The sequence below is a fragment of the Glutamicibacter sp. NPDC055354 genome (assembly GCF_053644955.1).
The window spans coordinates 155152-382809 of the sequence record NZ_JBSHMB010000002.1; the positions used below are offsets into that span (position 1 = coordinate 155152).

The window sequence follows — 227658 nt, forward strand, 5'->3', positions numbered from 1 at the left end:
TTCTTTTTTTCCTTGTCTATTATTTCGCCCCGGCCATCCTCCACCCCCCGCCTGTGGTTGTGGGGTTGGGGGGGGGGGGGGGCCGCCCGGGGGGGGGGGGGGGGGGGCCCCCCCCCCCCCCCCCCCCCCACGGCACTGGAATCCCTGTTCGCTGTCGCCTAGTTGGTGAAGTGCTCGTGAACGCCGACAGCAACCACCAGATCTTGCCAGGACATCCCAGTACCCTTGAAGATATTAGGCCGATCATCACACCGGGTGAATTGGCCTTGCACCAGCTTGGCGATGGTGGCTAGGTTACCGGCCAGCAAAGTGCCTTCAGCGATGGCTTGAATGACATCGCCAGCTTCACGCAGAGCTGTAGCGATATCTTCTACCACTACCAATGAGCGGCCAACCAATTCACCATCGAGCTCGCGCGACTCGGGCACATGTGAACCCATCGCGATAACGCATGCTCCTGGCTGGACAAGCGATCCGTCGAACAACGGCTCGCTTGCACTTGTCGCGCACACCACGAGTTGAGCGTTGGCAACGTCGCCAGGATCCCCAGCTCTGGCAGCCAGTCCAAAAGCATTGGCCTTCGCCACCAAGGCATCGACTCGTTCGCGATTGCGGGCCGAGATGATGACCTCGGTGATTTCCCTGATTTCCGACATGGCTTCTATATGTCCCCAAGCTTGCGGCCCGGTCCCGAAGACCATGAGCGTGCATGGGCCTGACGGGGCCAAGTGCTTAGCTGCTACGGCCGAAGTTGCTGGTGTGCGCAAAGCCGTGAGCATCGCGCCCTCAAGCAATGCCTGGGTGGACAACGTCTCGGCGTCCATCAGAATGTAGTTCGCCTGGATTCGGGGCAACCCCTTGCCCGGGTTATCTGGGGCAACGGTGGCTACTTTAATGCCCGACCATTCGCCGATGGTCGAGGGCATGAGCAGCATTTCGCCGCTTCCGGCAGCGATGCCTGTGCGATCAGGATCTGTCGCTGGATCGAAGCCGTCCCGCAAGGCGTTTTCTAGAAGTTCGCGCGCGCGGTCAGGACTGACAGCTTCCGCAACTTGCTCGGATGTGTACCAGACAGGTGAAACTTGCTTAGTGAGGTTCATGGATGCTCGTTTCTGTTGTTTTGACAACGTCAGGATTTTGACACAGCTTGTTGCGGTTCGCTCGCAGTGTTCCGCTGAGCTTCTGGATACTCACGCTTTGGTTCTGCGCGAAGCCGAGCGACCAGGTAGCCAAGAAGGCCGCCTGCGAAGGCCGGGATAATCCAACCGCCGCCTTGGGCGAACATCGGGATGAAAGCCAAGGCGTTGTCGATGCCGTCAACAAAAAGACCTGCGGATTTGACTGCATCGAATAGGCCGATCAGTCCCGCGCCCAAGATCGCGCCGATGTATACGGACTGGTATCCGGAAAAGAACCGGTTGAGCATTACAAGGAGAATCAAGGTAATTGACAGCGGATACAGGAACATCAGCAGCGGAATAGCGGTTTCCAAAACGGTTTCCAGTCCGAAGTTGGTGAATAGCAACCCGGCCAGGCCGAAGATATATACCCAGCGCCGGTAACTAGCCCATGGAGTGATGTTGCTGAAATATTCAGATACGGAAGACAGACAGGCGATGTTCGTGGTGATGCCGGTCAAGAGAACAATGACGCCCATGGCAATGACGCCGCCGGTCCCCAGCAGATAGCGGGAAGACTCGGCCAGTACTGCGCCGCCGTTGTCGAAGCGTCCGATAGCTTCAACGCTGGTTGCGCCGATCCAAGCCATCGAAATATGCAATAAGGACAGGCCGATGACGGTGATCACGCCGGCTTTGATGAAGACCTTGGTGATAGCACGGGGCTCAGTAATCCCGATGGCTTTTATGGATTGGATGAAGACGCCACCGAATACGAGCGCTGCTAGCGCGTCCATGGTGAAGTAGCCTTCGGTGAAACCTTTGAGGAATGTGCTGGAAAGGTACGGTTCAATAGGATCTTGCGGGGCGCCCATCGGCGTGAGGAATGACTTGCCGATAATGATGAGCAGCAGCACGGAGAAAACGGGAGTAATCAATTTTCCCAGACGCGCCACCAGCTTTCCCATGTCGAGGGAGAGGAAGATCGTCAACGCGGTAAATGCGGCCGAGAAGGCAAGCAGCATCCAGCGGGCGCCGTCGTCTGATAAGTCAAGGTGCGGCTTGAGAGCGATCTCGTACACCACGGAACCTGTCCGGGGGATTACGTACAAAGGGCCGAGCGCCAGGAACAAGAGCGCGCAAAAGCCTCTGGAAAACCAGGGATGCACGCGGTCCGAAAGCGGCTCAACTCGACCGCCGGCCTTAGCCAAAACGATGATCGCCAGAAGCACCAGGCCGACACCAGTCAGGAGGAAGGCGCTCATGGGCACCAAGGAAGACTTGCCGGCTTGCTGCCCGACCAACGGGGCGAAGATGATGTTGCCGGCGCCTAGGAACATCGCAAATAGCGTCAGGCCGATAACAAGCATTTGAGGTGCTGAAATCTTTGTTTTCATTCGAGTCCTCGAGATTGTTGGGGATCGGGATATCCGATGTCCAAGACGCAACTGTAGCGTGCATCACTTCTATGTTATATATTACACAAAACGTGATTCGAGTCCAATGGCGGGTTCGGGACTTTCTAAGTAGCTTGAGGTTCGGGGCGGTCGGCCCAAATGCCGCGGCTGTGCGCGAGGTGGCGGGTCATTAGTTCGGCGGACAGATCGCCGTCACCTGCGGCAATGGCTGCCAGGATCTCCAAGTGCTCTTCGGCGGATTCCGTGAGGTCACCATGATCAGCCATTTTCTGCAGGCCCTGCATGCGAGCTTGGTCGCGTAGCTGCTCGACGGTCTGCACCAGGCGATGGTTTCCAAGGGTCTCCAAGAGCGCCTTGTGGAACTTGCGGTCGCTGTCCAGGAATCTGCGGACGTCGCCTTCGCGGGCCGCGAGAATGATGTCAGCAGCCAGCGTCTTGAATGGCTCCGGATCGGTGCCATGGAAATTTTCGGCGACTTCGCGCATCGCTGGAACTTCCAGCATGGTGCGGAGCTTGAAAATCTCGTCCAGATCTTGCTCGGTCAGGACCGGTACGCGGAATCCCTTGTTGCGGATGACTTCCACAATTCCCAGGTTTGCCAGATCCATGACAGCTTCGCGGACCGGGGTAATTGACACCCCTAGTTCGGCGGCAACTTTGACAACGCTTTCCACATTTCCCGGTTGGATTTGCCCCATGACAATCGAGGTGCGAATTGCGTTTCGGGCCTGTTCGCGCAGGCTGATCGCCCTCAAGGGAGTGTGATTGCTCGTAGTCATATCTACTTGTTTACCACGTTCGAGCAAACCCTCATGGCAGTGTGCCCGCCTGGCGGGAAGTGTGGCTGTATCCGCAGGCAGGATACTCACTAAGGTGTAAGGTATAACACAATACCGATGGGTGCTGGCGTGATGATTTAACCATCTAGCCAGCAAGGAAACGTAGCGCAGGAGCAAGAATGAGCCTAGAACGAGCTGACGTCGCAGTTATTGGTGCCGGAATAATCGGCGCAGGAATTGCCAGCCGGCTGAGCCGAGACGGGCTGGATGTGGTGGTTATTGATCCCGCGCCGGGACGCGGTTCATCCCTGGGCAATGCAGGACTCATCGTCCCGAGCTATTCGACTCCGATGTCCACTCCAGGGAACTTGTGGGAGGGCATTAAAACTTTCGGCAGCCAGCATGCCCCGGTGACGTTTGCGAAGCCATTGGGGTTCGAATCATTGAAGTTCTTGGCCAGCTTTGCAATGAACTGCAGGCCGGGACGTGTCAAAAGGGATACAGCGAAGCTCCATGGCCTGGCGACACTGAGCCAGAAACGATACCAGCAGCTGAGAGAAGACGGATTGGATCTCGGCATGCAAGAGCAAGGCTGGTTGTGGCTATCCACGGATGAGGGCAATGCCGAACGCCTGCATGCGGATGCCGAGCGCATGCGTGCGGCTGGTGCGACCTGCGATGTTGTGAATCGAGAGCAAATCGTTGATCTGCAGGCCGGGGTAGAAGATGGAGTTGCCAGCGGGATCTGGTTCTCCAACGAAGGTTTCCTGGATCCTGAAGAAGCCGCAAGGCGTTGGTTGCAAGATGCCATTGACCATGGAGCCCAGGTCGTAGGTGCGAAGGTCATCGACCACGAAGCTACCGGATCCAACCTGCACACCTTGATCACTGATTCCGGGAGGGTCTCGGCGCGACACGTTGTTTTGGCAACGGGAGCCTCCAGCCGTGAAACCGGCAAGGCCTTGGGAGTCAGTGTGCCAGTTGAGCCTGGATACGGCTGGTCGGTGACTCTGGAAGATCAGGACCGCTTGGTTAGTCGTGCCTTGATGGGGATGGAAGATCATGTGGTTATCAGTCCAATGCCTGGACGTGTGCGAATTACGGGCGGAATGCGTTTTGGCGGCATGAGCAATGCAGTTCCAGCTGATTCGGATATTTCAGCCCTGCGCCAGGGCGCGGAAGCATTGCTGCCAGAGCTTAGGCATTTGCCGGAACTTAGCCGTTGGCAGGGCGCCCGGCCGATGACTGCAAGCGGCGTGCCGATCATCGGGCAACGCAAATACGAGAACCTGACAGTAGCCGCGGGGCATGGACCCCTCGGCGTTACCCTGGCTCCGGTTACCGTCGACAAGGTTCATGAAATTGTCGAGCATTCCTTGGCAGCAAGCAGGGCCTAGCCAAGGTTGCGGCGAACAATGTTGTGCGGTGCCGAACCGGTGGATAGCAGCTGAACTTGCTGCGTCGCCAAATTCGACACCAACCGCATGAATTCCGAGGTATCACCAGCCATATGCGGCGTAATGATGCAGTTCGGCGCGGTCCACAACGGATGGCCCGTGGGCAACGGCTCGGGATCGGTCACATCCAGAGCCGCGCGCAGGCGTCCCGAGCGCAGCTCGTCGAGCAGATCTGCGGTGTTCACAATAGGGCCGCGGCCGACATTCACCAGCAGTGCGCCGTCGCGCATGCGCTGGAGGAATCCTGCATCAATAAGGCCTTGGGTCTGGGGTGTATGCGGCAGAGTGCAGATGACGACATCGGCTTCAGGCAGGAGCTCAGCTGCATCGCGCAGGGCGACGACATTGGTGCCATCATCCAGGATTCGCGGGGAACTGGCGACTCCGGTGATTCTGGCTGGTTTGAAGGCTTTGAGCCGTTCAATAGTGGCTGTGCCAACACCGCCCACTCCGAGCACCACGACATTGGAGCCGAAAAGCGAGGAAGTCCACAAGCGAGGCCACTCCTGCTCTTTCTGCGAGGCCATGGCCGCAGGGAGCTCGCGCAATGCGGCCAGTACGAGGGCGAGGCAGTGCTCAGCGGTGGAGTCTTCCACTGCGCCGCGGGAATTCGACAAGACTGCTTCGCCGGGGAGATGCTCCAGCACCCACTCGTAGCCGAGGGATAGCAGATGCACGTGCTTGAGCCCCGGGATTCTGCTGACTCGCGAGCGATGCGCAGGATCCAGCGGCCGCTCGGTAACGAGCACATCAGCTGCTGGAGGCTCGCCATCATTGATATTCCACAAGACGGTTTCGACCCCGGGAATCTGCATGCTGTCGACCAAGCTTTGCCACGGAACTAATACACGCAAACCATGAATCCAATCGTGAGATGAGATATTGCCGGCGTTGCCCGGGCATTGAATTCCACGGTACCAAGGCCCCCGCGAAAATGATCAGTTCCAGAAACCATTTTCCCCAGAGCTCAGTCCTGCGTCTAAACTGGCGATATGACTCAGAGCGTGAAGAAAACCCGGCAGGCCGGACTAGGAATGACTACAGGAGCAATGTTCATTGCCTGGACCTTGGGCCTTGTCGGAGTAGTCATGCTGATTCTTGGAGGGGCCACTGCGGCCGCGCTAGTCATTCTTGCGGCAGCCATTTTGCAAGCAGGCGCCATGATCGCCGAAGCGATATACCGCTCCAGAAGCTAGCGCTCAGTGGCATCGTCCGCGTAGTACTGTACCGGACCAAGGATCAGGCTTCTGGACCCTGCTCAAGTTCTGCAACGAATCGGGCCAAGCGGGCAGTCCTCGTTTTCTCCGTTCGGGCAATCATCAGCTGATGCAGGATGTGATAGCGCGGTTGGGATTTCAAGGCCGCAAAATTCGTGGCCGCCACGGTCGAACGATCCAGCGCTTCTTGCAGATCCGGAGGAACCTGGGCGGTGGCCTGGCCTTGGTAGGCACGCTCCCACCGTCCATCTTCCTTGGCCTTCTGGATTTCCGCGAAGCCTCGTGGCCGCATGCGTCCTTGATCAATTAATTCCTGGGCGAATTCAGTGTTCTTCTGGGACCAGACAGAGTTCTTCCGGCGGGGAGTGTAGCGCTGGAGGAAGGTCGTCTCGTCGCGTTTGCGGCGGATGGCATCGATCCATCCGCTGCAGAGCGCCTCGGGCAATGCTTGTGCGACAGCGAGCGAGGTGGGGGAAGTCGTTCCCTTCTTTGCCACTACCAGCCAAACGCCATCGCTGGTTTCTTCGTGTTCGTCGAGCCAAGCGCGCCAAGCGGTGACATCAGGAAGAATCAAAGCATCTTGTGGATCCATGGAACCTATCCTGCACCTCGTTGCCCATAGTTGCTAGAGCTTGGACTCGCCGTCGGGATGATGCCTGCCATTGCTTGCCCGATGGACGGCGGGACGTGTCCGGAGCCCGTGGAGCAATTTCCTGCTCCGGTACATTATGAAATGACACGCCACGGATCATGGCGAAGGGCACGGTCAGCCGTCGGCGGGCCAAAGTGATGAGGGCTCGACTGCTGCATTTTTCCAGCACCAGTTTGTCCCCGCAGTCCTGGTCATCGCCAAGCTCAGCGTCAATGCCGCGCATCTACACGCAGGCCGACGTAGAGCGGTATGCGAAGGCGTGGTGGGCGCGCATCCAGTCCCACAGTGCGTTGACTGCGGCGGTGACTCCGGCACGCGACGAGTACGTTGCCCGGTGGGCTGATGCATCGGAAAGCGATGACGGCCAGGCCCTCGACGAGCTGCGCACATTCAAGTAGGACTGCGGCCCGTTCGTGCGCTTGTACGACTTCATGTCCCAGGTCGTCGACTACGGCACCAGCGACCTGGAAAAGCTCGCGGAGTTCCTGCGCCAGCTTATAAGGCTGTTGCCATCCGACGATGTCTCTGCCTCGGTGAACGTTTCCGGGCTCGAACTGCGCAAGGTCCGCCAGATCGACAGGGGCAAGGCGGACATCGGCCTGTCCGGCGAGCTGGACACTCCGGTGCTCCGTGGATCACCGGCGTCGGTTCGCATGTCTCTAGGCAGGATCCGCAGCAGGAATTGCTCTCGGACATCGTGGCCAGGATCAACGCGCCGTTCGGTGCGGAGTTCGCCGATCCACAGATCCAGGGCTTCGTGGTCGCCGCGGCTGGCATGGCGGAGGATGATCCGCGCATCGGCGAGAAGATCGACCACAACGCGCTCGACCAGTTCATGGCGTCGCCGGAACTGCGGGAGATCCTGACGGATGCGGCAGTGCTCAACGAAGGAGCTTTCGGGAAGCTCACCGGTGCGCTGACCGGCGAGAACGACCGCGCGGATGAATTCATCCGGCTTAGAGGCCGCTATCTCTATCAAACTCGTCGTTCGAGAACTGAGAATTCTGAAGATGAGGGGAACGAGGGATCATGAGTCGACCGCAGCGAGCAGGCTGACTCACTTACAGCCTGACCGAGAGGGACCTTAGAATGTCCAACCCTCGCGGCGCACATAATCGAAGAACTTTAGGACTTCCACGCCGTGCTCAGCCGCGACGTTGGGAATCTTGAGATTCTTCTCAGATGTGTTGGGCCCTTTCCTGCGCTCTTCGGTGACCAGCAACGAGCGCTCGACTTTCGCATGGGCGATCACGAATGGATCGGCCTCGTTGAGCTGGCCTTGTACCCATCCTGGATGCGCGTTAGCGATCTCCGCTACCATGTTGAGTTCGTCTTCAGAAATTGCGCAGACGAAGTCGGGAAGTTCCTTGGCCCACTTGTGGAGGGCGTCACCACTGCGATTGACCTCCCGGTGGACGGCCTCGCAAATGCAGCTGTCTCCGTTGGTTGCTGATACCTCGATACTCTCCCAGATACTAGGGAAGATGTCGCGCGGATACACCCGCTGCAGATTGATGAGGATGTTGCTGTCGAGGGTGTAGGTCACTCCGCACCCCCAGTTCTGTAGTATTCGGTCAAGAGCTGTTCGACCATTGGAACGCGCGCATTGAGGAGATAAGTGGCATCCATCATGTCTACCCGTCGGTCCTCGATTGCATGAGCAACGGCGCCAATGTAAGAAGAGCCGAGATCTCGATAGCGGAGTCGCCATGGTGGCACAATACTGCCAGACTTCTTTCTCAACTCTCGCACTTTGCTCCACTCAGCGTCACTGCGCAACCGGATCGCGGCTAAGCCTTCGTCATCGATGATGTTGAGGGTCCGAAGACGTACGGCGGCGGCAAGCGGACTGACCTTGAAGACCGACGCTAGGTGTCCAGACAGTTCATACGGATCGTCGATCGGGCGCAACTGTCGGCGAACAGAGTTTTCGGGCATTAAGAAATTGGCCGCGAAGCTGTTTGCCAACGCCTCCTCGTTGATGTTTTCTTTGAGTACACAGAGGCCGCTGGTGCGGTTCGCAAGGTGCGCGAGCTCGTGAAACAAGGTGAATGTGCGACCGGAAGCGCTGTCCCCACCGTTGATCAGGATGACAGGCAACCTGTCATGATGGATGGACAATCCGCGGAAGGTCCCCAACGCGATCTTCGTGGTCTGGAACACGAGGATGTTCCTGGCCTCGATTAGTCCGCGCCAGAAGTTGAAGACCTGGTTGATCTGGGACTCGGTAGGGACGAAGGTGTCAAGGAGACCGAACTGTCGACGCACGTCGGCGGCCTGGTCTTTCAAGTTTTCCTAAGACAAGGGTCGCAGCTCCAACTTCTCACCGTGAGTGGTCGCCAGATCGAGCATAGCGTCTCTATGCTGCTCGGCCCGGCGCATCTCTCGGGCGAGGTCCGCCGGCAGCTCGTCGTGTAGGCGACCTCGGAAGTCGGCCGTATCGGGTACGTCAGGCTCCGCCGGGGCCGGGGCGAAGAAGAATCCAAGTGGGCGATCAAGTTTGCTTGCCATCAGGGTAAGCTGTCGGAAGGTAGGAAGACTCTCGCCTGCTTCGAATTCCATGACCCGTTCAGTCTTGACCCCTACAGCCTTTGCGAGGTCTTCCTGCGTCACGCGTCCGAGTTCGCGTGCCCAGTTCAACGTGTCACCATTAATCGGGGCGCGGGCCATGAGCACTCACCTCCGTTCATGACCAGTATGCTTTAAAGTTGGTCTATTTCGACTTATGTCAGTTAATCCTAAGGCGGGACCATCCTTTAAAAGGAAATATGACTCTCGTTTCGGTCCGAGGTTTAGCGCCGGATCCGCGTGTGGGACCGACCGCGGCTTCCCTTCGGAATGTGCGTCGTTCGGCTGCTGTAGTTATCCCACTATTTCGCGCCGATGATCGAGCATGGGACTAAAGGTATGCCAACCGGACTGTACCCGACGCTTGTAGGTCGCAGAAGCATGGGGCGGCCGAGAGTTGGCCGGATCGTGTAGCGAGTGCGTAGCACGTGTAGCACGTTCTTGTTTCGTAATTCAACGATGGTGCCCGTCCTCGTCTCCTGCATGCCTTCTGCGACCAGATGGCAGCACTTGACCAAAACGGGATCATGTCATGCTGTCGATCGCCGCTCGTCTTGGGCCGCATCGCCGATGGTGAGCCTTGAAAGTTAGAGTGTAATCATGTTGAGGTTAGGAGCGTGCCAGTAACTTTCGCTCTTTCCAACGTCGGTCTCTGCTGCTGCCGGTGCCTTACTGGCGACCGACGGAACGAGGATGAACTTCGAACCCGAACTGCGTCCCCGACTCGCCGAGCGCGTGGTTCCTGCCGGCAACGGCGATCATTTCCCACAGGCGTTCGATGGAAAGTGCGATTCGTTCATGGAGCGAACGATGGAAGGAATCCCACAGTTCATTGTCCGATACGGAATTCATGGCCTCATTGAATAAGTCCTTGATCTCCGGTTCGAGCATCACGGCGTCTTCGATGCGCTGCCAGTGTTCTTCGGGACTTTCCCACACCTGCGGCGAGTCCCCAAGAACATCCAGATAGTAAAAGCGACCACTTTGCCCGTATCTGCCCAGCGCCGCGATCAAAGGCTTGACTACGAAATCGTCCTCAACTGAGGAGAGCAGACCACGAACATATTCGGACTTATCCGCTGTTAGTTTCCTGAGTTCGTCGAAGACGGCATCATGCATGTCTACGAGGTTGTGCCCGTGCGATTTCATCTGCGCCTTTGTTGGCCATTTGCCATCGCGTTCCAGGTCGACTAGCCCCAACGTCAGCTTGTATAGCTTTTCCACGCCGATGGAAAGCATGGTGAAGATGGGATCTCGTGTGGTTTCGACGAACGCTGCGGTTCGCATCGCCCGTATCCCGTAGGCCAATAGATTGCGAGTTGAATTCATTTCAGAGATCAACGCGAAAGTCTGATCGCGGTTGAGATTTTCTATCATGAGAGTCCCCTTTTTGTTTTCGGATGGGTAGTTAAGGAGGAATAGATTACACGTAGATCGCTATCGGGATCACTTTGAACGAAGCCCCGTCGATGCGCGCAGAGAGGCCAAGGTCGAAGGCCATTGCTCCAGTGATCTTCGCTTTCTTGAGACCTTGATCCGCCTGCTCCATCAGTTCGTCCACCAGTGTTTCAAAGCTTTCAACAGGAACAGAGCTGAGGAGCTTGTTACGCTCAAGGGTGGGACGGTCGTGTTCGACTGACTCCGCGACCTTGCCCAAAACAGTAAAGCGCCCGTCGAGGATCCGATCGGTGTCCTCGACGGTGAAATAGGCAGCATCGCACATAGTTATCGCCGTGACTTGGTAGTTCTCCGAGCCGAGATTGCCAAAGAACTCACGTGTTCCATCGCTACGGAAGTCCTTCCGAATCGCCCTGGTTACGGATGCCGCAAACTCGGCCTGGGCATCGGCCCGGAATCCAGTTTCGGCGAAGTAGGCCTGCTGCGCATCGAAGTCGCCCCACTTCTCAAAAGCTTTCAGCGCCTTCTGCTTTGCTTGGAAGCGAACGACGGATGCTATGAGTTCTGGCGAAAGTACATCAAGGAACGCTGACATCTGATCTGGCTTGAACTCAGTAGTGTATTCAACGAGATCACCAACTTTCAGAGTCTCCGCGTCGGACAGAGTTGCGACCGTGTGAAGCAACCCGAAATGACGCAACGACTCGCGAACGACATGCAGATAGTATGCCTGGGTGTATTCCCAGACTGAGCGGCGGTTCTGAGTCGAGGCCTGTGCCTCGATAACCTCTTCACCTGCGGACATTCTCGCAGTGAGACCCAATTTCGACCCGAGCCAACCGATGTTTCCTGTGCCTTCCGCCGAACCGTCAACAGTGGTTGTCTCCGTTGCGGTATTGGTTCCGCCGCCTTCAGTCGTATCCTCTTTTACCAGCGGGGCTCGATAAATCTGCTGAAGTATGCCGCTGACATGATCGGGATTCTGATAGACCGTGACTGTGGGAGCTGACTGTTGTTGATTGAACGCGGTGTCCTGAGTCTTTCGGGTGGCCATTCTCTCCCTCTTTCTGAATATTGCTTTTCAGTATATGAATGAGAGGGGACAGTTTAGTTCGAAGGTGAATTCCAGGCACTTTGCGTGAGATCAACGAGCACTTCTGCTGTTCAGAAAATTCGAATACAGGTATACCAAAGAATCATTAGCGGAATTGAGCTTAATTCATAACCTCGTTTAATGAGGTTCCTCAGGCTCGCAGGCAACGAGTTTTACGTGAAAAAATTTCTTGGTGAATCTTCGGGCAATGAGCTAGATTTAGCCTAATCATCAATTCATCGGCGCAGGACAGAGCGACTTTAGCAATCATTGCTATTTTATTCTGTTGTGAGGTTCTTGCGCCGATTCGCACTCTTTGAAGCAGGATAATTGAAAACCAAATTAGGCGCGGCGGCAATGTCGACGGCACTGATCACGGGATTGGTGCTTAGCGGCCCGGCAGCAAATGCAGAAGTGATTTCGGATGAGGTCATCTCAACGCCAGTGGAATCGTCAACGTCAGCGGACGCGCAGGCGGAGCCAGTTGCGTCGCAGTCTCCCGTAGCGGACGTCGTTGAATCCGAGGAAAGCATCCTTCCAGCTGAGCCAGAGACGATGCTCGATGCCGACGAATCCAATGAGACAGAAACGTCGGAACCTGCCATTGACCCCGCAACCGAGTCCTCGGCTGCTCCAACTGCTGTTTCCGATGTGGCCGAAGAATCAAAACCCGCGGTGACGGAATCAGCTGCTTCGTCAGAACCTGAAGCTACACCTGAGCTCACTGCTGAAGTTGTTGAGTCGGTCAAGGCCACCGAAACATCATCGGACGTTGCCGTCCAAGGCGAAGACCCTCGCTGGGCCCAAATTGACGCGCTGATGCCCGAAAGTAGTGAGGACTGGGACGAAGCCCAGTGGGAAGCTTTCGATCAGACCGAAGCCGGGCAGGAGATGAACCGACTTCTTGATGAATTGCTTGCTGAAGATATCATCTGGTACGAAGAATTCGACCTTTCTGATGAAGAGCTGGCTTTCTGGCAGTCCATTAACGAGCTTATTCCTGAGGAAAGTTTCGACTGGGACAAAGCCCAGTGGGAAGAATATTTCCAATCCGACAACGGGCTCGAGCTGATTGACTTGATTCTGCCTTTCATGATGGAAGGCATTGAAAGCGATGAAGACGCCGCGGAGATCCAAGCATTCCTCGAAGAGGTTTTTGCTAACGACCCCGAACTGCGAGCGTATTACCTTGAAATGTACTTCGGCATCCAGCCGGAGACTGAAGGCGAAGGTTCGGGAGATCCAGAAATCGAAGAGGAAACAACTCCATCCGAAGATAAGTCTCCAACGGCTGCCGCCGAAATCAAGCCAGCAGGTGAAATTAGCAAGGCTCCTGCAGTCGAGAAACAGTCCATCACGAAGGCTGCCGGTTCCACCGCGCCAGAACTGGCAAACACCGGTTTTGACGGCTTCGCCGCTGCAGGGCTAGGACTTCTCATGGCCCTCGCTGGTGCGGTATTTGTGGCCCGTGGACGCAGGAAGTCCGCCAAGCACTAACTCGCTGCAGCACAAGACCGTCAGTGCAGTCTGAGGCTGTTCGACCGGTGTCCCAAGGGGCAGCGGCCGGACAGCTTCAACTGGTTACCTGCGAGTTTTCATCCAAGCGGTGCCAGGCGCGATTATGGTAAACCAGTCCATTGCCGGGTTGACCGGGTTCGCTATCGCGGTCAACGTGCGACTCAAAGGCGCGCGCGACAAAAACTGTGGATGTTCCTGCCTGAACCCGCTCGATGACCGCGCAACGAACCCAGGCCCGGACGCCATCAAATACCGGTTCGCCGGTGCTCAGCCTTGACCACGTTTGCTTCTGTGCGAAGCGATCGATCCCACTGGTTGCTCCCAATTTAGCCACCTCGATGTCATGTGCATCCAAGCTGTGAACGACAAGAGATGTTGCGCGGGTGAGCACTTTGGCCGCCGAGGACAGCGCAGAAATCGAGAAGACGAGCAATGGCGGATCAACGCTGATCGAAGCCACGGACGTTGCCGTGAGGGCAACTGGTCCGTCGCCGGCATCGGCGGTTATCAGGCTGACGCCACCGGGATGCCCGCGGAAGATTGCTTTGAAATCATCTGCGGGCAACGATGGTGTCGCCGATTCTGTCACTTCAGACGCGGGCACCAACAAGCTCCTCGCGCAGGATGCCAGCCCCTGCGCTGAGCGCGCTGAGCTTGGCCAGGGCAACATCGCGACGGAATGGAGCCATGCCGCAGTTGGTGCTGGCGATCAGCTTGTCCGCATCCACAAATTCCAGTGCATTGCGCAGAGTCTGCGCTACTTCGTCCGCTGTCTCCACAGCGTCATTGGCCACGTCGATAGCTCCGAGCATCACTCGCTTGCCGCGGACCAATTCGACGACCTCCAGCGGGACATTCGAATGGTGGGATTCCAGCGAAACGGTATCGATGGAGGAAGCCTGCAACAGTGGGAAGGACTTCTCATAGTGGCGCCACTGAGCGCCGAGGGTGGCTTTCCAATCATTGTTCGCCTTGATGCCGTAGCCAAAACAGATGTGGACTACGGTCTCGGCTTTAAGTCCCTGGCAGGCACGCTCCAAAGCTGCGATGCCCCAGTCGGCCACCTCATCGAAAAAGACGTTGAAGGCAGGCTCATCGAACTGGATGACGTCCACTCCAGAGGCTTCCAGTTCGCGAGCTTCCTGGTTCAGGATGGTCGCAAACTCCCAGGCCAGCTTCTCGCGGCTGCGGTAGTGTGCATCGTACAACGTATCAACCATGGTCATCGGGCCAGGCAGGGTCCACTTGATCTGACGGTCGGTCAGCGTGCGCAGGAACTGCGCGTCCTGAACGAATACCGGCTTTTCACGTTCAACGGCACCGACCACGGTGGGGACACTGGCATCATAGCGGTTGCGGATGCGCACGGTCTCGCGCTTCTCGAAGTCGACACCGCTCAGGTGCTCGATGAATGTGGTGACAAAGTGCTGGCGCGACTGCTCGCCGTCGGAAATGATGTCGATGCCGCGCTGGGTCTGTTCAAGCACTGCTGCGCGCATGGCATCTTGCTGGCCCTCGCGCACTTGCGCGCTTTCAAGCTTCCAGGGGGACCAAAGTTTTTCAGGCTCGGCAAGCCATGAAGGTTTGGGCAGACTGCCGACAATAGACGTGGGGATAAGCGGGGAAGTCATAGAAGAATCTTTCGGAATATCAGGCGACAGGAGTCGGGTAGGAGGAAGACCACTGATCGAGCAGTTCGCGATTCGGAATAATGAAATGCTCTTCGGCGAACTTCCCTTGGGTCTTGCCTAGCTGGGTTCGTTCTTCGCGGTCATAAAAAACGCGGGTAGGGGAGAAGTCCTGGGCGCCGAGACTCGGGTGGTACACGGCAGGCGCTCCCGAGTTGGCATTGTAGATTTCCGGGCGGTAGATCTTCTGGAAGGTCTCCATGGTGCTGATCAGGCTGATCAGCTGCAGATTGGTGTAGTCGTTGAGCAGGTCACCGCGGAAGTAGAACGCCAGCGGTGCCACGGCACCTGGCGGCATGAAGTAGCGGACGCTCAAGCCCATTTTCCCGAAGTACGCATCGGTCAATGAATTTTCGTCCTGCTGGTATTCCAAACCGAGCACTGGGTGGCTGTTGCCGGTGCGGAAATAGGTCTTGGAAGTCGAGACGCTGATGCAGATCACCGGTAGCTGCTCAAAACGCTGACCATAGGCCTGCGAGTTAAGGAAGTGCTGGAAAAGTTGCCCGTGGAGATCGCCAAAATCTTCGGGAAGAACTGGGGTGCCGGCGCCACGACTCTGCGCAGGAAGCACCACACTGAAGTCATAGTCGCGGACGTACGACGAAAAATTATTGCCGACTATTCCCTGGGTTCGAGTGCCTAGGAGTTTATCCACGATCGTGGTTTCAAGGACTTCTAAAAGGGGAAATTTCTGGTCGTTATTATCGGCAGTGAAATGCACGTTGGCAGAAATGATTTCCAATTCCAGCGCATATCGGTCTCCTTGGGGATTGTCCCAGTGAGCCAAGGAATTGAAGCGGCGGTTGATCATTGTTAGAGCATTGTTCAGGTTCTCTGCGCGGCGCTCTCCACGCGCCAAATTGGCGAAGTTCGTGGTGGTGCGCGAATTTGCTGACGGGGTGTAATTCTCGTCGAATTTAGTGGTGCTAATGCTGAAGGTCAACGCGTCTGCCATGATGGCCAATCTGTTTCTTTGGGGGCCGTGGTGGGCCGAGGGGAAGTCGATGCGTCAATCATGCAGGGTGATTCTTGATATCGGGTAACTCGATATAACTATGGATTCATATAGACTCTGGCTATGGTTCAGGGAACAAATGGTTTGACGCTGCAGCAACTTCGCTATTTCGTGGCGGTGGCCTCCGAGGGGTCGATTTCGGCTGCCGCCGACCTGATTTACGTCGCACAGCCCAGCATGTCCTCAGCGATGAAGGAGCTTGAATCACGGGTGGGGCGCACCTTGCTGATGCGTTCGGCCAGGGGAGTAACGCTCACCGCCGAAGGCGCCGAATTCCTCGGCTACGCCCGGCAGGTCCTCGAGCAGGTGGAGCTTCTTGAACATCGCTATCTCGGCCGCCCCTCCGCCCGGCGGCTGCTGGGCGTCTCCACCCAGCACTACTCGTTTTCGGTGGATGCTTTTGTTCGGATGGTGCAGGCCAGCGGGGCCGAGGAATACCAGTTTTCGCTGCGCGAGACCCGCACCGAGCAGATCATCGAGGACGTGCGCACGCTGCGCAGCGACATCGGGATCCTGTACCGCAACGACTTCAACCGAAAGGTCATCGACAAGCTGCTGCGCGAATCCCGGCTGGTCTTCCACCCGCTGTTCCTGGCTGATCCGCACATCTTCATCTCGCGCAGCAACCCGCTGGCCACCCGAACCCAGGTCACGCTCGAAGACCTCGAAGACCTGCCCCGGCTGACCTTCGACCAGGGCGCGAATAATTCCTTCTACTTCGCCGAGGAGGTGCTCTCCACGCGCTCCAGCCAACGCGAAATCCAGGTCTCGGACCGCGCCACCATCTTCAACCTCATGATCGGCTTGGGCGGGTACACGATCTCCACCGGCATCATCAGCGACGAGCTGGATCCCTCCATCGTGGCCATCCCGCTGGCCATCGAGGAGCGCATCGAAATCGGCTGGATCGACCACGCCGCTATCCCGCTCACCGACCAGGCCCAGCGCTACCTGCAAGAAGTGCGAACGGTGGTCGCCAGCTTCGGGGTAGAAGTGCTCGGCTGAGCCGCCAGCAGCGTAACCCCCGGTCATCGAGCACCGGCACATCGTCACAAACTTCCAGCAAAACCCCTGCATCACGCCGATTCATCTCAAAAGGTCGCGTCATAAAGTGCTGCCGGCCACCGCGTCATCATGACAACGAGAAGTCATATGAAGCCTGGCGGCCTTGTATGAAGCCGGGCGCCGGATACCGCTTGCACCGTTTGCGGCGGATAGCCAACCATGGAAGAACAACCCATCAAGAGCGGCTGAGAGATCTGGCTCGGAGACGCCGCAGCAACCATCGGGAAACCGAAAGGTGCTACCGCCAGGAACGATGGAGCAGTTCCGAACGCGTTTTTGCGTAGCTTCGTGCCGCCGCACGATGCCAATCGGTGCACTCCCTCGCAGAGAATCGAGGAGGAGCCATGAGCCAGGAAACCGACGCGGTGCACGCAGGGTACCGCCCGAGCGGAGACTTCCGCCCGATGCTGCCGCCACTGCACAATTCCGCGGCCTACCAATTCGCATCGCACGCCGAAGCGGTGGAGAAGTTCGCCCTGCGCCAGGCCGGCTTCACCTACTCGCGCACCGGCAACCCCACCGTTGCGATTCTCGAACAGCGCGTGGCCGCCCTGGAAGGCGGGGCCCACGCGGTGGCCACCGCCACCGGGCAGGCTGCCGTGGCCCTGTCCCTGCTGGCCCTGACCCAGGGACCCAAGCACATTGTGGCTTCCTCCTCGCTCTACGGCGGCACCGTGGATTTGTTCACCGACACCTTCGCCGACTTCGGGATCCGCGTCAGCTTTGTCGACCAAGCCGATCCGGCCGCCTGGGCCGCTGCCATTGAGGAGGACACCCGGGCGTTCTTCTTAGAATCGGTCTCCAACCCGCTGTGCACCGTGGCCGACATCCCGGCCATTGCGGCCATCGCGCACGAGCGCAACATCCCGGTGGTGGTGGACAACACCCTGGCCACCCCGCTGAACGTGCGCCCGCTGGAACTCGGAGCGGACATCGTGGTGCACTCGGCCACCAAGGCTCTGGCCGGGCACGGCTCGGTGCTCGGCGGGATAGTGGTGGATTCGGGAACCTTCGATTTCTCCGATTCCTCCCGCTGGCCGCAGATCGCCGCGCCGCGGGTGCGGCTGAATGGCGCTTCGCTGCTTGAACGCCACGGGCCGGCGGCCTACGCGATGCTGGTTCGTTCCAAGTTCCTGCACGATCTGGGCCCGACCCTCGCACCGGCCAGCGCCCAGGGCATCCTTGCAGGCATCGAGACCCTGCCGGTGCGCGCGGCCCACGTGCAGCGCAGCGTCGCCCGGCTGATCGACGCGCTTGCCGAGTATCCGGGCATTGCCGCCATCCACCACCCCGCGCTGCCCGAGCACCCCAGCCACGAGCTGGCCCGGGCGCTGGCGCCGAAGGGCACCGGCTGCGTGCTGGCCATCGAGCTGGCCCACCCATCCCTGGTTTCCCCGGTCATTGACGGGCTCAAGCTGATCAGCCTGGCCGCGAATGTGGGCGATACCCGCACCATGGTCGCCCACCCGGCCACCATGACGCACTGCCGGCTCTCCGAGGCGCAGCTGGCAGCCGCCGGGCTGAACACCTCGACCCTGCGCCTGTCGGTGGGACTGGAAGACCCAGCCGACCTGCTGGCAGACATCACCCAATCGCTGGATCTCGCGCTGGCCGCAACCACCGCCGACACCAAGGAAGTGAGCTTCGCATGAGCGGCTTCAACACCCTGGCCGTGCACGCCGGCCAGCACAAGGATCCGCACACCGGGGCGGTCGTGCCCCCGATCTACCAGACCAGCACCTTCATCCAGGACGGCATCAACGTGCTGCGTTCCGGGCATGAATACTCCCGCGGCTCGAACCCCACCCGCGACGGATTCCAAGAGCAGCTCACCGCACTGGAAGGCGGGACCGCCGGATTCGCCTTCGCCTCGGGCATCGCCGCCGAAGACGCGCTGCTGCGCGCGGTACTGGCGCCAGGCGACCACATCGTGCTGGGTGCCGACGGCTACGGCGGCACCAACCGGCTGATCTCGAAGCTGCACGGCAAATGGGGGATCACCTCTTCGGCGGTGGACATCACCAATCTGGATGCGGTGCGCGCCGCGATGCGCCCGAACACCGCGCTGCTCTGGGTGGAAACCCCATCCAACCCGCTGCTGGGCATCGCCGACCTGGCCGGCTGGGCGGCCATCGCCCGCGAACACGGCGCCCTGCTGGTCGTGGACAACACCTTCGCCACCCCGTACCTGCAGCGGCCGCTTGACTTCGGAGCGCACGCGGTGGTGCACTCGACCACCAAGTACATTGGGGGGCACTCCGACGTTCTCGGCGGGGCGGTCATCGTGGCAGACTACCTGCACCGCGGCCAATCGTTGGCCGAAGCCGTCGGCTACCAGCAGTTCGCCGGGGGAGCGGTCTCCGGTCCGCAGGATTCCTACCTGGCCGCCCGCGGGCTGAAGACCCTGGGCCTGCGCATGGAACGCCACTGCGCCACCGCAACCACTCTGGCCCGCTGGCTCGATGACCGTCCCGAGGTCGCCCGCGTCTACTATCCCGGGCTGGAAAGCCATCCGGGCCACGAGCTCGCCAAGCGCCAGCAGCGCGGTTTCGGCGGGATCCTCTCACTGCAGCTCTCCGATGAAGCGGCAGCCCGCGCCTTCGCCGAGTCCATGGAATACTTCCAGCTCTCGGTGTCCCTGGGTGGGGTTGAATCCCTGGTCTGCTATCCGCGCGAAATGACCCACGCTTCGCTGATCGGCACACCGCTGGAGATTCCAGCGAACTTGGTCCGCCTCTCGGTGGGCATCGAGGAGCCCGAGGACCTGATTGCCGATCTGGAACGCGGGCTGGCCGCAGCCGCGAAGGCTTCCGAGGCCGACAGCATCCAGCACCGCAGCCTGGCTACCGCCTGACCTGCCGTCGCAGCACGCGGGCCGTCCGCACAGGAAGGCCCGCGTGCAAGACGTCGGCACCGCTTAGCGATTCGCGCCTCCGGGGCACTCCAAGCTTGCAAATCTGGGTTCCAACCTAATGATCTCCGGCATCGCGATCTGCGCCCCTCACGACGATTGCTTTCGAGGAGCCGCCTATGCCGCGAAATCCATTAGTTGGCGATGGCAAGGACGGGGCCGTGGTGCAGTGGGCTCCTCCGAGGAGGTTCAGGCCTTGGAACCCGACTTGCCCAATGCGAAGGTCGGTGCCGTCGGCGCGCACGCCGGGGGATCGCCGCATGCGTTCGAGCTGCACACTTTCTCCCCTGAAGCCAACGTGTTCGAGGATCAGGTATGCGGATCGATGAACGCCTCGGGCGTCCAATGGCTCACCAATACTGCGAAGACACCTGCGAACTATCGAGCCTCCCGGAGAACGCTGATGGGCAGGTCCGGCGAGCACGCAGTCAGATTCCAGGGCAGGATGGTGTGGGCCGGAGGAACGGCCAGTATCCTATACTGAGGCACAACGGCAGTCTGATGACAGTGCGACGTCCATCTGCTCTGAGCAGGCACATCCACGTCAGGAGTTCGCCAGCCGAGACGGCGGAAGATCCTTCGCCCTGGCGCCATGGCTGAAGAGGAAATTCATGCCAAGAACCTCTGTCTGGTACTGGTCTTAGCCGCCGGTCGCAACTAACATTTACCGGCTCCGGCGATAAGCAGGGTCTTTGCATGTCAGAAACGCCGTTTAAAACCAAAATAGGTCGAAGGGCTCAAGGTCCTGTTGTTGCTATGGCAATTATCGGATACGCGCGAGTAAGCCGGCACCAGGGGACCCCAACGCCGCAGGAAGCCAAGATGCGTGCCGCTGGCGCGGAAAAGGTGCTTACCGAGCGCGGGGAATCGAGCCACATCGCCAGCCGGTCGCGATGGGAAGCATGACTGAGATACATGAGGGCCGATAGCAGGCGCGTGATCTGGGCACATCGGATAGCCGGCACCGAACGTACCCTTGAAACGCTCCGCGAGCTGGGAAACCCGGATTAATCCACTCAGTCTCGCCCAACCGCTCCCCGACATCGCGGCGCACACGCCTTTGGGCGATGCCGCAGCAGGGGCACTGACCATGCTGATTCATTTGCGCGTGCTCCACGGTCCGCGAGAACATTCGCAGGATCGCGGAGCACGCGCTGCAGCGGGCCGCCGGCTCGATGACCTATATTCGATCAGTCTCCTAAACACGGTACCTAGCCTCGAAACGCCTATTCCAACACTCGAAGGTCGACGATCACCAGGCAGATAGGTGAATAGTGTGCGGTGGCGGAATGCCTGTGAAGTTATTGAGGCCCCTCCCGGGGTTGGGAACCATACAGTGAGTCGTTGACTTGATCGATCAATTCTTGAATCGCGTGGACTTTGCTCTGCCAGTACTTGTTGTTCTCGCGAGCTTGCGGTCCTTCTGTTTCTTCGTTCAACTCAAGAAGCTCGCTGAAATGGTCTCGGTAGGCGCACAGCGCAGCATTGAGAACTTCGATTTGCTCGTCATTGAGGTGGACGTTGAGCAATGATTCACGCATGGTGCTGATCCTTTCGTTGCCAGGGTGCGTCCGGTGCGTTCCGGACGCACCCCCGAATCAACCACTCCTTAAAAGTTTCCCCGGGAGTCATCTCTTGTTCGGTGGCGAGCGTGAATACACCCGGACGGGACCCGCCCGACGCACTGAACGTTGAATTGTTCGTATTTCGTTAGTTCCTTCCGGGCACCGCTGACTGGGCCGCGGAACATCCTCGATCGAGGTGCAAAGGTGCGATCGAGGCGGCTGATGCTGACGGGAAGCTGTGGATAGCTCGAGCTCGTATATGGCCAGAAGCAACTCGTCATCAGCGACCAGCGGATCAAGTTCCGAATCAATGTGGGCAGACATGACACATCATCTCCGCACAGGCCTCCAAGGGGGCTTTCTTGGGTTAACTGGTGATTTCCTTGGGGTTCTTCTTGCCTTGGCCGACCGCGACCTGAATCCGGCGGGGTTTGGCACTCTCGGCGACAGCGATGTCGACACGTAGCACGCCATCCACGTAGATGGCCCGGATACTTTCAGTGTCCAAATGATCCCCAAGGATAAGTTCCCGGGTGAAATGGCCCCAGAGTCGTTCCGAGCCGGCGATGTGCTGGCGGTCTCCTGGTTTGGCGCGTTCAGCGCGGATGGTCAGGATGTTCTTTTCCACTGCCATGTCGATCTGCTCGGCGTCGACCCCTGGCAGGTCGAACTCAGCGTGAAATCCGGTGTCGTCCTTCCAAGCCTCCATTGGCATTGGGTGGACAGGTACGGAGCTGAGCTGGGTGTTGAAAGCTCGCTGTACCAAGCGGTCGAAATCGCGAAGTACCTCGGTCTGCATCATCTGAACTCATTCCTTTCTGGTGTGACTCTCTACGATGCTGCAATTCACTTTCCGTTAGATCTATGTCTAACGATGTAGATTTTATAGCATGGGATTCTGAGTTCATGCAAGCCTATTGGAAGCAAGAAATGACAAAAAATTCGCCGCGATCCGTTCCTGTTGCTGGATCGCATTCGATTGCTGCCGCTGCCCAGAGTGTGGGAGTGAGTGTGCAAACAGTGCGGTTGTATGAGTTGCGTGGTTTGATCACCCCGTCACGTACCAGCGGTGGCACGCGCAGGTATCAAGCCAAGGATTTAGCTCGGTTGCAGCAAATCTCAGAGTTGATTGATCGAGGCGTGAATTTGGCAGGCATTGGCATCATCTTGGAGCTGGAATCTGAAAATGAGGGGTTGCGTAAGGCACTTGCAAAGCAGTCTCATCGGCAAGGCGCGGATTGAATTATCAAGACCGTTGAGGGTCTATGCTTCTCGGCAGGGCGCCGACGAATTCTTGCCTAGGCGCCGCGGAGCCTGAAAATGCACGTTCTGCTCGAGCACTTGGCAGTGGCCCTTGCTGTTTGGCGGACTGGTCCCTCCTGAACCTTCTCTATGGAGCAAATAGTGGAGAGTGCTAGTGTTCCGTGTTAATTATTTGGTTGGGTTTCATCCAGCTCCAACACATTAGCCTTCGCCTTGCGAATCATCTTGCTCAAGAGGTGATCCGCGGTCTTCGTCCAGGCAAACGGCTTCGCGTCCTCGTTGTACCGTTCGATATACCGGTGCACCGCGGCCTCCAGCTCGGGAATCGATGCAAAGTTTGATCTCTTCAGGCACTGGCGGGTGATGATCCCGAAGAAGGTCTCCACGATGTTCAACCAGGAGCAACTGGTCGGGGTGAAATGCAAGGTCACCCGTGGGTTCGCTGCTAGCCAGTCCAACACGTTCCGGTGTTTGTGCGTGGCGTAGTTATCGCAGCTCACGTGCAAGTCGATCTCGGGGTTCGCCTCGGCGACCTGCTGCAAGAAGTCCACGAACTCGACGTTGGTGTGCTTCTGGTAGAACTTGCTCGCGCTCAGCTTCCCGGTGAGGACATCCAACGCCGCGAAAAGCGTGGTAGTGCCGTTGCGCCGATAGTCATGAGTTTGCTGCAACGGATGCTCAGGAGCCAACGGCTGCACCGGCTGCGTGCGCGAGAGGGCCTGGATCTGGGTCTTATCATCAATGCTCACCACCACCGGGTTCTCCGGTGGGGACAGGTGCAGGCCCACCACGTCGCGCAGTTTCGCTTCCAGTTGCGGGTCGGTGGAGAACTTTAACGTCTCGATCCGATGCGGTTGGATTTTCCAGCGCCGCCAGATCCGGGCTACCGAGGAGAAGGAGACCTGATGGCGTTCGGCCATGATCCTGGCTGACCAGTGGGAGATCCCCAGTTCGGCCGGGGGAACCCCGTCGTTGGCCAGGGTGTCGGCGAGGATCGCCAAATCGTCGATCTTCCGCGGCTTGCCCGGGCGCGGCGCGTCGCCAAGATCGTCGATGCCGGATTCTTCGTAGGGGTGCGCCATCGGCGCACCGTCGGTTCCGAGAAGCCGGTGGATCCAACGATGTGGATGGTTTGGTACGCCGTCGGCGGCCAGCAGGACGGTGGTGGCGCGCAAGGCCAGTGAGGCGTTGGAGTCCTTGCCGCGGGTCATGGATTCCAGGGTTGCCCGGTCGCTGTCGCGTAGCTGCCGTGGTTTTGCGTAGTTGGCCATGGAACCAATTGTCCCACCTGCTCAAAACAGGTGGAATTAAAGGCACGCTACACTAGCTCCAAGCCTGCAGGACTATGAATGCACATGGACACAATCGCGGCAGATGATGCCTTGCTTGGTATGTTTTTCGTCCTGGCTTCGATGGCGAATAGTAAAGCACTCCCCGCAGACGAATTCGTCATTCCCTGGCGGAGTCACGTTAATGGAAAGTTCCTCATCAACGATGGCGCCGGGAAGTTCCAACCCGTCAGCGAAATCGTTCTCTTCAAGCTCCGCTGACACGCTCGTCGCCGTGGGCGCATCCATCTTCTGTACATCTTGGAGGGTCTTTTCTGATGCTTCGGCAACGTCGGGTCGTGCCTCCTCGTAGTCAGTAGCAATGGCCAGTCTATTCTCCTGTAGTGAATTATCCGGACGGCATATGGTAATGACGCCCGGGGACCGGGCCAATTCAATGGAGATACGCTCAGGAAAACTCCTTTACTATTTGTCAGAGGTGTTTCATTGGCTGAAGATTCTGATCCAAAATCCAGCGGTATGCGAGGTCCTGATCGCTTCGGATCTTCTGCGATCATAGGAGCCGATGAGGTAGCGAGGGGCCGTTTCCCATAGTCTGCTGGGAATTTCATTGGATGTCGGGGCGGCCGCCGGGGGAAAGATACTCTGCGTGGAGAGTCCTATTCTTCCATGCGAAAACGAACTGAGAACCGGAGAAACCGTGGCATTCCACGTAGTTGATACGCCTGCTCCCTTGAGGATTGCGGTGCTGGCCCACTTGCATTACCCGATCTGTCCACCGTATGCCGGTGGGATGGAATCGCACACCGCGCATCTCGTCAAGGATTTATCTGATCGCGGCCACCACGTGACGCTCTTCGCCAAAGAAGGCAGCAACCCTTTTGGCCCTGGTTCGGAAGGGATGGCCGTCGGCGTACTGGCCGAAACCTTCACGGTTCAGGGGTACCCGGATGAGGACGGACGTAATCATCAACATCACGTTCTGGACAGTTCGATGCAGGACGCTGTGCGAAAGGCCCGCGACGGAAATTTTGATGTGGTGATCAATAATTCGCTCAGCCCGGTCCCTCACGTGCACCTTCGAAACATCCCGACGCTGCATATTCTGCACACTCCGCCGCTTCCACGGATCACCGCAGTCATTAGCAAGAGATCATCCTCGAGCCAGATGCATCGCTTCGCTACAGTTTCGGAATCGAACAGCCGCGCGTGGAAGCAATGGTTGCCTGAACTGCACGTGATTCCCAACGGAATCGATCTGGACGCCTGGTGCGGGGAACCTGGGAACAGGATCAACCCCGGAACAGCGGCTTGGACTGGCCGAATCACTCCGGAAAAGGGGTTGCACATCGCCATCGCAGCGGCGCGAGATGCAGGGATGAAACTGGCTATTGCCGGGCCTGTTCAGGACAAGGAGTACTTCAACAGCCTTATTGCCCCGAATCTGGATCAGGACATCGAGTATCTGGGCCATCTTGGTCAGGAAGAGTTGAAGACACTCATCAGCTCGCGTGAAGTATTTATCTCCTCGCCCCTGTGGGCTGAGCCTTTTGGATTGACGACGCTCGAGGCAATGGCTAGCAGCACGCCAGTGGCTGCCCTGCCATCTGGAGCGATGGGGGAAATCATCGGTACCAGCGGAGGGGCACTCGCGGATGGCTCCGATTCAGCCGCTCTTGCTGCCGCAGTGCTGAGGGCAGCGAAGATGGATCGCGAAGCGGTTCGGCAAAGAGCAATGCTATTTACACGAGAGCGCATGCTTGACGGGTATGAGGCTCTCATAGACCAGATCGTTCCCCGAGTAGGTTCAGCGAGGCAGAATCGATGAGTAGGCCAAAGATCTCCTAATTACGCCCACCACGTGGGAACAGGGCATCTTCGCCACGCCCGTAGGCTCACCGAAACTGGCGCTTTCGAGGTGCAAGTGGCAAGTACGGGGGAGGAAAACCAAGGATTGCTCCCGGTCGGAGCCAACTATGTTCCTTTGCGGCCTGATATCGATGATCAACGGCCGGAAAGCCCTGTACCTGTATCAGGAGAATTTCTGCACTACGCTCCCACTGGCGATCATATCGTTGAACGCTTCGCCGCTCTGAACCGTGCGTGGGAACAGTTCGCCCCCGATGTAGTCATGGTTGACGTATCGGTGGAGGTTGCTCTTTTTGCCCGGCTTAGCGGCTACCGGGTTGCTTTGCGCCGGATGCCTGGACGGCGGGATGACAAAGCGCACCTGATGGGATACGAGATTGCAGATGCGCTGTTCGCCTACTTCCCCGAAGCCTTGGAAGAGCGGGAACATCTGGCCAAATTCGGTTCAAAGAGCCATTACTTCAAGACTCCCGAACCTGCCTCGGGCTTCGATATGACTCAGCATGTCGGCGCATCATTGGCGGATCCTGTGCCGGGGGAGCGCAAAGTCGCAATGCAAACCTCATTGGCGGCATCGATCGGTTTGTCCGATATTGCGCATGCGGCGGCTTCTTCTCCACAGTGGTCATGGGACGTTCTAGGCTCTGTGCATGAGGACACCGATTGCATGCCTGAGAACCTCACGCTGCATGGAACAGTCCAGCAACCATCGCGCATCATGGCACAAGCCGATGTAGTGCTCACTTCCACCGGCCACAATGCCGTGGCCACCGCCGCAGCCTGCGGCAGACCGATGCTTCTGATTCCGGAGGAACGTCCTTTCGACGAGCAGCGAGCCTACGCGCGGATGCTACAGAGAGCGACCGGTTGCATGACACTCGATTCGTGGAAGGAACCGGTAAATTGGAATGCTGTCCTGGAGCAAGCTGCTGCCACCGACCCGCATGCTCTTTCCCGGGTTCTGTTCACCGATGCGGACGAATTCACGCGGCAGGTCGAAGCCATGGTTCGAGAGCTGACGAGCTGATGGACGGCTTAGTAGGCGTCTTGGCTTCGGACACGTTGGATCTGAAGCGGCGAGGGGTGCTCCAACACTTCGAGTATGGTGCCATCGGACGCCCAGCGCACCAATCCCATGCGCTCGAAAGCAGCGAGCCACCCGTCCATCGGCCACACGCCCCATCGAGCATGGAATTTCGATGCATTGGCTACGATTGCGTCGAAGTGGTTCAACGGCGGCTTGGAGACACCGTGATGCTGGTGGAAGACCACCGCACGGGTGAACACTACGGGGATACCATGGCGGCGGGCGGTGAAGGCGAAGTCTGTATCTTCGGCCCCGTACCCGCTGTATTCCAGGCAGAAACCTCGGACTCGCTTGAAATCGCTGGAAGAGATCGCAAAACCCAGCGACCAGAAATGCTCGTGCATTTCACATGGCACGTCGGTCGGCAGCGCGGCTCTTGCATGGTGGGGAACCGAAAGCTCGCCCAGAGTGAAATCATAAGGCGTGGGTCCGGACACTATGGGACCTTTCAGATACCGGGGTTCGGCCATCGCCAGGGCAGAATGCTCGCCCAAAGCCTGCAGCAGGCACTCGAATGCCTGTGCCGAGGGGATGCAATCCACATCAAGGAAGACCAGTTGCTCCGTGCTGGCATTGGCCGCAGCAGTGTTCCGTGCGCGGGCCAGAGGTAATCCGCTTTCCTCAGGGGTGCTCTGGATATGGAGGGCTTTCAATGGCACATCGCACGAGACCGGTTCCGGGTAGGGGTCGTCCATGTAGACAACGATGACCTCTTGCGGCAGGACGCTACTTCGCTGTACTCCATCGAGCAGCCGTTGCAGGTGGCCTGCTCGTTGATGAGCGATGACGAGAACCGAAAATTCCATTCCAAACCAATTCTTCCTGCAGCCCAACCGATATAGGTGAATAGCAAATCAACTCCGACCCTACCCATCCGCCGCTCGACAGAGGAGAATTCGGTATGACTTCCCAGAATGCTTCCACGATGATCCGTGTTGCTTCAGTACCTCAAGACCAGGTCTATATTCGGCATTTGGAACCATTGCATGAACAGAACCGCGGGTCGCTTCGGTTGCCTGACCCCATCCATGCGCCAGGCTCCCAAAGCGAACAGTCACCGTGGTGGCCTCCGCTGATGCTGACTCCCGAGTGGGTGAGGGACAACCATCAGCGGTTCGATTTGATGCATATACATTTTGGTTTTGACGCGGCAGACCCACAGACATTGCGCAATACCATCACGGAATTGCGTCATTTCCACAAGCCATTGGTTTACACGGTGCATGACTTGATCAACCCCCATCAACCAGATGCCACGGCCCACCGCCAGATGCTAGATATCCTCATCGCCTCAGCTGATGAGCTGATCACCCTTACCGATGGAGCAGCCGCGGAGATCGCGGCGCAATGGCATCGTGCCGCCCACGTTCTGCCACACCCCCACGTCGTTGATTTCGCAACCATGGATCGGCTACGCCGACGCAGGGAGGTTTTGGCGGTGTCTTCCCAGAGGAGGACTCGTCATATCGGGGTGCACCTTAAAGGTCTCCGGGCTAATATTTCTCCAGCCATTCTGGAACCTCTGGCCCGAATCGTCGCGGGAATTCCAGACACTGAACTGCAGGTGAACATACATCGTCAGGTGCTTGATCCATCCAACCGCGAGTACAAGGCGGATCTCGCAGGGCAGCTCCTAGAGGGAGAAAAGCAAGGAAAGTGGAATCTTGAGGCGCATGAGTACTTCTCCGAACAGGAGCTCTTCGAATACTTGGGTTCGCTGGATGTGAATGTCCTTCCCTATCGATTCGGCACGCATTCCGGGTGGCTCGAAGCGGCTTTGGATACTGGAGCTGCCATCGTCGCTCCTGATTGTGGTCAGTATGTGGGGCAGCATGCGTCGGTGGCACCGTACCGATGGGATTACGACCGTGTTGATGAGGACTCACTGGAAGAAGCAGTGAAGCATCAATTGGCTTTATCCAGCGTGCCGGGGATGGATGCCGAGGAGCGCAAGCGCCAACGTATGGCACTAGCGGAAGCCCATGAGCGGATCTATTTGGATTTGCTAGCAAGATAGCGGGCGTGACAGGTGGTTTAAGGTTTGCCGGTGAATTACAGAGCTTCTGATGGTCGTTCTCCAGTAGGCGGGAGCCATAGAGTGAGTCGCTGACTTGGTCTATGAGCTCTTGGATTCGGTGAACTTCGCTTTGCCAGTATGGCGCGATGATGCTGCCGGCAGAGCCCTTCATCAAAGCCCATACCGGCCAGTACCCGGTGAAGTGGATGTGCCAGAAACTGCAGATTTCCAGGGCATCCTATTACCGGTGGCTTAACCCCGGCGAGGAGCTGAGCGAAGCCCAAGCACTGCGCATGCGCCGTACCGAACTGGTCCACACCGAATTCGAAGCGTCCAACCAGGTTGCTGGGGCAGGCCAACTGGTGGACCTGCTCCGCAACAACCATGAGGAACAGATCGCGAAGTCTACGGTCCTCTCGATTATGAAAGACCTGGGAATCCAGGCCAAACGGATGAGTGCGTTCAAAACCACGACGGTGCGTGACCACCAAGCGCGAACAGCGCATATCAAGAACCATATAGTCGATAAGCTCGGCCGGCGGGACTTCCGCTCTTGCCGGCCTGGGGCGAAGCTGGTTGGCGATATCACCTACCTGCGCACCGGCGAGGGCTGGTTGTATTTGGCGACGGTCATCGATTTGTTTTCGCGTCAGATCGTGGGCTGGTCAATGGGTGAGAACATGCAAACTCAGCTGGTCATCGATGCCATGGAGCTTGCCGCGTCGCGGGGCTTTATCCAGTCTGGCAGCGTGTTCCACTCGGACCGGGGAACGCAGTACACCTCGGACGCGTTCCAAGGGTGGTGCGCTGTCCACGGCGTGCGGCAATCGATGGGGCGCACCGGGGTGTGCTGGGATAATTCCGTGGCCGAGTCAACGTTCTCGACCATCAAGAACGAAATGTACCATCACCGGGCATTTACCAGCAGGGTGGCAGCGCGGACCGCGGTGATGGAATACATCGAAGTCTGGTACAACCGGAAACGACCGCATACAGCTAATGGAGGGCTCAGCCCCCAAGCAGTTCTGGACTCGTATTGGGAAATGAATTCTCTGGCCCTTGCGGCTTGAGAATAATTAGAAAAGATCAAAGATCGTGTCTCAGAAACTTGACCAGCTCAGTTCTGCCTCGTGCTTTGGTGAGGTTAGTTTGAGGCCTAAAGCGGACATGTATATAAAATTCTGTGAAAAATTTGCCAGAGTGTCTTCCGTGGTGACGCACCTAACGCTAGGATCATATTATCCACTGACCTGAAATATTATTTCTCGTCAGATCAGGGATTCTTTTTCGTTGAATGTGCGTTGGATGCGCTATGTGTTTTTGTGCTTCTTTATGTTCATGTTTGACGGGTTACTTGGATCATTACTGCTACGTGCTAGGGGTTGTGTTTTGAAAAAACGTCATATGCTCGCGGGAATCGCCGCTTCGAGCATGCTGGTCATTGGTTCGGCTATGCCGGCGTTGGCTGATACGGGAAACGGTTCTTTGAATGAGTTGGCAAGTCTCAATCCTGGAACCTCAGTCACCGAGCTGAAGGATTCGCTGGGTGAGTTCGCACAGGATGAAGGAATCAGTTTGGACGAAGCCGTTAATCGGGCTTTGTCCGAGAGCAAGGCTTCGGTTAGGGAAGCAAAATCGGTCGATTCTCTGGCTAATCGAAGCGTGGCTTCGGCCGCCAGCAGCGGAGGCAGCGGTACCGTCACCTTAGGTTCTGCAACGCGTAAGGGTGATCTTTTCGTCTCTCCTGCTTCGACGCTTTTCGTTCAGCATGGGCACACAGGAATTTACTACTCAACCGCAACCATTGTGGAAGCTCCCGGCACTGGAAAGAACAGTCGATCGATCGCTGGCAGCTCGGTGAAGGTAGGCAAGGGTGCAGTGAAGCAGTACGTATCGACTACATCGACCAACAGAGGCAAGGCTGCCAATCATGCCTTCAACAAATTGCGCGGCAAGGGATATAACTCCAACTTTGCCGTGAACAAGTCGACGACCGGTTCGAAGATGAACTGCTCGCAGTTGGTGTGGGCGGCTTACAAGGCGGCTACAGGGATTGATCTGGACGGCAACGGCGGTTTGGGCGTTTATCCTTACAACATCAAGGATTCCTCAAAGACGGTGACGTACAAGACCCTCTAAGCGTACTGGAAAACTAGTATCTGGGCCGGCCTGAAATTGGGCCGGCCCAAACTCTGCACCAGAATGGAACATTCCATGATTCACACCCGTCGTATCATCACCGCAGCGGCAGTGGCGACCACTGTTTTTACCCTGGTTAGCTGTTCACCAGCGGATCCCTCACCCCAAAAAACCGAGGCTCTAGGCAAGGCCACGTACGCACTGTGCTTCAGTGCTGCGAGCAGTGACATGGATGGGGAAAGCCAAGACGGAAAGGTTGTTCTGTTAAAGGATGATGGTGCTTTTACAGAGGTACAGACCTGGGGCATGGACATGTGCTCGATGGAGTGGACTGAGAAGGGGTTGTTCTTCAGTGATATGAAGACCGACTATCTGATTGATGGTGCCGGTTTGAAGAGTTTTGAGAATGCAAAAACTGATAGCCAATACGCCATGCTTGCCACAGCAGCGGATACTGCAGTGGGACTTTATAATCTGGGCTTCAGCGACGTGGGGTATACGACTCAGGTTGTGACCACTACCAGTTCCGGAACCTCTTTAGCCGAGGTTGAAGGTAGCTATTTCATTGCTGCTCAGTGCGAGGGGGAGGTCTTCGGAATTGGTTTGGCTACCGGCCCGTATTCGAAGACGGGGGATCCTGATACGGAGCCCATGGTTCTCAGCCAATTGACTGGCACGAAGGACGGCAAGGAAAAAGTTGTCGGCAGCAGTACACGGGCTAGAGAGGGCGCGGTACTCAATGATGCGCCATGCCATGATGGAAAAATCTACTACATCTCTGATGAGAGACGAGGTGGATTGGATGTTGCTGCTAAGGCCGTCTTATCGATATGGGACACCAAGACCGGTAAGTATGAGAGCAAGGCACTGATCTCAGATGAAGCGACTGAGCCTTTCATCAGTGAAGATGGTACGGGCCTTCCCCAGGTAACCCGCCAGTCGCTGAAGGACGGAAAGCTTGAATGGTACGGGGTTAAGGACTCGATCATGTCTACGGACATTCAGACGGGACGGACAGAACGCAAGTTTACGGTGGAAGCGTATAGCGATAATTCGGCTTCGTCGAAGGCGATCTTCACTGATGCTGACGTTGTCATCATGGCGGATAACAATGATGGTTCTCCGTACAGGGTTTTGCGTTATGACCGGCACACCGGGGAAGAGGTGGGGCGGGCCGTGTTGGATGAAGATCCCGCAAACCTCAGCAGCGGTTTCTTCTTTAGGGGATTTGCGGTGAAGCCGTGAGGGTCTACTTTGTTCTCGTTTAGCCGATTGTTTTGGTTATGGAATTGCATTTCTCTGGTTGTGGTGACCCGGGTCTGATGACGGCTGGTTCGTATCGAGTTAGATCGACTTTCTGTGTAGATGACCAGCTTTTTCGTGTGATATCGACCTTTACGCAGCGGCCGGGGATAGCCGTCTCGCGGCAGGCTACCCTTCAGGGGCGACGCAGGTTGGTAGGGAACGGAAAATTGGCTCGGAGTCATAACGCCAGGACTCTGAACAAACCTAGTGATCAAGAACTGGCCGATGGCGGTTCGAGAAGCGATCACTGAACCATATTCTGCCGATGGCCCAGCTGACGGCCGCCAGCGGCACGGCAAGGATCGCCCCGATAATTCCAGCGAGCACGGCTCCGGCGCTTAACGCGATCAGAATAACCAGAGGGTGGATATGGAGGGTTTTTCCCATCACCAGCGGTTGCAGAAGGTTGCCCTCTAGTTGATTCACAGCGAAGCTGACGCCAATGATGATCAGTCCTGCCGTTGGGCCATTGGCCACGAACGCGACCAGAGCAGCAAGAAGTCCGGTGGTGGTGGCGCCGAGTATTGGGATGAAGGCACCGATGAAGACCACGACAGCTAGAGGAAGCGCCAGGGGTACCTGCAAAATCCATAAGGTAAGGCCGATCAGCACGGAGTCAACCAGAGCTACGATGGCTGTGCCACGTACGTATCCGCCTAGCACCTCTATACCGTGTATTCCGGCGAGCCGGGCTTTTGCCAATTGCCGCCCTTTAAGGGGTATCAAACAGAATGCCCACAACTTCCTGCCGTCTTTGAGGAAGAAGAACAAAATGACTGCCATGAGGATGAAACCAGTGAAGACCTGGGTGGCAACGAAGATGCTGTCTACCGCGGTGTTCCCTGCCGCCTTGCTGGTAACGAAATCGCTCGCCGCGTTGCGGGCATCCTGGATCATGGCATCATCTACGGGCAATGGTCCCTGTGCGATCCAGGCGTACAAACGGTCAAATTTTTTCACCGCCTGATCCACGAGCTCCGCCCACTGGGCACGGATGGTTACGACGACCCCGGCGATGACAGCCGCGAAACCGGAGAGTACGAGAATGTAGGCCGTCCCGCTAGCAACCGTGTTAGGCAACCCTTTGCCACGCAACCAATTCACCAGCGGTGCGATGGCTGCTGCCAGAATTACGGCCAGCAAGAATGGGATGACAACCAAAGTGATCTTGTGCAACCCGTAGACCGCAACCACAACCAAGGCAAGCAGCCATAGTATCTGGCGGGAGCGTTCACCAGCCCAGCTGAGGCTGTCGGGCCAGCGCATGCCCTCGGCCTGGTTCCGTTTATTATTTATCGTCTCCACGCGGGTCTCTTTTCTTGGGCATGCTGCAGAAGGCCTCGTCAATTGCATTCAACTGCTCACGGCCGGTGCAAGAACTATGTTTCTTCGGGTGGGTAGCAGTGGTGTATGCTCCGCAGTTCTTGCAGCGCCAGAGGGTGCGGACGGCACTGGTTTCGCCGTCTTGACGAACTTGTTTTCGCGTCCATCACAGCGCGGTTGGTTCACAGTTGTTGACCCGAGTACAGGCCTTCAAGGCATGTGCTCGTGGCGGTGTTGCTAGCAGGGAAGTGTTTCAGATGGATTCTATACATCTTTGGGCAGTGGACTTGCGTTGGGTGAGCTGGCTGTCAGCATTAAACACTGAAGCATCCCGCGATGTCCGTGGGATGCTTCAGTGCGAATAGGCTGATTTTCAGTTATACACAAGACCAGCTTAACTCTCCGCACCGCAGGTCAGTCCGCAAGTTCTGGATCATCCAGGGAATCTTCAGCTTGCGATTTACCTAATGCACCGAGGTGCGTGTTGTACGAGGTGCGATGTTCTAGGTCGCTGCGCACGTAACAGGGGATTTCAAAAGTGATGGCACTGTGTGCCCAGTGCCGGACACGGAACGTTCTCGCCCCGTCAGGTGTGCCAGGGGCGATGAATTCCCCCACTGTCTGGCCTCGCGGTTCGACCAGTACGTTTTGCAATGCCGGGTTTGGCAGAGAGACGAACCAGAAGCTCAGGTGGTCGTCGGGTTCGTCGTAGATCGCGACCACTGCGGATCGTCCGTGGATGGAGACCAGTCCCATGACGTCATCGAGTCGTTCGTGGGGTTGTGCCAGGACGATGGGCATCCCTTCCCTTCAGCCGTAGGAGGCCAGATGGATGCGGGCTTGGCGGGAGCCAAGGATATGCTTGACGTGTTCAGCGGTGTGGGATCTTAGGCTGTGGATGGACATGGAGGGCCTCCGCTCTTGCGGCTCGTGCGGTATTTCCAGTTAGAGCCCTGCCGCGATGCGTTGTCGTGGATGGTGCAGGTGCCAGGTTTGCCACGGGTACTATCGCGGAGTGTTCTTTCGACGGTACGCGCAATTCCCTCATATGGATACCCGACAGTTGAGTGTTGCTCTGAATGGAGAGCTAGTTCGCGGGTGATAGCCCAAAGAATGATCAGCTTGTTATGCAATTCCTTCGCGGAGAAGAATCGAATACGGTTCGTGCTGCTAGTTTCTATCGGTCACGTTCGCGGAGTTCAGCCAGGCTGCGTCAACCATGTCGAGTAGCCGGCGCATGCTGTGCAGTTCGGGCTGGTGGTGCTCCTGTGCTGAAAGGTATCGACGGTAATGCTGGAGCGCCTCGAAGAGGAAGCAGCTGTCGTCTTCGCGGTTAATATCGAGCACAACTCGGTAGGGGATAAGGTTTTTCGCTGAGCTCATCGAATCCGTCCTGAAATGCTCAATTGCCGACCTTCCGATGAAAGTCGGCAGTTGATTGAAGTGGACGCTGCGTCCCGGGTAACTTTCCGTGCTGATGGTGAGCATTTCTTAACGCCTTTCACGAGAAGGCGTCATTGAAAGAAGGCGTCATTGAAAGGGGACTGGCAGGCAGAAGAGTCCGGTTCGAAGGCTACGAAATGGGAACGTTCTCGCTTCATAGGTGATGCCATCACGCGTTGTGCATCTTGTTGCGGCTTCTTGGCTGTTCCGGGTCCTGGTATCCGCAAACCTGGATAGAGGACCGAGGCCAACAACTAGCCCCAGACGGGGCCCGGTTCTGGCTCGCCAGCCGTTCCACGGGGGTATTGGCTGGCTGGCCAGGTCAATGAGCCAGAACCGGGGCTAAGGTGTTTACCTGCTAGTGCCCGCCGCGACGCGCTCGGCTCCATGCTGGTGTGCTGGCATTGGGTATCGAGTCGATGAGGTGGTTCGCGACTGCATAGCGGGGCAGGCTGGGATCTTGTGGGCGACGGCAGTGTTCTTCCAGAATTTCACGCGGAACTCAGCAATGAGCTCGGTGGCCAGGCGTTCGAAGAACTCTCCCATGGTGAGTCGATCAGCGCAGGCCTTGGTCACTTTCAGTGCTGCTTGGGGGACGGTGACATGCATCATGTGAAGTTCCTCGGTCTGCGGATCGAGCATGGCCACCAGCACTGCACGGCCATGGATTGATGCCATGCCCATGGCATCGTTGAGAGATTCGGCAGGCTGCGTCATGACGATCGGCATTCCCTGCGCCCAGCCGTAGCCGGACAGGTGGGCTTTGCCTTCACGGGTGGCGAGAAAATCAGCGACTCTGACTGCGGTTCGGGTTCGTACGATTCGACTTGGCATTTTAGATACTTCCCTTTCTTGCACTGCTCATGAAAATAGCGATATTGACGTAAGTCTCCGCAGTGAGATGCGCTTTGGAAAGGTCCTTTCGTTTTGGTGCTGCCGCTCTTGGCGGGCGGCGGGTGCTGCAGATCCTAGGCCATGCTCAAATCTGCATGGGATCCATCTGATTCACTTCCCAAACTGGCAGGTTCGAGCCCTGACCCGGGGGTGGGGGTCTGCTTCGGTGCGGCGAAAGGCTGATCGAGCCAATGCGCGGGGAGTTCGGCCTCGGGTGCGTGCTCTGGTGCTGCGAGCAGGCTCTCCTTGCCCGCGACGGCGAACTGCAGATTCTTCACCTCGAATCGGACACCGAGCGAGCTTTCCATCTGCAGAAGGAGGGTGTCGTTGACGTACTGCATCAACTCGGGCACCTGGTCTTCGCTTTTTGCCGTGCATGCCAAGTTGATGACCAGCTGCTCCGGGGAGCCGGTAATAGTGCACATTGCTGAATGCACGGTATCCCGGCTCCGGCACTGTTCAGAGGCGAAGGTGGCGATCTTCTGGATTCGCGTGCTCCACGCGCTGCCTTGCTGCGGGGAGGTTTCTACGGGAACTGCTAAGGATTCTCTCATCTTTCACTCCGGTACTGATAGCTGTTTCGTAGTAGAATATCTTTAGACAGGCTAACTATTAGCTAGGTTACATGAATTTTTCGATGTTAGGCAAGCTGGACCTCGCGGAAAAGGGGCATTGGAAGCCCCCCGGGGTTGCGGGCATGGCGTTCGTATCCGGCGGAAGGAGTTCTTCTCATGAGCAGCTATCAAGCCAGCGGGTACTGGTACCGCGAGGGCGGTTCGGTGCCCGAGGCAGTGGATTTGCTGAATCTGATGCGCAAGTACCGTGAGGCCGAGCACAGGATGCGAGCTGCGACCCGCGGTTCGATGGGGATGAACGAGACCGATATGTCCGCGCTGCGATTCCTGCTCGCCGCGCACCGCAAAGGGGTGACTCCCCGCCAGCGGGATTTTGCTGAGGAACTGGGGATCTCCAATGCTTCGGTGTCGGTATTGATCGACCGGTTATGCCGCGATGGGTATGCCGAGCGTGTCGTGCATCCTGCGGATCGGCGGTCTGTGGGAATTGTGCCCACGGATTACAGCGATACGGAAGTTCGTGGAACACTGCATCGGATGCATGAGCAGATGATGGATGCCGTAGGCACGCTCTCCGAGGACGAGCGGGTTGCGGCAGCCAAGTTCCTGGAGGCTATGATCCGCAGTGTCGAGAGCGATGACGAGTCAAGCCGGCCATCCGCGGGGAAGGGCGCGGTGAGGGAGAGTGCCCTGCCTTCGCGGTAGGCGCAAGGCGCAGGGCATGTGATTCGCCCACGGCGCGTGACCTGGCTGACGGCTTGACTGCTAGTCTTGCCGCGGGGGGCGACCCTGGCTGGTCGGCTAGGGCATTTGTCGGGTGAGTGCCAGATGTGCGAAAGAGCCCATTTCCGGGTTTCTGGGGAAAGGCTTATGGCTACTGCCATGGATAACCCGGGGCCGTAGGGTGGGAGCATCAAAATTATTTAGCCTGTCTAACAAGTTAGGATGATGCAAATGCGACGAAAGCACCTTGACGTCAGTGTCAGCCATGACGAGTTCGAAGATCTGAATAACGCTCTGGAGGACCATCGAGATGGTTTCAAGAGGATGGCCGAAGAGGCGGCCAATGGCTTCGGTTTGGAGCCGGAATACTGGGAGCGGCGAGCCAAGGAGGTCGAGGGTCTGCGCGAGACGATTCACGAGCACAGTACTGACGAGCTCGAACAGGGCGAGTCTTCCGCCAAAGAAGCGGACGCTGGCCCCGGGGTCGATTCGGCTCGGGATCGGGACTTCGAGTCTGATTCCCGTCAATGAACATCCGGCGCAGGCATGCCAGATGCGCTTCCTCGCAGAGCAGCGGTCCACCGCGATTCCGTGGTGGACCGTTGCTCTGCAGGTGCAGTTAGGCATGCTTGCGCGTGAGCACTCCCCAAATGACCAGTACGATCAACGAACCGCTGATGGCCAGAAGCCAACTGGATAAGGACCAGAACTGATCCACTCCTTCACCGAAGACGGCTGAGCAGATCCAGCCACCGGCAACAGCGCCGACGTCGCCTAGAACCGGGATACTTTGTCTTGCGGGAGCCGACTGGCGAGGAAAGGCAGGAAACGGTGCACAGTAGTTCTTGCAGCGATGCGCCCGTATTGGCTACTGTCGCAAGCTGGCGTCATCGGACTAGCTGATCGGAACGAACCGCGAAAGTCGGGCGCTACGATGCCTCCCCTCGGGATAGTTGATGGCGAACGGTGGGAACATGATCGGAATTCTGAATCGGCTCATGGATCAGATCGAACAGGAGCTTGATGCGGAAATAGATTTTGGCCAATTGCTGGAGGGCTCGGGTACCACCGTGTGCAACGTGCGCCGCATGATGCCAGCCCGGGCGAAGCCCGCTGTGCAGGTGGACCCCTTCGAAGCCAAACGATACTCAGGTTCAGCCTGACCGTCGAGGGGATCGTCGCCACGGATGCCCGAATTGTTGAACGCCCGGAATTCAAACTGGTGGGCCACCCAGGTCGTGTGCCGTTGGTCCATGAAGGAGCCAACCCGAAGATCCAGGCGCATATTGCTTCGCTTCCGATCAGCGAGCATGACAGGCTCAATGAATTGGGCAACACCGAACCTGCCGACCTGCTCCAGATCGCCTCCAATCTAGAGACCGATTATACGGAAGGATCCGAGCTGACTTACCTGCACGGTGTCGGGGTGCTGGACGGATCGGTGCCGGAAGACTTGTATGCCATCACGGTGCCTGCCGGTACATGGGCGGTGTTCCGTACCTCCGGTCCGTATCCAGCGGCTTTGCAGGAGGTCTGGGCTTCCACCGCAAAGCAGTGGTTCCCATCGAATCCGTGGGTGCTACGCGAGGGCCCGTCCATGGTGGCGGTGCTGGAACGAGCCGAAGATTTCAGCACCGCTACCTGCGAGTTGTGGCTACAGGTGGAACGCGGACTCTAGGAGCGCGAACGGCGTCCTATGAGTTCCAACGGATGTCGATAACCAAGGTTTGCCCACAGTCCGCACAGTCATGCCCCGCAGATCCTTATCTGCGGCGCATGCTGGTTCCCATGAGCACAGACATCGCGCAAGCACTGAAGGACCTGGCCAACGCCAAAGCGTTGGCCGCTTCAGCGACCCGGCGCCTGACCCACGCGGATCTCACCGCAGGCCAGGCCGCCTATCTCGCGCTGCTCACCGAAGACATGACCCAAGAACTCACCCGCACACAGGTCCACGCGGCTGCCGCACTGCGGAGCACCGGCGCGCACAAGCTGGACCAGGAATCCCTCCAGGCCATCACCGACCTCGAGCCCGACCCCACCATCGAGGAGATCGAAGAGGCGAAGGGGCGCACCACCACCGGGCGCACGCATTTCAAGGACGCCAAAGGGCTGATGACCGGCTGGCTGGATATCCCGCGCAGCACCGCGGCCGCCCGGTTGGTGCAGGCCGACTGCCTGCTCAGTGGCGTGGACGAAGCAGGAGAACCAACGGAGCCATGGCTGCCCGAGCTCGCTGCACAGTTCCAGGACTCGAACATTGATCCGCGGCTGGTCGCCTCGGCGGCGATGAAGCTGCATTCGGTGCGCAAGGACCTGGGCGAAGGGAAAGCCGCTGAAGCGAAGAAGCAGCAGCTGCAGGCCGAGTCCGCGGCGTTCCTGCGGTCGGAGCCGAAATCGGCGCGCAAGCACATCAAGGACCTGGTCGCGCAGGTGAAGGCCGGCAAGCGCCCGCTCAAAGCACTGCTGGATGGTATTGGGATCTTCAAGCGCGGTATGCGCAAAGGGGTTGTCGAATACCTCATCCGTGTTCTCCCTTCGCAATCCGCATATATCGAGGCGTATTTCGCGAATCTGGATAATCCTTCCACCGTTGCCGGGAACCGGCAGGGGTTGAAAGGCGTGGATGCCCAGTTCACCGGTGAGGAAACTAGTGGCTGGGATGATGAGGACAGCAAACCGGATTGGGCGAAAGGCAGACCCGATGACGAGGACGTCGAGGGCATCGAGGATGACCCGCCGGGAGAAGGACTCAATCCAGACGCAGAGGATCCCCGTTCCCAAGGGGACGGTCATCGGCCAGAAGGGGAAGACGAGGATCACCAACCAGAAGATGATGGTCATCAACAAGAAGGTGATAGTTCCGAACCGGAGCTGGCAAGCGGTGAATGGGAGGATTTGAAACCTGAGCGGCGGCGGCTCGTTGGTTTCATGGCTTTGCTGATGAGCGAACGAAAACCGAACGGCAGACCACCGGGCCAGCAGGCTGGGCTTGCCGGTGCTCAGGTGAGCATCATTTTGGATTGGGAGAAGCTGCAACAGAAAATGGAGGATTTCGCGGTGACGTCCTCGGGGATCCTGCTGTCCCCGGGCGAGGCCAGGACAGCGCTGTGCACTGCGGGGATTTTGCCGGTGGTGCTCAATGGCAAGAGCCTGCCCTTGGATCTGGGGCGGACCCAACGACTGTTCTCCAAGGCGCAAGTCCGTGCTTTGCGGGCGGTTTATCGGGGTGTTCGTATCCTGGGTGCAGCATGCCGGCGCAGCGGTGCGAGGCGGATCATTTGGATCCGTGGGAGAAGGGCGGGCGCACTGATATCAAGTCTGCGGTGTTGAATTGCTTGATTCACCATACGGCCAGGCATTGCGGGTTGTTCCAGGCGGTGAAGATTCCTGGGAGCCGGCCGATGGTGCTGTTGCCGCCGGAGTTGGATCCGGAGCAGAAATTGCGGGTCAATACGTATTTCATGACTCCGGCCGAAGGGTTGGAGGCTGAGGCGTTGGCGGAGGAGAGCACTGCGCGGTGGCGTGCGGGGTTGCTGGACGTCGAAATCGCCGAGCCATGAGCAACACGCACAATGCTTAAGGCGCAAGGTCCTGGAAGCAGTGCGCTTCCAGGAGCTTGCAAACTCTAGGCGTTGGCTTCCAGATGCTTGGCTGCCAGCACGAGATAGTGATCAGCGTTGGTCTTCAACCCGGCGACTTCTTCATCGCTCAGTTCGCGGCGGACCTTGGCAGGAACTCCGGCAACCAGTGAACGCGGCGGAACCTGCGTGCCTTCCAACACCAGTGCACCTGCAGCAACCAGCGACTGCTCGCCAATCACCGCGCCATTCATGATGGTCGCGCTCATGCCCACAAGGCAGCCGTCACCTACGGTGGTGCCATGCACCACAGCCGAGTGGCCCACCGAGATGCCCGCACCCAGGGTGCAAGGAAAACCTTCATCGGCGTGAAGCACGACGTTGTCCTGCAAATTGGTGCCTTCACCCACACGAATCGGCGCCGAATCGCCGCGCACGGAGACGCCATAGAAGGCGCTGGAGCGATCCGCGAGGACGACATCCCCGCTCAACACTGCGGTGGGTGCGACAAAAACGTTCTCGCCGACCTGTGGAGTCGACCCGTCAATAGTAATCATGTGGCTCATGCCACCTACTCTAATTGGCTCAGGCGCACGGGGCGAGTCACGAGAAGACGATGGTGCGCTGGCCGTCGAGCATCACGCGATGCTCAGCATGCCACTGCACAGCGCGGGTCAGCGTCCGGCCCTCCACGCTGCGGCCCAGCTCAACGAGCTGCTCGGCGGTGCGGGTGTGCGAGACGTGGGTGACTTCCTGGTCGATGATCGGACCTTCATCGAGGTCCGCGGTGACGTAGTGCGCGGTGGCACCGATCAGCTTCACGCCGCGGGCATAGGCCTGGTGGTACGGCTTGGCGCCCTTGAATGAGGGCAGGAAGGAGTGGTGGATGTTGATGACCCGGCCTTCCATGCGCTCGCAGAGCGAATCCGAAAGGATCTGCATGTAGCGGGCAAGCACCACCAGTTCGATGCCGTAGTCCTCGGCGAGCTTGAGCAGCTCAGCCTCGGCCTGGGACTTGTTCTCCTTGGTCACCGGCAGGTGCACGAAGTCCACCCCGTAGAAATCGGCCATCGGCTTCAGATCCAGGTGGTTGGAGACGATCACCGGCACATCGATGGGCAAGGTGCCAGCACGCTGGGCGAACAGCAGGTCGTTGAGCGCATGCCCGGCCTTGGAACACATGATCATTGTGCGGGTGCGCTTGGCGCCATCGTCCACACGGAGGGACATGTGGAAATCGTCGCGGATGGGCGCGAGCCCCGCGCGGATCTGTTCCAGGGACTGCTCGGTGGCTACCTCGATGCGCATGAAGAAGGTGCCGGTTTCGGGCGAGAGGAACTGCTGGGACTCGGTGATATTGCAACCGGCACCCAGAAGACCCCCGGAAATGGCATGGACGATGCCGGGACGGTCGATGCAAGATAGGGTGACGATGAAATTGTTCATGCATTGAGATTAACCGGCTGGCGCGCTGCATGCACATTCGTCTCGGTGGAGTTACACAGTTAGGCGTCGAAGCTACTGGATCATCAGCAGGTTTCCGCACTCAGCCGAGGTGCTTTATGCGTCTTCAAAAAACACCGTGCGAACTGATGATCAATACCTGGCCGCGCTATGACATGATGTCTATAAATTTGGCATTTTCACGCTTGGGGAAACACATGAGGCTGCTGCATCGTTTTACTTCGGTTATAGGCGCCACCGCCTTGGTATTCGCCGGGCTCGTGCCCCCAGCCCACGGTGCTATCAGCCCTGCAGACTGCTTCGAGTACATGGATGAGACCGCTAGTGTCGTCGTGGGTTTGTCCTGCAAGAACGTGGCATCGTTGCAGGAACTGCCGATGACGCGCGATATCCAGTGGATCGGCGTCGACACCCAGAAGGAGCAGGCGCTCGGTGGGCTGGAAGTCCTGGCCGCCAACCCCCAGTTGCAATCGGTGCGGATCAATAAGGCTCCACAGGAAATCATCGCGGAACTAGCCAAGCTGCCAGTGCTGGAGTCACTGTCATTGACATTCCCCAAGGGGCAGCAGGTGCAGCTGGCTGGGCTGGGACAGTTGTCTGACCTGAAGGAACTTGAAGTGCTCGCCACGAGTTCGACGGATTATCGCTGGGCCAAGGATCTGTCTGATCTCGAAGTACTGGATCTGGCCAGCTACACCAAGCCGCTCATCGAACTGAAGATCGGTGCCAGCACGGAAATTGAACCGGTGATCACGGTGGATGGCAGTGTGCTCAAGCCGTGGGAATACACCCGCGAACGAATCCTGGGCCAGATCAGCCCCACCGGATTCACCGCGAACAAAGCTGGATTCGCGGGTGTGGCGGCTGAACTCACCGACTTCGAGGCGGTGATCCCGGGACAGGAGAATCTGAAGTCTGTCAGCTACGCAGCCAGCTGGCACATTGGCGTGCGCGATACTGCCCAGCTCGGCCGAATTTCACTGAACAGGAACCCGTCGCTGGCGGGCCATGACGCGGCGGTCGTGGGAGATGCCCTGCTGGCACCGACAACCAATTACCCATACACGGCCCTGCAGTGGACCCGCAACGGGGCACCGATTCCCGGTGCCGTGGGAGAGAGCTACCAGCTGGTGCGCGAAGACTCCAAGAAAGTCATCGCGCTGAACTATGAGACGAAAGCAGTTCGTCAAAACGGCGAAGTATGGGTCCCCTCGGCGCAGGGGACGATGAAGTACGGAGCGCCGATTGCCGCGACAGTCGCCTCGATCGCCAAGCCGACGATCAGCGGCAGCAAGATCGTGGGACAGAAGCTCACCGCTTCCCTCGACGCCGCATACTTCCCGGAGTTCACACGCCATTATCAGTGGCTAGTCGACGGTTTCGAGATTCCGCGGGCTACCGCGAAAACCTATACCCCACCTCAGTCCTATGCCAACCGCAAGATCGCCGTGCGGGCAACTCTGCACGCGGCGGACGGAGAATCGGTATGGCTGCCGGCCAGCTCGGCAGTCAAGGTCGTCAAGGGTACGATCACGGTTGCCAAGCCTCAGGTCTCCGGAACCGCAAAAGTCGGTTCGAAGCTCACCGCCAAGGCCGCTACAGCGGCTCCAGCCGCTCAGTCCACTAAGTACCAGTGGCTGCGCAGCGGCCAGAAGATCAAGGGCGCCACGGCAAAGAACTACACGCTCAAACCGGCAGATCTGAACCAGCGGATCTCGGTTTCGGTGGCCTATGCCAAGACCAACTACACCACCAAGACCGTGACCAGCACTGCGACCGGGAAGATCGCAGCCGCCAAGCTCAAGGTCTTGAAGAAGCCGGTGATCACCGGCAAGAAATCCACCGGCAAGACCTTGAAAGCCACGGCAGGCAGCTACAACACTAAAAACGTGAAGATCTCCTACCAATGGACGCGCTCCGGAAAGATCATCCCCAAGGCCACCAAGCCGAACTACAAGGTCGTCAAAGCCGATGCCCGGAAGACCTTGGGCGTGTGGGTGACGGTCTCGAAACCCGGCTACACCACTGTGGTAACCAAGGTGAGTAAGAAGTAACTGGGCACGCTATACCGCAATAGCGGACAGGAACTTGCTGGCTGCCAGCGCCGCCTTCCTCCCGGCCCGGGTAGCACCCAAAGTCGAGGCCGACGCGCCATAGCCGACGAAGAACAGCCCGGGCACCGCCACGGCGGCCACCCCATCCTCCATCAGGATGCCGCCTTGAGCCGTGTGCAGTTTCAGATCGCGCAAATGCCGGTGGGCATGCCGGAAGCCGGTTGCCCACAGGATCGCATCGATCTTTTCGCCTGACCCGTCGGAGAAGACGACGGCGTCGGATTCCAGATGGTCGATCTTCCCCCGCGAAACCAGCGCCCCGGAGGCGATCCCGGCACGCATCTTCTCGGTGAGCAGCAACCCGGTGGTGCCCACCACCGACTTCGGCGGCAGTCCCGCACTGGTGCGCTCGTTGACCTGGCGCTCCACTTGCTGGCCCCATTCGGCTCCGGTGGGAACCTCGCGCCAGTCCGGTGCGCTGCGCGTGGACCACAGGGTATCCACGCCGGCAGCGCGCAACTGCACGATGAACTGGGTGGCACTGGCGCCGGCCCCGACCACCAAAACGCGCTGCCCGGCGAATCGCTGCGGGGAGACGAAGCCATTCGTGTGCACCTGCGGACCGTCGAAGTGCCCGGGGTAGACCGGCCAGAACGGATTGCTCCAGGTTCCGGTGGCGTTGATGATGGTGCGCGACCGGTAATCCGCATCGGCGTGCACCACGAAGTTTTCTCCGTCGTTTTCGACCGAGGTCACCGGTGCGCCGTGGCGTACCGGCAACGCGAAGCGCTGTTCGTATTCCGCATAGTATTCGGACACCACTTGCGAGGCCGGCCGGGTGGAATCCTGCACCTCGAGCGGGAAATCGGGCAAGGGGTGGATATGATGCGCGTCGCCCAGCGTGAGGGTATCCCAGCGGTGCTGCCAGGCCCCGCCGGGTGCAGGGTTTGCGTCGAGCACCAGGAAGTCGATGCCGCGCTTGGCCAGATGGTAGGCGGCGGCAAGCCCGGCTTGCCCTGCGCCGATCACGATTGTCGAGTACACGCTTAAGGTAACCCTGCGCACTTCAAAGTCATTCCCGCAGCCATTTTCGCTACACTGGAACGCGTGACTGGCGTTAGGTGGGTAACCACCAGGGAGCTAATCGTGCGAGCCGCGCGCCTGGGTTTGCACACCACCCGCCTTGGGAACAGGGCACCTACGGAAGGAACAGCGTGAGCGCACGCATTCTCGACGGCAAGGCCACCGCGGCCGCCATCAAGCAGGAACTGGCCGAACGCGTTGCCAAGCTCAAGGCTGCCGGGCACACCACCGGACTGGGCACCATCCTGGTTGGCAACGACCCGGGCTCGGCCTGGTATGTCGGCGGCAAGCACAAGGACTGCGCCGAAGTGGGCATCGAGTCGATCCGCGTGGATTTGCCCGAGGAAACCACCCAGGACGAGCTGCTGGCCAAGGTGCGCGAGCTGAACGAGAACCCGGACTGCACCGGCTATATCGTGCAGCTGCCGCTGCCCAAGCACATCGATACGGATGTCATCCTCGAAGCCATGGATCCTGCCAAGGATGCCGACGGCCTGCACCCGATGAACTTGGGCCGCCTGGTCGCCAACGTCAACCGCCCGATGGCCTCCCCGCTGCCATGCACCCCGCTGGGCTGCGTGGAACTGCTGGCCCGCCACGATATCGACCTGAACGGCAAGCACGTGCTGGTCCTGGGCCGCGGCGTGACCATCGGCCGCCCGGTAGGACTGCTGCTGACCCGCCGCGACGTGAACGCGACCGTCACCCTTGCCCACACCGGCACCACCAATCTTCCTGAACTACTCGCCCAGGCCGATGTCATCATCGCCGCCGCTGGCGTGCCGCACGTCATCAAGGCCGACGCCATCAAGGAAGGCGCGATCGTGCTGGACGTGGGCGTTTCCCGCGTGGATGGCAAGGTCACCGGCGACGTTGATCCGGCTGCCGCCGAGGTCGCGTCGTGGATCTCGCCTAACCCGGGCGGCGTGGGTCCGATGACCCGCGCGATGCTGCTGAACAACGTGGTCGAGGCCGCCGAGCGCAACGCCCGCTAACGCGAAAGCTCCCAAGGGCCGGTTCCATGCGGAACCGGCCCTTGGCCTATGTGCTGGCGATTGCGCAAGGGGTCTAGGCGACCGGCTGCCTATCCTCGAGAGGAACGCGTCGGTCGAAGACCAATGCCCCGACTTCCTGCTCGGCCTGATTGGTGATGGACAGGTTAATCCCGGCTCGATCCCGCACCAGGCTGACGGCAATCAGCGAAACCGCCGTGATGCCGATCAGATAGAGCGCTACTGCGTCCGTTGACCCGGTGGCCTGCACCAGCGCGGTGGCAATCATCGGGGCGAAAGCACCGCCAAGAATTGCACCGAGCGCGTAGGAGATCGAGACGCCGGAGAATCGCACCGAGGCTGGGAACAGCTCGGAGTACAGCGCCGCCTGCGGACCGTAGGACAGACCCAAACCTACTGCGAACAACGCAAAGCCAAGGTACAGCATCGGTAGGCTGGCGGAGTTCACCATCCAGAACAACGGGAAGATGCACAGCAGCTGGCTGGTGAAGCCAATCTGGTACGTGCGTTTACGGCCGATCTTATCGGCCATGATCCCCGAGAGCAGGGTGAAGAGGAACCACATGACGGCACCGAAGGAGACCGCCAACAGTACCTCGGTGCGGCTGAACCCAACCGGTCCTTCAGGATTAGTCATGTAGGCCTGTAGGAATCCGCCGGTAGTCATATATCCAGCGGCGTTGTTTCCCGCGAAGATCAGCGCCGCGATGAGCACCAATGCCCAGTGCTTCTTGAACAGCAGCAGTACCGGCACCTTGGTTTGGGCCTTCTTGTCTGCGATTTCCTGGAAAATCGGGGATTCATCCACGGCACGACGGATGAAGAAGCCGACAACCACGAGTAGCACCGAGAGCAGGAACGGCACGCGCCAGCCCCAGGCCACGAAGGCTTCACCGGGGGAGATGACGCCGGTCATCAGCGCGGTGACCGCCGAAGCGAGCAACATGCCCAGTGGCACACCCAGCTGCGGATACGAACCTGCGCGCGCTCGACGGTCAGCTGGGGCGTGCTCCACCGCCATCAGCACGGCACCGCCCCATTCGCCACCCGCGGAGATGCCTTGCAGGATGCGAAGGACTAGCAGCAGGATCGGTGCCAGAATTCCAGCGGTTTCAAAGTTGGGCAGTAAACCGATCAAGGTGGTGGATGCCCCCATGAGGGTGAGCGTGAGCACCAACATGGCGCGCCGGCCAATCTTGTCGCCGAAATGCCCGGCGAGAAATGCGCCAAGCGGGCGGAATAGGAAGGATATGCCCACCGATGCGAAGGCTAGCAACAGCCCGATCTGCTCGCCTGCAGGTTCGAAGAACAGGTGCGCGAAGACCAGCCCGGCGGCCGTGGCGTAGATGAAAAAGTCATACCATTCGATGGTGGTGCCGATGATCGTGGCCATGGCCACTCGGCGTTGGTTGGTGCTAGGAGCGGAGCTCATAATCAGATCCTTGCGGTTATCTGGCAGGAGCCAGGGTGAGAAGTTCCTTGAGCGTGTTGCGCTCGAGCATTTCTGCCGTGATCGGCATGCCGGAGGCCAATAGTTTGCGTGCCGCCTGATGATCGGCGGGCCGGTTGACGGATTCGACGGCGACCAGCAGACCCTCGCGCAACAGGGCGAGGGAGAATTTCCCGGTGCTCGGCTCTCCAAGCACCAGCTGGGTGTCCTGCGGTGCCCCGAGCCCGGCGATCTGGACCTTGATCTTGTTCTGCGTGCTCCAAAACCAGGGAACCTGCCCGTATTCGGTGGGTATATCGGTGAGTGTGCGGGCTAAGGTGCGGGCCTGGTCGGTGGCGTTCTGCACGGATTCCAGTCGGCACCTGCCCGTTGTGGACGGGTAGTTGGCGCAGTCGCCCAGAGCGTAGACCCCGGCGTGGCTGGTCTGCAAGGTGGCATCCACGACGATGCCATCCTGGATGCGCAGGCCAGCGCCGGCCGCCAGCTCGGTGTTCGGGAGCACCCCGATGCCATAAAGCACCAAGTCTGCATCGAGTATTCGACCCCGCGTCGAGTGGACTTGGAGTGCTCCGGCGACGTTCTCGATCCGCGCCACGCCCTCTTCGTTGTGCACGTCGACGCCGTGGGCACGATGCTCGGCCGCCAGCCAATCGGCGGTGGTGGAACTTAACGCCCGGTTCAACGGGCGGGGGCCGGTAGACAATACGCTGACACCGATGCCTTGTGCGGCTGCCACCGCCGCGAACTCCATCCCGATGAAGCCGGCACCGATGACTACCGCACGCTGCGCGTTCTTCAGCTTTTCCCGCACGGCTTTGGCATCGGCAAGGGTGCGCAAGGGGTACACCGCGTCCAATTCAGCGCCTGGGCAGGGCAGGTCGCGGTTCCGGGCACCGGTGGCGAAGACCAATTTCGTGTAGTCCAGCAGCTTCCCGTTCGATAGGGTCACGGTGCGCGCGGCGGTATCTACCGCGACGGCGGTCATCGAATGCACCGTGATCGCCTGCCGAACGTAAAACTCGGGCGCGCGTAGCGGGAGTACGGCATCGCAGCTGACCAGGTCCTTGGACAACGGCGGGCGCTGGTAGGGCAAAGTGCCTTCGTCGTCGATGAGGTCGATCGCGCCGGCAAACTGCTGCTCGCGCAGCGAGTCGGCCAGCTGGACTCCGGCGTGGCCGGCGCCGATGATGATGATGCGCTCCATGCTCACACCTGATCGCTGGGAATGCTCACGTGCAGGCTTTGGCCGGCACCCACCGAGATCTGGCAACCGAGCCGGCTGAATTCGGAGCGCGGTGCGGTGGTGCAGTCCAGCATTTCTTCCTCGTCGTCGGCTATTGCAGGCAGCTGGGCTGCATCGGCCGGGTCGACGTAGACGTGGCAGGTGGCGCACATGGCTTGGCCGCCGCATTCGCCGACTACCCCCGGGACGCCCCGGGTGACCGCGGCACGCATGACGTTGGTGCTTTCGGCGAGCTCGACCTCGGTGGCAGTGCCGTCGGGTTGGGTAAAGATGATGGTAGGCATAATTCCTTCTTAGAAAAGTACTGGCATTTTGGTCATGCCGCGGAAAACCCAGCCGGCATCGGTGCTGGCCTGCTCGGGGTCAAGACGCAGCTGCGGCAGCTGGTCGATCACCGCGGGCAGAGCGACCTGGGCCACCTGGGCGCGGGCGATCCAGGTGCCGGCGCAGAAGTGGACCCCGCCGCCGAAGGCCAAATGCGGCTTCTTCTCGCGGAAGATGTTGAAGCTTTCGGGATCCTCGAATATCTGCGGGTCGCGATTGGCTGCGCCGAGCACCACCCCAAGCCGGGCGCCGGCGGGCAATTCGATCCCCTCGAGCACCACCGCCTGGGTCGTCTCCCTCGGGTACATGCCGATCGGGGCGATCCAGCGCACCGACTCCTCGAAGGCCTTGGCGTGAAGCGCCGGGTCTTTGCGCACCGCGGCCAGCTGCTCCGGGTGGTTCAGCAGCGCCCAGACGGTGTTGGCCAGCACGTCACGTGGTTCATTGAGCCCGCCGCCGATGGTCATCTTCAGGTTGGCGCGGATCGCTTCTAGCGGGATTGGCATGGTGGCCAGGTTGGAGAGCAGCGAGTGGTCAGGGTTGGCGGCGAGGTACGGGATCATTTCGTCGATGGCGGCGTCCACCTCGGCCGAGGACTGCGCTGCCTTGGCCCAGATCTGCGGGTCGTCGGCATAGTTGCCGGTGCCATCGATCATGGTTTGGCTCCAGCGCTGCATATCCTGCTGGGTGGCATTGTGGAATCCGCAAATCAGGCGTAGGTTCTCCGCGGTGTAGGGAGCCGCATAGTCCCAGACGAAGTCGGCGCCGGGACCCGCCTCCCGCAGGTTTGCCAGCCAGGTGGCGTGGTTTTTTTCGAAAATGCCCATCCAGTGCTTCTTGATGGTGCCCGGACGCAGGGTCGCTCCATAGGCATCGCGGTCCACCTGGTGTTCCGGGTTGTCCTTGCGCAGCATCGAGTGGCCCATGGAGCGTTTCATCAGCGAGTTGCGCTCGTTTGCGGAGAAACGCGCCTCATCCTGTTCGATCTCATGCGCGGCGGCGTAGGAGGTCACCATGTAGCGGTTGACCGCCGGAACCCAGTGCACCGGTGCCTCCTCCCGTAGGCGCTGGTAGATCGGGAACGGGTCCTGGTGCAGGTCTTCGATGCGTACCCAGTCGGCGACCGGGGCGGGGTGGCCGGGGGTGCTGGCTGGGGCAGCCGCAGGGGCTGGGGTGGCAGTGGCCCCGCTGAAGGGGCAGGTTACGGTATTCATTCGTTCTCCTCGGAGTTGCTTCTCACTTCAGTGTGAGGCGTGTCATAACCTCGGGTAAAGTGGTTATTATCGATGAGCATCCGCGGTTTTAGTGAGGTGATGATGAGATATACGTTGCGCCAAATCGAATGCCTGCGCGCCGTGGGGCAATATGGTTCCATCGCCGCCGCAGCGCAGGCACTGATGCTGTCGGCTTCGGCTGTAAGCGGTGCACTTAACGAGCTCGACCGCGCATTCAATACCCAACTGACCGTCCGTCGCAAAGCGCATGGCGTGAGCCTGACCGCATCTGGTGAATATGTGCTAACAGAGGGGCGCAATCTCTTGCAGCTGGCCGAAGACCTGGACGCGATGGCCGCCGAGGCCGGGGCGGTGCTGCGCGGACGGGTGCGCATTGGGTGCTACCAGTCGCTGGCGCCGACGGTCCTAGTTGAATTGCTCGACGAGTACCTCAAGCGCTACCCGCAGGTGCAGGTGGATTTCTTCGCCGGCACCCAAGAGCAGATTCACCGGAAATTGCAGGCCGGGGAGCTGGATTTGGCGGTGGTGTATGACTTCGGCATGCCCGATGGGCTCAAGCAGCGCGTGCTGCAGATCTCCGAACCGGTCGTGGTCCTGCCGCCAGCGCATCCGTTGGCGCAGCAGCCCAAGATCGCTTTGGCACAACTGGTTTCCGAGCCGATGATCCTTCTTGATGTGCAACCCAGCCGCGAGCATACGAATATGCTCTTCGCGGCCGCCGGGTTGACCCCGTGGATCCGGTACCGGACTACCGATTTTGAAGCCACCCGTTCGATGGTTGCGCGCAATATGGGTTACGCGATCCTGATCCAGCGTCCGCAGGGAGATCGCTCCTATGAGGGCAAAGAGCTGGCCGTGCGCGGCATTCATCCGGTGGTCAGCAAGGTCCGGGTATGTCTGGTGAGTCCCGAGGCGCTGCGACCATCGCGTGCGGTGGCCGCCATGCATGAATTAGCTGTAGCGCTGCACTAAAAATGGCCCGTTCCAAAAGGAACGGGCCATTTGCATGGAGATTAGGCGTCCTGGGTGGACTTCACTGCTTCAGCGCGGCGCTTGTCGAAGACCAGCGCGCCCACTTCCTGCTCCGCTTGGTTGCGGAAGGACAGGTCGATTCCGGCCCGGTCGCGGATCAGCGAGACCGCGGTGAACGAGATTGCGACGACGATCAGCAGGTAGATGGCCACCGCGGTGGTGCCGCCGGTCGCCTGCACCAGCGCCTGGGCGATGGTCGGTGCGAACGCGCCGCCGACGATCGCGCCGATCGCGTAGGAGATCGATACGCCGGAGAAGCGTACCGAAGCCGGGAACAGCTCCGAGTACAGTGCCGCCTGCGGGCCGTAGGTCAGCCCCAGTCCGATGGAGAACAGGCCGAAGGCCAGGTAAAGCAGGCCCAGCGAGCCGGAGTTGACCAGTGCGAAGACCGGGAAGAGCGAAGCTGCCAGAACAATGAAGCCGATCTGGTAGGTGCGCTTGCGCCCGATCTTGTCGGCCAGCAGGCCAGCGACCAGGGTCATGACCAGCCACACGGCGGCGCCGAAGGCCACAGCGACCAGCACGTCGGTGCGCTCCAACCCGACCGGGCCATCAGGGTTGGTTGTGTAGGCCTGGAAGAAGCCGCCGGTGGTCATGTAGCCTGCGGCGTTGTTGCCGGCGAAGACCAGCGCGGCAATGAGCACCAGTGGCCAGTGCTTCTTGAACAGCACCAGGATCGGCACAGCGGTCTGAGCCTTGTTCTCGCTGATTTCCTCGAAGACCGGGGACTCGTCCACCGAGCGGCGCACGAAGTAGCCGACGGCGATCAGGATAATCGACACCAGGAACGGAACGCGCCAGCCCCATTCGAGGAACGCATCGCCGGGGGAGATCACCCCGGTCATCAGCGCCATGGTGCCCGAGGCCAGCAGCATGCCCAGCGGCACGCCCACCTGCGGGTAGGAGCCTGCGCGGCCGCGGTGGCCGTCGGAGGCGTGCTCGACGGCCATCAGCACTGCGCCGCCCCATTCGCCGCCAGCGGAGATGCCCTGCAGGATGCGCAGCAGCAGCAGCATGATCGGCGCCCAGATGCCTGCGGTCTCGTAGGTCGGCAGCACGCCGATCAGCGTGGTGGCTGCACCCATCAGCGCCAGGGTCAGGACCAGCATCGCACGGCGGCCGATCTTGTCGCCGAAGTGCCCGGCCAGGAATGCGCCCAGCGGGCGGAAGAGGAAGGACAGGCCGACCGAGGCGAAGGAGATCAGCAGCGCGATCTCCTGGCCTGCTGGTTCGAAGAACAGCTGGCTGAAGACCAGGCCTGCTGCGGTGGCGTAGATGAAGAAGTCGTACCACTCCACGGTGGTTCCGATGACCGTCGCGAAAGCTACGCGGCGCTGGTTGGCCTTGGCGGCCTTGGATTGTGTCATAGTGCTTCCCTTGCGAGTGGTACCGAGGCGTCGATCACTGGCACCTGAGTTTTGGGTCACTCCAGTGTGGCACCAAGCACAAGTAAGGTAAACTTCAAATATCTGCAAAACTTCTGAAGGCTGGCTTATGTATTCGATGCGCCATCTGGAAATCATGGCTGAACTTCCCGCCCACAGCACGCTCGGTTCGGCGGCCAGCGAATTGAGAATCTCGGAATCGGCCTTGTCGCAGGCTATTACCGCCATCGAGAAGCATGCCGGGGAGACGTTGTGCCTGCGCCGCAAGGCCCACGGGATCCGGCTCACCGCGTCCGGGCAGCACTTCGCCGCCATGGCCCGGAAGATCCTTTCCGATGTCGGCGAATTGCGTGCAACATTCCCGCAAACGGAAGGAGCGCTGCGCGGGCCGGTGCGCTTCGGCTGCTTCGCTTCGCTCTCTCCGCACCTGATTCCGGCCACGCTGGAAGGGTTCGACCACCCCGAGGTGCAGCTCGATGTGCGCGTAGGCACCCACGAGGACTTGCTGCCGGCCCTGCGAGAGGGCGAGATCGATGTCGCTTTCGTCTATGACCTGAAGCTGCCCGCGGACATGGACAAGCAGAGGATCTACCAGACCGAGATGCAGGTCGTGCTGCATCCCGAGCACCGGCTGGCCAACCTCGCCCGGCCGCTGGAATTGGCCGACCTGGTCGACGAATCGCTGATCATCTACGAGTCCGACCCGAGCACCGAGCACCAGCAGCAGCTCTTCGCCTCCCAGGGCCTGCAGCCCAGGATCGCCGCCTCGGTCCCGCAGATGATCCTGGTCTCCGCGATGGTGGGCCGCGGCCTGGGCTACGGGCTGCTCATGCGCCGCCCGAACAATGCCGAGGTCTCCATCGAGGGCCGCCCGCTGGCCTTCCGCGAGCTCAAGGCCCCCAACTACCCGAACGCGGTCGTGGCGATCACGCCCAAGGGGGTCCAGATCCCGGCCCGCGTCCAGGCGCTGATCGACCACTGCACCTGCGCGATGGCTGAGTCCTGGTAGACGCGCACCCCCGGGGCGCGCATAATGGCCACATGATTGGCACGTGGCAGGCCATGGTCATCGACTGCGAGGACCCCGATGCACTGGCCGGATTCTATGAACAGCTCCTCGGGATGGTGCGCATCGACAACGAGCCCGACTGGGTTTCCATTGGCGATGCGCCGGACCATCCTGCGCTCGCCTTCCAGGCGGTCAGCCCGTACGTGGCCCCGCAGTGGCCCGGGCATGTGCACCCGCAGCAGGCGCATATCGACGTGAAAGTCGCCGACCTGGACCTGGCCGAAGAACAGGTGCTGCACCTCGGTGCGCGCTCGACCGGGGAAGGGTCGAAGACCTTCAGGGTCTATCTGGACCCGCAAGACCACCCGTTCTGCCTGGTGAGCTGGTAGCCGCGTAGGCGATCTTCGCCGCCTGCAGCCGGGTCGAGACCCCGAGCTTGGCCAGCACCTGGGAGACATGCGTCTTCACGGTGCTCTGCCCGATGCCCAGCCGCTGCGCCAATTGCGGGTTGCTCAGCCCTTCGGCCAACCCGTCGAGCACCTCGCGTTCCCTGCCGGTCAAGCCATCGGGCAGTTTCGCGGTGCCGGGTTCCGGCGCCAGCGCCCGGGCCAGGATCCGCGAGGTCACCTGCGGATCCAGCACCGATTCGCCGCGGGCCGCGGCCCGCACGCCCATGATGATCGCCTGCGGTTCGGCGCTCTTGAGCAGGAACCCGTGCGCCCCGGCCTGCAGCGCGCCAAAAAGGTACTGGTCGTCGTCGAAGGTCGTGAGCACCACGACGCGGCTGCTGCCGTGCAGCGCCTTGGTGGCCTCGATGCCATCGAGCACCGGCATGCGCAGGTCCATCAGGATGACGTCGGGGGACAGGGCACGGGCCATGGAAATGGCCGATCGCCCGTCGGCCGCTTCGCCCACGACTTCCAGGTCTTCCGCGGCCTGCAGCACCAGCCGGATCCCCATGCGCACGGTCGCATGGTCATCGACGATCAGGACTTTCACGGCTTCTCCATTGCTTCAATTGGTCCGGGGAATTCGACGCGCACCTCGAAATCCGGGCCGGTGCGGACCCCGAACCGGCCATCGAGCGCGGCGACCCGGGTGCGGATATTCTCCAGCCCGGTGCCCGCCCCTGGGCCTCGGCTGGTGTTGGGCCGCAGGCCGTTGCTCGCCGTGATCGCTAGGCCCTGGTCCTGGATCACGCTCAGTTCCAGGGTAGTGCCCGGCGCATGCTTGGCGTGGTTGACCAGCAGCTCGCAGACCGTGCGGTGCGCGGCGGTATGCACCGCTGGGCTGAAGCGCTGCGGATGCGCGACCCGGTACTCCCAGCGCACCGGGCTGCCGAATCCGGCCACCAGCTCAGGCAGATCCTCGATCCGCGCCTGCAGCGCAGGGCCCCCGGCATGCAGCATCCGCACCATCGCGGCCATGTCTTCCAAGCCGGACACCGACTCATCGCGGATGCTCTGCAACGGAGCCCGCACCTCCTGGGGTGCGGCCGGAAGCAGGGCGCCGGAGAGCAGGGCGATTGACGAGAACCTGGCCGAGAGCACGTCATGCATCTCGCGGGCCAACGCAGTGCGCTCCTGGACGCGGGAAAAGTCGTGCTCGGCGACCAGCTGGTCCTCGCGGGCATCGGCCGCCGACTGGACAGCCTGCGCCCGCTGGGCTTCGGCCCGGGCCAGCTCCTTGGCGGTGCGCACATTCTCGGCCCAGAGCATCGGGGTGAAGAGGATGAAGCCGGCCATGAACAGGGCCAGCACCACCTCCTGCGGATTCCCGGTGCCCAGCCAGGTGGCGATGGCCAGCGAGATGGCGGCCAAGCACAGCAGCGCCAGCGCCACCGTCCGCGTGCGCACCGAACCGAGCAGGAACAACCCGAAGACGCATTCGAAGACCAGGAAGTACCCGCCCAGGCTTCCCACGGCCAGCAAGCCGGCGCCGGCGAACAGCATGGCCACGGAGCTGGCTACGAGAAAACGGCGACGGACCAGCACAGCGGCCAAGCCGATGAGCAGCAAGACGATCCATTCGTACCCGCGGATCGCGAACCATGGGGGATTGGCCAGTCCCGAAAGATGCAAGATGGCGGTGAGCACCAGATAGGTGCCGACGACCTCGGGTTCCTTGTCGCCGCTGCCCATCCGCCGAATGAAGTCCATGCTTCCAGCATCCCCGAACTGGCTGCCCGCCGGTATCCCCCTTAAGGAGGAGAAGGCGCAGCCCACTGGCCGATACCGCGATCCGGCAGGCCGCGGAACAGTGGAATCCATGGACATCATGACAAGCAATCCCGAACTATCCCTTCTCATCCTGGCGCTGATCGATTCGACCAGCATCGGCACCCTGGTCATTCCGCTGTGGCTGCTGCTGCGGGGACGCCGTGAGGCCATCGCCAAGGTCCTGGCCTACCTGCTGGTGATCGCCGGCTTCTACTGGGTCATCGGGGTGCTGCTGCGCAGCGGACTGCTGCTCATCGACCCGGCCATCTTCGAGCACCGGTTCTTCCGGCTGGCGGCAATGGCCGCCGGGGCGCTGATGATCATCTGGGCGCTCACCTACCGCACCGATGCGCAGAAGGAAGCCAGCGCACGGAAAGCCAGCGCACGGAAAGCTCTCGCGCATGGCGGGGCGGCATCGGCAGCGCCGGAACCGGCGGACCCCGCCGGCCAGGTGCCGCTGCGCCTGCGCAGCCGCTTGGGCACTGCGCTGGATACCCGCACCGGGTTGATTGCCCTGGCCCTGTTCGCCGGCCTGCTGGAACTTCCCACGATGCTTCCCTACCTCGCAGCCGTTGGCGTCATGCAGGGCGCCGGCTGGGGCACCGGCCTGCAGCTGCTCGCGCTGGTCGGCTACTGCCTGGTGATGATCGTCCCGGCATTGGTGCTGGTTGGCGCGCTTGCGCTCGCCGGGCCGCGCATCGAGGCCTGGCTGCAGAAAATGGGGGCCAAGGCCTCGGCCTACGCCCAGGAAACCCTTGGCTGGGTGGTGGGCATCGGCGGATACCTGCTGATTCGCGCGAGCCTTTCCGGGCAGGACCTGCACAGCCTGTTCGGCTAGCCACGCTGTGGGCGAAAGGGCACGGTTCCAATTGGCTTGAAGCGGGGTAATGATGCGAGAATTGACGGCATGGAACCTCTAGGCAGCAGCGCGAAGCAGGGCAGGAAAGTCACCCTGAACGCATCAACTTTGGCAATGTCCGTCATGGTCATCGTCCTTCTGGTGGCAGTGGTATTCGCTGCCAACTCCAACCAGATCGTCGGCTGGTTTGTAGTCGTCATCTCCGCCGGTTGGCTGCTGCTGGCCGCATTCATGATGTTCGGCCTCAAGCGGGGCGCCGAGAAGATCAACAACTCGCTGCGCGAAGCCACCGCGGCGGCCACCCCGCGCGCCCAGCCCGGCACCGTGGTGGTTGACGAAGCCACCAGCCAGCGCGACATGAAGCTGGATCACTCGTTCAAGATCGTCCAGGTCCAGGCACGCGTGATCGCCGAACAGCGCCAGAGCCGGGGCGAGGATCACGAGGGCATGATCGACCGGGCGCTGGAGACGATCCAGATGACCGCGACGAATGCGCGGGACATGATCAAGCCGGCCAAGCCGATGGATGGCGAAATCATCGACTAATTGTCCAGGGCAACGCGCAAGCGTTGCCCTTTTTCGTTGCCCGCGTTCCGGCGCAGGCCAGATCAGCGCGTAATCGATCGCATAATTTTGTAAGCTGGAATAGTGATACCTACCAGTGTGGAAATTCTCAACAAGGACGCTGGCGCGCTGCGCGTCGCGTCGGTCAACGTCAACGGCATTCGCGCGGCCTACAAGCGCAATATGGCGGACTGGATCGCCGCCCGTGACGTGGACATCCTGTGCCTGCAGGAAGTACGCGCACCGGACAAGATCCTGCGCGACCTGATTGGCGAGGGTTGGCATATCCTGCATGCCGAGGCCAAGGACAAGGGCCGCGCAGGCGTCGCCGTCCTCTCGCGCACCGAGCCGGTAGCCGTGCGCGAGCACATCGGCGAGGACTACTTCGCCGAATCCGGCCGCTGGGTCGAGGCGGACTTCGATATCAACGGCGAGAGCTTCACCGTCGTCTCGGCCTACGTCCATTCCGGCGAGCTGGGCACCCAGAAGCAGGAAGACAAGTACCGTTTCCTGCAGCGCATGAACGTGCGCCTGATGGAATTGAAGACCGAGAAGGACCACGTCCTGGTGGTAGGCGACTTGAACGTCGTGCACACCGAAAAGGACATCAAGAACTGGAAGCCGAACCACAACAAGCGCGCCGGCGTGATGGACGAGGAGATCGCCTACTTCGACGGGTTCTTCGGTGAGATCGGCTACAAGGATGTGGCGCGCGAGCTGGCCGGCGACGTGCAGGGACCGTACACCTGGTGGTCCTTCCGCGGACAGGCCTTCGACAACGACGCAGGTTGGCGCATCGACTACCACATGGCCACTCCGGCGCTAGCCGCCAAGGCCATCAAGTCCCACGTAGACCGTGCCTCGGCCTACGATTTGCGCTTCTCCGACCATGCACCGCTGGTCGTCGACTACCAGTTCTAAGGAAAACCATGGAAACAACCCGTCCCCGCGTCCTGTCCGGAATGCAGCCATCGGGCGATTCGCTGCACCTGGGCAATTACCTGGGCGCGCTGGTCAACTGGGTCAAGACCCAGGATGACCACGACGCATTCTTCTTCATCCCGGACATGCACGCGATCACCGTCTCGCAGGATCCGGCGGAGCTGCGCGCGCGTACCCGAAAGACCGCTGCGCAGTTCATCGCCGGCGGCATCGACCTGGACAAGTCCACCCTGTTCGTCCAGTCGCAGGTCCCCGAGCATGCGCAGCTGGCCTGGGTGCTGAACTGCATCACCGGTTTCGGCGAAGCCAGCCGCATGACCCAGTTCAAGGACAAGTCCTCCAAGGGCGGCGCGGATGCCGCCAGCGTCGGGCTGTTCACCTACCCGGTCCTGATGGCCGCGGACATCCTGCTCTACCAGCCCGAAGGGGTCCCGGTAGGCGATGACCAGCGCCAGCATGTGGAGCTGGCCCGCGATCTGGCCAAGCGCTTCAACCACCGTTTCGGGCAGACCTTCACCGTGCCAGAGGCGTTCATCCCCAAGGAGGGCGCACGCATCTACGACCTGCAGAACCCGACCTCGAAGATGTCCAAGTCCGCCGAATCCCCTGCCGGCTTGATCAACGTCCTGGATGAGCCGAAGCTGATCGCCAAGCGCATCAAGTCCGCGGTGACCGACGCCGGGTCCGTCGTGGCCTACGACAAGGCCGAGAAGCCGGGCGTTTCGAACCTGCTCGATATCCTGGCTGCCGTGACCGGCAAGCATGTGCCAGAACTGGTCAACGAGTTCGAAGGCAAGATGTACGGGCATCTGAAGGTGGCTGTGGCAGAAGCCGTGGTGGAGCAGCTGGCTCCCATCCGCACCCGTACCCTGGAGCTGCTCGATGATCCGGCGGAGCTGGATCGCCTGCTGCTTGCCGGTGCCGCCAAGGCGCGCGTCGTGGCGTCGAAGACCGTTGCCGATGTCTACCAGAAGGTCGGCTTCCTGCCGCCGCTGGGAGTCTAAGAGCCAATGGTTTTCGAGTACACCCTGGGCGTGGTGATCCCGGTGCCGCAGCCGCACCGCGAGACTCTGCGCGCGTGGCGCCAGGAATACGGGGGAGAGGCCACCGCGCCGATTGCCCCGCATATCACCTTGGTGTCCGGGTCGTACCTGAATTCCTGGGAGAAGGCGGCTGCCCAGGTGCGCCGGGTGGCCGCCACGACGGAGCCCTTCACCATCCATCTGGGTCCGGCCCGGACCTTCCGGCCGGCCAGCGAAGTAGTCTTCCTGCCGCTGGAAACCGGAGCGGACGAATGCTGGAAGCTGCACCGCGCGCTGCTGGGCGACGCGCTGAGGCACGAATCGGCTTTCGCCTACCATCCGCACCTGACCATCGCGCAGAACGTGGCTGCACGGCAATTGGACGCCGCGCAGGCAGCATTGGGCGAGGCGCACCTGTCCTTCGCAGCGGATCGTATCCATTTGTTCGATACCCGTGGCGGGGATTGGAACTTCAGCGAGCAGATTCCGCTGGGTTCCTCGCTTGCCTAGTTCACCCTGCAGAAAACGCCAGCCTCGCGGCTGGCGTTTTCCGTGTCGGCTGGCGAGTCACTTCTGGCGGACGTTGGCCTCGATCTTCGCTCCGGTATCGGCGTCGATGTTCTTCCAGTATTGGATCGCGTTGGACAGCACCGGCTCGATGACGCCATCCAGCGCCCCGGTGACGGTGTCCACCAGTTCGGCGCGCTGGGCATCATCCATCACCTCGCGGACCAGGATGCCGGGTTGTACGAAGTCTCCGTCGTCCTTGCGCAGCGTGTAGGCCTCGCGGACCAGCTCGCCGTCGGACTCGAAGGCATTTTCCGCAGGTCCGGTTTCATCGCTCCATGAATCCCCGAAGGAGTTCGGCGCATAGACGCTGCGATCCCCGGTGTGATCGTAGGTCATGCTCCCCTCGAAGTTGTACGAGTGGACCGGGCACTTGGGCTTGTTCACCGGCAGCTGCTGGAAGTTGGTGCCGATGCGGTAGCGCTGCGCATCCGCGTACGCGAAATTGCGTCCCAGCAGCATCTTGTCAGGACTCATCCCCATGCCCGGGACCATGTTCCCGGGGGAGAATGCGGCCTGCTCGATTTGCGCGAAGAAGTTCTCCGGGTTCCGGTTCAGCGTCATGGTGCCGACCTTGATGCGCGGATAGTCCTTCTTGGACCAGACCTTGGTCAGGTCGAAGGGGTTGAACCGGTAGGTCTTGGCTTCCTCGTAGGGCATGATCTGCACGTACAGGTCCCACTGGGGAAAATTTCCGGCCTTGATGGCATCGAACAGGTCGCGACGGTGGAAGTCGGCGTCGGATCCGGCCAGTGCCTCGGCCTGGGCCCCGCGCATGGTCTCGAACTTCTCGGACTGCTTGTTCAGGAAATGGTACTTGACCCAGAATTTCTCTCCGGCAGCATTGACCCACATGTAGGTGTGCGAGCCGTAGCCGTTCATTTCGCGCCAGGTCTTGGGCAGGCCGCGCTGACCCATGATGTAGGTGACCTGGTGGGCGGATTCCGGATTCTGCGTCCAGAAGTCCCACTGCATGGTTCCATCGCGCAGCCCCGAATCGGGCAGCCGCTTCTGGGAGCGGATGAAGTGCGGGAACTTCATCGGGTCGCGCACGAAGAACACCGGCGTGTTGTTCCCGACCAGATCGAAATTGCCTTCGGAAGTGTAGAACTTCATCGAGAAGCCGCGCACATCGCGCCAGGTGTCGGGAGAGCCGAGCTCGCCGGCAACGGTGGAGAAACGCATCAGCGTTTCGGTTTTCACGCCAGGCTGGAACAGGGCCGCCTTGGTGTACCGGGATACGTCCTCGGTGGTTTCGAATTCGCCGAAGGCTCCGGAACCCTTGGCATGCGGGCGGCGCTCGGGAACATTCATCCGGTTGAAATGCTGCAGGGTCTCGACCAGATGATGATCGTGCAGCACGATGGGGCCGTTGGCGCCCACCGTCAGCGAGTTGCGGTCGCTGGCCGCCGGGATTCCTGCTTGGGTTGTCGAGGTGGTTTCTTCACTGGCCATGTTTGCTCCTCAGCTAGGTGGTGCATTGGGAAAAGGGCGAGTCCTGCCCATCATGCCACGCGAAGCGGGGGCGTTGAAGGGATGCAAAAGGGCCCGAACCATCTATGGTTCGGGCCCTCAGCGCGTCCTTAGACGGTGCGCGCCAGAATTGCCTGCTTGACCTCGGCGATAGCCTTGGTCACCTGGATGCCGCGTGGGCATGCTTCGGTGCAGTTGAAGGTGGTGCGGCAACGCCACACGCCTTCCTTGTCGTTCAGGATCTCCAGGCGCATGTCGCCTGCATCATCGCGCGAGTCGAAGATGAAGCGGTGGGCGTTGACGATCGCGGCCGGGCCGAAGTACTGGCCATCGGTCCAGAACACCGGGCAGGAGCTGGTGCAAGCAGCGCACAGGATGCACTTGGTGGTGTCGTCGAAGATCTCGCGATCCTCGGCGGACTGGTAGCGTTCCTTGGTTGGCTCGTGGCCCTTGGAGATCAGGAATGGCATGATCTCGCGGTAGGACTGGAAGAACGGTTCCATGTCGACGATGAGGTCCTTTTCAAGAGGCAGGCCCTTGATGGCTTCAACGGTGATCGGCTTGGAGGTGTCCAGGTCCTTGAGCAGGGTCTTGCAGGCCAGGCGGTTGCGGCCGTTGATGCGCATGGCATCGGAACCGCACACGCCGTGGGCACAGGAGCGGCGGAACGACAGCGAGCCGTCCTGCTCCCACTTGACCTTGTGCAGGGCGTCCAGCACGCGGTCGGTGCCGTACATGGTCAGCTTGAAATCTTCCCAGTATGCGTCCGCAGTAGCCTCTGGCAGGTAGCGGCGAACGCGCAGGGTGATGTCGAAGCTCGGGATCTCTCCGCCGCCGCCAACGCCTGGCTTCAGGTCGATCTTTGACGGTGGTTCTGGCAGTTCGGTGCTCATTAGTACTTACGCTCCATTGGCTGGTAACGGGTAAAGACCACTGGCTTGGTCTCCATGCGGATGCCCTTGATGTCCTCGGTGACGGCTTCTGCGTCACGGTAGGACATCGAGTGCTTCATGAAGTTCTCATCGTCGCGGTCTGGGAAGTCCTCGCGGTAGTGGCCGCCGCGGGATTCCTTGCGGTGCAATGCAGCAACGGTGATGACCTCGGCCAAGTCGAGCAGGAAGCCCAGCTCGATGGCTTCGAGCAGATCCAGGTTGAAGCGCTTGCCCTTGTCCTGGATGCTGATGTTCTTGTAGCGCAGGCGCAGATCCTCGATCACGTCGCGCGCTTCCTTCAGCGAACGCTCGTCGCGGAATACCTGGACGTTGGCGTCCATGGTCTCCTGCAGGATCGAGCGCAGGTCCGAGACGCGCTCGGTGCCGTTGCCGCTCAGCACGCCGTCGATCTGCGCGGTGACGAATTCTTCCGGGTTCTCCGGCAGCTCGACGAAGTCGGCGGTCTTGGAGTACTCGGCAGCGGCAACGCCGGCGCGCTTGCCGAACACGTTGATGTCCAGCAGCGAGTTGGTGCCCAGGCGGTTCGAGCCGTGGACCGATACGCAAGCAACCTCGCCGGCGGCGAACAGGCCGGGAATGACGGTGTCATTGTCCTGCAGCACTTCGGTGTTGATGTTGGTTGGAACGCCACCCATTGCGTAGTGCGCAGTGGGGTAGACAGGCACCGGATCGGTGAATGGCTCGACACCCAGGTAGGTGCGGGCGAACTCGGTGATGTCCGGCAGCTTGGATTCGATGTGCTCTGGTTCCAAGTGGGTCAGATCCAGCAGCACGTAGTCCTTGTTCGGGCCGCAACCGCGGCCTTCGCGGACTTCGTTGGCCATCGCGCGGGCCACGATGTCACGTGGTGCGAGGTCCTTGATGGTCGGCGCATAGCGTTCCATGAAGCGCTCGCCATCCGAGTTGCGCAGGATCGCGCCTTCGCCACGTGCACCCTCGGTGAGCAGGATGCCCAGTCCGGCAAGGCCCGTTGGGTGGAACTGGAAGAACTCCATGTCCTCCAGCGGCAGGCCCGAGCGGAAGGCGATGCCCATGCCGTCGCCGGTCAGGGTGTGCGCGTTGGAGGTGGTCTTGAAGACCTTGCCGGCGCCGCCCGAAGCGAAGATGACCGACTTGGCCTGGAAGACGTGCAGCTCGCCGGTCGCCAGGTCGTAGGAGACGACGCCGGCAACGCGCTTCTGCTTGTAGGCGGTGCCGTCCTCGCGGTAGGCATCCTCTTCGACCATCAGCAGGTCGAGCACGTAGTACTCGTTGTAGAACTCGACGTTGTGCTTGACGCAGTTTTGGTACAGGGTCTGCAGGATCATGTGGCCCGTGCGGTCAGCTGCGTAGCATGCGCGTCGCACGGCGGCTTTGCCGTGGTCGCGGGTGTGGCCGCCGAAGCGGCGCTGGTCGATCTTGCCCTCTGGGGTTCGGTTGAATGGGAGGCCCATCTTCTCCAGGTCCAGCACGGCGTCGATGGCTTCCTTGGCCATGACCTCGGCTGCGTCCTGGTCAACCAGGTAGTCGCCACCCTTGATGGTGTCGAACGTGTGCCACTCCCAGTTGTCTTCCTCGACGTTGGCAAGTGCTGCGCACATGCCGCCCTGGGCCGCACCGGTGTGCGAGCGGGTTGGGTAAAGCTTGGTTAGCACTGCGGTGCGTGCGCGCTGACCGGATTCGATCGCTGCACGCATGCCTGCACCACCGGCACCGACGATAACAACGTCGTACTTATGTACCTGCATTCTTGATGCTCTCTTTTCTAAAAATCTGTGTGGCTATTGGCTGGAACTAGGGGAGTTCCAATTAGCACTGCGGCAGCTGGCTGCCGGCTACGCAAGGATCGAAGGTGAAGATCACCAGGGAACCAAGCACGATGATGAAGATCGTGGCGACGTACAGGATGCCCTTGAGCCATGCACGGGTAGCGTGCTTCTCTGCGTAGTCGTTGATGATGGTGCGCACGCCGTTGGTGCCGTGCAGCATGGCCAGCCACAGCATGGCCAGATCCCAGAACTGCCACAGCGGCGAGGCCCACTTGCCGGCCACGAAGCCGAAGCTGATGCCGGAGATGCCTTCGCCGACCATCAGGTTGGAGATCAGGTGGCCGAAGATCAGGACGATCAGCACGACGCCGGAGAGGCGCATGAACAGCCATGCCAGCATTTCGAAGCTTCCGCGGGACTTTGGTCCGCGCTTGTACTTTGGATCAATGCGCTGGCTGCGAGGAGCAGGAATAGAAACGCTCATGGCTTAGTGGCTCCCAAATGCGATCGACAGGTGACGGATGGCGAAGCCCGCAAAGACGATGACCCAGAGGATCAATACGCCCCAGAGCAACTGGCGCTGGTACTTGGTACCCTGCTTCCAGAAGTCGACCAGGATCAAGCGCAGACCGTTGAATGCGTGGAAGAGGATTGCTGCAACCAGACCGGTTTCACCAAGTGCCATCCACGGCGTCTGGTAGGTGCTAATGATTGCGTCGTAGGCGCCGGCATCGACACGGACCATGGCCGTATCGAGCACGTGCACCAGCAGATAAAGAAAAATAACGACACCGGTGACTCGGTGTCCCACCCAGGACCACATGCCTTCATGGCCGCGGTATAGGGTGCCTGACGAAGTCTTCGACACTGAACTAAACCTCCAAGGCTCGCAACGGCGCATGTGTATATTGCACACAATGAGATTTGACGCACTTGTGCGAGCGTTCCTTGTGCGATTCTAAACCACTTGGCTAGCTCCAATCTATTTCGTGTCTCGTTCCTGTGAGCATGTTCACCGAAAAGGGGTAATTATGCGCTAAAAGGCCGAAATCCCGCCCGTAATACCTCATGCGATGTTTTCGTATTTAATCTGTGGCACAGGTTTCAATGGACAGGATTATCCACCGAATGAATTAGTCTGGAAGGCGTGAATGCAGACCTATTAGCCCGATTCCACGGCGTGATCCCCGCCGGCGGCGTCGGCACCCGATTGTGGCCCCTCTCCAGGGCTTCCGCTCCGAAGTTTTTGCACGATCTGACCGGATCCGGATCCACGCTGATCCGCGCCACCTATGACCGCCTGGTCCCGCTGGCCGGCGAACGGATCATGGTGGTCACCGGGCGTGCGCACCGCGGGGCCGTCGTGTCCCAGCTGCCCGAGCTGTGCGACGAGGACCTGGTGCTTGAGCCGGAGCCGCGCGACTCGGCCGCCGCCATCGGCCTGGCCGCCGCGATCCTGTACCGCCGCGACCCGAGCATCATCATGGGCTCCTTCGCCGCGGACCAGGTCATCGAGCCGGTTGAGGTGTTCCAGGCCGCGCTGAGCGAAGCGATCCACACCGCTGCGACCGGCAAGATCGTGACCATCGGCATCCACCCGACGCACCCTTCCACCGGTTTCGGCTACATCCAGACCGGCCAGCCGCTGCAGGTGCCCAATGCGCCGTCGGCGCGCGGCGTGGTGCAGTTCGTGGAGAAGCCCGATGAGGACACCGCCCGCAAGTACCTGGCCTCGGGCGGGTTCCTGTGGAATGCCGGCATGTTCGTCGCGCCGGTGAGCCTGATGCTCAAGCATCTGGAAGCCAATGAGCCGGCGCTGTACGCGGGCCTGATGAAGATCGCCGATGCCTGGGAAACCGATCAGCGCGAAACCGTGATGCGCGAAGTCTGGGCCGATCTGCCGAAGATCGCCATTGACTATGCGGTGGCCGAGCCGGCCGCCGCGGCCGGCGATGTCGCGGTGATCCCGGGCGTTTTCAACTGGGACGACGTGGGCGACTTCGCCGCGATCGGCCGCTTGAACAAGGCCAGTGCCGAGGAGGGCATCATCAACCTGGGCGGCGAGTCGGTGCGCGTGTATGCCGACAGCGCTACCGGCGTGGTCTATTCGGACCGCCCGCGCGTGGTGGCCCTGGTCGGGATCGAGGATGTGGTCGTGGTGGATACCGCCGACGCGTTGCTGGTGACCACCAAGGAGCATGCGCAGAAGGTCAAGCAGACCGTGGAGGCCTTGAAGGCCGACGGCGCTACCGAGGTGCTCTAGCACAGCAGGATTGCGAACGGGGCGAGCTGGCCGGCAATAGGTCGGCGCGCCCCGTTTCCCTTGCCTGATGTTGCGCAATGCGCCCGAACATTACGGAAAACTGTCATTTTCTGCACCGTGCCGAGTATCTTCAAAAGGTGTCCACCGTGAATGAAAATGGCAATCCGGCTTCCGTCAGCGACTTCACCGAGCCGCTGATCGACCAGCTGATCGGCTTCCGCAGGGAACTGCATCGCAACCCGGAGCTGTCCTTTGCTGAGCACCAAACCACCGAGCGGATTCTCGAGACCCTGCGTGCTGCCGGGCTGGCTCCGCAGAAAATGGCCGACACCGGCGCCTTCGTGGACATTGGCGAAGGGCCCATCCGCATCGCCTTCCGTGCCGACATCGACGCGCTGCCGGTGGTGGAGGAAACCAACCTGGACTTCGCCTCGATGACCCAGGGCGTGGCGCACGCCTGCGGCCACGACATCCACACCACCGTGATGATTGGCGTGGCCTTGGCCCTGGGCAGGATCCATGCCGCCGGCAAGCTCGATGGCTGCGTGCGGGTGATCTTCCAGCCCGCCGAGGAGAAGCTTCCCGGCGGGGCGCTGTCGGTGATCGAGCAGGGCTTGCTCGATGGCGTGCCGCGGGTGCTCGCGCTGCATTGCGACCCGCGGATCGACGCCGGGTATATCGGCACCCGCATCGGTGCAATCACCTCGGCCAGCGACACCATCCGCATCGAGGTCAACGGCCGGGGCGGGCACACCTCGCGCCCGCACCTGACCGAAGACATCGTTTTCGCGATGAGCCAGATCGCCACCCAGGTCCCGGCCGTGCTCGGACGCAAGGTCGATGTGCGCTCGGCCGTCTCGGTGGTCTGGGGCCAGATCCATGCCGGCAGCGTGCCGAACGCGATCCCCGCCACCGGATACCTGGCCGGAACCATGCGCTGCCTGGACGGCGATGTCTGGTACGAGGCCGGTGAGCTGCTGGACCAGGCCGTGCGCCAGATCGCCGCTCCCTACGGAGTGGAAATCAAGCTGCAGCACACCCGTGGAGTGCCTCCTGTGGTCAACGCTCCGGCGGAGACCGCATTGATCGAGGACGCCGCGCGCCGCGAGTTCGGAGCCGAGGCCATCGAGCTGACTCCGCAGTCCATGGGCGGGGAGGACTTCGCGTGGATGACTCAGAAGGTTTCCGGTGCGATGCTGCGGCTGGGAACCCGCGCCCCGGGCGGCAAAACCTATGACCTGCACCGCGGGGACTATATCCCGGACGAATCGTGCATTGGCGTGGGGGTTCGCATCATGGCGGCCGCCGCCATGCAGGCTGTGCGCGAGGCGAACGCCAAATAGGGCGTTGGCCACATCAAACCTGAAAGTTTTTAACATTTCTTTGACGCTTTAACAATTCGGTCAGTGACTTGGGCGTTGGCGTTAAGCGCTTGCCGTTTTGCGGCCCGTAAGTTATCTGTTTGTAATCTTTATCGTCTTTACCTGTGACATATCTCCGATAGGCTATGGAAACGATGGGAATGCTTTGACTTTTGGTGTGCTCGAGTAAGGCCTAGGCAATGAAGCCTTGCACGAGGGTCAGGTGTCTTGCCTCCCGCATTATCTCGCAAGATTCTTTGGAGGAACAGATGCGCTTCGTATCGCGCAAGACCGGTATGGCTGCAGCCATGCTCGGCATCTCGGCATTAGCTTTGAGCGCCTGCGGCGCTGCACCGGAAGAGACCAGCTCGGCTGGCCAGTTCCCGGACTACGTTGGCTGTATTGTGTCCGACTCCGGTGGATTCGACGACCAGTCCTTCAACGAATCTTCCTTCCGCGGCTTGAAGAACGCCGAGAAGGACCTGGGCATCCAGACCAAGGATGCAGAATCCAAGTCGAACGCCGACTTCGCGACCAACCTCAACGGCATGGTCAACGCAGGCTGCGACCTGACCGTCACCATCGGCTTCCTGCTGGGCGACGCAACCGCTGAGGCTGCCGCGGCCAACCCGGATAAGAACTTCGCCATCGTCGACTTCCAGTACGAGAAGCCGATCGAAAACGTCAAGCCGATCATCTACGACACGGCCCAGGCTGCCTACCTGGCAGGCTACGCAGCAGCTGCCGCTTCGAAGACCGGCACCGTTGCCACCTTCGGCGGCATCAAGATCCCTACCGTCACCATCTTCATGGACGGCTTCGCTGACGGCGTGGCCAAGTTCAACGAAGACAAGGGCAAGGACGTCAAGCTGCTGGGCTGGGACAAGAAGAAGCAGGACGGCACCTTCTCCGGCGACTTCGAGAAGCAGGATAAGGGCAAGCAGATCACCAAGAACTTCATCGCTTCCGGCGCTGACGTTGTCATGCCTGTCGCCGGCCCAGTGGGCAAGGGCGCTGGCGCTGCAGTGGTCGAGGCCAACGACGGCGGCAAGGAAGCCAAGCTCGTGTGGGTCGACTCCGACGGCTTCCTGACCGCTCCCGACTACAAGGACGTCATGCTGACCTCGGTCGTGAAGACCATGGACACCGCAGTCGAAGATGTCATCCGCACCGACGCCGAGGGCAAGTTCGACTCGACCCCGTACGTGGGCACCTTGGAGAACGAGGGCGTTGCACTGGCACCGTTCCACAACTTCGATGAGGAAATCGGCGAAGACACCAAGAAGGAGATCGATGCCCTGAAGCAGCAGATCATCTCCGGTGAGCTGGAGATCGAATCGGCCTCCAGCCCCAAGTAGGTCTAGGCAAACCAGCCATGGAGCGCGTCACCGCTCGCCGCAATACAGCGGTGGGCAGGTGACGCGCTTTATGCCTGCCTAAGGGCCAAAACAACCTGCAAGCAAGAACCTCGCCAAACGAACAATGAAGATGGTGGAATCGTGAAACTCGAACTACGAGGAATCTCGAAAGCCTTCGGTTCTTTCTACGCCAACAAAGATATCGACCTGACGGTCGATGACGCCCAGATTCACTGTCTGCTCGGCGAAAACGGTGCTGGAAAGTCCACGCTTATGAACGTGCTCTACGGGCTGTACCAGCCGACCGAGGGCCAAATTTTGCTGGACGGGAAGCCCGTCGAGTTCTCCGGACCGGGCGACGCCATGGCCTCGGGCATCGGCATGGTGCACCAGCACTTCATGCTGGTCCCGGTCTTCACCGTGGCAGAGAATATTGCCCTCGGCGCAGAAACCACCAAGGCTGGCGGCGTGCTTGACCTGCAGGTCACCCGCAAGAAGATCCGCGAGATCTCCGACCGCTACGGCTTCGACGTGGACCCGGACGCGGTCGTCGAAGACCTGCCCGTTGGCGTGCAGCAGCGTGTCGAGATCATCAAGGCCCTGGTGCGCGAGGCCAAGATCCTGATCCTCGATGAGCCGACCGCGGTGCTGACCCCGCAGGAAACCGACGAGCTGCTGGACATCATGCGCCAGCTCAAGGCCAACGGCACCTCCATCGTCTTCATCTCGCACAAGCTGCGCGAAGTGCGCGCCGTGTCCGATGTGATCACCGTGATCCGCCGCGGCCAGGTCATCGATTCGGTCTCCCCGGAATCCTCCACCACCGAGCTGGCCAACCTCATGGTCGGCCGCGCCGTGGAGCTGAACCTGAACAAGGCGGCAGCCACTCCCGGGCAGGCGGTACTGCAGGTCAAGGACCTGACGGTCGTCGACCCGGCGGGCACCACCACGCTGGACTCGGTCACCTTGGATATCCATGCAGGCGAGATCCTGGCGATCGCCGGCGTGCAGGGCAACGGCCAGACCGAACTGACCGAAGCGATCCTGGGCACCCAGCCGGTGACGGGCGGCTCGGTCAAGCTCGCCGGCCAAGAGCTGGTTGGCAAGTCGGTCAAGCAGATCCTGCGCTCGGGCCTCGGCTTCGTTCCCGAAGACCGTTCGGTGCACGGCCTGGTCACCCAGTTCTCCATCGAGGAGAACCTGGTGCTGGACCTCTACGACCGCCCGCCATTCGGCAAGGGCATCTCGATGAACCTGGAGGCGATCAAGAAGAACGCCGCGCAGCAGATCCAGGGCTTCGACGTGCGTACCGATAATCCGCTGAACCCTGCCTCCAGCCTCTCGGGCGGCAACCAGCAGAAGGTCGTCATGGCCCGCGAGCTGAGCCGCGATTTGAAGCTGTTCATCGCTTCGCAGCCGACCCGCGGCGTGGATGTGGGATCCATCGAGTTCCTGCACCGCCGCATCGTGGCCGAGCGAGACAAGGGCACCCCGGTGATGATCGTTTCCACCGAGCTGGACGAGGTCATGGAATTGGCCGACCGCATCGCCGTGCTCTACAAGGGCAGGATCAACGGCATCGTGCCGGGCGACACCTCCCGCGAGGTGCTGGGCTTGATGATGGCCGGCGTTTCGCAGGAAGAAGCCCTGGCCCAGGCCGAATTCGCGAAGGCGGAGAACGAGCCGGTTGAAGCCCAGCCAGCTAGCGAGCATGACAACCAGGAAGGAGAAGCGCAGTGAGCGAGAAAGCACCTGTGGTTCCCGGCTCCGGCAAGCCGGGCAATGACCTCTTGCGCCAAATCACCCAGGGACCAGGCCTGGTCTCGGTCCTCGGCGTCATCGTCGCACTGGTCATCGGCGGCCTGCTGATTGCGGTCACCGATGAGAAGGTGGGCGAAACGGCCGGCTACCTCTTCGCCCAGCCTTCGGCCTTCTTCGGCGAATTCTGGCGTGCGGCCACCGAAAGCTATGTGGCGCTGTTCAACGGCTCGATCTACAACTCCTCGCAGGGGTTCAAGCCGTTCCTGGAGACCCTGACCGTCTCCACCCCGCTGATCTGCGCCGGCTTGGGCGTGGCCGTGGCATTCCGCGCCGGCCTGTTCAACATCGGTGCCCAGGGCCAGATCATCATCGGCTCGGTGCTGGCCGCCTACATCGGCTTCGCCTGGCACCTGCCCATCGGCCTGCACCTGCTGCTGGTGATCGTCTTCGGCCTGCTCGGCGGCGCGATCTGGGGCGGCCTGGTCGGCCTGCTCAAGGCCAAGACCGGCGCCCACGAAGTGATCCTCACGATCATGTTCAACTACGTGGCCGTGTACCTGATCGACTTCCTGATGAACACCCAGGCCTTCCGCCGTCCCGGCGAGACCAACCCGATCTCGCCGATCCTGGACAGCTCGGCCATCTTCCCGGCGATCCCCGGATCGCGTTTGCACCTGGGCTTCGTGATGGCGGTGCTGCTGGTGCTGGCCGTGTCCTGGATGTTCAAGCGCTCCACCGTGGGCTTCGAATTCCGCGCCGTGGGCCACAACCCGGAGGCCGCGCAGACCGCCGGCATCAACGTGGCCCGCACCACCATCATCGCGATGGCGCTGGCTGGCGCGTTGGCCGGTGCCGCAGGCGTGGCACAGGTGGCAGGCACCGAAAAGGTGCTCACCGGCGGCATCGCCGGTTCGCTGGGCTTCGACGCGATCACCGTGGCGTTGCTGGGCCGCTCCACCCCGTGGGGCACCTTCTTCGCCGGCCTGCTCTTCGGAGCGTTCCAGGCCGGTGCGGTGAACATGCAGATCACCACCGGCACCCCGATCGACATCGTTTCGGTGGTTCAGTCGCTGATCGTGCTGTTCATTGCCGCTCCGCCGCTGGTCAAGGCCATCTTCGGCATGAACCGCAAGAAGAAGCGCAGCTCCAAGCTCGAACCTACTAAGGCAGGTGCCAAGTGACCTCTTCCACCTTGCAGCCGGCAATCAACGTCCTGCCGAGCAAGAAGACCCCGATCATCCTCTCGGTGATCGCAGTGATCGTCTTCTTCAGCTTCGGCCTGCTGGGCAACGACCAAGCCGCCCACTTCACGCTGAACAGCGCCGGCGACGCCTTCGAGCTGCCCGAACTGGTCTTCCCGGGCCGCATCACCAACATCGTGTTCGGCGTGCTGCTGCTGGCCATTGCCGCCTACGCGTGGATGCAGCGCAAGCAGGGGAGGATCCTGGCCACCTGGATGGTCGCCATCGCGGCGGTCCTGTTCGTGCTGGGCTTCCTGATCTGGGTGGTCTCCGGCGCCAACATCAACAGCATTTCGCTGGCCAGCCTGCTGGCCGGTGGCGTGGTGCTGGCCGTGCCGCTGGTCTTCGGTTCGCTTTCGGGCGTGCTGTGCGAGCGTGCCGGCGTGGTCAACATCGCCATCGAGGGCCAGCTGCTGGGCGGTGCTTTCACCGCGGCACTGGTCGCCTCGCTGACCCAGAGCGCCTTCGCGGGCCTGGTTGCCGCCGGCCTGGCCGGCGCCATGGTCTCGCTGGTCCTGGCGGTCTTCTCCATCAAGTACGTGGTCAACCAGATCATCGTCGGCGTGGTCCTGAACGTGCTGGTTTCGGGCATCACCGGCTTCCTGTTCACCACCGTGATGCAGGAGGACCCGGAGCGCTTCAACTCGCCAGCGCACCTGCCGGTCATTGAAATCCCGCTGCTCTCCTCGATCCCGGTCATCGGCCCGATCCTGTTCAAGCAGTCGGTGATCGGCTACCTGATGTACCTGGCCGTCTTCCTGGTCTGGTTCGGCCTGTTCAAGACCAAGTGGGGCCTGCGCGTGCGCGCCGTGGGCGAGCATCCGAAGGCAGCCGATACCCTGGGCATCAAGGTCAACGCGATCCGCTTCTGGAATGTCACCCTCGGCGGCATCGTGGCCGGCATCGGCGGTTCCTTCTTCACCCTGGTGGCCATCGACTCCTTCACCAAGGAAATCTCCGGCGGCCGCGGCTTCATCGCGCTGGCCGCAGTCATCTTCGGCCGGTGGAACCCGATCGGCGCTTTCCTGGCCGCCCTGCTCTTCGGCTTCGCCGATAACTTGCAGGTGATCCTGACGATCATCGGCACCCCGGTACCGAGCCAGTTCATGGCCATGATGCCTTACCTGGTGACCATCTTCGCGGTGGCCGGATTGGTGGGGCGTTCGCGCGGACCGGCAGCTGCGGGCGAACCCTACGTGAAGGAATAGCGATTTCCCATGAATAGCAACAACGCGCCGTGGCCGCAGCTCGAAGCTGCGGCTGCGGCCGCGCTGTCCCAGGCCTACGCGCCCTACTCCGAGTTCCGGGTGGGTGCGGCGGCTCTGACCAGCGACGGCCGCCTGATTTCAGGGTGCAACATCGAGAACGCCGCCTACGGGGTCACCCTGTGCGCTGAATGCGCCATGGTGGGCCAGCTCTTCGCCACCGGCGGGGGCACCATGGAATACTTCCTGTGCTTCGGCCAGCTGCGCGAGGGCGAGCTCGAACTGATTACCCCGTGCGGCCGGTGCCGCCAGCTGCTTTTCGAGCACCGCGGGGCGCAGCTGCTGATCAAGACAGCCCGCGGCATCGTGGGAATCGACGACCTCTTGCCTGACGCGTTCGGGCCGCAGAATCTCAACTTCTAGCGCCGGAGCACACCGGCCAACAGCAGAATGGAAGGTGCCTGATATGGCTACCGAGCAATTCAGTGCCGTCGAAGTCATCCGCGCCAAGCGCGATGGCGGCGAACTGAGCAACGAGATGATCGACTGGACCATCGATGCCTACACCCGCGGGGCCATCGCCGAAGAGCAGATGTCCGCGCTGAACATGGCCATCTACTTCCAGGGCATGAACCGCAACGAGATCTCGCGCTGGACCACGGCGATGATCAACTCCGGGGAACGCATGGACTTCTCTGCCCTCACCGACCCGTCGGGCAAGAAGCTGGCCACCACCGACAAGCACTCCACCGGCGGCGTGGGGGACAAGATCACCTTGCCGCTGGCTCCGCTGGTCGCCAGCTTCGGCGTGGCCGTCCCGCAGCTCTCGGGCCGCGGGCTGGGCCACACCGGCGGCACCCTGGACAAGCTCGAAGCCATTCCGGGCTGGAAGGCGGACCTGTCCAACGAGGCGCTGTTCTCCCAGCTGTCCAACGTCGGCGCGGTTATCTGCGCCGCCGGCACCGGACTGGCTCCAGCGGACAAGAAGCTCTACGCCCTGCGCGATGTCACCGCCACGGTGGAAGCCATCCCGCTGATCGCGTCCTCGATCATGAGCAAGAAGATCGCCGAAGGCACCGGCACCCTGGTGCTGGATGTGAAGGTCGGCTCCGGCGCGTTCATGAAGGACGAGGCCATGGCCCGCGAACTGGCCGAGACGATGGTGAACCTGGGCACCGATGCGTCGGTGAACACCGTGGCGCTGCTGACCAACATGGAAACCCCGCTGGGCCTGACCGCCGGCAACGCCATCGAGGTCGAGGAATCTGTTGAGGTCCTGGCCGGCGGCGGACCAGAGGACGTCGTGGAGCTGACCGTGGCCCTGGCCATCGAGATGCTTGCCGGGGCAGGCATCAAGGATGTGGATGTCGCCGGTGCGCTGAAGAACGGCAAGGCCATGGACATCTGGCGCAAGATGATCGTGGCCCAGGGCGGCGATCCGGATGCCAAGCTGCCGGTAGCCAAGGAATCGCACACCGTGGTGGCGCCCGCCGAGGGCGTGCTGATCAAGCTCGACGCGATGGACATCGGCCTGGCCGCCTGGACCCTGGGCGCAGGACGTGCCCGCAAGGAAGACAGCGTCCAGGCCGGCGCCGGCGTGCGCATGCACGTGAAGCCAGGTGCCTTGGTTCGCCGGGGCGAGCCGATTGCCACCTTGCTGACCGACACCCCGGCCAAGATGGAGCGTGCCATCGAGCTGGTCCAGCGCGCCATCATGATCGGTTCGGCCGATGACCGTCCGGACACCCGCCTGATCCTGGACCGCATCGCCGCCAAGTAGCCGAATCCGGATTGGCGCTCAAGGAGCCGGGAAACACGTTGCCGTGTTTCCCGGCTCTTTTGCTTGCCGGCGACCGATCCGCTGGGAATCTGCGCCCCGCTCCAGAAATATCGGGAGCCTGGTCGCCCTGCGAGTGCTCTTCCCCGGCCTCGCTGCCTGCAGCAGCTGGGCTTTTCTTTCCGGAGGGCCGTGCAGGTCCGTTCGTCTTAGAAGTCGCGGTAGCTATTACCTGGAATCCTGGTGGTTCCCAGGCCAGCTGCCGCAGTGGAAGTTCCCAGAAAGTTCCCGGGAACAATAACGGCGTAGTCAAACGTTAGTCAGTTAACTCCTACCTGGGTAGCAGATGGGAATTGTCCACAACGCAACGTAAGCAGGATGCGCGCAGGTGAGTTCTCGAGCGAAAATGGAGAGACATTCAGCGCATGGAGCGCCTTGGGAAAGTAGATGTAGGCACGCATGGAATTAGTCAATGAGGCAATCACGCAGGCCGCCAGCGCATGGTGGATCCTGCCGTTATTGTTTCTGTTCTGCATGATCGATGCGATTTTCCCCCTCGTCCCGAGTGAATCATTTTTGGTTTCACTGGCCGCGGTCGGCGTCCACACCGGTGTTCCCAACCTTGTCCTGATCGGCTTGCTCGGTGCCGGCGGTGCCTTGCTCGGCGACCAGATCACGTACGCCATCGGACGCAAGATCGGATCCAGGGGATTCAAGTGGATGCGCGGGCAACGCGCGCAGCGGGTGCTGAACTATGCCGAGAAGAAACTTGAAACCTCGGGAGCTCTGCTGATTTTCACGGCCCGATACATCCCGATTGGCCGAGTGGCCGTGAACCTGACCGCGGGCGCCACCGGATTCAGCCACAAGCGCTTCACCCTCTTCGACACCATCGGCGTACTGACCTGGGCTGCCTACTCCGTCAGCATCGGTGCGCTGGCTGGCAACTGGATGCACGACAACAAGCTGCTGGGCATTGCAGTTTCCATTGTCATCGCCGTAGTGCTCGGATTCGTCATCGACCGGATCGTCAGCTGGGTGCTGGATCGCCTGCATCGGCGCGCGGCGAAGCGCGAAGGGCACCCGGTGCAACCAGCCAGGCAGACCGTCCCGCCAACCCCTGACGAGGGTTAACCTCCCGTATTGATCAGGGTCACATAGTGGCTCGCAGATCTTTACCCGTTGGAGCTGTCAGTTCCGCGAAAATGCGACTAGGCTCAGTGGTGTGACTGAAGAAATGATTCATACTGACTACGATCCCGAATTCGACTTCCGGGATCTGCCTAAAGTTTCGCTCCATGACCACCTCGACGGTGGTTTGCGCCCTCAGACGATCATCGAGCTGGCCGCCGAGATTGGACACGAGCTGCCAGAGACCGAAGCAGAAGCTTTGGGCGAATGGTTCCGTGAATCAGCCGACTCCGGCACGCTGCCACGCTACCTGGAAACCTTCGAGCACACCGTCGCGGTCATGCAGACCCGAGATGCGCTGATCCGCGTTGCCCGCGAATTCGTCGAGGACCTCGCTGAAGACGGTGTCATCTACGGCGAAGTCCGCTATGCACCAGAGCAGCACCGCCGCGAAGGCTTGAGCCTGGACGACGTCGTCGACGCCATCCAGGAAGGCCTGGACCAGGCCTGCGAGCAGCTCAACGCCGAGGGCCACCCGATGCAGATCGGCCAGATCGTTACCGCCATGCGCCACAGCGACCAAGGCGTGGAAATCGCCAAGCTGGCCCTGCGCCACCGTGGTCGTGGCGTCGTCGGTTTCGATATCGCTGGTGCTGAAGATGGCTTCCCGCCCTCAGTGATGAAGGAAGCTTTCGACCTGCTGGCCGAGAACCTCTTCCCAACCACCGTGCACGCTGGCGAAGCAGCCGGCCTGGATTCCATCAAGGAAGCCATCCTGATCGGCCGCGCCCAGCGCCTGGGCCACGGAGTCCGCGTAGCCGAGGACATCGAGATCGAGTTCGGAGCTATCGACGAGAACGGCGAAGAACTCAGCGACGATACCGGTCTGGTATCGCTGGGCCCGGTAGCGAACTGGGTCCGCGAACGCGGCATCCCGCTGGAAGTCTGCCCGTCCTCGAACCTGCAGACCGGTGCTACCTCCAAATTCGGCGAAGGCATCGGGAACCACCCGATCGACCTGCTGGTCCAGACCGGTTTCAATGTCACCATCTCGCCGGATAACCGCCTGATGTCCGGCACCACCTTGTCCGATGAGTTCGAATTGCTGGTAGAAGCCTTCGACTACGACTTGGAAGATCTGCTGGATCTGACGCTGAACGCCGCCGAAGCTGCCTTCGTCCCGCTGGAAATGCGCGAGCTGCTCGTTGAGTACATCAACGACTACTACGACAACCTGCTGGATGACGAGGACTACGACGAAGACGAATACGAAAACGTCGCCGACTAGTTCCAGGACCCAGCCGCCAGGCAACCACCGAAGCCGCCCCTTGCTCAAGCAAGGGGCGGCTTCGCTGGTTCCAAGGGCAGGTGGTTCCTAGAACGGGTACTGCTTCTTGGTGGACTGCACGCCGACCCAGTGATCGGTGGTGAATTCCTCGATAGCCCACTCGCCGTTGAAACGGCCCAGACCCGAATTCTTCTCGCCACCGAACATCACATGCGGTTCATCATTGACGGTGATGTCATTGACGTGAGTCATCCCGGCCTTGATGCCGCGGGCAAAGGCGACGCCCTTCTCCAGGTTTTGCGTGAAAACGGCCGAGGACAAGCCGAATTCGGTGTCGTTGGCCAGTTCCAGCGCATGCTCTTCGGAGTCGGCCTTGGCGATGCCCACGACCGGGCCGAAGATCTCCTCGCGGAACAGTTCCATGCCGCTGGTGACATCTGCGAAGACGTGGGGAGAGACCACACGGCCTGTGATCGAACCTGCCAGGACTTCGCGGGCGCCCTGGCCACGTGCGGTCTTGATCTTGCCGCTCACCGACGCCAACTGCGCATCATTGATGATCGGTCCCACGAGGTTGGCTGGATCGGCGGCATCGCCATAGCCGAGCTTGCCGACCTGCTCGATGAACTTCTCGATGAAGGCCTCGTAGACCGGAGCCTGGACGATGATGCGGTTGATGGCCATGCAGATCTGCCCCTGGTGCAAGAACTTGCCCAGGGTCGCGGCCTTGGCTGCTTCGTCAAGATCAGCGTCTTCGAGCACGACGAATGGCGCGTTGCCGCCAAGCTCCAGCGCCACGCGTTTCATGTGCTCGCCGCTGACCGCGATTTTCCCGACGTTCTTGCCCACCGGAGTCGAACCGGTGAACGAAACCAGCGACGGGGTCCTATGCGCCACGAAGTAATCGCCGATTTCCGAACCGGAACCAACTACTGCGTTCAGCACGCCATCTGGCAGGCCAGCCTCGGCGAAAGCCTTGGCCAGGACCAAGGCTCCCACCAGCGGGGTATCCGAGGCGGGTTTGAGCACCACCGCATTGCCCAGGGCCAGGGCGGGCGCTACGGACCGGGCCGACAGCAGCAGCGGGAAGTTCCACGGGCTGATGACGCCCACCACGCCGACCGGTTCGCGGTAGACCCGGTTCTCCTTGCCCTCGGCATTGGAGGGCAGGATCTTGCCGTGCACGCGGGTGGGGAAGGTGGCTGCTTCGCGGATGGCAGCGATGGTGCCGCCCAGTTCGATGTTCGCCTTCAACTGCGTGGAACCGGACTCGGCGGTCAACAGCGCCAGGATGCCCGCGAAGTTCGACTGCAGGTAGTCGGCGGCCTGGTTCAGGACCTTCGAGCGCTTGCCGGGGGAGAGCGCCGCCCAACCTGGCTGCGCACCGGCGGCAGCGCCATAGGCGTCGTCGACGTCTTGGGTTGAGGCCTGGCGGATCTCAGCCAGGAGCGAGTCATCGAAAGGGTTGGCAGTGCGCAGGATGCGCTCGGAGCGCCCCTCAACCCACTGGCCGCCGATGAAGAGTTTGGCTGGAAGCTGATCCAGGAATTCCAGCTGGGCGGTGTCTTGGACGGTCATTGGCAATCCTTCGCGTCGTCGGGATGAACTACGGCCATGCTAGCCCGAATGGGCAGCAATGGGGAGCTCCTTGGCCGCAGGCTGAAAGCCCGCTTCGATAGCATGTTCCTATGCCGGAGAACAGAACGCAGCTAGACCAGCTCAACGCCACCGTACGCACCCTTCGCAGCAGATGCGCCTGGACTGGCGCGCTGACTCACGAGTCGCTGCGCACCTACCTCATCGAGGAAAGCTATGAGGTGCTGGACGCCATCGCTGAACGGAACCCGGATCTGTTGAAGGAGGAGCTGGGGGACTTGTACTTCCAGATCCTGCTGCATTCGCTGATCGCCGAGGAGCAAGACCATTTCGGCCTGGACGATGTCGCCGAAACGCTGAATGCGAAGCTATTGCGCCGCAACCGGCATATTTTCGACGAGCAGGGCCAGGTCCGCCAGGACGTCATCACGGATGTGGACGAGATTATCCGCGTTTGGGATGCGGCGAAGCAGGCCGAACGCGCCGGCCAGCCGAAGAAGCGGAAGAACGCCGGACTGCCGGCTGGGCTGCCGTCCCTAGCGCTCGCGCAGAAATTGCTTGATCGCCATGCCAGAGCAGGATCGGCACAGCCCGCGGCCGGGCTAGTCACCGAGCAGGTTCGTGAGCGAATCGTCGACGAGTTCTCCCTGGCCAAGGAATTGATGGCCCTGTCAGCGAGGGCCGAGGAGCTGGGCCTGGATGCCGAATCGGTGCTGCGCGCGGCCCTGGGCCAGCAATACGGCGCGGAAACTGGCGCAACAACATCGCCCAAATCACCTTCGAAGCGCTAGGCTAGAGACAGGCAATGGCGCCGACGGTCTTATCAGCGACCGCTGGTTGACCTGCCCCAAGACCACCCCTTTTCTACAAGGAGTCCATACTCATGGCATTGATTGACGCCATTCACGCGCGCGAAATCCTTGATTCCCGCGGCAATCCGACCGTCGAGGTCGAGGTCCTGCTATCCGACGGCTCGCATGGCCGTGCTGCTGTTCCTTCCGGTGCATCCACCGGCGCTTTCGAAGCAGCTGAGCGTCGCGACGGCGACAAAGACCGGTACCTCGGCAAGGGCGTACTGGGTGCTGTAGAGTCCGTCATCGACGAAATCGCCGACGAGCTGGAGGGCCTTGACGCCACCGACCAGCGCGCCATCGATGCCACCATGATCGAACTGGACGGCACTGCCAACAAGTCCAAGCTGGGTGCAAACGCCATCCTCGGCGTCTCCCTGGCAGTGGCCAACGCCGCTGCAGTGAGCGCCAACCTGCCATTGTTCAAGTACCTGGGCGGCCCTAACGCGCACGTACTGCCAGTGCCACTGATGAACATCCTCAACGGCGGCTCCCACGCCGACTCCGACGTGGACATCCAGGAATTCATGATCGCCCCGCTCGGCGCGCCGACCTTCTCCGAGGGCCTGCGCTGGGGCGTCGAGGTCTACCACAACCTCAAGTCCGTGCTGAAGGAGAAGAACCTCTCCACCGGCCTGGGCGACGAGGGCGGCTTCGCTCCGAATCTGCCAAGCAACCGCGCGGCTCTGGAACTGATCACCGAAGCGATCAAGCGCGCTGGCTACACCCCGGGCGAAGACATCGCCCTGGCGCTGGATGTCGCTTCCTCCGAGTTCTACGAGAACGGCGCTTACCAGTTCGAGGGCAAGGCGCTCTCTGCCCAGGAGATGAGCGACTACTACGCTGGCCTGGTTGCCGACTTCCCATTGGTTTCGATCGAGGATCCACTGGATGAAGACGACTGGGATGGCTGGAAGACCCTGACCGACGCCATTGGCGACAAGGTGCAGCTGGTAGGCGACGACCTGTTCGTCACCAACCCGCAGCGCCTGGCCGACGGCATCGCCAAGGGCACCGCCAACTCGCTGCTGGTGAAGGTCAACCAGATCGGTACCCTGACCGAAACCATCGATGCAGTGACCATGGCGCAGCGTGCCGGGTACACCACCATCACCTCGCACCGTTCGGGTGAAACCGAAGATGTCACCATCGCTGACATCTGCGTGGCAACCAACGCCGGGCAGATCAAGACCGGTGCACCAGCTCGCTCCGAGCGCGTAGCCAAGTACAACCAGCTGCTGCGCATCGAAGAAGACCTGGGCGCCTCGGCGGTCTACGCTGGCCGTAGCGCGTTCCCGCGTTTCAACAGCTAATTTTCAGTAATAGCGAATAAGCTCGTCGGTAGTGGATACCGGCGGGCTTTTCGTTATTTAATGGAATTATCTTGCCAAGTCCACGGCAACACCGCACGAAAAGCACCACGGGAATTGGGGGAGTATGGCTCAGCGACCACCGCGAATGCCTCGCCGTAATACTCCGGATCCGGCCGAAGAAGCCGTAATAACCCCGGTTGACCAGACGAAACATGACGGCGCAGGTTCCGAAGCTGAACCGCCTACCGACGCTCTGCGCATCGTCAAGCCACAAGCGCCGGCCAGGCAAACTCCTGCAACACCGCGCCCACCGAAGGCCGCTCCCGTTGCGCAGAAGCCCAGAAGCGTTGCCGCGAAGCCGAAATCGACGGCACGCCCAGCGTCAGATGCGTCACGTGAGCCGAAAAAATTTGCAGGAAATTACGCGCCGAAGCCGAAGGTGCCCCTGCGCGAACGTGCCAAGGAAAAGCAGAACGAACGCCGACGCGATGACCGGGTGAAGTTCTCTGCTGCCGTACGCCGCAAGCCGGGGCAGAAGCCGTCTGGCCAGAACCACGTCCCCGAGGGCGAACCCGTTGCTGCGCACCGGTTTTCCGGCCGTATCGCCGCCTTGATCGTAGTCCTGGCCTTCTTCGCAGTGATGCTCGTGCCCACGGTGAATTTCTACCGCACGCAGATGGCGGAACTGAACGAGCTGAATGCCTCGATTGAAGCGCTGGAGACGCAGCGCGATGACCTCAAGGCAGAGATCGCACGCTGGGATGACCCGCTGTACATCAAGCAGCAAGCACGCGAGCGGATAAACTTGGTAATGCCTGGTGAAAAGCTCTACATGGTGGTGGGTGAACGCCCTAAGGATGAAGAGACGCCCGCCGACGGCAACGGAAGCACCTTCGAGGTGCGCCAGGAACTTCCATGGGTTGATGCTTTGCTCGACTCCGTTCGACGTTCTGCCACTGACTAACCACTTTAAACACGAAGAGACTTATAACCGTGACTGAACAGCCAATCCGCGAAGCCCTTGACGCCGCCGGACGAGTACCCAGCGAAGCTGACCTAGACACCCTTTCCCGCCAGCTGAACCGCCCGGTGCGCGATGTGGTGGAGATCGGTGCGCGCTGCGTTTGCGGAAACCCTCTGGTAGCCACCACGGCACCGCGCCTTTCCTCGGGTATTCCCTTCCCCACCACCTACTACCTGGCGCACCCGATGATCACTGCGGCAGTTTCGCGGTTGGAAGCTGCCGGGTTGATGAACGAGATGAATGACCGCCTGGGTGAGGACGCGCAGCTGGCGCAGGCTTATGTAGCTGCCCACGAGTCGTACCTGGCCAACCGCGATGCGATTGGCCAGCGCTCGGGAACCGGGGCCGTTCCGGAAATCGCTGGGGTCTCCGCTGGTGGCATGCCGACCCGCGTCAAGTGCTTGCACGTGCTGGTAGGGCACTCGCTGGCTGCCGGCGAGGGCGTGAACCCGCTGGGTGATGAAGCGCTGGCTGGGATTGCCCAGTGGTGGACCAAGGACAAGTGCTACTGCGTGGGTGCTTGGGATACCGAATCCGAGGCCCCGAGCCGTGACCGCTCGCGCCACGTGAAGACCCAGGAACAGCAGGACCCAGCGGCCAAGCGCGCAGAACGCGCACGGAAGCGTGCCGTGCGTGAATCCGCACAGGGCGCTGACCAGGATGATGCCTAATGCGCGTGGCCGGTATTGACTGCGGAACCAACTCCATCCGTCTGCTGATCGCGGACATCGGGGCCGATGGCCAGCTGATCGACGTGCTGCGCACCATGCGCATCGTGCGCTTGGGCCAGGGCGTTGACGCTACCGGCGCTTTCGCTCCCGAGGCCTTGGAGCGCACCTTTGAAGCTGCTCGCGAGTACAAGAAGCTGTGCGATGAGCATGGGGTGGAAGCCATCCGTTTCGCAGCGACCTCGGCGGCCCGCGATGCATCGAATCGCGAGGTCTTCACCGAGCGGATCACCAAGATCCTGGGCGTCGCCCCGGAAGTGATCAGTGGTGAAGAAGAAGCCTCCCTGTCCTTTGCCGGTGCGGCTTCGGTTCGGGACGGGCAAAGCGGCAAGAGCCTGGTGATCGACCTCGGTGGTGGATCCACTGAATTCGTTCTCGGTGATGCCACCGGCCCGTTGGCAGCCAAGAGCCTGGACATGGGTTGTGTGCGCGTTACCGAACGGTTCCACCAAGCGGGATTGCGTTCGGACCAGGCCTTGGAATTCATGGACAGCACCTTGGAATCCTTGGCCGGATCGGTTGACGTTGCGCAGGTCGACGCGGTGATCATGGTTGCAGGCACTTTCACGACGCTCACCGCCCAGGCCCTGGGATTGAAGCAGTACGAGTCGGAAAAGATCCATGGGGCGCAGCTGAGCTTCGCCCAGATGCGCCAAGCCACCGCCAGCATGCTTTCCTACAGCCGGGAAGAGCGCGCGGCACTGGGCTTCATGCATCCGGGACGAGTTGATGTGATCCAAGCTGGCGCAGCCATTGTGCAACGCATCCTTCATTACCTTGAAAAGGCCAGTGGGAACCGCGAAATGGTTCTGATTGCTTCCGAACACGATATTCTCGACGGAATCGCGGCTTCAGCTGCCGCCGCCTGAACCTGTCACCCAGTCACCGACCCAAGGAGATGTCTTGAGCTCAGCTTTGCGTGCCAGGAAAAGAATGGGCTTCCTCAAGCTCGGCTCTCTGCTTGTCGCAGCGCTGTTGGCCTTCACCCTGCTCAGCGTGGGCGTACCTGCCCGCGCTGACAACATGCGTGAGTCCGAATACTGGCTCAAGTCGTTGGGCGTGGCCGAAGCGCACAAGACGACAAAGGGCGAAGGCGTCAAAGTCGCGATCATTGATACCGGCATTGATACCGCGCATCCAGACTTGAAGGGTGCCGTGGTTGGCGGTGCTGATATGTCCGGCTCAGGCGGAGACAAGGGCAACAAGCCCATAGGCGTCATGAGCGAGCACGGCACCTTGGTGGCTACCTTGCTCGGCGGGCGCGGCAACAACAAGGGCGAAATCAAGCGGGTTAAATCCGAGAACGAGCGCTTGAAGGCCGCGTGGGAAAAGGCCAAGAAGACCGCCGAAGACGAAGACGAGGACATTCCCCAGGAACCTGAGTACGAAAAGGTGCCAAAGCTGAAGAGCGGCAAGGACGGCGTGCTCGGCGTCGCTCCGGCAGCAGACCTGCTGTCTGTGTCGCTGTGGATGGGCGAAGGCAACCCGGCGAAGATTCCAGTGGAAACCCAGATCCCCCGTGCCGTGAAATGGGCCGTGGATTCCGGGGCCAAGGTCATCAACATGTCTCTCGGTTCAACCAGCCCGGCATGGCCGGAAAGCTGGGATGACGCCTTCAAGTACGCAGAAGACCATGACGTGGTTATTGTTGCCGCTGCAGGCAACCGTTCGGGCGGCATGAGCCAGGTGGGCGCCCCGGCCACCATTCCGGGAGTGCTGACCGTGGCCGGCGTTGATGCCAGCGGCAAGGCTTCGCAGGATTCCTCGACCGAAGGCATTTCCATCGGCGTTGCAGCCCCTGCCGAGCAGTTGGTCGGCGGCTTGCCAGATGACGGCTACGCGCGCTGGTCCGGTACCTCCGGCGCGGCTCCTTTGGTGGCGGGCGTGGCCGCATTGATTCGTTCGGAATACCCGAACATGAAAGCTCCTGAGGTCATCAACCGCATCCTGAAGACCGCCAAGGACACCGGCACAGCCGGCGTGGACAACCTCTACGGCTACGGAATCATCGATGCGCAGGCGGCAGTGACGGCGAGCGTCCCCTCGGTATCCGAGAACCCGCTGGGCACGATCAGCGAGTGGATTCGCGTGCACCGCCGCGACACCCAGAAGACTGCTGATACCCCAGCTCCGGGCGTCTCGATGGAGAAATCGGACCTCAAGCAGGTCGCGGCGCCAGATCCGGTTCTTCCCGATGACTCGGCACCGGCGCTTCAGCCGTTGCTGATCGTCGGCGGGGGAGTGCTCTTGCTGCTGGTGATCATTGCAGGCATCGCCCAGACCCTGGTGCGTCGTCGACGCGAGAAGGCTGCGGCGCGGCTTGGTTCGGCTTCCTTGAGTTCATTGAAAGTCCCGGATCAAGCTGGCGGCCGGGATCTGTTCGACGAGATTCCCGAAGAAGAGAAGTAAATAGCGGACAAAGCGGGGTGGAAACTGAAGATCCACCCCGCTTTTTCGCGCCTTCCGATGCTTAATTCGACAGGTTGGTGCGAACCTCGGCAGTCGGAAACGCCCATGCCTGGCGACGACGTGACACACCGAACGGAAATAGTTAGTGAATGTTTTCACTAACTCGAAAAATCCGCGTAGAATCAACAGTATGTCGATCATCGAAACCTCCCAGAAGCGTCCGCGTATTCTTATCGTCGGCGGTGGCTACGTAGGCCTGTACGTCGCGATGAAGTTGCAGAAGAAGGTCAAGGCACACGGCGGCATCGTCACCGTTGTCGACCCGAACCCGTACATGACTTACCAGCCATTCCTGCCAGAAGTTGCCGGTGGCCAGATTGAACCACGCCACGTTGTGGTCTCGCACCGTCAGCACCTGAAGCACTCCGAGCTGGTCAACGGCCGCGTGCTGAGCATCGACCATGCCAACAAGAAGGCTGTCATTGCTCCGGTCAACGGCGAGCAGTTCGAGCTGGAATACACCGATGTCGTGATGTCCGCTGGTGCGGTCACCCGTACCTTCCCCATCGCTGGCCTGGCTGAAACCGGCATTGGCCTGAAGACCATCGAAGAGGCCGTCGCCCTGCGCAACAAGGTTGCCGAGCGCATCGAGTCCGCTTCGAACATGACTGATCCAGTTGCACGCAAGCGCGCCCTGACCTTCGTGGTCGTCGGCGGCGGCTTCGCCGGCATCGAGACCATCGCCGAGCTGGAAGACATGGCCCGTCACTTGATCGGTCTCAACGACCGCATCGATGCGAAGGAAGCACGCTTCGTCCTGATCGAGGCCATGGGCCGCATCATGCCAGAAGTCACCGCCGAGCAGGCGGAGTGGGTTGTCGATCACCTGCGCAGCCGCGGCATCGAGGTCTTGCTGAACACTTCGCTGAACAATGCCGAAGAAGGCAACCTGGAACTGATCAACATGGCCGACAAGTCCCCAGCGGGCGAGTTCGGTTCCGACACCTTGATCTGGACTGCTGGCGTTATGGCCAACCCGATGGTTCGCTCCACCGATTTCCCAATCGAGCAGCGCGGCCGCATCGAGACCCGCACGGACCTTCGTATCAAGGATGCCAACGGCGAACCGCTGGAAGGCGCCTGGGCAGCCGGCGATATCTCGGCAGTCAAGGACGTCACCGGCGGCCTGCCAGACGGCACCTGCGTTCCCAACGCACAGCACGCAGTGCGCCAGGCCAAGCTGTTGGCGAAGAACCTGTACGCTGCGCGCTACGGTGTTGGCACCATCAAGGAATACAAGCACTCCAACCTGGGCGCAGTTGCCGGCTTCGGCCGCAACAAGGGCGTTGCCAAGGTTGTTGGCATCAAGCTCAAGGGCTGGCCAGCATGGATGGCACACCGCGGCTACCACGGCATGGCCATGCCGACCTTCGAGCGCAAGTTCCGCGTCGTTGGCGACTGGCTGGTTGCGCTGTTCTTCAAGCGCGATGCCCTGCAGCTGAACAACCTCGAAGCACCACGCACCGCTTTCGAAGAGTCGGCCAAGCCGAAGAAGTAGGCTTGAGCCGTAGTTGATCGACGATGATGCGAGGGGCCAAGCAATTGGCCCCTCGCGTACGTCAGCAAAGAAGGATTTTCTATTTGCTTTGCCGATCACGTAAAATTTGAGTGTCCTGCCCCTATGGTGGAATTGGCATACACGGCTGACTTAAAATCAGCTGCCGAAAGGCTTGTGGGTTCGAGTCCCACTGGGGGTACAGAATAAGGCCGTTGCTGTTCCGGATTTTCCAGTCAGCAGCGGTCTTTTCTTTTGCCTCAAGTGGGAGCGCATCCATCGTTCAACCTCAGGCATCGTGCATTCCACCAAAATCGTCTGCCAAGGCAACCTTGATGGTAGAACTTTCAAGAATATCGCTGACAGAGTAGTTTTTCTTCGGAAAAATGCCCTATATCATCCTTCCGACTGAGTGATTTCACAGCAATGCTCAATAGGATTAAGCAAAAGATCTTCAGCTAGCCACGTGCCGGCGCAATCGCAATCTATGGGGGAATGACGTTGGGCAATCCAATTTTTGGTTCCAGCAGCCGCTCTGATGCTTGGGGAACCAAGCCTGGAAGTGCTGTTGGATTCCGTGACACCGCAAATATGAGCGCAGACCAGCTGCAGCAGATGTACCAGCAGCCTGCTGCGACCAGTGCTGACACCGGCCGCATGACCATCGGAACCACGATCAACAAGACCGTGCTCTGCCTTGCCTTGGTTGTTGTTGGCGCCGCAATTGGCTGGGGCATGCCGGCCCTCATGTTGCCAGGTGCCTTGGTTGGCTTTGTCCTCGGTCTGATTAACGCTTTCAAGAAGCGCCCATCGCCTGTGCTCATCTTGCTGTATGCCGCAGCCCAGGGCCTGTTCCTTGGCGGTCTCTCCGGATTCCTTGAAAGCCGTCAAGGTATGCAGGGAATCGCTATCCAGGCTGTACTGGCTACCCTGTGTGTTGCCGGCGTAACCTTGGCGCTGTACCGCTCGGGCAAGTACCGCATGACTCCCAAGCTGAACAAGATGTTCATGATCGGCATGGTCGGTCTGATCGTCTTCTCGCTGCTCAACATGGTTCTGATGCTCACTGGCGTCATCGATGGCATGTTCGGCATGCGCCACGGCGTCCTCGGCCTGGTTATCGGTGTAGTTGCTGTACTGCTGGCAACTTACGCACTGGTTGCCGACTTCACCATGATCGAGGAACTGTCCAACCAGGGTGCTCCAGCCATCATGGCATGGCGCGGTGCCTTCGGCCTGACCATGACCCTGATCTGGCTGTACACCGAGATCCTGCGTATTCTCGCGATCCTGCGTGGCGACGACTAGCCGCAATAGCTTAGCTCGCAAGGACCAGTGCCCATTTCGGGCACTGGTCCTTGTGCGTTAATCACCTGTTCAAATATGAATTTTTATGATCGGCCGCAACCGCCTATGGCATGGAAAATGACAGCTTATTGGGCAGTCATGCGCAACTTTGGTTAGATTCTCCTGTAGCAATTCAGTTACTCAACTCACAACAAGTTTGGCAGGAAGAACGCAATGAGAGTCGATCAAACATCAGGAAAGCCGCCGGGCTTGGCGAAATCCCTGGGCAACTTGGATGCCCTGGCCCTAGGGTTCGGTGCCATGATCGGCTTCGGCTGGGTAGTGCTCACCGGTGGGTGGCTGGATAACGCGGGCACCATGGGGGCGGTCCTGGCCATGCTCGTTGGCGGTGGCATCATGGCCGTCGTTGGCCTGACCTATGCCGAATTGACCGCGGCCATGCCAAAAGCCGGGGGCGAGCACAACTTCATCCTGCGCGCCCTGGGAGCCCGGCCTTCGTTTATTGGATCCTGGGCAATTACCGGCGGTTATGTGACTATCGTGGCTTTCGAAGCGGTCGCTTTGCCGCGAACCGTGGAATACATCTTCCCGGGCATGAGCCAGATTCCCCTGTGGACTGTTGCCGGTTTTGAAGTAAACCTGACCTGGGCGTTGGTAGGCGTGCTTTCAGCGGTGGTGATCACTTGGATCAACATCCGCGGCGTGAAGCAAGCTGGCGTATTGCAGACGTTCGTGGTGCTCTTCCTGATGGTGATCGGCGTCTTGATGATCGTGGGAGCCTTTGCCGGCGGCGAAGCCAAGAACATGGAACCGTTCTTCACCCCAGGGACCAGCGGCTTCTTTGCCGTGCTGGTGGCGGTGCCATTCCTGTTCATCGGCTTCGACGTGATTCCGCAGTCCGCGGAAGAAGTGAATATTCCGGCCAAGCAAATTGGCAAGCTCGTAGTCGTCTCCGTAGTTTTGGCCACCATTTGGTACGTCATGGTTGTCCTGACCACATCGTGGGCCATGCCTGCATCGCAACTAGCTGGAGCTGACATTGCAACGGCGGATGCCTTCGGGGCCATGTTCGGTTCGGAGCTGATGGCCAAGGTGCTGATTGCTGGTGGCATCGCCGGCATCTTGACCTCATGGAACTCTCTATTGCTGGGAGCTTCGCGATTGGTCTACTCGCTGGCTCGAAGCGGCATGCTTCCTTCCTGGTTTGGCACATTGCATCCCAAGTACCGCACTCCAGCTAACGCCCTGGTCTTCATCGGCGGAATCTCCATGCTGGCCCCATTCTTCGGAGCTGAAATGCTGGGGTGGCTTGTGGATTCGGGAGCGCCAAGCATCATCGTGGCCTACTTCCTGGTCTCGGTCACCTTCCTCGTGCTGCGCAAGCGCGAACCCATGATGGATCGGCCGCTGCGCGTTGGCGGCAACGGAATTGCTGGAACTGTCATCGGCTGGACTTCAGTCCTTCTTACCGCCGCGCTCTTCAGCCTCTACATGCCCGGCATGCCGGCATCTCTGAGCTGGGAACCGTGGGCCATCTTCGCCATTTGGTGGGCATTGGGCGCAATTTTCTTCTTCAAGGTACCCGCAGGCATCAAGCCTGGTGAAGACGCTGAGGAGAGGGTCCTTGAAGCAGTCATGCGCCGCCGGAGATAGCACGCGCGAAGCGCCTGATGAGCCGTGGCTATCAAGTTGGCATGAGCAATAAGAGGCAGCCTGTGCAATCTGGTTACCCGTGGTAAGGGCAAATAAACATATTGAATTAGATTTCTAGGACCAGTGCCCATATCGGGCACTAGTCCTAGTTTTTTGTCACAATTGAGACATGGAACAAGAAGCTGTCTGGCAAACACGATAGCGTGGTTCCATGAAGAGCAGCCGGTTGGAACGTCTACGACGTTTTCGTGTTTCACTTCCGAGCCAGCCGGCGGAAACTCCCGCCACGCCAAGGCCAGATTTGACGGATTTCAAAAGTGCCGAGGACATGCCGTATGCCATGCGCATGGCAGCGGCGTGGGCTTGGCGTTTCCTGATCATCATCGCAGCCGTGGGCGTGCTGGTGTGGGCGCTGTCAAAAGTCTCCTTGCTGGTCATCCCGGTTTTCATCGCAGCGCTGCTGGCAGGGTTGCTCTCACCGGTTGTGAATACGATGAACTCCAAGCTTGCGGTACCTCGCGGGTTGGCCGTCGTCATTACTCTCATCGGCTTCCTTGCACTGGTCACCGCAGGACTATCGATTGCAGGGCAAAAGCTTTCGGCCGGATTTACCGCCCTGTGGACCCAAGCGCTTTCTGGCATCGAGCAGGTCCAGAACTGGCTGTTCAATGGCCCGCTCAAGCTGACCAACGACGACCTGCAGAAGGTGCTGGACGATACCCTCGTCCAGCTTCGCGGCAATGCCACCAACATCCTGAGTGAAGCAATCAGCTGGACCTCCGCGATCGGGCAGATCCTGACAGGCACATTGCTGGCCGTCTTCGCCTTGATTTTCCTGCTGCTTGACGGGCGCAAAATCGGTTTGTTCCTGGTGAACCTCTTGCCGCGCCGCGCCCGCCCGGCGATGGACGGAGCCTTGACCCGGGGCTGGGCCTCGCTGGTCACCTACGTGCGAGTCCAGATGATCGTTGCGCTGATCGACGCCATCGGCATCGGATTCGGTGCATTCTTCCTGGGCGTGCCACTTGCCATGCCACTGGGCGTCCTGGTCTTCATCGGCTCCTTCATCCCGATCGTCGGTGCACTGTTTACCGGCGCCCTGGCAGTTTTGCTCGCTCTGGTAGCCAATGGCTGGGTCAACGCATTGATCATGCTGGCCGTAGTGCTGCTGGTCCAGCAGGCGGAGTCCAACATCCTGCAGCCACTGATTATGGGCAAGGCAGTAAGCCTGCACCCGCTGGCAGTGGTCCTGTCAGTAGCCGGCGGCACCATGCTTGCAGGCATTCCGGGCGCGCTATTCGCCGTTCCGCTGCTGGCGGTGGTCAACGCGGTCGTGAAATACCTGTCGGGCCGAACTTGGGAAACCGACCAATTCGTGATTGAGCACTACGGAAGCCAAGTAGTGGCGCAGAGCCCGAAGGCGAGCGACCCAGCGAAGGCCGACCCGCCGGCTGCAGCTGCAGGCCCTGCCGCCGCACCAACAGCTTCGCCGGAAACCCGGCACCCTGAGTCCACAGCAGATGAGGAATAATCCATGAGCACCGAACCTACTTTGCCGGTTACGCTGGCTGATATCGAAGCCGCCGCTGAAGTACTCAAACCGGTTATTGCCCGCACCCCGGTGGAGCATTCCCGTGTTTTGTCCCAGCATGTTGGCGCCGAAGTTTTCCTCAAATGCGAGAACATGCAGCGCGCCGGATCCTTCAAGGTCCGCGGTGCCTATGTACGCATGTCCAAGCTCAGCGACGACGAGAAGGCACGAGGCGTGGTCGCCGCCTCGGCAGGCAACCACGCGCAGGGCGTGGCCCAGGCCGCCAGCCACCTCGGAATCAAGGCGCGAATCTATATGCCACGGGGCGTCGCCTTGCCGAAACTGACCGCGACTCGTGATCATGGTGCTGAAGTCGTGCTTTTTGGCGACACCGTGGATGAAGCGCTGGCCGAGGCGCAGCGTTTTGCCGACGAGTCCGGGGCAGTCTTCGTGCATCCTTTCGACCACCCGGACATCATTGCCGGCCAAGGCACCATCGGCTTGGAACTGCTCGAACAGCTTCCTGAGGTCGACACCGTGCTGATGGGTGTCGGCGGCGGTGGATTGCTGGCCGGCGTTGCCATCGCGCTCAAGGCCAAGGGCCGCGAACTGGGCCGCGAGATCAAGGTGGTGGGTGTCCAGGCGGAGAACGCCGCGGCCTACCCTCCATCCCTGGCCGCTGACGCGTTGGTCCCGCTGGATAACGTGCACACCATTGCCGACGGCATCGCTGTAGGCAAGCCAGGGCAGCTGCCTTTTGCGATCATCAAGGAATTGGTTGATGACGTGGTGACGGTTTCGGAAGATACGCTCGCACGAGCTCTGGTGGTGCTCCTGGAGCGCAACAAGCTCGTGGTGGAACCAGCCGGTGCGGTGGGCGTCGCGGCACTACTGGAGAACAAGCTGGAAGCGCACGGGATCAATCCGGCAACCACCGCGGTAATTCTTTCTGGCGGCAACATCGATCCGCTGCTGATGCTCAAGGTGATCCAGCGTGGCCTGTCTGCGGCCGGCCGCTTCTTGACCATACGCATGATGCTTCCAGACCGCCCCGGCTCGCTCGCGCAGATCTCCAACATCATCGCCGAATCGGATGCGAATGTCACCCGTCTGGACCACACCCGTATCGGTGGTTCGCTGTCCATGGGCGATGTCGCGATCACCATCGACCTGGAAACCAAGGGCCATGAGCATTCCAAGACGGTGCTCAATAACCTGCGCGCCGAAGGCTTCGACCCGCAGATCACCAATACTGCCGGCGGTTCAGTCGCCTAGCGCATAAGCAGCAAAGTCCGAAGGCCGCCAACCCAGATGGGTTGGCGGCCTTCGGACTTTGCATTGCAGCCTAGTTGCTAGGACTGGTAAGGCTTTGCAGAGATGATCTCAACCTTGATGTCGCGGCCGTTTGGAGCCAAGTACGACAGCTTGTCGCCGACCTTTGCGCCGTGCACGGCAACGCCAATAGGGGACTGCTCGGAGTAGACCTCGAGGTCGGTGTCGCCGGCAACTTCGCGGGAGCCGAACAGGAAAGTGGTCTCGTCGCCAGCGATATTGGCGACAACCAGCATGCCTGGCTCAACAACACCGTCATCGGCAGGAGCATCGCCTACATCGGCGCGGCGCAGCAGATCCTTCAGGTAGAGGATGCGCGCTTCGGCCTTGCCCTGCTCTTCACGGGCGGCGTGGTAACCGCCGTTCTCCTTCAGGTCACCTTCCGAACGTGCCTGCTCGATACGGGCAACGATCTCGGCACGTCCCGGGCCTGAGAGGAAAGTCAGTTCGTCCTGGAGCCGATCGTAGGCTTCCTGAGTCAGCCAAACGACAGGTTCGTTGCTGTTGGTGCTCACGTTGTACTTCCTTTGGTCAGTTAGGACTTCGCTTGGCCTTGGGACCGATAAGTGGTCCTAAAGCCGAAAGCCACCGAAACGGTGGCGTCGACGAAGTCGGATTCGGTACGGATCTGAGGGCTCACACGTTATGGGCGATGCAAGCAAAGACCCCGCCAGGCTCATGTCCTAGTACTCAGCTAGAACCATGCGCCGATGCGGGGCGAAACGTATCTTTTCAACGATAGTAGTCGCCAAAACGATTTAAGCCCAATAGATTCAGCTATTAGGGGATGAAGAAGCTGAAATATTAACCCTTGTATTCCTGCGGAACCTCGTAGCAGGACTCCACGCCAGCGGTGGTCGCCAGGTTGTCGGTGTGCAGGTCAATCTCCAGGCGTTGGGTGATGTGCCCGGTAGCTTCTCCAGGATCAAGCAAAATGGTGTCGTATCCGACGATGGCCTTGGATTCGTTCATCGCACGAATATCGCACTGCACGCGGTGCTTGGTGTTGTATTCGACTGCGACAATGGCCTTGGCCTTCGTTGCGGAAATGACCTCGAACTCGATGTCCTGCGCGCTGATGGCGCTGTAGTTGTTGAAGCCGACATAGGCGGCCCCCGCAACGCCGACGGAGAGCGCGGCAGCAATTAGCCAGTTACGCGTTTTCCTGGGAAGACTGCGTTTCTTGGGGTTGTTGTAGCGAGCCGTTAAGCTTGGATCAGACATTATTTGCCTTGCACCACTCTCTTGCCTGGCGGCATTTGAACTGGGAATGCCGTACGTTGGTTCCTTACTCAAGTTTACCGTCTTTCAGCATGGGGGAATAACCGGTGGTCGGCTGTGAGTTGTTATGGATGACGGACAGATTCGAAGCTTCGGGCCGTCCAAAAACGTGGCATAAGGAAAGAAGATAAGTGGAGATTCACGACGTGAAGAAAATTGCTCCTTCGCAGGGTCTGCGGCTCATGGCTATTCACGCGCACCCGGACGACGAATCTTCAAAGGGTGCTGCAACGATGGCTGCCTATGTTGATGCTGGCGCCGAAGTGATGGTCGTTTCCTGCACCGGCGGTGAGCGCGGGGATATTCTCAACGCCGCCGCTGGCGAACTCGCCCATGCGCACCGCGACCTGGCAGGCGTCCGGCGGACCGAGATGGCCGAGGCCGCTGCAGTGCTGGGCGTCAAGCACCGCTGGCTGGGCTATGTCGACTCCGGCTTGCCGGAAGGGGATCCGCTGCCGGAGCTGCCCTTTGGCGCCTTCGCCTTGCAGCCAGTAGAAATCGCTGCTGCCGGCATCATCAAGCTGATCCGTGAATTCCGTCCCCACGTCATCACGACCTATGACGAAAACGGCGGGTACCCCCACCCGGACCACATCCACTGCCATAAGGTTTCAACCTTTGCCTTTGAGCACGCGGCTAATCCGCAGATGTACCCGGAACTGGGTGCGCCGTGGTCGGTGAGCAAGTTGTACTACGACCGTGCTTTCGCACCGGATCGTTTCCGCACCTTGCACTACGCGATGCTGGAAGCAGGTTACGAGTCCCCCTACACCGAGCGCGTTGCGCTGTGGGAAGCGGACGAGGAAAACCAGATGTTCAAGTGGGTTTCCCCACACACCACGACCACCCAGATCAACTGCGCGGATTTCTTCTCGCAGCGCGATCAGGCGTTGCTGGCCCACAGAACCCAGATCGACCCGGAAGGTTTCTTCTTCGCCGTACCGGAACACGTCTACGCGGAGCACTGGCCGTGGGAAGACTACACGCTGATTTCCTCCAAGGTAGCAACCGAGTTGCCCGAGACCGACCTGTTTGCCGGACTAAGATAGTACTAAGCGCTTTCCAGTACTAGAAAAGAGTTGTCTTTACATCGTGAATACGATCTTCGAATCCCTGGCTCTGACTTCCTCGACCCTCGGTGTCGGTACGGAGACCAGCAGCGAATACGGTCCAGGATTCCTTGGGTTCATTTTCACCGCAGCCTTGGTGGTTGCCGTGATCTTCCTGATTCGCGACATGGTCCGTCGAGTGCGCCGCGTGCGCTACACCTCGGAAGCCGAGGCAAAGCAGCAGGAAATGGTGGCCAAGGGGGAAGAACGCAAGCTTCAGGAATCCGAAGAGCCGCACGACCCGAAGACCGACGAACAGCAGTAGGCGCTTTGTGAGCTGCGCGATAGCATGATTGCGTGGCTCAACGACTCGCTGGCTCATCCAGCCAATACCTCAGACAGCATTCGCACCAACTTGTCGACTGGTTCCCCTATGGGGACGAAGCCTTCGAACAGGCCCGGTTGCGCGACGTACCGGTCATGCTTTCCATCGGCTACGCTGCCTGCCATTGGTGCCACGTGATGAGCCACGAGTCTTTCGACGATCCTGAAATCGCGGCGCTGCTGAACGAAAACTTCGTAGCTATCAAAGTGGACCGCGAAGAGCATCCGCTCGTGGACGACACCTACATGCTGGCTACCCAGGCGCTCACCGGTGCCGGTGGTTGGCCGATGACGATTTTCGCCCTTCCTGACGGGCGTACCGTGCATGCCGGCACGTACTATCCGAAGACGCCCCGTGGCAAGACTCCGAGCTTCCGCCAAGTGCTCAACGCCGTCCACGAGGCCTGGGAAACCAAGCGCGATTCGCTGGAAGAGCAGGCCCAGATGCTCGCCGCGCATTTGGCAGAACTCGGAAGCCGCCAGAGCTCGCTGTTGTCGCTGCATTCGCAGCAGCCAGCAGAGCAGGCCTTCGGCGCAGCACTTGATCGATGGGTTGCCGCCACCAAACCAGAAGGCGGCTTCACCCCGGCGCCTAAATTCCCGCCGACCTGGGCTCTGAAGACACTGTGGCGTGCAGTGGTCACCACCCCGAACCGCGCCACCGAGGCCTTCGCCGCAGCGGCCACCCATCTCGAAGCGATGTTCCTTGGCGGCCTGCAGGATCATATTGATGGCGGTTTCGCCCGTTACTGCGTTGATGAGTACTGGTCGGTCCCGCACTTCGAGAAGATGCTCTACGACAATGCCGGCCTGCTTTCACTGGCGGCTCGCACCAGTGTCCTGGCGGCGGAATTCGCCCGCAAGTCCGAAGGGGAGATAGCCCAGCGCGCGCAGAATCTCGCCGGGCTCGCCCAGCGCAGCGCCCAAGGCATTATCGACTTCCTCAGCGAGGAACTGCTCACCGCATCTTCGGCCGCTCCAGCTTTCGCGGCTTCCCTTGATGCCGATTCATCCCGTGATGGCCAGCAGATCGAGGGCGCGTACTACACCTTTAGCCGCGAGCAAATCGCACTGGTCACCGACCCTTTGATTCAGCGGCTGCCCAAGGGGCTGTTGCGTTTCGCGCCGGTGGCCGAGGACCCGCAGAACTTCTGCTTCTCGCTGTTGAGGGTTCCTGAAACGAACGAAATCGGTGTTCTCCATGAACTGCGGGATGCAATGCGCACGCTGCGCCGCTCGCGAATTATGCCGGTCCGCGATGAGAAGGTGATCGCCGGTTGGAACGGGCTGGCCATCGAAGCCTTGTCTGAAGCCGCGCTGCTCCTGGACCAGCCAGAAGCCTTGGCGCTCGCCGAGAAGGCAGCAACCTCGGTGTGGACGATGCAGTGGGACGAAAAAGCCGGACGGCTGGCCCGCGTGAGCTTCGCCAATCATGCTGAGCACGGCAATGAAGGCACCTTGCAGGACTATGCCGCCCTGGCCCTGGGATTCTTGGCGTTGGGCCAAGCCAGCGGGCACAAGCAGTGGGCTGAGCGTGCCAGTCGCTTACTGGGACGCGCTGCCAACTTCGTAGACCCGGAAACCGGGGTGCCGCGTGACGCGGTCCAAGCCGATGCGCGCATCGCAGCCCAGCGCAGCAACATTGCTGCCGTCACGGTGCTTGATGATGCGCTGCCGGCCTCGGGTGCGCTCTACGCCAAGGCGCTGGCGATGCATGCCCTGCAGTCCATGGCGGCGGGAGACTACACCGAAGCAGATGCGGCGGACTTGGAAAGCGCCCGCGTACTTTCTGCCCACGCCCTGGCTTTGGCCAGCGACGCGCCAACACAGGTAGCGACCGCCTTGGAAGTGCAGTGCATAGTTTCCAGCCCGGTCCAGTATCTTGCGCTGTCGCAGTGGGATTCGGCAGAAGCCGAGCGCGTGCGTTCGGTGGCGTTGAGCCTCGGATTGAATGTGCGCCACGATCCGTCGCTATCTGGTGCGGCCCAGACCGTCCAGATCCAGCCTTGCCGCGAAGAGCTTTGCCAGATGCCTGTAGCCGGGATGGACGGATTGTTCTCGCTGTTCGCTTCCGGAAAGGGTGCCTGAGCCCGGGAGAATGTGTCCATCGTGGACGCGGTGAAGCGGGCAGATACCCATGCTGGGCGATAAATAGCGGTAGATTTAGAACCTAGAGTTTTTGGAATCTATCGAAAGGCAGGGACAAGGTGCAGCTTCCGAACCTTGCGTACCGTTACTACGAACGGCGCTTGGCGAAGTCCCTCCCTGCCGACAAGCTTCCGCACCATATTGGCGTGATGGTCGATGGCAACCGCCGGTGGGCCAAGCTGGCCGGCACCCCGACCATGGCAGGCCACCAGGCCGGTGCGGACAAGATCCTGGAGTTCCTCGATTGGTGCGAGGACCTGAACATCCAGATGGTTACCTTGTACATGCTCTCCACCGACAACCTTAATCGAGAAGCCAGCGAGTTGCGCGACCTCTTGGAAGTCATCGGCACGACCCTGGACCGTCTGGGAGAGACCAACCGGGTCAAGGTCCAGCAGGTGGGAGCCAAGGACCTGCTGCCTGAAGACCTGGCGCAGAAGCTTGCCGCGCTGGAAACCGTTACGGCCAACCGCACCGGCGTTCATGTGAATGTGGCCATCGGCTACGGCGGACGCCGTGAAATCCTTGATGCTTTCAAGTCACTGCTTTGCAAGGCCGCCGAGGATGGACGCACGGTCGAGGAACTTGCCGCCGGACTGTCCACTGAAGACATCGAATCGGCACTGTACACCAAGGGCCAGCCAGACCCGGATTTGGTGATCCGCACCAGCGGGGAACAGCGTCTCTCCGGCTTCTTGACCTGGCAAAGCGCGTACTCGGAGTTCTACTTCTGCGAGGCATTGTGGCCGGATTTCCGCCGCGTGGATTTCCTGCGTGCGTTGCGCGACTTCGCTGATCGCCAGCGCCGCTTCGGCACCTGAGCCCCGAATCGTGCACCCGGCTCAGCTGTTCAGCTAATCGTTACCTGAACGTAGTCCCCCGGTAGCGCTTCAAGGTCTATGGTGATCATAAGGCCGGGGCAACAAGACCCAGCTGATCGAAGGGTTCCTCACTAGATGACCAAATGCAGCGCCAGCCGGAGCAATTGCCGGAATCGCCTTGGACATCCGGTGTCGGGATTCCCCACTTACGCGTGGGGAGAGTCCCCACGCCGGATTCGAGAATGGGTGCGCTGCCATGACACGAACAGCCGAACAGGGTGTACGAACCTACGTCATTGATACTTCGGTCTTGCTTTCTGACCCGAAAGCCATGTTCCACTTCGATGAGCACCATGTCGTGATCCCGCTGACTGTCGTCACCGAGCTGGAACATAAGCGCAAGGATCCTGATCTGGGCTTCTTTGCACGCCATGCCTTGCGTGTGCTTGACGAGCTGATTGCCAGCCATGGGGGATTAGCCCAGGCAGTGCCCGTGTCCAAAACTGGTGGAACGCTGCGCATTGAACTGAACAACATCGCCCCTGAGGTCCTGCCGGTGGGCATGCGCTCAGGCGATAATGATTCACGCATCCTGGCTGTCGCCAAGCACCTGCTGGATGCTGGCCTCGACGTTGCGCTGGTCACCAAGGACCTGCCGATGCGCATCAAGGCCTCTGCCATGGGCATCCATGCCGAGGTATACCGCAATGAGCTGATCGCCTCGACCGGGTGGACCGGCATACAGCAGCTGGAACTGGGCGAAGAGACCATGGCCAAGCTCTACGAACATGAACAGCTTCTGAACCACCCTGCGGTCGCCGATGAACCGATCAACACCGGATTCGTCATCACATCCCCGCGCGGAAGCGCCCTGGGCCGCAAGGTTGATGCGAACACCTTGAAGCTGGTGCGCGGCGACCAGCAGGCCTTCGGATTGCATGGACGCAGTGCAGAGCAGCGCATCGCCTTGGACCTGCTGATGGACCCATCCGTGGGCATCGTCTCCCTGGGCGGCAACGCCGGAACCGGTAAATCGGCGTTGGCCCTGTGCGCCGGAATGGAAGCAGTGCTTGAACGCAGGGAACACCGCAAGATCACCGTGTTCCGTCCGCTCTATGCCGTGGGCGGCCAGGAACTAGGCTACCTGCCGGGCTCCGAGGGAGAAAAGATGGGACCTTGGGCCCAAGCGGTCTTCGATACCCTCGGCTCGATCGTGTCGAAGAATGCCATTGATGAAGTGGTCGAACGCGGGATGCTTGAAGTCCTGCCGCTGACCCACATCCGCGGGCGTTCGCTGCATGATTCCTTCGTCATTGTTGATGAAGCCCAGTCGCTGGAACGCAATGTTCTGCTCACGGTGCTATCGCGCATCGGACAGAATTCCAAGGTGGTGCTCACCCATGACGTGGCACAGCGAGATAACTTGCATGTAGGCCGCTACGACGGCGTCGCCGCGGTCGTGGAACAGCTCAAGGGACATGCCCTCTTCGGGCATGTGACCCTGACCCGTTCCGAGCGCTCTGCTATCGCCGCGCTAGTCACCAACCTGCTTGATTCGCCCACCTTGTCCTAGGATTGGCGCTCGCTGCGCAGCTCCCACGGAATCGGCGCCCGCACGTCGGTAAGCGTGGGAGCTGGGGCGGTGAACAAGGAATCGATGTAGTACTCGTTCTGGGCCAGGACCTGAAGCGACAGCTCCGGGGCCGCAGGCATCCCGGCCTGAGCGGAGAGCACCCGGCGGCTCAGGCAGACGCCTGTTGCCAGATCCAGTACCACGAGGGTTCGTGTCCCGGCGGGAACGAGAGGACAGCTGGCCAGCGCGGGCTGGTAGTTGTGTCCCGCAGTGAGAACGGCGGCTAAAGCAGGCCGGTTGCCATGGGTGATCTCTGCGAGCTCGTGAATGTAGGTGGGGTGGTCGAAAGCGAGATCATGGGCGGCAGGCTCGGTGCCGGCAAGTTCCACCGGGTCGAGCATTGGTTCCCAATGCTCCAAGGGCAGCAACCCATTGAAGCCGGAAATTTGTGGACGGCGCAAGATCAGGTGGTCTGAGGTATAAACCGGGGAGGTCAGCGAGGCCGGCAGCTTCCATGAGGAATTGGTGGCTGCGACGTAGCCTCGGCTCCGATCTGCGGTGAACTTCTCCTTTTGGTACACCAGTTGCCCCTCGGCCGAGCGCACGGCTATGGCTTCTCGCTGGCGGAGGATGGCGGTCAGCTGGCCTTCCAGGCCTTCGCCCGGTTGGGCGTAATGCTCCGGGACCTGGACCTGGAACTGCAAGGAGGTGCTCAGCCATGGGGCGGACCGGGCCAAGGCACGGAAACGACGACGGGCCGCCGACTCAGGGGCGGAGTGCCCGGGGAAAAGAACTGGAACTGCTGGAACGTCCATACTCCAATTGTAGAAGCGGCTGAATTATTCACAAGAGGAAGACCCCTCTGCCGAAGATCCAATGAGGTGCCTATGCTCTATGCATGTCAGAAATTTGGAACGTGGCACAGGAAAGCCCGACCACCGCAGCACTGGTTCTCCTCCAGCTAGCCTGCTTTCTTGGTTTCGGGTTCGTCTTGTCCAAGGAAGACATGGCGACGCATCGTTTGCCCAACCGGCTACTGGCTTACTGGTTGGCGGCCAGCATCGTGGTGATCGCGTTGCTGGGGATCTTCCGTTCTGATGGGCATGGGCTGCTGATGAGCCTTTTGGGGTTGCTGCTGCTTGGCGGAGGCTATCTGCTCCTCGCGCTGATTTCCGCTGGGGCAATGGGCATGGGCGATGTGAAGCTGGCCGGCGTGCTGGGGATGAACCTCGGCTACTATTCCTTGCCCAGTTTGTTCTTCGCGACCTTGCTTGCCTTCCTGCTGGCCACCGGCTGGGTTATCGGGGGCGTGGCGGTGCGGAAATTGACGCTGAAATCAGCGGTCCCTTTCGGTCCCTTCATGCTCATTGGGTCTTTAGCAGTGCTGCTTATGGCACCATGAAATCATGGCAACTCCAGAATTCGTAACCCATCTTCGAGAACGCATCGGTCATGAACTGCTATGGCTCTCCGGGGTGAAAATAGTTGTCCTCCACGACAGCCGGGTGCTGTTGGTGCGACGTGCCGACAATGGCAAATGGACCCTGCCAGCAGGAATTATTGATCCAGGCGAAGAGCCTTCGCATACAGCACACCGCGAAGTGCTGGAAGAAACCGGCGTTGAATGCGAAATCACGGACCTGTTGGGGGTCGGGGTGACAGCTCCCACGGTGTATCCCAATGGGGATCACGCGCAGTACCTGGATGTAGTTTTCAAGGCTCGGCACCTTTCCGGCACGGCGAAGGTCAACGATGACGAGAATTTGGAAGTGGGGTACTTCGAACTGGCTAACCGGCCAGAACTCCCGCCGCTGCACGAACGGGCGCTGCAATGGGCGATGGCCCCTCGGCCCGGTGGCTATTTCGCCAGTTGACGCTTCCTGCCTTCAACTCCGCGGTGGCATGCGTGAATGCCGCCGGCATGAGCTTAGACTTGCTCCATGACCGGGATTGGACTGATTGAACCTTCTGCCGCACTGCATGCTTCCTTCATGCGGAGCACAACCGAATGGGCGGGGGCGGAGCAGGACGGGGCCTCGGTCTTCTACGCTGCCAAATACGGTTGGGATCTGCGCAATGCAGAAGACTTCGCGCAGTGGGTCCAGCTGCTCAAGGATCTGGAAAAGCCGCACTTCACGCCACCGGAAGGCTTCGTTGCGCAAAGCACCCTGTGGCTAGCGCACGACGATGAGTACTTGGGCGCGGTCAGCTTGCGTCACGAGCTGGGCAATGATTTCCTTCGCGAAGTCGGCGGGCACATCGGCTACGGCATACGCCCGAGCGCCCGTGGCAATCGCCTGGCCAGAACCGCGCTCGCCGGATCCCTCGAACAAGCCCGCAGCCTTGGCCTGCCGCGGGTCCTGCTTACCTGCAACGACTCCAATACTGCTTCGGCGCGAACCATCGAAGCTTGCGGCGGAGTCCTCGAACGCGTCGTTTCGGTCGCCGAAATCGGGCCCCGCTTCGGCTCCACCGAGGACCTGCGACGCTATTGGATTGAACTGAGCTAGTTCGCTGGAAGCACCTCGCGGAATACGCGCAACGTATTTCCGCCCATGATGGCCGCGATTTCCGTATCCGAATAGCCGCGATTCATCAGTTCCTGGGTGATGACAGCAATCTGGCTGGCATCCCATGCGACGGTAGTTGCTCCGTCGAAGTCGCTGCCCAAACCGACGTGTTCGATTCCTGCGACCTTGATGACGTGCTCCATCGCGTCCACCACCGAATCCACATCCAGGGTGCAGACCGCAGCGTCCCAGTAGCCAATTCCGATAACGCCGCCGGTCCCGGCTATGGCCTGGATCTGATCGTCAGTGAGGTTCCGGTTCACATCGCAGGTGGCTTGGACACCGCCGTGGCTGAATACCACGGGTTCAGTAGCCAGGGAGAGGACTTCATTGAAAGCCGCGTCGCTGGAATGCGCCAGGTCGACGATGACCCCCAGCTCTTCCATGCGCTTGAGTGCAGCACGGCCAAGGTCGGTGAGCCCTGATTTCTCGACCCCGTGTTTGGAGCCGGCCACCGAGTTGTCGAAGAAGTGCGTGAACCCGGCCATGCGCATGCCATCGTTGAACAGGACATCCACGTTCCTGACGTCGCCCTCAAGATTATGCAGGCCCTCTACCGAGAAGAGGCCTCCGGTGACCTGCTGGCCGCTCTTGCGGTCCTTGAACAGCTGGTCGAGCTCGGCGGTGGTGGTGATGGTGCGCAGGGTGCCTTGCGAGTCGGCGGCGTCGTCGCGCAGTTTCTTGGCCTGGTAGCGCGAACGCTCCAGGAGCGAGAACCAGGTCTGAGGCGGTTGCAGCTGGACAATGCCCAGCAGCGTGATGTTATCCGATTCGGCGCTATTGGAGTCGTAATTCTGGCCGACGGGCGACTTGGAAACCGAGGAGTAGACCTGCAGGGCGACATTGCCTTCTTCCATGCGCGGCAGGTCGACATGGCCGCGGTCCGAGCGCTTGAGCAGCGAACGGTCCCACATCAAGGTGTCGGCATGCATGTCGGCAATCTGCAAGCGCGAATGCAGTTCCGAGGCGTCGTCGCCGACCGCTGGCAGACCCGCGGCCTCGATCTTATTGCGGGTGTTTTCCACGATGCCGGGAGCAAAAGCGAAGAATGCGGCCAAGAGGACTACGAGCGTGCCGGAAATCCAGAGGCCAAGACGTTTAAAAGAGCGAGATGTGGTGCGGGTCATAGGTGGAGGCTAGCAGATGTTACCGGCAAGTAGGAGTCTGTTTTTCCGGGTTAAAGTACGCTACCGCGACCCGATGCCGAGCATCGAACCGCGGTAGCAGCAGGGGTGGAGCGCCTGGGAATTAGTGCTTGCCCACCATGGTGGAAACATCCAGAAGCTGATCGAGCTGTTCCTCGGTGACTTCACCGCGTTCAACGAAGCCCAAAGCGATGGTTGCTTCGCGTACGGTCAGCCCCTCGGCAACAGCCTTCTTGGCGATCTTGGCTGCGTTTTCATAGCCGATCAGCTTATTCAGCGGGGTGACAATCGATGGGGAAGCCTCGGCCAGGAAGCGCGCGCGTTCCACATTGGCCTTGATGCCGTCGATCATCTTTTCGGCCATCACCGTTGAGGTGCTGGACAGCAGGCGAATGGATTCGAGCAGGTTGGAGGCCATGACCGGGATGCCCACGTTCAGCTCGAAGGCGCCGTTGGTTCCGGCCCAAGCGATGGCGGTGTCGTTGCCGATGACCTGGGCTGCTACCTGGATGGTTGCCTCCGAAATGACCGGGTTGACCTTGCCGGGCATGATGGAGGATCCTGGCTGCAGATCAGGGATCGCAATTTCTCCCAAGCCGGTGTTGGGGCCGGAGCCCATCCACCGCAGGTCATTGGCGATCTTTATCAACGAGATAGCGATGGTGCGCAAAGCTGCGGAGGCCTCGACCAGTCCGTCGCGGTTGGCCTGTGCTTCGAAATGGTTGCGCGCCTCGGTGATGGGCAGGCCGGTGTCTTCGCGCAGGAACTCGATGACCTGCTGCGGGAAGCCGTCTGGGGTGTTGATGCCGGTGCCTACCGCGGTGCCGCCCAGGGGAACTTCGGCAACGCGTGGCAGGGCCGCTTCGATGCGTTCAATGCCGTAGCGTACCTGTGCTGCGTAGCCGCCAAATTCCTGGCCAAGGGTGACTGGGGTGGCATCCATCAGGTGGGTGCGGCCGGATTTGACCACATCCTTGAACTCGGCGGACTTCGCCTCCAGCGAGGAAGCCAAGGTTCCGAGGGCCGGGACCAGGTCATTGAGCAGAGCTCCGGTGGCGGCAACATGCACGGACGTCGGGAAGACGTCGTTGGAAGATTGCGAGGCGTTCACGTGGTCGTTCGGGTGGACCTCGGTGCCGCTGTCCCGGGCCTTCAAGGCACGGGTGGCCAATTCGGCGAGAACTTCGTTGGTGTTCATATTCGAGCTGGTTCCGGAACCGGTCTGGAATACGTCGATGGGGAAGTGCTCGTCGTATTGCCCGGTAGCGACCTGATCGGCTGCGGCCACAATGGCCTCAGCGCGTTCTTCGTCGAGAACGCCGAGCGCCAGGTTGGCTCGTGCGGCGGCCTTCTTGACCTGGGCCAGGGCCTTGATATGCGAGGATTCCAAGGTCTTGCCCGAGATCGGGAAATTATCGACGGCACGCTGGGTTTGCGCGCGGTACAGGGCCTGAGCCGGAACTCGGACTTCGCCCATGGTGTCATGTTCGATACGGAAATCGTCACTGTTAGTCATGAGCCCAGAGTACGCCCGAACCGTCATCGAATGACAGGTCTCTGACGTAAACATCACAACCAACAGTGACGCTTCACCGAATTGGGAATAAAAGCCGTTTTACAAGGCTTTTCCTGAAGCTTGGAGCTTCTAGTCGAGGCCCAGGCTGGAGACCAGCTGGGCACGGCCATCGTGCAGGTGGTAGGCAACGCCGGCGACCGCGGTGCGGCCCTCTTCGATGGCCAGCGCGATGATGCTGGACAGGTCGACGAGGCGGTCGGTGGTCTGCTTGACGTGCTCGACAACGGTGCCGTTCACGTCGGTGATGCCCTTGCGTTCGGCGGCATGGACTGAAGGGGTGATGTGCTCGACCAGGTCGCGAACGAAGCCCTTGGGCATGTTGCCAGTTTCCTTGGCCTGGATGGCGCTGGTAATCGCACCGCAGGAGTTATGCCCGAGGATGACGATCAACGGCACGTTCAGGGCGTCAACGGCGAATTCCAATGAACCGAGGCTTGCCGGATCCAGGACGTGGCCTGCGGTACGCACCACGAACATGTCGCCCAAACCCACATCGAAAATGATCTCTGCCGCAAGGCGGGAATCAGAGCAGCCGAAGATGACAGCGAAAGGTTCCTGGCCGGAGATCAACTTCTGCCGTCGAGCACTGTCCTGGTTGGGGTGCTGGGTATCTTCGTTGACGAAACGGAAATTGCCGGCGCTGAGCTTTTCCCAAGCCTCTTTAGGCGTCAGGGTCAGTTGTGTTGATTCAGAGAGCATGACTCAGATTCTACGGGATGCTGTTCGAATATCGAATATATGACTGGCTTTTCCCGTGAACGTGACTTAATCCAGCTCGCTAGCGACCTGTTCGGCAACACTGTTCAGCTGTTCGGCCGAGGTGTCACTGGAAAGTACGACGGTGGAGTCCTTGAACTCGGAGATCAGGTACGTGCTCTGGTCCTTGGTGCGCACTTCCCACTGCGCTCCGCCGATGGTGCGAGTTTCGGTTGGTGTCGCCGCATCGGTGATCAGGGCTATCCAGGTCGGGTTGGCGTCAGCAGCTTGGCGAACCCACACGAAGTTCTTGTCTTCGAAGACGAGGCCGCATTCCCAATAGGGCACTCCCTGTGCAGTGTTAGCCTGCCAGCGAGCGAAGTTCGCATATGCCTTGTCGCCCAGTTCCGGGGCGAAGATCTCAAAGCCAGAAATCTGTTCCGTCTGTTCCGCGGTGGCCTGCAGGTTGACGTCGCTTTCAAACGCGTCGTCCTTGGGCGGCGGGTTGAGCATAAGCACCGGAATGAGTATGGCAACCGTGAAGCCGATGGACAGCACCATGCCCTTGAAGGTCTGGTTCGCGCGCTTGGCCTGCTTCTCGGTGAGCTGCGGCTTGTACGGCAGATCCTCGAAGGTGGCATTCGGATCGTCGAGGCTTCGAGGGGACGCAGCAGGCGTCTCGGTACCGTTGGCCGTGTTGCCGGTAGCCGGGACGCTGTTCTCGGTGTTCTTCTCAGGTTGCACGCCTTCCATTCTCCCCGAAGATTCTGTGGAATTCGAACCAGAGTGCCCAAACGCACGTCGAACTATGAGCAGGCACTCCCGACACGAACTGTAAAGCGAAAACTCTAGAGGATAGAATGTCCTTGTTTGCATAGGCGCAATGACTACGACTCAGTGATGGGATCTTTCGTGACCGAAAAGAACAATTATGCCCACCTTTCTCCGCGACTGTCGGTTTCCGACGCGGAGCCGGACCGCAACCTAGCACTGGAGCTGGTGCGTGCAACCGAAGCGGCAGCCATCGCTTCCTCGCCGTGGGTCGGATTCGGTGACAAGAATGCCGCAGACGGTGCCGCAGTCGACGCCATGCGCGGCTTGCTGTCCACCGTGAACTTCAACGGCGTTGTCGTGATTGGCGAAGGTGAAAAAGACGAAGCTCCAATGCTGTTCAACGGAGAACAGGTTGGCAGCGGCACCGGCGCCGAATGCGACGTCGCAGTCGACCCGATTGACGGAACCCGTCTGACCGCACTGGGCCTGAACAACGCCCTGTCCGTGTTGGCCGTCGCCGACCGCGGTTCGATGTTCGACCCCTCCGCCGTGTTCTACATGGAGAAGCTGGTCACCGGGCCAGAGGCAGCCGAGCTCGTTGACCTCCGCCTGCCAGTGAAGCAGAACCTGCACCTGATCGCCAAGGCCAAGGGCAAGAAGGTCAGCCAGGTGACTGTGACCATCCTGGACCGCCCACGCCACGCTGGCCTGATCGAGGAGATCCGCGCGGCTGGTGCCCGCACCAAGCTGATTATGGACGGTGACGTTGCCGGCGCCATCGCCGCAACCCGCGAAGGCACCGGCGTTGACGCGCTGATGGGTGTCGGCGGCACCCCTGAAGGCATCGTGACCGCCTGCGCTATCAAGGCGCTGGGCGGCGTGATCCAGGGCCGCCTGTGGCCAACTGATGACGATGAGAAGCAGAAGGCCATCGACGCCGGCCACGAATTGGGCCGCGTGCTGACCACTAACGACTTGGTGACCTCGGATAACTGCTACTTCGCAGCGACCGGCATCACCGATGGCGACCTGCTGCGCGGTGTCCGCTACAAGGACAACCGCATCCACACCCAGTCGATCGTCATGCGTGCCAAGTCCGGCACCATCCGCTTCGTCGAGGGTGAGCACCACCAGGACAAGTGGGAAGCCTACACCCGCTAATCCGCATCTGATTGCAAAACTGCGAGCCATGGACTTGATTCAAGTCCATGGCTCGCAGTTTTGCGTTTGTCCCCTATAGTGCCACGAAGGGCCTCAGGGCAGTGCGGCTAGTCGATCTGGGCGCTGGCTGCGAAGAGCTGGCCCGGAACGGTGCCCTGCAAGATGGCGGTGGCTGGCAGTTCGGACGCGGTGAGGAACAACGACTGCCCGCGGCTGATGCTGCGTTCGCCTTCACGCGTGGCTACCAGGAACTCACCGGCGGTGCACAGCAGCACTGCGGCACCGTGCAGCTGCAGATCAGCGGCAAGGCCCGGCTCTATGGGATCGAGTACCTGCAGCTGGAACTCTTCGAAGTCGGGCTTGTACAAGCGGTCATGGGTATCAAGGGCCACCGGCTCCAGGATCGGGGCAGGGGAGGGGGCGGCAATGGTGACGTCCAGCAGTTCGGGAACATCGATATGCTTGCTGGTCAGGCCTCCACGCAGCACATTATCCGAATTGGCCATGACCTCGATTCCCAAACCGCGCAGGTAGGCGTGGACGTTGCCGGCACCCAGGCTGATGGCCTGGCCAGGTTCCAGGAAGATCAGATTCAGCAGCAGGGCGACCAAGACCCCCGGATCGCCAGGATAGATCTTGTTGATCGAGGCTAGCTCGGCGAAATGGGCATTGCCGTGCAATTCGGGGCTGCCTGCCACTGCTTCGCTGATCTGCGCTACCAGCTGGGAAATTTCCTCCCCCGCGGTCAGCACATGCTTGAAAGTCCGGGCCAGCGGATCGGTGCCCTGCAGCAGATCGAGCAGCTGGCCTATCGGGGCATGCGCCGAGTCCGGCAGGTGCGCGGCCAGGATCTGCAGGTCTTCAACAATCTGCGCTGGTTGGCGGAAGCCCGATAGCGCCACGAAGTCGGTGAGGGCAAAGAGCATCTCCGGCTTGTGGTTGTCATCGCGGTAGTTGCGGTCAGCAGCATCCAAAGGCTTGCCGTCCGCGTTTTCCTGGGCGAAACGCTCTTGGGCCTGCTTCAGCGTGGGGTGCGTCTGGATCGACAGCGGCTGGGTCGCCGAGAGCACCTTGAACAGGTAGGGCAGACGTCCGTAGCGCTGGGCGACTGCTGAACCCAGTATGTGCTCTGGATCCTCGGCGATGAAATCATTGAGCGCTGTCCCGCTATCGGAGATCCGGCTCGGGCACCCGGGATGGGCACCGAGCCACATCTCGGCCTGCGGGGTGGTTTCCGCGGGCAGATCGAGCAGATCGGAAATCTGCGAAGCAGATCCCCAGTGGTAGTCCCTAATCGCGTTTTTCAACTCGAACACGTCTTTTGACCATAGCCTTTCAGGAGCGGTAGTTGGGTCGCATGGCGGTCGGGGGGTCTTAACCGTTTACGGAACCGAGCATTCGTCGTTATTGGCCGCGATCTCTGAAATCAACGTGCGGTAGCCGGCCATTTCCAATTGCACCAAGTACTCTTCGGTGATCGGGCTGCCATCTGGCTGGGTGAATTCCGGGCTGTCCTCTTTCGACAGCTTCGGAGCATTGTTCACGTCAGTGGTTTCCGGCGCTTCTTCGGAAGCCTGGGTTGTTTCTTCCGGAGCCGAGGACTTGGAGGTGTCCTCGCTCTTTTCAGGATTGTCCTTCTTCTTTTCCTTCTTCTTCTCCGGCTCGTTCTGCTTTGCGATCAACGTCTGGATACGCTCTTGCAGCTTGTCGAAGTCGGGGTAGGTGGAGAAGCTGCGTTCGAAGTCCGGCGCACCGAGGGTCAAGCGGGCCATCGGCTCCTTGGAGACCTTCTCGGCCAGGGATACGAAGGAACCGAGCTGACCTGCTGGAATGTCGGTTTCAACGAGCTGTTCACCGGCGGACATGATCGAAGTGAAATTGCTCAGGATCGTTTGCGGCTTGAACTGCTTGATAATTCCCTGCTGCAAGCACTGCTGGCGCTTGATGCGGTGGTAGTCATCGGTGAAGTCGCGTGAGCGAGCAAACCACAATGCCTGCTTGCCGGTGAATTCGTGGGTGCCCGGTGCGAACCAGTGCGTGCGCACGGTGCTGTTTTCGTGGTATTTCCCGTTGTAGGGAACCCATCCGCCGGAGTCGATGGTGACCCCGCCCAATGCGTCGACAAACTGCTCGAACCCGGCCATGTTGATCATGACGTAGCCCTGGACAGGGAGCCCCGTGGTGCCTTCCAGCGCGTCCATGGCAGCTTGCGCGCCGACGTTCTTCACGGTCTCGGGGAAAGCATCCGCGTGCTCGGTTTCGGCATTGCGGTAGATGGCGTTGAAGATGCATTCGTCGCCGCAGTTGTAGCCTTCGGGCCAGATCTTCTCCATGGGCGAGCCCGGGGCGAAGCGTGCGCTCTGGAAGTTGCGCGGCACCGAGATCAGCAGGCTCTTGCCGGTTTTGGCATCAACAGAAAGCAGAGCCGCAACGTCGGTGCGGACGCCTTCGCGGTTGGCACCGGAGTCGGCACCGAACACTGCGATGTTGTAGCGCCCGTCGACTGGCTCGAAGGCGGGTCCTTCATCGAATACGGCCACAATGGTTTCGCGTCCGGTATTCAGCAGCGAGGCGCCGTAGATGAAGACACCGCTGGTGGCCACCACGGCTGCCAGGGTGAAAATGGTAACGATGGCACGCATGCCAGGGGCCAGCAGCTTGGGCCGGATAATCACCAAGGTGTTGGTGAACATGATCAGCCAGCCCAGGGCCAGCGTGCCGAGCACGATGATCAGGAACAGCTGGAAGTTCGGGTGGGCAACCCAGCCGAGAATGATCGAACGATCAATGAAGTACAGGGCAACCAGCGCAAGAATGGCCAGCCAGCAGGCCATGGTGATGGACACTGCGATCCGTCCAAGCTTGCGATTTCCCGCGACCAGCTGAGCGCCGCCGGGGAAGAAGATGGTCAGCAGGACCAGGATCAGAGCCCGCTTGCTGCGCTGCGGAGAGCTGATGGTCTCTGGCTGGCGCAACGGACTTGGTGCGCGGTGACTGGCAGAACCCATGTACTTTTGGACTTTCCCTAGGAAGCGAAATTCTCGTTGGCAACTTCAGCGCGCAAAGCCGAACCCTTGGCATGGGCTTGCTCGCGCAGTGAATCTGCAAACTGAAGCAACTTTACCTGTAACGATTCGGCTAGCTCATCGGTTCCCGCTGCGAGCATGCGCACAGCCAGCAGGCCGGCATTGCGTGCTCCGCCAATGGAAACAGTTGCTACGGGGACTCCTGCAGGCATCTGGACGATGGAGAGCAGGGAGTCCATTCCATCTAGTTTAGCCAGTGGAACTGGAACTCCGATCACCGGCAGCGGTGTAACAGCTGCAAGCATGCCCGGAAGATGCGCTGCACCGCCTGCGCCGGCGATGATTGCGCGCAGTCCGCGTTCGTGGGCTTTCTTGCCGTAATCGATCATTTCTTCTGGCATGCGGTGCGCCGAAACGACGTCCGCTTCAAAAGGGATTCCGAATTCGGCCAGTGCCTGTGCGGCCAGGCGCATGACCGGCCAATCGGAATCAGAACCCATTACGAGGCCGACCAGTGGTGCTTCAGACATGAGATATTTCCTTGCGGTGTTCTAGTAAGAGCCGCTGCCCGGTACGCGGCAGCGGCTCTTGATCAAAATAAAGTCTAGACGGCGGCTTCGATGCCGTCGCGGATGAGCGCGGCAACCTTATTGGCCTGCGAACGAAGTTCATCTACGCTTTGCCCGGCGTTAGCCACAACGTTGACGTGGCCGATCTTGCGGCCCGGGCGCACGGACTTGCCGTAGGCATGGACTTTGACTTCTGGCGCGGCGGCCAAGGCGGCTTGGAAAGCCGAGTAGAGGTCCTGGTTGGCGCCGCCGAGATAGTTCTTCATCACAGTCACGCCCAGCTCGCGGGTTTCGCCCAGCGGCAGATCCAGAACCGCACGCAGGTGCTGCTCGAATTGGCTGGTGACCGAACCGTTCATGGTCCAGTGGCCGGTGTTGTGCGGGCGCATGGCCAATTCGTTGATCACGAAACCGGCTCCTGAACCCGGGGTTTCAAAGAGCTCTGCGGCCATGACTCCGGTGACGCCGAATTCTTCGGCGATGCGCAAGGCCGCATCGGCTGCGGTGGCCGCGGTGGCTTCGTCAATATCCTGGGCAGGCGCGATCACTTCATCGCAGACTCCATCAACCTGGATGGTGTGGACCACGGGCCAAGCCTTGGCCTCGCCTGAAGGGGTGCGGGCTACCAACGCGGAAAGTTCGCGGGAGAACTCGACCTTGTCCTCGGCCAGCAGCGGGCCATGGGCGAACCAGTCGGCGGAATCCTTGGCGTCTTGGGCATTGTCCAGCATGCGCACGCCCTTGCCGTCGTAGCCGCCGCGCGGGGTCTTGAGCACAATGGGCCAGCCGGTCTGCTCACCGAAAGCGATCAGGGCATCGACATCGTCAACCTTGGCCCACGCAGGGTTCGGAAGTCCGAGGCGTTCGATGGCCTCGCGCATGACCAGCTTGTCCTGGGCATGGATCAGCGCAGCCGGACGGGGCTGGATGTTGACGCCCTCATTGATCAGGGTGGTCAAGAATTCGTTGGGCACGTGCTCGTGGTCAAAGGTGACAACGTCCTTGCCCTTGGCGAATTCACGCAGGGTTTCGAGGTCTTTGTAGTCGCCTACAGGAGCGTCGGGAACGCTTCGCGCAGCCGAAACATCAGGACCTTCGGCAAGAACATGCAGTTCGAAACCTAGGTTCAGGGCCTCGGGGGCCATCATTCGGGCTAGCTGCCCGCCACCAATCACACCAATTTTTGGAAAGCTCACGATTACAAGGGTATCGAAAGCGACGTTGAGAATCGCATGCGCGTTGTCTGATTACTCTCACAATTCGGTCAATTTCCAGAAAGTGCCGATAAAATAGCAAGATCGCGCGCTTCTCGTAGTGCTTAGCGCGCCTTGTTACTGCTAGCCAGACGGGAACAATATTCCCTGGAGGACAATTGCTCGAGCGCATCAAACTCAAAATAGCCGGACTCATCTCGTTGCTGTGGCGCGAGGTGGCGAAGTTCGGCGTCGTCGGTGGCGTTGCGTTCATCATCGACTCGGGGATCTACGTCTGGCTCCTGCACGGTTCCATGAGCGATTCCCAGGTTAAAGCGAAAATCATTGCTGGCGTCGTCGCGACGATGTTCTCTTGGGTGGCCAACCGCTACTGGACCTTCCGCCACCGCCGCCAGGCCAATGTGGTGCGCGAACTCGTGATGTTCATCATCATGAATGCCATCGGATTGGGCATTGCCGCGGCCTGCGTATGGGTCACCAAATACTGGTTGGGCTTGACCGATCCCACCTCGGTGTTCATTGCCGGTTCGGTAGTCGGCTTGGTGCTCGGCACCATCTTCCGTTTCTTCGCCTACCGTTTCTGGGTCTTCGGCAGCGCGATGGATGCGGAGGAAGAATTCGCCCACGACCACGAAGTTCTGGGCAATCACAAGGCCGATACCGGCGCTGACGCAGCGCATTCCGCTGGCCAGGCCGATACCGGCACGGTACCGACGGTGGCTCGCTAATCCGCTGGTCGGTAGTCGAAGTCAATGCGTTCGCCGTCGCGCAGGCGCTGGGTCACTTCCATCCCGTCTTCTACTAGCACAATTCCGTCACCCGCTGCCCACTGGCCAATGGCGAAGGGCAGCAAGGAGAGCACGGGTTGCTGAGCACGCACTAGAATTGTTCCTTGCGCCTTAGCTTCGGTATCGAATAACGCAGCAAGGCTGACCGGGGCGTCACCATTGGTTGCGATGGCTGAGGCATCACCAGTTACTGGCGAGGGATAGAACTGATCCCCGTAGGTACGCACGGAGGCATTGAAGTCTTCTGCGACAGGGCCGAGATCCGAGCCGAAGGACAGCGCGAGAGCTGCCGGGTTCACGGCAAGGATTTCAGAGCTGCTGGGTATGCGCTCATCATCCGGTTGGGCTGTCACCCACACCGATGCCTGCTGTGCATCATCATGCCCAGCATCGACCAGCGTGGCGCCATGGTGCAGCGCGGCCAGGGCCACGACCAGGGACTTCCAATGCGCCGGCAAATCGAGCACCATGATCGAGTCTTCATCGAGGTCGAAAACCTCGCCCAAGAGATTGGCGCTTTTAGCGACCCAATTGTCAAATACCCGTCCGGACAGCTCGATGCGTTCCCCGCCGACGGAGTACCAGGTGAGCCATGGGGAGGCTGAACTGCGTCGCGGCGCGAGAAGATTCTCGACAAATGTTCGTGATTGTAGGCTATTGCTCACTGGATGTCCTTAAATTTAATTACTGAGAATTCACCGAGAATTCAGCCAAGACGGGACTCGCCCACCTCATGTGCGTCTTTTGACGGCGTGTTGTGCCGGGAGTTTCCTGAGAACTCTTCTTAGAATGACCTCCCCGCTTGACTCTAGCGGAGTTACACGGCTGTAATTAGATGGTGAGTCCGGGCAGGTTCATCACTTTTCGCTAGTTCGATGGAATAAATGCTGCCGGATGGATCGGGAGCAATGACGGCCCGATCTCCTCAAACCAATCGAAAGGTCAACATCACCATGGCGAATCTGGAGCAGGGGTACTCCGAATTTTCGACCTCGGCTGTTGCGTCGGCTCAATACGGGCTGGAGGACGCACCATCCGACTGGTTTGTCGATCCTCAAGCCGGTGAGTCCGCACGGGTTGCAGTTGCAGCCGATCTGGAGACCGCGGCCGACAGCTACCTGAAAGAGCACGACACGTTATCCGACACCGAAGAAATCTCCTCGGTTGGCTCGTGGGCTCCTGAGCTCGACGAGGATGACGAAGTGCGCGAAACCATCAAGGCAGTTTGGCTTGGTGTTGGCGGCGAAGTTGACGAGGGCGAGCTGGGCTGGCAGGCCCGTGCTCTGTGCGCACAGACTGACCCCGAAGCGTTCTTCCCTGAAAAGGGCGGATCGACTCGCGACGCGAAACGCGTCTGCGGCGCATGTGTTGTCCGTTCGGAATGTCTAGAATATGCCTTGAGCAATGACGAGCGCTTCGGAATCTGGGGAGGGCTCTCAGAGCGCGAACGTCGCCGTCTACGGAAACGAGCAATCTAATTCGTCCGCCAATTCACGTCACCGCCATCGTTGCTTCGCACGATGGCGCTGACTTTTTACCACGCACTTTGGCCGCACTGCGAAACCAGTCCCGGCCTATCGAACGCTTCGTCGGAGTTGACGCTTCGTCCTCTGACGCATCGCTAGAGGTCCTGCGGGCGAACTTGCCTTCCAACTCCGCCTTGCTGGTCGCCGATGAAGGATCCTTGGGGCTGTCGCTGGAAGTAGCGGTGTCGCAACTGCCCGAAGCGCGTTTGGACCGTGATGAATGGCTATGGATTATCCATGATGACTCCATGCCTGCTCCCGACGCGCTGGAACAGCTGACTCGGACCGTTGAGGCCTCCGAATCGGTATCCATTGCCGGTTGCAAGCTGCTGGACATCGATAACCCGCGCCATCTGGTCGAGGTGGGGTTGAGCGTGGACCGCAAGGCCCAGCGCCTGACCATGATCGATATCGACGAAGTCGACCAGGGGCAGTACGACGGACGAAGCGATTACTTCGCCGTGTCCTCGGCCGGCATGTTTATCCGGCGCGAGGTCTTTGAGCAGCTGGGCGGATTCGACCCGGCAATTCCGGGCCGTGGCGACGACGTGGACCTATGCTGGCGCAACCGCCTGGCCGGTCACCGCGTGGTCGTGGTGCCAAGTGCCAAGATGTACCACCAAGTCGAGGTTGTCGACTCGCTGGCAGGCCCGCGCGAAGCCAAGCGCTCGGAAGTCTTCCAGCGCTTGAAGTTCGCTTCGCCTTTGGAACTGCCGTTTTTGTGGATTGGATTGCTGCTCGGCGGCATCGGCCACTTCCTCGTAGCATTGCTGGCCAAGGACCCGGGCCATGGCTTCAGCCACCTGGCTTCGGTCCTGCGCGGACTGTTCTCCCCGGGCAAGCTGGCCGCTTCACGTCGCAACGTCGCCCAGATCCGCGAAATTCCACGCCGCCAGGTCCGCAAGCTGATGGTCTCCGGCGCACAGGTGCGCGAATACCGCCGCAATGTGAATACCGGGCGTGCCGATGGCGAGGTCTACGGGGATGGCAGTGGCGCCGACGCGATGGTTGAACCTAGCGGTGACAACTTCTCCGACTTCGTGCGAATCGCCCGTCCGCCGCGCACCACCGCGGTACTCTCGCTGATTCTGGCGCTCTTGCTCTCCGGGGCCGCTTCGCTGGTTGCTTGGCGCAGCCTGCTTGGATCCACTGCTTTGTCCGGCGGCGCGCTGCGCCCGCTGTCCAACAGCAACCAGGAAATCGGCGCCAACGCCCTATCGTGGTGGCAGAACATCACCACCGGATTGAGCGCTCCGCCGGATAACTCCGATGTGCTGTTCTGGCTTTTCTCGCTGGTGACTTTCAACCATGCCAACGAAGCTTCGATCTATCTCTTCTTCGCCGCGATGCCGTTGGCCGCCTTGACCGCGTGGTGGGGCATTGGCGCGGTGAGCCGTTCGCGTGCTGTCCGGTTCTTCGCCGCATTGATCTGGGCCCTATTGCCTTCGCTGGTCTCTTCGCTGGCCTCGGGACGAGTCGGCTCAGTATTGATCCACATCTTGCTGCCGCTGTTCTTCCTGGCAATTATCCGTGCCATGAATGCCCATGTGGCCATCGAAGGCGCGAAGCCCAAGAACCCGAAGCAGCAATCCGTATCCGCATGGACCGCTTCGGCTAGCGCCGCCTTGCTGCTCTGGGTGATCTCCGCCGGTTCCGTTTCATTCTTCCTGACCGCCAGCATCCTGATTTACGTTTTGGCCATCTTCTCGGTGCGCCGCGCACGCAGCCTGTGGTGGATCCCGCTGCCTGCAATCGTGTGGAATCTTCCGCTGCTGTTTGCCGGCCTAGGCGATCTGCGGCTGCTGTTCACCGAGCCCGGCGCGGCGCGCGCGTTCTCGCCAGCTGCCCCATGGCAGATGCTGCTGGGCTTCCCGGAATCCTTCGACGCCAACGCCTCGCTGGTGGGTTGGGACTTCCTGCCCGCCGGTCCGTGGGCTTTGGTCGCCGCACTGCTGGTCGGGGCTCCAATCATCTTGCTGGCTGTTTTCGGGACCTTGAGTTCTTCGCTCAGCCACAGTTCCAGCATGCGCCGGAACTCCCGCCGCCTGCTGTGGGGCGCAGTCCTGTCGCTGGCAGCGGGATGGGCCGTAGGTTTTGTCCCGTTCACCTTGGACTCGCACACCGCGGTGAGCGCCTACACCGGTCCGTTCGTCTCCTTTGCCATGTTTGCATTGCTTGCAGCTGCCGCCAACGCGCTAGCTGCCCTGCGCCATGAAGATCAGCCGCGCTCGATGCGGACGCAGGGTTCTCGTCCGGCGATGAGCCTGATGGCCGCATTCAGCGTGATCGCGGTTCTCGCTTCCGGCGCCGTGCTGCTTGGTGCCCAGCTGAATCCTGCCGCGGAGTCCGAAACGCTGACTTCCCTGAATTCGGCTCAGCAGGTGCACAGCTCCCAGCCTCGCACCCTGCCTGCCACGGCAGCCGATGCGGGACGCTCCGAATTCCAGAAGCGCACCTTGGTGCTCAGCCCGCGTTCCTCCGGTGAAATCGACAGCCAGTTGGTTTCGGGCTCCGGCGAAACCCTGGACAGCATCAGCCGCTACTCGCAGATCAAGCAGCTAACCGGACCGCTGCTGGATCCTGAACGCAATGAAGCTTCTGCCACCGCGCAGGTTCAGAGCAAAGCAGTAGCGATGCTGCTCTCCGAGTCTGCATTGGATTCGCGCGAATCGCTGCGCGACTTGGGCGTGGGCTTTGTCGTGCTCAACGAGACTGGTGAATCTGTCCCAGCGACCGTGCGCATCCTGGATGCGGCAACTGGGCTGGCATCGGTCGGCCAGACCGACAGCGGCTGGTTGTGGCGAGTGGATTTTGAAGCCAATGAAGAGAATCAGGGCGCTGGATTTGCCCGCGTTGTCGCTGAAAACGGTGACGTGAGCGTATTGCCGACCCAGCGTGGCAAGATCGCCAATCTGGAAATTCCGGCTTCTGATGCCAAGCGGACCCTGGTCCTTGCAACAGCGTCTGATCCGAAGCTGCGGGCCAGCGTTGATGGCGAATCCCTGCGTTCGGTGTCCTATCCCGAGGATTCGGAAACTCGATGGGCCCAGGCTTACGAGCTTCCTGCCGAGGGCGGCAAGCTGACGTTGTCGCACAAGGACTCCACGGCCATACCGGTTCTGGTGCTCAGCGCGATAGTTCTGCTGATTACCGTCCTCTTGGCCATTCCGGTGCCAAGCTCGCGGCGATTCGCCAACTACCGCAACAACGAATACCGCTTCCGTGAACCACGCGACGAAAATGAAGAACTCGCCGACGGCTCGGCCGTTTTGGCGGCCGCCGAAGTCCAGAGCCCGGCTACCGGCACCATGCCACTGAGCCGACGCGAGGCACGCGAACGCGCCAGCGAGATGCGTGAGAACTTGACCCCGAAGCTCAGCGACCGGATTTCGGACGCCGATGCCGAGCAGGAGAAGAAGTAGTGAGCGACGAGAAGAACGTGAACTCAGCGGATTCTGCTGACAAGCCAACTGAACAGACCCCGGCCCCGAAACCGGCCTCCGCGCAACCAGAAGCCAAGGACACCACCCCAGTGTCGGCGACACTATCGCGTGCTGAGACAAAGGCTGCCAAGGCCCGGGCCAAGGTCGATGCCAAATTGGACAAGGCCCGCGCCAAGGAAGCCCAGGCCCGGTCCAAGGCCGAAGCGAAGAACGCCGAGAAAGCGGCGAAGGCTGAAGCCAAGGCCGCTCAGCGGGAAGAACCAAAGGCAAAGCCGCAGCCTGAGGCGAAGTCAGGGAACAAGGACGCCAAGGAAACGGTGCCCACCGCGCAGGCTGCCCAGGCGAAGGCTCAAGGCGAACCGGCGGAACAGAAGCCGGCTCCCAAGCCGGACTCCGTTCAAGCCGGATCGGAGCAGCCCGAGGCTGCGCACGCCAAACTGCCTGCAACTGATGCAGCCGCCGCGGGCACCACTGATGCAGCTGCGCAGCCGGAACACTCCCAGGGCGCCGAGCCTGTCAAGAACGCCGGCCCAGCCGCGGCTGGAAGCAAGACGGGGCCTGGTGCCGCCCAGGACGCTGGACCGAAGAAGCCTGCAGCCCAAGACCCTGTAGTTGTTCCCGAACCAGTCAAGCCGCCGGCCGCAGAAGCGGCTAGGGCTTCCGGGAAGCAGAACGATGCCGGGGACTCCTCGGGGCAGCAAGGCGCAGCTGCGCAAGTTGCAGGCGTGGCAGCCACTGGTGCCGCAGCGGGCGCTGGTTCCACCAAGGCTGAGAAGAACCAGCCGGCCGGCCCGAAGCCTGGAGAAGAAGCCGCAAAGGCATCAGAACCGGAAGATCCGAAGGCTGCCAAGCGCCGCCATCGGCTGGAGAAGGTTCGTGCGCGGAACGCCGCGAAGGAAGAACTTGCCGCTGCCAGTGCGCTGGCTGCGCCTGCAGCCGGGCCGCAGGCGGAATCGGCTGACGGCAACGTCTCGAAGCGTCGCCAGAAGCTGGACAAGGCCCGCGCCGCGGCCTCCAAGGATGCGGCAGCCGCGCCGACGCGCAAGAAGACCGGAGCGGTTCTGCTCAGCCTGGTTGCCGTTGCGGCTGCCGGCGCTGCAGTGGGTGCCGGATCAATTTTTGCCCCGGCACCGGCCGAAAAGTCGTTGCCAGCTGCCGTGACGAACCTGCCCGCAGGTGACTCCAGCAGCGTTTGCTCGGCAACCCCGCAGCTGCTCAAGGGCGTGGAAGGCACCGATGCGCAGTTTGCGCCAGGTGCCAAGGACATTTCCAGCAACCTGCGCAGCATTGCCGTTTCGGATCTGGCCAAGCGCATTCCGGGCTCCTCCTTCACCAAGCTCGATGGCAGCGGCGCGCATGAGCTGACTGGACGCATCGCTGAGGATGAAGCTGCCGAGGCCCGTGGCGCTGATGATGCGGGCCTGACCGGCCGCGCCAGCAAGGTTTCAACTGCCAACGATATCGATGACGCCCAGGTCTACACCTTGCAGCCACTGGGCGAACTCGCTTCGAAGGGCAGCGCCGTGCGCAGCTACCAAGCCAAGGATGGCGACCTGGCAGGGCTTGCTGCCGCAACGTGCCAGGCCCCGGCGTCCAACTGGCGATTCACCGGCCTGCAGACAAGTACCGGATCCACCAGCGTGATGCATTTGGCCAACCCAACGCATACCACTGCCCAGGTATCCCTGCGGCTTCGAGGTCCAGACGGCTTGATCGACACCTCGACGCTGCAGAACATTGTCCTGGCAGCGGGGGAGAGCCGGGCCATCGTGCTCGGCGGCTACGCGCAGAACCTGAATTCTGTTTCGGCTGAAATCACGAGTGTTGGCGGAAAAATCACTGCATCGGTCCAACAGGCCGCCCTGCGCGGTTTGACCCCGTCGGGTGTTGAACTGGTCAGCGCCAACGCGACGGCTTCCAATAGCCAGGTGATTCCGGGAGTGTGGATCGAGAGCAAGGAGAATATTTCCAAGCTCAGCAAGGACAACAAGTCGTTGGTTCCACAGCTGCACGTTGCGGCAACAGGCTCCTCGGGCGCTGGATTCAAGGTGAAGGTCCTGGGCGAAGACGGCGAAGTCGCCGCCAGCTTCGACGATAACCTCGCCGTCGACTCCGACGCGACGAAGATTGTGGATCTGACCCAGCTGGCTGGTGGCTATTACACGGTAGTTGTCGAGTCCGATGCTCCGGTCACCGCAGCGGTGAAGATGGTTCGCGGTGCGGACCCGAAGGACTCCTCGGACACTGCCTGGGCGGTGAGCTCCAACGCGCTAGCCGGTACGCAGGCCATGCCGCTGTCGGCTAATGGCACTGGGAAATTCGCCATCGCCGCCGTAGCTGCAGACTCAGCGGTGGAAGCAGTGGTGGTTAATAAGGACGGCAAGCTGGAGGAACCGAAGAAACTCCAGATCAAGGCCGGGCAGAATGTTGTCTTTGATCCGAAATCTGTCTCCGAAGATGCCCAAGCAGTCATCTTCTCGACAGATGCCAACGCTTACCTGGCCCAGCTGGTGCTCGGTTCCGAACGTTCCATCGCTTGGGCTGCCATGCCACAGGCGAATGCCGGACGCGACGGCATTGTGGTGAACATCGGCGGCTAGGAATCCGCCATTAAGGAACTGGATAATTGAAGACCCCTTTCGCATGGCTGGCTGAGCGAATCACGCTGGAACGTAGTTCGCTCAAGGCAGCTTCGCTATCGGCAATGATCGCAGCGATTCTGATTATTGTCGGCGGCGGTGTCGTTCGAGTCACCGGGTCAGGACTAGGCTGCCCCGACTGGCCAACCTGCACCGGCGGCTCCATCGCGCCAACCGCTGAAATGGGGATTCACGCGACCATCGAGTTCGTCAATCGGCTACTCACCTTTGTCCTGTGCGCAGCGGTTGGTTGGGTCATCATTGCCGCCCGACTGCAACGCGAACCAGTTCCGGGCATCACCCGATGGGCGTGGTTCCAGTTCTGGCTTGTTGTGCTCAATGCGGTCATTGGCGGGATCACCGTCTGGGTGAAACTGAACCCCTACGTAGTTGCCGCCCATTTCCTGGCTGCGACCTTGCTGCTCACTGCCGCTGCGGCCACCTGGGACAAGGTGCAGAATCTGGGAAACGCCGGCTCAAAAGCCAGTACGGATTCGCTGAAGTCGCTGGGAACCTGGTTAGTTGTTCTCAGCGCCCTGCTCGTCATCATTGGCACCGGGGTGACCGGCTCAGGTCCGCATGCCGGAGACTCGGCCGAGGTCCCGCGGATGGGCTTCGACTGGCTGCAGATCACTCTCGTGCATGCCGCAGCAGCCGTGGGCGCACTGGTTGTTGCTTTGGTGATGTGGCGTCAAGCAAGAAAAGAACAAGTACCGGACGTGGCGCACAAAGCCAAGCTCTACCTCTGGGTATTGGCCGGACAGGGGCTGCTCGGAGCGATCCAGGCCATGACCAGCCTGCCAGAGCTGCTTGTGGTCGCCCACCTGGTTGGTGCTGCGCTGGTATGGATCGGTGCCGTGCGCGTTGGCCTGGCCTCCGATGCGCCGGGACGTGAAAGCCGGATCCAGGCCAGCTAGAGAAGATGGCCCTAGTAGTCCGGATCCTCAGGGAAATATGCGGGGTCCACTTCCGAGATGGGTTTCATCCAAAGCTGCGCGACCTCGTGCACCACGCACTGATGGACCAGATCCAAGAGTTCGCCGGTGTTTTCCGCAATCTGCTCAATGGGCAAGCGATAAATGATGATGCGCGCTGGGCGGCTAGCCGAAGCTGATTTTGATGATGCAAGCGGCACCCGCTCGCCCAGTGCAGCAGCCTGTTCCAGCAGCTTGTCACTGGGCACCGGATCAATCAGGAAATCGATCTTTTCAATTTCTCCGGGCCAGCGTTCCGAGAGCCTTTGCGCACTGGCCATCACGGCATCATCAAATCGTTCCGGCCGTGAACGGTAAGCAGGAAGATGCATGGGCATCAGCGGGCCACGCCGCCCGCGTCCGTGGCGGTGGCGACGGGAACCGCTTGGCGGATCAGGCAACTTGGAGTTCATTAACTCAGCCTAGCGCTTGCGACACTGTGCCGGTGCCCATCAGCCCGCAATTGGGCGAAGATCCCAAGGATGTGCTGACCAGCCGAGTAGAATGGCAAACGTGGAAGGTCTTCGTCTTTGTTCTCGCCCAGCCTGCCGTGAAACGGCCCGCGCTACTCTTACCTACGTATACGCAGATTCAACTGCTGTTCTTGGGCCTTTGGCGACGTACCCGGAACCGCACTGCTATGACCTGTGCGCCCGCCATGCGAACCGTCTGACAGTTCCCAGCGGGTGGAGCCTGATCCGTGGCGCCATCCCGGATGTGCTTGAACCAGAAGATGAGCTGAACGCGTTGGTGAATGCCGTCCGCGATCGAGAACCAAAGGTTCGCGAACCTCGCCACGCATCGGATTCGCCCATTGATTCAGTCCGTCCCCGCGATATCCGTGCACAGCGCTTTGACACTCGCGTCCGCTTGGCTGTGCTCCCAGCTGGCGACGAAGAAGCCTAGACCTTCTTCTCGAAGAATTCTTGAACCTGCATCGGCACTTTGGCGGCATCTGCAGCGCCTCTTTGTGTCCTAGCTGAAATCCAATTGTGGTGTGGTAATCCGTCAGATGACTCGACTCGCTGGATATGCTAAAGGCGCATGGGCCGTACTCGGCCCGTGAAGCAACCCCAAAACAGCACACCATCGCGCGAATTGCAGGAGGACTCCTCATGGCTGAGGCGGCGAAAAACCCCACTGGAGGGCAAGGAACTACGGGCCAGCCGGCACCGGCTGCCACTGGCAACATGCCAGGCCCACAGACCAGCCTGAGCCAAAAAGCTGAAGAGCTTACTGCGCGCCTGGAAAAGCACAAGAACCAGGCCCAGGCAAACGCCGCTGCCCAAAAGGAAGAAGCCCGCAAAGAGGCCATCCGCCGCGCGATGTCCGGCAAAACCGACGCCGAGACCAAGAACCCAACTGCAGCTCCTGCAGCCAAGGCGCAGCCTGCCCCCGTGAAGCCAGCGGCAGACAAGCCTGCCGCGACACCTGCGGCCAAGTCAGCTGAGGCCAAGCCTGCTGCGGCCAAAGCCCCGGCAACCAAGCAGCCGGTCAAGCCAGCGCCCGGCAGGCCCGCGGCGTCCAAGCAGGCAGCCGCCAAGCCAGTTGCGGCCAAACCTGCGGCCGCGAAGCCTGCCGCCAAGGCGCCCGCTGCGAAGCCGGCCGCTAAAGAGCCAGTAGAAGATGTCATTCGCGCCATCAAGCTGCCGCACGAAATCGAAGCTGAGAAGCAGGTGCAAAGCGAAGCCGCCGCCGGTGCTGGAAAGTCCGCTGAGCCGCAAGCCAGCGAGAAGGCAACCACCGCGCAAAGCGTGCCACCGGTGTCTGCTGCTCCGAAGACCGGATCCCTGCCAACAACAAAGGCTGCCGTTGCCCAAGCACGTAACCGAGTCTTTGGCAGCTACGCGCCAGAACCGGAACCTTCCGAAGCGGCCGTGAAGCGCCGGGTTGCGCGCGAACGGGCACTGAACTCGAAGCCGGCCCTGGGCCGTACTGCCCAGGTGATCGTGGCTCTGGTCTTCCCGTTGCTGACCTTGATCGCTGCCATCCGTTTGGTTGCCACGCCGGCTTTCCTGGCACTGTCCTACGGCCGCCCTGGATTCCCAAGCGATTCCTTTGGTTTCACCGATTCTGAACGCCTGACCTACGGCAGCTACGGTGTGGATTACCTGAACAACTTTGCCGGCCCCGAATACTTGGCCGGCCTGAAGCTTTCCACCGGTTCAAGCATGTTCACCGAAGGGGAGGTCCAGCACATGGTGGACGTGAAGAACCTCATCGGGTTCGCCTATATCCTCGGAGCTGTTCTAGCGGTCATCTTGATCATCGGTGTTTGGTACCTCGCCAAGCGCTATGCAGGCGGCGTACGGCGTGCATTGTTCTCGGGAGCGATCTTGGCCTTGGCGGGCATTGCTGCGCTTGCCGTCTCCGCGATTGTGGGATGGGACAATTTCTTCACCCAGTTCCATGCCCTCTTCTTCTCCGACGGCACCTGGACCTTCAACGTCAGCGATACGCTGATCCGCCTGTACCCAGAGCAGTACTGGCTCGATAGCGCCATCGGCATCGCCGTGCTGGTGCTGGCCACGATCGTCGCTGTATTGATCAGTTGCTGGCCAACCGGCCGCCGCCGTGAGGCGGCCCGGCTGCGCCAGGAGGCCCGTGCGTTCGGCATTGGCAACTAGCTGGCACAAGGCTTAAAGCACTGGGGGAGCAGTTCATGGCGAACTGCTCCCCATTGCTTTACCCAGTGGGAATTACTGGCGGTAGAGGGCTTCCACGCGGCCTTCGAATTCTTCGAGAACGCTCTGGCGCTTGAGCTTCAACGAGTTGGTCAGGTGCCCGGAAGCTTCGGTGAATTCCTCTTGCAGGACCACAAACTTGCGAATGGACTCAGCCTTGGAAACGGTCAAGTTAGCGGTATCCACGTAGCTCTGGATTTCGGCGATCACTGCTGGGTTGATCGCCGCCTCAGCCAGGGTCATGGATTCAAGCCCCTTGGCCTTGGCCCACAGCACCAGTTCTTCGGGATCCAGGGTCATCATGGCCGTAATGAATGGGCGCTGTTCGCCAGCCAGTACGCACTGGGAGACGATGCGTCCGGCGCGGACCATCTCTTCCAACGGGCCAGGGGAGACGTTCTTGCCGCCGGCGGTGACGATCAGTTCCTTCTTGCGGCCAGTGACCTGGAGGAATCCTCCATCATCCAGGACACCGGTATCACCAGTCTTGAAATAGCCGTCTTCATCGAAGACTTCAGCCGTGGCGGCAGGATTGTTGTGATAACTCGCGAAAACCCCAATGCCCTTGACCAGGATTTCACCGTCATCGGCGATCCTGATGGAGGTGCCGGGAAGCGGACGACCCACGGTGCCCACGCGGATTCGTGATGCTTGATTCACGGTGGCTGGGGCGGTGGTTTCGGTCAGGCCGTAGCCTTCGAGCAGTTCAATGCCAGCGCCGCGGAAGAAATGCGCCAAGTCCGGGTTCAATGCACTGGCTCCGGAAATCGCATAACCGCAGTGGCCGCCAAAGACGGCCTGCAACTTCGGGTAGAGGACCTTGCTGAACAAGGTGTGGCGGGCACGCAGGCCCAAGGGCATGCGAGTCTTGAGGCCACGCGCACGCGCATCACGGATCTTGGAAACCTCGATGGCTGCCTGTTCTGCCTTGAGGAACAGCTCGGCCTTGCCGCCACGTTCGGCTGTGGCCAAAGCGGTGGTGCGAATTTTCTCGAAGACGCGCGGCACGGCCAGCAGGAAGCCGGGCTTGACCGCGGACATGTCCTCGACCAGATTGGCCATGGAACTGGAATGCGCAATCACCGATCCGCCGTGGATGCAGGTCTGCTGGACGGCACGAGCCAATACGTGGGCCAGCGGCAGGAACATCAGCGTTCGGCGCTCTTCACCGAGCACTTCGAGCATATGGCCGGCCAGATTATGCGCCACCATGGCAAAGTTCGAGTGGGTCATGTTGCAGCCCTTGGGACGCCCGGTGGTACCCGAGGTGTAGACCATCGTGGCCACGTCCTGGAGGGTCATGGAAGCACGGCGGGATTCGACCAGCTGCTCATCGACTTGGTTGGCAGGAACCATCAGCTGATGCAGGCCAGCGGAGGGAATAAGCGTCTTGTCCGCCGTGTCGGAGCCTTCAAAGATGTGTGTGCGTACCGGTTCGCCCAGCTGAGCCGCCGCCTGGCGGACGTTGGCGCGCAGCTCGTGGTTTTCGGCGAAAACCACGCGCGCACCGGAGTCGCGCAGGATCCATTCGATCTGGAAGGCGCTGGAGGTTTCGTAGATGGGGACCGTCACGCCTCCGGCGAACCACACCGCTTCCTCGGCCAAAGCCCATTCATAGCGGGTACGGGAAATAATGGCGACCTTGTCACCGGGCTGCAGCCCATCATTGATCAGCGCCATTGCCAGGCGCTTGACATCAATGAGGAAATCACCGGCACTGAGATCATGCCAGGTGCCGTCGCGCTGCACGCTGAACAGTGGTCGTTGCGCCCCGCGTGCTACGCGATCAAGGAGTAGGCTCGTCGTGTTTACTTCTGGTGCTAGATCAGTGAGTAGCTCGACGGTTACTTCTTGCATTGAAGAATTGTCCTTTGGAATTTGATGGTCGTCTTAGTGGCCTATTTCATGGAAACAGGTGGCCAAGCCACGGGCGGCCTAGCCCCAGCTGGGGAGCCACACGTGCAAGCGCCAGTAGTCATCCGCGATCATTTCCCCACTCCATATCGGCCAGAAAAAGGCCGACGTGACTAGGAATAGCGCCATGAATATGGTGAGTACGATGATGCGTGATCGGTGCGCGGCACTGGAATTAGGGTCGCGTGGAATGAACCTGCCAATCATATACGTCAACGCGAGCACCATGAACGGAACCAGTGGCAGGGTGTAGAAGAAGAACATTGTGCGTTCTGGGTACATCAGCCACGGCAGAAACCCGGCCGCCACCGATGAGAGGATCGCTCCGGCGCGCCAATCACGGGCGCCAATCCACCACAGAATCAGCAAGAACATGCTGATGGTGCAGGCCCACCACATCAACGGGTTAGGCAGGTCGGTAATGACCTCGGTGCAACGCTCCAGCCCGCAGCCGTTGGCTCCCTTGTCGTAGCCTTCGAAGTAGAACAGCACTGGACGTCCGGCGAAGGGCCACGTCCACGGCGAGGATTGCCAGCCATGCTCGGAGTCGAGCCCGGTATGGAATTCGTAGCCAGCCTGGTGATAATGCCACAAGGAACGCAACGGCGAGGGCAGCCAGCTAATGCCTTCGCCGGGATTCTCCTCGGCCCAATGACGGTATCGGCCGCCCTGGGTGATCAGCCACCCGGTCCACGTGGACAAATAGGTCAGCAGCACCAGCGGCAGCATGGTGAAGAAGGAATAGATTCCGTCGCGGATAAATGCCGCCGACTGCCACTTGTGAACTCCTGCGGTGCGCCGCGCACCAAAGTCCCAAAGCACCGCCATGAGGCAGAATACAGCTACGAAGGACAGCGCCGACCATTTAATGCCAACTGCGCCACCGAGCATGATCGCTGCGATCAGCCGCCATGGGCGCCACCAGAGCATGGGGCCATGAACGAGCAGGAAGTCATCTGGCCGGTTACCCTCGGGTACTGAAAGCTTCCGGGCAAGCACGGTTCTGCCGTGTATCCGGTCTTTGAGCAGGGCATAAAACGCGGCAAGCACAAAGAACATCAAGAAGATGTCCAGCAACGCGGTGCGCGACATGACTATGGAATGGCCGTCGATGGCCATGAGCAAACCGGCGATGCCGGCAAGGACGTGGGAACCGAAGAGCAAGCGGGCGCACAGGGTGACTAGCAGGACCGAGAGGGTGCCGACCAGCGCTGTGGAAAAACGCCAGCCGAAGCCATTGAAATCACCGAAGAGGAGCATGCCCACGCCGATCATCCACTTGCCCAGCGGCGGATGGACGACAAAGGAAGCTTCAGCTTCCAGCTGCGGGTCGCCTGCGATGAACTTCCCGTCGCTGTCGTCAGCCCATTCGCGCTCGTATCCGCTTTGCAGCATCGCGAAAGCGTCCTTGACGTAATAGGTTTCATCAAAGATCAGCAAGTGCGGGTGCGCCAGGTTGACGAAGCGCAAGAGGCCGGCAATCAGTGTCACGACCAGCGGAATGATCCACATCAGCGGGCCGCTGGGAGCCACCACAGGCAGGAGCCGCTGTTTCAGGCTCTCGAAAGTGAAGGCCTGTCGCGCCGAGCGTACGTGGCCGGAGTCCGGAGTGTCTAAAACCGAGGTGCCCATCACCAATTCATGCTACCGGTGGAAAGTCCAGAAAGTGGGCTTTTCCTGCGTCGCGTAGGCTTAAGAATGTGCAGAACTCAGATAATGAGGGCGTAATCGTCCTGGGAGCCACACCGATTGGCAATTTGTCCGACGCCTCCCCGCGTCTGCGGGAGATTATGGCCAGTGCCGATATCATCGCCGCGGAGGACACCAGAAACTTCCACCACCTGGCCCATGCCCTGGGCATTAAAATCACTGCGAGGGTGATGAGCCTGCATGAGCATAACGAGGCTCACAAGCTCTCCGAGGTGATTGACCTGGCCGCCGAGGGCGCGACTGTGCTGGTGGTTTCCGATGCAGGAATGCCGGCGGTATCGGACCCCGGCTACCCATTGGTGGCCGCTGCCTTGAGTGCTGGCATCCGTGTCACCGCGGTACCGGGCCCTTCTGCGGTGCTCACCGCGCTGGCCCTGTCCGGATTGCCAACTGGCCGTTTCACCTTTGAAGGCTTCCTGCCGCGCAAGGCGGGGGAACGCCGCAAGCGCCTGGATTCCTTGCTCGCCGAAGATCGCACCATGGTGTTCTTCGAGGCTCCTCACCGGCTGAGCGACTTCCTTGATGCCGCTATCGAAGCATTTGGCCAAGACCGCCAGGCCGCCGTAGCCCGCGAGCTGACCAAGAAGTTTGAAGAGGTCCGTCGAGATTCACTGGCAAATCTGCGCGCATGGGCAGAAGATGGCGTACGCGGAGAAATTGTTGTGGTGGTCCACGGAGCCCCGGAAGCCGAGGCCGCATCCATCGAGGATTTGCTTCCCAAGGTTGCAGCCCTCGTGGAGGAAGGCATGCGCATGAAGCAGGCCGTGGCCGAAGTGGCCGAAAAATTCGGCGTGCAGAAACGCGAGCTTTATGAAGCTGTTCTGGCAGCACGTCACGAAGCGGGAAAATAGCCGAAGTCGCATAGGCTAAATGCACAATGAATGCTCGCGTTTATCGTGCAGACGGCAATTTACAGCCACCACCTGCCAGGAATAGCGTAGACATCAAAGACGATTAGTTTTCATTATTTTCTATCAGGAGATGCTCGTATGTCGATTACTGCCCAGCGCGAAGCGGAACTGCTTGCCAAGGTGCCAACCGGCCTATTGATTAATGGCGAATGGAGGGATGCCTCCGACGGTGGCACCTTCGACGTGCTCGACCCGGCTACCGGCGAGAAGCTGCTGACACTGGCCAGTGCTACGAGCGAAGACGCAATGGCTGCACTGGATGCAGCTGACGCAGTCCAGGCCGAATGGGCACTGACCGCACCACGCGAACGCGCGGAGATCCTGCGCCGTGCTTTCGACCTTGTCACCGAGCGCAAGGATGACTTTGCGCTGCTGATGAGCCTGGAAATGGGCAAACCACTGGCCGAGGCCTATGGCGAAGTAACCTATGGCGCCGAATTCCTGCGCTGGTTCTCCGAAGAAGCCGTACGCCACTACGGCCGCTACCTCACCACCCCCGAGGGCAAGAACAAGGTCCTGGTCCAGCACAAGCCGGTTGGCCCATGCCTGCTGATCACCCCATGGAACTTCCCGCTGGCCATGGCTACCCGCAAGGTCGGCCCGGCAGTAGCGGCAGGCTGCACCATGGTGCTCAAGCCAGCCAAGCTGACCCCGCTGACTTCCCAGCTTTTCGCGGCCACGATGATGGAAGCAGGCCTTCCAGCTGGCGTGCTGAACGTGGTCTCCGGCGCTTCGGCCTCGAAGATCTCCGGCCCGCTGATGCAAGATGACCGCCTGCGCAAGGTTTCCTTCACCGGCTCGACCCCGGTGGGCAAGCAGCTGATGAAGGACGCCGCAGACAAGGTCCTGCGCACCTCGATGGAGTTGGGTGGCAACGCACCATTCATCGTCTTCGAGGATGCCGATCTGGATGCTGCTGTCGAGGGCGCCATGGCAGCCAAGATGCGCAACATGGGCGAAGCCTGCACCGCTGCTAACCGCTTCCTGGTCCATGAGGACGTTGCCGAGGAATTCACCGCCAAGTTCGCTGCAGCGATGAAGGCCCTGAAGCCAGGACGCGGCACCGAAGCCGACACCACGGTAGGCCCGCTGGTCGAGGAAAAGGCCCGCGACGAAGTCCACTCGCTGGTTGAAGCCGCCGTCGCCGCCGGCGCGACTGCCATCACCGGCGGCGCGCCAGTTGACGGCCCGGGCTACTTCTACCAGCCAACCGTGCTGGCCAATGTCGCCAACGACGCCAAGATCCTGAGCCAGGAAATCTTCGGCCCAGTGGCACCAGTGACCACGTTCAAGGATGAGGCCCAGGCTATTAAGCTGGCCAACTCCACCGAATACGGTTTGGCTTCCTACATCTACTCGCAGGACTTCAACCGCATGTTCCGTGTTTCGGAGCAGATCGAATTCGGCCTGGTTGGATTCAACGCTGGCGTGATCTCCAACGCCGCGGCACCATTCGGTGGCGTGAAGCAGTCGGGCCTGGGCCGCGAAGGCGGCGCCGAAGGCCTGGAGGAATACACCACCGTGCAGTACATCGGCATTGCCGATCCTTACGCAGCCAAGAAGTAGATTCTCCAGCTCGCGCCAAGGCCCGGCCGGATTCTTCCGGTCGGGCCTTGGCTGGTTAAACCGATGGCTACATGTCGATTCGCGTGGATTCTTCCGAGCGCGAATGACGCGGGTGCACCGAAGCAGGGAACAAGAATGCCCTGATTCGTTGGATAAAGGACAGCTCGCCGCGCAAATTGCCCTGGATCGCGTGCAAGGCGTCAAGCAGCGGAGCGGCATCATCAGCGCTGGGATGCCTGTTGGCGTAGAAGCTCTCTTGGATGACAGTTTTCAGGGACTGCAAATCCTTGGCGACTTGGGGATGGTCTTCGCCCAGCCGGGTAGTGTAGTCACCGGCCGACTCGTGGCTGCCGGCCGGCCCCCGGTAATCGGCCCCAATAGCCTGCAGCTCGGCCAGCAGAGCTGGAGCGGCATCAGCACCGCCACGGCGCACGCGTCCTAGCCGCTCCTCACGCAGGCGATGGCGCCGCCACGGAGCAAGACCCAGTGCGAGGAAGGCCAGCAACAAGACCGCTGGCAACAGCCACACTGCCTTTGCGCCCTGGGTCCCAGAATCTGCGGACGGTGCCGGCGCAGAAGGCGCGGCGCTGGCCGGCAGGCTCGGGTTGCCGCGCTCGGTGGGCACTTGGGGTGCAGTGCTTTCTTGCGGGTTCGACGTAGGAGTTGGTTCCGGCGCGTAACTTGGCGAGTAGCCCCGACCCGGTGTGGGCTCGAACGGAATCCAACCCAGCCCGTTCAAATACAATTCTGGCCACGCGTGGGACTGTTTCCCGCTGACGGTATATCCGGTGAGCTCGGTACCTTCTTCCAGGCGCCGTTCCAGCATGCTCTGGGCGGTGTCCCCGGTGATTTCGAGAGTGTCTCCGCTGGCTTCACCGGGTGCATACCCCACGGCAATGCGCGAAGGGATTCCGGCTTCACGAGCCAGCAGGGCCATCGCCGAGGCGAAGTGCACGCAATACCCCTGGCGCCGGGCCAGGAATGCTTCAACAACTCGACGATTGGCCCCGTCGTAGCCTTCGCGCAGCGGGGTGCGTTCGGAGTACACGAAATTCCCGGAACGGAAGAAATGCTGCAAAGCCACGGCGGTATCAATGTCGTTGGCAGGCTTCCCCTTCTTGCCGAAAACCTCATCGAGGGTTTGCTGCAGCAACGGTTCCAATCCGTTGTCAGGATCCTGCGGAAGACGCAGGTATTCCTCGGGCAGCTGGTCGCTGGCATCGACTCCCATGTGCCCGACGTTGCGGACCATTTGCGTGCTGATGGCCAAATCCGCGTAGGCCACTGAAATGTCGTTGGTCGATGCCATGGCGTCGCCAGTGAGCCTAGCCACCGAGGTCTCGTAGGTCCAGTTCCAATCCCCGACGATGCCCTGCACGAAATAGGATTGGTTGGGCAAAGGGAGGACCGGACTGCTGATGCCATCAGGCCAAGTCATTCGCAAGACTTCGTCGGTGCTGTTGAACGTGCTGAAATTCGTTGACACCGCGGAGGTGCCATCAAGCGTGTGCTGCATGGCGCTTTCGCTTGGTTCCCAGCGGTCTGCGGACAGATCCTTGATCACCTGAGTGCGCAGGTAAGGCGCTTCTTCAGCAGTTGTGTAGTAGTCCAGGATGGGAACACCGCTGTTCGAGCGGAGGTCTCTTCCGAGGTTGATCAGCGGATCGACATTGCTGGCCAGCAGATCACCCGAAGGACGTTGCCCCTCGGAGAACATGCCGCTGCGGAAACCAGGCATCCAGATGCTGGCCGCCAAGAGGGCACCGACACAGGCCATCACGCTGACACCCAGAATTCCCAGCGTCCTGGGCGCAGGAAGCATCACTTGGGAATGCTTGGAAGATGCAGGGGCAAAGAGATACGGAATCAGCGCAATATAGCCGAGCACTGCCGACAACAGCAGCGCGAGATAGCCAATTCCGGCGCCTTCCTGCTTGAACAGCGACGCGATGATCGGTGCCAGAGACAAGGGAATGATGATCAGCATGGCCATGCGCCGCGAGCTGGCCAGCATTTCCACGATCAGGCTGATTGCCAAAGTGAAGCACAATACGCTGAAAGCCACAGAGCGGGAATTGGCTACCGGCGGCACCTGGGTAGCTAGCTGGATTCCCGCTTCACCAAGCACATTCCAGACCCATTGGGCGAGAGGCAAACCGTAGATGTTGCTTTCCCGGGCATCGCTGAGCGCAATGGATGCCACGGCGACGATTGCCGCAGCAGGAACAGCACTCCAGCGCAAGCGGCGGACTGCGCGCAGCAGACCGGCGCACAGGTGCACGGCGAAGACCGGGAGGACCAAGGCCGGGAACCAGCTGGAGCCTTCAATGACCCCGGACAGCGAGGCGGCACCCGCTAATACAGCGACTGCCAGGCAGCAGGCAGCAACAACCCGCACGAGCAGAAGCCGCATCGCGGGAGCCGAGCCACCGCTCGGGTCCGGATTTTCAGGAGTCGGGGCTAGAGTGCTTGCCCCAGCACGGCCAGCGCTCATCATCCCCACATCTCGTCTATCGCCATATCGCCGGGAAGAATATGCACTTTCCAGCTGGTGCGAGCCAATTCAAGTTGTATCTGCCCATAGCGTTCAGGGTGGCTGACCAGCAGGAAAACCTCGACATTGCGCACGGTGCGCGAGAGCGTAGCCAGCCAAGCTGCCTGCGGCGCAGTGAGCTCTCCGAGGATCATGATGACCGGTTCTTCGCGGAACACCAAGAGCTCCTTGCGCAGGGTATTGCCCAGAATCTCGGAACCGTTGGCTTCAACTGTTCCGTTGGCCAAGGCCAGGTCCGAAGTTGCGGCATGGAAGTCTTCAAAACTGTTCAGCGCGCCGAGCTCGGAGACGCTTTGCGGGTCTCGTTGCGCCAACGCGGCCCCGGTGAGGTCCCGGAAGGCGAGCTGGTAGCCGCTAGTGGCATATCTCAGGCCGATGCTGCTGGCCAACGACAACGCATTTTCAAAGCGGCGGCTGCTGGTGAGTGCTTCGGCGTGAGCCTGCGGCAACGAGATCCTCAGATCCGATCCGCTGTGATTCCAATGCTCGAAGGAAGTGTCCAGGGCCAGAAGCGCTTGCGCGGTTGCCACGTGGTTTTCCTGGCGGACCATGAGCTTTCCGTGCCGAGCGCTGGCTTTCCAGTGCACCTGGCGGACGGAGTCGCCTTGCTGGTAGTCGCGCGTCGCGACATCGTAGTAGTCGGTGGTGGTGCTCCTGGAGAATTTCGCATCGCCAGTGAGCGTTCGTTCGCCGAGCGGGGCGAAACGATCCAACCGGTGCAATTGGGAACGCACGGGGATCTGCAGGCTCGCTCCGGTGCGCACCATTCCCTGTATCAGCCCCAGGGGGTCCACGACTATTTGCTGGGCTGGTCCCACAAGGTGGATCCCGCGTGTGCGGAACACCAATTCGTATTCGATGGAACCCGGGGCCTGGAATCGTGGGCCGGGCCCGAAATCCTCCGGCAATTGTTCCTGGATGATGGAACGCTCAGCACACGACAAGCGGAACTTGCTGACCTCGCCAACGCTGGGAACCGCCGAGAGCAGCTCCCGGTGGATAATCGTGCGTCCGCGCAGGCGCAAGGCCAAACCCCAGTTCGCCAAAGCCAACGCCACCAGGGCCAGGCCCAAAGCCATCATTTCGTGCCGGCCCAGGAGATATGCCACGAACACCAGCAGGCCGCCAGCTCCGGCAGTGCACCAACCGCGCACGGTGAACAGGTCAAGGTGCCAACGCCGCAGGACTGTCGCCGAATTTTCGGTGCGCGTCCAGGAGAGGGCATCGCGCGAATCGTAGCGGGGAATCTTCTCCATGGCTGCCCGTTAGCTCACGGGGGTGCTGGCAACAAGCTCTTGGATCACGGCGCTGGCATCCAAGCCGTCCGCAACCGCTCGCCGGGTCAGGATCAACCGGTGGTTCAGCACCATCTGGGCCACGCTGCGAACGTCTTCTGGCAAGACGTGGTCGCGTCCATGAATCGCGGCATGGGCTTTGGCCGCGCGAACCCACTGAATCAGTGCGCGAGGCGAGGCCCCCAGCGCCACCTGCGGGTGCTCGCGTGTGGCTCGGCCCAGATCCACTACGTAGGCGCCTAGCCGTTCGGTGACCGTCACCGCTTTAACCTGCTCAATCATGTATCCCAGATCAGCCAGCTGCACCACGGCTTGCAGTGCTTCCAATGGGTCGAACTGGTGCCGGCCGGTGAGCATGGTGATTTCGGCATCGCGTTGTGGGTAACCCAGCGAAAGCCGTGCCATGAATCGGTCACGCTGCGCCTCGGGCAGGGCGAATGTGCCCTCGGATTCCACCGGGTTCTGCGTGGCCACAACCATGAAAGGCTGCTCCAGCCGATGGGTGATCGAATCGACGGTGACTTGCTTTTCTTCCATGCATTCCAGCAATGCCGACTGGGTCTTGGCATTCGCGCGATTGATTTCATCGGCGATGACGATATTGGCGAAGACCGGTCCGGGATGGAAAGTGAATTCGTGAGTCTGCGGGGAGTAAACCGAGACACCGGTGACGTCACTGGGCAAAAGGTCCGGGGTGAACTGGATGCGGTGCACCGAACCATTGACGCTGCGCGCCAATGACTTGGCCAGCATGGTTTTACCGACCCCGGGAACGTCTTCCACCAGCAGGTGGCCCTGTGCCAGCAGGACCGTCAATGCGCTAGTCACCGCCTCCGGCTTTCCGGTGATGACGCTCTGGACAGCATCGAAAATGCGCTGGCAATTGGACTGGAATGCCGAATCAAGCGACGGCACTGTTCGGTTTGCACTCATGCGCGGTTCCTCCTGAAGAACGAATCGTTGGCAAGATCGATCGCCGCGGCATTCATTCAATTGGGTCTTGCATCACATCATATGGGGATCTTTTGTCCAGCAACAGAGCCTAACTACCGGGAGCTGAGCACCTGATTGTTGTTGCTACCCCTAGTGGTGCCACAATTAACCACAGATTCGATCCCAGTATTCACGCGCAAAGGATAACCGTGTCCAAGAAGAAGCACACTGATCCCACCCTGGTTCCCGAGGCCTACCGCCCGACGGAGCAAGCCGCTGCAGCAGAGCAGGGGGAGCGATCGCGTGCTTCTGGCAATGAAAAGGGCGGAAGCCAGCGCAATTTGCAGTACCCGGAAGCGCCAGAAGCGCTTCCAGTGCCAGTGGTCGATAACCATACGCATCTGGATTTCCTTGACGGAACTGTGAAGGTCACGGCTGCCGATGCCCTGGCGGCGGCGGCAGCTGTTGGCGTGAAAGGGCTGATCCAGGTCGGCTGCGACGTGGAGTCATCGGAATACGCGGTCCAGGTAGCTAACGAGTACTCGAATATCCTGGCCGCGGTAGCCATTCACCCCAACGATGCCGCGCGTCTGGCTGAACGCGGGGAGCTGGAAGGAGCGATCGCGCGGATCGAAGAACTTGCCGCGGATCCGCGGGTGCGTGCAATTGGCGAAACCGGGTTGGACTACTTCCGTACCGGTGAAGACGGACGGGGCGCCCAGGAGCATTCCTTCCGGGAGCATCTGCGCATTGCGGTGGAGCAGGGCAAGGCCCTGCAGATCCACGATCGGGATGCCCATGAGGACGTGGTTCGCGTGCTCAAGGACGCGCCATTGCCGGGGAAGGTGGTCTTCCATTGCTTCTCTGGGGACGCGGCATTAGCCCGAATCTGCAACGACAACGGCTGGTACATGTCGTTCTCCGGAACTGTGACATTCAAGAATTCGCATGATCTTCGCGAGGCCTTGGCGCTGGCGGATCCAGAACTGCTTCTGGTGGAAACCGACGCACCGTTCTTGACGCCGCACCCCTTCCGGGGCCGCCCGAACGCCAGCTACATGATTCCGTACACGACTAGGTTCTTGGCGGAAAGCAAGGGGATCGATCTGGCCGAATTCTGCACCCGGATCGATGCGAATACGCGAGAAGTGTACGGAGAATTCTAGACCCGGAGGTTGTGTGTCTCGTTACAGGATACTTGCCACAAATATAACAATTCGGTTACGGTGGATGAGATGTCCGGTACCGCCCCCGCCTATTTTCGGCACGGTGTGTTCAGGACAGCCTGATCCTCACGCCTTGCTGCAAGTGGAAACACGGCGCAACTTTGACTGAAGGACAGGCAGCGAACACTGCCGGGCCCAACCGGAGATCCTGACAGGATTTCCGCAGTTGGGTCTACAAACGATGGGGACCTCATTACCGTGACTCACTTGCTCAAGAAGACCTGGGTGAAATACCTGGCTCAGGCGCTCGCCGTAGCCGTGGTTATTGCCGGTGCTGTTTTCTATATTTCTGGCCAGAAATCGGTCGTCATGTCGGTGGACGGCCAGCGTCAGGAAATCACCACCCGTGCTGCCACCGTTGGCGCACTGCTGGAACAGCAGGACGTTGCCTTGGCCGAGCGCGACGAGATCTCCGCAGCACTGGATTCCGAGCTTGCTGACCAGCAGCTTGTTGATATCAAGCGCAACAAGTCGATCGAAGTAACTGTTGATGGCACCGAGCGCGTTGTGCACACTACCGGCATGACCGTTGCCGACGTGGTCGAACAGCTCGACCTGGACAAGGGTTCCGAGGTTTCCCTCGATGAGGACATGCAGCTTGCAGCCTTGAGCGATGAATTGGATGTCATCACGCCCAAGGAAATGACCCTGGTCGTCAAGGACAAGAAGAAGAAAATCGCAACGACGGCCTTGACCGTCAAGCAATTGCTTGCCGACGAGAAGATCAAGGTCGACGGCAACGACGAAATCAACGTCAAGATCAAGGACGAAACCGACAAGGACGTCAAGGACAGCGTCAAGCTGGCCGCGGGCACCACTGTCGAGGTGATCGACGTTACGGTCAAGACCTGGGACGAAACGCGCGACATCGACTTCGAGACCAAGAAGGTCAAGGACAGCTCGCTGGATAAGGGCGACACCGAGGTCAAGACCGAAGGCAAGAAGGGCGAGCGTGAGCTGACCCTGCGCCAGGAAACCCGCAACGGCAAGAAGGGCGAGGAAGAAGTCCTCAAGTCCAAGGTCACCAAGAAGCCCGTTGCCGAGGAAATCCGTGTCGGCACCAAGGAAGAGAAGAAGGAAACTTCAACTTCCAAGAACACTCCAACCCCGGGCAGCATCTCCTCGACCTGGGCTGCCCTGGCCAAGTGCGAATCCGGTGGCAACTGGTCGATCAACACCGGCAACGGCTACTACGGCGGACTGCAGTTCTCTGCATCGTCGTGGCGCAATGTGGGTGGCACCAAGTACGCACCGCTGCCGCACCAGGCAACTCCGCAGGAGCAGATCGCTGCAGCTGAAGTGCTGCGTCGATCAGGTGGCTGGGGCCACTGGCCATCGTGCTCGTCCAAGCTGGGCCTGCGCTAAAAGCAAAAGCCGAATAACAACGCGACGCGTCCACCATCACGGTGGATGCGTCGCGTTGTTATGTTTGGATCAATCTAGCTGAACTAGAATTGGATTTGTGATGTCTAAGGAATCTTTGCCGCTGCTTGGGGCCACCGAAATCCGTCGTCTGGCCGAAGAGCTGGGAATCCGCCCTACCAAGACGCTGGGGCAGAACTTTGTGATCGATGGGAACACCATCCGCCGCATTGTCGCCGCCGCCAAAGTCGACCCATCCGAAACAGTGCTGGAAGTAGGCCCGGGCCTAGGATCCCTGACCCTGGGCATCATGGATGCCGCCGCCAAGGTCGTGGCCGTGGAGATCGATCCACCCCTGGCAAAGCGACTGCCGCAGACCATGGCCGAGTTCCGCCCTGGCCGAGAAGACGATCTGACCGTGATCCTTTCCGACGCCATGAAGGTCACCGAACTTCCCGGCGAGCCAACCTCGCTGGTCGCCAACCTTCCCTATAACGTTGCCGTCCCGGTGGTGCTGCACCTGCTGGAGCACTTCCCGTCCATCCGCAATGGCTTGGTCATGGTGCAGGACGAAGTTGCCGACCGGATGGCCGCCACCCCGGGCAATAAGATCTATGGCGTCCCATCGGTGAAGGGCGCCTGGTACGGAACCATGCGCAAGGCTGGCGTGATCGGCATGAACGTCTTCTGGCCAGCTCCGAAGATCCACTCCGGCCTGGTGGGGTTCACCCGCGACAAGGACCGCAGCGATGCCCCGGATCGCAAGGAAATCTTCGCCATCATCGATGCAGCCTTCGCCCAGCGCCGCAAGACGCTGCGTGCTGCCCTCTCCGGCTGGGCAGGCTCCGGTGCTCGTGCCGAACAGATCCTGGTAGCAGCGGGCATTGATCCGAAGGAACGCGGCGAGAAGCTGGATATTGACCAGTACATCGACATTGCCCGTGCCGCACAGGATATTCCCGCTGAAGCTCCAGCTAGCGAGGCATGAGCATGTCTAAGCAGCGTGTCATCGCGACCGCACCGGGCAAAATCAACTGCTACTTCAAGGTCGGTCCTCCTCGCGAAGACGGATACCACGAAGTGGCGAGCCTCTACGTCGCGGTCTCCCTGGCCGAGCAGATTGAAGCGACGCTGCGCACCGACGGGGAATTGCAGCTGAGCCTGGAACCGAATTCCCCTGTGGTCTCCGAACCGGAAAGCTTTCCGCTGGGTGCAGGCAATCTGGTGCACCAGGCAGCCCAGCTGCTTCGCGAGCACACGGGCTGCAGCCTCGGAGCGAACCTGCACATCACCAAGCGCGTCCCGATCGCCGGCGGAATGGGTGGAGGCTCTGCAGACGCGGCGGCCACGCTGGTAGCCTGCAACGAATTGTGGGGAACCGGGCTGGACCGGGAAGAACTCGGCCGCTTGGGCGCACGCCTCGGTGCTGACGTGCCTTTCGCCTTGATGGGCGGGGCCGCCATCGGCCTGGGCATCGGCGACAAGCTTGCCCCGTTGCTGACTCGTGCCAAGACCCATTGGGTGCTGATCCCGGCCAGCTTTGGCTTGTCGACCCCGCGAGTCTATGGCATGCTCGATCGCTTGCGTTCCGGCACGGAGATCGAAGTCCCGCAGGAAATCGATCCAGCGGTCATCGAAGCGCTGATGGCTTCGGACGCGCCAGCGTTGGCCCAGGTACTGGCCAATGACCTGACCCAGGCTTCCTTGGCCCTTGCCCCGGAACTAGGCACCATGCGCGATATGGCAGAAGGCGCCGGTGCCCTGCGAGCCATGGTTTCCGGTTCGGGGCCGACCTTGGCTCTGCTGGTCGAAGATGCCGAGCATGCTGAAGAGGTCATGGCCCAGCTGGGCGATGAGGTGGGCGTCGCTACCATCCCGGTGACCGCTCCAGCGGCCGGAGCGCACATTACCGTTTCCGAATAATTTTTCCGGAAGTCCCTGTCTGGCCTTGGGCCGGGCAGGGATTTCTTGCATCATTTTCCGCCACCCCTCTTGTTGCGCCCTGGGCCCGGCCCTAGGCTGAATCCCAAAGCAATTATTGAGAGCCATTCATTTTGGATCTGGGGCGGAATACAACATGCTCAATGGACACGTTTCGCACTGGTGGGAAGACATCGGCCTGCCAGAGCCACGCCAGCAATTACGCGGTCAGGGCACCGCAGATGTCGCCATCATCGGTGCCGGGTTCACCGGACTGTGGACCGCCTATTACCTGGCCAAGGCCAACACGGATCTTCGCATCACGATCCTCGAAGCCCGGCACGTGGGCTACGGCGCCTCGGGGCGCAACGGGGGATGGCTGACCAACACCATCACCGCTGGCCGCGAACGCTACCTGAAATCCCATGGCAGGCAAGCAGTCAATGACTTCCAGCTGGCCATGAACCGGACCGTCGCCGAGGTCATCGAGGTGTGCGCTGCCGAGGGGATCGATGCAGATATCCTGCAGGGCGGCGAACTCGAAGTTGCCTACACCCCTGCCCAGGAAAAGCGCTTGCGCGCCGATGCCATGGCCGACGCGCAATGGGAACACACGCAGACCGAATTGCTGGAAGCCGAGGCAGCGCAAGGCAAGATCAACGTCGCCAATGCCCGGGCCGGGCTGTGGCATCCGCACGCGGCCAGAATCCATCCTGCAAAATTGGTACGCGGACTCGCCGAAGCCGTGGAGCGGCTCGGCGTACGGATCTATGAAAACACCCGCGCCACCACACTGCGCGCACGCCGCATCGAATTCGACGGTGGGTCATTGGACGCCGAGTACATCATCCGTGCCACCGAAGGGTTTACTGCCGGGCTAGCAGGACACAAGCGCTTGTGGCTCCCGATGAATTCGTCCTTGATTGCCACCGAACCGCTAGCTCCATCCATCTGGGACGAACTGGCATGGAACAACGGCGAGGTGCTGGGGGACTACGCCCACGTCTACATGTATGCCCAGCGCACCGCGGATAACCGCATTGCCATTGGAGGCCGGGGAGTGCCGTATAAATATGGTTCGCGCACGGATGCCGATGGCCAGACGCCGCAAAGCACTGTGGAGGGACTGCAGGAAATTCTGCACCGCATGTTCCCGCAGACCCGGAATTCGAGAATCGATCATGCCTGGTCCGGGGTACTGGGCGTGCCGCGGGACTGGGCCGCTACCGTCGGGCTGGACCCGGCGACCGGACTGGGCTGGGCCGGCGGCTATGTCGGCACCGGGGTCGGCGCAGCGAACCTGGCCGGACGAACCTTGCGCGACTTGATCCTCGGGGAAAGCACTGAATTGGCCAATCTGCCGTGGGTCAATCACCAGGTGCGCAAATGGGAGCCGGAACCACTGCGCTGGCTGGCAACCAAGGGGCTCTATGCAGCCTATGGTGCCGCAGATCGAAGCGAACTGAAGGGGCGGGGGAGCTCCTCGCCGCTGGCCGTGCTGGCCGATAGAATCACCGGAAAGCCTTGAGCGCTGGCACACTGGGGCATAGGCTGTGGCCATGGGACTTGATAAACGTGGAATCTATGTGTGCGCACTAGCACTTGTGCTCATTATTTCTGGCGTCTTGATGATCACGCTGATGCAGGCCGGAATTCTTGGCTGGGCACTGCAAGCGGCCGGAATCATCGTCATGGCCTTCTCGGTGGGTGCGGCGCGTGCGCCCAGGGCCCGTGCCTGAGGTGCGCGAGGAGCCCATGGGCGCCTGCAGCTTGTCGGCACGCGGCCAGAACTACCTGCTGCGCGAAGCACGGGCTACGGATCTTGCCCAGATCATTGCCTTGATGGCAGATGATGAGATCCGTCGTGCAGAGCATGCGGACGCTGGGGACGCCGGGGAACAGTATCTGGAGGCTTTCAACGAGATTCACGCAGACCCAGCGCATACGCTGATCGTGGTGGAGGGCAATGACGGAGCCATTGCCGGCACGATGCAGCTGACCATGTTGCCGGGTCTTGCGCGCAGGGGAGCGAAGCGGATGCAGATCGAGGCAGTGCGCGTGGCCAGCGCATTGCGCGGCGGTGGCCTGGGAACGGAAATGATCCGCTGGGCCATTTCCGAAGCCGAAAGCAAGAGAATTCCGCTGGTCCAGCTGACAAGCGACGCGCAACGCCAGGACGCGCACCGCTTTTACGAGGGGCTAGGATTTACCGCGTCGCATGTGGGCTTCAAAATGCACCTGGCTATAAGCCCTTGATCTTGTAGATTCGTTGCAATCCGGAGGTCGCCTGGCCCCATTCGCTCTTCGCGGCCCGCTGCTGGTGGGCCTGGAAAGCGGCACTGTCTTCGAATTCCTCGTGCACCAGCCAGACCCAGGGATCGCCGGTTTGCGTGACAGAGAAAGAAATGCAGCCGTTTTCCGCCTTGGTGAGGCGTATATGCTCTGGCAGCAATTTCTCCACCAATTCAGCCTCAGCCGCGTCCGCGCACAGCAACCGGCCCTCCATGATCACAATTCCCATGTTCGCCAGTCTGCCACGATCTTTGGCGGATGGGGCAAAAACTAGTGGATCAGCGAAGGGCTCGGAAACCGAAAGTTTCCGAGCCCTTCGCCTGCGTCAAGGCAGAAGCGCTATCCGAGCAGCTCGGACAGTTCCAGCCAGCGCTCTTCCAACTCGTCGATCTGCGATTGGTACTCGTTGATCTCAGCGGTGAATTTGCCCAGCCCTTCATAGTCGCTCTGGTCATGATCGGCCATCTTGGCGTGGACCTTGGCGATCTTTTCCTCTAGCTGGCCGACCTTGCGTTCATTGGCATTCAGTTCCTTCTGCGCGGCACGCAGCTCTGCGCCCGAAGGGCCAGCAGGCTTGGCGGCAGTTTCGGAAGAAGCCTGCGAAGGATTGGACCCGCCAGTGGAACCTTCGGCAGCTCGCAGCAACAGGTACTCGTCCACGCCGCCGGGCACGTGGCGGAAGTTGCCGTTCAGGATCGCGTACTGCTGGTCGGTGACGCGTTCGAGCAGGTAGCGGTCGTGGGAGACCACGATCAAGGTGCCGGGCCAGGAATCCAGCAGGTCTTCCAGGGCCGCCAGCATGTCGGTATCGACATCATTGGTGGGCTCATCGAGGATCATCACGTTGGGCTCATCCATCAGGATCATCAGCAACTGCAAGCGGCGGCGCTGGCCGCCGGAGAGTTCAGCAACCTTGGTTGACAGGTGTGCCGAGGAGAAGCCCAAGCGCTCCAGCAGCTGGGCCGGGGTCAGGTCCTTGCCATCCACGTTGAACGTGGTGCGGTAGCGGGCGAGGATTTCGCGGACCTTGTCCTGGCCGATCTGCTCCAGTTCGCGGAACTGCTGGTCCAGCACGGCCAGCTTCACGGTCTGGCCGCGCTTGATCTTGCCGCCAGTTGGCTCCACGGTCCCGGCGATCAGGCCCAGCAAGGTGGATTTGCCGGCACCGTTGGCACCGAGCAGGCCGGTGCGTTCGCCCGGGCCGATGCGCCAGGTGAAGGGCTTGAGTACTTGCTTGGCGCCGAAGGAGACCTCCGTGTCCAGCAAGTCGATGACGTCCTTGCCCAGCCGGCTGGTGGCCATCTTCTGCAACTCCAGCGGGTTGCGTGCCGGCGGGACATCGGCGATCAGCTGGTTGGCTGCCTCAATGCGGAACTTCGGCTTGGAGGTACGGGCCGGGGCGCCGCGGCGCAGCCAGGCCAGTTCCTTCTTCATCATGTTCTGGCGCTTGTTTTCGGTGACCGCGGCGATGCGGTCGCGTTCCACGCGCTGCAGCACGTAGGCGGCGTAACCGCCCTCGAAGGGCTCGACCAGGCGGTCGTGCACTTCCCAGGTGGTGGTGCAGACCGCGTCGAGGAACCAGCGGTCGTGGGTGACGACCATCAGGCCGCCGGCGTTCTTGGACCAGCGGTTATTGATGTGCTCGGCGAGCCAGGAGATGCCTTCGACATCCAGGTGGTTGGTCGGTTCGTCCAGGATGACGACGTCCCAGTCCTGCACCAGCAGCGCGGCCAGAGCCACGCGGCGGCGCTGGCCGCCGGAGAGGGTGCTGACCTTCGCTTCCCAGTCCAGGTCTGCAACCAGCCCGGAGATGATGTCGCGAATGCGCGCTTCGCCGGCCCACTCGTGGTCGTCCATCTCGCCCACCACGCAGAAGTGCACGGTCGCTTCGGGATCCAGGGTGTCCGACTGGTCCAGCACGCCCACGCGCAGGCCGTTGCGCTTGGTAACACGCCCGGAGTTGGGCTCGATCCTGTCGGAGAGCATGCCGAGAAGCGAGGACTTGCCTTCGCCGTTGCGACCCACCAGGCCGATGCGGTCGCCATCGGAAATGCCGATGGTTACCGAGTCGAAAACGACATGGGTGGGATATTCCAGATGTAGGGCTTCGCCCCCGAGTAAATGAGCCACAATTTCCATTTTACGTTCCGGGAGCAAATCGAGGCCCTGGCGGGACCATCTGAGCGTGTGCCGTGCCAGGGGGCTTGGGCAGTTTAAAGCAGAGAATAAAAGTGAGTTTTGCTACGGTGTTTTGCGATTTCGCACATTGGGCTGATCATGGCAGAATAATTAGCGTGCTTGTCGGGCATGACCTGAGCAAGCCATTTTCCGCCCTGGTGTAATGGCAACACGCCAGCCTTTGGAGCTGTGCATTCTAGGTTCGAATCCTAGGGGCGGAACCAATGATGAAGCGTCACGCAAGTGGCGCTTTTATTTTTTAACCAGTTTCAGCGCACCCCGAAGCTCGCGATAGACTTGCTTTGAGGTTTTACTTCTCTGCCCAAAACCTTGAATCCAATTTGCAGGAGAATGCACTTGAGTGATCAGGTCAACGCACCAGTAGCTGTCATCGTCCTAGCCGCCGGCGCTGGCACTCGCATGAAATCGGCGAAGCCGAAGATCATGCATGAAATCGCAGGTCGGTCCATGATTGGCCACGCACTCTACGCGGCTTCCGCGTTGGAGCCGCAGAACCTGGTAGCGGTGGTCCGCCACCAGCGCGATCTGGTCGCAGAGCACATTCTGGGACAGTTCCCTTCCATCACCATTGCCGACCAGGATGAAATCCCGGGTACCGGCCGCGCCGTGCAGTTGGGCTTGGAAGCTGTGGACCCATCGCTTGAAGGCACCGTTGTGGTGACCTATGGCGATGTGCCGTTGCTCACCAGCGAGGTGCTCCAGGAACTGGTTGCTACGCACGAGTCGAACCGCAACTCCGTGACCGTGCTGACCACCGAATTGGATGACCCTAACGGCTACGGCCGCATCCTGCGCGATGAACAGGGCGAGGTTGCAGGAATCCGCGAGCAGAAGGACGCTTCGGCAGAAGAACTGCTGATCAAGGAAATCAACTCCGGCATCTACGCTTTCGATGCCCAGATCCTGCGTTCGGCGCTGACCGAGGTCACCACCGAAAATGCGCAGGGCGAAATGTACCTGACCGATGTGCTCGCCATCGCCCGCGCACGCGGTGGCCGCGTCGCCTCCTCGCAGATCGCTGACCGCTGGCAGATCGAGGGCGCCAACGACCGCGTCCAGGTTTCCAATCTGGCCCGCATCTACAACGAGCGCAAGACCGAATTCTGGATGCGCCAGGGCGTGACCATCGTTGATCCGGCGACCACGTGGATCGACGCTGACGTCATGATCGGCCAGGACGCCACCCTCAAGCCAGGCACCCAGCTGCACGGCGAGACCATCATCGGCGCCAATGCCACTGTTGGCCCGGACAGCACCCTGACCAACGTGGTTGTTGGCCAGCGCGCTACCGTGAAGCGCACCGACGCCACCGACTCGCGCATCGCTGATGGCGCCTCGGTTGGCCCGTTCGCCTACCTGCGTCCCGGCACCGACCTCGGTGCGGATGGCAAGATCGGCGCCTTCTACGAAACCAAGAACGTCACGATTGGCCGTGGCTCCAAGCTCTCGCACCTCGGCTACGCCGGAGATGCTGAAATCGGTGAATTCACCAATATCGGCTGCGGCAACATCACCGCAAACTACGATGGCGAAAAGAAGCACCGCACCAAGATCGGTTCGCATGTGCGCACCAGCTCCAACACCGTATTCGTTGCCCCGGTTGAAATCGGGGACGGCGCCTACACCGGAGCCGGAGCCATCGTCCGCAAGAACGTCCCGGCCGGTGCCTTGGCACTGTCTGTGGCACCGCAGCGCAACTCCGAGGGGTGGACGCTGGAAAAGCGCCCAGGCACCTCCTCGGCTGACGCAGCGTTCAAGTCCTCGCTGAACTCTTCGGCTTCCGAGTAATTCAGCTACAGACTTCATTTCCTCGACAACAACCTCATACGTGATAGCGAAGCGAGCGAGAAAGCAAACCCCATGAGTGAAATCAGCCATAACGTCGACAAGAAGCTGGTGCTGGCCACCGGTCGTGCGCACCCTGAGCTGGCTGCAGAAGTAGCCAAGGAGCTCGACACCGAACTGCTGCCGTTGAACGCCTACGACTTCGCCAACGGCGAGATCTACGTGCGTTCGGATGAGTCGGTTCGCGGCAAGGACGTTTTCCTGCTGCAGTCCTACCCAGCACCAACGAACAACTGGCTGATGGAACAGCTGATCATGATTGACTCGATGAAGCGTGCTTCGGCCCGCCGCATCACTGTCGTGGCACCGTTCTACCCTTACGCACGCCAGGACAAGAAGGGCCGCGGCCGCGAGCCGATCTCGGCCCGCCTGGTTGCCGACCTGTTCAAGACCGCCGGTGCTGACCGCGTGATTTCCTGCGATCTGCACACCGCGCAGATCCAGGGCTTCTTCGACGGTCCGGTGGACCACCTGTTCGGCTTCCCGCTGCTGGCTGACTACATCAAGTCCAAGGTCGATGTAAATGAAGTCACCGTGGTTTCCCCTGACACCGGCCGCGTGCGCGTTGCCGAGCAGTGGGCAGATCGATTGGGCGGCACCCCGCTGGCCTTCGTCCACAAGTCCCGCGATCTGACCGTGCCTAACCAGGCCGAGTCCAAGACCGTGGTTGGCCAGGTGGAGGGCCGCATCGCGGTCCTGATCGACGACATGATCGACACCGGCGGAACCATCGCAGGCGCTGTGCGCGTGCTGAAGGAAGCTGGCGCCAAGGACGTCATCATCGCGGCTACCCACGCGGTCTTCTCGGATCCGGCTGCCCAGCGTTTGGCTGATTGCGGTGCCCGCGAGGTTGTTGTCACCAACACCCTGCCAATCCCTGAAGAGAAGCGTTTCGAGAACCTGACCGTGCTCTCGATTGCCCCGACGATCGCCCGCGCGATCTCGGAAGTATTCCACGACGGTTCGGTCACGAACCTGTTTGACGGCCGCGCCTAGCAGCCCTCGTTTCGCAAAGCCTCTGGCCGGCACCTTCGGGTGCCGGCCAGAGGCGGTTAAGCGATCATTGACAGTGCCCGTAAGAGGAACCTTTTGCGGAACGAATGCCACTCAGATGATCGCCATGACAATTCAGGGTTGCTCAACCATAAGGAAAGTGATTGACTTTACTGCATGGAAAGTCAGTCGGAGAACGCTCAGAGTTCGGAATCAGTGCGCCAGTCGCTTCGGGCGATCAGTGCAGACCGTGCCCGGATCGGCGAAAAAGTCACGGCGGAAACGTGGTGGACCGCACCAGCGCAGGGCCTGGGCGCTGCGCTTATCATCATGGTCCCTGCTCTCGGGCTGGAATGGGTATGGTTGCCTCTGGTGCTAAGTATCGGGATCTTCGTCGGTGTTGAGGTGCTTTTCCGCAAACGCAGCGGCCTAGGTATCACCCGCCCAGCCGGTCCGCGTGGGCTCTGGATATTGATTGCACTAATGATGATTTTCTTCTTTGCGCTAATGATCAGCCTAGTGCTCACACTGCTCGGTCAGATCGGCTGGGTTCTCGCCCTAGCAGTTACGACAGGTGCAGCTACAGCGCTCATCGTCGTGCAGTATGACCGCGCTTATGCTGCTGAGGTGTATCGTGCGGGCTGAGCCTTGCTTCAATGAGGCGATCCACGCACCAACCCGGCTGCGCCTCTGTGCAATGCTGCGTCCGCTGGCCGAGGCGGACTTCACTACCATTGCCACAACACTCGAGCTCAGCGAAGCAAACCTATCTAAGACCGTAAAAAATCTTGTCGAGATCGGTTATCTCGTCACTAGCAAGCAGGCTTCCCCGCTACGCAAGGATGCTCGCCAGACGACGACGGTCAAGCTCACAGCCCAAGGGCGGAGGGCCTTCGACGGGCACTTAGCTGCTCTGCGAGCGATGGCGGGCGACTAGGGCACGTCTCCCAAAGCGACGTTGATCTGCTATTAACTAATCTGCGAGACTGAACCAATGTCTAGGACTGAAGCCTTTGAACTGTCCGGACTAGTGTGTGCCTTCGCCGCAGCACTGCTGTTGATCGGATTACAAGTCGGAATTGAACCGACAACGCTTGGAATTCTTATCGCCGTCAGTAGCAACGCTGGGTTACCTGTCGACAAATGGCTAAGAGAAAAAATGGCCGCTCCCAAAAAGTAGATGCCTCGTTTTCAGTTCGCGTGAAAGCATCTCGTAAGCCGTTCGTCATACGGGACATATGTGATCTTGACTCGGCTAATTTTTGAAACTCCGAGTTTTCAAAGATTTCAGATTGCCATATACTCCGCCCGAGAAAATGCCGGTGAAGGTGCCTTATGCGGACACGGAAAACTATTATTTATGGTGGTTCAAGCACCAGGAGAGGCAGCATGGAATTTGGAATACGCCAGATCGCTGTGGGAGGGCTGGAACGCGGTGAGCTACTGCAACGCATGGTCCTAGCAGGGGTTCAGCTTAACGACTACGCCAAAATGCTGTTAGCCCGCCGGATTTTCAATGAGGTTGTGCCGGCGAACAACCTCCCCCTGATAAGCCGCAATCTGCAACAGCTGGGCTTGGACGCCGGAGCAACATTGCCCCGGATATTCGAGCGCGCCGTCAGCAGGGGAATGCAGCTATGCCCCGCCATGACCGGCCCGTATCTGCGACTGGATTTTCTGGACCAAGCGTCTTCCAGCCATTCAGTGCTCAGTGATGGGAAGAAGCCGGCTGATTCGTTGACCGTCGCTTCCGCGGCACCCGGCAATCAGGAATTCCCGCGCGGATTCTATCTGCGGATGGTGGATGGAGTGCCGTGGCTGCGCGGTTATCGCTGCGATGACGCCCACGGCTTTACGCTGGACGATACTTTTATTTTCCAAAGCCGTTGAGCGGAATCCAGGAATAGTGGCGTTCGCTACAGGTTTTCCCGTTGGCGATGGCAGCTGGTAGAATTGTTGACTGTGCCCAGGCGAGGGAAACACCAGCAATGGTGGGACCGTTATCGACAAGGCCGGAAAAGCTCTTTCATCTCCTAGATGTTGGATGCTTCCCGAGTCCACGCAAGGGCCTTAACGAAGCATTCATTTCCTAAGGAGAATTATCATGGCATCTGTCAACCTTGACGCCGTTGTACGTAGCGATTTCGGCAAGGGCGCTGCCCGCCAGGCTCGCCGCGATGGCCAGATCCCAGCAGTTGTCTACGGTGCAGGCTCCGAGCCACAGCACGTACTGCTTCCAGGCCGCGAAACCACCCTGGCCGTTCGCGACCGCGGTGTTGAGCTGGTTCTGAACATCGAAGGCAAGACCGTGAAGACCACCATCAAGGACATCCAGATCCACGCGCTGAACCGCACCGTTGATCACATGGACCTGATCATCGCTGCCTAATTACAGCGAACTAGGTTTTAGCTGAGCGTCATGAGTGATGGAACTTGGCTCGTAGCCGGACTCGGGAACCCCGGGTCCGGCTACGCTGGCAATAGACACAATATCGGGCAGATGGTGCTCGATGAGCTGGCTCATCGAGTCGGCTCGAAATTCAAGACCCACTCCTCGCGTTCCCAGGTTGTCGAAGGACGCATGGGGGTTGGCGGTCCACGCATCGTGCTGGCCAAGCCCATGGTTTTCATGAATCTTTCGGGCGGGCCGGTAGCTAACGCGGCGAAGTTCTTCGGCATCGATGCCGCCCGGCTGATTGTCGTGCACGACGAGATCGACATTCCCTTCGATACCATCAAGCTCAAGCGCGGTGGCGGTGAAGGCGGGCATAACGGCCTGCGGGATATCTCAAAGGCCATGGGCTCCAAGGACTACCTGCGCGTGCGCGCAGGCGTTGGGCGCCCTCCGGGCCGCATGGATACTGCCAAATGGGTTTTGCAGGACTTCTCCAAGACCGAAAAGGCCGATCTTCCGTTTCTGATCGACAATTGCGCTGACGCAGTGGAATTGCTGATGAACTCGGGATTGGAAGCTGCCCAGGCAAAATTCCATATCAGCTGACCGCTGATCCCTATGGGGCGCGGTGAAGCCAAGTGGGGACCGCTGGGGACTTGAACGGTCCGCAGCGGTCCTCGACTTCATTAAATTAAGAAAGCTATGGACCGAGGCGTTCCTTACTAAGGCCTAACTTAGATGTGCTTCGAGGCCCGGAGTGGAATAATTACCCAATGTACCCCTTGCCTAATAGGCCTGTGACGATTCTTTGCCACGGCCTGCCGGGCATCCATGACAATTATTCGGAGGACCACGTGCACACGATGACCGGTCAGCCAGAAGCCCTTGAGGCGTTGACAGCTGGAGAAGTTGAGCGCATCAAGGCCGACTTTGAAATTCTGGAGCACCAAGTCAACGGCGTTGACGTTGTGTACCTGGACTCCGGCGCCACCAGCCAGAAGCCGCGTTGCGTCTATGAAGCCGAGCAGCACTACTACGAGAACGCCAACGCAGCAGTACACCGCGGTGCGCATTCCTTGGCAGTTGAAGCGACCGAGATCTATGAGGAAGCCCGCGAGAAGGTCGCCAAGTTCATCGGTGCACGCACCAACGAACTGGTGTGGACTGCTAATGCCACCGAAGCGCTGAACCTGATCAGCTACTCGATGTCCAATGCCTCCTTGGGGCGCGGGGGAGAGGCCGCGGCCCGATTCCGCTTGGGCCCGGGCGATGAAATCCTCACCACCGAACTTGAACACCACGCGAACCTGATCCCGTGGCAGGAACTGGCTTTCCGCACCGGTGCTACGCTGCGTTACGTGCCAGTCACCGAAGACGGTGCACTGCGCTACGAATTGCTTGATGAGCTGGTTACCGAGAAAACCAAGCTCGTTGCCTTCACCCACGTTTCGAATGTGCTGGGCACCATCACCGATACCCAGAAGTTCGTTGACGCTGCCCGCGAGGTCGGCGCCCTGACCGTGCTGGACGGATGCCAGTCCGTGCCTCACCTGCCGGTCGACGTGAAAGCCCTGGACGTTGACTTCATGGCCTTCTCCGGCCACAAGATGCTCGGCCCAACCGGAATCGGCGCACTCTACGGGCGTGAAGAACTGCTCAACGCAATGCCACCGTTCCTCACGGGTGGATCGATGATCACCGTGGTGGACATGGAGCACGCAGAGTACATGCCATCGCCGCAGCGTTTCGAGGCCGGTACCCAGCGCATCGCCCAGACCCACGGCTTGGCTACCGCAGTCAGCTACCTGGATGAAATCGGCATGGGCCGTATCGCGGCCTGGGAAGAGCACCTCGGAGCGATGCTCTATGAGGGCATCTCGAAAATCGAAGGCGTGCGCGTTTTCGGTCCGGCCGACGCGCAGCGTATCGGTACTGTCCCGTTTGAAGTGATCGGGGTGCACCCGCATGATGTCGGCCAGTACCTCGACTCGCGCGGCATTGCGGTACGCGTGGGCCACCACTGTGCGCAGCCGCTGCACCGCGCCCTGGGCGTGAATTCCACGACCCGCGCCAGCACCTATCTGTACAACACGGAAGAAGACATCAAGGCCCTGCTTGAGGCCTTGAGCTCCGTGCGCGAATACTTTGGAGTTTAAATGAACGAATTGGATCAGCTATACCAACAGGTCATCTTGGACCACTCGAAGCGCCGCATCGGTTCGCCGTTGGTTGAGACCACCGAAGGATTGCTGCACGGCGAGTCCCACCAGCACAACCCGATCTGCGGCGACCAGATCCGTGTCCGCGTAGAGCTTGATGACCAGGAGCATTTCACCTCGATGAGCTGGGAAGGCGATGGCTGCTCCATCTCCATGGCCTCTGCCTCGGTGCTGGCCGAGATGCTGCCGGAGCTGACCAAGGAAGAATTTCTTGGGAAGAGGGACTATTTCCGCGAGATGATGCGCTCCAAGGGAAACTTCCAGCCGGATGAAGAGGTGCTGGAAGACGCTGCTGCCTTCGTCGGCGTCTCGAAGTTCCCCGCACGCGTCAAGTGCGCAATGCTCGCTTGGGTGGCCGCTGAGGTCGCGATGCACGAGGCCCGCAAGTAATAGCAAAACCAAATAGCTCGGGCGCCGGCTTCCACATGTGGAAGCCGGCGCCCGAGCTATTTCTTCAGGATTCCAGAAGGCTACTTTCCTTCGTCGTCCTGCTGGTACACATCAGGGATGCCATCCTTATCGGCATCGCGCGTCTCGCGCTCGTGGAGGACCTTGTATCGGCGGTTGCGGGGAATCAGCCACAGGGCACCGAGGATCGCGGCAACGAATGAACCAGCCAGGATTGCTACCTTGGCATGCTCATAGTGCGCCGACTCCAAGCCGAAGGACAGTTCGGAAACCAGCAGGGATACGGTGAAACCGATACCTGCCAGCAACGTGACGCCCAGGATGTCGCCCCAGCGGGCGTCCTTGTCCAGCGAGGCCTTGGTGAACCGGGTCAGCAGCCAGGTCGAGCCCATGATGCCGATCGGCTTGCCGAGCACCAGACCCAGAACGATGCCCCAGAACACTGGATCGGTGAGCAGGCCGCCGCTGCCTTTTTCAGGGGAAAACACGGTCACGCCAGCGGCGAAGAAGGCGAAAATGGGAATGCAGAAGCCGGAGGACAGCGGGCGGAAACGGTGCTCGAATCGTTCAGCCAGGCCGATGCCTTCACGGCCATCGGTGCGCTTGACCGGGACACAGAAGCCCAAGACCACACCGGCGATGGTGGCGTGGATGCCGGAGCCGAAGACGAAGATCCAGGTAATGACACCCAGCGGCAGCAGGATTGCCCACGCGGCCCAAGCGCGCTTGGCGAAGAACTTGCCAAGGAAACGGGCAAGGACCGTGAAGAGAATGATGGGGATCAGCGACAGGCCCAGGTAGGACAGCTTCAGGTCATCGGTGAATACGACGGCGATAATGACAATAGCGATCAGGTCATCGACTACAGCCAGAGTCAGCAGGAAGATGCGCAGCGCTGCGGGAAGCGCCGATCCAATCACCGCGAGCACAGCCACGGCGAACGCAATGTCTGTTGCGGTTGGAATGGCCCAGCCACGCAACAACTCACCGCCACCGGACATGGAAGCGATAGCGACAAAGATCAATGCCGGCACCAGCACGCCGCCAAAAGCGGCCGCTACCGGTACGGCTGCCGTTTTCGCATTGCGCAGGTCGCCAATGACGAATTCTTTTTTCAGCTCCAAGCCGGTCAAGAAGAAGAACACTGCCAGCAGTGCATCGGCAGCCCAGTGGCCGATGGACAGGTTCAGATCCACACCGAAAAGGGTCGGTCCGAAGTGGAAATCACGCAGAGCGAAGTAGGACTCGCGCAACGGGGTGTTAGCCCAAACCAACGCCAGCAAAGCGCCGGCGATGAGAACCATGCCGCCGACGGTTTCCTTGCGCAGGATGTCGCCGATACGGATAGATTCTTTATAGCTGGGGCGCGAAAACAGGTTCTTGCTGGAACCCGAAGACGGAGTTTGGGTCATACGTGTAACTCGCTTACTTCGTTAAATGGATACTTCTCGCCGACCAGACTTCCCGGCACACCTGTCTTTAACCCTAGCGCCAACAGTGCTTCAGAGCACAAATCCCCGGACGCTTTGCGAGAAATCGCACGTCCGGGGATTGAATGTGAAACGTAACTATTCGGAGTGGCTTATTTCGAAAGCCAGGCATTGACCTGAGCAGCCTGCAAATTCAGTGCCTTGCCCAGGTAAGGCTCCGCAGCCGAAGCCAACTTGCCGCCGATGAATGGAATCGACGAGGAAACCTTGGCGTCAATGGAGAACTCGGAAGTTTCGCCCTGGGCCTTGAGCTGTTCGGTGCCGCTGACGGTCACCGGAACACCAGCAACGGAGATCTTTACCGTAGCCGAGCGGTTGCCGGCAGCATCTGGGGCCGTCCACTGGTCTACCTGGGTGATCTCGATGGTCGCGCCAACGAACTTGCGGGCGATATCCGGAACGCGATCGGTGGGGACCGAACGAACGGTGGTCACGGTGAAGGCGCCTGCGGTATCGCCGTTCACGGAGAAATCGGTCAAGGAACCGTTGGCGACCTTGGTCAGGTGCTCGGCAAAGCCACGATCGCTAAGCGTAGCGATGACCTGGTCTGCAGGGTGGGCGATCTGAGTGCTTGCGTTCAATGCCATGAAAGCTAATCCCAATCTGGAAATCTAAGTGGCCGGGCAACGAAATCGCAGGCCCGGCAACGGACAGTATTAACACTATCTGCAAAGCCGCATTGGGTAGGCTAGGACTGCACCCAAAACAGCATATTGACGTTTCCGGCCGTGGAAAAACATTTACGGTCGGCGTTCGTGGTGTCGTTTCGACGTAATACAGTATGAATGCACCCGGCCAAGCGTCTGCATGAGAGGACCCGAACCCCCATGAGCCTAAGCGGACTTCATGATTTCCTGCGCGAGGAACCTTCCTTCAGGCGTATTGGGCAAAGCGCAGCTCATGACTACCCGACGCGAAGCGAAGAGCTGGAAATCGCGGCCCCGCAGGGCATGCGGCCGATCCTCTCGGCGCATATCAGCCAGGCGATGCGTGAAAGCAAGCATTCGGGGGTGACGCTCATCGTCACCGCGACCGGCCGTGAAGCCGAAGAAGTCTCCAGCTCACTGGGTGCCTACCTCCCGGCAGGCCAGATCGCCGAGTTCCCTTCTTGGGAAACCTTGCCCCATGAACGCTTGTCGCCGCGAAGCGATACCGTGGGACGCCGCCTGGAAGTGCTGCGCCGCCTGCACGACCGGGATGAGAGCCTAAACATCATCATTGCTCCAATTCGTGCCGTGCTGCAGCCGTTGGTCGCCGGCCTTGGCGAATTGCGCCCGGTCATCCTGGAACTGGATGCCGAGCCGGGCTTCGATAAAGTCATCAAGGACCTGGCTGCTGCGGCTTATGCCCGAGTGGACATGGTGACGCACCGCGGCGAGTTTGCGGTGCGTGGTGGCATCATCGATGTTTTCCCGCCGACATTGGACCATCCGGTCCGCATTGATTTCTTCGGGGACCAGATCGACTCGATGCGATTCTTCGCCATCGCAGATCAGCGGTCCACTGATGATCCCGGTCCCACCCGGATCATTGCCACGCCCTGCCGTGAAATGCTCATCACCCCGCAGGTGATGAGCCGGGCAGCGAATCTGAAGAACCATTTCCCGGCGGCCCAGGAAATGCTCACCAAGATTGCCGGCGGCATCGCTGTTGAAGGCATGGAATCCTTGGCTCCGCTGCTGGTGGACAAGATGGTTCCGCTGCTGTCCTTGTTGCCGGAATCGTCCATTGCGCTGGTGATGGAGCCAGAGCGCGTGCGCGCCCGCGCGCATGACCTGAACGCCACCAATGCCGAATTCCTGGCTGCCGCGTGGGCTTCGGCTTCGGATGGAGCCAGCGCTCCGTTGGATCTGACCACCGCGGATTCCGAGCGAAAGCTGGCTACCGGTGATTTTGCCTCGCTGGCAGAAACCGTAGAACACGCACAGGCCGCCAAGGTTTCCTGGTGGGCTATTACCTCCCTGGGTGCCGATGACGAGCTGGATTTGGGCGCGGCCACCATCCGTGTCCCGGCCCGTGAACCGCACGGCTACCAGGGCGACATCGAGGCGATGATGGAATTCATCGCAGGACGAGTCAAGGACCAATGGCGTTTCGTCGTGGCTACCGAGGGGCCCGGCCCGGCAGCCCGCCTTTCGGAGCTTTTCGCCGAGTTCAAGATCCCGGCACACAGGGTGGATGACCTGTCCGCGGAACCCACCGCTGGACTGATCGAGATCACCCAGGCCACCGCCGGCCGCGGGTTTGTCTTCGAGGAACTGAAGCTGGGCCTGCTCACCGAAGCAGATTTGCTGGGCCGCTCCAGCGCGTACCCGAACCGCAAGGGCCGCAAGCTGACGGTCAAGCGCAAGCGCAATGCCGTTGATCCGCTGAGCCTGCAAGCCGGGGACTACATCGTCCACGAACAGCACGGCATCGGCAAGTTCGTCGAGCTGATGGCCCGCAAGGTCAATGGCTCGGGCAAGGACGCCAAGCGCGAGTACCTGGTGGCGGAGTACGCCTCTTCCAAGCGCGGAGCCCCGGGGGACCGTCTGTTCGTCCCGATGGACCAGCTGCATATGGTCACCCGGTATGTCGGCGGCGAAGCTCCGACCTTGTCCAAAATGGGCGGTTCGGACTGGGCCAGCACCAAGTCCAAGGCGCGCAAGGCCGTCAAGGAAATTGCTGGCGACCTGATTAAGCTCTACTCGGCTCGCATGGCCAGCCGTGGCCACGCCTTCGCATCAGACACCCCGTGGCAGAACGAGCTGGAGGAAGCCTTCGCGTTCATCGAGACTCCGGATCAGCTCACCGCCATCAACGAGGTGAAATCCGATATGGAGAAGGAAATCCCGATGGACCGGTTGATTTCCGGTGACGTGGGCTTTGGCAAAACCGAAATCGCGGTTCGCGCCGCCTTCAAGGCCGTCCAGGACTCCAAGCAGGTTGCCGTGCTGGTTCCTACCACCCTGCTGGCTTCCCAGCACCACCAGACCTTCACCGAACGCTATTCGGGCTTCCCAGTCCGCGTGAAGACCCTCTCGCGTTTCCAGAGCGCCAAGGAATCGAAGGAAATCCTGGCCGGCCTCAAGGACGGCAGCGTGGACATTGTCATCGGCACCCACCGCCTGCTCTCCAAGAACGTGGAGTTCAAGAATCTGGGCCTGGTCATCATTGACGAGGAACAGCGCTTCGGAGTGGAGCACAAGGAAGAGCTCAAGAAGATGCGCACCAACGTGGATGTGCTGGCGATGAGCGCCACCCCGATCCCGCGTACCTTGGAGATGTCGCTGACCGGCATCCGCGAAACCTCCACCTTGGCGACCCCGCCCGAAGAACGCCATCCGGTGCTGACCTACGTGGGTCCACGCAGCGACAAGCAGATTTCCGCGGCCATCAAGCGTGAGCTGATGCGCGATGGCCAGGTGTTCTTCGTGCACAACCGGGTCAGCTCCATTGAGCGGGTAGCTGCCGAATTGCGCGAACTGGCCCCCGAAGCGCGCGTGGAGGTAGCGCACGGCAAGATGAGCGAATCCCGGCTGGAGCGGATCATCCAGGACTTCTGGGAGAAGAAATTCGACGTGCTGGTCTCCACCACCATCATCGAAACCGGCCTGGATATTTCCAATGCGAACACGCTGATTGTGGACCGCGCGAACAACTACGGCCTGTCCCAGCTGCACCAGCTGCGCGGGCGCGTAGGGCGCGGCCGTGAGCGTGCCTACGCCTACTTCCTGTGGGATGTAGAGAAACCGCTGGGGGAGGTCGCCCTGGAGCGCCTGAAAGCCGTTGCCGCGCACAACGAGCTTGGCTCCGGCTACCAGCTGGCCATGAAGGACCTGGAACTGCGTGGAGCCGGTAATCTGCTGGGTGGCGAGCAGTCCGGGCATATCGCCGGTGTGGGCTTCGACTTGTACCTGCGCCTGGTAGGCGAGGCCGTGGCCGATTACAAGGGCGAAGGCGAGGAAGAAGCCGCCGAGATGAAGATTGACCTGCCGGTCAATGCCCACCTGCCACACGACTATGTACCTGGTGAACGACTGCGTTTGGAAGCCTATCGCAACATTGCCCAGGCCGAGACCGACGAGGCGCTGGGTGAAGTCCGCGATGAGCTGGTGGATCGCTATGGCAAGCTTCCAACTCCGGTGGAGAACCTCATGCGCGTGGCGGCCCTGCGTATTCGCGCGCGTGCTGCGGGGCTGCGTGATATCCAGCAGGTCGGCAACCACATCAAGCTGGCTCCGGCCAGAATTGAAGACCTGCCAGCTTCGCGCCAGGTGCGCTTGGAACGCCTGTACCCGGGGGCTGCGAACAAGCCGGCGCTGAATTCGATCTTCATCCCGAAGCCCAAGACCTCGCCCATTGGCGGACGGGACTTGGCCGACGGGGAGATCCTGGAGTGGGCGGAGAAGCTGCTCTACGCTATTTTCGAGCCAACACCCGCACCGGCAGCAAAGGACTGATTCGGTTGAACTCGCGGGCCAGTAGCATGCCTTTTCCGGCAGGCTGCTGGCCGGCGTTTGCTACCGCTGGCCCGAGGCCGCAGGCGAGGCCAGTTCTCCGGCGTAGCCCTTGATCGCCCGGGCGTAGAGCGAGGCATGGCGCGCTAATGCGCTGACCGCCAGCTGGACCGCTTCGGTGGATTGCCCGGCATCGTGCAAGGCCAGAACCAGGAAGGCCTGGGCGTCGGTAAAGATCGGTGAATCGGCAGTGATCTGCTGCAACAGTTCGATGGACTGGGTGTACTGCCCGAGATTGCGCAGCGTGCTGGCTAGCTGGAGCAGCGCTTCATCGTGCCTTGGCGCTTCCAGCCCAGCTTCCAGTGCCGCCCGGTAGGGGTCGACCGCTTGTTCTTCTTCCCCTAGGTAGTCGTGCAGGGACGCGACCTCGAAGAGCACCCGCGGATCCTGCGGATCCTTGCCCTGCACCAGGAGTGCCAGTTCGGTGCGCAACTGTTCAGGGCGTTTGCCATTGGCTGAGTTCCAGAACTCTTCGATGCGCTGATCCCATGATTCCATGGGGCCAGTCTAAGCGAGGCAAGGAAGCTTAAACGCAAGAGAGGGAAACCCGGACACGGGTTTCCCTCTCTTGAAAAGTTCTAATTAATTCTGGTGGGCATTAGCTGCCGCAACCAGATCCTCAGCCTTTTCCGCGCGACCCATCAGGTGCATCGGGATAGCGAAAGCCAAGAACATCAGAGCGAAGCTGACCAGGGTCGGCCACCAAGCAACCTCAAGGGTCCAGTAGCCCAAGGTGTAGACGCCAGCCGAGAACATCACGAAGAAGATCACGAGGTTGACGATATTGCCGACAAGGCGGCCTTCACCGGAATGGGCAGTGTTCTTGCCGTTCGAGTACACTTTTTCTCCTTGGGAAAACGGATTGGTGCGATTTCCTAGTAGCTGGAACCGCTTTGCTCTCCCTCTAGGATAGCAACTCCTGAGCTAGAACCTAGCCGGGTCGCACCGGCCGCAATCATGGCCCGCGCGGTTTCAACACTGCGAACGCCGCCCGAGGCCTTGACACCCATTTCCGGGCCGACGGTCTTGCGCATCAGCTCGACGTCTTCGACGGTCGCGCCGCCGGTGGAGAAACCGGTGGAAGTCTTGACGAAATCAGCGCCAGCGGCCTTTGCGGCCTCGCAGGCCAGGACCTTGGCTTCCTCGGTGAGCAAGCAGGTTTCGATGATGACCTTCAAGATGGCTCCACCTTCATGCGCGGCCTGCGCAATGGCGAAGATCTCGTTGACCAAGGCATCCCGATCGCCACGCAGGGCGGCGGCAACGTCGATCACCATGTCGATTTCGTTGGCACCGTCTGCAACTGCGTGCTTGGTTTCGAATACCTTGGTATCGGTGGCCGAGGCACCCAGCGGGAAACCGATGACCGAACAGGTCAGTACGTCCGAGCCTTCCAGCTCGCGCGAAACGGTGGAAACCCACAACGGGTTGACGCAGACCGACTTGAAGCCGTACTTCTTGGCTTCGTCGCAGATCTGCACAACTTGTTCGCGGGAAGCATTCTGAGCCAACAGGGTGTGATCGATGTAGCTTGCGATCTCGCGGGCGCTTAGTTCAGTCATCATTTCCTCTAACAATAAAGATTTCAATCATTTCAAATGAAGGTCTCGAAGGGGTAAGCCTAGTTGGCATTCAGGTAAGCTGCCAATTCATCCTTGATTGCCAAGACCTGCGCGGTAGCGCGTTTGCGGGCTTCAGGGACCTCGGCCAGATCATCGACCGGCTCAATAGTTTCCAAGTAGCACTTGAGTTTCGGTTCCGTTCCCGAGGGCCGAACGATCACGCGGGCACCGGAAAATGTATGCAAGACCATGGCGTTGGTCGCAGGGAGCGTCTCGGTGCCCCTGGACAGGTCGGTCACCTCGGAAACCTCGGAGCCGCCCAGCGAGGCCGGAGCGTTCTTGCGGATCTTTTCCATGAGCACCGGGATCTGCGCCAAGTCGGTGAAGCGCAGGGACAGCTGGTCGGTGACGTGCACGCCATGCTTGGCGGCCAGTTCATCCAGGCGGTCCGGGATGGAGCTGCCCGAGGCCTTCAACTGCGCAGCCAGATCGGCCAGGACGATCCCGGCAGAAATCCCGTCTTTGTCGCGCACCAGTTCCGGGGCTACGCAATAGCCCAGGGCTTCTTCGTAGCCGTAGCCCAGGTCCTCAACGCGTGAGATCCACTTGAATCCGGTCAAGGTTTCTTCGTGCTCGCGTCCGGCGTCCTTGGCGATGGCTGCCAGCATGCGCGAAGACACGATGGAATTGGCCAATTTCTTGCCCTCTGGCAAGGTCTTGGAGACCTGGTCTCCCAGCAGCCAACCTACCTCATCGCCGCGCAGCATCCGCCAGCTGCCGCCGTCGAGGATGGCTGCCGCGCAACGGTCGGCATCGGGGTCATTGGCAATGACCAGATCAGCACCGACCGTGCGGGCCAGTTCCAGCGACAGGTCGATGGCCCCTGGCTCCTCGGGGTTAGGGAACTTCACGGTAGGGAAGAGCGGATCGGGGTGTTCCTGCTCAACGACCATGTGCACGTCGTCGAAACCAGCGTTCAGCAGGGCTTGGCGCATGGTGTGGCCACCCACGCCGTGCATTGCCGAAACCACAATTCGCAGATTCTTGCGTACCAGGCCCTGCGGCTGGTTAGCTTCGATGATCGGGTGGATGGAAGCGAGATAGGCTGCCTCGATATCGCCTTCTTCGCCTGGGGCCGGGAGCACTTCCCAACCGGACTGTGCCAGCGGGATCTGCGGCACTGGCTGGTCATGGTCAATCAAGGAAGCTATCTGCGCATCGATGGGGGAGACGATCTGGGCCCCGCGGCCCGACGCATCGGTGATCCTGCCGCCCACGTATACCTTGTAGCCGTTGTCCCGCGGAGGGTTGTGGCTGGCGGTCACCATGACGCCGGCTTCCGCGCTGAATTCACGAACGGCCCAAGCCAGCACCGGGGTCGGCAAGGCCGAGGGCATCAGCAGCACCTCGAAACCGGCAGCGGCGAAGACGGCGGCTGAATCCTTGGCGAAGGCATCCGAGTTGAAACGGGCATCGAATCCGATGACGACCTTCGGGACATATCCGCCGTTGGCCTTTTCGCCCAGAAAACGCGCGATGCCCGCAGCGGTGCGCAGGACCACCACACGGTTCATGCGCATCGGGCCGGCGCCCAATTCGGCACGCAGGCCTGCGGTGCCGAATTCCAGGACGCCGCTGAAGCGGTCGGCGATGTCCTCGAAGGCCAGCGCGTCGCCGTCGGTGACGCACTGGATCAGTAATTGCAGTTCTTCCTGCGTTTGCGGATCGGGATCCTGGGCTGCCCATTGGCCCGCCGCATCGAGCAACTGGATTTTCTGCGTGTGATTCACTGATTTCCCTTCGAAGGACACTGACTGCTTCTTTGCGCCGATAATGCGAGGCTTAGAGCTTCGCGATGATCTGTGCCAGCAACTTGGAGATGCGCGGACCGGCGGCCTGGCCGGCCTCGATGACTTCCTCGTGGCTCAGCGGCACCGGGCTGATGCCGGCGGCCAGGTTGGTCACCAGGGAAATACCGAAGATCTCCATGCCTGCATGGCGGGCGGCTATTGCTTCCAATGCGGTGGACATGCCGACCAAATCAGCACCGATCACCTTGGCGTACTGGACTTCGGCCGGGGTTTCGTAGTGCGGTCCGGTGAACTGCGCATACACGCCCTGATCCAGGGTCGGATCAACTGCGAGGGCAATCTCGCGCAGGCGCGAGGAGTACAGGTCGGTCAGATCAACGAAGGTCGCGCCCTCCAAAGGGGAGGCGGCAGTCAAGTTGATGTGGTCCGAGATCATTACCGGGGTGCCTGGGGTCCAGTTCGGATTCAGGCCGCCGCAACCGTTGGTGAGCACCAGCTGCTCGCAGCCGGCAGCTGCCGCGGTGCGGATGGGGTGGACGACAGCGCGCACGCCGCGCCCTTCGTAGTAATGGGTGCGGGCACCCAGAACCAGGACCCGCTTTCCAGTGGACGTCAGGATCGAGGAGATGCTGCCCTTGTGCCCGGGTACGGCCGGGGCATGGAAGCCTGGAATGGAGGCGGCATCCAGGGTGTGGGTGGTTTCGCCGATGAGTTCGGCGGCCTGGCCCCAACCGGAGCCCAGGACCACCGCGATGTCGTGTTTTTCGACGCCGGTCTGTTCGGCGATTGCCTGGGCAGCTTGTGCCGCCAGGACCTGTGGGTCATTTTGCATATCAGTCACGGGAAATACGCTACCGGTAGCGGGGCGCTTTGTCAGGTGAAACTAGTGCTTCAGATTCAAAATCACGTTCCGGGATCGTGCTTCGATGTGCGCAATCACCGTGCATGGTGAACAATAGTGAATGTGAGCGCAGATCGTAGGAATGAAGCAACCCGTTTAGTTATTCTCGGCGGAGGACCTGGCGGCTACGAAGCTGCCATGGGTGCGGCCCAGCTGGGCGCCAATGTCACCGTCGTGGAGCGTGCAGGCATGGGCGGTTCAGCGGTGCTGACCGACGTCGTGCCCTCCAAGACCCTGATCGCTACGGCGGACGCAGTGCGCCGGGTGAAGCACGCAGAGACCTTTGGAGTCCACGTTGACGGCCTCGACTCGGCCGTCACCGACTTCTCGGTAGTGAACCACCGCCTGCTGGACCTTGCCAAGGAGCAGTCCTCGGATATCCGCACCACCCTCGAACGCGCTGGCGTGCGCATCGTGATCGGCGAGGGCCGCTTGCTGGACGACCACACGGTTGCCGTATCGCACCCGGATGGTTCCGAGCAGGAAATCGAAGCGGACGCCATGCTGATTGCCGTGGGAGCCCACCCGCGCGAACTGCCTACCGCCAGGCCTGATGGCGAGCGAATCTTCAACTGGACCCAGATCTACAACATGAACGAGGTGCCTGAGCACCTGATCGTTGTAGGCTCCGGCGTTACCGGTGCAGAATTCGCTTCGGCGTACAACTTGCTCGGTGCCAAGGTCACGCTGGTTTCCTCGCGCGACCGCGTGCTGCCCGGCGAGGATGCAGACGCAGCTGGCGTGCTGGAAGATGCTTTCAAGGACAACGGCGTTAACGTTGTTTCCCAGGCTCGCGCCGAGGGCGTGGAGCGCCAGGGCGACAGGGTGCTGGTCACCTTGGCGGACGGTCGCGTGCTCGAAGGCAGCCACTGCCTGGTTGCAGTGGGCGGCATCCCCAATACCGCCAACATGGGTCTGGAAGAAGCCGGCGTGCAGCTGACCGACTCGGGCCACATCAAGGTCGATGGCGTTTCGCGCACTACCGCAACCAACATCTACGCTACCGGCGACTGCACGGGCGTCTTCGCCCTGGCTTCGGTAGCAGCCATGCAGGGCCGCATCGCCGTGGCCCACCTGCTCGGCGACTCGGTAAAGCCATTGAACCTGGATCTAGTGGCATCCAACGTCTTCACCTCCCCGGAAATCGCTACCGTGGGTGTGACCCAGCGTGCGGTTGCCGAAGGCAAGTACCAGGCCAACATCATCAAGGTTGATCTGAACACCAACGCTCGCGCCAAGATGATGAACGTGGACCAGGGCTTCGTGAAGATCGTTTCCCGCAAGGGCTCGGGCACCGTCATCGGCGGTGTTGTGGTCGCTCCGCGTGCCAGTGAATTGATCTTCTCGCTGGCACTGGCGGTCCAGAACAGCCTTCATGTTGATGACGTGGCTGAGACCTTCACCGTTTACCCGTCATTGTCCGGTTCGCTGGCTGAAGCGGCACGTCGCCTGCACCGTCATCGGTAGGTTCTGAAGAACTTTTCCAGGGCGGCATTTCCCTTGCATTCAGGGAGATGCCGTCCTTTTGCCATTAATGCCGTAATACAAGCTCTTGTGACCCCATTCACTTTGGCGACCGACTCTGATATAAGTGTAAAAACTGTTTTCTCAGGTCACGTCTCAATATGTGGAAGCGCATATTCCTGCTAGTAGGCCCGTGAATTGCTGTTTGCAGTTCAGTTTCATTTCATCTGGTGTCCAAATGCTGGACATCAATATCCGAATACTGGTCACCGAGGTTTACGATTATGGCAACGTAAATGAACATCTGACTCGTACTTTCACTCTAAGGAGCAGCCTCCATGTCGCAGGCTAACCAAGCAGTGGCGCCGAAGGAAAACACCCGCGGTCGCGTGCTGTTTGCCAGCATGATTGGCACCACTGTCGAATTCTTCGACTTCTACGCCTACGCCACCGCGTCGGTTCTCGTTTTCCCGGCGTTGTTCTTCCCTAACGCCTCCACCATCAACGCGATCCTTTCATCGTTCGCGATCTTCGGCGTGGCTTTCGTGGCTCGTCCACTGGGTTCGATCATCTTCGGCCACTACGGCGACAAGCTCGGCCGCAAGGGCACCCTGGTGGCCTCACTGCTGCTGATGGGCATTGCCACTTTCCTGATCGGCTTCCTGCCGCCGGCTGCGGGCAACTGGACCGTTTTGGCTCCGACCGCACTGGTGCTGCTGCGCTTCGCCCAGGGCCTGGCGCTGGGCGGCGAATGGTCCGGAGCTGCGCTGCTGGCCACCGAGAATGCGCCGAAGAACAAGCGCGCCATCTACGGCACGTTCCCCCAGCTGGGCGCACCCATCGGCTTCATCATTGCGAACCTGATGTTCGTGGCCCTGCAGACCTTCTGCACTGCAGAGCAGTTCATGGCATGGGGCTGGCGCGTTCCGTTCTACTTCTCGGCAGTCATGGTGATCATCGGCCTGTGGGTACGCCTGAAGCTGGTTGAATCCGCGTCCTTCAAGAAGGTCCTGGACCAGAAGAAGGTAGTGAAGTCGCCGTTCGCGGTGACCATGAAGAAGCACTGGCGCCCAACCCTGGCCGGTACCTTCATCATGCTGGCAACCTATGTGCTGTTCTACCTGATGACCTCCTTCACCCTGACCTACGGCACCCAGCCAGCTACCGTCGAGCAGGCGACTGCTGCCGCTGAAGCCAAGGGCAAGACCTTTGACGCCGCAGGCTTCGTTCCGGGCTTGGGCATTGAACGCCCGACCTTCTTGACCATGCTGATCATCGGTGTCGTCTTCTTCGGCATCTTCACCGTGGTTTCGGGCCCGTTGGCTGAGAAGTTCGGCCGCCGCAAGTTCCTGATCTGGGTTACCGCGGGCATCTTCGTCTTCGGACTGTCCTGGACCTTGTTCTTCGGTCCAGGCCAGGGCGCTGCCATGGCCGGGCTGATCATCGGGTTCACCCTGATGGGTCTGACTTTCGGTCCAATGGCTGCGTATCTGCCTGAGCTGTTCCCGTCCAATGTCCGCTACACCGGCTCGGCTGTTGCCTACAACATGTCCTCGGTGATCGGTGCGGCTCCTGCGTCCTTCGTGGCTGTAGCCCTGTGGAAGGCAGGTGCGGGCAACACCACCGGCGTTGGCCTGTACTTGGCACTTGGCGCGGTACTGACCTTGGTCGCGCTGTTCATGACGCGCGATACCTCTGACATGGACATGGAAGAGTGGGTCGAGTAGTTCGACAGTCTTGCTGAGGGAACGGCTCGGCGAATCATCAAGCCATGATGATTCGCCGGGCCGTTTCCCGTTTCCGTGCTGCCTGGATGAATACGAGCTGAAAGTGGCCATCAACCCCTGACAACTTGATGCGCGGGATGGAAGCATGGGACGCGGAATATCCAATACCGAAAGGGAACGCTCATGCGTATTGCAGTTGCGGGAGGCACCGGCGCTATCGGCACGCTGGTGGTCGAAAAACTCAAGAGTGCTGGCCACGAACCAGTGGTGCTCGCACGGTCCATGGGATGCGACCTGGCGAACCGCAACGCGGTAAAGCAGTGGCTGGTTGACTGCCAATCGGTCATCGATGTTTCCGGAGTTTCCACCACCAGCTCTGCTGCATCCATGCGGTATTTCACCCAATCGACGGCAAACCTGGTCAGCGTGGGGCGCGAGTCCGGGGTGCAGAACCACGTGGCGCTCTCGATCATCGGAGCGGCCGAAGTGGATTCCAGCTATTACGCGGGCAAAGCCGTGCAAGAGCGGATGCTGCACATGCTTCCCGGTGGCTACACCCTGCTGCGCACGACCCAATTCCACGAATTCATTGGCCAGAATATCAAGCGTCTGGGCGCGGGCCCGGTGCAGATGGCGCCGAAAATGCGGATGCAGCCCATCGCGGGCATCGAAGTGGCCGCAGCACTAGTGGATCTTGCTGAGGGGCCGGCGCAGGGCGTGGTGCAAGACCTTGCTGGGCCGCAAGAAGAATACGCTCCCGCCCTCTTTGCCAAGTACCTGCAGGCCCAAGGCAGGTCTCCAAAGATGGTTGAAGTGCCTGTTCCTGGCCCCATGGGCAAGGCCATGCGTGATGGGGGACTGCTGCCGGGCGGTTCCGCCCGGTTGGGCCACGAAACCTTCGACGCCTGGCTAGCGCGGCAGTAGCCCGAACCAGCCTCCTTATTCAGTATCCACTGGCTGGCGAGCTGGAACTTCTAGCATCCGAATAGCAGTGACAAAACAAGTGGATTCTGGAAGCATCACGTCATGGACGAAAAAGAACCGCATGTTCCCTACAATCCCACGCCTCGGGACTTTCCCGGCTTTGCGATGCCAGCTTCAGTGCCGCAAGGCATGCGTCTGGAGCTGAGCCGTTCAAGGATCAAGGATGGGCAGGATGAGAACTTTGGCGCCTGGATGGACATGCTCAATGCGCGCTACGAGGAATGCGAAGCATCCTTATCGGCACAACGGGCAGCGCTGGAAGCAACATTCAGGCATGTGGAAGCCGATGGTTCAACATGGATCTACCACCTGAGCCTGGTAGGCGAGAACGGCGGCGGGCTCGATACGCAGCAGGAGATCGATGCGGCGCACGAAGCAGCTAGCCGCCAAGCGAAAATGCCTGGCTGGGAAGAGCTTGAACCGAAGTTCCTGCTCATGCCCGGTCATCTGAAGGCATCCATTGCGCACTGGGCAGAACATGGACAGGTGCCAGAGTAGAAGATTCCAGTTGCAGAACGACGCAGGGCCTGGACATATCTGTCCAGGCCCTGCGGCGATACCAACGAGTGCTACTTGGCTTCTTCGATCGAAGCGATGACGGCGCCCGATGACAGGGTCTCGCCCGGGGCAACTTCCAAGCCGCTGACCACGCCATCACGGTGCGCAGTAATTGGCTGCTCCATCTTCATCGCTTCAAGCACGACAATCAGATCGCCCTGGGCCACGGCCTCGCCATTCTCAACGGCAACCTTCACGATGGTGCCCTGCATCGGCGAACGCAGTTCTGCGCTGTTCGCGCCAGCGGAGCTGGCTGCCTTGCGGCCCGGCTTGCGCTTCTTCTTGCCTGCGGCCTTCTCGGTACCGTTGGAGGATACCGAGCCCAGCGACGAAGGAAGGGTGACTTCCAGGCGTTTGCCGCCCACCTCAACGGTCACGCTGGTGCGCTCGTCTTCGGCTGCGTCCTCGCCGTCCATAGGCATCGGGTGGGGCTCGATGGCGGTATCGAATTCGGTTTCGATCCAGCGGGTGTGGACCTTGAACGGCCCCTGGGCCGGAACGAACGATCGATCGCTCATCACTGCGCGGTGGAATGGCAGTACGGTAGCCATGCCCTCGATCTGGAATTCTTCCAGCGCACGGCGGGCACGAGCCGCAGCCACTTCACGGGTGCTGCCGGTGACGATCAGCTTGGAGATCATCGAGTCGAAGTTCCCTGAAACGCTTTCGCCCTGCTCGATGCCCGAGTCAACGCGAACGCCGGGCCCCGATGGCAGGTTCATCTTGGAGATGGTGCCTGGGGTCGGCATGAAGTTGCGGCCGGCATCTTCGCCGTTGATGCGGAACTCGAAGGAGTGGCCGCGGATCTCCGGGTCGGTGTAGCCCAGTTCTTCGCCGCGGGCGATGCGGAACTGCTCGCGAACCAAGTCCAGGCCGGTGACTTCCTCGGAGACCGGGTGCTCAACCTGCAGACGGGTATTGACCTCGAGGAAGGAAATGACGCCATCCTGGCCTACCAGGAATTCGCAGGTGCCTGCGCCGTTGTACTTCGCTTCGCGCAAGATCGCCTTGGAAGCTTCGTACAGCCGGGTGGTCTGCTCTTCGCTCAAGAACGGGGCCGGCGCTTCTTCAACCAGCTTCTGGTTGCGGCGCTGCAGCGAGCAGTCGCGGGTGGAGACGACAACCACGTTGCCGTGGATATCGGCCAAGCACTGGGTCTCCACGTGGCGCGGTGCATCCAGGAAGCGTTCGATGAAGCATTCGCCGCGGCCGAAAGCCGCGACAGCTTCACGCACTGCCGAGTCGTACATCTCGCCGATTTCTTCGCGGTTGCGGACCACCTTGATGCCGCGTCCGCCGCCACCGTAGGCAGCCTTGATGGCCAGTGGAAGTCCGTGCTCGTCGGCGAAGGCGTATACCTCGTCGGCCGAGGCCACCGGATCCTTGGTGCCGGGAACCAGCGGAGCGCCCACCTTTTCAGCAATGTGGCGGGCCTTGACCTTGTCGCCGAGCTGGTCGATGGACTCTGGCGATGGGCCAATCCAGGTCAAGCCCGCGTCAATAACAGCCTGGGCGAACTCGGCGTTCTCCGAGAGGAAGCCGTAGCCCGGGTGGATCGCGTCGGCGCCGGAGCGTTCAGCTGCGTCCAGGATCTTCTCAATGCGAAGGTACGATTCAGCGGCGGTGGTCCCGCCCAGCGCGTAGGCTTCATCAGCCAGACGCACATGCAGGGCATCGCGATCCGAGTCGGCATAGACCGCAACGGACTCGATTCCTTCATCGCGTGCGGCACGGATAATACGCACTGCAATCTCGCCGCGGTTGGCGATAAGCACCTTCGTCAATGGATTCATCATGAACCTTGTCTTTTAAAAATAGGGTTTCTCAGCTATGAGCCTATCGTTTTTGTGGGAACTATATGTAGTTATCGCCTAGAACGAGGGTGTTAGGGTGAATTTTTTGGAGGAATCCTACAAAGGACCTTGGCGCTGGCTCAACGTGGAACCTGCCCAGGGAGGCTTGCGGACCCTGTCGCCGGCGAGGCCGGGAAAGGGCGCTGCTCTTCGCTGGTGCGCTGGCAGCGCTGGCCTCTGCCCTAGTCTTCGCGCACCCGGCGAACTAGGCTATCGACAAGATGGAAAACAAGGAGGCTGCCGTGGGAAATCGAGGCAAAGCGCTCTGTGCGCTGCTGGCTGCTGGAATGCTCGCCTTGGCCGGTTGTTCCAGCGCAACCGGCATCCCGGCGCTTGACCGCGATCCGGCTGGAACCGACCAGTGGCCGGGGGATAGGAGCCAGTTGGAGGACCTTGGGATGCAATCCGTGCGTTTTCTGGTCACGCACGGCAACGCCGACTACTTCGCCACCGCATCGGCAGATGAGCAAACGGCTTGCCTGTTCAAATTCGGCCAGGGAGAGGTCTCCGCAGCTGGCGGATGCGGCGGGGCCGGGGACGCGGATGCCATCGTCGAGGTGAGCGCCCCTGGAACGAGGATGATGCTGGTCCGGACCGGAAGCGACTTCTCGGACTTGGAAGAGGTGGGCTGGACCAGGATCCACGAGAACATTCTGGTGTTCTAGCTGGCCGGGAGCCAAGGGATTCCTGAAGGGCCGCTTGACGCCTGCAGGATTGGGTTATCCAAGGTTGGCGCCCATGGTGTACACCACAGGTCCCTCTGCTATCGCGGTGCGATGCAATACCTCGAAACCGTGCCGCTCGTATAGGCGGACGTTTCTCTCGTTGGATGTTTCCAGCGACACCTCGGGATAGTCCGACGCGGCAATATGGTTCAGGCACCGGCTGATGAGTGCCGAACCAAGACCCCGTCCAACGCTGGATCCAGCAACCCCAAGCGTGGCAAAGTCCCACGCGTTCTCAGGCCGCTGTGGCAGGTCGGCTCCGTAGGCGATCTCCAAGCGATCGCCCATCAGCTGCGAAATCTCTTCCTGCATGCCCAAGCCAGGCTCTGGACAACTTGGTGGCAGGAGCGCAGCGACACCGTCGAGGTCCTCGCTGACCAGGACGACTCCATGCTCCAGAGCGTGGGAAAGGTAGACGGCTTGAAGGCGTTCCAAGCGCTCCAGGTAGCGATCGGCTGGAATGCTCCACCGTGTCCAGGGGTAGAACGCAAACGCCTCGGCCAAAGTAGAGGACGCACTGGGAATATCCGCGCGGCGCGCGGAACGGATAGCTGAAGTCACATCCATATCCTAGCCAAGCCAGCCCGGCCTCCCGCCGTGCGCCGCCACGCCATGGTTCCGGCCTGGCATGAATCAGCCCCGGCAGCTACGCCTGCCGTTCGCGGTGCCGCCTGACGGCCGCGCGATTGGCGCAACGCACCGAGCAGAAACGCTGGCGCCCGTTGCGTGTCACGTCCACAACCACGTGGCCGCACGGTGCGGCCTCGCAGCGCCGCAGCCGGTGCATGCCCCTGGTGGTCAGGTGCAATGCCGTGCCCACGCAGAAGACCGAGCGCAGCACCTGGGGCATGCTCTGGCCGTCATCGCGATAGTGCAGGTGCCAACCCTCCCCATCGTGGTCCACCAGGCGTGGATAGGCCGAAGCGCGAGCCGCCTGCAAATTCAGCAGCAGCGCCCGCTCGGGATCGGACGGCGCATCAACGATGTCCAGCCAGTCATCCACTACCGCGCGCGTTTGGGCATAGTCCGAGGCGAACCGCGGAAAAGGCATGGTCATGCCGCTCTGCCGGGTGCGTTGTTCGATGCCGTCGCGGTCCGATGGCCAGTCATTGGCCAGAGATGCAGCGAGGAGCACCGCATATTCTCCGTAAGGGTTGAGTTGCATAAGAACATTACATCATGCTGGAGCCATGACTATTGCACAGCACAGCCAAGCCGTTGATTCCGGGCAGGAAACCGATGTCCATGAGCACTGCTGGGAGATCGGATCCAGCCATCGGACTTCCGCCGGGATTGTTGAATACTTCCATTGCCGCCGCTGCCGGCGCCACATCATGCTCCAGCGCGGGTTCGGGCACGAACAGATGCTGCTGAGCAGGGAACTGCAGGCATGAAAAAGGTGCCTTCCGCTGTGGGGCGGAAGACACCATTTGCCGGCCGGAACCGGATTATTTCCAGAGATCCACGATGCTGATCCCGGCTTGGGCCAGCAGGCCGCGCAGCACGAAGACATCCAATCCGACGACGTTCTGGAAGTTGCCTTCGATGGACTCGATGAAGGCTGCAGCCAGCCCGTCAATGGTGAATGCCCCGGCGCAGGGCAGCGGTTCCCCGCTGGCGACGTAGGCCTCGATCTCGGCATCATCCACGGTGGAGAAATGCACCACGGTGGAAGATACCTGGCCGCGAGCCTGTTCCGGATTGGCGGGATCAATCAGCCAATGGCCCGAGTGCAGGATTCCGGTAGAACCGCTCAGATGCAGCCATCGTTCGCGGGCTACCTCTTTGGTGTGCGGCTTGCCGTAGGCCACGCCATCAAGTTCGAAGACCGAATCGCAGCCCAGCACCACGGTGCCTGCCGGATGATCTGCCTGGGCCACGTTCTCGGCCTTGGCACGAGCCAGCAGCAATGCGGTCTGCGCTGGACTCTGCTCGCCGTTGCGGGCCACGGCAGCTGCCAGCACCGCATCTTCATCCACCTCGGAAACCTGGGTGGTGAATTTGATGCCCGCATCGGCCAGGACCTTCTTGCGTCCCCACGAAGCCGAAGCCAGCAGCAACCGGGGTCCTGTCTTCATCTGTTCGCTCATACGGCGGCGTTCTCCTTGGCCTGGTCCTGGCTGGAATTATCAGCGGAAGTGCTTTCCCCGGAATCCAGCATATCGTTGAGTTTCGATCCTTCGACATCAACATCCGGCAGGATCTTGTCCAGCCATTTAGGCAGGTACCAGGCCTTGTCGCCCAGCAGGTGCATCACTGCCGGAATGAAGGTCATGCGGATGATGAACGCATCGAAGAGCACACCGAAAGCCAGCGCGAAACCGAGCGGGCGGATCATTGCCAGGTGCGAGAACACGAAGCCGGCGAAGACCGAGATCATGATCAGCGCAGCGGCGGTGACGACCGGTGCTGCCATCGAGAAGCCGGAACGGACCGCGTCCTTGGCCGGCTCGCCGTGAGCGTAGCGTTCACGCATCGCCGAGACCAGGAAGACCTGGTAGTCCATGGCCAGCCCGAACAGGATGCCGGTGAGCAGGATCGGCAGGAAGCTGAGCAGCGGACCGGGAACGTTCACATCGAAGAGGCCGGAGAACCAGCCGAACTGGTAAACCATGACGCTGGCGCCGAAGGCCGCGGCCAGCGAGAGCAGGAAGCCGCCGGTGGCCAGCAATGGAACCACGACCGAACGGAAGACCAGCAGCAGCAGGATCAGCGACAGGCCAACCACGATGCTCAGGTACGGTACCAGGGCGGCGGTGACCTTTTCGGAGACGTCAATCTGCGCGGCAACCTGGCCGGTCACGGCAATGTCAGCACCCGTGGCCTCGGAGAACTCCGAGTAGTCCGCACGCAGCTGGTGCACCAGCGCTTCGGTGGCTTCCGAGGAAGGGCCATCGGTAGGGATCACCTGAATGGCTGCCAAGGTACGGTCTTCGGTCATGGTGACTGGAATTGCGGCCACCACGCCGTTGTATTCGCGCAGTTTCTCGGCCACATCGAGGCTAGTTTCCTCAGCTTCGCGCTCGCTGAGCCCTGCAGGCAGATCAGCTAAGACCAGCAGCGGGCCGTTGTAGCCGGAACCGAACTTGTCGCTGGTTTGCTCGTAGGCCTGGAAGGCCTGCGAATCGGCAGGTTCTGCACTGCCATCAGGCAAAGCGGTTCGCATCTGCGTGGCCGGCAGGGCGATGGCACCCAGGACGACTATCACCAGCAGGGTCACCGGAACAGCGATCTTGGTGACCATGCGCACCCAGCGAATGGAGAATGATTCCTTGATCTGGGGATTCTCGGCATCCGCGGCTGCCTTCTTGCGGGCCCGCTTGGAAACCAGTTTGGTGCCGGCCAGGGACAGCAGTGCTGGCAGCAAAGTGATGTTCAGCAGCACCGAGCAGAACACGGTGAACGCTGCCGACAGGCCCAAGACGGTCAGGAACGGAAGTCCTGGAACAGCCAGTGCGGCCAGTGCGATGATCACGGTCAGACCAGCGAAGACTACAGCGTTGCCGCTGGTTCCGACGGCGCGTGCAATCGACTCTCCGGCCTCCATGCCGGACAGCAGCTGCGAACGGTGGCGGTGGATGATGAACAGCGCATAGTCGATGCCCACCGCAAGGCCCAGCATGAGAGCCAGGGCAGGGGTAATCGAGGCCATGTCAATCAGCGAGGAGAACGCCATCGTAGTGCCCACGCCAGCGCCCACACCGAGGATCGCCAGCAACAGCGGCAGGCCGGCGGCGACCAAGGTGCCGAGCATGGCAATCAGGACAATGGCAGCGATGACCACACCAATGATTTCCGAGGCCCCGAAGACCTGGGACATGTCCTGCATGATCTCCTTGGAGAACAGCACCTCCACGCCGTTAGCCTGTGGACCTGCAGCGATAGCCTTGATCTGCTCGCGGTCATCGGGAGTCAAAGCGTCGGTCTGGACCTTGAAGGTCACCTGCGAAACTGCAGTACTGCCGTCTTCGGAAACGAAACGCATATCGGAGCTTGCGCCCACCTGGCGCGAAGCGAATTCCAGTTCAGCGCGGCCGGATTCCAGATCCTTCAGGCCTTGCTCTATGTCCTTCTCGCCCTGCTCAAGCTCGGCGGTCTTTTCCTTGATAGTTTTTTCGCCGTCTTCAAGCTGGTTCTTGGCTTCTGCCAGCTCGGCCTTGCCTGCAAGGAACTGGGCCTTCTTGGCATCGAATTCACGTTGCCCGGCCTCCAGCTTGGCCCTGCCGGCATCGAGCTCGGCCTGGCCTTCGCTCAGCTTCACCTTGTTGCTGGCGATCTCAGTTTTCGCTGCATCCAGCTGCGCCTTGGCGTCGTCCAGCTGGGTTTTGGCGGCGCTAAGCTGGCTGCGGTTCGCGTCCAGTTCCTGATGGCCGGCCTTGGCCTGGGCCTGTCCAGCGTCGAGTTCCTTGCGGGCAGCGTCAAGCTGCTGCAAGCCGGCTTCGGCCTTGGCGATCTGCTCCAGTGCCTCGGTGGCCTGCTGCTTGCCGGCGGTCGCTTGGGCGATAGCTTTCTCGGCTTCGGGTTTCGCGGCTTTCGCCGCAGCCAAGGCGCCTTCGCTGTCCGCTAGTTGCTTAGTGTACGCATCAATGTCGTCTTGGTTTCCGGCCGCCTCTGCCTCCGCCAAGAGCTGCTTGGTACTCTCGATCTGGGCCGGTAGTTCCTCGATGCCCTTTTCAGCCTCGGCCAGTCCTGCCTGTGCGGCGGCCAGGCCATCTTCAGCTGACTTCAGACCCGTGGTGGCTTCTTCCTTGCCGGCCGACAGAGTTGCGTCGAATTCTTCGCGGGAAGAGTCGCCCAGCAGCTGGTCCATGCCAGCCTGGTACTCCTTCTCGCCCGCGGCGAGCTTGGCGTCAGCGGCATCGAGCTTCTGCTCGCCAGCGTCGAACTTTGCGCGGCCAGCGTTGTATTCGGCCGTTCCGTCCTTGTACTGGGCTAATCCGGCGTTGTACTTCGCTTCGCCAGCTTCCAGCTGGGCACGACCCGAAGTCAGCTCGCGCTGGCCGGCTTCCAGCTGCGCGCGGCTATCGGCGAGCTGCTTTTCAGCGGCGGCAATTTGCGGCTCGGCAGCCTGGATTTCCTTCTGGCCGTCAAAGTACTGTGCCCAGCCATCGGTGAGTTCTTCGCGGCCTTCCTTGAGCTGCACCTTGCCATCGGCAATCTGCACCTTGGCATCGTCAAGCTTTTCCTGGCCGTCAACGAGTTCCTGCTGCGCTTTCTCCAGCTCTGGCTGCGCCTTATCGAGCTGTTCCTGCAGTTCGAAGGGGCTCATGGCTTCGACTACCTGGGACTGCATGGCCAGCTGTTCCAGGGACTCGGCGACGGCCTGCTTCTGGGTTTCGTTCAGCGGCCGGTTCGAGCTTTCACGGAACACAATCGAGCCAGAGCCGCCGGCGAGATCCGGGAGCTCTTCCTTCATTCGGTCGAGGGTGCGCTGGGTTTCAGTTCCGGGCAGGGTGAAGGTATTCGATAGCTGGCCCATGAACAAGCTGGCGCACAGGCCGATGAAGATGAAGGCCGCCAGCCACATTGAAATGACGCGGTAGCGGTGCAGGTGTGCCCATCGAGCGAGGCGGTAGAGGAGGGAAGCCATGAGCTTAGATGTCCTTCAAGGTGCTAGTGCTGGTCAGCGGCAAGGCGGTAAAACCCTGGTCAAGGGTTTTCATGGCCTGGGTAATCAAGGAATGGAAGACGGAGATGAGCTCGGGGGAAATATCCAGACCGTGAGTTTCGGTAGCTGGCAGACGCTCGATCCACTCATCAAATGCTGCTTGGCCTGCGCCGAGCAGAGCATGGGTAAAGACTCTGATGGAAAAACTGTCGGCCTGCGGATAACGGCGGGCGACTTTTTCGATGACTTCCGTGGTGGCTGTCCGCCATTCGTTCATCGTGGAGGGGAAGCCGCAGTTGGCTTCTTCCGTTCGCAAGAATGCACCAAACTGGGCCACTTGCCCGAGCATCTGCGACACGTCATCAGACTTGAGCGATTCGATGATCGCTTCGACCAGAGGCATGGAGTCGGTCAGGTCGCTAATGGAATCCACCATGGTTCCCAGAACCTGGTGCAGGGGATAGGAGAAGACCGCATCTACTGATGGAAAGTAGTTGAAGAGTGTACGGCGCGAAACACCGGCCGCTTCAGCGATCTGCGTAGCGGTAAGCGCCGTGGCAGAGCCGTTGCGAAGCAGGTCCGCGACGGCTTCAACGATGGCCTGTTTCGTTGCTCGTTTGTTTAGTTCGCGGCGGGTGCCGGCACTCGGGGAAGTCACATAACTTACACTACGTGCAAAGTTGCACCCTGTGCAAAGTAAATCCGTGTGACCTTTAACCGGAAAGCGGCGCACGAGCAATAGTGCTCGTGCGCCGATTTCCTTCAGCAATGCCTACTTGGTTGCAGCTGCCTCAGCATCTGCCGCTGAGATGCTTTCATCAGCGAAGGGGTTGCCATTGCGTGGTGCGTTGTACATGTCAATGTCCAAGATGCCCTCGCGCTTGGCGACAATGGTTGGAATCAGTGCTTGGCCGGCGACATTTACCGCGGTGCGGCCCATATCAATGATCGGGTCAACGGCCATCAGCAGGCCAACGCCTGCCAGCGGCAGGCCCAGGGTGGAAAGGGTCAGCGTCAGCATGACGATGGCGCCGGTAGTGCCTGCGGTTGCTGCCGAGCCCAATACGGAAACCAGCGCAATCAAGAAGTAATCTGTGAGGGACAGCTCAATACCGAAGAACTGGGCAACGAAGATTGCTGCGATCGCCGGATAGATGGCAGCGCAGCCGTCCATCTTGGTAGTCGCGCCCAGCGGCACTGCGAAGGAAGCGTAGCCCGAAGGCACCCCGAGGTTGCGTTCGGTCACGCGCTGGGTCAATGGCAGGGTGCCAATCGAAGAGCGTGAAACGAAGGCCAGCTGCACTGCAGGCCATACACCCGAGAAGTACTGCTTGATTGACAGGCCATGTGCGCGGACCAGTACCGGGTAGAGCGCGAATAGCACCAGTGCCAAGCCGACGTAGATCGCAACGGTGAACTTGCCCAGTGCGCCAATAGTGTCCCAGCCATAGGTGGCAACAGCGTTGCCGATCAGGCCAACCGTGCCGATCGGCGCGATGCGGATGATCCACCAGAGGACCTTCTGGATGACCGCCAGGATAGAGGCCGAGAACGCGAGGAATGGTTCGGCCGCCTTGCCAACCTTGAGGGCAGCGACGCCCACGGCGATGGCAATGACCAGTATCTGCAGGACGTTGAAGCTGATCGAGGTGGAAGCGGTTGCTTCATCAACCAGCTTGGTGCTCGCGCCCAGACCCAGGAAGTTGGCTGGGACCAGGCCAGTGAGGAAGCCGAGCCAGTCGCCGGTCTTGCCATCGTATTCATCTGGCATGCCCTGGCCGGTATTCGCTCCGGGGCGGAAAACGGTGCCAAGAACCATGCCGATGATTACCGAGATCAAGGCAGTGATGGCAAACCAGAGCAGGGTCTGCCACGCAAGGCGTGCCGCATTGGTGACCTTGGCCAAATTGGCAATTGAGGCGACAACCGCAAAGAAGATCAGTGGGATCACTGCAGTGCGCAGCAACGCAACGTAGCTGGAACCAATGATCGACAGGGCTTCACCCAGCCCGTTGGGTTCCTCGGCGGTGCTGCCGGTGTACTTGGCTAGGAGACCCAGTAGAAGACCAGCAATCAGCGCCGCAATGATCTGCGGGCCGAAATTGGTCATCCAGCGTGGAAGCTTAGATGAAGGTGCGGTAGTAGACATGCGTTCAAGATTAGGGCGCTTTTCTTCGTCGGCGGCAGTTTATGTTACGCAACATGACGGTATTTCGCCGTTTGTGCTTTATTGCACTGAAAAGCGGTGTCTAGGGTCACTGGACCTGCGAAATGACGCACGATTTGTGCGAAGACTTCGGTGCGGGGACACAGATCTTCACATGGGAATTTTTGGCTCCGTGCCATTGTTGCTGGACTAATCGCCGCGACTGTGCTTGAAGAAGCATCGCTCACTTCACGCAGTTTGCTTTCGTATCCTGGACGCGAGCATGCCGCGAAATGCGACCAGCAAGCAAGTGGCAGTTCCTCCCAGTGCCGCCCCGCCGGCAACGGCAAGGACGACACCGGGACCGCCGGCGCCGATAAACCCCAAGAGGTGAATTCCCAGCCCCAGGACCAGCAGGGTTGCTGCAGCGGCGGCGCAAATGGCAATGCTGAACCAATGCAGTGAGCTGGCCTGGTAGAAGGTTCGGCGCCGAAGCTTCAATATGAGGATCCAAAAACAAATCAGGGCAATCTGCAGGAAAACAAGCCCGGCCGTCACTGCGCACCGGTACGGGGTCGCCAGATGGGCCACTTCGGGATGAATGTAGGTGGTCTCCTCGATGAACATCGGCAAAATCAGCACTTGGCCAAGGAGCGCCCCGAGGAAGATTGCGATGAGTGCGATTCGGGCGGGTAAAATAGCGAGACTGGTCATCTAATGATTGTCGACTATTATCTATCGTTAATCAATAGCTTGTTATCGTTTTTCCCTGGAATATGAAGCTGGGCTCTTCAGTGCTGCTTCCGTGATCTTGACCTGTCGGAACCATGTGGAAAGGTAGAAGCCAGCAAGGCGTGGGGAATCCGTGGTTGCTGCATGGGCCGGAACTGAAAGAAGGAAATAATGCGGGTTTATATCACTAGTGTGTGCGTGGATGATCAGGCGAAAGCTAAAGCGTTCTATACCGAGGTGCTGGGCTTCAAGGTCAAGCACGATATACCTGTGGGCGAATACAGCTGGCTGACCCTTGTTGCAGCGGACCAGGAGCAAGGTCCTGAAGTGCTTCTGGAGCCTTCAGCGCACCCTGCCGTTGGGCCGTACCGTTCAGCACTGAAAGCAGACGGCATCCCGGCAACTTCCTTTGCCGTTGATGATGTCCAGGTGGAATTCGAGCGTCTTAGCTCACTGGGCGTGAAGTTCACGCAAGAACCGACGGATGCCGGACCCGTCGTGGTTGCGACCTTTGATGACACGTGTGGCAATCTGATCCAGATTTCCAGCTACAAGGGATAAAACGAATGGCGGTCCTGCCAATAAGCAGAACCGCCAAGCCGATTTCCTGGAGGCTACTTCACCAGGGCGCGCTTCAAGGTATCCAGGCCAACTGAACCGAGCTTCAATGCCGCGGTATGGAATTCCTTGAGCGAGAAGTCCTCGCCCTCGGCGGCCGCGAGATCGTCGCGGATCTGCTCCCAGAGCCGTTGGCCGATCTTGTAGGACGGAGCCTGGCCTGGCCATCCCAAATAGCGGTTGTACTCGAAGTCCAGCTGACCCGTGGACATGTCCAGATTCTTCTCCAGGAACTCATAGCCGTTTTCGGCGTTCCAGGTGCCGGTGCCCCACTGTGCAGGAACTTCCAAGCCCAGATGAACTCCTATATCAAAGACCACTCGCGCGGCTCGAATGCGTTGCGCATCGAGCATGCCCATGTAATCGCCCGGGTCATCGAGGTAGCCCAGCTGGTGCATGAGGCGTTCGGAGTACAGCGCCCAGCCTTCGCCCTGTCCGGAAACCCAGCACATCAATCGGCGCCAGCTGTTGAGCGTGGAGGCCTGCATTTGGGCTGTACCGATCTGCAGGTGATGGCCGGGAACGCCCTCGTGATAGACGGTGGTGAGCTCGGCCCACGTGGTGAATTCATCTTCTCCAGGCGGAACCGACCACCACATCCGTCCCGGGCGGCTGAAGTCTTCTGACGGGCCGGTGTAGTACACGCCGCCATCCTGGGTCGGAGCGATCATGCATTCGATGCGGTCCATTGGCGCCGGGATGTCAAAGTGCTTGCCCGACAAGTCCGCCATGGCCTGGTCAGCCTTGCCCTGCATCCACTCCCGCAAGGCGTCGGTGCCTGAGAGCTTGCGCGCCGGATCCTCGTTGAGGATCTTCTTGGCTTCCTCGATCGTGGAGCCCGGCTTGATCTGCTGGGCGACGCGCCGCTGCTCGGCGATGATGGCATCGAGTTCGCCGACGCCCCAGGCATAGGTCTCTTCCAAATCCACTGCGGCGCCCAGGAAGCGGCGGGACATCAGCGAGTAGTACTCTCGGCCCACCGCGTCTTCGGCCGGTGCCTGTGCCAGGAGTTCATCTTGCAAGTACGCGGTGAGTTTGCGGTAGGCCTTCTTCGCGGCTTCGGCTCCGGCTTCCAGCTGTGCTTGCAAAGCGGTATCCACTGCGGTGCCGGAGGTGGCCAACTGGTCGAAGAATCCGCCATCCTTGGCGTAATCGGTGGTTTGCGTGATCACTATGGACACTTGGCGCTGCGCCGCAACCAGATCATTTGAAGCGGAATCACGCAAAGATGCGATGTAGCCGTCAATCGCAGCCGGAATGTTGGACATTCGCTGGGCGATGAAAGCGTAGTCCTCGGAGGACTCCTGCGGCATCAAATCGATGATCGAGCGGATTTCCTGTGCCGCACTGGCGATATTGTTCAGCTCGGTGCGCCCGGTGAACAGGATTTCCAGTTCGAGGCTCAATCGCTCGGTCATCGCGTCAAGCGAGACTTCGTCAATTGCGTCGACCGCAGTGGCGTTGGCCAATGCGCCCAAAGTCTCCCGCAGTAAGCTGATCTGCTGGGTGGTGCCAGCAGGGGAGTAGTCGCCATAGGTGGTCTCGTAGCCTGGCAAGCCAAGGGAAACTCCCCATTCCGGGGTCAGTTCAAGGGACTTGGCGAAGAAGGCTTCGGCGATCTGGTCGATTGCCGAAGGCTCGCGGTGCGGTGCAGAGGATGTCATGTAACTAACAGTAGTTGATATGAAAGATTTGTTGAAGACTTTTGCGCAGGTTCGTTCTGAACTGCTTCCGCGGTCGTCTAGCAGGTGCTTCCAAGCGCGGGTTATGCCGCTGGACCTGCCGAAAAGGAATCAAAGGGCATCTGCGGTCGCATAGGCGGTTCCCGCTGATGAAGATGAAGCACGCGAATTGTATTGCGTTGATGAATCGCCCAGTCAGTGCCCATGGGGAGAACTCTCCATGGCGGAGGTTTTGTCAGTTCGTTAGAATTGGAGGGCGTTGAGTCTGGCCTTGGGGAATAAGGCCGGATTCTGGCGCACACTCGTACCAGCAAACCAAGGACTGACCTCTAGATGGCTAAAGCCGCTTCGACCGGATGGACTGGACTGCTCAAAAGCACCGGGTTCAAGGTGACTGCGATCCCAGTCGTGGCGGCCCTTGCCGTCACCGGCGCCATTATCTATCCGGGCTTCGAAACAGCTGACGTGGAACTCAACGACGGTGGTGTCTGGGTAGTCAATCAGTCCGAAGGCAAGATCGGGCATGTCAACTACCAGTCGCGCACCATCGACGGTGGCGTTGCCACCCCGCTGGCCAACTATGACCTGGTGCAGCATGAAGAAAGCGTGCTGGTACGCAACCTGGAACAGGCCTCGCTGACCACTATTGACCCCGCGATGGTGCAATTTGCTGGCGATAACAACCTGCCAGCCAACTCATCCTTCTCCTTCGGTGCGTCCGTTGTCGCCGTTACCGACGCGGAACACGGAACTGTCCAGGCCAGCAACCTCGAACAGATTGCCGATTTCAAGGGCGAAGGCGCCGAACCGCTGATCGAGTCCAAGGGCGAAGTCGCCGCCGTGGTTGGCGCCGACGACACCATCTGGGCCGCAGACCTCGGCGCAGGAACCCTTTCCAGCTTCACCCTGGACGACGATGGCAAAGCCGAACTCGCCCAGGAATTCGAAATTCCGGAACTGGCCGAAATGAAGGAGCCGCAGCTTTCGGCCGTCGGCAAGATCGGCGTGGTCTTCGATGAAGCCACCGGCGAACTGGTCACCTCGGAGGGCAACTCCGCAATTCTCGAGAATCCTGCCAACGCCCGGATCCAGTCTCCGGGCCCGGCAGCCGAGAACATTGCTGTGGCCCTGGACCAGTCGCTGGCAACGGTGAGCCTGTCCGGCAAGGACACCAACTATGAGCAGCTGGAAACCGCTGGCACCCCTATCCAGCCGGTGCGCGTGGGAACGTGCACCTACGCGGCCTGGCAGACCAGCGGCGAGTATCTGCGCTTCTGCGATGACCCGGCACATAACCAGAGCACCGCAATTCCGGAAATGCCAGAAGGCGCTGAACTGGCGTTCCGCGTCAACCGGGACGTGGTCGTGCTCAACGACGTGCATTCGGGGCAAGTCTGGTTGGCCAATGAAGGCATGGAAATCGTCAGCAACTGGAGTGATCTGGAACCGCCTGCTGGCAAGGGCGAAGCCAAGGAAGAAGAAACCAAGGAAATCACCGACGCCATCGAGCTGCCCAACCGCACCGAGGAAAACAAGAAGCCGATCGCCGAGGACGACAGCTATTCGGTACGCCCTGGCCGCACCACCTTGCTGCCGGTGCTCTATAACGACGTGGATCCGGACGGCGATTTGCTGACCGCGAACCTGGAAGGCGCTGCGCCCTCGGTAGGTGCCGTGCAGCCGGTCCATGACGGCACCGGATTCCAGATTGTGGTCCCCGAAGATGCCAGGGGCGGCGCGAGTTTTTCCTACACCACCAAAGACGGCCGCGGGGGACAGGACACCGCGACCGTCAAGCTGAACGTGGTGGACGATGAAACCAACAAGGCTCCGGAACAAAAGCGCACCACCGTGCTGCGCGTGCAGCAGGGCGAGTCAGTCAGCCACAACGTGCTCGCTGACTGGACCGACGCGGAAGGCGATGACCTCCGCTTGCTCGGTGGAACCTCCGATGGCGATGACGTGATCCGCGTCCAACCCGATGGCACCTTGACCTTCCAGGATGACGGAAAGAAGCTGGGGCAAAAGGAATTGGCCATCCAGGTTTCCGACGGGCAGGAGGGCACCAAGGGCCGGGTACTGATCGAGGTGTTGGCCGACGCCACCGTGAAACCGGTGACCGCGACCGATCATGTGGTGGCCAATATCAATGAATCCGCCAGTTTCTCCCCGCTGGAAAATGACACTGATCCCAGCGGGGACGGTCTGCGGCTGGCCGGCGTGGATGATGTTCCCGGGTTGGAAATCAAAACCAACGCACAGACCGGAACCGTGACCGCACGTGCCGAACGTGCCGGAACCTACTACGTTGAATACATGGCCACCAACGGCCCGGCCAGCGCCCCGGGCCTGGCCCGCATCGATATCAAGAAGCCGGAAGAAAATGCCGAGGATCCGATCGCGGTACGCGATGTCGCCTTGCTGCCTGCCGGCCAGGATGTATTGGTCAACGTGCTGGGCAACGACACCGACCCGGCCGGTGGCGTACTGGTGGTAACCGGCGTGCAGACCGCCAGCGACAAGCCGTTCTCCACCTCCGTAGAACGCAATACCTTTGTCCGCATCACCGACGTGCGCGGCCTCACCGACCCGACCACCATTAGCTACACCGTGTCCAATGGCTCTCGTGAAGCGACCGGTTCCATCCGCGTGATTCCGATTCCGGCACCACCACGCATGGATCCGCCGCAGGCCAACCCGGACACCGTCACCGTCCGCGAGAACGACGTGGCCACCGTCAAGGTTCTGGAAAACGACATCCACCCGAACGGCGGAGAGCTGCTCTTGCGTCCCGAGCTGGAAGAAGCTGATGATCTGGGAGAAGGGTCCCTGATCTCGGTTGCCGACGAAACGATTCGATTCCGCGCCGGCGACTTTGGCGGCAAGGCCAAGCAGGTTTCCGCGGTCTACACCGTGGCAGGACCTGATGGCCAGGAAACCAGCGCCAGCGTCACCTTCAACGTCCTGCCCGAGGCAGAAGCCAATGACCTGGAAAAGAACACCCCGCCGAACCCGGAACCAGTCACCGGGCGCGTCTTCGCCGGCTCCAGCACCAACGTGCTGATCCCGATTGACGCTATCGACCCCGATGGCGACTCGGTCTCCCTCGTGCAATTCGGCGATTCCCCGCGCATGGGCACCGCGAAGATCCGCGGGGCCTCCATCGACTACACGGCTAACCCCGATGCCTCGGGCACCGATGAATTCAGCTACGTGGTGGAAGACCGTTTGGGTGCCCGCGCCACCGGCACGATCAAGATCGGCGTGGCACCGCTTGCCGAATCGAATAATTCCCCGGTTGCCGTCAACGACTTCTTGACCGTGCGCCCCAACCGCCCGGTGGCGGTGGACGTGATGGACAACGACACCGACCCGGATGGCGACCCGATCGCCTTGATGAGCGAAGTCTCCACCGAAGCCAGCATGGAGGTGGAAGTCATTGACGGCCGCGTCACCCTGACCTCGCCCCCGGAAGACGGCAACGTTTCGGTGCGCTACATGATTTCCGACGGCCGCGGCGGCACCGCGGCGGGCACGCTGAGCATCAAGTCCGATCCAGAGGCCCAGCTGCTGGCGCCCATTGCCCGCGATGACCGGGTTTCCTTGGAAGAAGTCATCGGCGATGAACAAGTGACCGTAGATATCTTGCGCAATGACGAGGACCCGGATGGCAGCTCCAGCGAATTGGAGATCAGCTTGCCGGATAACCCGTCTACTGCCCAAGTCACCGAAGATGGCTTGGTCGTCACCGCCACCGAGGACGCGCAGATCATTGCCTACACCCTGACCGACCCCGACGAACTGGCTTCTACTGCCTTCGTCCATGTGCCAGGCACCGCCGGAGCACGGCCAATCCTGCGCAGCGGGCTGAATCTGCAGGTCGAGGCGGGACAGGTCCTGCCACTGAACCTGGATGACCTGGTCCTCGTCCGCGAGGGACGCACCCCGCGCTTGACCACCGAAGAGTCGGTGGCCTCGATGCCGCAAAACGACGGCGAGCTGGTCAAGTCCGCCACCGAGCTTTCCTTCCGTGCACCGGTCGATTTCGACGGTTCGGCTACCGTCAGCTTCGAAGTCACCGACGGCACCGGCCCCGACGATGAAATGGGCCTGAAGTCCAAGCTGACTCTGCCAATCAATGTCACCCCGGCTCCGCGCCAGAACGATTCCGAGGAACGCCAGAACCAGAACGAGGAAGGCCAACCGGAGGAAGAAGAGCCAGAGGAAGAGGAAGAAGAGCAGCCGCAGGAGGAGAACTTCGCTCCGACCCTGCAGGCCAATGCCTTGGCCGTGGGCCAGGGCGAGGAGCCAGCCTTCCTGGACCTGCGCATGGCCGCCAACGATGCCAATGAAGACGACGTTCCGAAGTTGAAGTTCGCCATCTCTTCGGTGGATATCCAAGGTGTCCAGGCCGAACTGGTCGAAGAGCATAACCTGAAGGTCAGCGCCGGAGCTTCGACCCCGAAGGGCACCACCGGTACCGTCACCGTCACGGTCAGCGACGGTGTGAACCCGCCGGTTCCGGCCGCCATGAACATCACCGTGACCGGCTCGGTCCGCGAGCTGCCGGTAGCTGTGGCCGATAACGTGGCCGATGCGGCCCAGGGCAAGACCGAAGTGGTCGATGTGCTGGCCAACGACCACAACCCGTACGCGGATGAAGGCCCGCTGCGCCTGATCAACGCCCGCGCCCTGGAAGACACCGGGGAAGTGGAAACGAGCGGCGACAAGGTATCCATCACCCCGAAGGACAACTTCGTGGGCACCATGCGGGTGGAATACACCATTGGCGATGTCACCGAAGACGTGGCACGCAACGTCATCGGTACCGTGACGCTGAACGTCAAGGGCGCCCCGGAAGCCCCGGGCCTGCCACGCGTCCAGTCCACCGGGGATGAGAAGGCTGTGCTGCAGTGGGATCCACCGGCCAACAACGGCTCGCAGATCACCAACTACACCGTGACCGGCGGCGGGCACACCCAGCGGTGCGCCACCACCACCTGCACCATCACCCCGCTGGCCAACGACACCGTATACAACTTCACGGTGACCGCCGCCAACGAGATCGGCCAGTCCCCGGCCTCGGCGCCGTCAGCCGATGCCCGACCGGACGTGGAACCCGAACAGCCTGCCGCCCCGACCGGCACCGACGGCGACCAGCAGGCGGCCTTCAAGTGGACTGCCCCCGCCAGCCGGGGTTCGGCCATCCAGAGCTACACCTTGGAGATCTCCCCGGCACCGGCCAACGGCGTCACCCAGGTCACCGGCATTACCGGCACTTCCTATACCTGGAAGGGCCTGAAGAACGGCACCGATTACCAGGTCCGCGTGCGTGCGGTGAACAAGGCGTCCAAGCCATCGGCCTTCAGCGCCTACTCGGCAGCCGTGACCCCGGCTGGCAAGCCGTTCAAGCCGTCCGCCCCCACCGCGGCCCGCAAGGAATCCGCGGTGGATGGCGGCGTGGTCAACGTCGCCTGGAACGCACCGGGCACCAATGGCGCACCGATCACCGGCTATGCCCTGCGCGTCTACAAGTCCGGAACCCTGGAGAAGACCATTGGCTCCATTGCGGCCAACCAGACCAGCCAGTCGGTCACCGGCCTGAGCACCTCGGGTTCCTACACCTTCACCATCGCGGCAACCAACCGCAAGGGCAGCTCGGAACAGAGCTCGAATTCGGTGGCGGTGACCCCGTACGGGCGTCCAAAGGCCGTGTCCAGCGTGAGCGCCAAGGCCACCGGCGCCAATCGCATGGTGCAACTGGGCTTCCAGGCTCCTGCGGCCAACGGCTCGAAGATCACCGGATACCAGTACTCCGCCGATGGCGGAGGGTGGCAGTCCTTCGGCGGCCCCGGCTCGGTGATCGACACCGGTTCCAACGGCACCGCGCATACCTGGCGCGTGCGTGCCTTGAATGCTGCCGGCCCGGGAGATCCCAGCCCGGCCAGCAACCAGACCAGCGCCTACGGTCCGCTGCGCGATAACGCGAAGATTTCCTCGTCGCATGGCGATAACTGGATTTCCTTCAGCTGGAATACAGCCGCCGGCGAATCCAACGGACGCAAGGTCACCCAGACGGTAGCCATTGGCGGGTCTAACACGGCTAACGACGGTACGGAGAAGGTCAGCAACCTGGGCTACTCCACCAGCCGCACCCTTAAGATCGTGGCAACGGATACCGAAGGCCAGAGCAAGTCCTGGTCCAAAACGGATCAGACCAATCCTAAGCCGGCCCGTTCGGTGAAGCTGTCCGAAGGACCGTTGTACAACGGCTACGCGAACTCCACCTGCCCGCCGAACTGCTACAAGTACCACGTGGAGCTCTACGACTTCGACCCGGGCACCCACACCTACCTGGCGCAGTGCTACCACTCCAAGGGAATGTTCTCGGATAATTACGTGACCTTCAACGTCGACGGCAATGGCCGGGCCTCCAAGGACTTGCCATGCGTGATCGAATCGGGATATGCCCAGCCGTACTTCGCGAAAATCGACGGCACGGAATCCGACCGGGTTAATTTCAGATAAGCGCGGCATCGGCCGAGCATCAAGACGTACAGAAAGAACAAACACTGCCATGACCATGAGCACCGAGCAGGCCAACTGGTTCTGCGATACCTTCGCCAAATTGGTGTCCAATGTCGGACTGTCCGTGCTGGGCAAGGACCAGGCCATCAAGCTGGTGCTAACTGCCATGCTCACCGAAGGGCACGTGCTGCTCGAAGACGCACCGGGCACCGGCAAGACCATGCTGGCCCGCTCGCTGGCCGCCACGGTGCGGGGCAGCAACTCGCGCATCCAATTCACCCCGGACCTGTTGCCCTCGGACGTCACCGGCATCACCATATACGACCAGCGCAGCGGGCAGTTCGACTTCCACCATGGACCGATCTTCGCCAACCTCGTGCTGGCCGATGAGATCAACCGCGCGTCTCCAAAGACCCAGTCGGCGTTGCTGGAAGTCATGGAAGAAGGGCGGGTCACCGTCGATGGCACCACCTACCCGCAGGCTCGCCCGTTCATGGTGATTGCCACCCAGAACCCGATCGAGCAGGCCGGTACCTACCGGCTGCCCGAAGCCCAGCTGGACCGTTTCCTGATCAAGACCTCCATCGGGTATCCGGACCGGGAAGCCACCGTGGCGCTGCTTTCGGGCAGCACCCAGCGTGACCGCTCGACCGCGCTGAGCGCCATCATCACTACCGAAGCAGTGGTGGAAATGGCCGAGCTGGCAACCACCGTGCATGTGGACACCGCCGTGCTGGAGTACGTCGCGGCGCTGTGCGAAGCGACCCGCGAAGTTCCGGAAACCCGTTTGGGAGTTTCGGTCCGCGGAGCCCTGGCGATGGTGCGCGCGGCCAAGGTGTGGGCTGCCAGCCAGGGACGGAACTACGTGCTGCCGGATGACATCAAGGAATTGGCGCCCTATATCTTCACCCATCGCCTGGTGCTGGACCCGGAAGCGGAATTCACCGGCACCACCTCCGCCCAGGTCATCACCTCGGTGCTGCGCAAGGTCCCGGCCCCAACCCGCCGTGGCAACGACGACTCCGCCCCGGTCGCCGGCAAGGACCAGGACGAGCATTAATGAGCCGACGAGCTAAGCGTTCTGCGCGGAGCACCAAGTTGAATCGCAGGGCCGAAAAGTCGCTGACCATGGCCAGCGAAGCAATGCAGGTGCTGCGCGAATACCTGCGCCCTGCAACAGCGCGGGTCAAGGAATTCAGCGCCCGTTTCCTTGCACCGGTCACCTCGGTCATCTCCCCGCTGGGCTTCGTGCTGCTGGGTACGGCGATTCTCCTGTGGATTCTTGGTACCAATTTCGGCTGGCAGGAGGCCCTGCTGGGTGCCTTCATGGCCACCTTGCTGCTGCTGGCTTCCGTGGGATTCATCCTGGGCCGCAATGATTTCAGCGTGGACCTGGACCTGCACCGCACCCGAGTGGCTGTGGGGGACCGCGCCGTTGGCGCCCTGCAGGTGGCCAACCAGGCCTCGCGCAGCGCAGCGCCGGTGATGATGGAACTTCCGGTAGGCCATGGTGCCGCCCAGTTCCGGATCCCGCGCCTGGAGCCGCAAGGAACGCACGAAGACCTGTTCACCATCCCGACCCAGCGCCGCCAGGTGCTGGACGTGGGGCCGGTCCGCTCGGTCCGCCAGGATCCCTTCGCCATTCTGCGCCGGCAGGTGAAATGGACCGACCGCTACGAGCTGTTCATCCATCCGCGCACCACCGCGCTGGATGGTTCCTCTGCTGGTTTCATCCGCGACCTCGAAGGCATGCCCACTTCCGACCTCTCGAACTCCGATGTGTCTTTCCACGCCCTGCGCGAATACCAGGCAGGAGACGACCGCCGCCATATCCACTGGAAGTCAACGGCGCGTACCGGTGAATTGATGGTCCGCCAGTTCGAAGAGACCCGGCGTTCGCACCTGGCACTGAGCCTGAGCACCAATCTGGACGAGTACTGCGAGGCGCACGCAGAGGAAGATTTCGAACTGGCTATTTCGGTCGCTGCCTCCATCGGGCAGCAGGCAGTGGCGGAACAGCGCAAGCTGGCCATCGTGACCCAGCAAGGTCCGGTGCGCACCGACAGCGGCCGCATGATGATGGACTCGCTGACCCGCATCGAAGCAGCCGCTGGCCAGCGCGAGAACCTGGTGCAGGTGGTTCGCCACACCGCCGATATCGTGCCCGGAGCGTCGGTGCTTTTCTTCCTCACCGGCACCAGGACCAGTGCAAAGTCGCTGCGTGAAGCCTGGATGCATGTGCCTGCCGGAGTGCGCGCCATCGCTATCAGGTGCGAGACCGGCATGGAGCCGACGCGCTCGAACATTGGCGAGCTGACGGTACTGAGCCTGGGCAAGCTGGAAGAACTCGGCTTGATGCTGCGAAAGGCCGTGGCATGAAACAGACTTTGCCCCTCTGGCGCTTCGGCGTTGACGCGGCCTGCCTGGGATTGGCCCTGGTCCTTGGTGCCCTGGGTCTCCTGGACGCCTACGGCGCGAGCTTGAACTTCATCCTGGCTGCCGTGGGCGGAATTGTTGCCGGTCTTGCTTTGGCCTGGGCCAATGTGCACTTCAAGCTGGGCACGTGGCGGACCATGGCCCTGTTCGCACTGCTGTACCTCGTGCTGGGCACGCCGTTGGCCACTCCACGCGAGGCTGCCTTCGGAATCTTGCCCACCGGGCAATCCCTGCGCACCTTGCTGACTGGCCTGGTCTTCAGCTGGAAAGACATGCTCACCGTGGCGCCACCGGTAGGCTCCTACGGCGGCGTATTGATCGTGGCCTTCCTTTCCGCGCTGCTCACCGCGCTGCTGGCCGGCTTGGCGGCCTGGCATTTGCGCTCGCCGTATTGGACTTTGCTGCCGCTGCTGGCGATGTTCGTGCTGGGTATTGTTTTCGGCACCCGCGACGTGCCGATGCCGATCGCCCGTGGCGTCGCCTTGATTGCGGTATTGGTCGGTTGGCTTGCCTGGCGGCGCTTCATGGACACGCGCATTTCCGGCGGATTCAGCTCGGTGAACCACGAGCAGCTTGATTCCCATGGCGGCCAGCAGATGTTGCTGCGCCGCATCATCGCCGGAGCCCTGGTGCTGGCCGGAGCCGGCGTAGCGACCGCCGCGGCCACTCCGCTGCTGGCCCCCGAAACCCCGCGCCAGGTGTTGCGCGATGCGTTGGAACCACCGGTGGATCTCTACGATTATCCAAGCCCGCTGACGAGTTTCCGCAAGTATGTGAAGACAATGGCTGACGACACCCTGCTGACCGTCAAGGGCTTGCCAAAGGACGAGCGCATCCGCTTGGCCGCATTGGATTCCTACAACGGCATGGTCATCAACGTGGATCCTTCCGCTGGTGGCAGTTTTGCCCCCGTGGGTGATGCCAGCGATATTCGTTCTGCCCAGACGCTGGAAGGCCGCGAAGCGGCTGAACTTGAAATCTCGATCCAGGACTATGAAGGGGTGTGGGTTCCTTCCGGAGGCAAGCTCATGGGCTTGGATCTGGCCGGCGGTCGTGAAGATGAACTGGCCCGTTCCCTGTTCTACAGCGATACCTCTGAAAGCGCGCTGAGCTCCATTGGCCTGGAGAAGGGCGATGCCTACACGGCTAAGGTGCTCTTCCCCGCCAAGCCGAGCGATGACCAGCTCAATGAACTGGATTTGGCGCAGTTCCGCATGCCAGAGCTGGCCAATGTGCCAGCCACGGCGGGAGCCAAGGCCGCCGAATTCACCGGTACGGCACGCGGCGACCTGCAGCGCGTGCGGAGCATTGAAGCCATGCTTTCCGGAACCGGATTCTTCTCCAACGGCACCGAGGGCCAGGTTCCCTCGCTCTCCGGGCACGGAGCGGGACGTATCACCAGCCTGCTCGATGCCGAGCAGATGATCGGCGATGACGAGCAGTATGCTGTCGCGATGGCGCTGATGGCCCGCGAGCAAGGGATCCCTGCGCGCGTAGTCATGGGTTTCTACCCGGAGGAATACGCGCCGGGGAAAGCCGTTGAAATCAAGGGGTCCGATGTTCATGCCTGGGTGGAGATCGCTTTCGAGGAAATAGGCTGGGTTGCTTTCAACCCGACGCCGAATGAAGATGAGCAGCCCACTCCTCCGGAACAGGAACCCAAGGCTGTGCCGCAGCCGCAGGTGCTGCAACCGCCACCACCGGCGCAGGAAGAAGCGGATTTGCCTCCGCAAACTGCACCGGAGCCGCAGGAAGTCGAAGAGGAACCGAAAACCTTCTGGGAACGCTGGGGCCAGGTCATCATTGTCGCCGGCATTTCGCTGGGTTCGGTGCTGCTTGTGCTCTCGCCGCTGCTGCTGGTTGCCTTGCTGAAGCTGCGCCGCAGGCAGAAGCGTTCTCAAACCGGCAGCGCCGGTGACCGCGTGAGCGGTGGCTGGCAGGAATTGCTCAGCCATGCCACTGACCACCGAATCGCGACTGCCAGCGGTGCGACCCGGCGGGAAAGTGCCGGCGTGCTGGCCGACGGTTTCCCGGCGCTGTCCAGCCCGGTGCAGTCGCTGGCGCAGCGTGCGGATGCGGCGAACTTCGCGCATGAAGAACCGACCGAAGAGCAAGTGCGGAAGTACTGGGAGGATGTCATTGCGCAGACCCAGAAGATGCAGGAGCCGCTGGGCTTCTTCGGCAAGATTCGGGTGAAATACTCTCCACGCTCTCTGATACACGAGTTGGCGGCTAAAACGGTCACCACGGCACGAACATTGCAACGGAAAAACAGGAGCAAGCCATGGCGGTAAAAATGGACCTGGTAGATGCCCGAACTGCGCAGCGGCTGCTTTCGTGGCTCGTCGACTTCCTGCCAGTACTGGTCCTCTCGGCTATTTTCCTGCCGATGATCGGATCCAGGATGGTGAACTCGCTGGATGCGCCGCAGATCATAGGCGAGATCGCCGGAACGTACATCCTGTACGGCGTCCTGGCTCTGGCCTACACGGTGTTCTTGTGGTGGTGGGAAGCTGCTGCAGGCAAGAGTCTTGGCAATGTGCTCCTCGGGTTACGCACCGCTACTGTGTCAGGCGAGCGCCCGGGCTGGGGCAAGACCATTATTCGCCGTTTGCTGATAGCCGTCGCGGGTATCGTTCCGATCCTGGGACCGGTGCTTATGGTGATCTCCAACCAATTCGACGCGAACGGCAAGAAGCAGGGATGGCACGATAAGGCGGCCGGGACGCTGGTACTGGATATCAAGGCTGGACGGGATCCGCTGACTACCGGTGGTACCGGGGGACCGGGGTCTTTCGCGCCTGAGCAGCAGTATGCTCCGGGCCGTCGCTTCGTGGGCGAGCCAGAAGAAGTGCCCGGCAAGTCCTCGGGAGTCATTGATTCGGTGCCAGGCGCCGTGCGCGCCACTGCGCCTGAGGCGCTCAAAGCGTCTCGTCCCCGTCCTGCCTCGCAGCCTAAGCCGGAGGCGAAGATCGTTGAAGTCGCTTCGTCCAAGTCCGGTGGTGACCCGGATGCAGATCTCGGTCACACACAGATTCGTTCGCAATCGCCTGATGCCTTGCATCTGCTCTTTGACGATAGCCGGTGCCTTGACCTTGCTGGCAGCATCTTGATCGGACGCAACCCTTCCTACGCAGAGGGCGATGCAGGTGTTCACCTGGCCGCGGTGGATGATCCGGAACGCACCGTCTCCAAAACGCATCTGCTGATCGAGCCGGGAGTAGGCAGTGTCTGGGTTACGGACCGGGATTCGGGCAACGGCTCATCCATTGTCGATGAAGATGGAAACGTGCGCGAACTTGTCCCGGGCAAGCCGGAACAGGCAATGATTGGCCATACGGTGTACTTCGGTGACCGCTACTTCCAGGTGGAACGTCCATGACAGATACTAGCCCGGCAGCCAGCCTCAGATTCAGCCACGGCCAGGCAACTGACCGTGGACTGCGCCGCGCCCTGAACGAGGACAGCTTGCTGGCCTCGGAACGGTTGCTGGCCATTGCCGATGGCATGGGCGGGCATGAGGCAGGTGAAATAGCTAGCGCCCTGTGCCTCAAGATCCTGGGTGCAGGATTCCAAGACGCCGGCACCAATCTCGATCCGGAAACCCTGGACGCGCTGCTGCTTGAAGCTGACCGCAGCATTGTGGAGGCAGGCTCCGGCCGAGCCGGAACCACACTCACCGGGGCCGTGCTGATTGATGCAAGGACCTCCAGCGGGCAGGAAGAACAACCCGAACTGCTGGTCTTCAACGTGGGCGACTCGCGCACCTACCTGTGGGCCCAAGGATTGCTGCAACAGGTCAGCATCGATCACTCCGAAGTGCAGGAGCTGATGGATATCGGCCAGCTGGACGCCGCGCAAGCGGCCACCCATCCGCGCCGGCACGTCATCACCCGCGCATTGGGGATCAACGCCAACAGCCAACCCGATTACTGGCTGGTGCCACTAGCAGGGCACGAACGCATTCTGGTCTGCTCAGATGGGCTGAGCAGCGAAGTCGGCGACGCCGCAATCCAGGAGATCCTCTCGCGTTTCCCGGATCCTCAGCAGGCGTCCGAGGAACTGGTCCAAGCGGCCATCGACGCCGGAGGACGCGATAATATCAGCGTGATCGTCGCCGACGTGCAGTATGGGCACCCCGATGATGTTGGCATAACAATCCCACGCATATCGACCACGAGCCACCAAGAGGAGAAATCGTGAACGGCCTGAGTTACATTCCCGGAGACTGGTACGCCCTGGTGAATAACCAGCACATCGTCCTGCTTCCTGCCAGCGCCAGCGCCGAACAGGTCAACGTTTTGTGGTCCAACCTCGTTGGGAAGACGACGGTGGAAGCACTGCTCTCAGAGCTGTTGCCGCTTTACCAGATGAACATTGCCGAGCTGCCGAACTTCGCTTTGGTTTCCCGGGACAGGGCACCGCATCTGGTCTTGCGGGGAGCCCCAGAATTTACCGCACGGACAGCTGCCGGTGACGAGCTGGTCAGCGGTGCCGGCATTGCGACCTGGACCGAACGCAAACTTGGCGAGTCGAAGTCATGGACTTTGAGCACCGGTTCGGCGAATCCTGAAGCTGCGTTCGCGCTGCCAATTAGCGAAGGCATTGTTCGAGTATCAAGCCTTGAGTGGGGCACCGAAGGGGATGCGGCTGCTGGTGCGCCCGCCGGTGCCGCATCCAAATCACCCGCCACCCCTTCTGCTCCGGCCACAGCAGCTCCAAGCGTGATGGCGCCTGCCGCCGCTGCGGCCAAGCCTGCTGCGGCTCCGGCAAAGGCGCCAGCGCCAACCGCGGCTAAGCCTGCTGCTGCGCCCGCGCAGGCAAAGGCCCCCGCAGCAACGGCGGCTAAGCCTGCGGCGGCCCCCGCTGTTGCCAAGCCGGCGGCTGCTCCGGCAAAAGCTCCAGCGGCAGCGAAAGAGCCAGCGCCAGCTGCTGCTAAGCCTGCGGCGGCCCCCGCTGTTGCCAAGCCGGCGGCTGCTCCGGCAAAAGCTCCAGCGGCAGCGAAAGAACCAGTGCCAGCTGCGGTTAAGCCTGCGGCTGCGCCCGCGCCGGCAAAGACCCCCGCAGCAACCGCGGCCAAGCCTGCTGCTGCGCCCGCGCCGGCAAAGGCCCCAGCGGCAGCGAAAGAACCAGCGCCAACTGCCGCCAAGCCGGCATCCGACCCGGGCGCCGCCGCGCCGTCCAAAGAAGCAGGAGATCCCAAGGGCCCCGCAGCTGTGCTGGCACGAGCAGCCAAGGCAGCCGACGCGGCCAAGGTATCTGCACAGGGTGCCGGGGATGAGCAGACAGATGGCACGGCAACGAGTTATGCGCTGCCGCCGACCGAAGTCTCGGAAGAAACTCAGGATCCAGCACAATACGAGCAGGAAGCCTACTCGGAGGAACTATCGCTGGGCGGACAGCTGCTGGGCGCCAGAGGTGCAGCAGAGACCGTCTACGATACCGGCCAGGGCGATGATCTGGACACGATTATCAAACCGCGCCCGGGAAGTCCTGCCTCTTCGGCGCGGCCGGTTGAACCAGCCGACGACGAGCACACGATCATCCGCGGCTCCAGTGTTCCGAAATCCAGCGCCGCTTCAGGTTTGGACGCCAAGGACGGCACCGAAAATTCGGTGTCGCTGAATGAATTCATCTTGGCCCGCTCTTGCTCCAAGCGGCATCCCAACCCTCCAACTGCCTCGACCTGCCGGGAATGCGGCGAGCGCCTCACCGGCCAAGCGCAGCAAGTTCGCAAACCGGCCATGGGACGCATGATTGTCAGCGATCACGGTGGCGCCCGCGAATACGCCCATGAACTGAACCGCTCGGTGATCCTGGGGCGCCAGCCAAGCGCAGCAGCCATCAAATCCGACACCGAACCCCGCCTGCTGAAGGTGGAAAGCCCAAGCGGTGACATCTCCCGCTCGCACCTGCATGTGCGAGTGGAAGGATGGCATGTGCAGCTGGTTGACCTGGGCGCGACCAATGGCACCGTGCTCCTGCGCGAAGGGCAGCGGCCACGGCGCCTGTCCCGGCACCAGGAGATCATGCTGATCAAGGGCGATGTCGCTGATCTGGGCGATGGCGTGAGCATACGTTTCGAGGATCTGCCGTGAGCCTGCGGCGCGCGCCAGCTCCGGCGCCGCAGATCCCGGGATTCACCTACGTCAAGCCGCTGGGCACGGGCGGATTTTCCGATGTCTATCTGTACGAGCAGCACCGGCCCAACCGCAAGGTGGCGGTGAAGGTGCTGCTGGCGGATGTCAGCGATGAGGAAGCTCGCCAGCGATTCGAGGCGGAAGCCAACTTGATGGCCCAGCTGTCCACTCATCCGTATATTGTCACGATCTACCAAGCGGAGATCACCGAAGACGGACGTTCCTATTTGGCCATGGAGTATTGTTCCCGGCCTTCTTTGGACGTCCGATACCGTCGTGGCGTCCTGAGCATTGATGAAACGCTGTCCCTGGCGATCCAGTTGTGTTCAGCGGTGCATACTGCGCATCTTGCTGGCATTGTGCATCGCGATATCAAGCCGGGAAACGTGCTGACCACCGACTACAACAGGCCGGCGCTGACCGACTTCGGCATCTCGGGAACTATCGGTTCACACACCGCTGGGCTTTCGGTGCCATGGTCCGCACCGGAAGCCTTCGGCGATGGCATGCCTCCGGGTGTGCGCATGGATGTGTACTCGCTCGGTGCCACGATCTATACGATCTTGGCCGGGCATTCGCCATTCGTCCGTCCTGGACAGGATAATTCGCAGGCAGTACTCATTGAGCGGATTTGCAATACGCCGTTGGTGCCGTTGGAACGGCTTGATGTTCCTGAATCATTGAGCCAGGCGCTGGCGGTAGCCATGGCGAAGAACCCGGCGTCGCGATTCGGCTCGGCTGCCGAACTGGCCCGCTCGATGCAACGAATCCAGATCGAGCTGGGCTTCTCGGTCACGCCCTTTGAAGTACTTGAAGAACCTGCAGAAGCGGTTGACGAAGATCACGGCGACAGCACTCGCGTTCGCAATGTTACTTCGATTAGCGATGCGCAGCGTCCGCTGCCTGCCCCACCGATGATTTCCTCCGTTCCCGGGCAACGGCTGCGGCAGGCAGGACCGTCAGTTCCAATACCGCGGCTGGAAATGCCGAAGGATTCCATTTCGGCTCCGGGCCAGCAGAGCGCAGCTCCAGGCGAATCAGGAACGCCGGTGGACGCGCCGGCAGAACCGAAGCCGCGCCAGGGCCTGCCGAAGGTCTTCATCGCAGTGGGCCTTGTGCTATTTCTCCTGGTTGGCGGCGCTGTCATTGCCAACATGTACTTGCCGGACCAAAATGCTGCACAGCGTTCTGGCCCGCCTATTACAGCGACGGACGGGCCCAAGGATGCATTGGTTGGCGGCGCTGTGCCGAAGGTGGATAATTTTGCGTACTCCACGGTCGGAGAAACTGTAACTTTCCGTTGGTCCAACCCAGAACCGAATAAGGCCGACCATTACCGGTGGGCTCCAATTACCGCCACGGAAACGGGAGAATACAAGCAGACGATGTCCCCAAGCGCCACTACCGAGATCGGGAAAGGCGGACAAACCTGTATCGAGGTCAAGCTCGTGCGCGATGATGGACGTATCTCGGATGGAGCACGGTTCTGCACCGCCGCAGGTTCAGGAAAGTAGGCAAGAGAGATGAGTGAAGTAACTATCGAGTACTGCGGACAGTACTATCCTGTCCAAGACGCCAAGCCCTTCACCATCGGCCGAGAAGGCGATCTGGCCATCGACGACAATCCCTACTTGCACCGGCACTTCTTGACGATTACCAAGCAAAGCGGGCTGTGGTGGCTTAATAACGTCGGTAGCCGGCTGACCGCGACGATTGCTGACCGTACCGGCGGACTGCAGGCCTGGCTCTCGCCGGAATCGAGCCTGCCCCTGGTGCTGAACCGGGTGGGCGTGGTTTTCACCGCCGGTCCCACCACCTACGAGCTATCGATTCATGTTGCGCAGCCCGCATTCCGGCAGGCCTACATGGACTACGACGCTTCGGGCGAGACCACCATTGGCCCGGTGGTGCTGACCAGTGCCCAGCGGGCCTTGGTCGTTGTCCTTGCTGAGCCGATGCTGCGCCGTGAAGGCACTGGCTTGAGTTCAATTCCCACGAGTGCCGCTGCCGCCGCCCGGCTGGGGTGGGGAATTACGAAGTTCAATCGCAAACTCGATAACGTCTGCGACAAATTGGACAAGGCCGGCGTGGCCGGGCTGCGCGGGGGACCTGGAAAATTGGCCACCAACCGCAGGGCGCGACTGGTGGAACATGCTGTGAGTTCGCATCTGGTGACTCGTGCAGACCTAGCCATCTTGGACTTCGAAGTTCCCGACGAAGACTAGGATGCCAGCGGCGCTGCACAGAGCAATGGCCCGGAAAATTCCGCTAGGGAACGTTCCGGGCCATCGCTTTCAGCAGGCCTTAGCGCCGGCCAATAGTCCAGCCCAAACGCGGGGCCAGCGCCCGGCGCCTGCGGATCCGGGCTACACGCTTTTTGGGCTCGGCGGCTTCTGGTGCAGGAGCCGGAGTATTGCCCATGGCAGCGAGCAGCGCGGTAACTACCGCCACTTCCTCGTCACTGGGGTTTCCCTTGGTGACGCGGATCTGCGGGGCAACAGGCAACGCAGCGTTCTGTTCCATGGGAGTGCTCCTTATTGGTTTTAGCTGGTACTAGGCGGGCAGGCACTGCTGCTTACAGCGGGATGTTGCCGTGCTTCTTCGGAGGCAGGCTAACGTGCTTCTCGCGCAGCGCGCGCAGGCCGCGAACCAGCTGGAAGCGGGTCTCGCTCGGGGCGATGACCGCATCCACATAACCCAGCTCCGCCGCCTGGTAGGGGTTGAGCAGTTCGGCCTCGTAGTCGTCGATAATCTGTTTGCGGCGTGCCTCGACGTCTCCGCCTTCGGCTTCCACTGCGGCCAGATCGCGGCGGTAGAGGATGTTCACTGCGCCCTGGGCACCCATCACGCCGATTTGCGCGGTAGGCCAAGCCAGGTTCAGGTCCGCGCCCAGCTTCTTCGAACCCATCACGATGTACGCTCCGCCGTAGGCCTTGCGGGTGATCACGGTCAGCTTCGGCACCGTGGCCTCGGCGTAGGCGTAGAGCAGCTTCGCACCGCGGCGGATGATGCCCTGGAATTCCTGGTCCTTGCCCGGCAGGAAGCCTGGCACGTCCACGAAGGTGAGGATCGGGATGTTGAAGGCGTCGCAGTTGCGCACGAAGCGGGCAGCTTTTTCCGAGGCGGCGATATCCAAGGTGCCAGCGAACTGCATTGGCTGGTTGGCGACGATGCCCACGGTGCGCCCTTCGATGCGGGCATAGCCAATCATCACGTTCGGTGCGTACAGCGACTGCATTTCAAAGAAATGCTCGTCGTCGACAACCGACTCGATGACCGTGCGCATGTCATAAGGCTGGTTGGCGGAGTCCGGGATGAGCGTATCGAGCTCCAGGTCCTCGGCAGTGATATCCAGCTCTTCATCGAATTCGGCAATCAGCGGATCCGAGAGGTTGGACGACGGGAGGAAATCGAGCAGTTCCTTGCAGAACTCCACGGCGTCTTCTTCATCGGACGCAAGATAGGTGGCGGTACCGGTATTGGCGTTGTGCTGGCGGGCGCCGCCCAGGGTTTCCATGTCGATTTCCTCGCCGGTAACCGTCTTGATGACGTCCGGACCGGTGATGAACATGTGGCTGGTCTTGTCGACCATGATCACGTAGTCGGTCAGTGCAGGGGAGTACGCTGCGCCACCGGCCGATGGGCCCATGATCAGCGAGATCTGCGGGACAACGCCGGAGGCATGGACATTGTTGCGGAATATGTCGGCGAACATGGCCAGGGAAGCGACGCCTTCTTGGATGCGGGCACCTCCGCCATCCAGGATGCCGACAACTGGGCAGCCGTTGCGTAGCGCAAATTCCTGGACCTTGACGATTTTCTCGCCATTGACCTGGGACAGGGAGCCGCCGTAGACGGTGAAGTCCTGGGAGTAGACGGCCACCAAGCGGCCATCGACGGTGCCGTAGCCGGAGACCAGGCCATCGCCTAATGGCTGCTTCTTCTCCATGCCGAAGGCGGTGGAGCGGTGGACTGCGAGGGCGTCGAACTCAACGAAGGAATCCTCGTCCATGAGCATTTCAATGCGTTCGCGGGCAGTGTGCTTGCCGCGGGAGTGCTGCTTTTCAATCGCCGCTTCGCCACTTGGCGCTTTAGAGAGCTTCTGGCGGCGGCGGAACTCAGCAAGCTTTCCGGCGGTGGTGGACAGGTCGATTGACTCGGCTGCCTCGGTTCTGCCCTGCGTCATGCCTTCGACTCCCTCGAGTTGTCTTCAATGTGTAGGAATGGCACAAGAAAAATGCCAACTAAGCCAGTCTAGCCGGGCAAACAGCTCATTTGTTTGTAGGAATCTTACAAAATGGCTCGATATCTGGTGCGTGGCACGCCAGAATAAGTTACTGAACAGTAGCTTAGTGGGGGATCATCGCGTAATCTATATCACATGACTAATGAATCGCGCACTCTTATCGCACCTGTTCCCGGGAACCTGGAAAACCGCACCATCCTGATGAGCGGCGGTAGCCGCGGCATCGGCCTGGCTATCGCCCTGGCCGCAGCCAAGCAGGGGGCCAACGTGGTCCTGCTGTCCAAGACCGATACGCCGCATCCGGCACTGGAAGGGACTATCCACACCGCCGTTGCGCAGATCGAAGAAGCAGGTGGCAAGGGCCTGGCCGTAGTTGGCGATGTCCGCGTGGACGCCGATGTGCAGCGCGCGGTGGAAGAGGCCGTGGCAAAGTTCGGCGGCATCGACATTGTGGTCAACAACGCCTCGGCCATCAACCTAGCCAAGACCGATCAGCTTGATATGAAGCGCTACGACCTGATGCAGGACATCAACGTTCGCGGCACCTTCCTGCTCTCCAAGTCCGCGCTCCCGTACCTGCGCGCCTCCGAGCATGCCCATATACTCACCCTCTCCCCGCCATTGAACCTGGAACCGAAGTGGGCTGGACGGCATTTGGCCTACACCATGGCCAAATACGGCATGTCGCTGACCACCCTTGGCCTAGCCGAAGAACTGAAGGACGATGGCGTCGGCGTGAACTCGCTTTGGCCGGAAACCCTGATCGATACCGCAGCCATCCGGAACCTGCCGGGTGGACAGGAAATGGTTCAGGGAGCGCGCGATGCTTCGGTCGTGGCAGATGCCGCCATGGCCATTCTTGCCAGCCCGCCGGCCGGAGTCAGCGGAAACTTCTTCACGGATGGCCAGGTGCTGACGCTGGCTGGCGAGACGGACCTGGAGAAGTACACGTTGAACCCCGAAGTCCCGATGGTTGAAGACATCTTCCTCTAGGCAGATGACGAGGCAGGACTAAGCATAATCATCGGCCGGTGCCATAGGGTTGGAGGTATGGAAAACCCGCATGGCACCGACCGCGCAGTTCTCGATTCCCGGCTCTTCACCGAGCTCACCGCCCAGCTGGGATTGGGGCTGGTTAATATCAAGCCAACCTCCGGTTCAACCAATACCGAGTTGGCGCAACTGGCTGGCAATGGGGATGCCGGCCACCTCAGCGTGTACTTCACGGAGCACCAGCAGGCAGGCAAAGGGCGTTTGGGCCGTGAATGGGTAACTCCGGCAGGATCCTCCCTCACCGTCAGTGTCTTGGCAGTGCCCGGTCCCAGCTTCCCTGCCGAATCCCTGTCTTGGTACACCATGCTTGCGGCCCTGGCTTGGAGCCGGGCCGCCGAGAATATCGGCGGCGTCCCCTTGGGCATCAAATGGCCCAACGATTTGTTGGCCGGAGAGCAAAAAGTCTGCGGCATACTGGCGCAAATGGTTCCAACTGGCAACGGCTACGGGGTAGTGGTTGGCACCGGAATCAATGTGAACCAGAACCGGGACGAGCTTCCGGTGCCCACCGCTACGTCCCTGCGTTTGACTGGCGCCCAGAACTTGGACCGCACCGAACTTCTGGCTGAGTACCTGAAGCAATTCGCAGCACTGGATCAGGGTTTCCGCCGGGTCGGCGGCTTTGCGCAGATGCCGTTGCCGGGAAATAATGGAAAATCTTTGCGCCAGCTCGTCAGCGGCAAGCTGGCCACACTGGGACATGAAGTGCGTGTGGAATTCCCCGATGGATCCACGCTGGTTGGCAACGCGGTCGAGTTGGGCGCAGACGGCTCGTTGGTCCTGGAATATGGAACCGGGCAGCGGAAGCACGTGATGGCAGGGGACGTGCACCACGTACGGCGCGCCGACGGAAAGTATGCCTAACCAGACTTGGGTCTTGGCCCGGGACTATTATTGGAGATGATGACCGAAACACGGAGTCGAGAACAGGAGGGGCGAGGAACAACACGATGAAGTTGCCGCTGCATGAAAGGGAACGAGTGATTATCAAAACTCGTGAACATTCCCGAGTGCTGCGCCAGCCCGTGGGAGCCTTCCTCGTATTGACTGCCCTGTGCACCTTCTCGTTGGGCTATCTCTCCCGGGACGATCTCTCGGACTGGCTAGCTGGCAACGCGAATGTGTGGATGGTCGTTTCGGTGGTTCTCTGGGCCGCACTGGTGCTGATCTGGAGCGTGATTCCCTGGGCACGGTGGCTACGCAGCCAAATCGTCTTGACCACCGAGCGGATCATGTTCCGGCCCACATACAACGATGGCAAGCTGCAATCTGTAGGATTATTTACAGTTCGCGACCTCGTCGCGCACAGCAAGGCGAAAAACACCATGACGCGTGCGGGAACCTTGGATATCGTGCTGAACCAGGGATACGTGAGACTCTCACATGTCCCCTCGGTACCGTATTTCCGTTCCCTGGCAATGGAGGCGATGGCGAACCTGCGCAGCAACCAGAATGCGGCACACACCGAAACGACGAACAGTGAGGGCATGGGGGCATGAGCACCGAGCACACCAACACACCCCGAGCAGACTCTCCGCAGTCCGCCGCCGAGGCTGTCCGCGGCGCCCGCCAGCACCCCCCTGTGGCCGCACCGGCCGAGTCGGATCCAATATTCGAACTTGCGCAGGCCATGGAAGGCCCCTTGCGCATTCCGGCCCACACCCCCGACGCTGTCCGCGACACCGTCGCTTCGCTGGAAAGGCGGCTCATCGGCGGCCAACGCGAATTCCGCCGACGCGAGGTCGCTTCTGAGGCCGGTGTTTCCCTGCACTCCGCGCGCAAGCTCTGGCGCGCCATCGGCTTCCCTGAACTCAGCGATGATGAAGTGTTCTTCACCCAGGCCGACAAAGAAGCCCTGGGCACCATGGTGGGGATGGTCCGCGAAGGCAAGCTGACCGAAGAAACAGCCATTTCCCTGATGCGTTCGGTTGGCCAGATGACTGACCGCATGGTGGTGTGGCAGATCGAAGCACTGGTTGAGGACATGATCGCCAACCAGAACATGTCGGACCGCCAGGCGCGCCGCCAGCTTTTCGGCCTGCTGCCCGAAATCATTCCAGCGATTGAAGACCTGCTGCTCTACTCATGGCGCCGCCAGCTGAACTCTGCCGTGCACCGCATGGCATTGCGGGTGGAAACCGGAGTGGCTGCCTACAACCAAGACCGTGGCGACGAAGATGGCGGCACCCCGCTGCCACTGGCCCGTGCGGTGGGCTTTGCCGACCTGGTCTCCTACACTTCGCTGTCGCGCCGCATGAACGAGCGCACCCTGGCCCAGCTGGTGCAGCGCTTCGAAGCCAAATGCGCCGAAGTCATTTCCGTGGGCGGTGGCCGCCTGGTCAAGACCATTGGCGATGAAGTGCTCTACGTGGCCGAAACCCCGCAGGCCGGCGCCGAGATTGCGCTGTCCCTGTCGCGCGAGCTGGCCAAGGACGAGCTCTTCCCGCAAACCCGCGGCGCGGTGGTCTGGGGCCGGCTGCTCTCACGCCTGGGCGATATCTATGGTCCTACGGTGAACATGGCGGCTCGGCTGACCTCGCTGGCGGAACCGGGCACCGTGCTGACCGACGCGATTACCGCAAACACCCTGCGCAATGACGCACGCTTTGTGCTCACCGCCCAGGAAATCACCGCGGTGCGCGGCTTTGGAGACATTCAACCCTATGAGCTCTCCGCAGGCGAGGGAGCAGGACTGGTGATCGACTAATGGCTAAAGAACCAGCACCGGTACCGTTCATCCTCGCCGCGGCAGGGCTGACGGACGTGGGCCGGAAACGAACGCAAAACCAGGACCGCATCCTGATGCACGACATCGTGTATGCGGTAGCCGACGGCATGGGCGGTCACGAAGCTGGCGAGGTGGCCAGCCAGCTTGCGGTGGAAACGATGCAGGAAATCTGCACCTTCGCCAATAAGACGTCGGTTCGGAAACTGCCATCCGTGCCGGATGTCCAGCGCCAGGTGCAGCTGGCTGATGACCGCATTCGCGAAGCGCTTGAATCACGTGGCGGCACTACCTTGTGCGCATTGGTGCAGATCAAGACCCCGGGCAAAGGCCGGGACAATGTGACCGCTCCACTGGCCGCGGTGCCGCCCTGGACCTCAAGTTTCGCGATGACGCAGAACACTGATGTCATCTCCAAGATCACTCCGCAAATGCTGGAGAACCACCGCGCCAGTTTGGCTCCAGCTACCGAGCCGATCCCGGTAGTCGCCGATGAAATCCCGAGCCTGTTGCTGGTCAACGTGGGGGACTCGCGCGGATACCGGCTGCGTGATGGCGCCCTGCAGCAGCTGACCCGTGACCACTCGGCCGTGCAGGAAATGGTGGATGCCGGGCAGATCACCGAGTTGGAAGCCCGCAATCATCCGCACCGGAATCTGATTACCCGTGCGCTTGGCGCCGGCGCCGAAAGCCAGCCGGATCTCACCGTCTTGCAGCCGCGCATCGGCGACCGCTACATGCTGTGCAGCGACGGGCTCTCGGGCGAACTGACCGAAGACATCTTGCAGACCTTGCTGGTGAACTACAAGGACCGCACCGAAGCGGCCCGGATTCTCACCGGGGCCGCACTGGAAGCTGGCGGCCGGGACAACATCGCGGTGATTGTCCTTGATGTGCTGGCAGCCGAGTCCGCGCAAATTGACGCACCTGGGAACTAGGGCTCCAAGCCAGCTAAACTGTCCGCCGGTGGGGCACAATTGAATACGTGAGTGAAAAAGACGTAACACCAGTTGAGGCCTCCAACGTTCCGCCAGAAGCTGACAAGTCCCGCTATGAACAGCTGGTCGAGCAGATCCGTGCCCACCGCGAGGCGTACTACCAAAACGATGCTCCTCTGGTCTCCGACGCGCAATACGATGCGTTGTTCCATGAGCTCCAGCTGCTCGAGGCAACCTATCCCATCCTGGCTGGACAGGATTCGCCCACGCAGGAAGTCGGCGGCGAAGTTTCCGCCGCCTTCGCATCGGTCACCCACGCAAGCCGCATGTACTCGCTGGAAGACGTTTTCTCACTTGATGAACTCGAAGCGTGGCTCGAACGTGCCCAGGTCAATGCCGAACGCCTGCACCCGCAAACCCCGGTCAAGTGGCTGTGCGAAGTCAAAATCGATGGCCTGGCACTGAACCTGACCTACCGCCAGGGCAAGCTGGTGCGTGCAGCTACCCGCGGCGACGGCACCACCGGTGAAGACGTTACCCACAATGCGCTGACCATCGGCGACATCCCGCAGGAGTTGTCCGGCACCGGCTGGCCCGAAGAATTCGAAGTCCGCGGCGAAGTTTTCATTGCCACCGATGACTTCAACAAGTTCAATGAAGCGTTGATTGCCCAGGGCAAGGCGCCCCTGGCCAACCCGCGCAACGCGGCCGCCGGGTCCTTGCGCCAGAAGGACCCGGAACAGACTGCCAAGCGTCCGCTGCGCATGTTCGTGCACGGACTGGGCCGCAGCCGCGATTTCAACCTTGCTGAACAGTCCCAGGCTTACGAGCTGATGCGCAACTGGGGTCTTCCGGTTTCGCCCTACGGCCGCGTTGTCGGCAGCCGCCAGGAAGCCAAGGACTACATTGCCGAGCACGGCGAGAAGCGCCACGATTTGATCCATGACATCGATGGCATCGTCATCAAGGTCGATGACCTGGCCACCCAGGAACAGCTGGGCTACACCTCGCGTGTTCCACGCTGGGCTGTCGCCTACAAGTACCCGCCAGAAGAAGTGCACACCAAGCTGCTGGACATCCAGGTCCAGGTGGGGCGCACCGGCCGCGTGACGCCTTTCGGCGTGATGGAACCGGTCCTCGTCGCTGGCTCCACCGTTGCCCGCGCGACCCTGCACAACCAGGAAGTCGTCAAGGCGAAGAACGTCAAGATTGGCGACACCATTATCCTGCGCAAGGCGGGAGACGTCATCCCTGAAATTGTTGGCCCGGTGCTGCCACTGCGTGAGGGCAACGAAGACCTGCGTGATTTCGTCATGCCTGTCGAATGCCCATCCTGCGGGCAGCCACTGGCGCCGGCCAAGGAAGGCGATGTGGACATTCGTTGCCTCAACGCTGAATCCTGCCCGGCCCAGCTCACCGAACGCGTGGCCTACCTCGGCGGACGCAGCGCCCTTGATATCGAGGCACTGGGCTACGAAGCAGCGGCGGCCCTGACCAGCGGTCCGGGCGAGGACCCTGCCACCCAAGGCGGCATCATTCTGCCTGCTGGCCCCGGCCCGCTGAAAAACGAAGCCGAACTGTTCAACCTCAAGGACATGCTCGACGAGCTTGGCGAGGTGAAGGTATGGCGGGAAAAGCGTTCCAAGGGGGAAGGCACCGGCATTTTCGAGCTCGTCCCGTACTTCTACTCCAAGGCCACCGCCAAGAAGCCGTCAGAGCCAACCAAGAGCACCATGAAGCTGCTCGATGAGCTCGAAAAGGCCAAGGGCAACCCGCTGTGGCGCGTGCTGGTGGCACTGTCCATCCGCCACGTTGGCCCGAACGCTTCGCGGGCCATTGCCACCCGCTACGGTTCCATGGATGCCCTGCTCGACGTCCTTGACTCGGGCAACGCCGAGGCTGAACTGAGCGAAATCGATTCCGTCGGATCAATCATTGCCGAAGCGCTGGTGGACTGGTTCAAGGTGGATTGGCACCGTGAAATTGTCTCCTCCTGGCAGGCCGCTGGGGTGAAGATGGAAGACGAGCAAGATGCGAACATCACCAAGAACCTCGAAGGCTTGGCCATTGTGGTGACCGGTACCTTGGAACACTATTCCCGCGATACCGCCAAGGAAGCGATCATTGTCCGTGGCGGCAAGGCCACCGGCAGCGTTTCGAAGAAGACTGACTTCCTGGTGGCCGGCGAAGCCGCAGGGTCAAAGCTGGACAAAGCCCAGTCCCTGGGTGTTCCGGTACTGGACGAAACCGGATTCGGCGTCCTGCTTGAACAGGGCCCAGACGCAGCGCGCGAGGTAGCCCTCGCCGCACCAACGGAAGGCTAGAAATGGACCGCGCAGTGACTCATGATCCGCTGGTAATGGTTGCCCGCCGGGCCGCCGCCGCCGGCGCCGAAGTACTCAACCGCCGCGATGAATCGCAGTTCAACCTCACCGACAAATCGGCGGCCGGGGACTGGGTGACCGACTTCGACCGTGCCGCCGAGGAAGCAATTCGCGCGGCCATCCTGACCTCCCGGCCCAACGACGAACTGACCGGCGAGGAATATCCAAGTGCCAAGCCTGCGAACCCGAGCGGCTTGCGCTGGAGCATTGATCCGCTGGATGGCACCACGAACTTCGTGCGCAACATCGCCTATTACTGCTCCTCGGTGGGCGTCTGCCAACGCAATGAGGATGGCAGCGAGACCTGGGTAGCCGCGGCCATCGTCGCCCCTGCATTGCAGGTGGAATACTTCGCCGGAAAGGGATTGGGTGCATGGAAGCTTGATCTGCGATCCGGGAAGCTCACACAGCTCACCGGGCCGGCCGAATCCGAGACCAGGATCCTGGCAACTGGCTTCGGCTATGATTCCCAGCGCCGCCAGTTCCAAGCCCAAGTGCTCGGGCAGATGCTCCAGGACTACGTCAATGTGCGCCGACTCGGCTCGGCCGCGCTGGACCTGTGCCTGGTAGCCGAGGGGTCTTTGGACGCCTACGCCGAATATGGCACCCAGGAGTATGACTGGGCTGCCGGCGCGCTGATTGCAGAGGAAGCCGGATGCCAGGTAGGCCGGCCCAGCAGCAACCCGGGCTGGCAGTACGCCGGATTGGTGGATCCAGCCAAGCTCGCGGAGCCTAGCGCCTAGGGAAGCAAAGCTGCTATCCACTGATGCGCGTAATGGATGGCGATGCCCACAGCTACACCGCCGCACACCTGTGCGGCGGTGTGCTGGTAGCTGCGGATCCGGGCCCAGGAAAGCACCGCAAGGAAGAACACCACTAGCGGCATCAGCTCGGCCTGCTGTCCCGCCACCTGCAAAACAACGTAGGTGCCCACAGCCAGGTGCACCGAGACCTTCCACCACAAATTGATCACGGCAACAAGCGCCAATCCAAGCAGGATGCTGAGCACTTCGAGGAAGATCCCGGAACCGGCATCCATGACCCGCAGCACGAGCAGGCCGCACAGGATCAATCCTGCGGTATAGGCATAGATCCCATGCCGCTGACGCCGTACGGTCACGTGCATATCGGTGACCTTGCCGCGCAGGTTCGCCCGGCCAGGATCAGCCACGGAATAATCGTGGTGAACAAGGCGGCAACAATCGACTCGGTCCAGCGCACTGAGGAATCCCGCCATGGCGTTGCCAACAGCAACACGGTGGCCAGGATAATGGGGGAGAGCACGTGCGAAACCACTAAGGCGATTTTTCGCACCGCAAGAGGTGAGCTGGCTGTCGAGGTCTGCTGCATCGGGGTCATTGGCCTTGATAGGGGTAGCGGTTTACTGCCGTCGTGGCGACTAATCCACTGTACACGTGGAGCCGTCAATAATTCCCCTCGCAGGCCGACGGCGATGAGCCCTCGGATCCAACTTCCAGTCCCGCACTGCAACCGTGTACTCCGTCATCTTGGAGCGGGGCGAAGCCATATTGGATCAAGGCCCGGATCTGAAAATCCCGGTTAACGCCGACGGTTCGTTCACCCACGTGCTTCCGGTGGATGCCAGTGAATTGCCCAGCCCGATGGCCGTCATCGTCCAGGCGCAGCCGCAGACCGGAGAATGCGGGGAATCCGACTCCTGCGCGGTGCGCCAGTGGGCTGTGGTCATCGAGCCACAGGACCGCTAGCGAGCAGGATTAGCCTTGCGCGTTGACCAGGTAGTCGTTGCGGATCCGGATGAGCTTGGGCAGGTACCAGCCAAGCACGAGCCGCTCGGCTAGCCAGCCCAAGGGACCCAATGGAGCGCTGAAGCGGATCTTGTCCACCATCAACGTCCCCTGGTCCGACTCGTAGAATTCATGGACGTGGTGGAAGGACTTGAAAGGCCCTCGCTCCTGCTGGTCGGTGAACGTGTGCGGGGCATCCAGGTCGGAAATCCTCGAGGTCATCCGGAAGGGGATGCCGAAATGCTTGGCACGCCAGGTGACCTGCTCGCCTAATCCGATAGTGCCGCTGGTAACCCCCGCCACGGCCTTTTCCTGCGAATCGGCCATTGAACCGGCGTGCGCGTCGATGCTGAGCGATTTCTCGAAGAGGTCGGCACGTGAAGCACCGCAAAGCGTAACGCATTCAAAGTAGACGGCCATGGCTTCAGTATGCCACTGGCTGGGCGGTTTAGCTGACCACGAGGTCTACGACGGTCAGTTCCTCAGCCGCGTCATCGTAGTATTCACGCAGTTTCAGCCCCTTGGCTGCCGCTTCATCAACTACTACCACGGCATCCTGGTGCAGCTGCAGGACGGATGCCGGGCAGGAAGCTGACAGCGGCCCTTCTACGGCAGCGGCAATGGCTTGGGCCTTGCCCGCGCCTACAGCCACCAGGACCAAGCGGCCGGCGTCAAGAATAGTACCTAGTCCCTGGGTGACGCAGTGGGTGGGAACGTGCTCGATGCCGTCGAAGAACCGGGCGTTGTCTTCACGGGTATTGGCCGCAAGGCGCTTGATGCGGGTGCGGCTTCGCAGCGCGCTGCCTGGTTCGTTGAAGCCCAGATGCCCATTGGATCCGATACCCAGAATCTGTACGTGGATGCCACCGGCCTGGGCGATGGCGTCATCGTACGCCCGGGCCGCCGTCTCGATGGCCTCCACGGATGCGGCCATGCCCTGCGGTACATGCAGGCAGCGGGCAGGCAAGCCGATGACATTGCAGACCTCGTTGATCAGCGTCTGGCGGTAGGACTGCTCGTGGGTGTCCGGGATCCCGATGTACTCATCCAAGGCGAAACCCTGGGTATCGGTGAAGTCGGCACGGCCTTCCTGGACCGCACGGGAAAGTTCACGGTACAGGCCCAACGGAGACGAACCTGTGGCAAGCCCCAAATTCGAGGGGGCTCCAGCGCTGTGGTGGGCCAGGCCGGCCAACACGTTGTCGGCAGCGATGCGTGCAACTTCTTCAGGGGATGAACCAATGAGCACTCGCATGGTGGGCACTCTCCGATCTTGGCAGTGATGATTAGTGGAATACAGGTATGGAGAAACCGGGCGGTCCCGCTAGGTGATCCCCAGTTCGTGGAATAGCACGTTGACCGCGCAACCTCGGAGCACCAGATGCTCTGGATCTTCGCTCAGCGAAAGCCGGAAGTTCTCGGCGCGTGCAGTATGCGAGCGCAGGCCCAGTGCTTCGCGTAGCGCTTGCGCGAGAGGCTGATCGACGACTTCCGGGGTCCCGGTGAAAATGACATCGCGAATGTCGAGTACCGAAAGAAGCGGGGCAAGTGCGCCAGCAAGATACGCGGCGATCCGCTGGTCCAGCTGCTCCTTTGGTTCCCCTTCGGCCAGGGACTTCCAGATTGCAGGAACGGAAGCATAGGCTTCCAGGCAGCCGATTTGCCCGCAGCTGCATAAGGCAGTGTCCTGCGCACGCTGGCGGACATGGCCCAGCTCGCCGGCGGCGAAATCGGAGCCGCGCACCAGGGTGTTGTGGGTGATGACGCCGCAGCCCACACCGCGCCCCAGGCGCAGCAAGATCATGTGGTCGCTGCCTTGGCCGAAAGTGTGCTCGGAAAGGATGGCGCAGTCGGCGTCATTGAGGACATGAGCGGCCAGGCCGGTAGCCTGCTCGACCGCAGATCGCAGGTCGTAGTCGCGCCAACCGAACTTTTCGGCTGCGACGACAATTCCCCGATCGGTCACTACGCCGGGCGAGCCAATGCCCACGCCCAGAACCGGTGCGTCGCATTCGGCTAGTGCGGTGTCGAGCAGCTCCAGGAGCTGTACCGTCGCGGCCTCACCGGTTGCTTCACGTGCCTGGGCAGAAAAACTCTTGAGGATGGCGCCATCCAGGTCCATGATGGCCGCCCGGAACGGGACAACGCCGGATAAGTCCACGCCGATGATCCTGAGCCCCGGGCGATTCAAATCGACGAGGGTGGAGGGCTTGCCGGGGCGTTTTTGCTCTTGCTGCCCGGTCTCAATGACGTGCGAGCGGTTGATCAATTCCGCGACCAGTTCCGAGACGGTGACACGTGTCAGGCCGGTAGCGCGTGCCAGATCGGCACGGCTCGAAGCGCCTTGGTCCGAAAGTGTTTGCAGAACCAGAGAGAGGTTGTGCTCCCTCCCATGGGAGGGCAAAATAGCGCTGCCGTGCGACAGCACATTCCAGTCCTTGCGTGGGGAAGTCACAGGGTTAGTTAACTCCATTAACAAACTTGCGGGCAAGTTTTTCTCCCAGTTATTCGCAAGGCACTAATTCCCACCGCGAATCACTGCAGATCAGAGAAGAATTGCTCCGCAAAAATTTCAGCCAGAGCATCATTTGCCTTGGGTTCGGTGACGTGCAGAAAACCATCTGAGCTCGTGGCACACTTGGAGCATCATGACTGACGCGCAAACTTTTTCAACCAGCATTGGCGACTTGTCGATTGAACTGGCTGCTCCCGAGCACTACCAGCGTGTGGGGGAGCTGACCGCAGAGTCCTATTTTGCCGCTGGGCATTTCGACAGCCCGGATAACGAGTACCTGGACTTCGTGCGCAAGGTGGCCGAGCGTGCAGCCCAGACCGAAATCTACGTGGTGCGCCGGGAAGAAGAGATCATCGGTTCCATGACCTTGATCCGGGCGGGCAGCGACTATGCGGACATTGCCAGAGCGGACGAGCTGGAAATCCGCATGCTCAGCGTTGATCCGGCCGCGCAGCGCAGGGGTGTTGGCCGGAGCATGGTGCAGGCCGCCATCGAGCGCGCCCGGCTCATTCCCGGAATCAATGCCGTCTCCCTGACTACCGGCAGCAGCTGGGATTCTGCCCGGGGACTGTATGAATCCCTCGGATTCGTCCACTATCCCGAACGCGACTGGTTTGTGCCGAACACCGATATCGAATTGGTTGTCTACGCCTATAGTCTGCAGCCAAGAAGGATTCAGCCTGGATCCAGGTGAACCGCCCATGACTTCGGCGGACACACGTTGTGGTCTGTCCGAGCGCGTGAATAGAATGGCGCCATGAGTGCTATTCGCCGAAGTGTTGCCGCCCTGTCCGTTGCGTCCCTGGCCATGGGCGCACTAAGTGCCTGCAGTGCTGGCGCGCCAGACCCGGCACCTTCGGCCGATGCACTGGTATCTGCCATGAATAGCGGCGATTTCGGCTCAGTGCAATTCGCTGGGACCAGCCCAGAAGATGCAGCGAAAGCCCAGGAAACTGCCTTTGGCACCATGGGCGAAATCAAGCACACGAGCACTGTTCGTTCGGTGGCCGAAGACGAAGAAGAGCAAGATGGGGTCAAGACTGCTACCGCGAGCATCACCACGGTATGGGATATCGACAAGTCGGACAAGGATCTGAGCTACGACACCCAGGCTGTGTGGGAATTCGACAAGGAATCCGATTCCTGGAAACTGCGCTTTAACCCGTCAATTCTTGCCCCTGAGTTCGAAACCGGCGACTACCTCAAAGCGGCCTTCGACCCTGCAGCACGAGGCAGCATCACCGATGCAGAAGGCGAAAGCATTGTCTCCAATCGGCCGGTGATTCGTGTTGGCATGGACAAGACCCACACCGGAAAAGAAAACTGGGAAAGCTCGGCGAAGAAACTGGCCAAGCTCGTGGACATCGATGAACAGGCCTATGCGCAACGAGTGATGGCCGCTGGCGACAAAGCCTGGGTGGAAGCTATTGTCCTGCGCGATGACGCAACGCGGGAAGTCACCGACGAGGAAATCAAGGGCATTCCGGGTGCCGGCTTCCACAACGACGAGCTGCCCTTGGCACCCACTCGCTCCTTCGCCCGCCCGCTGCTAGGCAGCGTTGGCAAGGCCACCGCCGAGAATATCGAGAAGTCTGAAGGCAAGGTCAAGGCCGGTGACCAGGTAGGCCAATCAGGATTGCAAGCCGCCTACAATGACACCCTCGCGGGAACTGCAGGAGTCTCGGTATCGCAGTACAACGCTGAAGATGAAGCGGTAGCGGAACTGATCACCACAGCCCCGGTAGCAGGCAAGGACCTGAAGACCACTTTGGACACCGGACTGCAGGAAACCGCGGATGAACTGCTGGCCGAAGCCGAATCGAACTCTGCCATCGTGGTCATTCGGCCCTCTGACGGCAGCGTCCTCGCGGCCTCCTCGGGCCCGGTTGCTTCCGGGCTGAACACCTCCTTGCAAGCTTCCTATGCACCGGGTTCTTCCTTCAAGGTCGTGAGCGCCTTGGCGATGCTGCGTGACGGAGCGACACCGGGTACCGAGGTCAAGTGCCCGGCAACCACGGTGGTGGATGGCAAGAGCTTCAAGAACTATGACGGCTATCCTGCTGCCGCGGTAGGCACCATCCCGCTATCCGAAGCAATCGCGCAGTCCTGCAACACGGTCTTTGTGAATCAGGGAACGGAAATTGGCGGCAAAAACCTGGCTGAAGCCGCGGCTGCTCTCGGCTTGCTGGCAGAGGACGGAACCGGTGCCGGTGCAGTGTTCGGTTCGGTGCCCGAAGATTCTGAAGGCACCACCCAGGCCGCGAACATGATTGGCCAGGGCGTGGTGGAAGCATCGCCACTGGGCATGGCCACCGTGATGGCATCGATCCAGGCGAAGTCCACGGTGCAGCCCAAGCTGATCCTGGCGCCAGAACCCCAGGCACCTGCCAAGCCGGCTTCCACGCTGAGCGAAGAGGAAGCAGGGCAGCTGTCCACCATGATGGCCGAGGTCGTGGACCACGGAACCCTGAAGGACCTGAAAGCGGTAGGCAGCGGAAAGATCATCGGCAAGAGCGGCACCGCCGAATACGACGGCGAAAAGAACGCGCATGCCTGGGCCATCGCCGCCCAAGGCGATCTGGCGGTTGCCGCGTTCGTCGAGGATGGAGACGGCGGAGCCCAGACGGCGGGACCGCTGGTGAAGTCCATGCTGGAGGAAGCGGCCAAATAGTACCGCGGGGTGCTGCTCAGCCCCGCTGGGCGAAGTATTCTCCGGCGAGCAGGCTCAGCTGCACCTGGTCGTGGAATACGCCATTGTGGAAGTACACCTCGCGTTGGCGCCCCTCCTGGGTATACCCGGCTTTCTCATAAGCCCGGATGGCCCGCTGGTTGAAGGCGGCAACGCACAGGCTAATCCGGTGCAGTCCCAACTCGCGGAAACCATAGCCGGACATCAACGCGGTGGCACGGGTGCCGAAACCCTGGCCGACGAAGTCCGGGCCGATCATCACCGCCATTTCAGCGGCGCGATGGGGCAACTGGCCGCCATGCAGCGTGATGTGCCCGATGAAGGTTCCGCTGCCGCGCTCAAAGATGCTGAAGCCGGCATCGCCGGAAGAGGGCTTGTTCTCGCTGAACTGTGCGAACATTTCCACGAGCGGAGTCCCGGGACGCGGTTTGATGGTTCGTTGCTGGAGCACCGCCCAGGCCGGGTCGTTCCACCACCCGGCCATGACCGAGAAGTCCTCGTGCTCGGACTCGCGCAGTTCAATGGCGGCATCCCGCAGCAGGTTCTGCCCGTACTGCTGCGCCTGCTGAACTTCATCCCACGGCTCATGTGTGTGCATGAAACCATCGTAGGAGCTATCGGCTGGCCAAAGAACCGTTGCGCTAACACTTGTGCCTAATACCAGCAATTGACAGACTAAGCTCATGGGAATCGTCTACAACACCACCATGTCTCCAACCAAGACCGAGTTGGTGGCAGCCTGGCTGGCCAAGCAGGAGTTCTACACCGGCCAGGGCGCGCCGAAACTTGAAAGTGTTGGCGGATTCCGCCTGGAAGACCCGCAGGGTGAAGTTGGTATCGAGCTGAGCTTCTACGCTGACCACAGCGATACCTCTGACGTGATTTACCACGTTCCGCTGACCTATCGGGATGCCCCGGTTGACGGTGCGGAACGCTACCTACTGGGAACGAGCGAGCACGCGATTCTGGGCACCCGCTTTGTCTATGACGCCGCCGGCGACCCCATTTTCATCGCCCAGGCACGTGAACTGCTGGCCGGGAATGCCACGCCGCAGCACCGGTCCGAGTCCTTTACCGCGGATCCGCGGATCCTGGTCCGCGGCGAGAGTCGGGGCAAAGACGCGGTGATCATCCGCAAACCGGTAGCCGGCGATCCCGCCGAAGCCGGTGTTATCGGGATCTGGGAGAACGCCCTCGGCCAGGACCTGAGCGGTTTGGTATTGCGCACAGCATAACTAATGCCCCGCATATAGGCATTGGGGCAGGCGCGTAAGGGATAGACTTGTCTATGAAACCCAACCGCCATTCTAGGGAGATACATGTCTGCCATCAGCCGTGAGGACGTTGTGCATCTGGCACACCTTGCCCACATCGAGATGAGCGACGCAGAGCTGGACAAAATGACCGGTGAACTCGACGCTATCGTCGGTGCCATCGCGTCCGTCAGCGAAGTCGCCGCCTCCGACGTCCCAGCCACCAGCCACCCGATCCCGCTGACCAACGTGTTGCGCGAAGATACGGTGGGGCAGACGCTGAGCATTGAAGAAGTTCTGCTCAACGCGCCTGATTCGGACTCGGACCGCTTCAAGGTCCCGGCTATTCTGGATGGTGAATAATCCAAGTGAATGAACTGATTAAGCTTTCCGCCACCGAGCTGGCCGCCAAGCTGCGCGCCGGCGAAGCCACCTCCGTTCAAGCAGTCCAGGCCCACCTGGACCGCATCGCCGAGGTTGACGGCGCACTGAATGCCTTCCTGCACGTGAACGCCGAAGAAGCGCTCGCCGTCGCAGCCGAAGTTGACGCCATCCGTGCCGCCGGCGGCGCGCAGGCCGAAGCCCTGCACCCGCTGGCCGGCGTGCCCATCGCGATCAAGGACCTGATCGTCACCAAGGGCCAGCCGACCACCGCGGCATCGAAGATGCTCGAAGGCTGGATGAGCCCCTACGATGCGACCGTGATCGAGAAGATCCGCGCTGCCAAGCTGCCGATGCTGGGCAAGACCAACCTGGATGAATTCGCCATGGGTTCCTCCACAGAGCACTCCGCCTACGGCGTGACCCGCAACCCGTGGAACCTGAACCGCATTCCGGGCGGGTCCGGCGGCGGCTCGGCCGCAGCAGTGGCCTCCTTCGAAGCTCCGCTGGCACTGGGCACCGACACCGGCGGCTCCATCCGCCAGCCAGGCGCCGTCACCGGTACCGTCGGCGTGAAGCCGACCTACGGTGCCGTCTCACGCTACGGCGCGATCGCCATGGCTTCCTCGCTGGACCAGATCGGCCCGGTCTCCCGTACCGTGCTGGACTCGGCCTACCTGCAGGAACTGATCGGCGGGCACGATCCCAAGGATTCCACCTCGCTGCCCAACCCGCTCGAAGGCCTGGTTGCCGCCGCTGAATCCGGCGCCACCGGGGATATCAAGGGCCTGCGCATTGGCGTCATCAAGGAACTGACCGGCGAAGGCTACCAGGAGGGTGTCCAGGCACGCTTCAACGAGTCGCTGGAACTGCTCAAGGCTGCCGGTGCAGAAATCGTCGAGGTTTCCTGCCCGAACTTCAAGTACGCGCTGGGCGCCTACTACCTGATCATGCCGTCGGAAGTTTCCTCCAACCTGGCCAAATTCGATGGTGTGCGCTACGGCCACCGCGTGCTTCCGGAAGAGGGCCCGATGACCATCGAGCGCGTCATGGGCTCCACCCGTGCCGCCGGCTTCGGCGACGAGGTCAAGCGCCGCATCATCCTGGGCACCTACGCCCTGTCCGCCGGCTACTACGACGCCTACTACGGCTCGGCGCAGAAGGTCCGCACGCTGATCCAGCGCGACTTCGAGGCCGCTTTCGAGCAGGCCGACGTGCTGGTTTCCCCCACCGCGCCGACCGTCGCCTTCGAGCTGGGCGCGAACGACAACGACCCGCTGGCCATGTACCTCAACGACGTGGCCACCATCCCGGCCAACCTCGCTGGCGTTCCGGGCATCACCGTCCCGGGCGGCCTGTCCGAGAACCTGCCGGTAGGCATCCAGTTCCTGGCCCCGGCCTACGAGGATGCCCGCTTGTACCGTGCCGGCGCAGCACTGGAAACCCTGCTCGAGAAGCAGTGGGGCCACTCGCTGATCTCGCAGGCACCAGCCATTGACACCGCTTCGATCGCGCAGGAGGCCTAGGCACCATGAGCAACTACACCGATGAACTGGTCGACTTCGATACGGCACTGGATCGCTACGACCCGGTCCTGGGCTTCGAGGTCCACGTTGAGCTGAACACCAAGACCAAGATGTTCTCCGACGCGCCGAACGCTTTTGGCGATGCCCCGAACACCAACGTCACCCCGGTAGACCTGGGCCTGCCCGGCGTGCTGCCGGTGGTCAACAAGACCGCCGTGGAGTATTCCATCCTGATCGGCCTGGCACTGAACTGCCAGATCGCGCAGAAGTGCGGCTTCGCCCGCAAGAACTACTTCTACCCGGATACCCCGAAGAACTTCCAGACCTCCCAGTACGATGATCCAATTGCCTTCGACGGCTACCTGGACATCGAGCTGGAAGACGGCGAAGTCTTCCGCGTCGAGATCGAACGCGCCCACATGGAAGAAGATGCCGGCAAGCTGACCCACATGGGTGGCGCTGCCGGACGCATCCAGGGTGCGGACTACTCGCTGGTTGACTACAACCGTGCTGGTGTTCCGCTGGTGGAGATCGTGACCAAGCCAATCGTAGGCGCCGGCAAGCGCGCTCCCGAGCTGGCCAAGGCCTACGTGGCCGCCGTGCGCGAAATCGTGAAGAACCTGGGCGTTTCGGATGCCAAGATGGAACGCGGCAACGTGCGTTGCGATGCCAACGTCTCGCTGATGCCCAAGGGCGCCCAGAAGTTCGGCACCCGTACCGAAACCAAGAACGTGAACTCCCTGCGCGCGGTGGAGCACGCCGTGCACTTCGAGATCGAGCGGCACGCAGCGGTGCTGGATTCCGGGGCGAAGATCGTCCAGGAAACCCGCCACTGGCATGAGGACACCCGTTCGACCACCTCGGGCCGCCCGAAGTCGGATGCCGATGACTACCGCTACTTCCCGGAGCCGGATCTGGTGCCTATCGTCACCACCGCCGAATGGGTCGAAGAGCTGCGCGGCCGCCTGCCGGAACCGCCAGCCGAGCGCCGCAAGCGCCTGAAGGCCGAGTGGGGCTACGCGGACAAGGAATTCCGCGACGTGGTCAACGCCGGTGTGCTCGACGAGATCGAGCAGACCATTGCCGCTGGCGCCAGCGCCGCTGTGGCCCGCAAGTGGTGGATGGGCGAGATCGCCCGCCTGGCCAAGGCCGCGGACAAGGACATCGCCGATCTGGGCGTGAGCGCTGCGACCATCGTTGAGCTGAACTCGCTGATCGAGGCGAAAAAGATCAACGACAAGATCGCCCGCCAGGTGCTGGAATTCGCCATCGCCGGCGAAGGCACCCCAAGCGAAATCGTCGAGAGGCGCAGCTTGGCTGTGGTGAATGACGATGATGCCTTGGGCAAGGCCGTGGATGATGCCATGGCTGCCATGCCTGATGTGGTCGAGAAGATCAAGGGCGGCAAGATGCAGGCCATCGGTGCGCTGATGGGCCCTGTCATGAAGGCCACCCGCGGACAGGCCGACGCCGGCCGCGTGCGCGAAATCGTGATGGAGAAGCTGGGACTCTAGTCCCCGGACTCCAAACCCTGGCGCCAGCCTCGGACTTCCAATCGTGAAGTCCGAGGCTGGCGTTTTTTAGCAAGCATTACGCGCAAGCGGTCTTGATGGCACAAGTTTTTATGAGTCGTTTTTATATTCAGTTATCATCTGAACATGATCAATGCATCTCGTGGAGCAAGAATTTTCAGCACGGTGGCCGCGGTTGGGCTGCTGCTCACTGGGTGCAGCGAACCAGAGCCGGACCTGGAATCCTCAACGCCAACGGTAGTTCCTTCGCCGAGCAAGGAAGAACCTGGGATCGAATCCCTGCGAGATGCGGATCTTGGAAACGCAACCTGGATGGATCCGATGGCGCTCGATGGCAAACCCTCGAAGATCCGTCTTGAGAATTCGAAAGCCAGCGATGAATTCAACAGCCATGAGCTGGGCAAGATCGTCTACGCGGATCTGGATGGCGACGGCGTAGACGATGCCGTCGCATCGTTCATCAGCACGTCCGGCAATGCCTATTGGGAGCACTTCGTTGCCTGGGTTGCGACGGAGGAGGGGCCAGTCCAGGTTCCCGGCGAGATCGCTTATTCGCATAATTGCGGATCCACCGTTGCGAGCGTGGTGCCAGCCACGCAGGGCGTCAAGGTCACTGAGTACCTGCGCAGCGATTTCCAGAATACTGCCTGCGCGGAAAATGGCCCGCTGGAACAGGTTCGAACGGTAGGCGTAAAACAGTATTCCGGCGATGACCAGTACTACCTCGTGCGCACGGACGCTCTTGGAGGCGACGGTGGATACTGCCACCCGGAGGCAAAGGGCGACACCATTTCCGTGTCGATCCCCGTCTATTCTGCCCCGAACGCCAAGAGCGAGATGCCTCTGGACGATCAAGAAATGATGGGCTACCTGGCCGGACCGGAAGCCATGGAGGAAGTCACCGACGACGGGCAGTGGATGCTGGGCACGGTGCTGATCAGGGATGGGCAAGCGGAGTCGGGCATGCAGACGCGCTGCGCGTGGATGCCGACGATGAAAAACCCGCTGCATACCGACGGGGACGCGGTGCTGGGTGAAAACGGCCAGCCGGCTGGATAGGGCGAAGTGGAACCTGCCTGGAATCGCACCTTCCGGCTTCTGTCATCGAGGCATACTGGATAGATGAATAGCGACTGGTTCGATAGGCCCGGTGGTGAACCTGTCCATCTTGTCGAGCATGATCCGTCGTGGGCCGTCCAGGCCGCTGATTGGATGCTGCGCATCAAGGCCGCCATTGGTCCTGACGCGGCATCTGCAGAGCATATCGGGTCGACAGCAGTTCCGGGCCTCATCGCCAAAGCAGTTCTCGACCTCCAAATAGCTGTTCCGGATATTTCAGAAGAGTCCGCGTACCGCAGCGGCCTCGAAGCGCTGGGGCTTGTGCTGCGGCAACGGGAGGCCGGCCATCTCTTCTTTCGTCCGCCCGCGGGAGAGCCCCGAACAGTGCATGTTCACGTGTGCCAACTCGGTTCGGTCTGGGAACGCGAGCATCTGGTGTTCCGCGATCGACTGAGGGAAGACGCCAATGTTGCTACCGCATATGCCGAGCTGAAACAGGACTTGGCCACGAGGGTCGGGGATGACAGGATCGCTTATGCGCGAGGCAAGGCGCAATTCATCAAGGACGTTGTCGACGGAAAGTCGCTGCATGGCCGGTCGGCGTGATCCCCAATCGCGACGAGAAATGCTTGCGCAGCAGATCATCAGAAGCAAAGCCAACCTGACGGGCAACGGCGCCAACCGACAGGTCGCTTTGTTCCAGTAGGCGTTGGGCCTCGCTGACTCGAAGATCATTGAGCCATGCAATAGGTGTTGTCCCGACCGCGTCTGAGAACCACCGGTGAAAAGTCCGTGGTGACATTGCGCAGACCGCTGCTAGTTGTTGGACGTTCCAATGCCGTTGAAGATCTTGGCTGACTGCCAGATGCAGTTGTTCAACTGACGGCGATGAATTCCCAGGGATGCTGGTATCCGCGTATTGCGCTTGGGTTCCCGGTCTGAAAATAGGGGTGACCATGGCCTTCGCGATAGTTTCTGCAGCGCTGGTTCCCCAGTCCAGACGTACTAGATGGAGTAATAGATCAACTCCTGCGGTGACTCCAGCCGAAGTCCATACTTTGTCCTCGCCACAATACAAATCCCTCGACTTGACGTTGACCTCTGGATAACGCCTTGCAAGTTCATTGGCAAAACGCCAGTGGGTCGTCGCGCTTCGCCCATCGAGCAGTCCTGCAGCGGCGAGTGTGAATGCGCCGGTACACAATGAGGCGACAAGGACCCCGGAGGAAGCAGCTCGTGCAACTGCTGCCACTTCCTGCGGGTGAGGTTCTGCGAGCGGATTCTCGCTTCCTGGAACCACCATCATGTCGAGTTCCTCCACCGAAGCAAGCGGATGTGTGCGCCGTATTGAGCGAACCGGGTCAAGAGCGGTGACCGTGGTTGCTGCGAGGATTCGAACTGCGGGCCGGGGGAGACCACGGTCGGTTCGGTCGTCGTACACCTCACGTGCAACTTCGATATCAAATGCTCGACGGCCCGGCCCAATTAGAATCCCCACAATGGACATGGCGCAATCTTATCGAACCATGTCATTTATGCCACTGGTTGGGTTCCTCGATCCCTGATGAAGTAGAAGCATGATGACAAGTACAAAGACCGCATTGATCGTGGTTGACATGCAACAGGGTTTCTACGACACCTCATGGGGCCCGACAACCAACTACCCGCAATGCGAGAACAACGTTGATCGGCTTCTCTTGGAGTGGTCCCAAAAGAACATGCCGATAGTGATCGTCAGGCACGATAGCCGAAATTCGGACTCGCCCTTGTTCGTGGAAAGTCCCGGCAATAATCTTCACGAATCGGTGCAAGCGGTCACCCCTGATCTGTTCGTAACCAAGTCAGTGAACTCATCATTTTATGGCTCCCCGGATTTGGGCCAGTGGCTGAGGTCCAATCAGATCAAAAAAGATCGTGGTTTGCGGAATCCAAACCAACTTGTGTGTAGAAGCCACCGCCCGGATGGGCGGAAATCTGGGATTTGACATCATTGTGCCTCTCGATGCCACACGAACATTTGATCTGGCAGGACCTGACGGCACGGTAATACCGGCAGCCACTCTGATGCAGGTCACGGCGACCAATCTTCACGGAGACGGCTTTGCGCTGGTGGTTTCGACGCGAGAGATTCTGGATTCATTGAAAGCGGCCTGACATGGAAGCAGATATTCGGCCGGGTGCTGTCGCCACCGGATTCATGTTTACGCTGACTGGATCCGGCATGTCTTCTATAGGCTTGCCCCATGAATATCTCGTTCACAGCAATGGCACCGGAAGACAGCAGTGCCATCGCCGCTTTTCTATCAAGCAACAGCTTCCCATTCCATGTCCGTCGGAACTGGACAGAGCCGGAGCTGAGACGACTAGTCGATAGCGGACGATATTGGAACAGCGAGAGCCAAGGATTCTGGATTATTGGCGACGGAGAATGCTTGGGAATGGCAGTACTCGAAGATCTGGAAGACGACACCCCCATGCTTGACCTGCGCTTGGCGGAAAAGTACCGGGGATCAGGCCTGGGTACCCTCGTACTGAGGGAATTGACCGCCAAGGTGTTCACTGATTTCCCCGGCACCCTGCGCTTCGAAGGCCAAACCAGGGAAGACAACTTCGCGATGCGCAAGACTTTTCTTCGCGCCGGATTCCTCAAGGAAGCGCATTACCGGATGGCGTGGCCCACCGGCGACGGGCGCCATCTCGCCTCGGTTGCCTACGCGATCCTGCGCCAGGATTGGGAATCCGGGACCACTACCCGCTTCGATTGGGAAGATCTGGACCTGTGAGCGGCGCGCGGTCCTGCGGCATTTGATTCGGTGCCTCTGGCGAATGCGCACTGATCCTGCTAGGGTTTCACACCAAATCAACTACCGCTGAGCGGTAGAAGGCTTCTAGGAGGGTAGCCATGGCTGCATGGCCCAGAATCGCGGCGCTGGCCATGCTGCTGGCCGCCATGGTGGCATTGGTAGCATTCCAGTGGCTTCCAGCTCTCTTGTTCTTGCCTGCTGCAGGAGCCTTGCTCGTTTGGGACAGCTCTGCGCGCGGACGCTCTTCAGGCCGCGGGAAAGGCCATGGGTAGGCCAGCTGTGACCTGCCGGATGCCTTTCACGACGCGTCTTTGGCCAAGTGATCCCGGGTGATTTCCAGATGCCCCAAGTGCTGGCAGAGCTCTTCGAGCACATGCAGCAGCACGCCCTGGCAGGTGGACATCCAGTATTCGCCCTCCCTGCGTGGCGGGGCCGCAACGGGAGCATCATGCATGGCAGTGAACGCCAGGTCGTTGGCGAACGCCTTCCTGGCCTCATGCGCCAGTTGCAGGGCAGCCTCCTTGTCCATCACCGCGGTGAACTCGGCGGCCCGATCGCGGGGGACCTCGATGCCGAGATTGACCGTGGAAGACCAGCGGCGCATCATCCCGCAGCAATGCAGCACCAGCTGCACCGGCGAATTGCTGCCGTGAACGGGCAGGACGCTATTGGCCTGTTCCTGCGGAATGCTCGCCAAGGTTTCGGTAAGCTGGTCGAATTTCTCCAGCAGGAGCGTGGCGAGGATCTGCTCGCCGGGTGCAGGGGAGTCCATGCACCGATTCTAGAACGATTCGCGCGGCAGGGTGAGCCATGCGGGGTGCACTAGCATTGAGCAATGACTTCTTCTGTCTCCACGGATAAGGGAATGCCGCCAGCCGAAGTTGAAATTGACGCGGAGCTGGTCAGGCACCTGCTGGTTAGCCAGGCGCCGCACTGGGCGAACCAGGACATTGCCTATCTGGCTACCGGGTGGGATAACGAGGTGTACCGGCTGGGTGCTGAGCTGGTGGTGCGCCTGCCGCGCCGGGAACTAGGCGAGGCCATTGGACTCAAGGAACGGCGTTGGCTGCCGCAATTGGCCGCCGAGACCGGCCTGCCCATCGCCATGCCGGTCTTCGTTGGACGGCCCGCACCGCAGTACCCCTTCACGTTCTCCATCTGCCCCTATGTCCCGGGCCGCAGCGCCGCGACGGTGGACCGCCGCAGGCGCGATGGCTACGCCGGAGAATTTGCGCAGTACCTGTACCGGCTGCACCAGCCTGCCGGAGCCGCAGCGCCCAGCAGCGAATTCCGGGGCGTGGGGCTGGCCGCACTCGATGCGAAAACCTGCGGCCAGATTGCGGCGCTGGACTCCCCGCTGCGAGGTCCGGCGCAGGCCCTCTGGTCCCACGCATTGTCCGCCGCGCCGCATGATAAGGCATCGCTGTGGTTGCACGGTGATCCGCATCCGCACAATACGGTCATCACTGAGCAGCACGGCCGCTGCCAGCTAGCGGCGCTGATCGATTTCGGGGATTTGTGTGCCGGGGACCCGGCCTCGGATCTGGGCATGCTGTGGATGCACTTCAGCGCCGAAGCCACCGCCTCGGCTTTCGAAGGCTACGGCGCCCAACCGGGCAGCGACCTGTGGCAGCGGTCCAGGGGATGGGCGCTGCGCTACGCCATGCTTGCCGCAACGCTTACCGAGGAGGATCCGCTGGGCCGCATCGGGCGCCAGACGCTGCGACTGCTGCTCGCCGGCGGCCAGTACCGGAAGTGAGCAGCAACCGGCCGGCGCGGATCGGGATTCTTGGAAGTGACCGGGGAATTGCTCCGGGCACTGGCCGGGCCCGGTTGCCGGCGATAGCCTGAAGCCACGCACGAAGTTTCTTGCAACTTCATCGATCCATGATGAGCTGGACATGCCCAAGAAAACCTCGCCGGAACCGGTTCGCGATCAGCGCGCAGATCACTTGCTCACTCCGGAGAATTGCGTGCTGGCGTTGATCGACTTCCAGCCCGAGCAGTATGGCACGGTCACTTCCACCACTCGCGAGCGGATCGATCTGAATGTCGTGGCGCTGTGCCGGCTGGCTACGGAGTACGGGATTCCGGTGGTGCTCTCGACCGTGGGCGTGGACATGGGAGTCAACCAAGGCACCGCGCAGGTGATCAAGGACGAGCTGCCCGGGGTCAAGGAAATCGACCGCAGCGGAGTCAACGCCTGGGAGGATGCCGAGTTCAGGCAGGCCATCGAAAGCAGCGGCCGGCGCAAGGTGGTCATGGCCGGGTTGTGGACCGAGGTCTGCCTCGCCTTTCCCACCCTGGACATGCTTTCCGAAGGCTACGAGGTCTATCCTGTAGCCGACGCGGTGGGCGGCATATCCCAGGCGGCGCACGACTTCGCCTTCGAACGGATGATAGCCGCCGGCGCCCAGCCGGTCACGGCCATTTCCTTCGGAGGCGAGCTCATGCGCAACTGGGCCCGCGATGATTCGGACAAATTGCGCAAGATCATGCGCTGGTACTTCCCGCTGAAGCATGAACTGGATTCGGCTGGGAAGTAGGCCCCGCGGATTTGCCGAGGCGTCAATGCGATAATTCCAGCTGGCGGTTACCTATTCTTGTGAATGTCCTCCGTTGAGTTTTCGAGAAAGCCGCACGATGTCCGCCAGCACGGGTCTTGATTTCTATCAGCACGGCCTGCACCGCATGCGCGGACGCGATCCGCAGGAGCAGAACCGGACCGCCACCACCTTGGAACTGTTCTTCGACCTGACGTTTGTCACGGCCTTCGGAATTGCCGGCAGCGAGCTGGCCCACGGCATCGAGGTGGGGCACTATGCGCCGGCCATCATCTCCTTCGCCATCGCGTGCTTGTCGATCATCTGGGCCTGGGCCAATTACGCGTGGCTGGCCTCGGCCTTAGACAACGACGACTGGCTGTTCCGGAGCCTGACCTTGGTGCAGATGGCGGGCGTCATCGTGCTGGCGGTCGGCATCCCGATGATGTTCGCCTCCATCGATCAGGGGGCGGTGCTTGATGCCAATGTGATGGTCGCCGGCTACATTGTCATGCGCGTGGCGCTGATCGGGCAGTGGCTGCGGGTGGCCCGGCACGATCCGCAGCACCGGATGTCAGCGCGCGGCAATGCTATCGGGGTGGGCATTGCCCAGCTGGGCTGGACCTCATTCCTCTTCCTTCCGCTCTCGCTGGTTCCGGCGTTGTGCTGCCTGGCGGTCTTCTGGATCATCGATTTCAGCGCACCGCTGATTGCGGAGCGGGTGGCCCGTTCCCATGGCGAATCGGGTATTCCCTGGCACGCCCACCATCTGGCGGAACGCTATTCGCTCATGTCGATCATTGCCCTGGGCGAATGCATCGTGGGAACCTTGGCAGCTGCCCGGACGATCTCCCAATGGGCGAACTGGAATTTCGAGAGCATCGTGGTGGTCGCCGCGGGCGTGCTGATTTCTTTCTCGCTGTGGTGGGCGTACTTCCAGCTGCCCTCCGGACCGGTGCTCCATTTGCGGCGGGACAAGGCCGCGGCGTGGATCTTCGGGCATATTGCGCTTTTCACGTCCATTGCCGCGATCGGCGCCGGGCTGCACACCATCGGCTACGCTTATGATCCCGAAGCCGCTACCGACCCAGTGGTGGTCATTGTGGCTCTGGCGATTCCGGTTTTCGCCTTCATGGTCATCATTACCCTGCTGCTGACCTGGTTGCTCGGTGCCCCGATGTTCACCTGGGCGCATTGCCCACGTTCCTGATGCCGCTGGCCGCTGGCCGCGGCCGGGCTCAGCCAGCTGGGCGTTCCGGTGTGGGCCTGCTTGCTGGTGCTGCTGTGCTCGCCGCTGACCGTGATCATCGTCTACGAGCTGGGGTATTGGCGCAAGCTGGCAGTATCCCTGGACAGAGTCCTGGATCAGCCTGCGGGGTAGCGGTACTCGATCAGCCCAGCCGGCAATTATGCTCCGGAAGCCATGCCGGGCAGTGCGTCCATGCTGCTGAACACCTGGGTTGCTCCGGCCGCGCGCAGCAGCTCGGGCGAAGTGCTCGTGGGTCCGCCGTTGGAATAGCCGTACACCGTCGCGCCGGCCGCGATCCCGGCAGCCACCCCGGTGGCAGTGTCCTCGATAACCAGTGCGCCAGCTGGGTCAAGGCCCAGTGACGCGGCTGCGGCCAGGTAGACATCCGGTGCCGGTTTGCTGCGTGGGCATTCCATGCCGCTGAAGACCCGGTCTCCGAAGTACTCGGTGAACC

At 60.8% G+C, this 227658-nt stretch carries 210 protein-coding genes, 2 tRNA genes, 4 pseudogenes and 1 riboswitch (1 of these 217 only partly in view); of the genes and pseudogenes, 129 read left to right on the top strand and 87 right to left on the bottom strand.

Going from position 1 to position 227658, the window contains the following annotated elements:
- Positions 1-158 precede the first annotated feature (158 nt).
- The 3 genes from ACWICV_RS10925 to ACWICV_RS10935 form a co-directional block, all read right to left on the bottom strand.
- Positions 159-1100, bottom strand: coding sequence for an ornithine cyclodeaminase family protein (locus ACWICV_RS10925; RefSeq protein WP_400291378.1), 942 nt, complete (start codon positions 1098-1100; stop codon positions 159-161).
- Positions 1101-1129: 29 nt separating this feature from the next.
- Entirely contained in the window at positions 1130-2515 is a 1386-nt protein-coding gene (gene brnQ / locus ACWICV_RS10930) for a branched-chain amino acid transport system II carrier protein (protein ID WP_454091010.1), read from the bottom strand.
- 125 nt (positions 2516-2640) lie between these two features.
- Positions 2641-3315, bottom strand: a complete 675-nt coding sequence (locus ACWICV_RS10935) for a GntR family transcriptional regulator (protein ID WP_332731548.1) — start codon at positions 3313-3315, stop codon at positions 2641-2643.
- Positions 3316-3494: 179 nt separating this feature from the next.
- On the opposite strand from ACWICV_RS10935, the gene ACWICV_RS10940 reads away from it, so the two are divergent.
- Complete coding sequence (locus ACWICV_RS10940; RefSeq protein ID WP_332731549.1) at positions 3495-4712, top strand: NAD(P)/FAD-dependent oxidoreductase; 1218 nt, start codon at positions 3495-3497, stop codon at positions 4710-4712.
- Here ACWICV_RS10940 and ACWICV_RS10945 read toward each other — a convergent pair.
- On the bottom strand, positions 4709-5626 hold the full coding sequence (locus ACWICV_RS10945) for an NAD(P)-dependent oxidoreductase (RefSeq protein WP_332595449.1): 918 nt from the start codon (positions 5624-5626) through the stop codon (positions 4709-4711). The genes ACWICV_RS10940 and ACWICV_RS10945 overlap by 4 nt on opposite strands.
- Before the next feature lie 138 nt (positions 5627-5764).
- Between ACWICV_RS10945 and ACWICV_RS10950 the strand changes: the two genes are divergently transcribed.
- Entirely contained in the window at positions 5765-5968 is a 204-nt protein-coding gene (locus ACWICV_RS10950; protein ID WP_332489410.1) for a hypothetical protein, read from the top strand.
- Between the two features lie 43 nt (positions 5969-6011).
- On the opposite strand, the gene ACWICV_RS10955 is transcribed toward ACWICV_RS10950, so the two are convergent.
- On the bottom strand, positions 6012-6581 hold the full coding sequence (locus tag ACWICV_RS10955) for a YdeI/OmpD-associated family protein (protein ID WP_332595448.1): 570 nt from the start codon (positions 6579-6581) through the stop codon (positions 6012-6014).
- 272 nt (positions 6582-6853) lie between these two features.
- Here ACWICV_RS10955 and ACWICV_RS10960 point away from each other — a divergent pair, with 272 nt between their 5' ends.
- On the top strand, positions 6854-7039 hold the full coding sequence (locus ACWICV_RS10960; protein ID WP_400291370.1) for a hypothetical protein: 186 nt from the start codon (positions 6854-6856) through the stop codon (positions 7037-7039).
- A 284-nt stretch (positions 7040-7323) separates the two neighbouring features.
- The gene (locus ACWICV_RS10965) at positions 7324-7674 is read left to right on the top strand and encodes a hypothetical protein (RefSeq protein ID WP_400291368.1); all 351 of its coding nucleotides are present in this window, start codon (positions 7324-7326) and stop codon (positions 7672-7674) included.
- 51 nt (positions 7675-7725) lie between these two features.
- Here the strand turns inward: ACWICV_RS10965 and ACWICV_RS10970 are convergent, their stop codons facing one another.
- From ACWICV_RS10970 to ACWICV_RS10990, 5 genes are all read right to left on the bottom strand, one after another.
- Complete coding sequence (locus ACWICV_RS10970; RefSeq protein WP_400291366.1) at positions 7726-8187, bottom strand: DUF4411 family protein; 462 nt, start codon at positions 8185-8187, stop codon at positions 7726-7728.
- Positions 8184-8930: an ImmA/IrrE family metallo-endopeptidase gene (locus tag ACWICV_RS10975; protein WP_400291364.1), complete on the bottom strand. Its 747-nt coding sequence runs from the start codon at positions 8928-8930 to the stop codon at positions 8184-8186. The genes ACWICV_RS10970 and ACWICV_RS10975 overlap by 4 nt, the downstream gene beginning before the upstream one ends.
- 6 nt (positions 8931-8936) lie before the next feature.
- Positions 8937-9311 carry a helix-turn-helix domain-containing protein gene (locus tag ACWICV_RS10980; RefSeq protein ID WP_400291362.1) on the bottom strand — a complete coding sequence of 125 codons (375 nt, stop codon included), beginning with the start codon at positions 9309-9311 and terminating at the stop codon, positions 8937-8939.
- A 567-nt stretch (positions 9312-9878) separates the two neighbouring features.
- On the bottom strand, positions 9879-10586 hold the full coding sequence (locus tag ACWICV_RS10985) for a hypothetical protein (RefSeq protein ID WP_400291361.1): 708 nt from the start codon (positions 10584-10586) through the stop codon (positions 9879-9881).
- A gap of 46 nt (positions 10587-10632) precedes the next feature.
- On the bottom strand, positions 10633-11661 hold the full coding sequence (locus tag ACWICV_RS10990; protein WP_400291359.1) for a DUF6414 family protein: 1029 nt from the start codon (positions 11659-11661) through the stop codon (positions 10633-10635).
- A 594-nt stretch (positions 11662-12255) separates the two neighbouring features.
- On the opposite strand from ACWICV_RS10990, the gene ACWICV_RS10995 reads away from it, so the two are divergent.
- Complete coding sequence (locus ACWICV_RS10995; RefSeq protein ID WP_454091011.1) at positions 12256-13197, top strand: LPXTG cell wall anchor domain-containing protein; 942 nt, start codon at positions 12256-12258, stop codon at positions 13195-13197.
- 76 nt (positions 13198-13273) lie between these two features.
- Here ACWICV_RS10995 and ACWICV_RS11000 read toward each other — a convergent pair whose 3' ends face one another.
- From ACWICV_RS11000 to ACWICV_RS11010, 3 genes are read right to left on the bottom strand one after another with little or no spacing between them, the layout of a single operon-like run.
- The gene (locus tag ACWICV_RS11000) at positions 13274-13825 is read right to left on the bottom strand and encodes a flavin reductase family protein (protein WP_454091012.1); all 552 of its coding nucleotides are present in this window, start codon (positions 13823-13825) and stop codon (positions 13274-13276) included.
- Positions 13809-14849 carry a methionine synthase gene (locus ACWICV_RS11005; RefSeq protein ID WP_400291353.1) on the bottom strand — a complete coding sequence of 347 codons (1041 nt, stop codon included), beginning with the start codon at positions 14847-14849 and terminating at the stop codon, positions 13809-13811. The genes ACWICV_RS11000 and ACWICV_RS11005 overlap by 17 nt, the downstream gene beginning before the upstream one ends.
- Before the next feature lie 19 nt (positions 14850-14868).
- Positions 14869-15861 (bottom strand): DUF1852 domain-containing protein, encoded by a 993-nt coding sequence (locus ACWICV_RS11010; protein ID WP_402472705.1) that lies wholly within the window; start codon positions 15859-15861, stop codon positions 14869-14871.
- 123 nt (positions 15862-15984) lie between these two features.
- On the opposite strand from ACWICV_RS11010, the gene ACWICV_RS11015 reads away from it, so the two are divergent.
- From ACWICV_RS11015 to ACWICV_RS11030, 4 genes are all read left to right on the top strand, one after another.
- Positions 15985-16926 carry a LysR family transcriptional regulator gene (locus ACWICV_RS11015; RefSeq protein WP_096256531.1) on the top strand — a complete coding sequence of 314 codons (942 nt, stop codon included), beginning with the start codon at positions 15985-15987 and terminating at the stop codon, positions 16924-16926.
- Positions 16927-17155: 229 nt separating this feature from the next.
- Positions 17156-17246: riboswitch (SAM riboswitch) on the top strand.
- Positions 17247-17330: 84 nt separating this feature from the next.
- Positions 17331-18638 (top strand): O-acetylhomoserine aminocarboxypropyltransferase/cysteine synthase family protein, encoded by a 1308-nt coding sequence (locus ACWICV_RS11020; protein ID WP_400291349.1) that lies wholly within the window; start codon positions 17331-17333, stop codon positions 18636-18638.
- A complete protein-coding gene (locus ACWICV_RS11025; RefSeq protein ID WP_454091013.1) occupies positions 18635-19840 on the top strand; it encodes a cystathionine gamma-synthase in 1206 nt (401 codons plus the stop codon). Before ACWICV_RS11020 ends, ACWICV_RS11025 begins: the two co-directional genes overlap by 4 nt.
- Before the next feature lie 226 nt (positions 19841-20066).
- The gene (locus ACWICV_RS11030; protein ID WP_400291345.1) at positions 20067-20381 is read left to right on the top strand and encodes a PhzF family phenazine biosynthesis protein; all 315 of its coding nucleotides are present in this window, start codon (positions 20067-20069) and stop codon (positions 20379-20381) included.
- 817 nt (positions 20382-21198) lie between these two features.
- Here ACWICV_RS11030 and ACWICV_RS11035 read toward each other — a convergent pair.
- Together ACWICV_RS11035 and ACWICV_RS11040 are read right to left on the bottom strand one after the other, a co-directional pair.
- Positions 21199-21438 (bottom strand): hypothetical protein, encoded by a 240-nt coding sequence (locus ACWICV_RS11035; protein WP_454091014.1) that lies wholly within the window; start codon positions 21436-21438, stop codon positions 21199-21201.
- A gap of 391 nt (positions 21439-21829) precedes the next feature.
- Positions 21830-22264 (bottom strand): Hsp20/alpha crystallin family protein, encoded by a 435-nt coding sequence (locus ACWICV_RS11040; RefSeq protein ID WP_454091015.1) that lies wholly within the window; start codon positions 22262-22264, stop codon positions 21830-21832.
- Positions 22265-22326: 62 nt separating this feature from the next.
- Here ACWICV_RS11040 and ACWICV_RS11045 point away from each other — a divergent pair, with 62 nt between their 5' ends.
- Positions 22327-22704 (top strand): MerR family transcriptional regulator, encoded by a 378-nt coding sequence (locus ACWICV_RS11045; protein ID WP_400291341.1) that lies wholly within the window; start codon positions 22327-22329, stop codon positions 22702-22704.
- 185 nt (positions 22705-22889) lie between these two features.
- Here ACWICV_RS11045 and ACWICV_RS11050 read toward each other — a convergent pair whose 3' ends face one another.
- Positions 22890-23996 carry an IS630 family transposase gene (locus ACWICV_RS11050; protein WP_454091016.1) on the bottom strand — a complete coding sequence of 369 codons (1107 nt, stop codon included), beginning with the start codon at positions 23994-23996 and terminating at the stop codon, positions 22890-22892.
- 72 nt (positions 23997-24068) lie between these two features.
- Positions 24069-24446: a DUF4193 family protein gene (locus tag ACWICV_RS11055; protein ID WP_454091017.1), complete on the bottom strand. Its 378-nt coding sequence runs from the start codon at positions 24444-24446 to the stop codon at positions 24069-24071.
- A 361-nt stretch (positions 24447-24807) separates the two neighbouring features.
- Here ACWICV_RS11055 and ACWICV_RS11060 point away from each other — a divergent pair, with 361 nt between their 5' ends.
- Both ACWICV_RS11060 and ACWICV_RS11065 read left to right on the top strand, forming a co-directional pair.
- A complete protein-coding gene (locus tag ACWICV_RS11060) occupies positions 24808-25842 on the top strand; it encodes a glycosyltransferase (protein ID WP_454091018.1) in 1035 nt (344 codons plus the stop codon).
- A 96-nt stretch (positions 25843-25938) separates the two neighbouring features.
- Positions 25939-26910: a glycosyltransferase gene (locus ACWICV_RS11065; protein WP_454133411.1), complete on the top strand. Its 972-nt coding sequence runs from the start codon at positions 25939-25941 to the stop codon at positions 26908-26910.
- 8 nt (positions 26911-26918) lie between these two features.
- On the opposite strand, the gene ACWICV_RS11070 is transcribed toward ACWICV_RS11065, so the two are convergent.
- A complete protein-coding gene (locus tag ACWICV_RS11070; protein WP_454091020.1) occupies positions 26919-27776 on the bottom strand; it encodes a glycosyltransferase family 2 protein in 858 nt (285 codons plus the stop codon).
- Positions 27777-27871: 95 nt separating this feature from the next.
- On the opposite strand from ACWICV_RS11070, the gene ACWICV_RS11075 reads away from it, so the two are divergent.
- The 4 genes and pseudogenes from ACWICV_RS11075 (at position 27872) to ACWICV_RS11090 (ending at position 32371) form a co-directional block, all read left to right on the top strand.
- Complete coding sequence (locus tag ACWICV_RS11075; RefSeq protein ID WP_454091021.1) at positions 27872-28987, top strand: glycosyltransferase; 1116 nt, start codon at positions 27872-27874, stop codon at positions 28985-28987.
- Between the two features lie 167 nt (positions 28988-29154).
- Positions 29155-30057 (top strand): annotated as a pseudogene (locus ACWICV_RS11080) (IS3 family transposase); the annotation flags it as partial.
- 319 nt (positions 30058-30376) lie between these two features.
- Positions 30377-31126: a YiiX/YebB-like N1pC/P60 family cysteine hydrolase gene (locus tag ACWICV_RS11085; protein WP_400291328.1), complete on the top strand. Its 750-nt coding sequence runs from the start codon at positions 30377-30379 to the stop codon at positions 31124-31126.
- Positions 31127-31201: 75 nt separating this feature from the next.
- Positions 31202-32371: a hypothetical protein gene (locus ACWICV_RS11090; protein WP_400291326.1), complete on the top strand. Its 1170-nt coding sequence runs from the start codon at positions 31202-31204 to the stop codon at positions 32369-32371.
- Between the two features lie 264 nt (positions 32372-32635).
- On the opposite strand, the gene ACWICV_RS11095 is transcribed toward ACWICV_RS11090, so the two are convergent.
- The 5 genes from ACWICV_RS11095 to ACWICV_RS11115 all read right to left on the bottom strand — a co-directional run bounded on the left by ACWICV_RS11095 (position 32636) and on the right by ACWICV_RS11115 (position 36645).
- Complete coding sequence (locus ACWICV_RS11095) at positions 32636-33736, bottom strand: AI-2E family transporter (RefSeq protein WP_402472688.1); 1101 nt, start codon at positions 33734-33736, stop codon at positions 32636-32638.
- Positions 33737-34168: 432 nt separating this feature from the next.
- On the bottom strand, positions 34169-34555 hold the full coding sequence (locus ACWICV_RS11100; RefSeq protein ID WP_400291322.1) for a hypothetical protein: 387 nt from the start codon (positions 34553-34555) through the stop codon (positions 34169-34171).
- Positions 34556-34924: 369 nt separating this feature from the next.
- The gene (locus ACWICV_RS11105) at positions 34925-35242 is read right to left on the bottom strand and encodes a hypothetical protein (protein ID WP_454091022.1); all 318 of its coding nucleotides are present in this window, start codon (positions 35240-35242) and stop codon (positions 34925-34927) included.
- 306 nt (positions 35243-35548) lie between these two features.
- Positions 35549-36031, bottom strand: coding sequence for a hypothetical protein (locus tag ACWICV_RS11110; protein ID WP_454091023.1), 483 nt, complete (start codon positions 36029-36031; stop codon positions 35549-35551).
- 134 nt (positions 36032-36165) lie between these two features.
- A complete protein-coding gene (locus tag ACWICV_RS11115) occupies positions 36166-36645 on the bottom strand; it encodes a hypothetical protein (RefSeq protein ID WP_400291316.1) in 480 nt (159 codons plus the stop codon).
- Between the two features lie 177 nt (positions 36646-36822).
- Between ACWICV_RS11115 and ACWICV_RS11120 the strand changes: the two genes are divergently transcribed.
- Together ACWICV_RS11120 and ACWICV_RS11125 are read left to right on the top strand one after the other, a co-directional pair.
- Positions 36823-37371 (top strand): MarR family winged helix-turn-helix transcriptional regulator, encoded by a 549-nt coding sequence (locus ACWICV_RS11120; RefSeq protein ID WP_402472678.1) that lies wholly within the window; start codon positions 36823-36825, stop codon positions 37369-37371.
- Between the two features lie 249 nt (positions 37372-37620).
- On the top strand, positions 37621-37920 hold the full coding sequence (locus ACWICV_RS11125) for a hypothetical protein (protein ID WP_400291312.1): 300 nt from the start codon (positions 37621-37623) through the stop codon (positions 37918-37920).
- Positions 37921-38008: 88 nt separating this feature from the next.
- Here ACWICV_RS11125 and ACWICV_RS11130 read toward each other — a convergent pair.
- Positions 38009-38170, bottom strand: a pseudogene (locus ACWICV_RS11130) (GlsB/YeaQ/YmgE family stress response membrane protein); the annotation flags it as partial.
- A gap of 282 nt (positions 38171-38452) precedes the next feature.
- Between ACWICV_RS11130 and ACWICV_RS11135 the strand changes: the two are divergent.
- Positions 38453-39067, top strand: a pseudogene (locus ACWICV_RS11135) (GyrI-like domain-containing protein); the annotation flags it as partial.
- Positions 39068-39177: 110 nt separating this feature from the next.
- Complete coding sequence (locus ACWICV_RS11140; RefSeq protein WP_454091024.1) at positions 39178-40722, top strand: DUF222 domain-containing protein; 1545 nt, start codon at positions 39178-39180, stop codon at positions 40720-40722.
- Between the two features lie 10 nt (positions 40723-40732).
- Here the strand turns inward: ACWICV_RS11140 and ACWICV_RS11145 are convergent, their stop codons facing one another.
- Genes ACWICV_RS11145 through purU form a run of 3 tightly spaced genes read right to left on the bottom strand, consistent with a single transcriptional unit; the run spans position 40733 to position 42416 of the window.
- On the bottom strand, positions 40733-40963 hold the full coding sequence (locus ACWICV_RS11145; RefSeq protein ID WP_402472671.1) for a hypothetical protein: 231 nt from the start codon (positions 40961-40963) through the stop codon (positions 40733-40735).
- Positions 40964-41017: 54 nt separating this feature from the next.
- Positions 41018-41536, bottom strand: a complete 519-nt coding sequence (locus tag ACWICV_RS11150) for a gamma carbonic anhydrase family protein (RefSeq protein WP_454091025.1) — start codon at positions 41534-41536, stop codon at positions 41018-41020.
- 37 nt (positions 41537-41573) lie between these two features.
- Positions 41574-42416 (bottom strand): formyltetrahydrofolate deformylase, encoded by an 843-nt coding sequence (purU, locus tag ACWICV_RS11155; protein ID WP_105661680.1) that lies wholly within the window; start codon positions 42414-42416, stop codon positions 41574-41576.
- Positions 42417-42631: 215 nt separating this feature from the next.
- Between purU and ACWICV_RS11160 the strand changes: the two genes are divergently transcribed.
- On the top strand, positions 42632-44488 hold the full coding sequence (locus ACWICV_RS11160) for a hypothetical protein (protein WP_454152492.1): 1857 nt from the start codon (positions 42632-42634) through the stop codon (positions 44486-44488).
- Between the two features lie 9 nt (positions 44489-44497).
- Here ACWICV_RS11160 and ACWICV_RS11165 read toward each other — a convergent pair whose 3' ends face one another.
- Entirely contained in the window at positions 44498-45532 is a 1035-nt protein-coding gene (locus ACWICV_RS11165) for a flavin-containing monooxygenase (protein WP_402472664.1), read from the bottom strand.
- A 170-nt stretch (positions 45533-45702) separates the two neighbouring features.
- On the opposite strand from ACWICV_RS11165, the gene ACWICV_RS11170 reads away from it, so the two are divergent.
- Positions 45703-46566, top strand: a complete 864-nt coding sequence (locus ACWICV_RS11170; RefSeq protein ID WP_402472663.1) for a bifunctional methylenetetrahydrofolate dehydrogenase/methenyltetrahydrofolate cyclohydrolase — start codon at positions 45703-45705, stop codon at positions 46564-46566.
- Positions 46567-46639: 73 nt separating this feature from the next.
- Here the strand turns inward: ACWICV_RS11170 and ACWICV_RS11175 are convergent, their stop codons facing one another.
- The 4 genes from ACWICV_RS11175 to ACWICV_RS11190 are packed head-to-tail and all read right to left on the bottom strand — an operon-like array spanning position 46640 to position 50815.
- Positions 46640-48016, bottom strand: a complete 1377-nt coding sequence (locus ACWICV_RS11175) for an MFS transporter (RefSeq protein ID WP_402472661.1) — start codon at positions 48014-48016, stop codon at positions 46640-46642.
- Between the two features lie 16 nt (positions 48017-48032).
- Positions 48033-49238: an NAD(P)/FAD-dependent oxidoreductase gene (locus ACWICV_RS11180; RefSeq protein WP_402472658.1), complete on the bottom strand. Its 1206-nt coding sequence runs from the start codon at positions 49236-49238 to the stop codon at positions 48033-48035.
- A 2-nt stretch (positions 49239-49240) separates the two neighbouring features.
- Positions 49241-49561, bottom strand: a complete 321-nt coding sequence (locus tag ACWICV_RS11185; protein ID WP_402472656.1) for a 2Fe-2S iron-sulfur cluster-binding protein — start codon at positions 49559-49561, stop codon at positions 49241-49243.
- 9 nt (positions 49562-49570) lie between these two features.
- A complete protein-coding gene (locus tag ACWICV_RS11190) occupies positions 49571-50815 on the bottom strand; it encodes a cytochrome P450 (RefSeq protein WP_454091027.1) in 1245 nt (414 codons plus the stop codon).
- A 99-nt stretch (positions 50816-50914) separates the two neighbouring features.
- Here ACWICV_RS11190 and ACWICV_RS11195 point away from each other — a divergent pair, with 99 nt between their 5' ends.
- Positions 50915-51808 carry a LysR substrate-binding domain-containing protein gene (locus tag ACWICV_RS11195; protein ID WP_402472652.1) on the top strand — a complete coding sequence of 298 codons (894 nt, stop codon included), beginning with the start codon at positions 50915-50917 and terminating at the stop codon, positions 51806-51808.
- A 41-nt stretch (positions 51809-51849) separates the two neighbouring features.
- Here ACWICV_RS11195 and ACWICV_RS11200 read toward each other — a convergent pair whose 3' ends face one another.
- Positions 51850-53235, bottom strand: a complete 1386-nt coding sequence (locus tag ACWICV_RS11200) for an MFS transporter (RefSeq protein ID WP_454091028.1) — start codon at positions 53233-53235, stop codon at positions 51850-51852.
- Positions 53236-53362: 127 nt separating this feature from the next.
- Here ACWICV_RS11200 and ACWICV_RS11205 point away from each other — a divergent pair, with 127 nt between their 5' ends.
- On the top strand, positions 53363-54262 hold the full coding sequence (locus tag ACWICV_RS11205) for a LysR family transcriptional regulator (protein ID WP_454152493.1): 900 nt from the start codon (positions 53363-53365) through the stop codon (positions 54260-54262).
- A 32-nt stretch (positions 54263-54294) separates the two neighbouring features.
- Positions 54295-54651 (top strand): VOC family protein, encoded by a 357-nt coding sequence (locus ACWICV_RS11210; protein ID WP_105657413.1) that lies wholly within the window; start codon positions 54295-54297, stop codon positions 54649-54651.
- Here ACWICV_RS11210 and ACWICV_RS11215 read toward each other — a convergent pair.
- Positions 54599-55261: a response regulator gene (locus ACWICV_RS11215; protein WP_454091029.1), complete on the bottom strand. Its 663-nt coding sequence runs from the start codon at positions 55259-55261 to the stop codon at positions 54599-54601. The two genes, ACWICV_RS11210 and ACWICV_RS11215, sit on opposite strands and share 53 nt — an antisense overlap.
- Positions 55258-56421, bottom strand: a complete 1164-nt coding sequence (locus tag ACWICV_RS11220) for a sensor histidine kinase (protein WP_454091030.1) — start codon at positions 56419-56421, stop codon at positions 55258-55260. The genes ACWICV_RS11215 and ACWICV_RS11220 overlap by 4 nt, the downstream gene beginning before the upstream one ends.
- 109 nt (positions 56422-56530) lie before the next feature.
- Here ACWICV_RS11220 and ACWICV_RS11225 point away from each other — a divergent pair, with 109 nt between their 5' ends.
- The 5 genes from ACWICV_RS11225 to ACWICV_RS11245 all read left to right on the top strand — a co-directional run bounded on the left by ACWICV_RS11225 (position 56531) and on the right by ACWICV_RS11245 (position 60378).
- Positions 56531-57319, top strand: a complete 789-nt coding sequence (locus tag ACWICV_RS11225; protein ID WP_402472636.1) for a GAP family protein — start codon at positions 56531-56533, stop codon at positions 57317-57319.
- A gap of 69 nt (positions 57320-57388) precedes the next feature.
- The gene (locus ACWICV_RS11230; RefSeq protein ID WP_105661688.1) at positions 57389-57886 is read left to right on the top strand and encodes a hypothetical protein; all 498 of its coding nucleotides are present in this window, start codon (positions 57389-57391) and stop codon (positions 57884-57886) included.
- 102 nt (positions 57887-57988) lie between these two features.
- Positions 57989-58825 (top strand): exodeoxyribonuclease III, encoded by an 837-nt coding sequence (locus ACWICV_RS11235; RefSeq protein ID WP_402472633.1) that lies wholly within the window; start codon positions 57989-57991, stop codon positions 58823-58825.
- 8 nt (positions 58826-58833) lie between these two features.
- On the top strand, positions 58834-59850 hold the full coding sequence (gene trpS / locus ACWICV_RS11240; protein WP_105661690.1) for a tryptophan--tRNA ligase: 1017 nt from the start codon (positions 58834-58836) through the stop codon (positions 59848-59850).
- Between the two features lie 6 nt (positions 59851-59856).
- Positions 59857-60378 (top strand): 2'-5' RNA ligase family protein, encoded by a 522-nt coding sequence (locus tag ACWICV_RS11245; RefSeq protein ID WP_402472630.1) that lies wholly within the window; start codon positions 59857-59859, stop codon positions 60376-60378.
- A 57-nt stretch (positions 60379-60435) separates the two neighbouring features.
- Here the strand turns inward: ACWICV_RS11245 and ACWICV_RS11250 are convergent, their stop codons facing one another.
- The 5 genes from ACWICV_RS11250 to sdhC form a co-directional block, all read right to left on the bottom strand.
- Entirely contained in the window at positions 60436-61890 is a 1455-nt protein-coding gene (locus tag ACWICV_RS11250; protein ID WP_402472627.1) for a catalase, read from the bottom strand.
- Positions 61891-62018: 128 nt separating this feature from the next.
- Positions 62019-62801 carry a succinate dehydrogenase iron-sulfur subunit gene (locus tag ACWICV_RS11255; protein WP_105661693.1) on the bottom strand — a complete coding sequence of 261 codons (783 nt, stop codon included), beginning with the start codon at positions 62799-62801 and terminating at the stop codon, positions 62019-62021.
- On the bottom strand, positions 62801-64588 hold the full coding sequence (sdhA, locus tag ACWICV_RS11260) for a succinate dehydrogenase flavoprotein subunit (RefSeq protein ID WP_402472624.1): 1788 nt from the start codon (positions 64586-64588) through the stop codon (positions 62801-62803). Before sdhA ends, ACWICV_RS11255 begins: the two co-directional genes overlap by 1 nt.
- A gap of 61 nt (positions 64589-64649) precedes the next feature.
- Entirely contained in the window at positions 64650-65093 is a 444-nt protein-coding gene (locus ACWICV_RS11265; RefSeq protein WP_105661695.1) for a succinate dehydrogenase hydrophobic membrane anchor subunit, read from the bottom strand.
- Positions 65094-65096: 3 nt separating this feature from the next.
- Entirely contained in the window at positions 65097-65510 is a 414-nt protein-coding gene (sdhC, locus tag ACWICV_RS11270; RefSeq protein ID WP_388025151.1) for a succinate dehydrogenase, cytochrome b556 subunit, read from the bottom strand.
- Between the two features lie 246 nt (positions 65511-65756).
- Between sdhC and ACWICV_RS11275 the strand changes: the two genes are divergently transcribed.
- The 10 genes from ACWICV_RS11275 to ACWICV_RS11320 all read left to right on the top strand — a co-directional run bounded on the left by ACWICV_RS11275 (position 65757) and on the right by ACWICV_RS11320 (position 77994).
- A complete protein-coding gene (locus tag ACWICV_RS11275) occupies positions 65757-66872 on the top strand; it encodes a mannose-1-phosphate guanylyltransferase (RefSeq protein ID WP_332499238.1) in 1116 nt (371 codons plus the stop codon).
- A 146-nt stretch (positions 66873-67018) separates the two neighbouring features.
- Complete coding sequence (locus tag ACWICV_RS11280; RefSeq protein WP_454091031.1) at positions 67019-68215, top strand: amidohydrolase; 1197 nt, start codon at positions 67019-67021, stop codon at positions 68213-68215.
- Between the two features lie 287 nt (positions 68216-68502).
- Positions 68503-69591, top strand: a complete 1089-nt coding sequence (locus tag ACWICV_RS11285; protein ID WP_105657428.1) for a BMP family lipoprotein — start codon at positions 68503-68505, stop codon at positions 69589-69591.
- Between the two features lie 141 nt (positions 69592-69732).
- Entirely contained in the window at positions 69733-71331 is a 1599-nt protein-coding gene (locus tag ACWICV_RS11290; protein ID WP_105657429.1) for an ABC transporter ATP-binding protein, read from the top strand.
- A complete protein-coding gene (locus ACWICV_RS11295) occupies positions 71328-72533 on the top strand; it encodes an ABC transporter permease (RefSeq protein WP_332489200.1) in 1206 nt (401 codons plus the stop codon). Before ACWICV_RS11290 ends, ACWICV_RS11295 begins: the two co-directional genes overlap by 4 nt.
- Positions 72530-73801: an ABC transporter permease gene (locus tag ACWICV_RS11300; protein ID WP_105657431.1), complete on the top strand. Its 1272-nt coding sequence runs from the start codon at positions 72530-72532 to the stop codon at positions 73799-73801. The genes ACWICV_RS11295 and ACWICV_RS11300 overlap by 4 nt, the downstream gene beginning before the upstream one ends.
- Before the next feature lie 9 nt (positions 73802-73810).
- Entirely contained in the window at positions 73811-74221 is a 411-nt protein-coding gene (locus ACWICV_RS11305; RefSeq protein ID WP_105657432.1) for a cytidine deaminase, read from the top strand.
- 43 nt (positions 74222-74264) lie between these two features.
- Positions 74265-75578 carry a thymidine phosphorylase gene (locus tag ACWICV_RS11310; RefSeq protein ID WP_402472618.1) on the top strand — a complete coding sequence of 438 codons (1314 nt, stop codon included), beginning with the start codon at positions 74265-74267 and terminating at the stop codon, positions 75576-75578.
- 456 nt (positions 75579-76034) lie between these two features.
- Positions 76035-76709 (top strand): DedA family protein, encoded by a 675-nt coding sequence (locus tag ACWICV_RS11315; RefSeq protein WP_105657434.1) that lies wholly within the window; start codon positions 76035-76037, stop codon positions 76707-76709.
- 103 nt (positions 76710-76812) lie between these two features.
- Positions 76813-77994, top strand: coding sequence for an adenosine deaminase (locus tag ACWICV_RS11320; protein ID WP_402472755.1), 1182 nt, complete (start codon positions 76813-76815; stop codon positions 77992-77994).
- Positions 77995-78081: 87 nt separating this feature from the next.
- On the opposite strand, the gene ACWICV_RS11325 is transcribed toward ACWICV_RS11320, so the two are convergent.
- Positions 78082-79572 (bottom strand): aldehyde dehydrogenase family protein, encoded by a 1491-nt coding sequence (locus tag ACWICV_RS11325; protein ID WP_454091032.1) that lies wholly within the window; start codon positions 79570-79572, stop codon positions 78082-78084.
- 110 nt (positions 79573-79682) lie between these two features.
- On the opposite strand from ACWICV_RS11325, the gene ACWICV_RS11330 reads away from it, so the two are divergent.
- The 12 genes from ACWICV_RS11330 to ilvA all read left to right on the top strand — a co-directional run bounded on the left by ACWICV_RS11330 (position 79683) and on the right by ilvA (position 93237).
- Positions 79683-80381 carry a MazG nucleotide pyrophosphohydrolase domain-containing protein gene (locus ACWICV_RS11330; protein WP_332594731.1) on the top strand — a complete coding sequence of 233 codons (699 nt, stop codon included), beginning with the start codon at positions 79683-79685 and terminating at the stop codon, positions 80379-80381.
- 92 nt (positions 80382-80473) lie between these two features.
- Positions 80474-81754 (top strand): phosphopyruvate hydratase, encoded by a 1281-nt coding sequence (eno, locus tag ACWICV_RS11335; RefSeq protein WP_105661703.1) that lies wholly within the window; start codon positions 80474-80476, stop codon positions 81752-81754.
- Between the two features lie 145 nt (positions 81755-81899).
- Positions 81900-82718 (top strand): septum formation initiator family protein, encoded by an 819-nt coding sequence (locus tag ACWICV_RS11340; protein WP_454152494.1) that lies wholly within the window; start codon positions 81900-81902, stop codon positions 82716-82718.
- Positions 82719-82747: 29 nt separating this feature from the next.
- Positions 82748-83449: a DUF501 domain-containing protein gene (locus tag ACWICV_RS11345; RefSeq protein WP_454091034.1), complete on the top strand. Its 702-nt coding sequence runs from the start codon at positions 82748-82750 to the stop codon at positions 83447-83449.
- Positions 83449-84375, top strand: coding sequence for a Ppx/GppA phosphatase family protein (locus ACWICV_RS11350; protein WP_400290112.1), 927 nt, complete (start codon positions 83449-83451; stop codon positions 84373-84375). The genes ACWICV_RS11345 and ACWICV_RS11350 overlap by 1 nt, the downstream gene beginning before the upstream one ends.
- A gap of 34 nt (positions 84376-84409) precedes the next feature.
- Positions 84410-85915, top strand: coding sequence for a S8 family serine peptidase (locus ACWICV_RS11355; protein ID WP_105657441.1), 1506 nt, complete (start codon positions 84410-84412; stop codon positions 85913-85915).
- A gap of 190 nt (positions 85916-86105) precedes the next feature.
- Positions 86106-87473 carry an FAD-dependent oxidoreductase gene (locus tag ACWICV_RS11360; protein WP_434691953.1) on the top strand — a complete coding sequence of 456 codons (1368 nt, stop codon included), beginning with the start codon at positions 86106-86108 and terminating at the stop codon, positions 87471-87473.
- Between the two features lie 117 nt (positions 87474-87590).
- Positions 87591-87672 (top strand) — tRNA-Leu (locus ACWICV_RS11365).
- A gap of 299 nt (positions 87673-87971) precedes the next feature.
- On the top strand, positions 87972-88778 hold the full coding sequence (locus ACWICV_RS11370; RefSeq protein ID WP_454091035.1) for a Bax inhibitor-1/YccA family protein: 807 nt from the start codon (positions 87972-87974) through the stop codon (positions 88776-88778).
- Between the two features lie 213 nt (positions 88779-88991).
- Positions 88992-90431 carry an APC family permease gene (locus ACWICV_RS11375; protein WP_454091036.1) on the top strand — a complete coding sequence of 480 codons (1440 nt, stop codon included), beginning with the start codon at positions 88992-88994 and terminating at the stop codon, positions 90429-90431.
- Positions 90432-90642: 211 nt separating this feature from the next.
- Positions 90643-91962 (top strand): AI-2E family transporter, encoded by a 1320-nt coding sequence (locus ACWICV_RS11380; RefSeq protein WP_454152495.1) that lies wholly within the window; start codon positions 90643-90645, stop codon positions 91960-91962.
- A 3-nt stretch (positions 91963-91965) separates the two neighbouring features.
- Positions 91966-93237 (top strand): threonine ammonia-lyase, encoded by a 1272-nt coding sequence (gene ilvA / locus ACWICV_RS11385; protein ID WP_454091038.1) that lies wholly within the window; start codon positions 91966-91968, stop codon positions 93235-93237.
- Positions 93238-93314: 77 nt separating this feature from the next.
- Here the strand turns inward: ilvA and greA are convergent, their stop codons facing one another.
- Positions 93315-93809, bottom strand: coding sequence for a transcription elongation factor GreA (gene greA, locus ACWICV_RS11390; RefSeq protein ID WP_105657447.1), 495 nt, complete (start codon positions 93807-93809; stop codon positions 93315-93317).
- A gap of 289 nt (positions 93810-94098) precedes the next feature.
- Positions 94099-94518, bottom strand: a complete 420-nt coding sequence (locus ACWICV_RS11395) for a DUF4307 domain-containing protein (protein ID WP_105657448.1) — start codon at positions 94516-94518, stop codon at positions 94099-94101.
- A gap of 239 nt (positions 94519-94757) precedes the next feature.
- On the opposite strand from ACWICV_RS11395, the gene mca reads away from it, so the two are divergent.
- The 5 genes from mca (at position 94758) to ACWICV_RS11420 (ending at position 100550) form a co-directional block, all read left to right on the top strand.
- A complete protein-coding gene (gene mca, locus ACWICV_RS11400) occupies positions 94758-95624 on the top strand; it encodes a mycothiol conjugate amidase Mca (protein ID WP_105657493.1) in 867 nt (288 codons plus the stop codon).
- A 43-nt stretch (positions 95625-95667) separates the two neighbouring features.
- Positions 95668-95949 (top strand): hypothetical protein, encoded by a 282-nt coding sequence (locus ACWICV_RS11405; protein ID WP_105657449.1) that lies wholly within the window; start codon positions 95668-95670, stop codon positions 95947-95949.
- A gap of 32 nt (positions 95950-95981) precedes the next feature.
- On the top strand, positions 95982-98096 hold the full coding sequence (locus ACWICV_RS11410) for a thioredoxin domain-containing protein (RefSeq protein WP_454091039.1): 2115 nt from the start codon (positions 95982-95984) through the stop codon (positions 98094-98096).
- Between the two features lie 119 nt (positions 98097-98215).
- Positions 98216-98977 carry an isoprenyl transferase gene (locus ACWICV_RS11415; RefSeq protein ID WP_105661709.1) on the top strand — a complete coding sequence of 254 codons (762 nt, stop codon included), beginning with the start codon at positions 98216-98218 and terminating at the stop codon, positions 98975-98977.
- Positions 98978-99233: 256 nt separating this feature from the next.
- Complete coding sequence (locus ACWICV_RS11420; protein WP_105657452.1) at positions 99234-100550, top strand: PhoH family protein; 1317 nt, start codon at positions 99234-99236, stop codon at positions 100548-100550.
- Here the strand turns inward: ACWICV_RS11420 and ACWICV_RS11425 are convergent.
- On the bottom strand, positions 100547-101365 hold the full coding sequence (locus ACWICV_RS11425) for a hypothetical protein (RefSeq protein WP_454091040.1): 819 nt from the start codon (positions 101363-101365) through the stop codon (positions 100547-100549). The two genes, ACWICV_RS11420 and ACWICV_RS11425, sit on opposite strands and share 4 nt — an antisense overlap.
- A gap of 83 nt (positions 101366-101448) precedes the next feature.
- Between ACWICV_RS11425 and ACWICV_RS11430 the strand changes: the two genes are divergently transcribed.
- The 3 genes from ACWICV_RS11430 (at position 101449) to ACWICV_RS11440 (ending at position 103060) form a co-directional block, all read left to right on the top strand.
- A complete protein-coding gene (locus tag ACWICV_RS11430; RefSeq protein ID WP_454091041.1) occupies positions 101449-101952 on the top strand; it encodes a prepilin peptidase in 504 nt (167 codons plus the stop codon).
- Between the two features lie 4 nt (positions 101953-101956).
- Positions 101957-102424, top strand: a complete 468-nt coding sequence (locus ACWICV_RS11435; RefSeq protein WP_454091042.1) for an NUDIX hydrolase — start codon at positions 101957-101959, stop codon at positions 102422-102424.
- A gap of 66 nt (positions 102425-102490) precedes the next feature.
- On the top strand, positions 102491-103060 hold the full coding sequence (locus ACWICV_RS11440; protein WP_400290130.1) for a GNAT family N-acetyltransferase: 570 nt from the start codon (positions 102491-102493) through the stop codon (positions 103058-103060).
- Here the strand turns inward: ACWICV_RS11440 and ACWICV_RS11445 are convergent.
- The 4 genes from ACWICV_RS11445 to ACWICV_RS11460 form a co-directional block, all read right to left on the bottom strand.
- Positions 103057-104247 carry a dipeptidase gene (locus tag ACWICV_RS11445; RefSeq protein WP_402472591.1) on the bottom strand — a complete coding sequence of 397 codons (1191 nt, stop codon included), beginning with the start codon at positions 104245-104247 and terminating at the stop codon, positions 103057-103059. The two genes, ACWICV_RS11440 and ACWICV_RS11445, sit on opposite strands and share 4 nt — an antisense overlap.
- Positions 104248-104368: 121 nt before the next feature.
- Entirely contained in the window at positions 104369-105781 is a 1413-nt protein-coding gene (locus tag ACWICV_RS11450) for a class II fumarate hydratase (RefSeq protein ID WP_105657458.1), read from the bottom strand.
- A 129-nt stretch (positions 105782-105910) separates the two neighbouring features.
- Positions 105911-106540 (bottom strand): carbonic anhydrase, encoded by a 630-nt coding sequence (locus ACWICV_RS11455; RefSeq protein ID WP_400290132.1) that lies wholly within the window; start codon positions 106538-106540, stop codon positions 105911-105913.
- Positions 106541-106606: 66 nt separating this feature from the next.
- Complete coding sequence (locus ACWICV_RS11460) at positions 106607-107281, bottom strand: DUF4245 domain-containing protein (RefSeq protein WP_402472586.1); 675 nt, start codon at positions 107279-107281, stop codon at positions 106607-106609.
- Between the two features lie 156 nt (positions 107282-107437).
- Here ACWICV_RS11460 and glpX point away from each other — a divergent pair, with 156 nt between their 5' ends.
- Positions 107438-108472: a class II fructose-bisphosphatase gene (glpX, locus tag ACWICV_RS11465; protein ID WP_105657461.1), complete on the top strand. Its 1035-nt coding sequence runs from the start codon at positions 107438-107440 to the stop codon at positions 108470-108472.
- Between the two features lie 107 nt (positions 108473-108579).
- Here the strand turns inward: glpX and manA are convergent, their stop codons facing one another.
- The 4 genes from manA to ACWICV_RS11485 all read right to left on the bottom strand — a co-directional run bounded on the left by manA (position 108580) and on the right by ACWICV_RS11485 (position 113263).
- Positions 108580-109788, bottom strand: coding sequence for a mannose-6-phosphate isomerase, class I (gene manA / locus ACWICV_RS11470; protein ID WP_402472583.1), 1209 nt, complete (start codon positions 109786-109788; stop codon positions 108580-108582).
- Between the two features lie 66 nt (positions 109789-109854).
- Entirely contained in the window at positions 109855-111480 is a 1626-nt protein-coding gene (locus tag ACWICV_RS11475; RefSeq protein ID WP_332594725.1) for an LCP family glycopolymer transferase, read from the bottom strand.
- Between the two features lie 17 nt (positions 111481-111497).
- Positions 111498-112028, bottom strand: coding sequence for a 5-(carboxyamino)imidazole ribonucleotide mutase (purE, locus tag ACWICV_RS11480; RefSeq protein WP_105657464.1), 531 nt, complete (start codon positions 112026-112028; stop codon positions 111498-111500).
- Positions 112029-112102: 74 nt separating this feature from the next.
- A complete protein-coding gene (locus ACWICV_RS11485; RefSeq protein WP_105661717.1) occupies positions 112103-113263 on the bottom strand; it encodes a 5-(carboxyamino)imidazole ribonucleotide synthase in 1161 nt (386 codons plus the stop codon).
- A gap of 176 nt (positions 113264-113439) precedes the next feature.
- Between ACWICV_RS11485 and ACWICV_RS11490 the strand changes: the two genes are divergently transcribed.
- Positions 113440-114009 carry a GtrA family protein gene (locus ACWICV_RS11490; protein WP_105657466.1) on the top strand — a complete coding sequence of 190 codons (570 nt, stop codon included), beginning with the start codon at positions 113440-113442 and terminating at the stop codon, positions 114007-114009.
- Here the strand turns inward: ACWICV_RS11490 and ACWICV_RS11495 are convergent.
- Complete coding sequence (locus ACWICV_RS11495) at positions 114006-114734, bottom strand: TIGR03089 family protein (protein WP_454091043.1); 729 nt, start codon at positions 114732-114734, stop codon at positions 114006-114008. The genes ACWICV_RS11490 and ACWICV_RS11495 overlap by 4 nt on opposite strands.
- A 288-nt stretch (positions 114735-115022) precedes the next feature.
- Between ACWICV_RS11495 and ACWICV_RS11500 the strand changes: the two genes are divergently transcribed.
- The 4 genes from ACWICV_RS11500 to ACWICV_RS11515 are packed head-to-tail and all read left to right on the top strand — an operon-like array spanning position 115023 to position 122594.
- The gene (locus tag ACWICV_RS11500; RefSeq protein ID WP_400342891.1) at positions 115023-115547 is read left to right on the top strand and encodes a WhiB family transcriptional regulator; all 525 of its coding nucleotides are present in this window, start codon (positions 115023-115025) and stop codon (positions 115545-115547) included.
- Between the two features lie 11 nt (positions 115548-115558).
- Positions 115559-119017 (top strand): glycosyltransferase family 2 protein, encoded by a 3459-nt coding sequence (locus ACWICV_RS11505; RefSeq protein ID WP_454091149.1) that lies wholly within the window; start codon positions 115559-115561, stop codon positions 119015-119017.
- Complete coding sequence (locus ACWICV_RS11510) at positions 119017-121638, top strand: DUF5719 family protein (protein WP_454091044.1); 2622 nt, start codon at positions 119017-119019, stop codon at positions 121636-121638. Before ACWICV_RS11505 ends, ACWICV_RS11510 begins: the two co-directional genes overlap by 1 nt.
- Before the next feature lie 26 nt (positions 121639-121664).
- Positions 121665-122594 carry a COX15/CtaA family protein gene (locus tag ACWICV_RS11515; protein WP_332498485.1) on the top strand — a complete coding sequence of 310 codons (930 nt, stop codon included), beginning with the start codon at positions 121665-121667 and terminating at the stop codon, positions 122592-122594.
- 11 nt (positions 122595-122605) lie between these two features.
- Here the strand turns inward: ACWICV_RS11515 and ACWICV_RS11520 are convergent, their stop codons facing one another.
- Complete coding sequence (locus ACWICV_RS11520; RefSeq protein ID WP_105657471.1) at positions 122606-123064, bottom strand: metallopeptidase family protein; 459 nt, start codon at positions 123062-123064, stop codon at positions 122606-122608.
- Positions 123065-123155: 91 nt separating this feature from the next.
- Between ACWICV_RS11520 and ACWICV_RS11525 the strand changes: the two genes are divergently transcribed.
- Together ACWICV_RS11525 and ACWICV_RS11530 are read left to right on the top strand one after the other, a co-directional pair.
- On the top strand, positions 123156-123557 hold the full coding sequence (locus ACWICV_RS11525) for a DUF3499 domain-containing protein (protein WP_208294212.1): 402 nt from the start codon (positions 123156-123158) through the stop codon (positions 123555-123557).
- Positions 123558-123841: 284 nt separating this feature from the next.
- The gene (locus ACWICV_RS11530) at positions 123842-125278 is read left to right on the top strand and encodes a TIGR01906 family membrane protein (RefSeq protein WP_454091045.1); all 1437 of its coding nucleotides are present in this window, start codon (positions 123842-123844) and stop codon (positions 125276-125278) included.
- Positions 125279-125350: 72 nt separating this feature from the next.
- Here the strand turns inward: ACWICV_RS11530 and ACWICV_RS11535 are convergent, their stop codons facing one another.
- Entirely contained in the window at positions 125351-127192 is a 1842-nt protein-coding gene (locus ACWICV_RS11535) for an AMP-dependent synthetase/ligase (RefSeq protein WP_332498487.1), read from the bottom strand.
- Positions 127193-127270: 78 nt separating this feature from the next.
- Positions 127271-128881, bottom strand: a complete 1611-nt coding sequence (locus tag ACWICV_RS11540; protein WP_332727326.1) for a dolichyl-phosphate-mannose--protein mannosyltransferase — start codon at positions 128879-128881, stop codon at positions 127271-127273.
- Between the two features lie 68 nt (positions 128882-128949).
- Between ACWICV_RS11540 and rsmI the strand changes: the two genes are divergently transcribed.
- Positions 128950-129810: a 16S rRNA (cytidine(1402)-2'-O)-methyltransferase gene (rsmI, locus tag ACWICV_RS11545; protein ID WP_105657475.1), complete on the top strand. Its 861-nt coding sequence runs from the start codon at positions 128950-128952 to the stop codon at positions 129808-129810.
- Positions 129811-129948: 138 nt separating this feature from the next.
- Positions 129949-131436, top strand: coding sequence for an NAD-dependent succinate-semialdehyde dehydrogenase (locus ACWICV_RS11550; protein WP_105657476.1), 1488 nt, complete (start codon positions 129949-129951; stop codon positions 131434-131436).
- Between the two features lie 67 nt (positions 131437-131503).
- On the opposite strand, the gene ACWICV_RS11555 is transcribed toward ACWICV_RS11550, so the two are convergent.
- From ACWICV_RS11555 to ACWICV_RS11565, 3 genes are all read right to left on the bottom strand, one after another.
- On the bottom strand, positions 131504-133849 hold the full coding sequence (locus ACWICV_RS11555) for a transglutaminase family protein (protein ID WP_454091046.1): 2346 nt from the start codon (positions 133847-133849) through the stop codon (positions 131504-131506).
- Between the two features lie 80 nt (positions 133850-133929).
- Positions 133930-135246, bottom strand: a complete 1317-nt coding sequence (locus ACWICV_RS11560; protein ID WP_454091047.1) for a DUF58 domain-containing protein — start codon at positions 135244-135246, stop codon at positions 133930-133932.
- Between the two features lie 9 nt (positions 135247-135255).
- Positions 135256-136218: an AAA family ATPase gene (locus ACWICV_RS11565; protein WP_105657479.1), complete on the bottom strand. Its 963-nt coding sequence runs from the start codon at positions 136216-136218 to the stop codon at positions 135256-135258.
- A 209-nt stretch (positions 136219-136427) separates the two neighbouring features.
- Between ACWICV_RS11565 and ACWICV_RS11570 the strand changes: the two genes are divergently transcribed.
- The 7 genes from ACWICV_RS11570 to ACWICV_RS11600 all read left to right on the top strand — a co-directional run bounded on the left by ACWICV_RS11570 (position 136428) and on the right by ACWICV_RS11600 (position 142982).
- The gene (locus ACWICV_RS11570) at positions 136428-137384 is read left to right on the top strand and encodes a TatD family hydrolase (protein ID WP_400342576.1); all 957 of its coding nucleotides are present in this window, start codon (positions 136428-136430) and stop codon (positions 137382-137384) included.
- Between the two features lie 258 nt (positions 137385-137642).
- Positions 137643-138809: a transglycosylase family protein gene (locus ACWICV_RS11575; protein WP_400342578.1), complete on the top strand. Its 1167-nt coding sequence runs from the start codon at positions 137643-137645 to the stop codon at positions 138807-138809.
- 100 nt (positions 138810-138909) lie between these two features.
- Entirely contained in the window at positions 138910-139794 is an 885-nt protein-coding gene (rsmA, locus tag ACWICV_RS11580) for a 16S rRNA (adenine(1518)-N(6)/adenine(1519)-N(6))-dimethyltransferase RsmA (protein WP_454091048.1), read from the top strand.
- Positions 139795-139796: 2 nt separating this feature from the next.
- Entirely contained in the window at positions 139797-140729 is a 933-nt protein-coding gene (locus ACWICV_RS11585) for a 4-(cytidine 5'-diphospho)-2-C-methyl-D-erythritol kinase (protein ID WP_454091049.1), read from the top strand.
- Between the two features lie 154 nt (positions 140730-140883).
- Complete coding sequence (locus tag ACWICV_RS11590; RefSeq protein WP_400342581.1) at positions 140884-142254, top strand: NAD(P)/FAD-dependent oxidoreductase; 1371 nt, start codon at positions 140884-140886, stop codon at positions 142252-142254.
- A 31-nt stretch (positions 142255-142285) separates the two neighbouring features.
- Positions 142286-142465 carry a hypothetical protein gene (locus tag ACWICV_RS11595; protein ID WP_332727321.1) on the top strand — a complete coding sequence of 60 codons (180 nt, stop codon included), beginning with the start codon at positions 142286-142288 and terminating at the stop codon, positions 142463-142465.
- Positions 142466-142481: 16 nt separating this feature from the next.
- The gene (locus ACWICV_RS11600) at positions 142482-142982 is read left to right on the top strand and encodes a GNAT family N-acetyltransferase (RefSeq protein ID WP_332727320.1); all 501 of its coding nucleotides are present in this window, start codon (positions 142482-142484) and stop codon (positions 142980-142982) included.
- Here the strand turns inward: ACWICV_RS11600 and ACWICV_RS11605 are convergent.
- Positions 142969-143247, bottom strand: a complete 279-nt coding sequence (locus ACWICV_RS11605) for a putative quinol monooxygenase (RefSeq protein WP_332503802.1) — start codon at positions 143245-143247, stop codon at positions 142969-142971. The two genes, ACWICV_RS11600 and ACWICV_RS11605, sit on opposite strands and share 14 nt — an antisense overlap.
- A gap of 110 nt (positions 143248-143357) precedes the next feature.
- Positions 143358-145148 carry an ABC-F family ATP-binding cassette domain-containing protein gene (locus ACWICV_RS11610; protein ID WP_105661906.1) on the bottom strand — a complete coding sequence of 597 codons (1791 nt, stop codon included), beginning with the start codon at positions 145146-145148 and terminating at the stop codon, positions 143358-143360.
- A gap of 197 nt (positions 145149-145345) precedes the next feature.
- Between ACWICV_RS11610 and ACWICV_RS11615 the strand changes: the two genes are divergently transcribed.
- The 11 genes and pseudogenes from ACWICV_RS11615 to sufU all read left to right on the top strand — a co-directional run bounded on the left by ACWICV_RS11615 (position 145346) and on the right by sufU (position 153059).
- Positions 145346-145420 (top strand) — tRNA-Gln (locus ACWICV_RS11615).
- A 133-nt stretch (positions 145421-145553) separates the two neighbouring features.
- Entirely contained in the window at positions 145554-147005 is a 1452-nt protein-coding gene (gene glmU, locus ACWICV_RS11620; RefSeq protein ID WP_388024133.1) for a bifunctional UDP-N-acetylglucosamine diphosphorylase/glucosamine-1-phosphate N-acetyltransferase GlmU, read from the top strand.
- Positions 147006-147077: 72 nt separating this feature from the next.
- A complete protein-coding gene (locus tag ACWICV_RS11625; protein ID WP_332499429.1) occupies positions 147078-148058 on the top strand; it encodes a ribose-phosphate diphosphokinase in 981 nt (326 codons plus the stop codon).
- Positions 148059-148232: 174 nt separating this feature from the next.
- Positions 148233-148700, top strand: coding sequence for a hypothetical protein (locus tag ACWICV_RS11630; RefSeq protein WP_332730949.1), 468 nt, complete (start codon positions 148233-148235; stop codon positions 148698-148700).
- Complete coding sequence (locus ACWICV_RS11635) at positions 148672-148992, top strand: transcriptional regulator (RefSeq protein WP_332504543.1); 321 nt, start codon at positions 148672-148674, stop codon at positions 148990-148992. The genes ACWICV_RS11630 and ACWICV_RS11635 overlap by 29 nt, the downstream gene beginning before the upstream one ends.
- Before the next feature lie 57 nt (positions 148993-149049).
- The gene (locus ACWICV_RS11640; protein ID WP_332594715.1) at positions 149050-149235 is read left to right on the top strand and encodes a hypothetical protein; all 186 of its coding nucleotides are present in this window, start codon (positions 149050-149052) and stop codon (positions 149233-149235) included.
- A 209-nt stretch (positions 149236-149444) separates the two neighbouring features.
- Complete coding sequence (locus ACWICV_RS11645) at positions 149445-149945, top strand: hypothetical protein (RefSeq protein WP_400290174.1); 501 nt, start codon at positions 149445-149447, stop codon at positions 149943-149945.
- Between the two features lie 214 nt (positions 149946-150159).
- Positions 150160-150432 (top strand): annotated as a pseudogene (locus tag ACWICV_RS11650) (50S ribosomal protein L25); the annotation flags it as partial.
- A gap of 42 nt (positions 150433-150474) precedes the next feature.
- Positions 150475-151056: an aminoacyl-tRNA hydrolase gene (gene pth, locus ACWICV_RS11655; protein ID WP_105657104.1), complete on the top strand. Its 582-nt coding sequence runs from the start codon at positions 150475-150477 to the stop codon at positions 151054-151056.
- 257 nt (positions 151057-151313) lie between these two features.
- Complete coding sequence (locus ACWICV_RS11660; protein ID WP_332504545.1) at positions 151314-152606, top strand: SufS family cysteine desulfurase; 1293 nt, start codon at positions 151314-151316, stop codon at positions 152604-152606.
- Complete coding sequence (gene sufU / locus ACWICV_RS11665) at positions 152607-153059, top strand: Fe-S cluster assembly sulfur transfer protein SufU (RefSeq protein ID WP_105657105.1); 453 nt, start codon at positions 152607-152609, stop codon at positions 153057-153059.
- Between the two features lie 80 nt (positions 153060-153139).
- Here sufU and nhaA read toward each other — a convergent pair whose 3' ends face one another.
- Together nhaA and ACWICV_RS11675 are read right to left on the bottom strand one after the other, a co-directional pair.
- Positions 153140-154489, bottom strand: coding sequence for a Na+/H+ antiporter NhaA (gene nhaA, locus ACWICV_RS11670; RefSeq protein ID WP_400290175.1), 1350 nt, complete (start codon positions 154487-154489; stop codon positions 153140-153142).
- A gap of 170 nt (positions 154490-154659) precedes the next feature.
- Positions 154660-155154: a DUF2505 domain-containing protein gene (locus ACWICV_RS11675; RefSeq protein ID WP_105657107.1), complete on the bottom strand. Its 495-nt coding sequence runs from the start codon at positions 155152-155154 to the stop codon at positions 154660-154662.
- 240 nt (positions 155155-155394) lie between these two features.
- Here ACWICV_RS11675 and mfd point away from each other — a divergent pair, with 240 nt between their 5' ends.
- The gene (mfd, locus tag ACWICV_RS11680) at positions 155395-159009 is read left to right on the top strand and encodes a transcription-repair coupling factor (protein WP_400290177.1); all 3615 of its coding nucleotides are present in this window, start codon (positions 155395-155397) and stop codon (positions 159007-159009) included.
- A gap of 60 nt (positions 159010-159069) precedes the next feature.
- Here mfd and ACWICV_RS11685 read toward each other — a convergent pair whose 3' ends face one another.
- The 5 genes from ACWICV_RS11685 to ACWICV_RS11705 form a co-directional block, all read right to left on the bottom strand.
- Entirely contained in the window at positions 159070-159564 is a 495-nt protein-coding gene (locus ACWICV_RS11685; RefSeq protein ID WP_332487848.1) for a tetratricopeptide repeat protein, read from the bottom strand.
- Between the two features lie 84 nt (positions 159565-159648).
- Positions 159649-159906 carry a hypothetical protein gene (locus ACWICV_RS11690; RefSeq protein WP_105657110.1) on the bottom strand — a complete coding sequence of 86 codons (258 nt, stop codon included), beginning with the start codon at positions 159904-159906 and terminating at the stop codon, positions 159649-159651.
- A 35-nt stretch (positions 159907-159941) separates the two neighbouring features.
- Entirely contained in the window at positions 159942-160628 is a 687-nt protein-coding gene (gene deoC, locus ACWICV_RS11695) for a deoxyribose-phosphate aldolase (protein WP_400290567.1), read from the bottom strand.
- A gap of 59 nt (positions 160629-160687) precedes the next feature.
- Positions 160688-162418 carry a phospho-sugar mutase gene (locus tag ACWICV_RS11700; protein WP_400290180.1) on the bottom strand — a complete coding sequence of 577 codons (1731 nt, stop codon included), beginning with the start codon at positions 162416-162418 and terminating at the stop codon, positions 160688-160690.
- A gap of 52 nt (positions 162419-162470) precedes the next feature.
- Positions 162471-163271 (bottom strand): purine-nucleoside phosphorylase, encoded by an 801-nt coding sequence (locus tag ACWICV_RS11705; protein ID WP_105657112.1) that lies wholly within the window; start codon positions 163269-163271, stop codon positions 162471-162473.
- A 126-nt stretch (positions 163272-163397) separates the two neighbouring features.
- On the opposite strand from ACWICV_RS11705, the gene ACWICV_RS11710 reads away from it, so the two are divergent.
- The 4 genes from ACWICV_RS11710 (at position 163398) to ACWICV_RS11725 (ending at position 168013) form a co-directional block, all read left to right on the top strand.
- Positions 163398-164807: an NAD(P)H-quinone dehydrogenase gene (locus ACWICV_RS11710; protein ID WP_332487844.1), complete on the top strand. Its 1410-nt coding sequence runs from the start codon at positions 163398-163400 to the stop codon at positions 164805-164807.
- Positions 164808-165142: 335 nt separating this feature from the next.
- Entirely contained in the window at positions 165143-166531 is a 1389-nt protein-coding gene (locus tag ACWICV_RS11715; protein ID WP_105657113.1) for an MFS transporter, read from the top strand.
- 183 nt (positions 166532-166714) lie between these two features.
- Positions 166715-167455 carry an SDR family oxidoreductase gene (locus tag ACWICV_RS11720; protein ID WP_400290181.1) on the top strand — a complete coding sequence of 247 codons (741 nt, stop codon included), beginning with the start codon at positions 166715-166717 and terminating at the stop codon, positions 167453-167455.
- 102 nt (positions 167456-167557) lie between these two features.
- Positions 167558-168013, top strand: a complete 456-nt coding sequence (locus tag ACWICV_RS11725; protein WP_400290183.1) for a DUF6176 family protein — start codon at positions 167558-167560, stop codon at positions 168011-168013.
- A gap of 71 nt (positions 168014-168084) precedes the next feature.
- On the opposite strand, the gene ACWICV_RS11730 is transcribed toward ACWICV_RS11725, so the two are convergent.
- Positions 168085-169866: an acetyl/propionyl/methylcrotonyl-CoA carboxylase subunit alpha gene (locus ACWICV_RS11730; RefSeq protein ID WP_454091150.1), complete on the bottom strand. Its 1782-nt coding sequence runs from the start codon at positions 169864-169866 to the stop codon at positions 168085-168087.
- 281 nt (positions 169867-170147) lie between these two features.
- On the opposite strand from ACWICV_RS11730, the gene ACWICV_RS11735 reads away from it, so the two are divergent.
- Positions 170148-170591, top strand: a complete 444-nt coding sequence (locus tag ACWICV_RS11735; protein WP_400290184.1) for a hypothetical protein — start codon at positions 170148-170150, stop codon at positions 170589-170591.
- 54 nt (positions 170592-170645) lie between these two features.
- Here the strand turns inward: ACWICV_RS11735 and ACWICV_RS11740 are convergent, their stop codons facing one another.
- Both ACWICV_RS11740 and ACWICV_RS11745 read right to left on the bottom strand, forming a co-directional pair.
- Positions 170646-171212 carry a GNAT family N-acetyltransferase gene (locus ACWICV_RS11740; protein ID WP_400290185.1) on the bottom strand — a complete coding sequence of 189 codons (567 nt, stop codon included), beginning with the start codon at positions 171210-171212 and terminating at the stop codon, positions 170646-170648.
- Between the two features lie 85 nt (positions 171213-171297).
- Positions 171298-171816 (bottom strand): CGNR zinc finger domain-containing protein, encoded by a 519-nt coding sequence (locus tag ACWICV_RS11745; RefSeq protein WP_105657118.1) that lies wholly within the window; start codon positions 171814-171816, stop codon positions 171298-171300.
- Between the two features lie 25 nt (positions 171817-171841).
- Between ACWICV_RS11745 and ACWICV_RS11750 the strand changes: the two genes are divergently transcribed.
- Positions 171842-172045: a hypothetical protein gene (locus ACWICV_RS11750; RefSeq protein WP_146112252.1), complete on the top strand. Its 204-nt coding sequence runs from the start codon at positions 171842-171844 to the stop codon at positions 172043-172045.
- 54 nt (positions 172046-172099) lie between these two features.
- Here ACWICV_RS11750 and ACWICV_RS11755 read toward each other — a convergent pair whose 3' ends face one another.
- From ACWICV_RS11755 to ACWICV_RS11775, 5 genes are all read right to left on the bottom strand, one after another.
- Entirely contained in the window at positions 172100-172741 is a 642-nt protein-coding gene (locus ACWICV_RS11755; protein WP_400290187.1) for a Maf family protein, read from the bottom strand.
- Positions 172738-176241, bottom strand: a complete 3504-nt coding sequence (locus ACWICV_RS11760; protein ID WP_454091050.1) for an MMPL family transporter — start codon at positions 176239-176241, stop codon at positions 172738-172740. The genes ACWICV_RS11755 and ACWICV_RS11760 overlap by 4 nt, the downstream gene beginning before the upstream one ends.
- A 4-nt stretch (positions 176242-176245) precedes the next feature.
- Positions 176246-177028, bottom strand: coding sequence for a TetR family transcriptional regulator (locus ACWICV_RS11765; protein ID WP_400290191.1), 783 nt, complete (start codon positions 177026-177028; stop codon positions 176246-176248).
- A 3-nt stretch (positions 177029-177031) separates the two neighbouring features.
- Positions 177032-178408 carry a dicarboxylate/amino acid:cation symporter gene (locus ACWICV_RS11770; RefSeq protein WP_332727265.1) on the bottom strand — a complete coding sequence of 459 codons (1377 nt, stop codon included), beginning with the start codon at positions 178406-178408 and terminating at the stop codon, positions 177032-177034.
- Between the two features lie 246 nt (positions 178409-178654).
- Positions 178655-179119 (bottom strand): DUF2975 domain-containing protein, encoded by a 465-nt coding sequence (locus tag ACWICV_RS11775; RefSeq protein WP_332730533.1) that lies wholly within the window; start codon positions 179117-179119, stop codon positions 178655-178657.
- 189 nt (positions 179120-179308) lie between these two features.
- On the opposite strand from ACWICV_RS11775, the gene ACWICV_RS11780 reads away from it, so the two are divergent.
- Positions 179309-179698 (top strand): VOC family protein, encoded by a 390-nt coding sequence (locus tag ACWICV_RS11780; protein ID WP_105657125.1) that lies wholly within the window; start codon positions 179309-179311, stop codon positions 179696-179698.
- 53 nt (positions 179699-179751) lie between these two features.
- Here the strand turns inward: ACWICV_RS11780 and ACWICV_RS11785 are convergent, their stop codons facing one another.
- Entirely contained in the window at positions 179752-181419 is a 1668-nt protein-coding gene (locus ACWICV_RS11785) for a DUF885 domain-containing protein (RefSeq protein ID WP_332498383.1), read from the bottom strand.
- Positions 181420-181770: 351 nt separating this feature from the next.
- On the opposite strand from ACWICV_RS11785, the gene ACWICV_RS11790 reads away from it, so the two are divergent.
- From ACWICV_RS11790 to ACWICV_RS11830, 9 genes are read left to right on the top strand one after another with little or no spacing between them, the layout of a single operon-like run.
- Complete coding sequence (locus ACWICV_RS11790; RefSeq protein WP_454091051.1) at positions 181771-187965, top strand: Ig-like domain-containing protein; 6195 nt, start codon at positions 181771-181773, stop codon at positions 187963-187965.
- Positions 187966-188014: 49 nt separating this feature from the next.
- On the top strand, positions 188015-189025 hold the full coding sequence (locus ACWICV_RS11795) for an AAA family ATPase (protein ID WP_332487818.1): 1011 nt from the start codon (positions 188015-188017) through the stop codon (positions 189023-189025).
- Positions 189025-190344 (top strand): DUF58 domain-containing protein, encoded by a 1320-nt coding sequence (locus tag ACWICV_RS11800; RefSeq protein WP_400290196.1) that lies wholly within the window; start codon positions 189025-189027, stop codon positions 190342-190344. Before ACWICV_RS11795 ends, ACWICV_RS11800 begins: the two co-directional genes overlap by 1 nt.
- A complete protein-coding gene (locus ACWICV_RS11805; protein ID WP_454091052.1) occupies positions 190341-192695 on the top strand; it encodes a DUF4129 domain-containing transglutaminase family protein in 2355 nt (784 codons plus the stop codon). The genes ACWICV_RS11800 and ACWICV_RS11805 overlap by 4 nt, the downstream gene beginning before the upstream one ends.
- Positions 192686-193783, top strand: a complete 1098-nt coding sequence (locus ACWICV_RS11810) for an RDD family protein (protein WP_454091053.1) — start codon at positions 192686-192688, stop codon at positions 193781-193783. Before ACWICV_RS11805 ends, ACWICV_RS11810 begins: the two co-directional genes overlap by 10 nt.
- Positions 193780-194604, top strand: a complete 825-nt coding sequence (locus ACWICV_RS11815) for a PP2C family protein-serine/threonine phosphatase (protein WP_332487810.1) — start codon at positions 193780-193782, stop codon at positions 194602-194604. The genes ACWICV_RS11810 and ACWICV_RS11815 overlap by 4 nt, the downstream gene beginning before the upstream one ends.
- Positions 194601-196499 carry an FHA domain-containing protein gene (locus ACWICV_RS11820; RefSeq protein ID WP_454091054.1) on the top strand — a complete coding sequence of 633 codons (1899 nt, stop codon included), beginning with the start codon at positions 194601-194603 and terminating at the stop codon, positions 196497-196499. Before ACWICV_RS11815 ends, ACWICV_RS11820 begins: the two co-directional genes overlap by 4 nt.
- Entirely contained in the window at positions 196496-198055 is a 1560-nt protein-coding gene (locus ACWICV_RS11825; protein ID WP_454091055.1) for a serine/threonine-protein kinase, read from the top strand. The genes ACWICV_RS11820 and ACWICV_RS11825 overlap by 4 nt, the downstream gene beginning before the upstream one ends.
- A 9-nt stretch (positions 198056-198064) precedes the next feature.
- Positions 198065-198766, top strand: a complete 702-nt coding sequence (locus tag ACWICV_RS11830) for a hypothetical protein (RefSeq protein ID WP_332487805.1) — start codon at positions 198065-198067, stop codon at positions 198764-198766.
- Positions 198767-198845: 79 nt separating this feature from the next.
- Here the strand turns inward: ACWICV_RS11830 and ACWICV_RS11835 are convergent, their stop codons facing one another.
- Both ACWICV_RS11835 and ACWICV_RS11840 read right to left on the bottom strand, forming a co-directional pair.
- Positions 198846-199064 carry an acyl-CoA carboxylase subunit epsilon gene (locus ACWICV_RS11835; protein ID WP_105657136.1) on the bottom strand — a complete coding sequence of 73 codons (219 nt, stop codon included), beginning with the start codon at positions 199062-199064 and terminating at the stop codon, positions 198846-198848.
- Between the two features lie 52 nt (positions 199065-199116).
- Positions 199117-200727, bottom strand: a complete 1611-nt coding sequence (locus tag ACWICV_RS11840; RefSeq protein ID WP_332498391.1) for an acyl-CoA carboxylase subunit beta — start codon at positions 200725-200727, stop codon at positions 199117-199119.
- A 195-nt stretch (positions 200728-200922) separates the two neighbouring features.
- On the opposite strand from ACWICV_RS11840, the gene ACWICV_RS11845 reads away from it, so the two are divergent.
- The 7 genes from ACWICV_RS11845 to ACWICV_RS11875 all read left to right on the top strand — a co-directional run bounded on the left by ACWICV_RS11845 (position 200923) and on the right by ACWICV_RS11875 (position 208630).
- A complete protein-coding gene (locus ACWICV_RS11845) occupies positions 200923-201780 on the top strand; it encodes an SDR family oxidoreductase (protein WP_454091056.1) in 858 nt (285 codons plus the stop codon).
- A gap of 57 nt (positions 201781-201837) precedes the next feature.
- Complete coding sequence (locus ACWICV_RS11850) at positions 201838-202704, top strand: biotin--[acetyl-CoA-carboxylase] ligase (protein ID WP_454091057.1); 867 nt, start codon at positions 201838-201840, stop codon at positions 202702-202704.
- 86 nt (positions 202705-202790) lie between these two features.
- The gene (locus ACWICV_RS11855) at positions 202791-203339 is read left to right on the top strand and encodes a hypothetical protein (protein ID WP_400290211.1); all 549 of its coding nucleotides are present in this window, start codon (positions 202791-202793) and stop codon (positions 203337-203339) included.
- Positions 203336-204547 carry an adenylate/guanylate cyclase domain-containing protein gene (locus ACWICV_RS11860; RefSeq protein ID WP_400290213.1) on the top strand — a complete coding sequence of 404 codons (1212 nt, stop codon included), beginning with the start codon at positions 203336-203338 and terminating at the stop codon, positions 204545-204547. The genes ACWICV_RS11855 and ACWICV_RS11860 overlap by 4 nt, the downstream gene beginning before the upstream one ends.
- Positions 204547-205503, top strand: coding sequence for a PP2C family protein-serine/threonine phosphatase (locus tag ACWICV_RS11865; protein ID WP_105657142.1), 957 nt, complete (start codon positions 204547-204549; stop codon positions 205501-205503). Before ACWICV_RS11860 ends, ACWICV_RS11865 begins: the two co-directional genes overlap by 1 nt.
- A 47-nt stretch (positions 205504-205550) precedes the next feature.
- Positions 205551-207827 carry an NAD-dependent DNA ligase LigA gene (ligA, locus tag ACWICV_RS11870; protein WP_454091058.1) on the top strand — a complete coding sequence of 759 codons (2277 nt, stop codon included), beginning with the start codon at positions 205551-205553 and terminating at the stop codon, positions 207825-207827.
- A gap of 14 nt (positions 207828-207841) precedes the next feature.
- Positions 207842-208630, top strand: coding sequence for an inositol monophosphatase family protein (locus ACWICV_RS11875; protein ID WP_332594782.1), 789 nt, complete (start codon positions 207842-207844; stop codon positions 208628-208630).
- Here ACWICV_RS11875 and ACWICV_RS11880 read toward each other — a convergent pair.
- On the bottom strand, positions 208627-209058 hold the full coding sequence (locus tag ACWICV_RS11880; RefSeq protein WP_454091059.1) for a hypothetical protein: 432 nt from the start codon (positions 209056-209058) through the stop codon (positions 208627-208629). The two genes, ACWICV_RS11875 and ACWICV_RS11880, sit on opposite strands and share 4 nt — an antisense overlap.
- A 322-nt stretch (positions 209059-209380) precedes the next feature.
- Here ACWICV_RS11880 and ACWICV_RS11885 point away from each other — a divergent pair, with 322 nt between their 5' ends.
- Positions 209381-209614, top strand: coding sequence for a hypothetical protein (locus ACWICV_RS11885; protein WP_105657146.1), 234 nt, complete (start codon positions 209381-209383; stop codon positions 209612-209614).
- A gap of 9 nt (positions 209615-209623) precedes the next feature.
- Here ACWICV_RS11885 and ACWICV_RS11890 read toward each other — a convergent pair whose 3' ends face one another.
- The 3 genes from ACWICV_RS11890 to ACWICV_RS11900 form a co-directional block, all read right to left on the bottom strand.
- Positions 209624-210073, bottom strand: a complete 450-nt coding sequence (locus ACWICV_RS11890; RefSeq protein WP_133833022.1) for an SRPBCC family protein — start codon at positions 210071-210073, stop codon at positions 209624-209626.
- A 28-nt stretch (positions 210074-210101) separates the two neighbouring features.
- On the bottom strand, positions 210102-210908 hold the full coding sequence (locus ACWICV_RS11895; protein WP_105657148.1) for a glucosamine-6-phosphate deaminase: 807 nt from the start codon (positions 210906-210908) through the stop codon (positions 210102-210104).
- 69 nt (positions 210909-210977) lie between these two features.
- Positions 210978-212108: an ROK family transcriptional regulator gene (locus tag ACWICV_RS11900; protein ID WP_332487790.1), complete on the bottom strand. Its 1131-nt coding sequence runs from the start codon at positions 212106-212108 to the stop codon at positions 210978-210980.
- Between the two features lie 193 nt (positions 212109-212301).
- On the opposite strand from ACWICV_RS11900, the gene ACWICV_RS11905 reads away from it, so the two are divergent.
- Both ACWICV_RS11905 and ACWICV_RS11910 read left to right on the top strand, forming a co-directional pair.
- Complete coding sequence (locus ACWICV_RS11905; protein WP_332487788.1) at positions 212302-212862, top strand: GNAT family N-acetyltransferase; 561 nt, start codon at positions 212302-212304, stop codon at positions 212860-212862.
- 63 nt (positions 212863-212925) lie between these two features.
- On the top strand, positions 212926-214839 hold the full coding sequence (locus tag ACWICV_RS11910) for a penicillin-binding transpeptidase domain-containing protein (protein WP_454091060.1): 1914 nt from the start codon (positions 212926-212928) through the stop codon (positions 214837-214839).
- A 16-nt stretch (positions 214840-214855) separates the two neighbouring features.
- Here the strand turns inward: ACWICV_RS11910 and ACWICV_RS11915 are convergent, their stop codons facing one another.
- On the bottom strand, positions 214856-215455 hold the full coding sequence (locus tag ACWICV_RS11915; RefSeq protein WP_332594777.1) for a GNAT family N-acetyltransferase: 600 nt from the start codon (positions 215453-215455) through the stop codon (positions 214856-214858).
- Between the two features lie 85 nt (positions 215456-215540).
- On the opposite strand from ACWICV_RS11915, the gene ACWICV_RS11920 reads away from it, so the two are divergent.
- From ACWICV_RS11920 to ACWICV_RS11945, 6 genes are all read left to right on the top strand, one after another.
- Entirely contained in the window at positions 215541-216092 is a 552-nt protein-coding gene (locus ACWICV_RS11920) for a maltokinase N-terminal cap-like domain-containing protein (protein ID WP_133833017.1), read from the top strand.
- Between the two features lie 84 nt (positions 216093-216176).
- Positions 216177-216473: an Asp-tRNA(Asn)/Glu-tRNA(Gln) amidotransferase subunit GatC gene (gatC, locus tag ACWICV_RS11925; protein ID WP_038989805.1), complete on the top strand. Its 297-nt coding sequence runs from the start codon at positions 216177-216179 to the stop codon at positions 216471-216473.
- A gap of 5 nt (positions 216474-216478) precedes the next feature.
- The gene (gatA, locus tag ACWICV_RS11930; protein ID WP_442904074.1) at positions 216479-218017 is read left to right on the top strand and encodes an Asp-tRNA(Asn)/Glu-tRNA(Gln) amidotransferase subunit GatA; all 1539 of its coding nucleotides are present in this window, start codon (positions 216479-216481) and stop codon (positions 218015-218017) included.
- Positions 218018-218022: 5 nt separating this feature from the next.
- A complete protein-coding gene (gene gatB / locus ACWICV_RS11935; protein WP_454091061.1) occupies positions 218023-219531 on the top strand; it encodes an Asp-tRNA(Asn)/Glu-tRNA(Gln) amidotransferase subunit GatB in 1509 nt (502 codons plus the stop codon).
- A gap of 144 nt (positions 219532-219675) precedes the next feature.
- Positions 219676-220608, top strand: coding sequence for a hypothetical protein (locus ACWICV_RS11940; protein WP_454091062.1), 933 nt, complete (start codon positions 219676-219678; stop codon positions 220606-220608).
- A gap of 63 nt (positions 220609-220671) precedes the next feature.
- On the top strand, positions 220672-221214 hold the full coding sequence (locus ACWICV_RS11945; protein ID WP_454091063.1) for a GrpB family protein: 543 nt from the start codon (positions 220672-220674) through the stop codon (positions 221212-221214).
- Here the strand turns inward: ACWICV_RS11945 and ACWICV_RS11950 are convergent.
- Positions 221168-222115, bottom strand: coding sequence for a GlxA family transcriptional regulator (locus tag ACWICV_RS11950; protein WP_400290234.1), 948 nt, complete (start codon positions 222113-222115; stop codon positions 221168-221170). The genes ACWICV_RS11945 and ACWICV_RS11950 overlap by 47 nt on opposite strands.
- 109 nt (positions 222116-222224) lie before the next feature.
- Here ACWICV_RS11950 and ACWICV_RS11955 point away from each other — a divergent pair, with 109 nt between their 5' ends.
- The 4 genes from ACWICV_RS11955 to ACWICV_RS11970 all read left to right on the top strand — a co-directional run bounded on the left by ACWICV_RS11955 (position 222225) and on the right by ACWICV_RS11970 (position 223684).
- A complete protein-coding gene (locus ACWICV_RS11955; protein ID WP_400290570.1) occupies positions 222225-222593 on the top strand; it encodes an isochorismatase family protein in 369 nt (122 codons plus the stop codon).
- Positions 222571-222762 carry a cysteine hydrolase family protein gene (locus ACWICV_RS11960; RefSeq protein WP_400290237.1) on the top strand — a complete coding sequence of 64 codons (192 nt, stop codon included), beginning with the start codon at positions 222571-222573 and terminating at the stop codon, positions 222760-222762. Before ACWICV_RS11955 ends, ACWICV_RS11960 begins: the two co-directional genes overlap by 23 nt.
- A 110-nt stretch (positions 222763-222872) precedes the next feature.
- Positions 222873-223391, top strand: coding sequence for a GNAT family N-acetyltransferase (locus ACWICV_RS11965; RefSeq protein WP_454091151.1), 519 nt, complete (start codon positions 222873-222875; stop codon positions 223389-223391).
- Positions 223392-223510: 119 nt separating this feature from the next.
- Positions 223511-223684, top strand: coding sequence for a hypothetical protein (locus tag ACWICV_RS11970; RefSeq protein ID WP_400290244.1), 174 nt, complete (start codon positions 223511-223513; stop codon positions 223682-223684).
- A gap of 26 nt (positions 223685-223710) precedes the next feature.
- Here ACWICV_RS11970 and ACWICV_RS11975 read toward each other — a convergent pair whose 3' ends face one another.
- Positions 223711-224184, bottom strand: coding sequence for a mycothiol transferase (locus tag ACWICV_RS11975; protein ID WP_400290247.1), 474 nt, complete (start codon positions 224182-224184; stop codon positions 223711-223713).
- Between the two features lie 63 nt (positions 224185-224247).
- Between ACWICV_RS11975 and ACWICV_RS11980 the strand changes: the two genes are divergently transcribed.
- The 4 genes from ACWICV_RS11980 to ACWICV_RS11995 all read left to right on the top strand — a co-directional run bounded on the left by ACWICV_RS11980 (position 224248) and on the right by ACWICV_RS11995 (position 227336).
- Positions 224248-225171, top strand: coding sequence for an aminoglycoside phosphotransferase family protein (locus ACWICV_RS11980; protein WP_454091064.1), 924 nt, complete (start codon positions 224248-224250; stop codon positions 225169-225171).
- A gap of 142 nt (positions 225172-225313) precedes the next feature.
- Positions 225314-225958 carry an isochorismatase family protein gene (locus tag ACWICV_RS11985; protein ID WP_332487761.1) on the top strand — a complete coding sequence of 215 codons (645 nt, stop codon included), beginning with the start codon at positions 225314-225316 and terminating at the stop codon, positions 225956-225958.
- Between the two features lie 97 nt (positions 225959-226055).
- Positions 226056-227165 (top strand): low temperature requirement protein A, encoded by a 1110-nt coding sequence (locus ACWICV_RS11990; protein ID WP_454091065.1) that lies wholly within the window; start codon positions 226056-226058, stop codon positions 227163-227165.
- 48 nt (positions 227166-227213) lie between these two features.
- Positions 227214-227336 carry a hypothetical protein gene (locus ACWICV_RS11995; protein WP_454091066.1) on the top strand — a complete coding sequence of 41 codons (123 nt, stop codon included), beginning with the start codon at positions 227214-227216 and terminating at the stop codon, positions 227334-227336.
- Between the two features lie 26 nt (positions 227337-227362).
- Here the strand turns inward: ACWICV_RS11995 and ACWICV_RS12000 are convergent, their stop codons facing one another.
- Positions 227363-227658, bottom strand: the final stretch of a protein-coding gene (locus ACWICV_RS12000) for an HAD family hydrolase (RefSeq protein WP_454133277.1). The gene runs 358 nt beyond the window's last position; the window shows 296 of its 654 coding nt (coding positions 359-654); its start codon lies beyond the right edge, outside the window; it ends in the stop codon at positions 227363-227365.

Bases quoted from the DNA above. Each gene is read 5' to 3' on its own strand.
- ACWICV_RS10925 (WP_400291378.1), bottom strand. From the start codon at position 1,100: ATGAACCTCACTAAGCAAGTTTCACCTGTCTGGTACACATCCGAGCAA.
- brnQ (WP_454091010.1), bottom strand. From the start codon at position 2,515: ATGAAAACAAAGATTTCAGCACCTCAAATGCTTGTTATCGGCCTGACG.
- ACWICV_RS10935 (WP_332731548.1), bottom strand. From the start codon at position 3,315: ATGACTACGAGCAATCACACTCCCTTGAGGGCGATCAGCCTGCGCGAA.
- ACWICV_RS10940 (WP_332731549.1), top strand. From the start codon at position 3,495: ATGAGCCTAGAACGAGCTGACGTCGCAGTTATTGGTGCCGGAATAATC.
- ACWICV_RS10950 (WP_332489410.1), top strand. From the start codon at position 5,765: ATGACTCAGAGCGTGAAGAAAACCCGGCAGGCCGGACTAGGAATGACT.
- ACWICV_RS10955 (WP_332595448.1), bottom strand. From the start codon at position 6,581: ATGGATCCACAAGATGCTTTGATTCTTCCTGATGTCACCGCTTGGCGC.
- ACWICV_RS10960 (WP_400291370.1), top strand. From the start codon at position 6,854: ATGCCGCGCATCTACACGCAGGCCGACGTAGAGCGGTATGCGAAGGCG.
- ACWICV_RS10980 (WP_400291362.1), bottom strand. From the start codon at position 9,311: ATGGCCCGCGCCCCGATTAATGGTGACACGTTGAACTGGGCACGCGAA.
- ACWICV_RS10985 (WP_400291361.1), bottom strand. From the start codon at position 10,586: ATGATAGAAAATCTCAACCGCGATCAGACTTTCGCGTTGATCTCTGAA.
- ACWICV_RS10990 (WP_400291359.1), bottom strand. From the start codon at position 11,661: ATGGCCACCCGAAAGACTCAGGACACCGCGTTCAATCAACAACAGTCA.
- ACWICV_RS10995 (WP_454091011.1), top strand. From the start codon at position 12,256: ATGCTCGATGCCGACGAATCCAATGAGACAGAAACGTCGGAACCTGCC.
- ACWICV_RS11005 (WP_400291353.1), bottom strand. From the start codon at position 14,849: ATGACTTCCCCGCTTATCCCCACGTCTATTGTCGGCAGTCTGCCCAAA.
- ACWICV_RS11010 (WP_402472705.1), bottom strand. From the start codon at position 15,861: ATGGCAGACGCGTTGACCTTCAGCATTAGCACCACTAAATTCGACGAG.
- ACWICV_RS11015 (WP_096256531.1), top strand. From the start codon at position 15,985: ATGGTTCAGGGAACAAATGGTTTGACGCTGCAGCAACTTCGCTATTTC.
- ACWICV_RS11020 (WP_400291349.1), top strand. From the start codon at position 17,331: ATGAGCCAGGAAACCGACGCGGTGCACGCAGGGTACCGCCCGAGCGGA.
- ACWICV_RS11025 (WP_454091013.1), top strand. From the start codon at position 18,635: ATGAGCGGCTTCAACACCCTGGCCGTGCACGCCGGCCAGCACAAGGAT.
- ACWICV_RS11035 (WP_454091014.1), bottom strand. From the start codon at position 21,438: ATGCGTGAATCATTGCTCAACGTCCACCTCAATGACGAGCAAATCGAA.
- ACWICV_RS11040 (WP_454091015.1), bottom strand. From the start codon at position 22,264: ATGATGCAGACCGAGGTACTTCGCGATTTCGACCGCTTGGTACAGCGA.
- ACWICV_RS11045 (WP_400291341.1), top strand. From the start codon at position 22,327: ATGTCTAACGATGTAGATTTTATAGCATGGGATTCTGAGTTCATGCAA.
- ACWICV_RS11050 (WP_454091016.1), bottom strand. From the start codon at position 23,996: ATGGCCAACTACGCAAAACCACGGCAGCTACGCGACAGCGACCGGGCA.
- ACWICV_RS11060 (WP_454091018.1), top strand. From the start codon at position 24,808: ATGGAATCGCACACCGCGCATCTCGTCAAGGATTTATCTGATCGCGGC.
- ACWICV_RS11070 (WP_454091020.1), bottom strand. From the start codon at position 27,776: ATGGAATTTTCGGTTCTCGTCATCGCTCATCAACGAGCAGGCCACCTG.
- ACWICV_RS11075 (WP_454091021.1), top strand. From the start codon at position 27,872: ATGACTTCCCAGAATGCTTCCACGATGATCCGTGTTGCTTCAGTACCT.
- ACWICV_RS11090 (WP_400291326.1), top strand. From the start codon at position 31,202: ATGATTCACACCCGTCGTATCATCACCGCAGCGGCAGTGGCGACCACT.
- ACWICV_RS11100 (WP_400291322.1), bottom strand. From the start codon at position 34,555: ATGCCCATCGTCCTGGCACAACCCCACGAACGACTCGATGACGTCATG.
- ACWICV_RS11105 (WP_454091022.1), bottom strand. From the start codon at position 35,242: ATGCTCACCATCAGCACGGAAAGTTACCCGGGACGCAGCGTCCACTTC.
- ACWICV_RS11110 (WP_454091023.1), bottom strand. From the start codon at position 36,031: ATGCCAAGTCGAATCGTACGAACCCGAACCGCAGTCAGAGTCGCTGAT.
- ACWICV_RS11115 (WP_400291316.1), bottom strand. From the start codon at position 36,645: ATGAGAGAATCCTTAGCAGTTCCCGTAGAAACCTCCCCGCAGCAAGGC.
- ACWICV_RS11120 (WP_402472678.1), top strand. From the start codon at position 36,823: ATGAGCAGCTATCAAGCCAGCGGGTACTGGTACCGCGAGGGCGGTTCG.
- ACWICV_RS11125 (WP_400291312.1), top strand. From the start codon at position 37,621: ATGCGACGAAAGCACCTTGACGTCAGTGTCAGCCATGACGAGTTCGAA.
- ACWICV_RS11140 (WP_454091024.1), top strand. From the start codon at position 39,178: ATGAGCACAGACATCGCGCAAGCACTGAAGGACCTGGCCAACGCCAAA.
- ACWICV_RS11150 (WP_454091025.1), bottom strand. From the start codon at position 41,536: ATGAGCCACATGATTACTATTGACGGGTCGACTCCACAGGTCGGCGAG.
- purU (WP_105661680.1), bottom strand. From the start codon at position 42,416: ATGAACAATTTCATCGTCACCCTATCTTGCATCGACCGTCCCGGCATC.
- ACWICV_RS11160 (WP_454152492.1), top strand. From the start codon at position 42,632: ATGAGGCTGCTGCATCGTTTTACTTCGGTTATAGGCGCCACCGCCTTG.
- ACWICV_RS11175 (WP_402472661.1), bottom strand. From the start codon at position 48,016: ATGAGCTCCGCTCCTAGCACCAACCAACGCCGAGTGGCCATGGCCACG.
- ACWICV_RS11180 (WP_402472658.1), bottom strand. From the start codon at position 49,238: ATGGAGCGCATCATCATCATCGGCGCCGGCCACGCCGGAGTCCAGCTG.
- ACWICV_RS11185 (WP_402472656.1), bottom strand. From the start codon at position 49,561: ATGCCTACCATCATCTTTACCCAACCCGACGGCACTGCCACCGAGGTC.
- ACWICV_RS11190 (WP_454091027.1), bottom strand. From the start codon at position 50,815: ATGAATACCGTAACCTGCCCCTTCAGCGGGGCCACTGCCACCCCAGCC.
- ACWICV_RS11195 (WP_402472652.1), top strand. From the start codon at position 50,915: ATGATGAGATATACGTTGCGCCAAATCGAATGCCTGCGCGCCGTGGGG.
- ACWICV_RS11200 (WP_454091028.1), bottom strand. From the start codon at position 53,235: ATGACACAATCCAAGGCCGCCAAGGCCAACCAGCGCCGCGTAGCTTTC.
- ACWICV_RS11205 (WP_454152493.1), top strand. From the start codon at position 53,363: ATGTATTCGATGCGCCATCTGGAAATCATGGCTGAACTTCCCGCCCAC.
- ACWICV_RS11210 (WP_105657413.1), top strand. From the start codon at position 54,295: ATGATTGGCACGTGGCAGGCCATGGTCATCGACTGCGAGGACCCCGAT.
- ACWICV_RS11220 (WP_454091030.1), bottom strand. From the start codon at position 56,421: ATGGACTTCATTCGGCGGATGGGCAGCGGCGACAAGGAACCCGAGGTC.
- ACWICV_RS11225 (WP_402472636.1), top strand. From the start codon at position 56,531: ATGGACATCATGACAAGCAATCCCGAACTATCCCTTCTCATCCTGGCG.
- ACWICV_RS11230 (WP_105661688.1), top strand. From the start codon at position 57,389: ATGGAACCTCTAGGCAGCAGCGCGAAGCAGGGCAGGAAAGTCACCCTG.
- trpS (WP_105661690.1), top strand. From the start codon at position 58,834: ATGGAAACAACCCGTCCCCGCGTCCTGTCCGGAATGCAGCCATCGGGC.
- ACWICV_RS11245 (WP_402472630.1), top strand. From the start codon at position 59,857: ATGGTTTTCGAGTACACCCTGGGCGTGGTGATCCCGGTGCCGCAGCCG.
- ACWICV_RS11250 (WP_402472627.1), bottom strand. From the start codon at position 61,890: ATGGCCAGTGAAGAAACCACCTCGACAACCCAAGCAGGAATCCCGGCG.
- ACWICV_RS11255 (WP_105661693.1), bottom strand. From the start codon at position 62,801: ATGAGCACCGAACTGCCAGAACCACCGTCAAAGATCGACCTGAAGCCA.
- sdhA (WP_402472624.1), bottom strand. From the start codon at position 64,588: ATGCAGGTACATAAGTACGACGTTGTTATCGTCGGTGCCGGTGGTGCA.
- ACWICV_RS11265 (WP_105661695.1), bottom strand. From the start codon at position 65,093: ATGAGCGTTTCTATTCCTGCTCCTCGCAGCCAGCGCATTGATCCAAAG.
- sdhC (WP_388025151.1), bottom strand. From the start codon at position 65,510: ATGCGCCGTTGCGAGCCTTGGAGGTTTAGTTCAGTGTCGAAGACTTCG.
- ACWICV_RS11285 (WP_105657428.1), top strand. From the start codon at position 68,503: ATGCGCTTCGTATCGCGCAAGACCGGTATGGCTGCAGCCATGCTCGGC.
- ACWICV_RS11305 (WP_105657432.1), top strand. From the start codon at position 73,811: ATGAATAGCAACAACGCGCCGTGGCCGCAGCTCGAAGCTGCGGCTGCG.
- ACWICV_RS11310 (WP_402472618.1), top strand. From the start codon at position 74,265: ATGGCTACCGAGCAATTCAGTGCCGTCGAAGTCATCCGCGCCAAGCGC.
- ACWICV_RS11315 (WP_105657434.1), top strand. From the start codon at position 76,035: ATGGAATTAGTCAATGAGGCAATCACGCAGGCCGCCAGCGCATGGTGG.
- ACWICV_RS11320 (WP_402472755.1), top strand. From the start codon at position 76,813: ATGATTCATACTGACTACGATCCCGAATTCGACTTCCGGGATCTGCCT.
- ACWICV_RS11325 (WP_454091032.1), bottom strand. From the start codon at position 79,572: ATGACCGTCCAAGACACCGCCCAGCTGGAATTCCTGGATCAGCTTCCA.
- ACWICV_RS11330 (WP_332594731.1), top strand. From the start codon at position 79,683: ATGCCGGAGAACAGAACGCAGCTAGACCAGCTCAACGCCACCGTACGC.
- eno (WP_105661703.1), top strand. From the start codon at position 80,474: ATGGCATTGATTGACGCCATTCACGCGCGCGAAATCCTTGATTCCCGC.
- ACWICV_RS11340 (WP_454152494.1), top strand. From the start codon at position 81,900: ATGCCTCGCCGTAATACTCCGGATCCGGCCGAAGAAGCCGTAATAACC.
- ACWICV_RS11350 (WP_400290112.1), top strand. From the start codon at position 83,449: ATGCGCGTGGCCGGTATTGACTGCGGAACCAACTCCATCCGTCTGCTG.
- ACWICV_RS11360 (WP_434691953.1), top strand. From the start codon at position 86,106: ATGTCGATCATCGAAACCTCCCAGAAGCGTCCGCGTATTCTTATCGTC.
- ACWICV_RS11375 (WP_454091036.1), top strand. From the start codon at position 88,992: ATGAGAGTCGATCAAACATCAGGAAAGCCGCCGGGCTTGGCGAAATCC.
- ACWICV_RS11380 (WP_454152495.1), top strand. From the start codon at position 90,643: ATGAAGAGCAGCCGGTTGGAACGTCTACGACGTTTTCGTGTTTCACTT.
- ilvA (WP_454091038.1), top strand. From the start codon at position 91,966: ATGAGCACCGAACCTACTTTGCCGGTTACGCTGGCTGATATCGAAGCC.
- ACWICV_RS11395 (WP_105657448.1), bottom strand. From the start codon at position 94,518: ATGTCTGATCCAAGCTTAACGGCTCGCTACAACAACCCCAAGAAACGC.
- mca (WP_105657493.1), top strand. From the start codon at position 94,758: ATGGCTATTCACGCGCACCCGGACGACGAATCTTCAAAGGGTGCTGCA.
- ACWICV_RS11420 (WP_105657452.1), top strand. From the start codon at position 99,234: ATGACACGAACAGCCGAACAGGGTGTACGAACCTACGTCATTGATACT.
- ACWICV_RS11425 (WP_454091040.1), bottom strand. From the start codon at position 101,365: ATGGACGTTCCAGCAGTTCCAGTTCTTTTCCCCGGGCACTCCGCCCCT.
- ACWICV_RS11430 (WP_454091041.1), top strand. From the start codon at position 101,449: ATGTCAGAAATTTGGAACGTGGCACAGGAAAGCCCGACCACCGCAGCA.
- ACWICV_RS11435 (WP_454091042.1), top strand. From the start codon at position 101,957: ATGGCAACTCCAGAATTCGTAACCCATCTTCGAGAACGCATCGGTCAT.
- ACWICV_RS11440 (WP_400290130.1), top strand. From the start codon at position 102,491: ATGACCGGGATTGGACTGATTGAACCTTCTGCCGCACTGCATGCTTCC.
- ACWICV_RS11445 (WP_402472591.1), bottom strand. From the start codon at position 104,247: ATGACCCGCACCACATCTCGCTCTTTTAAACGTCTTGGCCTCTGGATT.
- ACWICV_RS11450 (WP_105657458.1), bottom strand. From the start codon at position 105,781: ATGACTAACAGTGACGATTTCCGTATCGAACATGACACCATGGGCGAA.
- ACWICV_RS11455 (WP_400290132.1), bottom strand. From the start codon at position 106,540: ATGCTCTCTGAATCAACACAACTGACCCTGACGCCTAAAGAGGCTTGG.
- glpX (WP_105657461.1), top strand. From the start codon at position 107,438: ATGGGATCTTTCGTGACCGAAAAGAACAATTATGCCCACCTTTCTCCG.
- ACWICV_RS11475 (WP_332594725.1), bottom strand. From the start codon at position 111,480: ATGGGTTCTGCCAGTCACCGCGCACCAAGTCCGTTGCGCCAGCCAGAG.
- purE (WP_105657464.1), bottom strand. From the start codon at position 112,028: ATGTCTGAAGCACCACTGGTCGGCCTCGTAATGGGTTCTGATTCCGAT.
- ACWICV_RS11500 (WP_400342891.1), top strand. From the start codon at position 115,023: ATGGCGAATCTGGAGCAGGGGTACTCCGAATTTTCGACCTCGGCTGTT.
- ACWICV_RS11520 (WP_105657471.1), bottom strand. From the start codon at position 123,064: ATGAACTCCAAGTTGCCTGATCCGCCAAGCGGTTCCCGTCGCCACCGC.
- ACWICV_RS11525 (WP_208294212.1), top strand. From the start codon at position 123,156: ATGGCAAACGTGGAAGGTCTTCGTCTTTGTTCTCGCCCAGCCTGCCGT.
- ACWICV_RS11530 (WP_454091045.1), top strand. From the start codon at position 123,842: ATGCCAGGCCCACAGACCAGCCTGAGCCAAAAAGCTGAAGAGCTTACT.
- ACWICV_RS11535 (WP_332498487.1), bottom strand. From the start codon at position 127,192: ATGCAAGAAGTAACCGTCGAGCTACTCACTGATCTAGCACCAGAAGTA.
- ACWICV_RS11540 (WP_332727326.1), bottom strand. From the start codon at position 128,881: ATGGGCACCTCGGTTTTAGACACTCCGGACTCCGGCCACGTACGCTCG.
- ACWICV_RS11550 (WP_105657476.1), top strand. From the start codon at position 129,949: ATGTCGATTACTGCCCAGCGCGAAGCGGAACTGCTTGCCAAGGTGCCA.
- ACWICV_RS11555 (WP_454091046.1), bottom strand. From the start codon at position 133,849: ATGCGGCTTCTGCTCGTGCGGGTTGTTGCTGCCTGCTGCCTGGCAGTC.
- ACWICV_RS11560 (WP_454091047.1), bottom strand. From the start codon at position 135,246: ATGGAGAAGATTCCCCGCTACGATTCGCGCGATGCCCTCTCCTGGACG.
- ACWICV_RS11565 (WP_105657479.1), bottom strand. From the start codon at position 136,218: ATGAGTGCAAACCGAACAGTGCCGTCGCTTGATTCGGCATTCCAGTCC.
- rsmA (WP_454091048.1), top strand. From the start codon at position 138,910: ATGTCTAAGGAATCTTTGCCGCTGCTTGGGGCCACCGAAATCCGTCGT.
- ACWICV_RS11585 (WP_454091049.1), top strand. From the start codon at position 139,797: ATGTCTAAGCAGCGTGTCATCGCGACCGCACCGGGCAAAATCAACTGC.
- ACWICV_RS11590 (WP_400342581.1), top strand. From the start codon at position 140,884: ATGCTCAATGGACACGTTTCGCACTGGTGGGAAGACATCGGCCTGCCA.
- ACWICV_RS11595 (WP_332727321.1), top strand. From the start codon at position 142,286: ATGGGACTTGATAAACGTGGAATCTATGTGTGCGCACTAGCACTTGTG.
- ACWICV_RS11600 (WP_332727320.1), top strand. From the start codon at position 142,482: ATGGGCGCCTGCAGCTTGTCGGCACGCGGCCAGAACTACCTGCTGCGC.
- ACWICV_RS11605 (WP_332503802.1), bottom strand. From the start codon at position 143,247: ATGGGAATTGTGATCATGGAGGGCCGGTTGCTGTGCGCGGACGCGGCT.
- ACWICV_RS11625 (WP_332499429.1), top strand. From the start codon at position 147,078: ATGAGTGAAATCAGCCATAACGTCGACAAGAAGCTGGTGCTGGCCACC.
- ACWICV_RS11630 (WP_332730949.1), top strand. From the start codon at position 148,233: ATGGAAAGTCAGTCGGAGAACGCTCAGAGTTCGGAATCAGTGCGCCAG.
- ACWICV_RS11635 (WP_332504543.1), top strand. From the start codon at position 148,672: ATGCTGCTGAGGTGTATCGTGCGGGCTGAGCCTTGCTTCAATGAGGCG.
- ACWICV_RS11640 (WP_332594715.1), top strand. From the start codon at position 149,050: ATGTCTAGGACTGAAGCCTTTGAACTGTCCGGACTAGTGTGTGCCTTC.
- ACWICV_RS11645 (WP_400290174.1), top strand. From the start codon at position 149,445: ATGGAATTTGGAATACGCCAGATCGCTGTGGGAGGGCTGGAACGCGGT.
- pth (WP_105657104.1), top strand. From the start codon at position 150,475: ATGAGTGATGGAACTTGGCTCGTAGCCGGACTCGGGAACCCCGGGTCC.
- ACWICV_RS11660 (WP_332504545.1), top strand. From the start codon at position 151,314: ATGACCGGTCAGCCAGAAGCCCTTGAGGCGTTGACAGCTGGAGAAGTT.
- sufU (WP_105657105.1), top strand. From the start codon at position 152,607: ATGAACGAATTGGATCAGCTATACCAACAGGTCATCTTGGACCACTCG.
- nhaA (WP_400290175.1), bottom strand. From the start codon at position 154,489: ATGACCCAAACTCCGTCTTCGGGTTCCAGCAAGAACCTGTTTTCGCGC.
- ACWICV_RS11675 (WP_105657107.1), bottom strand. From the start codon at position 155,154: ATGGCATTGAACGCAAGCACTCAGATCGCCCACCCTGCAGACCAGGTC.
- mfd (WP_400290177.1), top strand. From the start codon at position 155,395: ATGAGCCTAAGCGGACTTCATGATTTCCTGCGCGAGGAACCTTCCTTC.
- ACWICV_RS11685 (WP_332487848.1), bottom strand. From the start codon at position 159,564: ATGGAATCATGGGATCAGCGCATCGAAGAGTTCTGGAACTCAGCCAAT.
- deoC (WP_400290567.1), bottom strand. From the start codon at position 160,628: ATGACTGAACTAAGCGCCCGCGAGATCGCAAGCTACATCGATCACACC.
- ACWICV_RS11705 (WP_105657112.1), bottom strand. From the start codon at position 163,271: ATGCAAAATGACCCACAGGTCCTGGCGGCACAAGCTGCCCAGGCAATC.
- ACWICV_RS11715 (WP_105657113.1), top strand. From the start codon at position 165,143: ATGTCGCAGGCTAACCAAGCAGTGGCGCCGAAGGAAAACACCCGCGGT.
- ACWICV_RS11720 (WP_400290181.1), top strand. From the start codon at position 166,715: ATGCGTATTGCAGTTGCGGGAGGCACCGGCGCTATCGGCACGCTGGTG.
- ACWICV_RS11725 (WP_400290183.1), top strand. From the start codon at position 167,558: ATGGACGAAAAAGAACCGCATGTTCCCTACAATCCCACGCCTCGGGAC.
- ACWICV_RS11730 (WP_454091150.1), bottom strand. From the start codon at position 169,866: ATGAATCCATTGACGAAGGTGCTTATCGCCAACCGCGGCGAGATTGCA.
- ACWICV_RS11735 (WP_400290184.1), top strand. From the start codon at position 170,148: ATGGAAAACAAGGAGGCTGCCGTGGGAAATCGAGGCAAAGCGCTCTGT.
- ACWICV_RS11745 (WP_105657118.1), bottom strand. From the start codon at position 171,816: ATGCAACTCAACCCTTACGGAGAATATGCGGTGCTCCTCGCTGCATCT.
- ACWICV_RS11750 (WP_146112252.1), top strand. From the start codon at position 171,842: ATGACTATTGCACAGCACAGCCAAGCCGTTGATTCCGGGCAGGAAACC.
- ACWICV_RS11755 (WP_400290187.1), bottom strand. From the start codon at position 172,741: ATGAGCGAACAGATGAAGACAGGACCCCGGTTGCTGCTGGCTTCGGCT.
- ACWICV_RS11760 (WP_454091050.1), bottom strand. From the start codon at position 176,241: ATGGCTTCCCTCCTCTACCGCCTCGCTCGATGGGCACACCTGCACCGC.
- ACWICV_RS11770 (WP_332727265.1), bottom strand. From the start codon at position 178,408: ATGTCTACTACCGCACCTTCATCTAAGCTTCCACGCTGGATGACCAAT.
- ACWICV_RS11775 (WP_332730533.1), bottom strand. From the start codon at position 179,119: ATGACCAGTCTCGCTATTTTACCCGCCCGAATCGCACTCATCGCAATC.
- ACWICV_RS11780 (WP_105657125.1), top strand. From the start codon at position 179,309: ATGCGGGTTTATATCACTAGTGTGTGCGTGGATGATCAGGCGAAAGCT.
- ACWICV_RS11785 (WP_332498383.1), bottom strand. From the start codon at position 181,419: ATGACATCCTCTGCACCGCACCGCGAGCCTTCGGCAATCGACCAGATC.
- ACWICV_RS11790 (WP_454091051.1), top strand. From the start codon at position 181,771: ATGGCTAAAGCCGCTTCGACCGGATGGACTGGACTGCTCAAAAGCACC.
- ACWICV_RS11795 (WP_332487818.1), top strand. From the start codon at position 188,015: ATGACCATGAGCACCGAGCAGGCCAACTGGTTCTGCGATACCTTCGCC.
- ACWICV_RS11800 (WP_400290196.1), top strand. From the start codon at position 189,025: ATGAGCCGACGAGCTAAGCGTTCTGCGCGGAGCACCAAGTTGAATCGC.
- ACWICV_RS11805 (WP_454091052.1), top strand. From the start codon at position 190,341: ATGAAACAGACTTTGCCCCTCTGGCGCTTCGGCGTTGACGCGGCCTGC.
- ACWICV_RS11810 (WP_454091053.1), top strand. From the start codon at position 192,686: ATGGCGGTAAAAATGGACCTGGTAGATGCCCGAACTGCGCAGCGGCTG.
- ACWICV_RS11815 (WP_332487810.1), top strand. From the start codon at position 193,780: ATGACAGATACTAGCCCGGCAGCCAGCCTCAGATTCAGCCACGGCCAG.
- ACWICV_RS11830 (WP_332487805.1), top strand. From the start codon at position 198,065: ATGAGTGAAGTAACTATCGAGTACTGCGGACAGTACTATCCTGTCCAA.
- ACWICV_RS11835 (WP_105657136.1), bottom strand. From the start codon at position 199,064: ATGGAACAGAACGCTGCGTTGCCTGTTGCCCCGCAGATCCGCGTCACC.
- ACWICV_RS11840 (WP_332498391.1), bottom strand. From the start codon at position 200,727: ATGACGCAGGGCAGAACCGAGGCAGCCGAGTCAATCGACCTGTCCACC.
- ACWICV_RS11845 (WP_454091056.1), top strand. From the start codon at position 200,923: ATGACTAATGAATCGCGCACTCTTATCGCACCTGTTCCCGGGAACCTG.
- ACWICV_RS11850 (WP_454091057.1), top strand. From the start codon at position 201,838: ATGGAAAACCCGCATGGCACCGACCGCGCAGTTCTCGATTCCCGGCTC.
- ACWICV_RS11855 (WP_400290211.1), top strand. From the start codon at position 202,791: ATGAAGTTGCCGCTGCATGAAAGGGAACGAGTGATTATCAAAACTCGT.
- ACWICV_RS11860 (WP_400290213.1), top strand. From the start codon at position 203,336: ATGAGCACCGAGCACACCAACACACCCCGAGCAGACTCTCCGCAGTCC.
- ACWICV_RS11865 (WP_105657142.1), top strand. From the start codon at position 204,547: ATGGCTAAAGAACCAGCACCGGTACCGTTCATCCTCGCCGCGGCAGGG.
- ACWICV_RS11890 (WP_133833022.1), bottom strand. From the start codon at position 210,073: ATGGCCGTCTACTTTGAATGCGTTACGCTTTGCGGTGCTTCACGTGCC.
- ACWICV_RS11895 (WP_105657148.1), bottom strand. From the start codon at position 210,908: ATGCGAGTGCTCATTGGTTCATCCCCTGAAGAAGTTGCACGCATCGCT.
- ACWICV_RS11905 (WP_332487788.1), top strand. From the start codon at position 212,302: ATGACTGACGCGCAAACTTTTTCAACCAGCATTGGCGACTTGTCGATT.
- ACWICV_RS11910 (WP_454091060.1), top strand. From the start codon at position 212,926: ATGAGTGCTATTCGCCGAAGTGTTGCCGCCCTGTCCGTTGCGTCCCTG.
- ACWICV_RS11915 (WP_332594777.1), bottom strand. From the start codon at position 215,455: ATGCACACACATGAGCCGTGGGATGAAGTTCAGCAGGCGCAGCAGTAC.
- ACWICV_RS11920 (WP_133833017.1), top strand. From the start codon at position 215,541: ATGGGAATCGTCTACAACACCACCATGTCTCCAACCAAGACCGAGTTG.
- gatC (WP_038989805.1), top strand. From the start codon at position 216,177: ATGTCTGCCATCAGCCGTGAGGACGTTGTGCATCTGGCACACCTTGCC.
- gatB (WP_454091061.1), top strand. From the start codon at position 218,023: ATGAGCAACTACACCGATGAACTGGTCGACTTCGATACGGCACTGGAT.
- ACWICV_RS11940 (WP_454091062.1), top strand. From the start codon at position 219,676: ATGATCAATGCATCTCGTGGAGCAAGAATTTTCAGCACGGTGGCCGCG.
- ACWICV_RS11945 (WP_454091063.1), top strand. From the start codon at position 220,672: ATGAATAGCGACTGGTTCGATAGGCCCGGTGGTGAACCTGTCCATCTT.
- ACWICV_RS11950 (WP_400290234.1), bottom strand. From the start codon at position 222,115: ATGTCCATTGTGGGGATTCTAATTGGGCCGGGCCGTCGAGCATTTGAT.
- ACWICV_RS11955 (WP_400290570.1), top strand. From the start codon at position 222,225: ATGCAACAGGGTTTCTACGACACCTCATGGGGCCCGACAACCAACTAC.
- ACWICV_RS11960 (WP_400290237.1), top strand. From the start codon at position 222,571: ATGGGCGGAAATCTGGGATTTGACATCATTGTGCCTCTCGATGCCACA.
- ACWICV_RS11965 (WP_454091151.1), top strand. From the start codon at position 222,873: ATGGCACCGGAAGACAGCAGTGCCATCGCCGCTTTTCTATCAAGCAAC.
- ACWICV_RS11970 (WP_400290244.1), top strand. From the start codon at position 223,511: ATGGCTGCATGGCCCAGAATCGCGGCGCTGGCCATGCTGCTGGCCGCC.
- ACWICV_RS11975 (WP_400290247.1), bottom strand. From the start codon at position 224,184: ATGGACTCCCCTGCACCCGGCGAGCAGATCCTCGCCACGCTCCTGCTG.
- ACWICV_RS11980 (WP_454091064.1), top strand. From the start codon at position 224,248: ATGACTTCTTCTGTCTCCACGGATAAGGGAATGCCGCCAGCCGAAGTT.
- ACWICV_RS11985 (WP_332487761.1), top strand. From the start codon at position 225,314: ATGCCCAAGAAAACCTCGCCGGAACCGGTTCGCGATCAGCGCGCAGAT.
- ACWICV_RS11990 (WP_454091065.1), top strand. From the start codon at position 226,056: ATGTCCGCCAGCACGGGTCTTGATTTCTATCAGCACGGCCTGCACCGC.